The following is a 169,336-nucleotide window of genomic DNA, read 5'->3' on the forward strand; positions in this document are numbered from 1 at the left end:
TGAATCGCCCCTACTTTCCTAGACACCTCAAGAGCCTCAAACTGAGGTCAATCAGGAGGTGTTATGAGCAAGCAGCAACGTTACACGGAAGAATTCAAACTGGCCGCCGTCAAGCAGGTGACTGAGCGCCATTACCCAGTGGCAGAGGTCGCTGAGCGACTTGGTGTTTCCAGCCACAGTCTTTACGCCTGGATCAGGCGCTACAGCCAGCCCGCCGTGCAGCAACAGCATGACTCCAGCCAGCAAGCCGAAATTCGGCGCCTCAAGGCTGAACTGCGCCGCGTCACCGATGAGCGAGATATCTTAAAAAAGGCCGCCGCGTACTTTGCCAAGCTGTCAGGGTAAGGTACGCCTTCATCCGGGTGCACGCGTCCACACATCCCATCCGCCGACTGTGTCGGATGATGAATGTCCACCCGAGCGGTTATTACGCCTGGCAGCACCAGCCTTTATCTGCCCGCGCACTTGAAGACCAACGCCTCCTGGGCCAGATCAAGCAATGTTGGCTAGAAAGCGGGGGCGTCTATGGCTATCGCAAGATCCGGGATGACCTGCGAGAGATGGGCGAGACCTGTGGGAAACACCGGGTGGCGCGATTAATGCGTCATGAAGGTTTGCGTTCACAAACCGGTTATCGTCGCCGTCCCGGTCATTATGGTGGCCGGCCAACGGTGGTTGCACCGAATCATCTTGAACGCCAGTTCGATGTGACTGAGCCAAATAAGGTCTGGGTAACGGACATCACTTATATTCGAACCCATGAAGGCTGGCTCTATCTGGCCGCGGTATTGGATTTGTTTTCACGACAAGTCATTGGTTGGTCAATGGGGCCACGGATCGACCGAGAGTTGGCCATCAGCGCGTTACTGATGGCAGTGTGGCGACGGCGACCCGAGCAGGAAGTGCTGGTTCATTCTGACCAAGGGAGCCAGTTTAGCAGCTATGACTGGCAGGATTTTTTGCGGGAGCACCGGCTCAAGGCCAGCATGAGCAGACGTGGCAATTGCCATGATAACGCGGTGGCGGAGAGTTTCTTCCAACTCCTCAAACGCGAGCGGATCCGACGTAAAACCTATGCAGATCGGGAGGAGGCCCGGCAGGATGTGTTCGATTACATTGAAATGTTTTACAACCCCAAGCGTCGGCACAGTTTCAACAATGGGCTATCGCCAGTAGAGTGTGAAAAGCAATATTTCGAACGGCTCAAAAGTGTCTAGAGAAGCCGGGGCGATTCAGGCTTCGGAGACGGAACAGCCTTGGTCGAGCATCTAGGACACGCTTCCTGCTTGAACTTGGCAGCGAATAAACAACATTGTTTTGCCATTGAACACCTCTGATCATGGTGGCGACTGTACCACCTAAATGGTGTCCGGGATGATTAAACCACTACGCCTGTGCCCTATGGGCGTTTATCAGGCTTCAGACCGCGCCACTGTCCCCTTGAGATCATGCTTTCCCTCAGTCACCTCCCGTGGCCTCTATGGCCCAGCCATCTTCTGACTTTCAGCACTGCAAGCTCTTGCAGTACGCCATCTGACGCCTCCTTTTGTTGGCGTTGGCAGAGCAGGTGAGGCCATGCGCTTGATGCGACACCATGCCGGGGCCACGCGGCAACGCGAACCCCTCTGGTGGCGGGAGCCCGGGCAGGCTATCTTGCCGTTACTGGAGACGCCGGGAACCGGTTTCATACCGTGCGATTCTCCCGTTCTGTTTTATGGATGGTGAGGCCCCGTGCAGGGGCTGCTCTCGACTCACCAGAGACCAGGCTGACAGGCGTGGCATGAATGCAGACCCCGTCAGCCTCTTTTCGCGCCCCTGAGGGGCGTCGTTTTCTGTGGTTGCTCAAAGGAGCCCTGATGATTGGCATGATCGCATCTCTACTCAAACCGGGCCTGCCCGAGCACCCGGACTCCTCGCAGTATCAGGGGGGGCGGTTCAATAATGCCGTGACACCCCAGGCGCGAAGCCTCTGGGAAGGGGCCAGGCTCTGGTGGGACTTCCTGTTCGCCAAGCCTGAGGGCACGGTGCCGGATCGCGCCATTCCGGTACAGGTCATGACCCGGGAGGGGCTCATCGCGGCGCCGGACAACAGCGTGTGGCGCCTCGGCCACTCCACTCTGCTGCTCAAGTTGCAGGGCACGTTCTGGCTGACGGATCCCGTGTTCAGCGAGCGGGCCTCGCCGGTGCAGTGGTTCGGCCCCAAGCGCTGGCATCAACCGCCCATCACCCTGGAGGCGCTGCCCCCCATCGAGGGGGTGATCCTCTCCCACGATCACTACGACCATCTCGATCACGGGGCCATACTGGCGCTGCAGGAGAAGGTCGACCACTTCATCACGCCCCTCGGGGTGGGGGCGCGCCTCATGGCCTGGGGGATTGCGAAGGAGAAGATCCGCGAACTGGACTGGTGGCAGCAGACCCGAGTGGGCGGTGTCACCCTGGTAGCGACCCCGGCCCAGCATTTCTCCGGCCGTGGCCTCGGGGACGGCAACCAGACCCTCTGGGCCTCCTGGGTCATTCGCGGCGAGGGGGTCAACCTCTTCTTCAGCGGTGACAGCGGCTACTTCGACGGTTTCAAGGAGATTGGCAGGCGCTACGGTCCGTTCGACGTGACCTTCCTCGAGACCGGGGCCTACGACAAGCGCTGGGAGCTGGTGCACATGCTCCCGGCGCAGACGGCGCAGGCGTTTCACGATCTTGGGGGGAAATGGCTCTATCCGGTGCACAACGGCACCTTCGATCTGGCCATGCACCGCTGGAACGATCCGCTTGAGCAGATTGCCCGCTTGGCTGCCGAGCAACTGATCCCCCTGACCACGCCTGTCATGGGGGAGCCTCTGGAGGTGTTGAGCCCCCATGAGGGCAACCCCTGGTGGTGCGATTGACCTGAGTGCCCTCCAAGGACGGTGTCACCCCTCAAAGGGGCGTGCGGGAGGTTGGGGCCGGGCCCCGTGAGGGGCCCCGCTGCCTCCCCATCCTCTGCGCCGGACCCGTGACGGCCAGGCGGGGAGGGCGCACGAGAGTGCCTTGCCCCCGTTATCTTCTGCCACCGGGGTCTTGCTGATACCTCACTCGGGCTGGGCGGCAACCTGGCGCTTGAAAGGACCTGGCTTGTTGGCCTTGCGGTGCTCCGAGACCAGGATCAGCAGGCGCTGCAGGGCGATGAAGCTGAACAGCAGCAGGCCGATGATGATCTTGGTCCACCAGGAGCTGAGGGTGCCGTCGAAGTTGATGTAGGTCTGGATCAACCCCTGGATCAGCACCCCGAACAGGGAACCGAAGACGGTGCCCACCCCGCCGCTCAGCAGAGTGCCGCCGATGACCACGGCGGCGATGGCATCGAGCTCCACCCCGACGGCGGCGAGCGGATAGCCCGCCGAGGTATAGAGCGCGAACACGATGCCTGCCAGGGTCGCCAGGGTGGTGGAGAGCAGGTAGATGCGAATGGTGGTGTGGCGCACCGAGATCCCCATCAGGGCCGCCGAGGTGGCGTTGCCGCCGATGGCGTAAACGTTGTTGCCAAAGCGGGTGCGGTTGGCGAGCAGGATGCCGAAGACCACCACCGCCAGCATGATGAGGGCCAGCAGGCTCAGGCGACCGCCCCCCGGTATCTTCCACGACAGGCTCGACAGGTAGGTGAAGGTGGGATGATCGATGGGCAGGGACTGCTCGGAGATGAGAAAACTGGCCCCCCGCAGGAAGAACATGCCCGCCAGGGTGATGATGAAGGCGGGGATCTTCAGGGTGTCGATGAGCCAGCCCATGAGGGCGCCAAAGCCTGCTCCGAGCACCAGCACCAGGGGGATGGCCAGCACGGGGCTGACCCCCAGCTTCCCGATGAGGGTTGCCAGCAGCACGCCGGTGAAGGCGATGACGGCCCCCACCGACAGATCGATGCCCCCCGAGAGGATGACGAAGGTCATGCCCACCGCCACTATTCCCAGAAACGCGTTGTCCGTCAGGATGTTGCAGATGATGCGGGTGGACATGAAGGCAGGGAAGGAGGCCAGGCAGAGCAGATAGCCCAGCACGAAGACCATGATGGTCACCATCAGGGGGAGGTTGCGTTTAAACATGGCGAGTCCCTCGCTGGAAGAGGTGGTTGAGGGCCGGTGACTGCATGACCAGCACCGCCAGCACCACCAGGGCCTTGACGATCTGGTTCCACTGGGGCTGGTAGCCGGAGAGCAGGATCCCGGTGTTCACTCCCTGGATGATCAGTATGCCGATCAGGGAGAGGGCGAGGTTGAAGCGCCCCCCCATCAGGGAGGTGCCTCCTATCACCACCGCCAGAATGGCGTCCATCTCGAGCCAGAGCCCGGCGTTGTTGGCATCGGCACCCCGGATGTCGGCGGCGACTATCATGCCGGCGACGGCGGCCATCATGCCGCTCAGCAGGTAGGTGGCGATCACCACCATGGGGGTGTTGAGCCCGGCGTTCTTGGCGGCCTTGATGTTGATCCCCACCGCTTCGATGAAGAGGCCGAGGGCGGTGCGCTTGGTCAGCAGCCAGAGCAGCAGCGCCATGCCCAGGGTGATGATGACCGGGGTGGGCAGATAGAAGAGGGAGCCGCTGCCGATCCAGGCGAGGGCGTCGTTGTTGAAGGTGATGATCTGCCCCTCGGTGATGAGCTGGGCGATGCCCCGGCCCGCCACCATGAGGATCAGGGTGGCGACGATGGGCTGGATCTTGAACACCGCCACCAGCAGGCCGTTCCACAGGCCGCACAGAAGGCCCACCCCGATGACGGCGGCGAAGATGACCGGCAGGCTGTGACCGCCGGTGGCCAGGCTGGCCATGGTGGCCCCGCTGATGGCCATGACGGCGCCCACCGACAGGTCGATGCCGCCGGTGGCGATCACCAGCGTCATGCCGAGGGAGAGCAGGGCCACCGGGGCACAGCGGTTGAGGATGTCGATGAGGCTGCCAAACAGCCGCCCATCCTGGATGTGGATGGCGAAGAAGTTGTCGGCGACCAGGGCATTGATGAGCAGCACGCACACCAGGGCGGCGCACTGGGCCGAGCCCGTGGGCCACTCCCTGCGGGCGCGCGACCCCTTGGCGAGGGGGAGAATGGATGACGTCATATCAGGCCTCACATGCAATGGCGTTCATGATGGCAGGGACGCTGAGGGCGTCCGTCGCAAGCTCTGCCACCTGTTTTCTGTCACGAAGGACGATCACCCGATCGGCATAGCCCACCAGCTCCTCGAGCTCGGAGGAGATGACCAGCAGGGCCAGCCCGTTGGCGCAGAGGGATTCGATGAGGCGGATGATCTCGGCGTGGGCCCCCACGTCGATGCCCCGGGTAGGCTCGTCCAGGATCAGGAACTGGGGTTTGGTGAGCAGCCAGCGGGCGAGCAGCACTTTTTGCTGGTTGCCCCCGGAGAGAAACTGGATGGGCTGCTCTGGTCCTGGGGTCTTGATGGCCAACTGCTCGATGAGGCGAGCGGTGATCTCGTCCTGTTCCTTGCGAGACAGGGGATGCAACCAGCCCCGCTGGGCTTGCAGGGCCAGCACCATGTTCTCCCGCACCGAGGCCGAGGCGATGATGCCGGCGCTCTTGCGATCCTCCGGGCAGAAACCAAAGCCGTTGGCGGCCGCCTGGCGTGCAGAGCGGATGGTCACCGGTTTGTCCCGCACCCGGCACTCGCCGCTGTCGCTCGGCACTATGCCGAACATCAGCTCGGCGGTCTCGGTACGACCGGACCCGAGCAGGCCGGCGAGGCCCACTATCTCCCCGGGCATGACGTCGAGACTGAAGGGGGCGATGACTCCCCGCTTGCCATAGTCCCTGAACGACACCATGGGCTGGTTGCTGCGCAGTGTCTTGCCCGCCCGCTTGAGGGCATTGTCGTCCAGCTCGCGTCCCAGCATCATCTTGACCAGCTCCAGTTGTGGCAGTGCCTGGGTGTCGCGGGTGCCGACCAGCTCGCCGTTGCGCAGCACTGTGATGCGATCGCTGATGGCGTAGACCTGATCGAGAAAATGGGTGATGAAGATGAGGCTTACCCCCTGATCCCGCAGGCGCGTCATGAGGGAGAAGAGCATCTGGACTTCGCTGGCATCCAGGCTCGCGGTGGGCTCGTCCAGGATCAGGATCCTGGCGGAGAGTGACACCGCCCGGGCGATGGCCACGATCTGCTGCATGGCGACCGAGTAGTGGTCGAGGGGCAGGGTGACATCCATCTCGAAGCCGTGGCTGGCCATGATGGCGCTGGCCTGCCGGGTCATGGCGCCCCGGTCGATGAAGCCGAAACGGCGGGGCTCATGGCCGATGAAGAGGTTGTCTGCCACCGACATGTTCGGCAGCAGGTTGACCTCCTGATAGACGGTGCCTATCCCCAGACGCTGGGCATGGGCGGTGTCCGTCGGGGAGATGGGGACGCCATCGAGTTCGATACGGCCGGCGTCTCGCTGATAGACACCGGTGAGGGTCTTGATCAACGTGGACTTGCCGGCCCCGTTCTCGCCGAGCAGCGCCATGATCTCTCCCCGGCGCAGGGAGAAGTCCACCTGATGCAGGGCTCGTACTCCGGGAAACGCCTTGCATATTCCGCGGGCATTCAATACGACATCGTGAGTGTTCTCTGACATGAACATTGGCTCTCCGATATAGCGCGCCATACAAGTTCAATCACTTATATGGCGCGCTATGTGACAGTCTGGCGGGGGAGCGGGATTAATAACCCATGTCTTTTTTCAGCTCGAGCTGCGCCTCGGCACTCCCGGGCTCAAACAGTTTGGACTCCGTCTTGATATGTTTGGGGGGCAGGGTGCCATCTTTCTTATAGGCCAGCAGGGCATCGAAGGCCGGTCCCGCCATATTCGGCGTGAGCTCCACCGAGGCATTGGCTTCGCCTGCGATCATCGCCTTGAAAATATCCGGCACGCCATCGATGGAGATGATCTTGATATCCTTGCCCGGTTTCAGCCCGGCCTCTTTAATGGCCTGGATGGCGCCGATGGCCATGTCATCGTTATGGGCGTAGACGGCGCAAATATTCTTGCCGCTATTTTCCGCCTTGATGAAGCTCTCCATCACCTCCTTGCCCTTGCTGCGGGTGAAGTCGCCGGACTGGGTGCGGATGATCTTGATGGTGGGCACGGCCGAGACGGTGTCGAGGAAGCCCTTCTTGCGATCCAGCGCCACGCTGGCACCCACTGTGCCCTGCAATTCCACCACGTTGCACGGTTTGCCATCCTGCTGCTTGATGAGCCACTGGGCTGCCACTTCCCCTTCGTGGACGCTGTCGGCGGCGACCCCGGTCATGAAGAGACCGTCATCTTTTACCGTGATATTGCGATCCAGCAGGAAGACCGGGATCTCTGCCTCTTTCGCCTCCTGCAATACCGGCTCCCAGCCAGTCTGTACCACGGGGGCAATAAAGATGGCATCCACCCCCTGGGCAATAAAGGAGCGAATGGCCTTGATCTGGTTCTCCTGTTTCTGCTGGGCATCGGCAATTTTCAGGATGATGCCGCGTTTTTGGGCTTCGCTCTTGGCGACCGATGTTTCTGCAGCTCGCCACCCGGATTCAGAACCAATTTGCGAGAAGCCCACGGTCATCTCTGCAGAATATGCAGTGGCCGAGAGAATAAGGGTGCTGATAATGCTCGCCAGTTTCACTTTTTTATACATATGACACTCCTTTGTGATGCATGGTGAAATAAACCGGAACACGTCAGGTTTTTATTGTACGGGTCAAGGTTATAGGCTCTTGAATTAAACGGCGGGAGGTGGCTCACAGAAAATTTTCAGCAGCACGATGCTTCATACAAACAGCAGAAGAGTTCATATATCGAGCCCTGCCTGTATTGATTTTTATGCATATTTATTCCACAAGCCAGAGTGTCTGGCCCTCTATGGAAGGGGCTGCCATTCTCTTGCGGGGTCGACCGCCCGGGGGAGTGAAGTGCCGCCAGGCGAGGGAAGGCGATCCCGGCTAATCGGAGCTTAAAATGGGATTCGTTCAGGGTTGAAATTACGCCGCACGCCCCCTACACTGCCCGCCCCAAACAGCCTGGTAGAGAGGAGGATAGAAGATGAGAAGAGTCATTCTCACACCCTTGCTGGCCTTTGCCATGAATGGATGCGGGGGTGGAGAAGGCGGGAAAGACGATGCTATTCCCCCCACGATAACAACCTATTTCGAGGCGTCCACCCAGAGCACCCAGGGTGGGCAGTTGAGCCCGGCCAGCCTGCGCCTGAGCGCCAGTGAGCAGGGCAGTTTCACCGTAGCACCCGACGCCGGTTATGTGTTGGCGCAGATTGCGGGTTGTGAGGGGACGCTGGACGGCCTCACCTATACCACGGGCCCCATGCGCGGCGATTGCCAGGTCTCGGCGAGCTTCACTCAGGAGACGGCCCCCGTCTATTTCGAGGCCACCACCCAGAGCAGCCAGGGTGGGCGGCTGAGCCCGGTCAGCCTGCGCCTGAGCGCCGGTGAGCGGGGGCGTTTCACCGTCGCGCCCGACGCCGGCTTCGTGCTGGAGCGCATAGAGGGCTGTGACGGCACCCTGCAGGGGCACGACTACATCACGGGCCCCATGGGCGCCGATTGCCAGGTGTCGGCGCGCTTTATCAAGCATGCCGCCCATGCCATTGCCCGTGAGGATCACGCCCTCGCCAGCGACGTTGAGCTCATCGCCCATGCCCGTGGCGCCATCGCCGACAGCGAGGCGCGTCGCACCGAGCTGGTTCGCACCCTCTATCAGGGTCTGGGGGCCATCAGCTGGAACCCGAGCCACGACTCCATCACCTTCTCCAGCTTCCAGCCCGAAAACACCCTGACCCTGCTTCCCTCCAACATCAATGGCAAGGGGGAGAGCGAGATCCGCGGCCTGGTGATGGTCTCCGAGCAGGATGAGTATCGCCGGGCAGCCATGGGGGCGAACCTGTTTGCGGTGGATCGCACCCCCCAGAGCGAGGCGCTGCTCAAGGGGCTGATCGGCTGGCTGACCCGGGGGAGGGACAGTGATGACGATGGCCTTCGCATCCTGACCGCCCAGGTGCCGAGTCGCGCCGACAGCTGGTATTTCCCCCATAACGAGGGGATCCGGGACTGGCTCAAGGCCATGTATCCGGACGCGCACAGCATCAACCAGGCCGATGAGTGCGATTATCAGGCCCTCGACGCCTGCATCGACCGCATGGCGCCGGATCTCATCGTGATAAGCGACCTCGATCGCCAGGGGCTGGGATACCAGGGCATAGCCCAGGCCATCGCCAAGGCGAAGGCCGCCGGGATCCCGTTGCTGCTCTCCAACTACCGGCGAGAGGCGAGCCCCCTGCTGGCGCCCCTCTATCTGGAGATGGGGCTGGTGACCTGGGGCAACTACTGGTCGAAGCTCAAGGTCAGCAATCTGGCGGCGAGCACCATCATGGCGCCAGATCCCCAGCTGATGGCGGTCGATACGCTGCTGAGCAACCTCAAGGAGGGGTATTTCAGCACCCAATGGCTGGATGCCTGCAGCGGCAACTTCCTCAACTGCGGCGGCGTCGATGAGTTCAATGTGCAGTTCAAGAATGGCGCCGACTGGCTCAGGAATGCCGTCATCACCCTGGACAAGGCGGGGATCAGCCCCTTCTCCCGCGGCGGCCTGGCGCTGTTGCCGGCCAGCCTGCTGCTGGCTGACAAATACCGCGTCGCCATCGATTACCCCATCGCCTGGGACGAGCATCAGGCCTGGCAGCGGGCGATGTTTGCCGACTGGCTGGTGAGCTATGCCCGTGTTCGCAACCCGGCCCAGCCCGATCTGGGGGAGTACGTCGTCGATCGTAGCCAGGTGTTCAAGGGAGATCAGGCCCATTACGCCTATCCCGCCGTCATCAGCGACAGCCGCCGCATCTCGGTGCCCTATTCCGGGCAGTGGACCTCGACGGGCTGGTATGCCCTGCCGGGGCAGCGTATCACCCTGAGTCGCACGGATACTGAGGATGTTTCCGCTACCGTTCGGCTCAATTACCACAGACCCAACACCAACCGGGCCTATGAACAGAAGGTCTATCGGGCGCCGCTGGAGCTGGCCAGCGGACGGCTTCCCCTGAACAAGGGCGGCAGCGTCAGCTTCACCTCGCCCTATGGGGGCCCTGTCTATCTCCACCTGGAGGGGGGAGCTGGGGCGCTGCAAGTGGAGGTGACCGCCACCGGCGTGACCCGCCATCCGGCCATCCTGGACTTCAGTGACGAGCAGCAGATCCGGGACTTCAACGAGCGGCTGGAGCAGACCGAGCTGCCCCATGTCGATCTCAGGGCCGATGGCGCCGAGCAGCATCTGCGCCGGGATCGCTTCACCGGGGCCATCGGGGGGGCCATTGCCGACACCGATGCCCTGCTGGAGAGCATCTCCCGGGATCATATCAACAGCGTCTATACCCTGGCGGGCTTCAAGATCCAGGGCAAGCGCCTGGAGGAGTCGCTGCCAGGCGAGGTCCGGCGCGCCTGTGTCGCGCTGCTGGGGGATCTGTGTCTCGATGAGTCACTGCATACCCGCACCATCATCCAGCATGCCAACTACGACCAGAATGCCCATTGCGGGGTCGGCTGCAGCGGCAACCCCTGGGACTCTTCCGGCAGCATCAGCCCGACCGGTTGGCTGGACAATCACGAGCTGGGGCACAACCTGCAAACCCAGCGCCTGAATGTGCACTATGCCGCCGCCAGCGATACGGACAACTGGCGCGGCTATGGCAGCCGCGCCGGGGAGAACGCCAACAACATCTTCCCCTATGTGGTGAAGTGGCAGGCCCACTATCTGCGCGATGGCAACAGCGCGCCCATCAAAGATGGTCACATGAATCACAAGGAGCTGTTCTATGCCTTCATGTCCGACGCGGCCGGGGTGACGGACAAGAGCGGCAACCGGGTGGTGCTGGGGGCCAACTGCAAGGTGCTGGATGCGGGGGAGAGTCGCTACGAGGCGCCCTGGCGGAGCAATGCCTATGCGGTGAACAATGGCTATCGCATGGCGTTTTATATCCAGATGGCGCTGCGTGCCCACGGTATGAGGCTGGCGGACGGCACCCGCCTGAGCAACGGCTTCAATATCTTCACCCTGCTCTACCAGCATTCACGGATCTTCGGCGCCGTTGCCGACAACGAGAACGACTGGAATGCCAACAGGGACAGGCTCGGCTTTGGCCTCTTCCCCTTCCAGGGGCATGGGGTCTATGGCGGCAAACAGGTGCGAGACATACCGGGCAACGACTTCATGCTGGTCGCCCTCGGCAGGCTCACCGGCCTGGACTGGCGCAGCCACTTCGATCTGCTGGGTCTGCGCTACTCGACGCTCGCCGCCGCTCAGGTGGAGGCGAACCAGCCCTCGGGCGCCTTGCCCATGGGGATGTACGTGCTGGAGGACGATCTCCCGCCCGTCAACATGAGCGAGGGGCTGACATTCCTGCCCCTCTCCGAGACGGATGGCAGCACCCTCTGGCCTCGCGACCAGGGATCGCCGGCCAGCTGTCCTGTTCCCTAATAAAGAAAAAACGCCCTCAGGGGCGTTTTTTCTTGGTCAGCGCAGGCCAGCCGGAGAAGGGCGGTACTCGCGCTGAGCCTCGTAGCCCTGCGGGGGGATTCACGCCTTCAGCAGGCCGAGAAACGCCTTCATGGCGGGGGTGACACTGTGTTTTCGGGTGATGAAGGCGATGGTGCCTGCGCTCGCATCGCTCAAGGGGTGGCAGGGCAATTTGAAAAGCTGCTGGGCGGTGGCGGCGATGCCGGCGCTGACCACGGCGCAGCCCAGGCCGTGGCTCACCCCGTTGACCAGGTGGAACAGGGAGTCGGTCTCCAGCACCACCCGCAGGCTGATCTGCTGGCGGGCGGCGGCCTCGTCCAGGTAGCGGCGAAACTGCATGGTGGTGCTTGGCAGGATCAGGGGGAGATCTTGCAGGTCCGCCAGGGTCAGCGGCCCGGTCGGGGCGCAGTGGGCAGGCAGGGGGCCCAGCAGGGCCATGGGGTTGGGGTGGCGAAGCTGGACGTCGAGGGCCCGGCGCTGATGCTCGGTGAGCAACTCGTCAAAGCCGAGCCCGATGTCGATGCGATGCAGATCCAGCTGCTCCATCAGGGTGGCATGGGTCATCACGCAGAGGTGCAGGCCCACCTTGGGGTAGGCGTCGTTGAACCCCTTGAGCAGCGGCATGATGTCGATGCTCGACTGGGGCACGACGCCGATGCGCAGCGCCCCCGACAGCCCGCCCCGAAAGAGGCTGAGCTCCTGGCGCATGGCATCCTGTTCCTGAAGCATCCGCTCGGCGTGGTGCAGCACCACTTCCCCCGCCTGGGTCAGGGCCACGAACTGGCTGTTGCGCACCACCAGTTCGGTGCCAAGTGACTTCTCCAGGGCGGTGATGCTGGCCGACAGGGTCGGCTGGGTGATGAAGCAAGCCTTGGCCGCCTTGGCGAAGTGACGGTGCTGGGCCAGCTCGTAGAAATAGTGCAACTGCTTGATATTCATCGTGGTAATGGCAGCAGGCAAAGGCAATGAGCGACAAATTTAATCAATCGACATCCCGATGGCAATAGAAGTTATCTATTGGTGAATAGATTTGTTTCATTGGTTTTGGCGCGGCGGCTTATCTAAACTTGAGGCCCGAATACAGCTTATAAGCGTCTCGCATGATCCCTTTCAATTCACGGTTGCCCAGTCTGGATGAGCTGGTGGAGGAGGTGGCCGTGTCCGTCAACATCAACGGCATCAACCATGCCGTCATGATGGCCACCCCGGACGATCTCGACGATTTCGCCATCGGTTTTCTGTTTGGCGAGGGGATCATCGGGGGCAACCACGATGTACACGATATCCAGAGCACCCCGTCCGAGCACGGCATCGTGCTCGATGTCACCATCGCCAACCGCTGTCTGGCTGTGCTTGGTCAGCGCAAGCGCCGCCTGGCCGGTGCCAGCGGCTGTGGCATCTGCGGCGTGGAGGCCATCGAACATGCGTTGCCCGTGCTCACCCCGCTGACCCCGGGCGCCCCCTTCGACACCGCCTCTTTGCAGGATCTGCGGGAGCGCATCGTCCCCTGGCAGAGCAAGGCCCGCCAGAGCGGCGCCCTTCATGCCGCCCTGGCGCTGGATGATCGCGGCGAGATCCTGGCCTGCCGGGAGGACATAGGGCGGCACAACGCCCTGGACAAGCTCATCGGCATGCAACTGCGCCAGCCGGTGCAGGCCGATACGCTGGTCATCACCAGCCGCTGCGGCAGCGAACTCATTCACAAGGCGGTGCAATTTGGCGCCGCTCACCTCATCAGCCTTGCTTCACCCAGCCAGCTCGCGGTGCGACTGGCCCAAAAATACAACCTGACCCTGATCCATGTGCCCCGATCCGATGCCCCGGTCTGCTATGCCAGCCCCCGCGCCCAGGATCACGTTGGAGATTCCCATGTCCAGTCATATTGAGAAACCGGCCAAGGCCGGCGGCTTTTCCTCCCTGCAGTCCACCTTCAAGCAGGTGCTGCGCAGCCAGAAGACCCGCCAGAACATCAAGAACCTGCTGCGGGTCAACCAGACCGACGGCTTTGACTGTCCCGGCTGCGCCTGGGGTGACAACAAGCAGGGGGCCTTCCAGTTTTGCGAGAACGGCGCCAAGGCGGTGGCCTGGGAATCCACCGGCAAGACGGTGGGGGCCGATTTCTTCGCCGAGCATTCGGTGCGTCGCCTCGCCACCCAGAGCGACTACTGGCTCGAATACCAGGGGCGACTGACCGAGCCCCTGCGCTACAACCCGGCCACCGATCACTACGAGCCGGTTAGCTGGGATCAGGCGTTTGCCCTCATCGCCGACAAACTCAAGAGCCTGGCCAGCCCCGACGAGGTGGAGTTCTACACCTCGGGACGCGCCAGCAACGAAGCCTCCTACCTCTATCAGCTGTTTGGCCGCCTCTATGGCACCAACAACTTCCCCGACTGCTCCAACATGTGCCACGAGGCGAGCGGGGTGGGGCTCATCCAGTCCGTCGGGGTGGGCAAGGGCACCGTGGTGCTCGATGATTTCGACGCCGCCAAAGCCATCTTCGTCTTTGGCCAGAACCCGGGCACCAACCACCCGCGCATGATGAACGCCCTGCGCAAGGCGGCGCGCCAGGGGTGCCAGATCGTCACCTTCAACAACCTCAAAGAGGTGGCCCTCGAGCGCTTCGCAAGCCCCCAGAGCCCGGCGGAGCTACTGACCCCGGCGGCCACCACCATCAGCCACCAGTACCTCACGCCAAAACTTGGCGGTGACATGGCAGCCATTCGCGGCATGGCGAAATACATCCTGGAAGAGGAGGGGGGGCGCATCGATCTCGCCTTCATCGAGCAGCACACCGCGCACTTTGACGACTACCTGGCCCAGGTGAAGGCCACGGAGTGGACGCAGATCGAGGCGCAATCCGGCCTCGGTCGGGAGGCGATCACCCGGGCGGCGCAGATCTTCGCAAGCAGCGAGAGCGTGATCAGCTGCTGGGCCATGGGGATCACCCAGCACAAGCATTCGGTCGACACCATTCGCGAAATCGTCAACCTGCACCTGATGTGCGGCCAGATTGGCAAGCCGGGGGCCGGACTCTGTCCGGTGCGCGGTCACAGCAACGTGCAGGGCAACCGCACCATGGGGATCAACGAGAAACCCAATGCCGCCTTCCTCGATCGCCTGGAGCGCCGCTTCCCGGTGGGCTTCAAGCGCACGCCGGGGCACAACGTCTACGAGGCCCTCAAAGCCCTTCATGGCGGCAAGAGCAAGGTGCTCATCTGCCTTGGGGGCAACCTGGCAGCCGCCGCGCCGGATACCGAGTTCACCTATGAAGCGATGCGAAGGAGCGAGCTCAACGTGCAGATCAGCACCAAGCTCAACCGCAGCCACCTCATGGTGTCAAAAGATGCTCTTATCCTGCCCTGCCTGGGCCGTACCGAGCTCGATCAGCAGCGCACCGGGGTGCAGAAGATCACCGTGGAGGACACCTTCAGCATGGTGCACGCCTCCACCGGGATGAACGAGCCGGTCTCGCCGCTCTGTCTCTCCGAGATAGACATCGTGGCCCGCATGGCCGAGGCAACGCTCGGCAGCGAGCGGGTGGACTGGCTGGCGCTGCGGGATGACTACGGGCTGCTGCGGGATCTCATCGAGGAGACCATCGCGGGCTTTGGCGACTTCAACCGCCGCATCGAGGAGCCCTGCGGTTTCCATCTGGAGAACAGCGCCGCCCTGCTGCGCTGGAACACAGCGAGCGGGCGCGCCGAATTCAGGGCGAGCCGTTTGCCGGACTCCATCCTGCCCGAGTGCACCAGCCACGCGGAGCAGATGGTGGACCAGCCCGTGCTGCTGCTTCAGAGCCTGCGCTCCCACGATCAGTACAACACCACCATCTATGGCATGGATGACCGCTATCGCGGCATCAAGGGGCGACGCAACGTGGTCTTCATGAACGAGGAGGATGCCAGGAGGCTGGGGCTCGCCGAGGAGCAGCGGGTGGACATGAGTGCGGTGTGCAGCGACGGGCGCGAGCGGGTGGTGCGGGGCTTTAGCGTCATCTTCTACGAGATCCCGAAAGGCAACATCGCCGCCTACTACCCGGAGACCAACCCCCTGGTGGCCATCGAGAGCATAGGGGAGGGCTCTTTCACCCCCACCTCCAAATCGGTGCCCGTACTGGTGACCCCGAGCACCGCCTCGGTCGAGAGCCTGGCCGTCACGCTCTGATTTTTCATATGGATACCGTCCGACCCCTGCCATGGCAGGGGTTTTTTATGGCCGAACGGTGTCCGGCAAAGCCTGGGCCGATCAGCCCAGGGCCACCACCACGCAGTTTCGGCCCTGGCTCTTGGCATCATAGAGCGCCTTGTCCGCCTCCTTGAGCACGGCGGCGATGCTGGTGGCATCCGCCCCCCAGTGGGCGACGCCGAGGGAGATGGTGATGTGGCCTGCTACCTCCATGTCGTGGCTCGCCACCCGGGTACGCAGGCGCTCGGCGATCTTCTGCGCCTGTGCAAGGGAGACCCCGGGCAGCAGCAGCAGGAACTCCTCGCCGCCGCTTCGACACAAGGCGGCATCGGAACGCAGATCCTGCTGCATCAGGGTGGCGAGGGAGACGATGACGGCATCCCCCACGTCGTGACCGAAGCGGTCGTTGATGGCCTTGAAGTGATCGATGTCCAGGGCAATCACCGTCAGGGGCTGACGCTCGACCTCGTACTCGTCCAGCATCTGCTGCATGGCCCGGCGGTTGAACAGGCCCGTCATGGGGTCGGTGTGGCTGTCGGTGTGCAGTTTGTCGATCTTGGTGTTGAGCAGCCCCAGACCCTTGAGGATGGCCTGCTTCAACTGGGCCGCTTCGAAATACCAGGCGCGGATCCCCGAGATGCTGGTGGCGGCCCCCTGCTGATCCATGAGTCCGGCCCGGTTGGCCAGTTGTCGCAAGGGTCTGGCGATGATGGTGGCCGAGAGCCAGATGACGAAAAGAATGAAGAGGGTGACCGGGATCATCCCCTTGAGGATCTCCAGCATCTGTTCATCCAGACCGGCCAGGGTGGCGCTGCGGGGGCGCTGGGCCACTATCCCCCAGCCTGCGTCCGCCACCGGGGCAAAGCCTGCCAGCATCTCGCTGCCCCGGGAGTTGAGCACGCTTTGCGCGCCATCCTGTCCCTTGAGCACCGCATCCACCACCCGGTTCTTGCCAATCTTCTGGCCGATGCGCTCCGGGTTCGGGTGGTAGATGAGGGTGCGCTGGCGGTCCACCACATAAAGATAAGAACCATCCTGGTAGTAGTGCTGCCCCAGCAGGCTGGAGAGCACGCTGGCGGACTCCAGATAGATGGTGCCGGCGACATAGCCGAGGTAGCGCCTGTCTGCCGAGAAGATGGGGTGGGAGAGGCTGATGAGGTAGTTGCCAGTGAGGGAGACCAGGGGATCCGCGATGAGGGGCTGCTGGCTGGCCAGGGTCCGGCTCGCATTGGCCGAGGTGAGCTTGACCCCTTTCACATGCAACGCCTCGGGAGAGACGGCGACGATGACGGAATCGGTGTTCACGATGGCCACCGAGTTGAAGGTGTTGGTCTGCTGGCGCAACTGGCCCGCCACCTCCTCGAGTCCATGGAGGTCGTTGCCCTGCAGCAAGGGGGCGAGCCGGGCCGCGCCATAGGCCAGCTGTCCCTGGGCCGAGCGCAGCATGGTCTCGGTGGAGGCGGCGAGCTTGGTGGCATAGACCCGGTTTGCTTCCAGGGTGCTGTCGATGAGCAGTTGTCTTTGTGCCTGATAGATGGCGTAAAAGCTGTTGCCAAAGGTTGCCAGCACGCCGATGACGGCCAGCGCAAGGATGAGGCGATGCAGATCAAACCTCAGCAGCCAGTGAGAGTGCATGAACGAAACGGATCCTTGTCGTGGCGTCGGGGCAGTGCGGCAATTTTAAGGGGGGTGTCCGCCCAATGCCATCGTTAATGTGATTCTCGAATGATTCCCTTTTATGGGGTGTCCCGGGAGGATGTCCCATCCCCTGCCGTCATGAGGCCGGTGAGGGCGGGATCCGCCAGCTCCGCCACCGTCTGCCAGAAGGGGGCGACGAGGGGATTGTCGTTGCCCGGCGGGCGAATGAGCCCGATGATCCAGCTCGCGTCGGCCTCCCCGAGGGGCAGGGTCAGCACATCGGGATGCTCAATAGTGGTGGAGGAGGGGACCAGGGTCCAGGCGATGCCGGCCGCCGCGGTGGCGATGCCGGCGGCGAAGTCGTTCACGTACTGGATGTCCTGAAAGCGCAGGCCGCTCTGGGCCAGATAGTGCACGAACTGATCGTGAAACGAGGGGGCCTTGTCCCGGCGCAGGATGGCGAGCGGCTTCTCCTGCAGATCGGCGAGCCCTGCCACCCCCTGATAGCCTGCGGGCAGCACGGCGACGAAATGGGCGCGCACCACGGGCAGCACTGGCCAGCCCTTGGGGGCGGGCAGGCGGCAGAAGCCGAGATCCAGCCGCCCCTCCGCCAGCGCCAGCAACTGGTGATGGGTGGAGAGATCGTTGAGCTCGATGGCGACCCCGGGGCGGCTGGCCCGAAAGCGGGCGATGGCGGCGGGCACCAGCAGCTTGGTGGCGACCCCGAAGCCGATGCGCAGAGTACCCGCGTGGCCCGCCAGCACGTCGCGGGCGCTGCGGGCGAGCTGTTCGCTCTGGGCCACCAGGGTGCAGGCGTCGGCGTAAAGGGCGCGCCCGAGCACCGTCAGCCGGGTGCTGCCGGCGTTGCGCTCGAACAGCTCGCCGCCAAGGTCCGCCTCCAGCCGGCGGATCTGCTTGCTCAGGGCCGACTGGGTGACGTGCTGGCGCGCCGCCGCCTGACCAAAGTGCAATACCTCCCCCAGGGTGACGAAGGCTTTCAGGTCTCTCAACTCCATGTTGCCTCGCTTGATTCCAGATAGGAATGATAGGTGGCCATAATTGTCATTGGACGGAATTCTAGAAGTGTTGGATGCTGGTGCCAACTCATTTCGGGCCCCTGTACGGGGCCGACGTATCACGGGATGGCCCCCGCCATCCGCGCAGAAGGAGCAACACCAGATGCATCATCACAAGTTCAATGACTTCCCGAACGGTTTCCTCTGGGGCGCCGCCTCCGCCGCCTATCAGGTGGAAGGGGCCTGGAACGAGGAGGGCAAGGGCCCCTCGGTATGGGACAGCTTCACCAAGCTGCCGGGCAAGACCTTTGAAGGGAGCAACGGGGACGTGGCGGTGGATCACTACCACAGGGTGGAAGAGGACGTGGCGCTGATGGCCGAGATGGGGCTCAAGGCCTATCGCTTCTCGGTGAGCTGGCCGCGCATCTACCCGACGGGGCGTGGCGAGGTGAACGAGGCGGGGCTCGCCTTCTACGACAGGCTCATCGACGCCCTGCTGGCCCACGGCATCGAGCCGGTGCTGACCCTCTATCACTGGGATCTCCCCCAGGCCCTGCAGGATGAGTACGGCGGCTGGGAAGACAGGCGAATCATCGACGACTTCGAGCGCTATTGCGTGACCCTCTATCAGCGCTTCGCCGGCAAGGTGAAGTACTGGGTGTCGCTCAACGAGCAGAACTACAACCTGACCAACGCCTACCAGCTGGGCACCCATCCTCCCGCGGTGCAGGACAGGAAGCGTTTCTTCGCTGCCAACCACATCGCGTTTCTCGCCAATGCCCGGGTCATCAAGGCGTTTCGCCAGCACGTGCCAAACGGCCTGATCGGGCCGAGCTTTGCATACTCCCCCGCCTATCCGGCCTCCTGCGCCCCGAGCGACATGCTGGCGTTCGAGAATGCCGAGGAGTTCACCAACCTCTGGTGGCTGGATGCCTACTGCTTCGGCCGTTACCCCCAGGCGGCGCTCGCCTATCTGCGGGAGACCGGCGAGGCGCCGGAGATCCTACCGGGCGATCTCGATCTCTTGCGCGAAGGCACCCCCGACTACATCGGGGTCAACTACTACTACACCCTGACCTTCACCGACAACCCCCTCGGCGGCCAGACGATGCAGCGCATCAACACCACGGGCAAGAAGGGCACTACGCCCTCCAGCGGCATTCCCGGCCTCTACAAGACGGCCCCCAATCCGCACCTTGAGACCAGCAACTGGGACTGGGCCATCGATCCCACCGGGATGCGCATCGCCCTGCGCCGGCTCTCCTCCCGCTACGCCCTGCCGCTGATGATCACCGAGAACGGCCTGGGGGAGTTCGACAAGCTGGAAGCCGGGGACAAGGTGAACGACGACTACCGTATCGCCTATCTGCACAGCCACCTCAAGGCGTGCCAGGAGGCGATGCAGGATGGGGTCGAGCTCCTGGGCTACTGCGCCTGGTCCTTCACCGACATCCTGAGCTGGCTCAACGGCTACCAGAAGCGCTACGGCTTTGTCTACGTGGACAGGGACGAGCAGGGAGGGTCTCTTCGTCGCATCAAGAAAGAGAGCTTCCACTGGTACAGCCAGGTCATTGCAAGCGGTGGCAAGACCCTGTAACGGTCCCGGTTCGCCGCACCTCGTCTGCCCAATGCCGGAAGGCCCCCTCGTCGGAGGGGGCCTTCCTTGTTTGTGCAGCAGGCAACCATGACCGCCTAGATAAACATGCCGCCCGAGGCTTCGATGCGCTGGGCGGTGATCCAGCGGCAGTCATCGGAGAGCAGGGCGGCGATGGCGCCACCGATGTCGTCGGGCTGACCCACCCGGCCAAGGGCGGTCTGGCTCGCGAGAAAGTCGTTGACTCCCTTGTTGTCGCGCACCACGCCGCCGCCAAAATCGGTCTCGATGGCGCCGGGGGCCAGCACGTTGACCGCGATGCCCCTGGGGCCCAGCTCCTTGGCCAGATACTGGGTGAGCACCTCGACGCCCCCCTTCATGGCGGCGTAGGCGGCATAACCCGGCATGGCGAAGCGGGTGAGGCCGGTGGAGAGGTTGAGGATGCGACCGCCGTCTGCCAGGAGGGGCAGGAGCGCCTGGGTCAGGAAGAAGGTCCCCTTGAGGTGGATGTTGAGCAGGGTGTCGAACTGCTGCTCCGTGGTCTGCTCAAAGCTGGCATGAATGCCGATCCCGGCGTTGTTGACCAGGAAGTTGAAATGGGTGCGCTGCCACTCTCGGGCGAGCAGTTGCGTCACCTCCTCTGCGAAGGCTGCGAAGGTGGCGCTCTCGCCCACGTCCAGTGCCAGGGCGTGGGCCCGAACGCCAAGGGCGCGGGCCTGGGTCACCACCGCCTCCGCCTCTGTGGCCTGGCTGCGATAGGTGATGATGAGGTCGACGCCTTTGGCGGCGAGGGCCAGGGCCCCGTGCTTGCCAAGGCCGCGGCTGGCCCCGGTGATGAGGGCGATGGGTCTGGTCATGGTATGACTCCTGTCAGGGTGGCGGACACAGGCTCGATACGAGCCGACCGGATCACTGTATTGTTCCTTTTTAACTGGATAAATAGCGTGATAATAGAATCACTGTTCCGTTTATCGAGACAATCAGACCATGGATCAACTGGATGCGATGAGAGCCTTCGTGCGGGTTGCCGAGCTGGAGAGTTTTACCCGCTGCGCCGAGCAGACGGGCATCCCCAAGGCGACCCTCTCTGCCGCCATCCGCCGGCTGGAGGAGCGCATGGGGACCCGGCTCCTGCTGCGTACCACGCGGCGGGTGCAGCTCACCACGGACGGCCAGCTCTGCTATGCCAGATGTCGGGAGCTTTTGGCGGACATGGAGGAGTTTGACGGCCTGTTTCGCCAGGGGGGGCAGATCTCGGGACAACTGCGGGTCGACATGCCAAGCCGGATGGCCCGCCACCTGGTGATCCCGGCCCTGCCGGACTTTCTGGCGCAGCATCCCGCCCTGCAACTGATGCTGAGCAGCACGGACAGGCGGGTGGATCTGGTGCGCGAGGGGTTTGACTGCGTGGTGCGGGTTGGGGCGCTTGAGCCCTCCAGCCTGGTGGCCAGGCCCCTTGGTCACTATCGCCAGATCAACTGTGCCAGCGCAGGCTACCTGGCTCGCCACGGGGTGCCCCGCACCCTTGGGGATCTGGCGGGCCACCGGCTGGTGCACTATGGTCCCGGGTTTGGTGCCGGGCAGGGGCGCAGCGAGCCCGGCTTTGAATACCTGGCAGAAGATGGCCGCCGCGCCCTGCTGCCCATGGCGGGGGCCCTCATGGTCAATGACAGCGAGACCTACCTGGCGGCGGCGCTGGCGGGGCTTGGCATCATCCAGATGCCGCGGGTGGGGGTCGAATCCCTGCTCGCGGGGGGCGAGCTGATGAGCATCCTGCCCCAGTGGCAGCCGCCGCCGCTCCCCATCCACGCCCTCTATGCCCATCGCCGCCAACTGGCCCCCAGGGTCCAGCTCTTCATCCATTGGCTGGCGGGGTTGCTCGCCGCCCATCTCGGGGGCGCCTCAGAGGCGGCTGCGCCTTGAGCGAAACTCGCGGGGCGAGAGGGCAAACGCCTCGCGAAAGAAGCGGGTAAAGCTGCTCTGGCGGGCAAAACCCAGGCGCTCCCCCACTGTCTGCAGGGGGAGGGCGGGATCCTGCAACAGGCGGCAGGCCTCCTCCCGGCGCACCCGCTCCAGCAGGCCCGAGAAGTGGCACCCTTCCTCCCGCAGATGGCGGTTGAGGGTCCAGCGGGTCAGCTTGAGGTGCTCGCACACCCCATCGAGCAGAGAGGAGGCCTCTGCGCTCTCTTGCCACAGCTGCTGGCGGATGAGTGTCATCACCCTGTCCCGGTAGCGGCTGCTTGGGCGAAGCTGGGCCATCTGCCGGTCGAGCTCCCCGAGCAGCAGGGGTTGCAGGGGCAGGTTGCACTGCCCGTGGGCGAGATCGAGCAAGGTGGCGGGGAAGCGCAGCTCGAAGGCCGCCCCCTGTTGCAACCGCCCTTCCAGCCAGCCTGCCAGCTCACGCCACAGCCTGGGGCGTACCGGGGTGGGCAGCACCAGCAGCCCCTGGCCCGGGTGGTAGAACTGGAGCAGGGCATAGAGATGGCAGAGGTTGGCCAGGCTGCTCAGGGCGATGACGTCCGGGTGATCGGACTCCGAGTGGTAGCTGATCCTGGCCTGTCCCTCTTCTTCTTGCAGGCGGATCTCGTCGCTCTCGCCGATAAGGGGGCGGTAGGCGAGGAAGAAGTGCAGGGCCTGGCGAAGGGTGGCGGCGTTGCAGCACAGGCTCGCCAGCGACATGAAGTCGGCAAAGAGGCCGGGGAGGGCGGGGGGCGTCCAGTCGAGGGCCAGATCCACGTGGGGGGCTGCCCCGGCCAGCAGCCGGAAGTGGCGCCCGGTGTCGAGCCGCCCCTGGGGGATCAGCAGCTCTTCGTGGGCGATGCCGCAGGGGTGCAGGAGGGCAGCAGGATCCCGCCCGCGGGCCTGCCAGTGGTTGAGGCAGTGCAGGGCAATCCGGTTGGAGACGGTCTTCACGGCAAAAATCCTTGTCAGCGGTGGCCCACCATCATCGGCCAACGGCGGCGGATTGCCGTGAGCCAGCGCCGCTTTCATGTTTCAGATTTGTAACCAAGGGTAACCCTGCAACCCTTTTCACACTTTTCAATCCTGCTCCCAACCGGCAACTTCCTGCACCCGACGGGCAAGTGAGAGGGGCCGCTTTTGCATAGAGTGGCGACTCCTACACACACAAGGAAGATAACAACAATGAAACACCACTCGCTCTCCCGAACCCGTGTCGCCCTCGCCATCGGGGCCCTGCTGCTGGCAGGGTGCAACGACAACGACTCCACCCCCAAGCCCGAGCAGCCGGTTCTGGGCCACCGCACCGTCACCCTCATCGAGCAGGACGGCCTGCAATTCAAGGATCTCGATGGCAGCGGCACCCTGACCCCCTACGAGGACTGGCGCCTCGGCGCCGCCGAGCGGGCCCGGGATCTGGTGGGCAGGCTCACCCTGGCCCAGAAGGCAGGGCTGATGATGCACGGCACCCTGGTGCTGGACGGGGCGGGGCGGGTGAACCTCGCGGCCATGGACAAGATGCTGCGCGAGGACGGGGTCAACACCTTCATCACCCGCATGGCCGGGGATCCGGCGGCCATCGCCGCGGACAACAACACCCTGCAGGCCCTGCTGGAAGGAGTGGGATTCGGCATCCCCATGACGGTGAGCACGGATCCCCGCAACCACTTCACCCATGATCCCAACGCCACCAGCATCGGTGCCGGGGCCTTCTCCCAGTGGCCCGAAACCCTGGGGCTGGCCGCCATCGGCGATGCCGCCCTGGTGCAGCGCTTTGGCGACATCGCCCGTCAGGAGTACCGGGCCGTCGGCATCCACGAGGCCCTCTCGCCCCAGGCGGATCTTGCGACCGAGCCGCGCTGGGGGCGCATCAACGGCACCTTCGGTGAAGACAACCTGCTCGCCAAGTCTCTGGTCAAGGCCTACATCGAGGGCTTCCAGCAGGGGAACCAGGGAATAGGCAAGGAGAGCGTGGTCACCGTGGTCAAGCACTTCGCCGGGGCCGGTCCCCAGAAGGACGGGCTGGATGCTCACAACCCCTGGGGCAAGGAGCAGATCTACCCCGGCGGCCAGTTTGCCTACCACCTGGTTCCCTTCGAGGGCGCCTTCGAGGCCAGGGTGGCCGCCGTGATGCCCTATTACGCCATGCCTCTGGGGCTGACCCAGGATGGGCAGCCCGTCGAGGAGGTGGGGTTTGGCTTCAACCGCCAGATCATCACGGATCTGTTGCGGGGTCACTTCAAGTTTGACGGCGTGGTGCTGAGCGACTGGGGCATCGTCAATGACTGTGACAGCCGCTGCGAGCAGGGGTTGACCCAGGATGAGGTCAATGCCGGGGTGAGCCCCTGGACCGTGCCCTTTGGCATGTCCTGGGGCGTGGAGAAGCTCACCAAGGCCGAGCGCTATGCCAAGGCCATCGACGCCGGGGTGGATCAGTTTGGTGGCGTGGAAGACCCAGCCCCCTTGCTGGCGGCGGTGCAGAGCGGCCTGGTGACCGAGGCAGCCATCACCACCTCGGCCGAGCGGATCCTGGCCCAGAAGTTTGCCCTCGGGCTCTTCGAGAATCCCTATGTGGATGCCGAGGCCGCGGTGGCCCTGGTGGGCAAGACCGAGTTCCAGCAAGAGGCCCAGGCCGCCCAGGCGGCGTCCCACGTGTTGCTGAAGAACGAGGGAGCCCTGCTGCCGCTGAAGGCGGACGGCAAGCGGGTCTATCTGCACAATGTCAACGCCGAGGTGGCCAGGGCCAACGGCTATACGGTGGTGACGAACCTGGCCGACGCGGAGCTTGCCATCGTGCGGGTCAACGCCCCGGGTGAGCAGGATCCCCGTTTCCCGTTTGGCAGCATCCACTTCGGCCAGCTCGGCTTTGCCAGCAATGATCAGGTGGTGCAGGAGACGGCCCACGATGGGGTCTACCGCGGCGCGGATGACTATGCGACCATCCAGGCCATCGAGCAGGCCGGGGTGCCCATGGTGCTCTCCGTCTATCTGGACAGGCCCGCCATCCTGACCGAGGTGGCACCGGCGGCCCAGGTGCTGCTCGCCAACTTCGGCGCCCTGGATCAGGCCCTGTTCGATGTCATGAGCGGCACCCAGAAGGCACGCGGCAAGCTCCCCTTCGAGCTGCCCTCCAGCTGGCAGGCGGTGCTGGCCCAGTCCCCGGACGTGGCCAAAGACTCACAAAGCCCGCTCTATCCCTACGGGGCCGGTCTGGCCTATTGACGGACAGGGATGTTCTGTCTCTCATCAAGGCGCCTTCGGGCGCCTTTTTCATGGGGAGGTGGTGATGGCTACGCCTGTTGGCCAGCGCTGCTGGTGGGAGAGAATGTGGTCCAGATGAGGAGCATTTCAGAACCAGCCCGGTTGTTATACTCTGGGGCCCCCATGAGAGGGGCACTGGCAAATAATATCTGGACACCTGGCGGCCGACATATCGGACAGCGTGGGTGGCAATAATAAAAATGGGCGAGGTAGCTATGCACCATCACAATAACGAAAAAATATTTGATCCAGATTTTTTGTCCAGCCTGGGGCCCGGCAAGACAATCACCATCCCGGTCACCTTTATTCAGGACCTGACCAGGGCCGCGTCCCTTCAGGATGTATTGAACGTGATGGCGAAGTGGATATTCCATCTTTTTTTTGCCGAACGGGTCAGCATCACCATCAAGGAAAATGAAGACTCCCTGACGCTCTATTCGGTGATGGGCAACAATGCCATTCCCATGGATTTTCTGGTGCCCATTCAAGGGACCATGGTGGGCCGGGTATTTTCGACCGGCATGCTGAGAATATGCGACGACCTGGCCCAGTCCGCGGATCTCGATTGCGAGATGCTCTCCCGGCACGGCATGGGCTGCTGCATGGATGCCCCCATGATTCAGGGGACGGTCAGTATCGGGACCCTGAATGTCGCCCACCACGAGAAGGGCTATTACACCGCCGACCACGCCATGGTATTGCAATGTCTGGCGAACTGGCTGGCCCTCAATATCCAGCTGCACCTTCAAATCGCCGACATGGAGCAGCAGGCCTGCACGGATTATCTGACGGAGACCGCCAATCGCCGGGCCTTCATGAATGAGGGGGAACGGCGGCTGATATTGTCCAGGCTGACGGACACCCCTTTTATCATCGCCATTCTGGATCTGGACCATTTCAAACGTCTCAATGACCGATATGGTCATGTCGCCGGGGATCATGCATTGAAGGCGGTGGCCAGCCTCGTCAAGGGCAACATGAGGCAGGAGGATATCTTCGCCCGCATCGGGGGAGAGGAATTTGCCATGATCATGACGGGGGGTGACAGCGAGCCCCCGTTTTCCGTGCTCGACCGCCTTCGCGCCCTTATCGAGGCCCAAGTGATCGAGTACGAGGGCGAGTCCATCAGGCTGACCGCGAGCATCGGGTATTCATCCTCGTCACCTGAAGACGGCGCCCTCAGCACCCTTCTCAAGCGGGCGGATGATGCCCTCTACGCCGCGAAACGGCGGGGTCGCAACCGGGTGGAATACACTCCCGGCTAGTGCGAAGGCCCGGCGAGGGCAGGGAAGAGAGTGTCCCTGGGCGCCTGCGGGCGCCTTTTCCATTGCTCCCATCGACAATCCCGGTTTGGCGCAAGGGGTTGGCTTGGGCATAATGGCGCCCCGGCAACGGGTGCGGTGGCCAGCGCGGCAGGCACCCGGTCACAGTGCACAGGAGATGAGATGAAATTTATCGGAGCCCACGTCAGTGCGGCGGGCGGGGTGGAAAACACCATCGCCCGGGCCAAAGCCATCGGGGCCAACGCCTTCGCCCTGTTTACCAAGAATCAGCGCCAATGGCAGGCGGCGCCCCTCTCCGAGGCCAGCATTCGCGCCTTCAAGGCCGCCTGCGAGAAGGAGGGCTTTCGCCCCGAGCAGATCCTGCCCCACGACAGCTACCTCATCAACCTGGGTCATCCCGACCCCGATGCCCTCGCCAAGTCCCGGGATGCGTTTCTGGATGAGATGAAGCGCTGCGAGCAACTGGGGCTGTGCTACCTGAACTTCCACCCGGGCAGCCACCTCAAGCAGATCCCCGAGGCGGTGAGCCTCAAGCTCGTGAGCGAGTCCATCAACTGGGCGCTGGAGCGCAGTGAAGGGGTGACGGCGGTGATCGAGAATACCGCAGGCCAGGGCACCAACCTCGGCTGGTCGTTCGAGCACCTGGCCACCCTCATCGACGGGGTAGAGGACAAGAGTCGGGTCGGCGTCTGCTTTGACACCTGCCACGCCTTCGCCGCCGGTTACGATCTGCGTACCCCCGAGGGGTGCGAGGCGGTGTTTGCCGACTTCGACCGCATCGTGGGGTTCCAGTACCTCAAGGGGATGCATATCAACGGCGCCAAGTGTACCTTCGGTAGTCGGGTCGACCGTCACCACAGCCTGCGGGAGGGCAACCTCGGCGAGGCGGTGTTCCACCACATCATGAACGACGACCGTTTTGACGGCATCCCGCTGATCCTCGAGACCATCGACGAGTCCATCTGGGGCGAGGAGATAAGCTGGCTGCGCAGCCTGGCCGGGAGCCCGCGCCCGGCGTGATGCCGGGGTCCACCATTGGGTAGCAAGGAGAGACGATGCACGACGAGACAAGGGCGCCCCTGCGCTTTGGCATTGCCGGGGCGGGGGCCATCGCCCGGCGTTTTTGCCGCGATGTGAACGGGCACGCCAGGGGAGCCGAGGTGGTGGCCATCGCCGCCCGGGACCAGGGACGGGCGGACGAGTTCGCCCGGGATCTGGGGCTGCCCCACGCCTATGGCAGCTATGAGGCCCTGGCCGCCAGCCCCGAGGTGGAGGCCGTCTATGTGGCGGTCATCCACCCGGAGCACGCGGGCCTGGTGAGGCAGATGCTGCTGGCGGGCAAGCACGTACTGGTGGAGAAACCGGCGGTGACCCGGGTAGCGGACTGGGACGCCCTGGTGGCGCTCGCCCACGCACGGGGCCTGCTGCTGCTCGAGGCCATGAAGGTAATGTGCTTCCCCGCCATGCGCGCCCTGTTGCAGCGCCTGCCCCTGCTGCCGCCGCCGCGCGAGCTGCGGGCGGCGTTCGGTTCGGCCCAGCCCAGGGTGGGCAAGCTGTTCGATCCGGCGCTGGATGGCGGCGCTGCCTGGGACGTGGGGGTCTATCCCCTCTGGCTCCATGCCGCCCTCTGCCATCGGCTGGGGCTGGGCTGCCCCGCCCCCGAGGTGACGCTGACGCGGGCTCCGGGGGAGGTGGATCTCGCCGCCAGCTTCACGTTCGAGGAGCCGTTTCGGGCCGAACTCGGGGCCTCCATCATCGAGGATCTCGAGCGGGAAGCGTCCTTGTCCGGGGAGGGGTGGCGCCTGGTCATCGAGGGCAAGTGGTGGAATCCCCAGCACATTCGCTGGCAAGGGGGGCCTGCTCCCGTCATCTGGCCGGCGGACATCTATCTGCCGGTGGAGGGGGGCGGCATGCAGCACGAGGCGGATCACTTTGCCGATTGCCTGCGCCACCGGCTGCTGGACTCCCCCTGGGTACCCCAGGCCGTGACCCGGCAGGTGCTCGGCTGGATTGAAGGGGGACTCGCCGGCTGAGGCCGGGGAAGGGCTGAGGGGAGTATCGGCTGAACGACAAGGGCGCCAATGGCGCCCTTGCTGCATCTGAAGGAGTTCTCACGCCAGGGTCTGGGCGCGGCAGAAGGCCAGGAAGCGGCGCAGGGCGGCGGAGTGGAACTTCTGCTTGTGCCAGACGAGGGAGAGCTGGCGTGGGAAGCGGCGACTCGGGGTGAGGGCCACCAGGCGCCCCTGTGCCAGTCGGTCCGCCACCGCGAGGCGGGAGATGAACGAGATGCCGAGCCCCTTCTCCACCGCCAGCATCACCGCCTCCAGGGTGTTGAGCTCTATCCCCGCCTGCCAGCGGGGCAGGTGGGGCTGGAGCTGCTGCTCGAACTGCTCGCGGCTGCCGGATTGCGCCTCGCGCAGCACCCAGGTTTCCCCGGCAAGCCGGCGCAGGGGCAGCTCGAGCTGATCCGCCAGGGGGTGACCGGGGGCGGCGATGATGAGCATCTCGTCCTCCAGCCAGGGTTCGCTCACCAGATCCGGGTGGTGGTTCTCCCCCTCGATGAGGGCGAGATCCAGTTCGAAGTGGGCGAGGGCATGGCACAGGAGGTGGGTGTTGGCGATGGTGACCCTGGGGGCGGCCCCCAGCTCCTGGGCCCCCTCCGCCAGCAGGGCGGGCAGCAGGTAGTTGCCGATGGTCTGGCTGGCCCCGAGGTGCAGCTGGCCGCTCGGCTCGGCATCGGGGCTGAAGAGCTGCTCTATCTCCAGCATCCGGGTCAGCAGCTCCTCGGCGGCCGGTTGCAGCAGGCGCCCCTCGCTGTTGAGCTGAAGCCTCGGGTGCACCCGGTCGAACAGGGGCGTGGCGAGCTGGCGCTCCAGCTCCTGCAGCGACTGGGAGACGGCCCCCTTGCTCAGGCAGAGTTCATTGGCGGCGCCCCCCAGGTTGCCGTGGCGGGCGATGGTGGCAAACACCTTGAGTTGTTGCAGGGTGAGCTTCATATCGTTTGATTTTCCTAAACGCTAAGTTCAATTCATTTAGATATCGTAAACGATAGACCCCCTTTATCCTATGCCCATCGTCATCATCAAGAGGGTATTCGCCATGATCGCAAGAACCCGCCGCTCCCTGGCCGCCGCCCCGACCCCCATGGCCGGTCTGGCTCTGGGGATCGCCAGCCTCGGCTGGTGCTGGGAAAATGCCGGTCAGTTCGATGGCCGTCTGCAACTGCTAGGGGCCGCCATCGCCGCCGTGCTGCTCCTCGTCCTGACCTTCAAGTTTCTGATCCACCCGCGCCTGCTGTGGCAGGATCTCGCCCATCCCGTGGTGGGCAGCGTGGTGCCCACCTACGCCATGGGGACCATGGTGGTCTCCAAGGCGGTCGGCCTGCTCGCCCCGACCCTGGGGCAGGGGCTCTGGCTGTTTGCGGTCGTCGTCCACCTCGTCTTCCTCGCCACCTTCGTCTGGCACAGGGCCAAAGCGTTTGAAATCCATCACATGGTGCCGAGCTGGTTCGTGCCGCCGGTGGGGATCATCGTGGCTGACGTGGCCTACCCGGGCGGTCCCTTCGCATCCCTGGCCACCGGCCTGCTCTGGTTCGGCATGGCCTGCTACGGCCTGATGCTGCCGCTGATGCTCTATCGCCTCATCTTCAGCCACGAGGTGCCGGATGCCGCCAAGCCCACCATCGCCATCCTGGCCGCCCCGGCGAGCCTGTCGCTGGCCGGCTACCTCACCGTGAGCCAGGATCCCTCCCTGCTGCTGGTGGCGGTGCTGCTCGGGATCGCCGTGCTGATGACCGGCATCATCTACCTGGCCTTCATCAAGCTGCTGCGCCTGCCGTTCTCGCCGGGTTACGCCGCTTTCACCTTCCCCCTGGTGATCGGGGCCACCGCCCTGTTCAAGGTGAGTCACCTGCTGTCGCAGTGGCCACAGGCGGCCCGCTATGCCGAGCAGCTCCATCAGCTGGCCTATCTGGAGCTGGGGGTGGCCACCCTGGTAGTGGGTTACGTGGCCCTGCGTTACCTGATGTTCCTCCTGCCGGCGGTGCAGGATGACCTGCCGGGGCAGCCCGCACGCCGCTAGGCACAAGGTTTTCATCCCCCCTTGTCATCGACCCCGCCCGTGCGGGGTCTGCCGTTCGTGATGCAGTGACACAGATGGGAATCAAATGAAGCAGATTAATTTTGTCAATCCGTGAAGTGGCTTAAATAGTTGCCCATACAGGCGACATTCAGTTGGCGTTAACTGGTAATACCTGTCACGATGCGCGCCACTTTATCTTCCCACTGTTTTGTCGTGCCCCATGTCCTCATCTGATCCCGTGTTTGACGCCCGATTCCAGCCTCGTCTGCTGCACCCCCGTTACTGGTTGAGCTGGCTCGCCCTCGGCGCCATCGGTGTGCTCGCCTTCGTGCCCCCGCGCTGGCGGGATCGCCTGGCCGATGCTCTGACGCCCCTGGTATGCGCCATTTCGAAGAAGCAGATCTACATCGCCAGGACCAACCTCGCCATCTGCTTCAAGGAGAAGAGCGAGGCCGAGCGGGAGGCCATCCTGATGACTTCCATCCGGGTCGGCCTCAAGAGCCTGCTGGGCTTTGGCGAGTTCACCTGGCGCAGCCCCGCCCACGTGATGGGGCGGATCCAGGTCAGCGGCTGGGAACATATCGAGGCGGAGCAGGCCGCTGGCCGACCGGTGATCCTGGTGGTGCCCCACAGCTGGCCCATCGACGCGGCGGGCTACTACTTCGCCCAGCGGGGCCTGCCCATGTGCACCATGATGAAGAGCGCCCGCAACCCGGTGTTCGACTGGCACATCAACGGCGCGCGGGCCCGGCACGGCTGCCGCGTCTATGAGCGCAGCGCCGGCATCAAGCCGGTGATCAAGGCGGTGAAATCCGGCCTGAGCTTCTTCTATCTGCCGGATCAGGATCACGGCCGGGAGGCGAGCCTGTTCGCCCCCTTCTTCAACCACCCCAAGGCGACGTTGCCGGCCCTGCCACGGCTGGTGAAGCTGACCGGTGCCCAGGCTCTGCCGGTGCTGGCCTGCTATGACGAGCAGGCGCACGGCTACCGGTTGGAGGTCGAGGCTCCCTACGCCGACTACCCGAGCGGGGATCTGATGGCGGATACCTGCCGCATGAACGACAGCGTGGAGCGCCAGCTCTGCCGCCACCCGGGCCAGTACATGTGGTTCCTCAAGATCTTCGACACCCGTGAGGATCAGGTGGGGCCGGATGGCCTCTACGAAGAGGGGATCCGGCGCATCCGCCGGGGCCTTGCTCCTCACCCCTGAGCCTTGCGCTCACCCGGTGCAAAAATGTGGCCCCAAGCGGGCCACTTTTTATTTCTAAGTTGTCTGATCAGTGACTTGGCGCGGGGGCGCTGTGCAGGGCAGGGTAGAAAAAGTTGTCAGGATCACTAAAATGACGGTCTGTTTTGATGATTCGATGGCGACCATGTCCGCACAAGATCCGGTGTTTGATACCTCTTTTCATCCGCGCCTGCTGCACCCCCGTCTGTGGGGCAGCTGGCTGGCCGTCGCCCTGCTCTCCCTGCTGGCCTGGGTGCCGGCAAGGGCACGGGACAAGCTGGCCGACTACCTGGCCCCCCTGCTGCTGCGCGTCTCCAGGAAGCAGGCCTACATCGCTGACACCAACCTCAAGATCTGCTTCCCCCATCTCGACGAGGCGGGCCGTCAGGCCCTGCTGCTGAAATCCATCCGGGTGGGGCTCAAGACCTTCCTGGGCTTTGGCGAGCTGACCTGGCGCAGCCCCGACTTCCTCAAGGGGCGCGTCAAGGTGAGCGGCTGGGAGCATGTGGAGGCGGAGCGGGCAGCCGGTCGCCCCATGATCTTCGTGGTGCCCCACACCTGGGCGGTGGACATGATTGGCCGCTACTTCCCCCTCCAGGGGATCAAGATGTGCACCATGATGAAAAGCCCCAAGGATGCGGTGTTCGACTGGTATATCAACCGCGAGCGCAGCAAGGGCGGGCGTATCTACGAGCGCAGCGTCGGCATCAAGCCCGCCATCAAGGCACTGCGCAGCGGCGACAGCTTCTTCTATCTGCCGGATCAGGATCACGGCCGGGAGGCGAGCCTCTTCGTGCCCTTCTTCAACCACCCCAAGGCGACCCTGCCGGCCCTGCCCAAGCTGGTGAAGCTGACCGGTGCCCGCGCCGTGCCCATTCTGGCCTGCTACGACGAGGACGAGGGGTGCTACCGGCTGGAGATCGAGGCGCCGTTCGACCCTTATCCCACCGCGGATCTGGTGGCGGACGTCAACCAGATGAACCGCATGGTGGAGCAGCAGCTTGGCCGCTTCCCCGAGCAGTACATGTGGTTTCTCAAGATCTTCGAAACCCAGGAGCACGATCAGGGCGAGGACGGTCTCTACGAGGCGGGGATCCGCCGCATCCGCCAGGGGCTGCCACCGGAACCTTGATCGACACGGCCCCCTTGCGGGCCGTTTCTGACAGGGGTGGCAGGCCACCAGCAAACAGGTGCAAACAAGGTGCAAATAGGGTAAAAGGGCGGTCATGAAAATTCCAAATCGAATCCAACCTCTGGTTGATGACGGCCTGGTGGACGATGTCATCAGCCGGCTGATGAGCGGCAAAGAGGCCGACGTCTATGTGGTGCGCTGCGGCGACGAGATCCGCTGCGCCAAGGTCTACAAAGAGGCGTCAAAGCGCAGCTTCAAGCAGGCCGTGGTCTATCAGGAAGGGCGGCGAGTGCGCAGCAGCCGCGATGCCCGCGCCATGGAGAAGGGCTCCAAGTACGGTCGCAAGCAGCACGAAGAGGTGTGGCAGAACACCGAGGTGGATGCCCTGTTCAAGCTGGCGGCGGCCGGGGTGCGGGTGCCCAGGCCCTATGTCTGCCTCGATGGCGTGCTGCTGATGGAGCTCATCACCGACGCCGACGGCAACGTCGCTCCCCGTCTCAACGACGTGGCCCTGACCCGTGAGCAGGCTCTGGTGGATCATGGCAAGGTGATCCGCTACGTGGTGCGCATGCTCTGCGCCGGGCTCATTCACGGGGATCTCTCGGAGTTCAACGTGCTGGTGGACGAAGAGGGGCCCGTCATCATCGACCTGCCCCAGGTGGTGGATGCCGCCGCCAACAACCAGGCCAGGGCCATGCTGGAGCGGGATGTCGACAACATGCGCAACTACTACGGCATGTATGCCCCCGAGCTGCTCAAGACCCGGTATGCCCGGGAGATGTGGTCCTTGTTCGAGGATGGCAAGCTGGGCCCCGAGACCGAGCTCACCGGCCTGTTCGAAGAGAGCCGGGAGGCCATCGATCTGGATGGCGTGCTGCACGAGATAGAAAGTGCTCAGGAGGAGGCCATGGCCCGCCGGGCCAGGTTGCAGGCGGAGCAGGAAGAGGAGTCCTGACGGGCCTTCATCCCAATCAACAAGAGCGCCATGGGCGCTCTTTTGTTTTGGACCCTGGCTCAGAGCCCGGTCAGGGGCGGCGCCTTGAGACGGGGCCCCTGGTAACCTGTCACCTCGCCAAAGCGCGGATGACCGCTCTCCCAGTCGGCGGCGGCGGTGCGAATGGCCTCCTTGTCGACGCTCACGAAGTTCCACCAGATTTGCAGCGGTCTGGGCAGGGGCTCGCCGCCGATGAGCAGCAGCCGGGCACCCGGGCGCAGGGTCAGCGCCACCTCCCGGTTGCCGGGGGGTAGGTAGAGGAGCTGCTCCGGGGCCAGGGCCTCCCCTGCGACGATGGTCTCCCCCGCGAGGGGAAAGAGGCCGTGCTCGAAGGCGGGATCCAGGGGGAGGGTGATCTCGCCTCCCTCGGGGGCGTGCAGATCCAGCCCCAGAATGGGGGAGAAGTGCAGAGTGGGGGCGCGCCGGCTGCCGTGCTCGCCGATGAGCAGAGTGAGGGTGATCTCCCCTTGCTGCCAGCGGGGGAGCGTCGGGTAGTGATCGAAGCGGGGCGGGGTATGCTGATCCGCCTCGGGCAGGGCTATCCAGAGCTGGGCGGCGTGCAGATCGGGCTGGTTCGGGACCGACTCCTCGGTGTGGGCAATGCCCCGTCCTGCGGTCATCAGGTTCACCTGGCCCGGACGGATCACCTGCTTGCTGCCCAGGCTGTCCCGGTGGAGGATCTCCCCCTCCAGCATCCAGGTGAAGGTCTGCAGGGCGATGTGGGGGTGGGGCCCCACATCCATGCCGGGGGCGCCGGGGGCAAAGCGGGTCGGGCCGATATGATCGAGAAAACACCAGGGCCCGATGGTGCGCCGCTCCTTGACCGGGATGGCGCGAGCCACCGGGATGCCGCCCACATCTGTGAGGCGGGAGGCAATGCGTTGCCACTGTTGTGTCATGGGGTGCTCCTTGTCGAGGAAAAGGTTGGCGCACGCGCGAGCAGGCCGCAGCGTCTGCAGGGGGACGGACATGCCGTCTCGCCCGGTGCCGGTGAGTGATGCCGAGGTTACTATGCCCCAATCCGGCGCCGGATGGCAAAGACGGGGCACAGCGCCTGCCCTGAGGGCCCCGCCCGGCAATTGCAGCCGGGTACTGTATGAACGTACAATAGTCCCATCCCACTCTTGAGCTCGACCACCTGCATGACCGACATCCAGCCACTCCCTCCCGTGACCCCGCCGCTCGACGGCTTCATCCTGACCCGCCATGGTCGGGATGTGCAGGGGCGTACCGAGATCGTGATGTGGCTCTGGAGCGCACAGGGACCGGTAAGGGTGGTGGTGCCGGGGCAGGAGCCTGTCTTCTTCCTGCCGGAACGCCACCTGGAGGAGGCGGCAGAGCTCTTCAAGGGGGCCGGGGTGAGGGGGCGTTTTCGTCGCCTCCCCATGCACACCTTCGAGGGGAGCCGGGTGGTGGGCTGCTACTTTGCCACCCTGAGTGCCTTTCACCGCGCCATCGAGCTGCTGCTCATCCGCGGATTGGAGCACTTCGAGGCAGATATCCGCCTGCCCGAGCGCTTTCTCATGGAGCGCTTCATCACCGCCGGGATGCGCTTTGACGGCAAGGCGAGGCGAAAGGGGGGCAGGCAGGGTTACTGGGAGGTAAACGAGGCGCGCTGTGCGCCGCAGGCGGTGACGCCGACCCTCTCCTGGGTCTCCCTGGACGTGGAGTGCGCCATGGATGGCACCCTCTTCTCGGTGGGGCTCCATAGCGAAGAGGACGCGCGGGTCATCATGATTGGCTCCCCGGAGCCGGGCTCGCAGGACTGGGAGACCCCCGTCGAGTGGGTGGCGGACGAGCCAGCCCTGCTCGCTGCCCTGGAGGGCTGGTTCAGCCTGCACGATCCCGATCTCGTCATCGGCTGGAACGTGGTGAATTTCGACTTTCGCCTGCTGCTGCGCCGCGCCGAACTCCACAAGCGGCGGTTGCGGCTCGGGCGCGGGCGGGAGCTCTGCTTCTGGCGCTCGTCCCGAAACGACCCCCAGAGCGGCAACGTCATCATCCCGGGGCGCATGGTGCTGGACGGCATCGATACCCTCAAGAGCGCCACCTGGCAGTTCCCGAGCTACAGCCTGGATGCGGTGGCAAGCGAGCTGCTCGGGCGGGGCAAGGACATCGAGGACGTGGCCAACCGGGGGGAGAAGATCACCGAGCTGTTCCACTCCGACAAGGAGGCGCTGGCCCGCTACAACCTGGAAGATTGCAGGCTGGTGTGGGAGATCTTCGATTTCTGCCACCTCATCCCCTTCGCCATCGAGCGCGCCTCCCTCACCGGTCTTGAGCTCGACCGGGTTGGGGGGTCGGTGGCGGCGTTCACCAACCTCTATCTGCCACGGCTGCACCGCGGTGGCTATGTGGCGCCCAACCTGCCGGCTGATGGTGGGCTCGCAAGCCCCGGCGGCTATGTGATGGACTCCAAGCCGGGGCTCTATCGCCACGTGCTGGTGCTCGACTTCAAGAGCCTCTATCCCAGCATCATCCGCACCTTCTGTATCGACCCCATGGGGCTGGTGGAGGGGCTCAAACACCCGGATAACGCCATTCCAGGCTTTCGCGGCGCCCTGTTCTCCCGAACCCGTCACTTCCTGCCGGATCTCATCGCCACCCTCTGGGCGGCGCGGGATCGGGCCAAGGCCGCCAGTAACAAGGCCCTCTCCCAGGCCATCAAGATCATCATGAACTCCTTCTACGGGGTGCTGGGGTCGGGGGGCTGCCGCTTCTACGACCCGAGGCTCGCCTCCTCCATCACCTTGCGGGGCCACGGCATCATGCAGCAGACCCGGGAGTGGATAGAGGCAGAAGGGTTCGAGGTGATCTATGGGGATACCGACTCCACCTTCGTGCACCTGGGGAGCGATATCCGTCTCGAACAAGCGGACGAGATTGGCCAGCGACTGGCGAAGATGATCAACGACAACTGGGCCGCGCTGATCAGGCGGGAGTTCGACCTGCCGAGCCATCTGGAGATCCAGTACGAAACCCACTACCGCCGATTCCTGATGCCCACCATTCGCGGGCTGGAGAAGGGGAGCAAGAAACGCTATGCGGGACTGGTGGGCGAAGGGGAAGGGGAGCATCTGGTGTTCAAGGGGCTGGAGACGGTGCGCACCGACTGGACCCCCCTTGCCAAGGCATTCCAGACCCGGCTCTACGAAATGGTGTTCCACGACCAGGATCCCAGCAGCTATGTGCGCACCATGGTGGACGAGACCCGGGCGGGCCGTCACGACGATCTGCTCATCTACCGCAAGCGGCTGCGCCAGAAACTCGAGGAGTATCAGAAGAACGTGCCACCCCATGTGCGGGCGGCGCGCCTGGCGGATGAGGAGAATCTGCGCCGCGGCCTGCCCCAGCGCTATCAGCACAGGGGCACCATCGCCTACCTGATGACCCTGAACGGCCCCGAGCCTTTGGAGTACCGGCGCAGCGCCGTCGACTACGAGCACTACATTGACAAGCAGCTCAGGCCCATCGCCGACGCCATCCTTCCCTTCGTGGGGGAGTCGTTCGAGCGGATCTGCGGCCAGCAGCTCGATCTCTTCTGACAACGCGAGGTAAAACGCGGCGGCCATGGCACGACAATGGCGGCCCGCGTGCCAGAGGGGACAGGAGGCAGATGACGGGGGAGAGCGGGTGTCAGAGCCGACCAATGCAAAAAGCCCGCTATCAAGCGGGCTTTTCTCAAATCTGGTGCGTCCTAGTGGATTCGAACCACCGACCCCCACCATGTCAAGGTGATGCTCTAACCAGCTGAGCTAAGGACGCAGGGTGCGCAAGGCGACTTTGTGTGTCATTGCAGGGGAGTGGTGGGTTTAATTGGATTCGAACCAACGACCCCTACCATGTCAAGGTAGTGCTCTAACCAACTGAGCTATAAACCCACATCTGCGTTCAACCGGATTCGAACCAACGACATTGCCTACGCCATGTCCAAATACTGTTCTAACCGACTGAGCTATAAACCCACATCAAATTCATATCTGCAATTTATTCAAACTGTTATGGTGCGTCCTAGTGGATTCGAACCACCGACCCCCACCATGTCAAGGTGATGCTCTAACCAGCTGAGCTAAGGACGCATAACAGGGTTTCGTGATGGTGCGTCCTAGTGGATTCGAACCACCGACCCCCACCATGTCAAGGTGGTGCTCTAACCAGCTGAGCTAAGGACGCATCACGAAAAGTGGTGGGTTTAATTGGATTCGAACCAACGACCCCTACCATGTCAAGGTAGTGCTCTAACCAACTGAGCTATAAACCCACTTCATAAACCGGGCTGAAGACCCGTTTTATCCCGCCAGCACTGCTGGCGTGGTCGGCATACTACCCATGGCCCCCAAGGCTGTCAACAAGGGACATGCACAAAGGAGACTGTTTGCCCAGTTCTTGTGCAGCCTGTTGATTTTACAGGCGAGCCGTCCCAAAAGTGCGGCTCCCCGTGCCCCTGGCTGCGCCCTATTGCGCCCGGGAGAGGGCGGTGCAGGCCGCGGGGCTGGCGAAGCGGCCGTAGATGACGCGCAGCCGTGCGCCCAGCATCAGGGCGGCGGAGGTGAGACCGACGATGAAGCCTATCCAGAAGCCCTGCGGGCCCATGCGCGGTACCACCCAGTCGGTCAGCCCCAGGATCATGCCGGTGGGCAGACCCAGCCCCCAATAGGCGACGATGGTGACGTAGAAGATGGCCTGGGTATCCTTGTAACCGCGCAGGGCCGCCGCGGCCACCACCTGTACCGAATCGGAGATCTGGTAGATGGCGGCGAAGAAGAGCAGGGTGGCGGCGAGGCCGATCACCTGCAGGTCGTCGGTGTAGATCCCCGCGATGGGGTCGCGCAGCAGCACGGTGAGGGCGGCGGTCGCGGCGGCGACTCCCATGCCCAGCATCAGGCCGGTGCGGGCGGCGACCCTGGCCTGATCCGGTTGACCTTCCCCTATGTTGTGACCGACCCGGATGGTCACACCGACACCGATGGAGAGGGGCAGCATGAAGACCAGGCTGGAGAAGTTGAGCGCAATCTGGTGACTCGCCACCGTCTCCGCGCCGAAGGGGGCCAGCATCAGGGCAACCACGGTAAACAGGGTCACCTCGCAGAAGATGGCCATGGCGATGGGGAACCCCAAGCGGAACAGGCGCCAGATCCGGCTGCCGTTGGGGCGTGCCAGCTGGGCGAACAGGTTGATGCGCTTGAAGTGGGCAGAGCACTTCACATAGACGATCATCGCCAGCAGCATGGCCCAGAGCACGATGGCAGTGGCCACGCCGCAGCCGACGCCGCCGAGTTTCGGCATGCCGAAGTGGCCGTGAATGAAGATGTAGTTGGCGGGGATGTTGACCGCAAGCCCCACGAAACCGATCACCATGGTCGGCATGGTGTGGGAGAGCCCCTCACTGAAGTTGCGCAGCACCTGGAACATCACGAAGGCGGGCAGGCCCCACAGGATGGCGTGCAGGTAGCCGGCAGTCTTGGCCGCCATGACGGGATCCACGTCCATGAATTGCAGTGCCAGGGGGCTGAAGTAGAGTGCCACCATGGCGATGGGCGTGACGATGAGGGCGAGCCAGAAGCCCTGGTGCACGGCGGGGCGCACCTCGTCCTGCTTGCGGGCGCCGTTGAGCTGGGAAACGATGGGGGTGAGGGCCATGATGATGCCCTGCACCAGCAAGATGATCGGCAGCCAGAAGCTGGACGCCACCGACACGGCGGCAAGATCCACGGCGCTCACCTGTCCCGCCATCACGGTATCGACGAAGTTCATGGCGATCTGGGCCACCTGGGCGACCAGAATGGGGCTGGCTAGACGAACGAGCTGCTTCGCCTCGGACCAATAACGTTGCACTGACACCTCCGAGTGGATCAGATAAAAGAGAAAGAGCGGGCAAGAGAGATGGGCTTTTGCCTCCTCGTCCTGAGGAGACAAAATGCGGGGGTGTCATTCTAGCCTGAAAAACCGCCAACGGGGAAGGTCGGCGGCAGATTTGTAGCCGGGATCAGGCGTCTTCGTGATCGCTGATCAGCAGATTGGCAGCGGCATAGGCCGCCTGCTCGCGCAGATCCGCCGGTACCCGCTCGTCGGAGGCCACGGCGTTGAGCGCCCGTATGCTGGCGGCAATGGCCTGGGGCACATAACCCTGCTCACCGGAGCCAATCTGGTTGTAGGCGATGCGAATGGCTTCACAGCATTGATATACCTGCATTTTTGTTTCCTCGTTCAGTCTGGATTGATTGGGGTCACTATAGCGATCGCGCCTCTCCTTGTCAGCCGGCCCCCTTGTCTTGCAAGGTGGCCGGGGGTAACCTGCCGACAATTTTCACAGCCTGGAGAGACTCATGTTCACCGGCATCGTACAAGGGACCGCCGAACTGGTGGCCATCGATTCACTGCCCAATTTTCGCACCCACGTGATCCGCATGCCGAGCCCGGCCTGGGGCGAGGGGCTGGCCCTGGGGGCCTCGGTGGCCCACAACGGCTGCTGCCTGACCGTCACCCGGGTGGAGGGGGACCTGGTCAGCTTCGATCTGATGCAGGAGACTCTGCGCCTCACCAACCTTGGGCAACTGGTGGTGGGTGACAAGGTCAACGTGGAGCGGGCCGCCCGCTTTGGGGACGAGATTGGCGGCCATGCCATGTCCGGCCACATCATGGGGACGGCCGAGGTGACCTCGGTCATCGACACCCACAACAACCGCCAGGTGTGGTATCGCCTCGATCCTGCGCTCATGAAGTACGTGCTGACCAAGGGCTACATCGGCATCGACGGCATCAGCCTCACCGTGGGCGAGGTGCGCGCCAGGGAGTTCTGCGTCAACTTGATCCCCGAAACCCTGGCCCGCACCAACCTGGGCTGGGTCAAGGCCGGCTGGCAGACCAACATCGAGATTGATCCCCAGACCCAGGCCATCGTCGACACGGTGGAGCGGGTGCTGGCGGCGCGCCAGTAACCACCTGAGCGCTGCCCCCAGGGTACGAAGAGGAGGGCGGCATCACGGAAAAGGCGCCCTCTTGTGGAAGAGGCGCCGCCCCAGAGCCTTGGAGACTTCCCTATGTTTGTCGTGACATTGACCTATGTGAAACCGCTGGCGGAGATCGATGCCCTGATCCCGGCCCACATTGCGTGGCTGGAGCGGCAGTATGCCGCAGGCCATTTTCTGGCATCCGGGCGTCGGGTACCCCGAGTCGGGGGCGTCATACTGGCGCAGGGCGTGAGCCGAGACGCCCTGGAGGCGATGCTGGCAGAGGATCCCTGCAAGCAGGCAGAGGTGGCCGATTATCAGGTGGTGGAGTTTGTTCCGACTATGACGTCGGCGAAGGCGGCGTGCTTGAGGGAGGCGTGATCCAGCCTGACGATGGCACCAGAACAAACGGGACCCACAGGGTCCCGTTTGTTTTTGTCTGTGTCTGGACAGGGGGATTCAGAACAGCTGCTCGTCGTCGGCATCCACGAAGAGTTGCAGGCAGTCGCGGGCTTCATCCCGGTGCAGCCGCAGGTGAATGGGGTGGCAGCAGGCCATGCAATCTTCGTAGAACTCCTGATCCCCCTGGCTGGCATCCAGCTCGACCCGGGTGTGGTGGCCGCAGTGGGGGCAGACGATACGCTTGCTGGTGTATTCGATCATGGTGACCTCCTCGGGCCCGTGGGCCGTCTCTGTGCTCCTGCTGATTCTAGTCGCCACAGGGCGGCGCAACCGCGAGCAAGCGCACGTTTATGAGCGGGCTCAAGGGAGGCAGGAGGTCAGTCCGTGTTGCCTACTTGACCCAGCCGGCCAGCATCTCTGCGTTCAGCTCGGCAAGAGAGCGCAGCTCGTGGTTGGCGATGACCAGACGGGGATCGCCGACCAGTGCCGGGTCCGGCACGATCAGCGCCGTCATGGAGGCTGCCTTGGCCGCCAGCAGGCCGGTGAAGCTGTCCTCGATGGCGAGACAGTGCACAGGCTCGACGCCGAGCTTCTCGGCGGCGTGGATATAGACATCCGGGTGGGGTTTGCCAAAGCGCTCCACCTCGGCGGAGTGGACCGCCATGAAACGGTCCTGGATGCCGAGTTTGCTGAGCACCGCCTCGACCATGGCAAACGGGGAGGAGGTGGCGAGCCCGATCTTGAGCCCTTGGGCCTCGATGAGGTCGAGCGCTTCCAGCACCCCGGCCTTGGGTTGTCCCTCTTGCAGGATGAGCGCGATCACCTGATCCAGAATGCGCTGTACCACCTCTTCCTGGCTGGGGCTGCTCCAGGGGCGGATCCGGTACCAGTGGGCCACCAGCTGATCGATGCGCACCCCTATGGTGGAGTTGCAGTCCTCCTCGGTGTGGAAGTGGCCCAGTTCGGCGAAGACGGCCATCTGTGCCCGTTGCCAGAAGGGTTCCGAGTCGATCAGAACACCATCCATATCGAAGATCACGGCAGTTAACATCTTGTACTCCTGACATAGGTGAAGGGGGGATTATAAGCCCGGTGCTTCAATGGGAAAGGGGCAGTCACCTGCCCCTTGCGCCGGATCACGCAGATAAACGTTTGTTTTTGCGTGGTAAAGCGGATTGCCTAGAACAGTACTTCTACCCGGGCTGCCACCGTTTTGGCCTGCTCCACGGCTTCCTGGCAATCCTGCCCACGGGCGAGCGCCACCCCGAGGCGACGACGACCGGCGATCTCCGGCTTGCCAAAGAGACGCAACTGGGCTCCGGGCACCAGGGCCAGTGCCTCGCCAATCCCCTGATAGCGGATATCCTGGCTGTGGCCTTCCCGCAGCACCACGGCAGAGGCGCTCGGGCCGTACTGGGTGATGGTGCCGACGGGCAGCCCCAGGATGGCGCGCACGTGCAGGGCGAACTCGGAGAGATCCTGGGAGATCAGGGTCACCATGCCGGTGTCGTGGGGGCGGGGGGAGACTTCGCTGAACCACACCTCGTCGCCCCTGATGAAGAGCTCGACCCCGAACAGACCATAGCCGCCAAGAGCTTCGACCACCTTGGCCGCCACCTCCTTGGAGCGGGCCAGGGCCAGCTCGCTCATGGCCTGGGGCTGCCAGGATTCGCGGTAGTCGCCATCCTCCTGACGATGGCCGATAGGCTCGCAGAAGTGGATGCCATCGACCGCGCGCACCGTGAGCAGGGTGATCTCGTACTCGAAAGGAACGAAGCCTTCGACAATCACCTTGCCACGACCGGCACGGCCCCCCTCCTGGGCATAGGTCCAGCTTTCATCCAGCCTGGCGAGATCGCGCAGCAGGCTCTGCCCCTTGCCGGAGGAGCTCATCACCGGTTTGACCACGCAGGGGAGGCCGATGGCCTCGACGGCGGCCACAAACTCCTCCTTGCTCTGGGCAAAGCGGTAGGCAGAGGTGGGCAGCCCCAGGGTTTCGGCGGCGAGGCGACGGATCCCCTCCCGGTTCATGGTGAGCTGGGTGGCGCGGGCATTGGGCACCACCTTGATCCCTTCCTGCTCCAGGGCGGCCAGGGTGTCGGTGGCGATGGCTTCAATCTCGGGGATGATGAGGTCGGGCTTGACCTCGGCCACCAGGGCGCGCAGGGCGGCACCATCCAGCATGTCCAGCACGCGGGCCTGGTGGGCCACCTGCATGGCGGGGGCGTTGGCATAGCGGTCGGCGGCGATCACCTCGATACCGAGCCGCTGGAGCTCGATGGCGACCTCCTTGCCGAGTTCGCCTGATCCCAGCAGCAGGGCGCGGGTCGCAGTGGGGCGGGTGGCGGTTCCAAACATCTGATCTCTCCTGAGGTCGGTGGTCAGCAGGGCTGATCCGGGTGAGCAAAAAAAGAGGCACGCATGGCGTACCTCAGGAAGTGGGTGGGTGGGCGCGCTGCTCCAGATGGGTGAGCAGGGTGATGGCGCCGATGATGATGGCCGCCCCCAGCCACAAGCGACCGGGGGGCGCCCAGCCAAATACCAGCCAGCCGGCCAGCACGTTCATGGGCAGCTTGGCAAAATCAAAAGGTTGCACGAAGGAGGCCTCCGCCACGCTGTAGGCGCGGGCGATGGACATCTGGGCCAGTGCCGACAGTACGCCCGAGGCGGCCACCAGCAGCCACTGGGTTTCGCTCGGCCACTGCCATTCAGGGATCGCCAGCATGGCGTTGAACGGGGTGCTGAAGACGAGCAGGTAGACGACGATGGTGTGGGACGACTCGCTGGCCGCCTGATAGCGCACCAGCAAGGAGTAGCCTGCCCAGAAGAGGGCGGCCGCCACCGGCAGCAGGGAGGCCAGGGTGAAGTCGTCGGTCCAGGGGGCCAGGATCAGCATGGCGCCGACAAACCCCGCCAGGGTCGCGAGAATGCGGGCCCGGCTCACCTGCTCTTTGAGAAAGAGGGCTGATCCCAGGGTGGCAAACAGGGGGGAGGTCATCAAGAGCGCGATCCCCTGCCAGATGGGGACGGGGACCGCCAGGGCCCAGAGCCAGAACTGGATGCCGGTCACCGCCAGGGCGACCCGCAGCAGGTGCAGGCGCAGCTGGTTCGTCATCAGGGACTGGCGCAGACCGTGGTGCACCAGCCAGGGCAGCAGGCAGACCAGGGCGATCAGATATTGGTGAAAGGCAACCTGGGTCGAGGGGAGGCCGAGCGTGAAGCTGACATACTGGCTCAGGCTGTTGACGGCGGCGAAGCAGAGGCCTGCCACCATCATCCAGACGGCGCCGGCAGAGGGGGAGTGCCTGCGGGAGGAGGTCATGAGATCCGGATCACGTACAAAAAGTGCGGCGGATCATAACGGCAATCGTTTGTCATGCCAAGGGTGCGGAGTTTGATGAGCCCCTCTCTGCCGAGGAAATGCACAGGCATCAAATTTTTTGAATGACTTGAGCATCTATTTTCGCTATCAGGCTTTAATGCCAGTCTTTATAGTGACCTCCATCGACAGCCTGGCTGTTCAATTGACAATCAAATGGAGTTTCACCATGGCCAATATCCTCGTTCTGAAGTCCAGCATCCTGGGCCAGTATTCCCAATCCAACGCCCTGATCGACGGCTACCTGGCCGAGCGCCAGGGTGACACCATCCAGGTACGCGATCTGGCGACCCTGAACCTGCCGGTGCTGGACGGCGAGCTGGCCATGGGCCTGCGTGGTGGCGAGAACCTGAACGAGCGTCAGCAAGCGGTGCTGGCCCAGTCCGACGAGCTGGTCGCCGAGCTCAAGGCGAGCGATCTGGTGATCATCGCGGCCCCCATGTACAACTTCAACATCCCGACCCAGCTGAAAAACTGGATCGATCTGGTGGCCCGTGCCGGCGTAACCTTCCGTTACACCGAGACCGGTCCGGTCGGCCTGGTGGAGAACACCCGCGCCCTGGTGGTCAGCCCCCGTGGCGGCATGCACGTGGGCAATGCCACCGACCTGGTGACCCCCTACATGCGTACCGTGCTGGGCTTCATCGGCATCAACGAAGTGGACTTCATCTATGCCGAAGGCATGGGCATGGGGCCGGAGGCGCAAGCCAAGGGGATCGAGCAGGCCAAGGAGCAGCTGGAAACCCTGGCTTACTGATGCGACTCGGGGCCTTGGCCCCCAGTATCCTGAAACAACAACGCAGCCCTCGGGCTGCGTTGTTGTTTTTGCGCAGGCATCACGCTCTGGCGTCGTTATTCGCGCAGGAAGTGGCGACAGCCGCTGCCGACCATCAGAAAGACCGCCACCAGGGAGGCCAGCAGCAGGGTGGTGAGCCACTGCTCGGCGCTGCTGGGGACCTGGGGGAGGAAGAGGCTGATCACCAGCAATGTGCAGAGGGTGATCAGGCTGGTTGGTCGAATGAGGCGCATCATGGGTCATCCTTGGCTGCGGGTGGTGAACGAGAGGCTAACCGCGGTCTGTGACAACAAGATGTATCCATACCTCTTGCGAAGATCAACTGACCGGGTAGCCACCACCTTAGCAGCTTTTGCCGACGGAGCCAGCGGCATGGGTCGGGTTGTGATCCGGATCCCTATCTGAACTGCTTCTGATCTTCCTGATAGTGAAAATCGCCACTGGCCAGCCTGGCAACCAGGGCCTCTTGATCGAGATCCTGCGCCCGGCAAAGATCATCGAGATCCTCGTAGTGATCACGCAGCTGCATGTTGACCAGGCTCAGCAGCATGTTGACATCCATGGTGGCAAAGTTGTTCAGCTTCATGAGGGTTGCTCGTTGTCCAGCAGGTGAAGTTGTTCGATGGCATCGCTGACGCTCTGCAGGTGCAGGCGAATGCTCTGGCGCGCCTCGGCCGGCAGATAGTCGGTGAGGGTGTGCTGCCAGCTTCCCGCCTCCGTCTTGAGCTGCTGGAACAGGGTGAGCCCCGCCGGGGTGAAGGAGACCAGGCTGATGCGCTTGTCCTGCACGCTGTTCTCGGTGAACAGGATGCCTTTCTCCACCAGACGATGGATCTCGCGGGAGATCCGTACCTTGTCCATGCCGCTCGCCTCCACCAGCTCCTTCTGGCTGATGGGGTAGTGGGGGCCGAGCACCATCATCAGGCGCCACTGGGGCACGGTGAGTTGGTACCGCTGCTGATAAAACTGTTCAAAGGTATCGCGCACCATCTCAGCGGCGTGAACCAGCTGATAAGGAGGGTAGTGCGCGAGCAGCTCAATGATCTTCGACATATGACATCCTGCTGTGGCGGCTGCATCGGGTGCAGTTTCTCTTGATACTTTGGCCTTGATGATACGTAACACAGGGGCATTTGTCTGACCAGTCACCAGAAAAATGTGCGTTTGCGCACGTGTTCTGTCATCGAATCGGCAATTGGGGTCTCAACTGGCCTGCTTGCCCGCACTCTTTCGCAGCCATATCAAGGCGTTGTGGGTCAGCCAGGCCTCGCGACTCTGCAAGGCGTAGAGCGCCGCCTCGTCACGGCTGCCTCCCTGCCAGCGGCGAGGCTCCTGCTTGGGCAAGCGGCGCTGGCCCAGCAAAGTGGCGGGCACATGGGGATTGACCCCCATTGCCGCCGCCAGATGAGGGCGCGCCGCCGTTTCCCCTTCGCAGACAAAGCTCATCAAGGCCTTGTTGTAGAGCAGCCAGCAGGAGGCTTCATCAAAGCGCACCAGCAGTTGTTGCAGGGCATCCCATTCCCCTTGCCAGGCATAGAGGGTGGAGAGGGGGTGGCGGCAAGCGGGCTCGTCGGCGCGGCAGAGTGCGAGCAGGGCCAGGTACTCATCCCGAGCCTGCCCAAGCTGCCCAAGTCGCAGCAGGCAATCGGCTCGACCGGCCCTGGCCGCGATCAGAGGGCGTGCCTCGGGAACCTGCCAGCCATGGCCCGCGTGGGCTTGCCAGAATGCCTCATCGAACAGGAGGTTGGCATCGGCAATGATGCGCTCAAACCAGCCAAGGCGAGGGAGGGGATCGCGGCTCTCTGCCGCCAGCTCGAACCACTGCTGCCACTGGCGAGTCTGCTCGTTGTCCTGGGACGGGCTCTCTTCAGGCTCGGCCTCGTAGTGATCCTGGCCGAGCAGGAGGTTGAGGGCCGTCTTCATCTGCTGGCGTTGACGCTTGCAAAAATCGAGGAAGGGGAGCTCGCTGGCCGCAGCCTGGTGCAGCATCATAGCCATGGGCTTGTCGCGAAACAGGCAGAGCTCGGCCACCAGGCTGAAGCGATGGCGGGTCGCCGGATCGTTCAGGTCGGTCGGCGCCGGCCAGCAGGCTACCCCCTGACTGAAGCCATAGCTCCATTGGCCCAGAGGATGGCGCTTGTCAAACACCTGCTCCGGGTTGTCGGTAGAGAGGCGACACTGGCTCGGCAGGGCCAGCTGCGCGTCGTCGGCCTGGGCTTCCAGCTCGGCGATCAGGTGATGCAGCGCCTCGGCACTCTTCTCGTCCAGCGCTGCATCATGAGGCAGCAGGCCGGCCAGCGGATCTTGCCAGTCGGGGGCAACGGGCCCCGTCAGACGGGCGCACAGGAAGCCGTGCAGGGCGGGGTAACTCATCTCCTGCTGGCTGTGGGTCTGGATCCATTGATTGAGATGACGGGTACGAGTGGCTGGGTTCATCGACGCTTCCTCTGGATTTGACGGCCGCGAAGTCTACCTAAAAGTGGGGTTATTTGCAGCAAAGGGGAAACTGAATGCTGCTAATATCGTCAATCTGGCCGCCCGGGAGCGGGAAAAGAGGTCAGACACAGGGGGGAGGGGCTAGGTCCTGCTGCCGCTCTGGGGTAACATGCGCGCCTGCATGACATAAATCGGCCCCGTCCTCTCTCATCCGACGGCGGCGATGCACCTCTATATGACGGGTCTTCTATGAGATGGGCCCATCCGGATATTGAAAGAAGAGATCACCATGTTACAGATTGGCAAGATGAACACCCTGACCGTCGTCGAGATCGAGGAGCGCGGCGCCTGGCTGGCGGCGGGGGAATACGGCGAGCTGCTGCTGCCCAGGCGCCAGTTGCCGGAAGGCGTCGCCGAGGAGAGCGAGGTGTCCGTCTTCCTCTATCTGGATGCGGATTGCGAGCCGGTGATCACCACCGACAAGCCTTTCGCCATGGTGGGGGACATCGTCGGTCTCAAGGTGGTCAACGCCAACAAGATTGGTGCCTTCCTCGACTGGGGCATGAAGAAAGATCTCTTCGTACCAAGCCGCGAGCAGAACAAGCCGATGCAGGTGGGCCATGTCTATCTGGTGCACCTGATGCTGGACAACGAAGGGCGCATGGTCGGCACCAGCCGTCTGGAGCGCTTCCTGCGCATCGACCCTCCTTTCAAGAGCGGTGACGAGGTGACGGTGCTGCCGGGGGAACACACCCCCCTTGGCATCAAGGCCGTGGTCAATGGCCAGTACGCCGGCATGCTGTTCAAGAACGAGGTGTTCGGCCGCGTGATGACGGGCCGACCGCTGACCGCCTGGGTCAAGCAGGTGCGCGAAGATGGCAAGCTGGACCTGACCCTGCAAAAGCCGGGGCTGGCCCGGATGGATGACGCCGGTGCGCGGATCCTGCTGCGCCTGCAAAAGCAGGGGGGCAGCCTTGCGGTGGGAGACAAGAGCGATCCTGACGTCATCTACAAGATGTTCAGCATGAGCAAGGGCACCTTCAAGAAAGCGATCGGCGGCCTCTACAAGCAGGGCAAGATCGTCATCGAGGAGCACAGCATCCGCCTCGTGGGCTCCGACACGCCGGCAGGGGACGAATAAGGTGCCGAGTCCCTGCATCGGTGACTGCCGAGCCAAAGAGGGGCTCTGCCTCGGTTGTGGCCGCACCCTGACCGAGATAGGCCAGTGGTCCACCATGGACAGCGAGGCCCAGCTGGCCCGCATGGCCGAGCTCGATGGCTCGAAGAGCACTCATGCCTGCCCGGGCTGCGGCGAGCCGGCGTTCTGCGCCGTGTCGGCGGGGGAACCCATCGAGCGCTGCTGGTGCAACCAGCTTCCCGCGTTGCCCATGAGCGATGCCAGCGCCTGCTGGTGTCGCCGCTGTCTGGCCAAGGCCATCGCGGCACGCCCCTGACTCGGGCAGCGCAAAAAACGAAAAAGGCGCCTGGGGCGCCTTTTCTTATGCCTGTTGCTGGCGGTGCCAGCGGATATGCACGTCGTGCTCGCTCTGATCCCGGGGGAGCAGGAAGGTGGCGTAGATCACCTCGAACTCGTCCTGATGATCCAGCAAGCCGACCCAGACCTCGGCCCAACGCGCCATGTCCACCGGCTCGCCGAGCTCGGTCGACCAGTCGGCATTGGGCAGGGTTGCCTCCACCGCGCCACGTTGCTCGAACTCGAGGGTGATGTCGACGATTTGTTCGGGGGCCAGCATGTCGGCGGCCTGCTCCAGAAACTGATCATAGGCCCACTCGACCAGCTGATCCGGGCTACGTTGTTCCATGAAATCACTCCAGATACGTCCAGGTTCGCCACTTTAACAAGTATTGGGATGGGCAGCCAGCCCGGGGGCGGTGACGCCGTGCTGTCAAATGGCGGGATCAGGGGATAAGGTTAACAGAGCCGCCAGCAGGGGCGGCGTGACGGGGCGGCCTGGCAAGATGAAGCGACGACAGTACAGAAGGCAGATCAAGCGGCGGCGCGAAACCTGGTGGTGGCACTATCTGCCCCTTCATCGGGAAACCGTCGGCGGCCATCTGGGGCCCGCCTCTGATCCGCAGGATGGCGCTACTCTGTGCCGTGGACCCGGTTCAGGGTGACTTGCCCGAGTTGACCCATCTGACGACGGATCCAGGCCGAGCGCTGCTGCACATAGGGTGAGGGGGGCTTGACCCGATAACGCCAGGGGTTGGGCAGGGCGGCGGCGAGCAGGGAGGCCTCGTAGCGGGTGAGGCGTATCGCCGGTTTGCCGAAGTAGTGCCTGGCGGCTGCCTCGGCGCCATAGATGCCGGGTCCGAACTCCACGATGTTGAGATACACCTCGAGAATGCGGGACTTGTCCCAGCCCAGCTCCATCAACAGGGTGAACCAGGCCTCTATCCCCTTGCGCAGGAAGCTGCGATCGCTCCACATGAAGAGGTTCTTGGCGGTCTGCTGGCTGAGGGTGCTGGCACCGCGCACCCGCCCGCTTTGCTGGTTGTGCCTGAGGGCCGAGCTGATGGCGTCCATGTCAAAGCCGTGATGTTCGGCAAAGCGCTGATCCTCGGCGGCGATCACCGCCAGTTGCAGCTCCCGGGAAATCTGCTCAAGCGGCACCCAGTCGTGCTTCACCTCGGCCACCTTGGCAGGGGGAAACAGGGCGCGTTCGAGGCGCCAGGTCCACATGGGGGGGTCGATGAAGCGCAGCAGCGCGACCGAGACGATGGTGCTCGCAAAGGCGGCCAGCAGCAGCTTGCCGAGCCAGCCCAGCAGTCGCCGTCTGCGTGAAGGCCTCACGGGCGCGGGCCCGCCGTCCCAGTCATAGTGGCCAGGATCATCGGGATCCGGAATTATTGGGGCAGCCATTCGATGTGGCAGAACTTCTCGTCGACGCGGCGGGAGAGCAGCATGCGGGCAAACAGGTGCTCGTACTCTTCTTGTTCGTTGCCAAGGCCGACCCAGATCTCGGCATAGTCGGCGTCGCTCACCTCAAATCCCACGTCGGCCGCCCAGTCGTCGGCGGGATCGGTCTCCGCCAGCAGGCCGCGGTCGTTGAACTCCTGATTGAAGCGGACGATCTCCTGCTCGGGCAGGTTGTCGGAGGCCAGCTCCATGAAGAGTTCGAGGGCGGTGTCGAGCAGTTCCTCGACGCTGTGCATTTCGTCATTCAAAGACATAAAAGCCGTGTTCCAGATAAGGGGAGAGGGAAAGTCCGTCGGCAGCGCCTCGGGGTGCGCGGTATTCTAGCTGGCCCTGATGCCCTTGGCGAGATGCCGGGACGCCAGGCATTAAAAAACCGGATCCTGGGAAAGGATCCGGTCTTCATTGGGGGAAGGGGTCGCGCATGGTGCGTCAGCTCATCCCTTCTTCTGGTCGTCGGCGAAGGTGATGTTGAGCTCCAGCACCGACAACTCGTCACTCTTTTGATCAAGCTGGACGGTGATCTTGTCCGGGTCGATCTGCACGTATTTGCGGATCACGTCGAGGATGTCCTGCTTGAGCTGGGGCAGGTAATCCGGCCCCCCTCTGGATGAACGCTCGTGAGCCACGATGATCTGCAACCGCTCTTTGGCCAGTTGTGCGGTGTTCTGTTTCTTGTTGGAACGAAAATAATCCAATAATGACATGCTTAACTCCCGAACAGTCGGCTAAAGAAGCCCTTCTTCTCTTCTTCCAGAAAACGGAAATCCTTGGTGTCACCCAGCAGACGGGCGACGGCGTCCTCGTAGGCCTGACCGGCATCGGACTCCTTGTCCAGAATGACCGGCTCGCCGGAGTTGGAGGCGCGCAGCACCGCCTGGGACTCCGGGATCACCCCGAGCAGTTTGATGGCCAGGATCTCCTGTACGTCCTGCACGCTCAGCATGTCGCCGCGGTTGACGCGGGTCGGGCAGTAGCGGGTCAGCAGCAGGTGCTCCTTGATGGGATCCTCACCGCGCTCGGCACGGCGGGACTTGGAGGCCAGGATACCGAGGATGCGATCCGAGTCACGCACGGAAGAGACTTCCGGGTTGGTGGTGACGATGGCCTCGTCGGCGAAATAGAGCGCCATCAGGGCGCCGGATTCGATACCGGCGGGGGAGTCGCAGACGATGTAGTCAAACTGCATCTCCGCCAGCTGATCCAGGATCTTCTCCACCCCTTCACGGGTCAGGGCATCCTTGTCCCGGGTCTGGGAGGCGGGCAGGATGAACAGGTTTTCGCAACGCTTGTCCTTGATGAGGGCCTGGTTGAGGTTGGCTTCCCCGTTGATGACGTTGACGAAGTCATAGACCACGCGCCGCTCGCAACCCATGATGAGATCCAGGTTTCTCAGACCAATGTCAAAATCGATGACCACGGTCTTGTGGCCACGCTGGGCCAGACCGGTGCTCAGTGCCGCGCTGGTTGTCGTCTTGCCAACGCCACCCTTGCCCGATGTAACGACTATGATTCGCGCCATTCTCGCTTCCTTGTAACTCTATTTGATTCGGTCTATACGAAGTTGTTCATTGTCGAGCCGGATATGGACCGGCTCTTGTATCACGCCTGCAGGCAATGCATCGCTGAGCTGGAAGGTGCCCGCGATGGAGAGCAGCTCGGCCTGCAATTGCTGGCAATAAATGCGGGCCTTGGGATTGCCCTTGGCCCCTGCGATGGCTCGGCCACGCAGGGCACCATAAACATGGATGCTGTCATCGGCGATGACTTCGGCGCCAGGGCTCACCGAGCCCAGCACCACCAGCGAGGTGCCGGCTGCATAGATCTGCTGACCGGAGCGCACCGGGCCCACGTGGACCTTGCTTGCCTCCACGGGCGCTGGCACCGGAGGAACCGGTGCGGCCTCCACTGGCTTGGGCTCAGGCACTGGCGGCGTCGGTTCAGGCTCTGCCTTGCGGCTCTTGCCTGACACCATGACGGCGAGGCCTGCCGCCTTGGCGGCCGTCTTCATCGCCTCGTCCCGCGCCCCCGTGATCCCGACCAGCACGAAGTCTTCCGACTCGACCAGCTCCCTGAGCTGTTCGAAATCGGGGATCGCCTCGAGGCGTTCCACATTGAGGACGAGGGGGGCACAATTAAAAAACTGGGGGGCCTGCGCGACCTTGGCCTCCAGCAGTTGTCGGATCCGGGCCGGATTGCCATCGCTGAGATGCAACACAGAAATAGTGAAGGTGGTCCCTTTCAATTCGTTATCGCGTTCAACCATGAATCTTCCCCGAACCGAGACGGTAATACGTTATTGTTATTCAATTCCTGATGTTATAGTTTGCCACCACCAGAGGCAATAAACCCGTCGGATTATATCAATTTCCATGTTGTGTGCAGTCTATAAAAGTCGCAAAAAAGCCGAGACCTATCTCTTTATTGAACGAAGAGAGGACTTTTCCCGCGTTCCCGAGGTGCTGATGAGTACCTTCGGGCGTCCCGAACTGGTCCTGATGACCAAACTGGACCCGGCCAAGCCCCTGGGGCTGGCCTCCACGGAGCGGGTGATGGCCGCCCTGAAGAGCCAGGGCTTTTATCTGCAGGTGCCACCGCCACCGGAAAACCTGCTGGAGCAGCACAAGGCGCAATTAAAGGACGCACGATGAGGGCGGGGCGGCTGGCACTGCTGTTGTCAGGCGCCCTGTCGGGATCGCCGGTGCAGGCCGGCCCCGATTTTGACCAGTACGTGGCAAGCCTCAAAGAGCAGGCGCTGGCGGCGGGCATGTTGCCCGAGACGGTGAGTGCGGCCTTTGCGGATGTCCACCTTGTCGATGCCGCCATCAGGCACGACAAAAATCAGCCGGAATTCAAACTGACCCTGGACACATATATTCCCCGAGCGGTGCCGGAATGGAAAGTCAAGCAAGCCCAAACCTTATATCGCCAGCATTTGCCGCTGCTCACAAAAATAGGCCGGGAATATGGGGTTCAACCCCGCTTTATTGTTGCCTTGTGGGGAATTGAAACCAATTTCGGCAAAATAACCGGTCATTATCCCCTTATCTCTTCTCTCTCGACCCTGGCCTGGGACGGTCGCCGTGAAGCCTTCTTCAAAGGCGAGTTGTTCGATGCCCTGCGCATTCTGGAGCAGGGACATGTGAACCCCGCCCACTTCAAGGGATCCTGGGCGGGGGCCATGGGACAGGTGCAGTTCATGCCCTCGTCATTCCTGCGATACGCGGTGGATCAGGACGGGGACGGCAAGAAGGATCTCTGGGGCAATCTGGCGGATGTATTTGGATCGGCTGCCAATTATCTGAGCCAGAACGGCTGGCGTGAAGACCAGACCTGGGGACGGCGGGTGAGGGTGCCAGAACGCCTGGACCCCGCCTTGCTGGGACTTGATACCCGCAAGTCCCTGGCGACCTGGCAGGCCCTCGGGGTTCGCCAGCAGGACGGCTCACCTCTGCCTGCGGTCGACATGCAGGCCTCCCTCATCCGCCCCGACGATATTCACGGGCGAAGCTACCTTGCCTATGACAATTACCGGGTACTGCGTCACTGGAATCGCTCCCCCTATTTCGTGGTGGCCGTCGGTACCCTGGCCGATCGCATCGTGAAATAGCTCTCCCCTGTTCTCCTGTCACGGCGAACGGGTGGAAGTGATATGCCCGTCTCTTTTTATCCCTTGTCGGCCTCCCTTTATCCACGAACGCTGCCCTTTAAATCGCGACCAAAAAAAAGCGGGAATATATCCCGCTTTTTTCATGTCATCGCGACCCGGCGTTAGTCGCAGGCAACCTGCATCACCTTGATGGCCAGGCCACCGCGGGAGGTCTCGCGGTACTTGGAGTCCATGTCCTTGCCGGTGATGTACATGGTCTCGATCACCTTGTCCAGCGACACACGCGGCTTGGAGGTGCGACGCAGGGCCATGCGGGAGGCGTTGACCGCCTTCATGGCGGCAATGGCGTTGCGCTCGATGCAGGGTACCTGTACCTGGCCGGCCACCGGGTCGCAGGTCAGACCCAGGTTGTGTTCCATGCCGATCTCGGCGGCTTCACAGACGTGCTCGGGGCTGCCGCCCATCAGCTCGGTCAGGCCGGCTGCGGCCATGGAGCAGGAGACGCCCACTTCACCCTGGCAGCCCACTTCGGCGCCGGAGATGGATGCGTTCATCTTGTAGAGCATGCCGACGGCGGCAGCGGCCAGATAGAAGCGGGTGTACTCGTCGCGGCCCACCGGCTGGATGAACTTGTCGTAGTAGGCCAGCACGGCGGGGATGATGCCGGCGGCGCCGTTGGTCGGCGCGGTGACGACGCGGCCACCGGCGGCGTTCTCTTCACTCACCGCCAGGGCGAACATGTTGACCCAGTCCACGATGTTCATGGGATCGTTGGAGAGGTTCTCGTTGGTGGTCAGCTGGCGGTAGAGCGGCGCGGCGCGGCGCGGTACGCGCAGCGGGCCGGAGAGGACGCCCTCGGTGCGGCAGCCGCGCTCGATCCCTTCCCGCATGGTGGTCCAGATCTTGCCGAGCTTCTTGTAGATCTCTTCCGGGGTGTTAAAGCACTTCTCGTTTTCCATCATCAGGGCGGAGATGGAGAGACCGCTCTGGCTGCAGTGGGCGATGAGCTCGGCGGCACTCTTGAAGGGATAGCTGACGGACATGTCGCCGCTGTCACCCTTGCCAAAGTTCTCTTCGTCGACGATGAAGCCACCGCCGATGGAGTAGTAGGTCTTGCTGTAGACGGCGTCATCTTCGATGAAGGCGGTCAGCCTCATGCCGTTTTCGTGCAGGGGCAGGGCCTCGTCATGGAAGATCATGGCGCCCTTGGGGAAGCTGACGGTATGGCAGTGCAGGCCGATGGGCAGACGACCGGTCTGCTCCACGCGGGAGATGAATTCGGGGATGGCGTCGATGTCGACGTTCTCCGGCAGGTTGCCCGCCAGACCCATGATGATGGCGGTATCCGTGTGGTGGCCTTTGCCGGTCCAGGAGAGGGAGCCATAGACATCGACCTGGATCCGGGTGATGTCACGGATCTTGCCGCCAGCACGCAGTTCATCCACGAACTGTTTGGCTGCCTTCATGGGGCCGACAGTGTGGGAAGAGGAGGGGCCAACACCGATTTTGAAGATATCAAAAACGCTGATCATGTAACAATTACCTCAGGGTAGAAGGGGGCGCCATGCCCACTCGCAGAAAAGGGATCCATGGGACGGGTCTGTCGTCACAAAGGCCAGGGAACCGGATAACCACAGTGTAACGGTTCAATGCCTAAAAAAAGTTGAAACAGATCTATTTTTGTTGAATTCGTGGCGCGAGTATAAAATTTATTTTGATGGTTATCCATTTTGTTAAGCGCCAGACAAACGTTTTGCAAAAAAATACCCGGCGATGCCGGGTATTCGAGTGCCATATGCGGCTTTATCACAGCGGTTTAACACTCGGTGATGTTGACGGCAAGGCCGCCTCGTGCGGTCTCCTTGTACTTGGTCTTCATGTCGTTGCCGGTTTCCCACATGGTTCTGATCACCTTGTCCAGCGACACCTTGTGCTCGCCGGTGCCGCGCAGGGCGAGGCGGGCGGCATTGATCGCCTTGACTGCGCCCATGGCGTTGCGCTCGATGCAGGGCACCTGCACCAGGCCACCGACGGGATCACAGGTCAGCCCGAGATTGTGCTCCATGCCGATCTCGGCGGCGTTCTCGACGATGGCGGGGCTGGCGCCCAGCAGCTCGGCCAGGGCACCAGCGGCCATGGAGCAGGCCACGCCGACCTCGCCCTGACAGCCGACCTCGGCCCCCGAGAGGGAGGCATTCTTCTTGTAGAGGATGCCGATGGCGGCGGCAGTGAGGAAGTACTGCATCAGCAGCTCGTCATCCACCTTGCGCACGAAGCGATCGTAATAGTGCAACACGGCGGGGATGATGCCGGCGGCGCCGTTGGTCGGCGCCGTCACCACGCGGCCTCCGGCGGCGTTCTCCTCGTTGACGGCCAGCGCAAAGAGGTCCACCCACTCCATCACCATCAGCGGATCCTTGTTGAAATTGGTTTCGCCACAGAGCTGGCGATAGAGGGCGGGAGCCCGACGCTTGACCTTGAGGCCGCCTGGCAGCACCCCCTCGCTCTTGCAGCCACGCTCCACACACCCCTGCATCGCCTGCCAGATCTTGCGAAGCCCGGCCTTGATCTCCGCTTCCGAGCGAAACACCTTCTCGTTGGCCAACATCAGCCCCGAGATGGAGAGGCCGCTCTCCTGGCACTGGGCCAGCAGTTCGGCGCCGCTCTCGAAGGGATAGGGGATGGGGTGGGCGGCATCGAAGCGGGCCGCCTCTTCCCGGGCGTTGGCGAAGTGACTCTCCTCAATGATGAAACCGCCCCCGATGGAGTAGTAGGTCTGCTCGAACACAAGGGTGTCACCCTCATAGGCGCGCAATGTCATGCCGTTGGAGTGGGCGGGAAGGGTTTTGCGCCGGTTGAAGAGGATGGCGCCGATGCGAGGAAATTCGCTGGGTTGCTCGCCGCCCAGGCAGAGGGTCTGGGTCTGCTCTACCTGGGCGAGGAAGGCGGGAATGGCCTCGATGTCCACGGATTCGGGTTCAAATCCGGCCAATCCCAGGATGATGGCCTTGCCGGTGCCGTGCCCCTTGCCGGTCTGGCCCAGTGAGCCGTAGCACTCGACGACAACGCGTCCGGTACGGGAGAGGAGTGCGTTCGCTTTGAGGGTCTGGATGAAGGCGCAGGCGGCCCGCATCGGTCCCACGGTATGGGAGGAGGAGGGGCCTATCCCGATGGAAAACATGTCGAAGACACTGATCATGACGTACTCCAATTATGGATTTCGTCTAAACATTGTAAATTTTTTGTAGTCGTTGAAAAGGGGGGAGATAGCGGGGTGTGATGGCGGTAGGGAAATGGGCGCGGGATAGACGCGCCATGGGGGAGCCGCTCGGCATCCCATGGCGCCCGTGATACATCAGTCGAGGAACTCGCACAGATAGGCGGAGGCGATCTTCACTTCCAGCTTGAAGGAGGAGTGACCGGCCACGTCGAAGGATTCCCCCTGCTGGTAGGTGTGCCACTCATCTTCGTCGGCCAACTGGATGGTGAGGGCGCCCTTGATCACCGTCATGCGCTCCGGGGCGGCGGTATTGAACAGGTACTCGCCCGCTTCCATCACACCAACGGTAGCTTTCTCGCCTTTTTGCTCGAAACCGATGGATTTAACATTTCCGTCAAAATACTCGTTAACTTTCAGCATCTTTTCTTCCCTGTATGCACGTTTGCAGAGCCAACGTAGCACACTGTTTTGGATGTTGTCATGGTAAAAGGAGCAAAAACAGCCGTGTCTCTTTTGAGGCTTTACTTTCTCATAAAGTTATCAATGCATTTCGTTAACGGATTCTGATGTAAAACGGGGCGCAAATATGAGATAAAGCGCACCGCCAGAGCAATGGAGAGGATTTGACGCTCTGGGTGGTCATTTACGCTGTAAAAGTGTGAGTAATTGCTAAATAAAGGAACATTCTGTGTTAACAAAAGGATTAATCAAAAACATCGGCTTCCAGGTAGTGGTGGCCATGGTGCTGGGCGCGCTGGTCGGGGCGCTCATGGGAGAGCAAGCCACAGTGTTTGCGCCGCTCGGCACCCTGTTTATCCAGCTGATTAAGATGCTGGTGATCCCGCTGGTGGCGGTGGCCATCCTGTCCGGGGCCGCCAACCTGGGGGCCAGTCCCGCTGCTGGCAAGATTGGCGTCACCACGCTCGCTTTCTTCCTCGTCACCTCCGCACTGGCGGTGTTCCTGGCGTTGGTGATGGGTCAGGTGTTCAAACCCGGTGTGGGTGTTGACTTTGGCGCCACCGCGGCCATGTTCTCCGGCGACTACGCCGACAAGGGGGCACTGCCCGATGCAGTGGCCACCCTGCTCGGCATGATCCCGACCAACGTGTTCAGCGCCTTGAACGAGGCCAACATCCTGCAGATCCTGGTGTTCTGCATGTTCCTCGGCATCGCCCTGGCCAAGCAGCCCCGCGAGCGCGCCAAGCCGCTGGTGGATGGGCTCAACACCCTGGTGGACGCCTTCGTCTGGATGATCAACAAGGTGATGCTGATCGCCCCCATCGGCGTCTTCGGCCTGATGGCCGACGCCATCGGCACCTACGGCTTCGACGTGCTGACCCTGGTGCTCAAGCTGTTCGTCGTCTATGTCGCCGCCATCCTCATCTTCGGCTTCGTGGTCTATCCGCTGCTGATCGCGTTCTTCTCCAACACGCCGGTACGCAAGTACTTCTCCGCGATGAAGAAACCGCAGATCGTGGCCTTCTCCACCGCCTCTTCCATGGCGACCCTGCCGGTCAACATGGAGACCTGCGAGCGCGATCTGAAGGTGACCAACGCCACCGCGTCCTTCGTGCTGCCGCTGGGCGCCACCATCAACATGAGCGGCAACGCCATCTATTACGGCCTGGTCGCCATCTTCTTCGCCCAGGTCTATAACATCGATCTCTCCATGGGTGCCTGGGCGGCGATCATCGTCACCTCCACCCTGGGTGCCATCGGTCAGGCCGGTGTGCCGGGCCCGAGCTTCCTGGTGGTTGCCGTGCTGCTGGCGGCCGGGATCCCCATCGAGGGTCTGCCGCTGCTGTTCGCGCTGGATCGTCTGTTCGACATGATCCGGACCGCGCTGAACATCACCGGTGATGCGGCCTGCGCCATCATCGTCGATCGCTACAGCCCGGATTACGATCCGAACCGCTGGAGCAAGGAGGCCTGATATCGGGTCATCCACCGTGCATGACAAGAGGGAGGCTTCAAGCCTCCCTCTTTCATTTGTGTCTATTTGCTGGCGGTGTTCCCCGCTCGCCTCGCCCGTCTGCGTGCCTCAGGGAGAGAGGTGTGCCAGGGCCTGGCGGCAGCGCTGTTCGGCCGCCTCCAGCTCCAGCAGGACCATCTGGATATCTTCCAGCTGTTGCTGCAGGGTCTCCCGCTTGTCGGCCACCAGCCCCAGCATGGTCTGCAACTGGGAGCGGCTGCTCTTGTCCGCATCGTAGAGATCGAACAGCTCCCGGATCTCTGCGAGGCTGAAGCCCAGACGCTTGCCACGCAGGGTCAGCTTGAGCCGCACCCTGTCCTGACGGCTGTAGATCCTGTGCTGTCCCTGGCGGGTCGGGTTGAGCAGGCCCTGATCCTCGTAGAAGCGGATGCTGCGGGTGGTCACATCGAACTCGCGAGCCAGTTCGCTGATGCTGAAGGTGCGGGTGTCGTCCCTGGATTTGGTCATGGGGCTGTCTTGGCTGCCATCTGGTTGTCAATGCAGGCTGGCACCTTACCCAAACGTCAACTTCCCCGCAAGTCTTGTTCCCGTCGCGGTCGCGGCATATGTTATCCCGATGTAACAAGGAGAGTGCTATCGATGGATATCGTGATTGTGGCGGCCAAACGTACCCCCATGGGGGCCTTCCAGGGGGCCCTGAGCGCGCTCGGTGCCCCCGAGCTTGGCGCCTGCGCCATCCGCGCCGCGCTGGCGCAGGCCGGGATGACGGGGGAGCAGGTCAATGAGGTCTATATGGGCAACGTGCTGAGCGCAGGGGTCGGCCAGGCGCCAGCCCGTCAGGCGACGCTCAAGGGGGGGCTGCCGGACAGCGTGCCCTGCACCACCATCAACAAGGTGTGCGGCTCCGGCATGAAGGCGGTGATGCTGGCGGCGGACAGCCTGCGCCTGGGGGAGGCCGAGGTCGTGGTGGCGGGGGGCATGGAGAGCATGAGCCGCGCCCCCTATCTGCTGGACAAGGCGCGCAGCGGTTTTCGCATGGGGCACCAGAGCGTGCTCGATCACATGTTCCTGGACGGTTTGCAGGATGCCTACGAAGGCCATCTGATGGGTCATTACGCCCAGTTGAGTGCCGATCGCAGCGGACTGACCCGGGCCGACATGGATGCCTTTGCCATCGCCTCCCTGGAGCGGGCGCTGACGGCGCAGCGCAGCGGTGCCTTTGCCGCGGAACTGGCTCCCGTCATGACCGCTGACCACACCCTGCTGCTGGCCGAGGATGAGCAACCGGGCAAGGCCAGGCCCGACAAGATCCCCGGCCTCAAGCCGGCCTTCAGCAAGCACGGCACCATCACGGCGGCCAATGCAAGTTCCATCTCGGACGGGGCGGCAGCTCTGGTGCTGATGCGGGGCGAGAGCGCTGCCCGGCTCGGATTGCCGGTGCTGGCCAGGGTAGTGGGTTACCAGAGTCACGCGGCCTTGCCGGCGGAGTTTACCAGTGCCCCCGTCGGCGCCATCGACAAGTTGCTGGCACGGGTGGGCTGGTCGGTGGAGGAGGTGGACCTGTTCGAGGTCAACGAGGCATTCGCCATGGTGAGCATGCTGGCCATGGCAGGGTGCGGCATCCCCCATCACAAGTTGAACGTGAACGGCGGGGCCTGTGCGCTGGGGCACCCTCTTGGCGCCAGTGGCGCCCGCATCCTGGTGACCCTGATCCATGCCCTGCGTGCCCGCGGGCTCAGACGAGGGGTGGCGAGCCTGTGCATCGGGGGAGGGGAGGCAACGGCCATCGCCATCGAGGCAGGCTGAATGCGTGGGTGAGATTGCTGCGGGTTGATGACATGACAACGTCCCTTCAAGAGGGACGTTGTCATGTCTGGCGGGAGTGGACCGGTTGCTCTTCCATGGCCTGAAGCTGCTGGTTGACCCAGGCGGTGGCGCTCAGATAGAGGTGGCTGACTTTCTCTTCGTTGAGGCCGAGCCGGACGGTGTTGGCGGCGACCCGCTGCCAGTCGGCTTTCTCGAAATCTTCACAGAACGCCAGGTAGAACCCGAGCTTGCCCTTGCGGGTGAGCAGGGCGGCACGAATGTCGTCGGTCAGGGGAATGGAGCCGAGCAACTGATCCAGCGGTTCTCCCATGAGCACGTCCAGCAGGGAGAAGAGGCCGGTGACAAAGGCTTGCTGTGCCTGTTCTGCGGGCGCATGGGTCTGGGCCAGCAGTTCGCAGAACCGGGCTCTGATGAGGGACATCTGGTGGAGTTCGGCGCTCTTTTCACTCCCCGCACTGGTGGCGGCGATCAGGGCGACGAAGCGCTTGAGCTGGGCGTGCCCCAGGGAGCTTGCGGCCTGGCGAAACGAGGCGATGGGTTGGGGGAAGCGCTTGAGGTGGTTGATGTAGCGCAACAGCTTGAGGGAGAGAGTGAGATCCTGGTTGAGCAGTTGCTCAATCTTGTCCAGATCCGGTTCGGTCTGATTGACCACCTCGAGCAACTGCATCACCACCAGCTGGGCCGGCGGTATGGTGGGCTGTTGAACCATCTGGGGGCGGCTGAAGAAAAATCCCTGGAACAGGGTGACGCCGAGCTGCTTCATCCGCTCGAACTCGGCCTGATCCTCGACTTTCTCGGCCAGATAGGTGAGGGGCAGGTGGCGATGATTCGCCATGAAGTGCTCGATGCAGGGTTGCGGCGTGCTGCGCAGGTCGAACTTGATGATATGGATGTAGGGGAGGAACCTGTCCCAGTCTGAGACCATGGTGAAGTCATCCAACGCCAACCGATAGCCCAGCCCATAGAGCTGGATCACTTTCTCCAGCAGCGCATCGTCGGGCTCGGCATCCTCCAGGATCTCGATCACCACCTTGTCACGGGGGAGGCATTCTGCCAATCCGTCCAGCAACAGGGAGTGGGGGAAATTGATGTAGCAGGGGTGATCCCCGATGAGCTGATCGATGTTCTGCTGCAAGAACTGCTCGGCAACCAGCCTGGAAGTGGCCTGCTGTGCGGAGACGGAGGGAAATACATTGTCCAGGCTGTCGCGAAACAGCAGCTCATAGGCTTGGGTGTTCAACTCCCGATCCAGAATGGGCTGCCTTGCTACATAGGAATACATGCATCTCTCCACCATGGTTACAGGCTTGATTCTATGGTGAAGCGGATCACTATGCCAGTGCCGACCGGTCGGGAAGGTCAACAACTGGCATACTATTTGTCAGGAAACCCGGGGTGTCAGAACAGGTAGTTGAGCTGCAGGCCGGCGAGCCAGGCATCCCCTTCCGAGGTGCCATTGAAGGTGGAGGTGGTCTGGGGGATGCCCGGCCTGAGCTGCATGGTTTCGCTCACGTCCACCTTCTTGCCGTCGATCAGGGTCAGCCCCAGATCCAGCGAGAGGTGACGGTCAATCTGGTAGCCCACGCCAGCGCTGTACCAGACCCGATCCGAGTCGGGGATGGAGATGGTGCGGCGATCCGCCGGGACCGGGCTGCGGTCGTAGGCGATACCGGAGCGCAGTTGCCACTGGGGGGCCAGCTGGTAGGTCATCCCCAGCGCATAGCGCCAACTGTCTTCCCAGTGCTCCTCCTTGATGTGCATGGTGCCGTGGTGGTCGAGCTCGGATTCGAGCTGCACGAATTTGCTCCAGTTGGTCCAGTTGATGCTCGAATGCAGCGCCAGGGCCGGGGTGAGTTGATGGAACAGAGCCAGCTCGGCGGTGGCAGGCAGAGGCAGATCCAGGCTGCCGGTATCGGTGAAGGGCTGGCCCTTCTGATCGATGCCGATGGCGTCACCGGAGAGGGTCAGGGTCACGTCGTGGCGATAGGAGAGGCCGACGCGGGTTGCTTGCGACAACTCAAGCAGGGTGCCCAGGTTCCAGCCCATGGCCCAGCCATCCCCCTTCAGGTGCTTGGCTATCTGGTTGTTGGAGGGGAAGGTGCCGCCCACTTCCCCTTCCCCCTGAATGGCGGAGAGACCGGCCCCGACGGACCAGACGCGGTTGATGCGATAGGCCAGGGAGGCCCCCAGATCCATGGTCTTGATGTCGGAGACGTTGCCGAAGTGACCGGCGTTGTAGTTGTCCGGCATCTTGACCCCGAGTCCGTAATAGGAGGTGGCGGCAAGCCCGAGGCGCCATTGCTCGTTGAGGGGCACGATGAGATAGGCGTTGGGTACCCAGGCGTCACCCGCAATGTCGTGGGCTCCGGCATCCAGACTGACCGGCCCCTGGGGGGTAGGCACCCGGGTGGTACCCTCTATGTTGACGTCGGGGTGCACGTGGATGACGCCGCCGGAGAAGGCCAGGGTATCGAATCGGGTCATGGCGGCGGCATTGCGGGAGAGCACGCTGGCATTGTCGGCGATGGCGGCCTCACCCGCGAAGGCACGCCCCATGCCGGTGGCGGATTGCTCCGCGAGCTGGAAGCCGGCAGCCTGCACCTGGCTCGACAGCAGCAAGAGGGCAATAAGGGAGGGTTTGAACGTCGGATGCATGGTCTTTCCTCGGGATGAACTGGGTGTTCATTCTGTTATTCGGTTGGGGCCGGGATTTTATATGGTATGACCAGCAAGGCAACGGGGAGAGGGGAGCGTGGTGCAAAACGGGATTAAATGCTGAAAGGAATACCCATAACAGTTTGATAAAAAAAGAAAAGAGTACAGTTGTTTACTACAGCTGTGCGCTCAGATGGCGAAGTTGGATAAAAAAAGAGCGCCCTGGGGCGCTCTCGATGATGACATGAAAATCAGAATTTCATGTTGAACTGGGCGGAAGCCAGCAGGGCGTTGCCATGGGAGGTGCCCTTCCAGCGCAGCGCATCGCTGTGGTTGCGCAGGCCTTCGTTCACGTCCACTTCCTTGCCGTCCAGATAGGCCATGCCGAAGTCGAGGCTCATGTCCGGATTGATGTGGTAGGTGGCACCGGCGCTGTACCAGATACGGTCGGAGTCAGGAATGCTCAGGCTGCGGTATTCCGGCTCGATGGGGCTGTTGTCGTAGGCGAAGCCGATACGGGCTTCCCAGGACGGGTTGACGTACCAGGTACCACCCAGGGCGTAACGGGCAGAGTCCTTGAACTTCTCGTCTTTTTGCAGGCACACGCCGCCGGCGCAGTTGCTGCTGGTGGCCTTGAGCTCCTGGAAGGCGCTCCAGTCGGTCCAGTTCACGGAGTAGTGGACAGCGAATTGCTGGTTCAGGCGGTGGTAGCCTGCGAACTCGGCCTGGGCCGGCAGATCCAGCTTCAGGTTGCCATCGACGACGCGATTGCCGGAGGTGGCACCCTGGAAGTCGCCGTCAAAGCTCAAGTCCACCTGGGAGCGGTAGGTCAGGGCGAGACGGTTGTTGTCGTTGATCTCGTACAGGGTGCCGACGTTCCAGCCAAAGCCCCAGGTGTCGCCCTTCAGGTGAGCCAGACGGGTATCGGAGTTGGCACCTGGAATGGCAGCGGAGAGCGCACCGGCATAACGGTTCAGCTCGGCGGCGGCGTAGACGGCATTGATGCCGGCACCGACGCTGAAGCTGGAGTTGATGCGATAGGCGATGTTGGGGTTGATGTTGAAGGTCAGCAGCTCGGTGTCACCGGCGCCGGCACCGGCCGCGAAGGTTTTGGAATATTCGGTGGAGAGGCCGTAGTTGGAGAAGAGGCCGATCCCCCAGGCCCACTGATCATTCAGGGGCTGGATGAAGTAGGTGGCCGGCACGAAGGCATCGGGGGCGATGTCGCTCTCGCTGGACGGAGCCAGCTTGGTGGGGCCGGCATAGATGTCGCCAGCCACATCCACGTCGGGCTTGATATAGGTGCCGGATACAGACAGTGCCATCTTGTCGAAGGTGGTCATGGCCGCCGGGTTGCGGGACAGCACGGCCGCGTTGTCGGCGATGGCTGCTTCACCTGCGTAGGCGCGACCCAGACCGGAGGCCGAGTGCTCGTTCAGCTGGAACGCGGCGGCGAAGGTCTGGGTGCTGGCCAGGGTCACGGCCGCAGCGATCAGGCTTTTCTTGAAAAAGGCAGTTGTCATAGTGTTCTCTCTTTGTAAGCAGATTTTCTGTCGACATCGCGGCTCTTTGGCGGCTATTGACGACATGATCTGTTGTTATGTCAGCTTCTTCCCATTCATTGCTGGCGTGATTCTATGGATCTGGTAGGAGGTAAGAAATCAGACCAGTGACAGCAGAATACATAAAAGTTTCCATTGTGTTAATCATTTGTTTTAACTTGCCGTTTTATTAGGCTGATTTATCTATTATTGGATAAATAAAGCACAAATGGTGCCGTTTGCGTCATTTAAAATAAATAGTAAAAATGTGACTTCGCGCGGGCAATGGGCGGGAACATGCGGGGATATGGGGATGAACAGGCAGACAATGAGGATGTCTGCCTGTGATGTGGCTGAGGCGGAGGACGAGTCAGCCTGGGTCAAGGTCTGTTAAATGGACCAGTGCAGGCGTGACTCAAGCTGGCGGGCAACCGGGGCGAGGGGCTCCTGCATGTCTCCGATGAGCACCATGTTGGCCCCCTTGAGCGGCAGTATCTCCCCCTTGAGGGTCCCGTCTGCAAAATCGGACTGGATCGTCAGTGGCAGGTGCTTGGGGACGAGGAACAGGGTGACCGGTCCCATCTTGCCCTGCAGCACCATGTGCAGGGCCGGTCCCTGGTAGAAGGCGCAGTGGTTGACATAGGTTACCTTCATGCCGGGCATCTCGCTCAGGGTGGCGCCATATTTCTCCATTTTCGCGTTGATGGTGTGCAGGCTGACCCGCTCATCCACCGCATGAATGAAGGGCTCTTCCCCATAAACGTGGGACATGGCGACTTGAGCCAGCGACAGGGTGTCCGGTGCCACAGGCCAGCTGATCCAGCGGGTGCTCATGCCGAGCAGGAAGGCGACCGAGGCTGCGATGGCCAGAGCGCGCCATTGCGTGCGTGCAGGAGTGGCGGGTAGCGAGACCACCTGCTCCTCTTCGGCTGCCATCGCCTGTCTGAGCAGGATCCGCTCCGCAAGACCGGCCGGTACGTCCACTTCCAGAGTGCTGCGCACCTGGCGCTCGAGCTGCTGCATCTCGTCCAGATGCTTGCGATTGGCCGGTGACGCCTCGGCGGCTTTCAAGAAGGCGGGATCCCTGTCCGAGGGGTGAGTGATGGCCCGGCGGCGAAATTCAAGCTCATCCATTGGTGTGTCCTCTCTGTTGTTTCGCAGACTCCATGGCCTCTTTTATCTGGTTGCGAGCGCGAAACAGCCTTGTCATGACGGTGTTCTTGTTCAGGCCGAGTTGCTCGGCGATCTCCTCCCCGCTGAATCCCCCCAGTACCTGCAGCAGCAGCGGCTCCTGATACTCGGCAGGCAGGCGGGCGATGTGGCGCCTGAGCCATTCGTGCTCCATCTCCTGCTCGCTTGGCAGGACACCCTGATCCCGCAGGGGGTGCTCGTCGAGGTCGACGAGATCGAACTGCTTTCGCTCAAAGCGGCGGGCATTCTCCCGCCGCAATATGGTGATGAGCCACGCCTTGGCAGCCTTGTCGTCCAGCAGGGTATCTATCGCCTTCCAGGCGCGCAGGAAAGTCTCCTGCACCAGATCCTCGGCGATTTGCGGATCCCGGCACAGCCAGTAGGCGTAGCGGTAGATGTCCCCGTGCAGGGCGTGCACCAGGGCTTCGTACTTGGTTTGTTTGTCAGCCATCTCCCCATAGACCGGAGAAGTGCAGGGATCCTTTCCCGTGTCGGCCCTTTTTCTTCTGAAAAAACCTAACGCCATAAAGGGGTGTCCTGTTTCATGAGGGGCGCATCATGCACGCATCCACGCCAGTATTCGAAGACCATAGGCTATCGCAAAGCTCTCCCAGGTGCACAACTCCCTGGCGAGCGCCTGCCTGGGCAGGTGTTCGCCAGGGACTCGCTTGGGGGAAAAACAGGCCCGATCCAGGTCGTCCAGCAGCGCCCCCATGGCGGGGTCGCGGTGACAGGGCAGTCTGGCCAGATGCAGACAGGGGGCGTCCCAGCGCAGGACGGCCCAGGTCAGCAGGGTTTCCCTGGCCTCGTCAGGAGAGCCCGTGGCGAGGGCCCGTTGCAGGCGATAGAAGGCGCGCCAGCGCGGCCAGCGGCGCATGAATGCCCGCAGCAGGATGGCCAGGAGCACCCAATAGAGATACTGGACCCCTGGTGCGGGGGAGGCGGGAGTGGCGCTCTCCCTTGCCGTGAACACCAGAGAATGTGCGGGCAGGCGCGCCTCCTCGATGCGGCCGCTCTGGGTGTTGAACCAGCGCAGGGTCTGGGGGGGCAGCACATAGCGCCCCGCCTCGTCGGCGGTCAGGGCCTGGCGCCACTGGCGCTCGAAGCGAAGCGCCCCCTCGGCCACGAATCGCTCCTGTTGCTGCTCGCCGTCCGGCTTCATGGAGAGGCCGGCGGGCAGGGGCGGGGCCCGCAAGGGGGGCAGGCGGTTGCCATCCCCCCCTTCCATCACCAGGGTGAGGGTGCGGATCACCGGCTCACCCACCCTGGCCTGGGCCGGGCTGAACTGCTGGCGCAGCACCAGGCTGCTCGCCACCGGCTCCAGGGGGGCCTTGTCCACCTTGATGAAGAGGGTCGTCGCCCTGGCGGACAGCAGATCCCCCGCGTTGCCCGGCGCGGTCGCACCGGCCTGGTCCTGGTGCGACAACCGCCCCTGAAAGCGGGGGGATTCGATGGGATGGAGCCCGGGTCCTTTGGCCTGCAGCAGCCATTTTCGCGTGAGACGTCCTGGCAGGCCGGGGCTGGCGGGAGAGTCCCAGCGATCCTCGCCAAGGCGGCGGATGGTAAAGGCCGGGGTGATGGGCTCGCCGAGGTTGGGGGCCTCCAGGTTGGCAGGCAGCCAGAGGGTCAGCTCATAGATGAAGGGCTGGCCGGGGTAGAGATTCCCCTCATGGAGCACCCGGGCCTGCAGCTCGACCGGAGAGAATACCGGGTCTTGTGCCGGCATCAGGGTGCCGTCCAGAGAACGTGTCGGCACCGCCAGGGAGGGGGTGAGATCGGCGCCAAGGGGCAGGGAGGGCACCTGGCGCGGGCTGGTATCGAGCAGGTGCAGGGGGATCTGCCAGCGGGTCAGGCTGCGGCTCTGGGCACTGACCCGCTGGATGCTGACCCGCCCGACCGCAAACTGGCGCAGCAGCGGTTGCAGGTTGAGATCCTCATCGCGGTGCAGCCCGTCGGCCTCGATGACGAGCAGCCAGTCGCGCTCGCTCGCCCCCGGCAACAGTTCGGCCTCGACAGGGGCGGCCTGCACCCGCATGGCGCACAGGGCGAGCAGCAGCCAGCAGCCGATCCGGGGGGAGAGCAAGCGCAGTACGAGGATCACCAGGGCTCCTCCACCTTGATCAGGGGGCGGCGCAGGGCCTCCTTGCGAAGGCGCTGCTCCAGCAGCAGCACGGGGGGCGCCGGGGGGCGGGGAACCTCTGAGGCGCGGGCGGGGTCGGGAGTGTCGGCCTGCTCCGGGGCATTTGCCGAGGGCGCCGACTGCGGCGGGTTGGCCCGCAGCAGGGCCAGGTTGTGCAAGGCATCCCTGTGCCCAGGTTCAAGGCGAAGGGCGCTCAGATAGGCCTGCTCCGCGGCGGCAAGATCCCCGAGCCAGACCAGGGCATTGCCCCTGTTGTAGTGGGCGGTGGCGCTGTTTGCCCTGCCATAGGCGGCGACGGCCCTGGCGTAATCCCCGGCTCTATACCAGGCGTTGCCTTGCCAGACCGGATCCTGGAAGGCGTTGGCCGCTTCCCGATAGTGTCCCTGGCGATAAGCCTGCCAGCCTGCTTCATCTTGTCGGGAGGCCGCCTGCAGGGAAGGGGGCGCGACGCCAATGACGAGGATCACCAGCAGCCAGTGGGCGCCGATCCGCGCCAGCAGCGCCAGGGGGAGCAAGGGGATGAGCAGCCAGGGGCCGAGATCCCGGGATTGCCCCTGCGTCAGGGCCTGGCCCATGGGCAGGGGGGCAAAGCGGGGCTGGCCGGAATCAAGCCAGGCCAGCCTGCCTCCGGTACTGGCGGCAAGGGTGGCCATGGCCTCCTCGTCGGGCGCCGGCAAGGTGTGGCCGATCGGGCTGCCGAGCTGCCAGCGCTCGGCAGCCACGCCGGGCAGCCGGGTCTCCTTGCCCCCGCTGGCCAGCAGGATGTCGAGCCGCGGGGCCGAGCCTGCCTTGCAGAACAGGTCGTTGAGGCAGGGCCAGAGGGCTGCGATGCGATCGCGCGCTGTCCCGGAGAGGCCGTCGGTCACGAGCAGCAGACGGGCGGACTGGCCCGGCGGGATCAGGGTGAGGGCCAGGGCCACGGCGCGCTCGGGGGCGCTGCCCTGGACAGGCATGATGGCCGGGCGCAGGTCCGGCAGCAGCAGGGCGATGGCCTGATGATCCCGGGTGGGAGGCATGGCGAGGTAGGCATCCCCGGCAAACAGAATGAGGGCGATGGGATGGGCCGCGTCCTGCCGCGCTATGTCGGCCAGCATCTCCTGCAATCCCAGCCTCACCCGGGTTGCCCGGTCCGGTGCCAGATCCTGTGCCAGCATGGAGTCGGATAGATCCAGCAGCCAGATATCGAGGGCCGGGCTCGGCATGGGGAGACTCTGCTGGCGCAGGGCGGGGCCCGAGAGCGCCAGGATCACCGGCAGACAGGCAAGCCAGCGCCAGGGGATGGCCCGATGGCGGCTCGGCAGCAGATAGGCCTGCATGGCCGGGGAGAGCAAGCCGGGATCGCGGCGGCGCCACCCCTGCCATAGCCAGGGGAGCAGGGCCAGCAACCAGAGGGGGCGCAGCAAGGTCAGCTCCATGGTGCCACCATCATGGCCTGCCTACTCATGGGATGTCCTCCGTGACAGGGGGATGTGCCAGCGGGCTGGCCAGCAGAGCAGCAGCCAGGCCAGGGCCAGTGGCCAGGGGTAGAGCTCCTGGTGGGGCCGAGAGAGGGTCTGGGGCCGGGCGAGGGGCTCCAGGGTGTCGATGGCCTGGTTGATGGCGGCGAGATCGCCCCGGTTGCGGGCGCGAAAATAGCGGCCTCCTCCCAGTGTCGCCAACTGCTGCAACAGGGCTTCATCCAGTTCGGCACTGGGATCGGCGTCCCCTGCGGGCGCGGCGAAGGTGTCGGGGTCGGCGCCCACCCCCAGGGTATAGAGACGGATGCCGGCTTTGGCGGCGAGCCTGGCCTCGGTCAGGGGATCCGCATTGCCCGAGGTATTGCGGCCGTCCGTCACCAGCAGCAGGGCGGTGGGGCGGGTGGGGTCGGCGTGCTGGCGTGCCAGCAGGATGGCTTCCCCCAGGGCCGTGGTGCGCCCCACCAGATCGAAATCGAGCTCCCTGGCCAGGGTGAGCAGAGCCCCGGTCTCCTGGGTGAGGGGGGAGAGCAGATAGGCGTGATCGGCAAAGACGACGAGGGCGATGCGATCCCCCGGGCGGGAGGCGACAAGGTTGCTTATCTGCTGGCGCACCGCGGCAAGCCTGTCCGTTTGCTCTCCGTCATCCAGCATGTCCTGGGTGCGCATGCTGTCGGAGAGATCCACCGCCAGGATGAGGTCCCGGCTGCTCTGGTAGTGAATGATCGGGGGCTCCTGCCACTGGGGGCGGCACAGGGCCAGTACCAGGGCGCACCAGCAGAGCATCATACGCCACAAGGGCTGCCCCGTCTGGGGCTGGAGCAGGGGAAAACCTCCATGAACGAGCCGGTTTCCTCCCTTGCGCCCCTTCATGGGAGGCAGGCCGAAGCGCACCAGCAGCGGCAAGGCGAGGGCGAGGGAAAACCAGGGCCAGGCGAGGATCATCGCGTACCCTCCGGGGGAGGTGCCCCTCGCTTGCTTGCCGGGAATCGCGGCGCGCTGACGCAGCGTCGCCCCCAGGCGAGATAGGCGAGGCGCAATCTTTTGCGCTGCGCCTCATCGGGCACTCTGCCCCCATAGAGCCAGAGTGGCCACTGGGCGGCAAACCGGGAAAAATCGCTCCCCCCCTTGCTGTCCAGCCAGGCGAGCCAGGCCTCCCCTTGCAGGGGGGCCGCCTCGGGCCAGCGGGCCATGGCCGCTTCTCGCAGGGCATCCTGCAGCCTGGGGACGAGATCGTCTGCCTGCCAGTCTATCCGGTGCGCCCAGCGGCGCTGGCGCAACAGGGTGAGGGCCGTCGTGGCGATCAGGCAAGCGGCGATCGCCGCGATCAGCAGCCCACCGAAGGCCATCAGGCGAGGATCCTGTGCAGGCTCGAGAGCGGGGCCTTGGTGGATGTCGCGCAGCTCGGCACGAATGGCTTGCAAGGCCTCGCTGGACGAGGGCTGGCGATATGCATCCGGTGCGGGCACGCCCTGCTCCCCCCTCAAAACAGACGGCATCCGCCCTCCTGCCACTGGCGTTGCAGGGTGGCGCCGTTGTCGAGGCGATAGAGGCGCGTCACCAGGGGCAGCAACTGCTGGCGACAGGCCTCGGCCTGTTCGTCGGCCGCCCTCTGGTAGCGGGCGCGAAAGCGGGGGTCTTCTCCCGCGAGCCAACCGCTGTGTCTGCCTGCCTGCACTGCCAGCTGCCCCTGCTCGGGCAGAGCGGCTTCCAGGGGATCGCGGATCTGCCAGTAGTGGATATCGTGGCGCAGGCGAAGGCGTTGCAACTGCTGGCAGAGTGCCTGGTCCGGTGCCTGGTGATGGCTTATCAGGGTCAATCTGGCCCCGTGGGGCAGGGTGAGTCGTGCCAGGGTCTGGGCCAGCGTCCTAGGCTGGGGGGCGCGATCCAGCCCTGCCTCGTAATGGCGGCAGAGCGCTTCCAGCAGAGGCATGAGAGAGCCGCGCTGGTGCTCTGTGTGGGGGACTGCGCCCTGGCAGATCAAGGTATTGGCTTGTTTCTCCCCCTGCCAGAGCAGGGCGGCGGCCAGTTCGCAGCCAAGGCGGGCCTTGAGCTGGGCGCGGGAGCCAAAGTACATGGCAGGTGAGAGATCCAGCAGCAACCAGTGGGCCTGATCCTGCTCTTCCCCGTAGAGGCGGGTGTGGGGGCGGCCGAGGCGGGCGGTGACCCGCCAGTCGATGTGACGCACCTCATCACCGGCCTGATAGAGGCGAAGCTCCCTGAAATGGAGCCCGGGCTGGCGCCCGATACGCCCTTGGGCCGCCTGATGAATGCGGGCACGCTCGCCCTGGCGCGTCCAGAGGCGCACCGCCAGCAGCCGCTCGAGGGTGAGGGCGATGTCGGGGTGATCCCGGGGCTCGGCGACGGGGGTCATGGCGATAGGGCTGCCTGCGGGGGTCGGCTCAGGGGCATGGAATGGCATCCAGCAGCAGGGCGATGAGCGCCTCGCTATCGAGGTTGTCCGCCAGCGCCTGATAACTCGGGATGAGGCGGTGGCGCAGCACGGCTGGCGCCAGCTGCTGGATGTCTTCGGGCAGCACGAAGTCTCGCCCGGCGAGCCAGGCCCGGGCCCGTGCGGCTCTTGCGAGGCCGATGCTGGCTCTGGGGCTGGCTCCCACCGCGACCAGGGGGTCTAGCTCGGGGCACAGGCCGCTGCCGGGGCGGGTGGCGCACACCAGTTGCACCAGATAGTGCTCGAGGCGCCCCTGCATCTGTACCCCCTGAACGGCGGTGCGGGCTTCCAGCAAGTCGGACTGGCTCAGGGTGACCGGCGGCGTCGGCAGGGCGTCGCCGCGGGCGTTGAGCTGGAGGATGGCCAGCTCCATGGCGGGGCTGGGGTAATCCACCAGCAGCTTGAGCAAGAAGCGATCGAGCTGGGCCTCCGGCAGGGGATAGGTCCCTTCCTGCTCGATGGGGTTCTGGGTGGCGGCAACCATGAAGAGGGAGGGCAGGCGCCAGCTCTTCTTGCCCACGGTGATCTGGTGCTCGGCCATGGCCTCCAGCAGGGCGGACTGCACCTTGGCCGGCGCCCGGTTGATCTCGTCCGCCAGCACCAGATGGTTGAACAGGGGGCCGGGTTGAAACACGAAACTCGCATCCTGGGGATGGAAGACCTCGCTGCCGGTGAGATCGGCGGGCAGCAGATCCGGGGTGAACTGGATACGGGCAAAGCGCCCCTCCACGGCGCCGGCCAGCGCCTTGACCGCCCGGGTCTTGGCAAGACCGGGGGCCCCCTCGATCAGCACATGTCCTTCACATAACAGGGCGATCAGCAGCCCCTCGATGAGGGGGCCCTGTCCCAGGATCTGGCTGCCCAGATAGTCTCCAAGTGCTCTGAACTCGGCCGCTGCCATGCGATAAACCCGTTGTTTTTATGGAAGTTGATCTTTTTATACCCCAGTTGGCTCACAAGGGCGAGGGAGGGTGGCAAGATGGGGACAATTTAGTTTCAATCAGCCGTATGAAAGTTGTGATTGGATTGTTAAGATGTGGCGCAATGAGGTCAGACCTCTGCCTTTTTAACCCAAGGAGCCAGGATGAAACAGCCATTGAAACTGACGACTCGCCAGGGCGAACGGATAGCCGTCGTGGCGGGTCTGCGCACCCCCTTTGCCAAGCAGGCCACCGCTTTTCACGGCGTGCCTGCGGTCGATCTGGGCAAACTGGTGGTGAGCGAGATGCTCGCCCGCACCGATCTCGACCCCAAGCTCATCGACCAGCTGGTGTTCGGCCAGGTGGTGCAGATGCCGGAAGCGCCCAACATCGCCCGGGAGATCGTGCTCGGCACCGGCATGAGCGTCAGCACCGATGCCTATAGCGTGTCGCGCGCCTGCGCCACCAGTTTCCAGGCGGTGGCCAACGTCACCGAATCCATCATGGCCGGCACGGTGGACATCGCCATCGCCGGCGGTGCCGACTCCTCTTCCGTGCTGCCCATCGGGGTCAGCAAGTCTCTGGCCCGCGCCCTGGTGGATCTCAACAAGGCGCGCAACCTCCAGCAGCGTTTCAATATTCTGCGCCGTCTGCGCCTGAAGGACCTGCTGCCGGTGCCCCCGGCCGTGGCTGAGTACTCCACCGGTCTCTCCATGGGGCAGACCGCCGAGCAGATGGCCAAGACCCACCAGATCAGCCGCGAGGCGCAAGATGCGCTGGCCCACCGCTCCCACACCCTGGCGGCCGAAGCCTGGGCGCAGGGCAAATTGAGTGGCGAGGTGTTCACCGCCCACGTGCCCCCCTACAAGTCGCCGCTGGAGCGGGACAACAACATCCGTGAAAGCTCGGATCTGGCGAGCTACGCCAAGCTCAAACCGGTCTTTGACCGGGCCCACGGTTCGGTGACGGCCGCCAACGCCACTCCGCTTACCGACGGCGCCGCCGCCGTGCTGATGATGCGCGAAGGGCGGGCCCGCGAGCTGGGTCTGGAGCCGCTGGGTTACATCCGCAGCTTCGCGTTTTCCGCCATCGATGTCTGGCAGGACATGCTGATGGGCCCCTCCTATGCCACGCCGCTGGCGCTGGACCGTGCCGGCATCACCCTTGGGGATCTCACCCTCATCGACATGCACGAAGCCTTTGCCGCCCAGACGCTCGCCAACCTCAAGATGTTTGCAAGCGCCGAATTTGCCCGTGACAAGCTGGGCCGGGATCAGGCCATCGGCGAGGTGGACATGGAGAAGTTCAACGTGCTCGGTGGCTCCCTGGCCTATGGCCACCCCTTTGCCGCCACGGGGGCGCGCATGATCACCCAGACCCTGCACGAGCTGCGGCGTCGGGGTGGGGGATTGGGGCTCAACACCGCCTGTGCGGCGGGTGGGCTGGGTGTGGCCATGGTGCTGGAGGTGGAATGATGAGTGCCAAGACTTTTTCTCTGGATATTCGCAAAGACGGCATCGGCATCCTCACCATGGATGTGCCCGGTGAGAGCATGAACACCCTGAAGGCCTCCTTTGCGGACGAGATCCGCACTCTGCTGGCCGAGGTAAAGGGGAACGGGGATCTGATCGGTCTGGTGATCGTTTCCGGCAAGAAGGACTCCTTCGTTGCCGGGGCCGACATCGCCATGCTGGCGGCCTGCACCAGCGCCCAGGATGCCGAAGCGCTGTCCCGGGCCGGACAGGACGTGTTCGCCGAGATCGAAGCCCTGGGGATCCCGGTGATCGCCGCCATTCACGGCCCCTGCCTTGGCGGCGGGCTGGAGCTGGCGCTCGCCTGTCATGGCCGGGTGGTGACCGATCACGGTAAAACCGTGCTGGGCCTGCCGGAAGTGCAGCTCGGCCTGCTGCCGGGCTCCGGCGGTACCCAGCGCCTGCCGCGCCTCATCGGGGTGGCCAAGGCACTGAATCTGATGCTGACCGGCAAGCAGGTGCGGGCCAAACAGGCCAGGAAGCTCGGGCTGGTGGATGACATGGTGCCCCCGTCCATTTTGCTGGAAGCTGCCATCAAGCTTGCCAAGAAGGGCAAGCCGCGCCACCACCTGAAACGGGATCTGCAGGGCAAGGTGCTGGAGACCAACAAATTTGGTCGCAAGGTGCTGTTCGATCAGGCCCGCAAGGGGGTCAAGGCCAAGACCCGGGGCAACTACCCGGCGCCGGAGCGCATCATCGAGGTGGTGCGCATCGGCGTGGAGGAGGGGATGCAGGCCGGCCTGCTGGCCGAGGCCCGCCACTTCGGCGAGCTGGTGATGACGCCGGAATCCGCCGCTCTGCGCTCCCTCTTCTTCGCCACCACTGAGATGAAAAAAGAGGTGAGCTATCAGGGGGCCGAGCCGCGCAAGGTGGGTCATGCCGCCGTGCTGGGGGGCGGCCTGATGGGAGGGGGTATTGCCTTCGTCACCGCCACCAAGGCGGGGGTACCGGTGCGGATCAAGGATGTGGCGAGCGCCGGCATCGGCAATGCCATGCGTTACAGCTACGACCTCCTCGCCAGGAAACTCAAGCGTCGCCAACTGCTGCGCAGCGAGCTGGAAAAACAGATGAGCCTGCTCACCGGCACCCTGGACTATTCCGGCTTCCACCGGGTGGACATGGTGGTGGAAGCGGTGTTCGAGGAGATCAACCTCAAGCACCAGATGGTGCAGGACGTGGAGCGCGAGTGCGGCGAGCACACCGTGTTTGCCTCCAACACCTCCTCCCTGCCCATCCACCAGATCGCCTCTGCGGCGACGCATCCGGAGCGGGTGGTGGGGCTGCACTACTTCAGCCCGGTGGACAAGATGCCGCTCGCCGAGATCATTCCCCACGCGGGTACCAGCGCCGAGACGGTGGCCACCACCCTGGCCTTCGCCCGGGCACAGGGCAAGACCCCCATCGTGGTGAAGGACGAGGCCGGCTTCTACGTTAACCGTATCCTGGCGCCCTACATGAACGAGGCGGCGCGCCTGGTGCTGGAAGGGGAGCCGGTGGAGGTACTGGACGGCGCTCTGCTCGACTTCGGTTTCCCGGTCGGCCCCATCACCCTGCTGGACGAGGTGGGGATCGACGTGGGGGCCAAGATCTCCCCCATCCTCGAAAAAGAGCTGGGTGGCGAGCAGTTCCAGGCGCCCAAGGCCTTTGACAAGCTGCTGGAGGATGAGCGCAAGGGGCGCAAGAACGGCAAGGGCTTCTATCTCTATGGCAAGGCGGCCCCGCGCAACAAGCTCACCGGCAAGGAGGGCAAGAAGACGGTGGACGCGAGCGTCTACGACGTGCTGGGCGTCAAGCCCCAGGCCAAGCTGGCCAGGCAGGAGATCGCCGAGCGCTGCGTGCTGCTGATGCTCAACGAAGCGGCCATGACCCTGGATGGCGGCGTGGTGGCCTCGGCCCGGGATGGCGACATCGGCGCCATCTTCGGTATCGGCTTCCCCCCCTTCCTGGGCGGTCCGTTCCGCTACATGGACAGCCTCGGCATCGACTATCTGGTGGGGCGTCTTGAGCACCATCAGAAGCGCTTTGGCGACCGCTTCGCCCCCTGTGCGCGGCTGAAAGCGATGGCGGCGGAGCAGCAGACCTTCTACTGATGGCTCTCGACGGCATGCATCGAGCGAGGCGACCCCAAGGTCGCCTCGCTTTTTGTTGGGCGTACCTTTCCGGTTTGGGGCGAGGGCGCGAAGAAAAACGGGGCGGGGAGGGGTAAAACCTTGATCTGGCGCAAACTGGTGCCCCATTTATTACTTTGGTGGCATAGGACTCAGGCGCGGGTTGAGGTCAAATAGTCTCATCAGGAACGGGGGCGACCCCGTCACGAAAGGGACACCCATTTCACTGGATGAAGGACACACTATGAGTCTGCTTGAACACACCATCTGGACTGTATTGGGGTATGGGGCCATGCCCTTTATCTTCCTGAGCGGGTTCGTGGCAGTGGCAGTGACCTGCTGCCTGCTGCTCAATGCCTTCGGGGTCAAGTCCGCCGAGAAGTGAGTCACTCTCGTTCATGCCGCCAAATGCCAGTCTCACGACTGGCATTTGTTTTTTGTGTCTTCTGAAGCACTTGCCCGCCCCTGATGGGGTAAAGGGAGCGCAAGACGGTCGAACCCGGCGGCCATTTTGATTACACTGACGCCCGGCATGTCCGCCCCCTTCTCTTTTATCAGGTATTCACGACTTCTATGGCGCTCAAGGCAACCATCTTCAAGGCCCAGATCAGCTTGTCTGACATGGATCGCAATCTCTATCAGGACTTCTCCCTCACCCTGGCCCGTCACCCCTCCGAGACCGACGAGCGCATGATGATCCGCCTAGCGGCCTTCGCCTGGCATGCCGCCGAGCGGCTGGAGTTCACCAAGGGGCTCTCAGCCGACGACGAGCCCGAGCTCTGGTGCAAGAACTACTCCGACGAGATTGAACTCTGGATTGAGCTGGGTCAGCCGGACGAGCGCCGCCTCAAGAAGGCATGCAACCGCTCTCGCCAGGTGGTGCTCTACCTCTATGGCGGTCGTGGCACCAGCGTCTGGTGGAAGCAGAACCAGGGCAAGCTCGGTCTGCACGACAACCTGAGCGTTATCGAACTCTCCGACAGCCAGACCCTGCCCCTGGCGGCCATGGTGGAGCGCACCATGCAGCTCACCTGTACCATCTCCGACGGCCAGCTCTGGGTCAGCAACGGCAGCCAGGAGGTGACGCTGGACCCCGTGGTGTTGATGGGACGCCCGGCCCGCGAACTGTAAACGGGATACCCATGTTCAGCGCTCTGCTCAATATCGTCATTCCCGTGTTTGCGGTGGTGGGCCTTGGCGCCCTCTATGGACGGCTGCGACCGGGCGGGGCCCTGGGTTATGTCAACCGGGCCAATATCGAGCTCTTTACCCCGGCGCTGGTCTTCTCGGCCCTGGTGAAATACCCCTTGGATCTCGCGGCGCACTTGCCCCTTGTGGGGGCCGGTGCCCTGGTGATCCTGCTGCCCGGCTTGCTGCTCTCCCTGCTCAAACTCAAGGAGATAGAGCGGGCCGCGCTGATCCTGCCCGCCATGTTTCGCAACACCGGCAACCTCGGCATTCCGCTGATGGTGCTCGCCTTTGGCGAGCAGCAGCTCGGCGCCATCGTCATCCTCTTTGTGCTCTCCAACCTGCTCCACTTCTCGGTGGGCATGTTCATCCTCTCTGCCAGCAGCTCCCGCTGGCTCTGGCTGAGAAGCCCCGTGCTCTGGGCCGCCTTCGCCGGGCTGCTGGTGGCCAACCTGCATATCCCGCTGCCGGAATACCTGGTGACCAGCGCCGCCCTGCTCGGCCAGATAGCGGTGCCCCTGATGCTGTTTGCCTTGGGAGTGAGGCTGATGGAAGGGGAGCTGGATCATCTGGGGCTGGCCATCAAGTGCAACCTGCTCTACCTGTTGGCGGGGGGCCTCTCCCTGGGGCTCGCCGTCTGGCTGCTGCCCCTCGAACCTGACTGGATACCACTCCTGATGCTGTCGGTGGCGCTGCCCCCGGCGGTATTGAATTACATCCTGTGCGAGCAGTACCAGTGTCAGCCCGACAAGGTGGCCAGCATAGTGCTCGGCGGCAATGCGCTCTCGGTGGTGGTGATCCCGTTTGCGGTGTGGTTGGCGCTGCATCTGGGGAGTTGACCCGGTTCTGTCTTTCTCTTCAAGGACGCCCGATGGCGTCCTTTTTATCGCTATCGCGAATGTCCGATTACGCTGCGCTAATCGAACCTACGGCCACTATGCAGTGGCGGTGGATCATCGAGAGCTCAACCGGCGACGACATCAACAAGATATGTTTGGGCATCCATAGCGACCAGAGTCACAGTAAATGTAGAACCCCGCGCCAGCGGGGTTTTCATTTAGGGTGGACTCATTTAACGTCAGATAAATTTATTTGAACGTGAGTAACAGATGGATAACCGAACGATTGGTGATGCAGGGGAATACTTGGTTGCATTTCATCTAAGCCGACGAGGCTTGTCTACGGCGCTAATGAATGCTGGCACCAAGGGGGTGGACATATTGGTGACAGATGATGGTAAAAGTGTGGTCAGTATTCAGGTGAAGTCATCTCAAGGAAAAAGCCAGCCGAGGCAATGGATGGTTGGTAAGCACCAGCCTAGCCCCTCAGAAAATTTCTTTTATGTATTTTGCAACATTTGGGAAGACCTCCATCGTGGACCTGAGATGCTTGTGGTGCCCAGTGAGCACGTCAGCCGTTCGGTGGATTGGAATGCCAAAGTACCCTTGTTCAAAATTCAGCCTAAAGAAAAAGAGAAATACCAAGACAACTGGGATCAGATATTGTGCTGCTTTAGCAAACAACAGGATTGAATACCCAGAATATTTCACCGAGATCTCGGTTCGCGCACATGTACGCAAACTGGCGAAGTGGTATAGGACCATTTTGACTGAGTTCAACACTCGCAACATCGACTAGCTCGGCCGAAAGTATTACCTCAGACCTATGTAGTAGTGGCCGAACAGTCGGTCTTTATCCGGTGCTGCCACCAGCCTGACTTGTTCGAGTATTAATAGCGATGGCTCTCACGATAAGAAAAATCCCCGCTGCAGCGGGGCTTTGCTTGTTAGGATATCCAGAAAGTTATTTGAGTAACGGCTTGCCCGCTTCGGCTAACTTGGCATCCAATGCCGCTCGTCTAGCAGCCGTTTTCGCTGGTTGTACATAGCAAAAATCAAACAGCATATCGAGTACGTCTAAGTTCCATTCTGCTTCGTGTGGTTCTACTGGAAGAATTTCGCCAGTGTTGACACTTTTTTGTGCATGCGCGGCAAAATTTCCAATCACTCTCATTGCATCTAATTGATCAGCTATATGGCTTGGTAAACCTTTGGCTTTAGCCTCTTCAATAGCACGGTCAAGATTACTATTTTTTGATAGACCTACCTCGGCGAGCAGATGCTGCAAGCAGCGGCGACTAAGAGCCGCAGATGCCTGAGCACTGATAGCAAGAACTAAGCATGCTTCATTGTAGTCAGTAGCAATAGAAGCAGGCACTGCTTGTGGTGCAGGTGGACGCCCATGATTACGTGGGAAAACAAGAAACTTGCTTTTACTTCCGTGAGCACCCTGTGAACTAATCAACGAGTAGGATAAAAATACTATCGGCTTTTTACATGCAGGGCATGCAAGTAGACTTGTACTCCAATAATAATTATCTTCATCTTTCTGACCACATAAACCAATATTATGGATTTCTTCGTTAGAATGTATTGACGTCTGGCAGTGGGGGCAAATCATTTAAGAACTCGACAATAAGAGAACATTTTCAGACTCTATCAAAATTTCTCGTGATGTGACAAATACTCTAACCCATCATAAACCCGCCTCCTAAAGATCTCTCGGCACTCAGTGATTGCACCGTGAATCTAGGGGCCTTTTATGTTGCCTGATACCGACTCTTTAGCTATTGGGAAGGGAGCAAAGCCAATCACTCGAACGACAGGGCGGCCACATCAAGTAATGTAAGGCCGCCCTGTTTATTGATGGGGAGCAGGTTGAACCTGGCCATCCTTGCGCAGTTGGGTATAGAGACCAAACCCGGCCAGCAGGCCGGCGAGGGCCAGCAGCCACCAGATGGCGGTGGCGGGGCGACTGCCCGCATCCCCCAGCATAAAGCCGATGAGCAGGTTGCCAAAGAGCGCCATGCAGCCCCCGGCGCTGGCATAGAAGCCGTAGTAGCTGCCGAGCTGCTCAGGGGGGGCGTAGCGGGGCAGTTGGGCGGCGAAGAGCGGGAAGCAGAGGATGGAGCCCAGGGAGAGCAGGGCCACCTGCGTCAACACGCCTGCCGTCGGCCAGGGGGCCAGCAGGGGCAGGGCGAGATAGCTCAGGCCCATCATGCCTATCCCCAGCCCCATGGCGAGCGGTACTCCCAGGCGGCGCTCCACCAGGCGGGAGGCCGGGAGCTGGAGCACGACACCGATCACCGCCGAGAGGGTGAAGACGCCGCCGAGCAGGTGGGTGGCGTCCGGCAGGCTCTGGATATGGGCGGGGAGGGCGAGGTAGAGCTGGTGGAACAGGATCTGGTAGCTGCCTGCCAGCAGGGTGAACCCCATGAAGGGGCGCTGGCGCACTATCTCCCCCCATTGGCGCAAGATGGCGCCACGGGGGCTCTGGTTGCTCACCGGGCGTTTGGGCAGCACCCGGTATTGCAGCACTCCGAGCAGAGCGAAGAGGCTCGCCGCCAGGATCCCCGTCAGGGTATAGCTTTGCTGGGTCAAGGTGAGGCCGACCAGGGGGCCGAGCAGCATGCCCGCCTCGCTGGCCAGATTGTGCAGGGCGAAGGCGCGCTGACGCTGGCTCGGGTTGTGGCATTCGCTGGCAAGGTAGGCCTGGGCGCAGGGGGTGAACAGAGCCCCCGCAAAGCCGGTGAGGGCGGCGGCCAGCAGCAGGATGGGCAGGGACTCGGCCCAGCCCAGCAGCACGAAGCCCAAGGATCGTACCAGACAGCCCCAGACGATGGCGGGATGGTAGCCGATGCGATCCCCAAGGGTGCCGCCCAACAGGAAGAGCCCCTGCTGGCTGAAGACCCGCATCCCCATGACGAGGCCGCAGGCCCAGCCGGCCAAGCCGAGTCCGCTGCCCATGTGCTGGGCGAGGAAGGGCATCATCATGTAGAAGCCGAGGTTGAAGGCGAGCCCATTGGTGATGAGCAGGCGGGCGGCCGGGCTCATGCCCTGCCAGTCCCGCCAGTAGGAGGCGCCGTTCATGGTCGCCTCCCGCCAGCGCGTGGGGCGGTGGTCGCCGGGGTGGCGCAGCACTGTGTCATGATGTCTTTCGCAGGGTTCTGAGGAAGGGGATGCCGTGCTGATCGTGGCTTATCTCCACCGGCACCTGGTAGAGGCGCTCGATGAGGGCCGCGTCGAGCACCCGGGCGGGGGGGCCGAAGGCCTGTAGATCTCCCCCTGCCAGCACGATCAGCTGATCGGCAAACTGGGCGGCCAGGTTGAGATCGTGCAGCACCACCAGAGTGATCCACTGCTGCTCCCGGGTCTGCTGGCACAGGTGCTCCATCAGTTGCATCTGGTGGTGCAGGTCCAGGGCGCTGACCGGCTCGTCCAGCATCATGATGCGGGGGTCGCGCAGCAGCACCTGGGCGAAGAGCACCATCTGCCGCTGGCCGCCGCTCAGGGAGTAGAGGGGGCGATCCGCCAGATGGGCGATGCCGAGCGCCTGCAGGGCGCGGCCGGCAGCCAGGATGTCCTCGTCCGCGAGGCGCATGGAGAGGCTGTCGAGGCGCCCGAGCACCACCACCTCGATGACGCTGAGGTCCAGCTCCAGCTGGATGTTCTGGGGCATGTAGCCAAACTGCTGGCGCCACCTGGCTTGTGTCATCTGGCGGGCACTCTGGTCCCCGAGGCGAATGTCGCCACTGTCCGGGGTCAGTTCACCAAAGAGGGTGCGCATCAAGGAGGTCTTGCCGGTCCCGTTCGGGCCGATGATCACATGGACCTGACCCGGATGCAGAGTGAGGCTGAGATCCCGCAGCAAGGTCTGCTGGCCGAGGGAGAGGGAGAGTCGGGATATTTCAAGCACGTTTACGCCCCCTGCCGAGGATCAACCAGATGAAGAAGGGCACGCCAATGAGCGCGGTGACGATGCCGATGGGGAAGAGGGCCCCCGGAATGATGGACTTGGAGAGCACCGAAGCCGCCGAGAGCATGCAGGCGCCGCACAGGGCGGAGAGGGGGATCAAAAAGCGCTGATCTTCCCCCACCAGCATGCGGGCGATATGGGGGGCCACCAGGCCGACGAAGCCGATCACGCCGACGAAGCTGGTGGCGGTGGCGGTGAGCAGAGCAACCAGCACCAGGGTCTTCATGCGCAGTCTGTCGACGTTGACCCCGAGGCTGCGGGCGCGGGCTTCCCCGAGGCGCAGGCTGGTGAGGGCCCAGGCATCCCGGTAGATGAGCAGGGTGCAGATCAGGGTGACGACGGCGGTGATGATCAGGGAGTCCCAGGTGGTGCGCATCAGGCTGCCAAACAGCCAGAACAGGATCTGCTGGTTGAGTTCGGGGGAGGAGAGGAACTGCAGCAGGGAGAGCAGGGACTGGAACAGGAACAGCAGGGCGATGCCCGCCAGGATCAGGGTCTGGCTGCTGACATGGCGCATCATGGCCAGACCAAACAGCAGGCAGGCGGCAAACATGCACACAATGAAGGCGCCGGCCGGGATGGCCACCAGGGGAGGAAGCCCGAGGCCGCCGGTGTAGAGGGCCAGCGCCGCGCCCAGGCCCGCCGCCGCCGCGAGCCCGAGGGTATAGGGACTGGCGAGGGGGTTGTCCAGCAGGGTCTGCATCTGCACGCCGCCAAGGCCGAGGGAGGCGCCGACCACCAGGGCCATGAGGGCGATAGGCAGGCGCATGTCGTGGACGATGGTGCGGGTCATGGGATCGGCCTGGGCGGGGGAAACCAGGGCATCGATCACGTCGTGCAGGGCCAGCAGGGAGGGGCCGGTGGCGATGTCGAGCACCAGGGTAATGCACAGGACCAGGGCGAGCAGCAGGAGCCAGTGCCAGCGACGGCGCTCCCGTTGCCGCTGCCGGGCGAGGGTCTGCTGCAGGGCAGCCAAATCATTCATGATGTCAATCCTGAAACGGGCGCCGCAAGAGGCGCCCACACAATCCAAGAGGGTTGCTGAAGAGGGCGTGGCCGAGGTGGGCCACACCCGAATTGCCGGGGTTAGCTTGCGTCATCCTGCTTGATGCCCAGCATGAAGGTGCCCTGGGGACGGATGGGCAGGTAGTGCTGGTAGAACGCCTGATAGGTGGCCAGGGGAGCGAGATCCTGGAAGAGGTCCGGATAGAGGGCCTTGGCCATGAACTCGATGAGGGCGGCATCCATGATGCTGCGGGTGGCGCCGTGATAGACCGCGTAGAGGCGACCCTCCTTCACCGCAGGCAGCTCGCTCCAGCCCGGACGGGCAGCAAAGCCTTGCAGACGCTGACGCACGGTCTCTGCCGACACATCCTGGCCCACCTGCATGGCGACGGCACTGCTCACGCTCTCGTAGCCCGCCATCAGGATCACCTCGGGCTTGCTCGCCAGCAGTTGTTCCGGGTGGATGGGGCCCCAGCGATCGACGAAGGGGGCGGCCACGTTGTCGCCACCGGCCAGCAGGGCCATGGCGCCCCACATGTCCTTGCCATAGGTGTAGCTGTACTCGGCCGGACCCTTGTCACCCAGCTCGATGTAGACCCGGGGCGGCGTGCGCTTCGCGGCGGCGATGCGGGAGGTGATGGTGTCAATCTTGGCCTTGTACTCGTCGGCCATCTTCCGGGCGCGGGCTTCCTGGCCGGTCAGCTTGCCAAGCAGCAGGGTGCTCGCCATGTGCTGTGCCAGGGTCTGGGCGTTGTAGTCGATGACCACCACCGGGATCCCTGCCTGCTCAAGGCGTGGCAGGTCGGCGGCCAGGGCCTCATATTGCCACTTCGCCAGGATCACCAGGTCGGGCTTGACCGCCAGGGTCTTCTCGATGGAGAAGCTCTGATCCTGCACGTTGCCAAGGTCCGGGACCTTGGCCAGTTGTGGCTGGCTGGCCACATAGAGCGACCAGATGGCGGGACGGGACTTCATGAACCAGCCCAGGGACATGCCCACCAGGCGTTCGGCCCCGCCTTCACCGGCCACCGCCAGGTAATCTTCGGGATAGAAACCGAGCACGATGCGGTTGGCCGGAAGGCTGAGGGAGACCTTGCGGCCCATCACATCTTCCACTTCAACGGGGGGGGCGGCCTGCGCCATCCAGCTCACCAGGACGAGCTGGCCGAGCAGCAGCAACTTTGCCAGGGGGTGACGAAACATCTTGTAGCACCTCGAGAATAGAGACGGTCAAAAAAGAAAGTGAGAACTATTGCCATTCGCGAGCGCAAAAGCAACAAACGTTTGTGTCATCCCCTCTCTTGTTATTTCTGTCATTACTGGAACCGGTTCCACAAGAGCACCAGGAGAGAGTCTCATCCCCCGGTTTTCTGCCTTCTCGGGCTACGAAGGGAGTTGCGCCCGGTATGGCACCCATGGATTTGTCCATGATCCGTGTCTGTGAGTGGCGCTGTTCACGAAATGGTACCGGGCAGAGGGCCGCCGTAGTGCTCCCCCGTCTGCCCCGGCGCCGATGTCGCTCCCTGACAGAGGCCGCCAGCAGGGGCTGGGGGGCGACAACTTCCTGCGCAGCGATGGCAGACACTGCCCATTCGGGTATTGCCCGTCACCTTGGCGCAACATTTTGTTGTCATTGTTAGCCAGCTCGCAGCAGCACCGGCGCCGACGGGGCAGAGTGGGCGCGCAGTTTCGGCCGGGGGCTGACATGCCTCCCGCTGATGGCTGCATCCAAGGTGCTGCGGCCCGCCTTGTGCGGGGCGCCAATAACATGATCTGCAAATAAAAAAGGAAACTGACCATGTCAGGAAGACACTCTCTGGTGGCGCTGGCCGTCGGGCTGGCGCTCGCTGGACAGGCACAGGCGCAACTGCTCATCACCGAATACCTGGAAGGCTCGGGCAACAACAAGGCGGTGGAGCTGAGCAACCTCGGCTCGGACCCCGTCGATCTCTCCCAATACCGGCTGGCCCTCTACGCCAACGGCAAACCCATCACCGATGCCCCCACCAACAGCCTGGCGCTGCAAGGCACCCTGGCCCCTGGGGCCAGTCTGGTGCTGGCCAACCCCTCTGCCAATGCCGAGATCCTGGCCAAGACGACCCAGACCAGCGGCAACCTGGTGTTCAACGGCGACGATGCCCTGGTGCTCTATCGCGGCAGCGAGATAATCGACAGCGTCGGCCAGGTAGGGGTGGATCCGGGCACGGCCTGGGTGTCGGGGAGCGTCTCGACCCTGGACATGACCCTGCGCCGCAAGGCCACCGTCACCATGGGCCGCACTGATGCGACGTCGCCTTTTGATCCGGCGCAGGAATACGTGGCCGCCCCGAAAGATGACGCCAGTGGCCTGGGTTGCAGTGGCGATGGCCCCTGCGATGGCACCCAGCCGCCCGCCTTCGTCTGCCCGGTGGAGAGCCTGGTGCCGGTGCCCGCCATTCAGGGCCCGGGCAGCAGCAGCCCGCTGGTGCCGGTCGGCAAGTTTGAATCGGAACAGGCTTATGCCACTCGCGGCGTGGTAACCCAGGTAGTGAGCGGCCTCTACAAGGGCTTCTTCATTCAGGACGAGCAGGGGGACGGGGATCCGGCCACCTCCGACGGCCTCTTCGTCTACACCACCAAGGCCAACGCTGCCGTCGTGCCGGGGGCCGAGGTGTGCGTTTCGGGCAAGGTGAAGGAGTATTTCAATCAGACCCAGATCAACGCCGACGAGCTGGTGGTGACCCGGCCCGCTGGGGCAGTGCCGGCGGCAGTGGATCTGGTGCCGGTGGCGGGGGAGAGCCTGAGCCAGCTGCTGGAGCGTCACGAGGGGATGCAGGTGCGGCTGGTGCCGGGCTCCAGCCTGGTGGTGACCCGCAACTTCAGCTTCGATTACGACGGCAAGCGCAACAACCTGGTGCTCTCTTATGGTTCGCCGCTCATCAAGTCGACCCAGAAATTTGCCGCCATGAGCCAGGAGGCGAGCGACTGGGCCCTTCGCAACCAGCAGAACCAGCTGGTGGTGGAGACCGACGCCAAGGCGCCGGATGGTGTGCTGCCCTGGTTCCCCGGCTTCAACGCCGAGGACGGTTACCTTCGCATCGGCGACAAGCTCAACGGGCTGGAGGGGGCCCTTGGTTACTCCTACAACCTGTTCAGGCTGGTGGCCAGCAACCGCATCGACGCGAGCCAGATTGATCACAGTGGCTGGGATCGAGTGGAAACCCCCGAGCTCGCCGAGGCGGGGGATCTGCGGGTCGCGAGCTTCAACGTGCTCAACTTCTTCACCACGGTGGTGGGGGGCGATGCCAACCCCACCGGCAGCAACCGGGGCGCCCTGACGGTGGCGGAGTTCGAGTTGCAGCGCACCAAGATCGTCAGCGCCATCACCCGCCTCAATGCCGACGTGGTGGGGCTGATGGAGATCGAGAACAACGGCTATGGCGACAACTCCGCCATCGCCAATCTGGTGGCGGCCTTGAACGCCGCCCAGCCGGATGAGGCGGATCACTACCGCTGGATTGCCTCGCCGGATGGCAAGCCCATTGGCACCGATGCCATCACGGTGGGGCTCATCTACCGGCCCGCCAAGGTGACCCCGCAAGGGGCCGCCAGCCTTATCGCGTTGCCGGTGCAGCAGGCCGAGGCGGTGGACGCCAGCGGCAAGCCGGTGACCATCAATCAGGGGATGCGCGAGTCACTGGTGCAGCGCTTCAGCTCGCCCAAGGGGGATGCGCCCCTGACCCTGGTGGTCAACCACCTCAAGTCCAAGGGCTCCGCCTGCTTCGAGGATTACCCCGACTACGCCAGCGCCGATCCGCTGGATGGCCAGGGCCACTGCAACGCGCTGCGGGTCTCCGCCGCCAAGGTGCTGGGAGAGAGCCTCAAGGATCTGGCCGGGGATCTGCTGCTCATCGGCGACATGAACGCCTATGGCATGGAAGATCCCATCCGGGTACTGACCGACTATGATCCGGCCGCCCAGGCGCGCCAGATCATGAGCGCCTCCTTCACCACCCTGGCGGGCCAGCCCTTCGAGGAGAGCGGCAGCGCCCTTGGCAAGGGGTATGGCCTTATCAACCTCAACACCCGCTTCCACGGCACCGACACCTACTCCTACAGCTACGAAGGGGAGCTCGGCAACCTGGATCACGCCCTGGCAAACCCGAGCCTCGCAGCCAAGGTGATCGGCATCGAGGATTGGCACATCAACTCCGCCGAGAGCAACTTCTTCGAGTACGGCAGCAAGTACAGCGGCCAGCTGGCGAAATCCGAAGGGCCCTTCAGCGCCTCGGATCACGATCCCGTGCTGGTGGCCATCCAGTATCCGCTGCCGCCCGCCGGGGTATTGAGCCTCGAGCGCGCCGCTGCGAACGTGGAGGAGGGCAACACCCTGGCCTTGAGCGTGGCGCGCCGCGACGGCACCTATGGTGAGGCCAGCGTGAGCTACCGCATTGCCTACGGCAGCGCCGATGCCAACGACGTGGCACCGCTCACCGGCACCCTGCACTGGGCCGCCGGACAGAGCGACAGCCAGACCATCAGCATCCCGGTGAAGAGCGACACCCTGCGCGAAGGGGACGAGACCTTTACCCTGGAGCTGTTTGACCCGAGTGGCGCGACCCTGGGCGAACAGCTCCAGACCCTGGTGACCATCAAGGACAAGCTGGCGCCGTCCACCATCTCGCTGGCGCGCGCCAGCCTGACGGTGAACGAGGGGCAGTGGTTTGCCGAGATCCCGCTGGTGCGCAGCGGCGATCTGAGCAAGCCGGCCCGGGCCCGGGTGGCCCTTGACGGAGTCACGGCGCGCTGGGGGCTGGACTTCCTGCCCTGGTTCGGTCAGTCGGTGAGCTGGGCCGCGGGCGAGGGGGGCAGCAAGTCGGTCAAGGTACTGATCATTGATGACTGGTTTGTCGAGCCCACCGAGCAGTTCAAGGTGAGTCTGGCTGCATTGCAAGGTGGCCAGCCGGGCAACCTACAGGAGACCCGGGTCGACATTCTGGACAACGACAAGTCCTGGTGGCCCTTCGGTCGCCACTGAGGATGATTGAGCAATAAGAAAAGGGGCCTGCGGGCCCCTTTCTTAGTTGGGAAGACGTTTGTTGGGAAGACCTGTTGCAGACAAATTGGGTTGCGAAGATGAAAAAGGCCCACCGTCGTGGTGGGCCTTCCTCATGGCAGGGCGCTCCTAACGGAGTATCAACCCTGCGCGTTGCTCAGTACCAGCTTGCCATCCTTGACCGGAATGGTGGGGCCGGGTTGCTTCTCCATGCGTACCACTCCTTCCTGGCCGGCGAGGCGGTAGGTGACGTCATAGCCGATGGTGCGGGTGCTGCTCTCCTGCACCGTCTTGCAGCGCTGCTCCGTGGTGGTGTAGGTATCACCCGCCTGCATGTTGCCCTGCACCTGATTCCCGGCATAACCCCCTGCCACGGCACCGGCGGCGGTGGCCACCTTCTTGCCGCTGCCACCGCCAAACTGGTGGCCGACCACGCCGCCCAGGGCGGCGCCAACTACGGTACCCAGGATCTTGTGTTCGTCCTGCACCGGCTTGCGGTGGGTCAGGGTGACGTTGCGGCACTCCTGACGCGGCGTCTTGATGGTCTCGGTCACCGGCTTGCTGGCCAGCACCTCGGCAAACTGGGGCTCTGATGAAAACAGGGATCCGCTGGCGACCGCCGACAATGCCAGCGCAGAGGCCACACCGATCCCGACACCTGCCAACATGGATTTGTTCATCACTCTTCTCCTCGTACTCATACCCGTTGAGGGCTTGGGATCATTCTTCGCATTTTGCGCCGCAGGCTCAAGGCAAGGGCCACGGGATCGCGACAGGGGCTGACTGCGCAAAAAGTGACCGCGCAAAAATAGCGTCGGCGATTGGCGACAGGGAGAGCAGGGCCGAGGGCCCCTAAGACGTTTCGCTAATACCTGGGATCTGCCCCCCTTGATACCCTTTCATCCGGTTCCAGCCGGCATCCTGGCCCCGCATCAGGGCGCAATGCCGGTCGTGGTGAACCGCGAGAGTCACCCCGTTTTGTGTCCCTGTGAGGAAGGATCCGATGACAGAGCAGAACATGTACGACGCCGGCCTTGGCAAGACGCCCGCCAATTTCGAGGCGCTGACCCCCTTGAGCTTTCTGGGGCGGGCCGCCCGGGTCTATCCCGACTATCCGGCGCTGATCCACGGGCCCCTTCGCCAGAGCTGGGCCCAGACCGAACGCCGTTGCCGCCAGCTCGCCTCGGCCCTGCGCCGTCGCGGCATTGGCGAGGGGGACACCGTCTCCATCGTTGCCCCCAATGTGCCGGCCATGTTCGAGGCGCACTTCGGGGTACCCATGAGCGGCGCCGTGCTCAACACCATCAATACCCGGCTCGATGCGGACGCCATGGCCTTCATCTTCCAGCACGCCCGGAGCAAGGTGGTGCTGGTGGACCGGGAGTTCGGCGCCGTGGTGCGAAAGGCGCTCTCTCTCATTGACAGCCAGCCCCTGGTGATCGCCATCGACGATCCCCTCTACCGGGAAGGGGAGCTGGTCGGCGAGCTCGACTACGAGGGGTTCATCGCCCTAGGGGACGGGGACGAACCCGGCTGGCTGCCGGCGGACGAGTGGCAGGCCATTTCCCTCAACTACACCTCCGGCACCACGGGGAACCCCAAGGGGGTGGTCTATCACCATCGCGGCGCCCACCTCAATGCGGTCAACAATTCCCTCTCCTGGGAGCTGCCCAAGCACCCCGTCTACCTCTGGACCCTGCCGATGTTCCACTGCAACGGCTGGTGCTTCCCCTGGACCCTGGCGGCCACCGCCGGGGTGAGCGTCTGCCTGCGCCACGTGCAGGCGGCGGCCATCTACGGGGCGCTGCGCGAACACAAGGTGAGCCATTTCTGCGCCGCCCCCATCGTGCTCAATATGCTGAACAATGCCGATCCGGCCCTCAAGCAGGGACTCGACCACCCCGTCAAGGCGATGACGGCGGGGGCAGCGCCACCCGCCACCGTGATCGCCGGCATGGAGGCCATGGGGATCGCCGTGACCCATGTCTATGGCCTCACCGAAACCTATGGCCCCTGCGTGGTGTGCGAGCCGCAAAGACACTGGCAGGGGCAGGATGCCACCACCCTCTCCCGTCTCAAGGCGCGCCAGGGGGTGGCCTCCCCCCTGCAAGGGGAGATGCGGGTCATCAACCCCGTCAGCGGCGAGCCGGTCCCCATGGATGGCAAGACCCTGGGAGAGATAGTGCTGCGGGGCAACATCGTCATGAAGGGCTACCTCAAGAACCCGGCGGCGAGCGAGGAGGCGATGGCACAGGGATGGTTTCGAAGCGGGGATCTCGCGGTCTGGCACCCGGACGGCTATGTGGAGATCAAGGACAGATCCAAGGACATCATCATCTCCGGCGGGGAGAACATCTCCAGCCTGGAGGTGGAGGACGTGCTCTATCGCCACCCCGATGTGGAAGAAGCCGCGGTGATTGCCATGCCGGACGAGACCTGGGGGGAGGTACCCTGCGCCTTCGTCAAGCTCAAGGAGGGGCGCGAGCTCACCCAGGCCGAGCTCATCGCGTTCTGCCGCGAGCAGATGGCCCACTTCAAGGCCCCCAAGCGCATCATCTTCACCCCGCTGCCCAAGACCTCCACCGGCAAGGTGCAAAAATTCATGCTGCGCAAGCAGTTGGCGTGACGACAAAGGCACCGCGCCATCAACGGGCCTGCGGGCCCGTTTTGTGTTGCGCGATGCAAAGAAGCAGGGCCTCGCCGGTAGCGGTCGCCAGCCAACAAGACGTGCCTTTCGAGCCCGTCCCGGCTTACCATGCCTGCCATGTCCCGCGAGCCTGAGGATGCCTGTGAGAAAATCGGACCGACTGTTTCAACTGACCAACCTGCTGCGGGCGCATCAACCCCTGACCGCCCGGGAGCTGGCGACGCGCCTGTGCGTGTCGGAGCGCACCATCTACCGCTATATCGACGATCTCTCTTTGGCGGGCATTCCGGTTTACGGGGAAGCCGGGCTGGGCTATCGGCTGAGCGAGGGGTTCGAAATGGCCCCGTTGCAACTGAGTGCGGCCGAGCTGGAGGCCCTCATCACCGGGGTGAACCTGGTGGCGGTGCTGACGGGCAAGGGGATGGCCGATCCGGCCCGCGCCCTGCTCGCCAAGATTGAGGCGGCCCTGCCCGCCAAGGAGGCTCGGGCACCTCGCGTCCCCGTGGTGCGGGTGCCTGACTATTCCACGGCGCAGCCTGCATACGCTCGCTGGGACAGGTTGCACGACGCCATCACGGCCGGTCACTGGCTGCACATTGGCTACCGGGATGCCAGCGTCAGCAGGACGGAACGTCAGCTCTTTCCCCTCGGGCTCTTCTACTGGGGCGGATGCTGGACGCTCGGCGCCTGGTGTGCGCTGCGCCGGGCCTACCGGGATTTCAGGGTGGATCGTATCGACACCCTGGCGCCGTGCCGTCAGGGGGAAGGGGTGCCCCCTGGCGCGACCCTGGCCGATTACCTTGCCCTGCGCCAGTCGGATGCGTTTCCCCCTGGGCGCAGTGGCGCCGAAAAAGTCATTCAGGACTGACACAAGGCTGTCAGTAGCCCTTCGTTATGCTGGGTTCTCCAGACCATCCACAACGGAGAAAACGGGATGATCATCAAGGGTGACATGCAACAGGCAGGGGGCGTCGAATTTGCCACCTTCAGGCTCAGGGAAGGGGTGACGGAGGCGGATTTGCTCGCCCTGTCACGGCGGGTCGAGTCCGAGTTTCTTGTCCAGCAATCCGGGCTCATCATGCACTGCCTGCTGCGCGGCGCCGACGGCCTCTATGCGGACGTGGTGATGGCCCCCAGCCAGTCGCTGGTGGAAGCCTATTGCCAGCAGTGGCTGCACAACGACGTGGCAGGGGAGTACCTGACCCTGCTTGACCATCACTCGGTCAACATGAGCTTCTGGACCCGTATCGGCTGAGGGCGGCGCGGGGCCTGCCATCCCCCGGCGAGGGGGCAATCATGAAATGAAACGGGCCCACAGGGCCCGTTTTGTTGAACAGAATTCAATAATTACTTGGTGTGGCGCTCATGTAGGCGCTGCACCACATCCTTCAAACCCAAGCCTTCGTTTTGCAGCAGCACGGTCAGGTGGTAGAGCAGGTCAGCGGATTCGTTGATGAGCTCTTCCCTGTCTTTCGCCATGGCGGCCAGGGCCACTTCCACCCCCTCTTCACCCACCTTCTGGGCGATGCGCTTGGTGCCTTTGCCATAGAGGCTGGCGGTGTAGCTGGTGGCGGGATCGGCCCCTTTGCGTGATGCCAGGATCTGTTCGAGCTCGGCCAGGAAGCCGAGCGGCGGCACGGGGTGACCGTCGAAGCAGGAGGGGTTGCCCAGATGGCAGGTGGGGCCGACCGGGTCGGCGGCAATGAGCAGGGAGTCCTGATCACAGTCGGTGGTGATGGCGACGAGCTTGAGCACATGGCCCGAGCTCTCGCCCTTGGTCCACAGGCGCTGCTTGCTGCGGCTGAAGAAGGTGACCTGGCCGGTGGTCTGGGTCTTTTCCAGCGCCTCGCGGGTCATGAAGCCCTGCATCAGCACTTCGCCGCTGAGGGAATGCTGGACGATGGCGGGGATCATGCCCTCACACTTGGCCCAGTCCAGGCGCTCGGCCAGCGGCAATGCATTGTCTACTGCTTGATTATTCACGGATGGCGACTCCTTCGTTTTTCAGCCAGCGTTTCAATTCGGGAATGGGAATGAGGCCCTTGTGGAACACGGAGGCGGCCAGCGCCCCGTCCACGTCGGCCAGGGTAAAGGCATCGCGAAAGTGCGCCATGGCCCCGGCGCCGCCGGAGGCGATGAGGGGCACCTTGCACACGGCGCGCACCAGCTTGAGCTGCTCAAGGTCGTACCCCTGACGCATGCCGTCCTGGTTCATCACGTTGAGCACTATCTCCCCCGCGCCCCGGCGCTGCACTTCCTGTACCCACTCCTGGGTGGTCCAGGTGGTGGTGCGGGTGCGGCTCTCGTCGCCGGTAAACTGTTTGACCTGATATTGACCGAGGGCGGCATCGAAGTAGGAGTCGATACCCACCACCACGCACTGCACGCCGAAGCGCTCGGCGAGCCGGGTGATCAGGGTGGGATCGGCCAGGGCGGGGGAGTTGATGGAGACCTTGTCGGCACCGAATTCCAGGATCTGGCGGGCATCCTCCACGCTCTTGATGCCACCGGCGACGCAGAAGGGGATGTCGATGACTTCCGCCACCCGGCTTACCCAGCTCTTGTCCACTACCCGTTCGTCGCTCGAGGCGGTGATGTCATAGAAGACCAGCTCATCGGCGCCCTCGGCGGCGTAGCGGCGGGCGAGGTCGACAATGCCGCCCATCACCTCGTGGTTGCGAAACTGCACGCCCTTGACCACCACGCCATCTTTGACGTCGAGACAGGGGATAATACGCTTTGACAACATGCTCATTGCTCCATGTAAAGCACGGTTAAAGAAACGTCGTTCTGCCGCCGGCGTTGGCCCGGGCGGCGGACGGGAACAGGGTTGGCATGCCTTGAACGGGGGCCCATGAAGGAAGAAACGACAGGCCCGGCAGGCCGTCTCGTCGCCTCTGGGCACCCCACTATATGCATGACTTTATTCAGTGATTCAACCCTTTGTCGCCCTTCACCTGCCCCGGATGGCAGGCTGGCGCCTCGGGGAGGGGAGCCCGATCGTCCGGGTGGGTCTCGTCCGTTGCCATATGCTGGCGCAGGGTGAGCAGGGCGGCATCAAAATCAAACGCCTTCAGTTGCCTGGTCAGGGTGTCGCTGCGAGACCCCAGCATGAGGCGAAGGGGACCGGCATACTGCTCGTAGAGGGGGATCACGGCGGTGTCGCTTTGCACCAGCAGGGCTTCCATCTGGCCCAGCAGTTGCTGGCGCCACTGATCCCCCAGAGGCACCAGATCGGTGGTCGGGGCGGCGAGATCGTCCCCGAGCAGAGCGCAAAGGGTGGCGATCTCCTCATTGATGGATGACATGAGTCCGGTGGGTTCAGTGTTGCCGTCTGCGATGACCTGCTCCAGGGTCAGGCAGTGGCGCGACAGCTCACGCGCCCCCAGGGTGCTCGCCACGCCGCGCAGGCTGTGGACCATGCGGGTTGCACCGTTGTGCTCCCCGGCCTGCAAGTGGCGGTGCAGTCGGGCCATGTCCTGGCCATGCTCATGGATGAAGTAGCGAAGCAGGGCCAGGTATTTCTCCTGATTGCCGTTGAGGGCCGCCAGCCCCTGGTCGAGATCCAGACCCGGGTGTGCCTGCAGGCGGGCAAGGGGGCCTGTCACGGGATGGCGAGTGCTGTCGTCCGGGGCAAGCTCGGGGACTTTGCCCTGGGGCAACCAGCGCTGCAGGGCTTCAAACAGCTTGGCGGGGGTGACGGGCTTGGCAATGAAATCGTTCATGCCGGCCGATGCGCTCGCCTTTCTGTCCTCCTCGAAGGCGCTGGCGGTGAGCGCCAGGATGGGCAGCCTGTCCATGCCGGGCAGGGCCCGGATGGCGCGGGTGGCGCTGTAGCCATCCATCACCGGCATCTGTATGTCCATCAGGATGAGGTCGAAGGGATGCTGGCTGACGAGGGTCAGGGCCTCCTGGCCGTTGACAGCCGTCTCGATGACGAGGCCGCTGTGGCACAGGAGCTCGAGCACCACTTCCCGGTTGATGGCGTTGTCTTCCACCAGCAGGACTCGAGCGTGGCGAGGGAAGCTCAAGGCCTGTTCGTTCCCCTGCTCGGACGGGGTCCGGGAAGGGGCGTCCTCCTTTGCCTTGAACAGCCTGGCGGTAAACCAGAAGCAGCTTCCCTGGCCAGGCTCGCTGGTGACTCCGACCTCCCCCCCCATCAGGGCGGCGATCCGGCTGGTGATTGCAAGGCCAAGGCCAGTGCCGCCATATCTGCGAGTGGTGGAGACATCCGCCTGTTCGAACGCCTGGAACAGCTTCTCGCGCTGCGCAGGGGTGATGCCGATGCCGGTGTCTTCCACCTCGAAGCGCAGCAGGTAGCCGGTGGTGAGGGGGCGGGCCAGCCTGACGCGCAGGGTGACGGTTCCCTGCTCGGTGAACTTGATGGCGTTGGTCGCATAGTTGAGCAGGGCCTGGCGCAGGCGGGTGATGTCACCGTGCACCCAGGCGGGGGTATCGCCGATGTCCGTCACTATGGTGAGCCCCTTGGCCCTGGCCTGGTCGCTCATCAGGGTGCGGACGTTGTCCAGCATGGCGGTGAGGGAGAAATCGGTCAGATCCAGCGTCATCTTGCCCGCATCGATCTTGGAGAGATCCAGGATGTCGTTGAGGATGCTGAGCAGGTGCTGGGCGGCAGTGTCTATCTTGGTCAGCCGTTCGAGGTCGGTGGGATCCCGGGTGTCGCGCTTGAGCAGATAGGTGAGCCCCAGGATGGCGTTCATCGGGGTGCGGATCTCGTGGCTCATGTTGGCAAGGAAGGCGCTCTTGGCGTGGTTGGCGCTTTCGGCCCGCTGGTGGGCCTGGGCCAGCTGCCGGGTGCGCTCGTTGACCATCTCCTCCAGGTGGTAGCGATACTGGTCCAGCTCCTCGCCGAGCTGCTTCTTCTCGGTGATGTCGGCCTGGACCGTGACGTAGTGGGTGATTTCACCGCTCTCCTGGCGGATCGGCGACACCGTGGCCAGCACCTGGTAGTGGGAGCCATCCTTGCGCTGGTTGATGAATTCGCCATGCCAGCGCTGGCCGTGGTTGATGGCATCCCACAGGGCGACATAGCTGGCATCCGGGGTGAGGCCAGAGCGCAGCAGGGACGGGGTCCGGCCTATCACTTCGTGCTGCTGGTAACCGCTGGCGGCGAGGAAGGCGGGGTTGACGTACTCGATGCGCGCCCGGGTATCGGTGATGAAGACGCCGTCAGGGCTCTGTTCGAGGGCCAGGGACAACTGGCGCAACTGCTGCTCGGCCAGCTTGCTCTGGGTGATGTCCAGATGGATGCCAAGGAGGCGAACGGGCCGCTGCTGGGCGTCCCGATAGACGCTCCCTTTGCTCACCAGCCAGCGGATGCCGCCATCTGGCAGCAGGATCCTGAACTCCAGCTCGACGGGGGCGCCGCTGACCGCCCGCTCCGCCAGCAACTGCTCGATGCGGGGCCTGTCATCCGGATGCAGGCAGGCTTGCCAGGCGGCCAGCTCGCCGAGCGCCTCGGCACTGCGGCCATAGAGGCGGGCGCATTCCGGCGAGAAGAAGAGGCGGTTGCTGACCATGTCCCATTCCCAGATGCCGACATGGGCTCCTTCCTGGGCCATCAGCAGGCGCTGTTCGCTCTCGCGCAGGGCGCTGCTGACGGTTTCGGCGCGCACCCGTGCACTGATGGCGTCGTCCATCAGGTTCAGGGCTGCGAGGCGAGCACGACGCTGGGTATCGAGCGCCATCTGCTGATTGTGTTGCAGGCGCTGCTCCGCGAGCTTGCGCTCCGTGATGTCCTGCACGGTGCCGTAGAGCTCGAGTATGGTGCCATCCCTGTCCCTGAGCGCCGCCCCACGGGCAATGACCCAGGCGGTCTCCCCCTGCTCCGTGATCACTTCGGCATCGCACTCGTAGGGCTGCCCGTCCAGCCTGCAGCGCTCGACGGCCTGGGCCACCGTGTGCCACCCCTCCTGGGTGAAGTATTTTCTGACCTCGGGATAGACGGCGGGGGGGAGGGCCGGATCCCGGCCATAGATGCGATAGATCTCCGGTGACCAGAAGTGGCTGTCATCGGCCACGCGCCAGCGCCAGTTCCCTATCTTGGCGAGGCGCTGGGACTCGCGCAGTATGGCTTCGTTGCGGCGCAGCGCCTCCTCGGTCTCCTTGTTCTGCCGGTTGTCCTCGATGATGGAGATGAAGTAGTCGGGATTGCCCTCGGCGTCGCGCACCAGGGCCACCGTCAGGGTGGTCCAGATGATCTCGCCCCCCTTGTGCAGGTAGCGCTTCTCCAGGGTGTAGTGGGGGATGGTCCCCGCCAGCACCCGGGCCACATGGGCCTCATCGAGGTAGAGATCGTCCGGGTGGGTCAACTGCTGGAACGTCATCCCGGTGAGCTCGTCGGCCCGGTAGCCCAGGATGTGGCACAGTCGCTGATTGACACGCAGCCAGTGTCCATCGGGGGAGACCAGGGCGATGCCGACCGCCGCCTGTTCGAAGGTGACCTGGAAGCGGTTCTCGCTCTGCTGCAACTGGTTCTGGGTGTTCATCAGCTCCTGCCAGCGCAGGACCTCTCTGGCCCGGGCGCGATGAAAGGCGGCACTGAGCACGCTGATGAGCAGACCGTTGGCGATGAGCAGGCACCATTGCACCAGATCCTGGCCAGCCTCGACACTCAGTGAAAAAATGGGGGGGAGCATGAAATAGCTGGTGACCAGGGCGGTGATCAGGGTGCAGAGCAGACCTGGCAACAAGCCCCCCAACAGGGCGCAGACGATGATGGGCAGCATGAAGAGAACCAGCAACGGTCGCTCGCCAAAGGCGATGGGCAGCTGGACCCGGATTTGCAACATCAGAACGGGCAGCAGCACGGCCAGCAGGGAGATCCCCCAGCGCTGGGTGGAGGGGCGCACATGCCACAGGGGTGACCAGCTCATCATGGGAGATCCTCCGGTGGCATGGGGGCCTGGGGATAGGGGGGCGGCACTCCGAGCTGACGGGAGAGCCCGTTGATCTGGTGCTTGAGGGCCAGCATGGCGAGCTCCCTGTCTACCATCACCTTGTTGAACCGCTCCAGCTCATGGTTCTGCTGGCGCAGCTCGCTGGCCTGGCGGGTCAGGGCCTGTTCAACCTGCTCCCGTTCGGTGACATCGAGCAGAATGCCGATGATGGCGGGCTGGCCGAGGTAGTCGACGCGCCGCCCGTACAGCTCGACCTCCAGGGATTCCCCGTGCTGATGCAGGGCACTGAAGCGGGTGTGGATATCGCGCGCGTCCTGCTCGCACGCGTGCACCAGCTCGGCGACCCTGGTGCTGTCCTTGGGAGCAGCAAGGGCGTGTAACTGGCCAACGGCGATCAGCGCCCCCGGGGTGTCATAGCCAAACAGTCGGGCAAAACAGGGGTTGATGTAGCAGAGCCGACCCTGCTGGATGATGTAGATCCCGGCAAGGGATTGCTCCACCAGTGCACGGAACAGCCCCTCCCGCTCTCGCAAGTCGGCCTCGGCCCGTTTGAAGTCCGTGATGTCCCGAGAGATGCCGAAGATCCCGATCACCTGCCCCTCGCTGTCTTGCAAGGGTCCTTTGGTTGCGAGAAACACATGCTCGCCATCGGGCAGGGTCAGGTACTCCTCCTCGGTCTGCACCCGGTTGCGCTCTATGACCTGGCGCCCGGAAGCCATCAGCATCTGCGCCTGCTGCGGCGGGAAGAGCGTCAGATCATCCTGGCCCAGCACCTCGTCAACCGGCTTGCCGACAAACTGGCTGGCGGCCCGGTTGAAGAGGATGTATCTGCCCTCCTTGTTCTTGGCGAAGATGGCGTCTTCCGAGCTGTCGGCAATGGCGGAGAGCAGTTGCAACGCCTCCAGCCGCTGGGACTGGGAGTGCTGGAGCTGTTCGGCCATCTGCAGCCGGGTGTGCTGGCGCAGCAGGATGATGCCGGCGTTGGTGACAAAGAGCACCAGCAGGCCGATGAGACCGATCCAGACGCTCTCCTTGAAGGTGGCCTGGTAGAGTTCCGCCTTGTCGATCTTGGCCAGCAGGTACCAGTCCGTGTTCATGACCGGATAGACAACCCCGAAGACCTCGCTACCCCGGTAATCCTGGCCATAGAGTACCTGGGGCGTGCCGCGTTCGGCGAGCCGCAAATACTGGGCTGCCAGCAGGGTGGGGTGGGTGACGGGATAGTGCAGGGTGAGAGCCGGTTCCGGGCGATAGCGCAGGCTACTCAGATAGTGGACCTGATCCCCCTGCTGGCGAAACAGAATGGCTTCTCCGCTGCTGTCTGGGACGGGCCAGGCCCCCAGGATCTGATCGAGCCAGCGATTTGCGCTTATCTGCATCACCAGCACGGGGGCAGGTCCTGCAGCGACCTCCAGATTGACCAGAAAGTCCAGCCTGGCGTGACCGCGATCATCGAGATAGGGACCAAGACGCATGACGTTGCCCTGCTCGAGCCGTGGCAGGGCGTCACGCAACGTGGCATTCATGGTGTCGCCACCCGGGGTATGCCACAGGGGTTGCCCGGCAGGATTGAACACGGCCGCACCGTGAAATCCGCGTACCGAGATGAATTCGAGCAGCCTTGCCAGTGGTGGCGTGATCGCTTCGGGTGAGGATGGTGCTTGTCCGGGACGATAGAAATCAGTACTGCCCAGACCCTTTATGAGCTGGTGAATATCCTCCTCGTGGGTACCGAGCCACTCGGTGACGCGCTGGCTCTTGAGATCGGCGATGGCTTCGAGACGAGCCACCTCCTTGTTGCGTGCCAGTTCGATGTTGCGGGCGATGGCCATGGCGGTCAGGGCCAGAATGAGCCCGTTGAGCAACAGGAAGGGGATCCATTGACGCCGCGTAAAGACAGGTGTGCTGCCGGTGGTGTCAATGCGACGACGCAGCATGGCATAGAGCATGAGGGCCGTGATGAGGATAAAGAGCCAGCCCTTGATGGTGCTTGCCATGGCGAACTGGGCAGGGGTGCTGAACAGCCACTCCACCGCCTTGTCGGAGAGCAGGATCCACAGGCTTGCCACGGCGGCATAGGTGAGCACGACGTTGAGCACATGTGCCCGGGTCAGAGGAGCCTCAGCCATCCACGGCCTCGCTGCCATCCTGGTAGCGTTCGGCAATGGTGACGAATGCGTCGAAATGGCGATCGAAGGCGGTCACGACATCGGGATCGAAATGGTGGCCGCTGCCGGAGAGGATGAGGGCGCGCGCCTCGTCGTAGCTCATGGCCGGCTTGTAGACCCTGGCGCAGATGAGGGCGTCAAACACGTCTGCCAGCGCCATCAGGCGAGCCGAGAGGGGGATGGCGTCCCCTTGCAAGCCGTCCGGGTAGCCGCTGCCATCCCACTTCTCGTGGTGCCAGTGGGCGATCTCCTTGGCCAGGGTGAGGAAGGCCAGGGGCTGCTCCATGTCCTGTTCGGCCTCCTCGATGGCATCGCTGCCGAGCTTGGCGTGGGTGCGCATGATCTGCCACTCCTCCGGGGTCAGCTTGCCCGGTTTGAGCAGGATGTGGTCGGGAATGCCCACCTTGCCGATATCATGAAGCGGTGCGGAGCGGCTCAGCAGGTCGATGTAACCCGGGGTCAGGGTATCGGCGAAACGGGGGTGATCAGCCAGGGCGCTCGCCAGCAGACGCACATAGCCCTGGGTGCGCAGGATATGGTTGCCGGTTTCGGGGTCGCGGATCTCCGCCAGGTGGGCGAGTGCGCGGATGGAGACCTGCTGGATCAGGTCGTTTTCCGCCATTCGCCGCGCGACCTCGGCTTCCAGCGCCGCATTCTGGTTTTGCAGGCCGTCACGGGCCTGCTTGGCCTCCAGCTGGGTACGTACCCGGGCCTGAACGACCACCGGCTTGATGGGCTTGGTGATGTAATCGGCGGCGCCGAGAGAGAGGCCGAACTCCTCGCTCTGGGGGTCGGCGAGGGCGGTGAGCAGAACGACGGGAATACGGCTGCTGATCGGGGACTGACGCAATTGCCTGAGCACTTCATAGCCATCCATGCCGGGCATCATCACATCCAGCAGGATGAGGTCAGGCTTTGGATCCGCGCTGACGATGCGCAGGCATTTTTCCCCGCTCTGCGCAGCCAGTACGCGGTAATGAGGCGAAAGCAATTCGGTCAGTACCATCAGATTTTCGGGTGAGTCGTCGACGATCAGGATGGTGGCGTTGTGAGGTGTCAACATATGTCTTCCATGACGCTATCCCTGTGAGGTCGAGTATAGAGCCAATTGCTGCCAAATCATAAGGTTCGCCCCCATCGGGGAGAAAGAGGCCTGCCCGGATGGGCAGGCTGTCTGATGCCGGAAAGGGGCGCGTCACGTAGCGCGGCCGTCACCCCAGCAGCGAATGGCTTCTGCCACGTCAAACTTGCCCTCCAGCAGGGCACGGCCGAGGATGATCCCCTTGACGCCGGTTCCCTTGAGCGCCTCGATATCCGCCAGACCGCCGATACCGCCGGAGGCCTGGAAGCCGACGCTCGGGTAGCGGGCACAGAGATCTCGGTAGAGTTCGACGTTGGTGCCCGCCAGGGTACCGTCCCGGCTGATGTCGGTGCAGAGCACGTGTCTGAGTCCGGCAGGGAGGAAGCGCTCGATCAGCGCCTCGATGGAGATGCCGCTGTTCTCCTGCCAGCCAGCCACTGCGATGTGGCGGTTGCCCTGTTCATCGATGTTGACATCCAGGGCCAGCACGATGCGCTCGGGGCCATATTTCTCCATCCAGCTGGCCACCAGATCCGGGGATTTGACGGCGGTGGAACCGATCACCACCCGGCTGGCGCCGGCCGCCAGCAAGTCGGCCACGTCCTGTTCGCTGCGCACGCCGCCGCCGACCTGCACCGGTGCCTCGGTGGCGGACAGCAGCTGGGCGATGAGGGCCAACTGGCGGGCCTTGGCATCCTTAGCGCCGTCCAGATCCACCAGGTGCAGCTGCGCCGCCCCCTGGCTGACATAGTCATCGAAGCGGGCCTGCGGGTTGTCGCTGTAGGCGGTTTTCTGGCCGTAGTCGCCTTGATAGAGGCGCACGACCTGACCGTTGATGAGGTCGATTGCGGGAATAATCATGCCTGTCATAGCTCCAGAAAGTTTTGCAGTAGGCGGGCACCGGCCGGGCCGGATCGCTCCGGGTGGAATTGGGCGCCAAAGAAGTTGTCCCGCCCGACGATGGCGGTAAAGGGCAGGCCGTAGTCGCAGGTCGCCAGGGTCGCGTCGGTCACCTCCAGCGCATAGGAGTGGACAAAGTAGAAGTAGCTGCCGCTGGGAATGCCTTTGAGTAGCGGGTGGGTCTCGTCGTGCTCAATCTGGTTCCAGCCCATGTGGGGCAGGCGCAGGTTGCCTACCTCCATCAGGCGGATCCTGCCAGGCACGATGCCGAGGCAGTCGATGAGCGCTCCTTCGCTGCCATCGGCGCTCATGTTCTCTTCCGAGGCCTGTGCCAGCATCTGCATGCCGAGGCAAAAACCGAGCAGCGGCTGCTTGGCGGCGCGAATGAGGGGCACCAGTTCCCGCTCATTGAGGTTCTTCATGGCGGCGATGGCGGTGCCGACGCCGGGCAGGATCAGCTTGTCCGCCTGCTCGATGTCGGCGGCCTTGCAGCTCACCCTGGGCTGCACGCCGAGGCGCTCGAACGCCATGCGCACCGAGGCGAGGTTCGCGCAGCCGGTGTCGATGATGACCAGGTTCTGTTTCCCCATCACAGCACCCCCTTGCTGGAGGGAAGCTCGCTCCCTTCCACGCGAATGGCCTGGCGCAGGGCGCGGCCAAAGCCTTTGAACAGCGCCTCCACCTGGTGGTGGGTGTTGCCGCTGCCCACCTTCATCTGCAAGGTGATGGCCATGGCGTCAGAGAGGGAGCGGAAGAAGTGGGGCACCATCTCGGTGGCCATCTCTCCCACGCTGTCGCGACCAAAGCCGCTCGGGCAGTCGAACACGAAGTAGGGGCGGCCGCTCAGATCCAGCGCCGTGGCCACATCCAGCTCGGTCAGCGAGGTGTTGTCAGCCTCCTGGCGGGGACGCCCGTCGATCACCGCCTGCACCTCGTCCATCGCCAGCACGAAGCCGAAGCGGCCGATGCCGCGCTTGTTGCCAAGGGCCTGGCGCAGGGCTTGACCCAGCGCCAATCCCACATCTTCCACCGTGTGGTGATCGTCGATGTGCAGATCGCCGCTCACTTTGAGCTTGAGGCGAAAGCCCGCGTGGGTCGCTATCTGATCCAGCATGTGATCGAAGAAGCCGATGCCGGTGGCGATCTGGTTGCCACCGCTCTTGTCGAGATCCACCGCCACCTGGATGCGGGTCTCCTTGGTGTAGCGCTCCACCTCGGCCACGCGCCCCTTGGAGAGCAGCTGATCACGAATGGCAGTCCAGCCGTGATCTTGCGGGTGGTAGCGTATGCCGCGGATGCCCATGTTCTCGGCAAGCTGGATGTCGGTCTGTCTGTCGCCAATCACGAAGGAGTTGGCAAAGTCGATGCGGCCCGAGGCGAGATACTCCTTCACCAGCCCAAGGTGAGGCTTGCGGCAGCTGCAACCGTCGGTGGGGAAGTGGGGGCAGATCAGCACTTGCTCCCAGGTGACACCCTGGGATTCGAAGAGGTGCATCATCAGGTCGTGGGGCGGCTGGAAGTTTTCAAGGGGCAGGCTGGCGGTGCCGAGCCCATCCTGGTTGGTCACCATCACCAGCACGTAGCCGGCGGCCTGGAGCTCACGCAGCACAGGTATCACCATGGGCTCGAAGTGCAGCTTCGCAAGGCTGTCCACCTGCTTGTCGGTGACCGGCTCCTCGATCAGGGTGCCGTCACGGTCGATAAACAAAAACGGGGTTTTCATCGCTACATCCTTGCTTGTCTTACAGAGAGGGTGGGGGCAGGTCACGCAATACCGCCAGCACGGCGTCCATTTCGCCCTGATAGCCGATGGTGATGCGGATGCTGTTGTCAAGGCCTGGCTTGCTGGAGAAATCACGCAAGATGATGCCGGCGGCCTTCATGGTGGCGAACACGGCGGCGCCATCTTTGAAGCGCACCAGCACGAAGTTGCCCTTGTCCTCGAACACTTCCTTGACGCAGGACAGACGAAGCAGCTCCGCCTTGATGAGCGCCTTTTGCTTGTTGAGTTCCTGCACCCGCTCCTGCATCAGTTCCAGCCCCATGGGAGAGAGCGCCTGGGCGGCAATCTGGGCGATGGGGTCGGGAATGGGGTAGGGCGCGATCACCTTGGCCAGCATGGCAATCACCTCGGGATCCCCCAGGGTAAAGCCGCAGCGGATCCCCGCCAGGGCGAAGGCCTTGGAGAGGGTGCGGGTCACCACCAGGTTCGGGTATTGGGCGAGCAGGTCCACCACGGAGGCCTCCGGGCAGAACTCGATGTAGGCCTCGTCCACGACGATGATGGCGCGGTCCCGGGCCTTCTCCAGCAGGGCGACGAGTCCCTTGCGGCCCACCAGATCCCCGGTGGGATTGTTGGGGGAGCAGAGGAACACCAGCTTCACGTCAGAGAGGCGATCGGCGATGGCGGGCCAGTCCGGCTGACGGCTGGCGGTCAATGGCTGCTCGACAATCCCCACGCCACAGGTCTCGGCGCTGATGGCGTACATGCCGTAGGTGGGGGGGCAGATGAGGATCTGATCTTCCCCTGCCTCGCAGAAGGTGCGGATCAAGAGCTCGATGGCCTCGTCGGCACCGCGGCTTACCAGCACCTGATCCGGATTGACCCCGGCGTAGGCGGCATAGCCATTCACCACCTCGGCCGGCTGGCACTCGGGATAGCGGTTGAGGCGGCTCCCCTCGACGGTGAAGGGATAGGCCAGGGGGGCCTCGTTGGCATTGAGCCAGACGTGGCCCTTGCCGCCGATGCGGCGAGCGGACTGGTAGGGTGTGAGAGCCCGCACGACGCGACGGGCCAGATTGACGATGCTCATGACAAATCCTTCTGCTGTGCTGTTTGTTGGGGCTCGGCGGCCAGGGCGTTCAACCTGAGGGTGACGGCATGCTTGTGGGCATCGAGTCCCTCGGCCTGGGCGATGCGCTGGACAATGGGGCCAAGGCCGCGAATGCCGTCTGCAGTGAGCTCTTGAACCGTGTAGCGGCGCTGATAGTCGGCAAGCCCCAGGCTCGAGCAGGTGCGGGCATAGCCGTAGGTGGGCAGGGTGTGGTTGGTGCCGCTGGCGTAATCACCGACCGACTCCGGTGTCCATGCCCCGAGGAAGATGGAGCCCGCGTTCTCGAGCTTGTCCAGCAGATCCCGGGGTGCCCGGGTCTGCACAATCAGGTGCTCGGGGGCATAGGCGTTGGAGATGGCGCAGGCCTCCTCCAGGTTGTCGCAGAGGATCACCAGGCTTGCCTTCAGGGCTTGCTCGGCGATGTCGCGGCGGCTGAGGTCGGCGAGTTGCGCCTGGATCTCGCTGCCGATGGCATCGGCCAGGGAAGCGGAGGTGGTCACCAGCACCACCTGGCTGTCGGGGCCGTGCTCGGCCTGGGAGAGCAGATCCGATGCCACGAAGGCCGGGTTGGCGCTCTCGTCTGCGATCACCAGCACCTCGGAGGGGCCGGCGGGCATGTCGATGGCGGCGCCCCGCCAGTCACGGGAAACCTGCCCCTTGGCTTCGGTCACATAGGCGTTGCCCGGGCCGAAGATCTTGTCCACCTTGGGGATGGTCTGCGTGCCATAGGCCATGGCCGCGATGGCCTGGGCGCCGCCGATAGCGAACACCTGGCGAACGCCACAGGCGCGGGCGGCAAACAGGATCTCGTCGCTCGCCGGAGACGGGGTGCAGAGCACCACTTCACGACAACCGGCCAGACTTGCCGGAATGGCCAGCATCATCACGGTGGAGGGGAGCGGCGCGCTGCCTCCCGGGACATAGAGGCCGACCCGGCTGATGGGTTGGGTGCGCAGCTCGCACAGTACCCCGGGCTGGGTCTCGACGCGCACGACGGGCTGCACCTGGGCGGCGTGGAAGGTACGAATATTGGCGATGGCGGCCTCGATGGCACCCTTGATGTCATCACCGAGTCGAGCGCAGGCGGCATCCACTTCCGCGTCGCTCACCCGAAGCTGTTCGCGGGGCGCGCGTTCGAAACGCTGGCTCAGCTCGCGCAGGGCCTCATCGCCCCGGCTGCGTACCGCAGCAATGATGTCTCGCACCACGGTACCGATGTCGGCTTCGTCGCCAAGGGCGGGCCGGGTCAGGACCTCGGCTTGCCGGGCGGGGGAGAGGGTCTTCCAGATCAGGGTCTGCATGATGTGTCTTCCTTATTCCATCTCTCTCGGCTTATTCCATCATCTTTTCAATGGGCAGCACCAGGATGGAGCTGGCACCCAGGGCCTTGAGCTGTTCCATGGTCTCCCAGAACAGGGTTTCGCTGGAGACGACGTGCAGGGCCACCTGGTTGGTGTCACCGGCGAGCTGCATGATGGTGGGACGCTCCGCCCCCGGCAGCAGATCGGTGATGGCATCGAGCTTGTCTTTGGGGGCGTGCAGCATGATGTATTTGCTTTCGCGCGCCTGCTGCATCCCCTGGATGCGGGGCAGCAGCTTGTCGATGAGTTTCTGCTTGGCATCGTTCAGGGGGTTGGGGGCCTGCACTAGGACGGCCTTGGAACGGTAGATCACCTCGACCTCTTTCAGGCCGTTGGCTTCCAGAGTTGCGCCGGTGGAGACCAGATCGCAGATGGCATCGGCCAGACCCGCGCGGGGGGCCACTTCCACCGAGCCGCCCAGCATCACGCTCTTGAAGCCCAGGCCCTTCTCGTCGAAGAAGCGCTTGAGCAGACCGGGGTAGGAGGTGGCGATGCGCTTGCCAGCAAGGCTCTCGGGTCCTGTGTAGTTGACATCGTCCGGCACCGCCAGAGAGAGGCGGCAGCCGCCGAAGTCGAGCTGCTTGAGGGTCTTCACCGCAAAGGGCTGCCCCTGGGCTGCGCGGATGAGCTGCACCTCTTCGAGAACGTTCTCGCCGATGATGCCAAGATCGACCACCCCTTCCATCACCAGACCCGGGATGTCGTCATCACGCACTCGCAGAATGTCGATGGGCATGTTCTCGACATGGGCGATGAGGCGCTGTTCCCGCAGGTTGATCTTGAGGCCGCAGCTCTTGAAGAGGGCCTGGGAATCCTGGCTCAGACGACCGGATTTTTGCATGGCGATGCGCAGACGTTGTGTTTCCATTGCTCGATTTCCTTCTAGTCAAAAACGAAAAAACCCTCGGAAGTATGTGCTTCCGAGGGTTCATGAATCTTGCGGTCCTTTTGGAAGTCACCAGTTAAGTGTCTTCCAGCAGTCAACCTCCTGAAAGACTATTCGGGATGATGATGGTGATGATGAGTCTTCAGGTTGGTGAACTTCATGATGTAATCAATCCTTTACAAATCAGATGCCGTTGTTGACGCCCGATTTAAACTACCTGCCTTGACAGAAAATGCAACCGAAAAATGTGATCAGGACGATTAAAGTTGAGAAAACGGTTTTCTGGTCGATAACTAGACAATGAGATGCCAAAGGAGGCGACATCATGCCCAGCCAGGACCTGTTATTTCCCATCCTGCCCCGCGCACCCTCGACACCGAGCCCGGATGACATCAAGCGGGAGGTGACCCAGATCAGCCAGAAACATCAGCTGCGCAAGATAGGCACCGACAATGGCGGCGGTGGCCAGCATCACCAGCAGAGAGAGCAGCCGCCAAAGCCTGATCAACCAGCGGTGCAGGATGATGATCACAAACCGGATCCGGACCACCGGATTGATCTCTTCGTCTGAACGCATTATCAGTCCCGCTTTTTCCGCGCTTTTGGCATAATGCCCGCTTTTGCAGCGGGACATGCCTTTGACCATCATCCAGACCCTGTTCAAGCCAGACGGCCCCCTGGCCCGCCATATTGACGGCTTCAAGGCCCGTGCCCCGCAACTGGAGATGGCCGAGGCGGTGTCCCGTGCCATCAAGCAAGGTGGCCGCTTGCTGGTGGAGGCTGGAACAGGCACTGGCAAAACCTATGCCTATCTGGTGCCTGCGCTGGAATCCGGCAAGCGGGTGGTGATCAGCACCGGGTCCAAGAACCTGCAAGAGCAGCTCTTCTATCGGGATCTGCCCACCATCACGGGGGCGCTTCACTACACCCCGCCGGTGGCACTGCTCAAGGGGCGCAGCAATTACCTCTGCATCGAGCGGATGAACCGGCTGTTGAGTGAATCCCATCTGCAAAAGCCCGAGATCCTGAGCGATCTCGTGAAGGTCAAATCCTGGTCGACCGCTACCGACAACGGCGATGTGGGGGATATCCCGGGGCTACAGGAGAACGCCGAGATCCTTGCCCACGTCACCAGCACCAACGACAACTGCCTGGGTCGCGACTGCCCCTATTACGATGATTGTCACCTGGTCATCGCCCGGCGCCGTGCCATGGACGCCCAGGTGGTGGTGATCAACCACCACCTCTTTTTCGCCGACATGGCGGTCAAAGACACCGGCTTTGGCGAGCTGGTGCCCGAGGCGCAGGTCTATGTCTTCGACGAGGCGCACCAGCTGCCCGAGATCGCCAGCCACTACTTCGGCAAGTCCGTGGGCAGTCGCACCATCCAGGATTTGGCGCAGGATATCCAGCTCGCCTACCGGGCAGAGGCTCATGACATGGCCCAGCTTGGCAAGGCGGCGGACAGGCTCGCCATTGCCAGTCAGGATCTGCGCCTTGCCTTCGGCGTGGAGGGGGGGCGCGGCAACACCCGGGATCTGCTGAGACAATCCCTCTGGGCCCAGGCGCTGGCCCGCCTCAATGATGCCATCGGGCTCTGTTATGAAGTGCTGAAACTGGCGCTCGGGCGAGGGGAGCAGCTGGATCACTGTTTCGAGCGCATCAGCGAGCTGCGTACTCGCCTTGGGGAGGTGCTGGCGGTCAACCAGACCGGTTTCTCCTACTGGTATGACTGTTCGCGTCTGCACTTTACCCTCAATCTGACGCCGCTGTCGGTCGCCGAGCGCTTCGGTGCCGAGGTGCAGCGCCCCGAGGTGGCCTGGGTCTTCACCTCGGCCACCTTGACGGTGGACAATCGCTTCGCCCACTTCGTCGCCGAGATGGGGCTGGCCGGCAGCGCCGAACTCATTCTCGACAGTCCGTTCGATTACGCCGAGCAGGCGCGCCTGTGCGTACCCCGTTTCCTGCCAGAGCCCAATGCCTTCGGGCGCGGGGAGCAGCTGGCGACCCTGATGATCCCCCTCATCAACAAGACGCCAGGGGGGTGTTTTTTCCTCTGCACCAGCCATCAGGTGATGCGCCAGGTGGCCGAGGTGCTGCGCCGGGAAATCGGCCGTACCGTCCTGCTGCAAGGGGAAGACAACAAGCAGCGGCTGCTCAAGACTTTCGTGGAAAACGGTCGGGCCGTGCTGGTGGCCACCAGCAGTTTCTGGGAGGGGATAGACGTGCGGGGGGCGGCATTGTCCTGTGTTATCATCGACAAGCTGCCCTTTGCGAGCCCGGACGATCCCCAGCTCAAGGCACGGGTGGAGGATTGCAAGCTCAAGGGGGGGGATCCCTTTGCCGAGCTGCAGTTGCCCAAGGCGGTGATTGCCCTCAAGCAGGGGGTGGGGCGGCTCATCCGTGATCGCAGTGATCACGGTGTACTGGTTATTTGTGATCCCCGGGTGGTCAACAAGCCCTATGGCGCCACCTTCATCAAGAGCCTGCCTGCCATTCCACGGACCCGGGAGCTGGCGACCCTGGGCGAATTTTTCGGACCACGGGAGTGAGTCCGCCGCGCCGGGGCTGATTGCCCCCGGCCATGCATGACGGCAGGCCTTGGCCATGCTGACGATTTAACTGACTGATGTGAAGAGAATAAAAAGAATGGATGAGTTGAAGATCCTGGCCGTGGATACCGCCACCGAAGCCTGCTCCGCAGCCCTCTTGGTGGGCGATACCCTCTACTCCCGCTGGGAAGAGGCGCCCCGTGACCATACCCGCAAGATCCTGCCCATGGTTCAGGCTCTGTTGGATGAAGCCGGTCTATCGTTGGATGAGCTCGACGCCATCGCCTTCGGTCGTGGGCCTGGCTCCTTCACCGGGGTACGGATCGGGATCAGCGTGGCCCAGGGGCTCGCCTTTGGTGCCGGCGTGCCGATGATCGGTGTCTCCACCCTGGCGGCCATGGCCCAGGGGGCCCATAAGCTGGAAGGGGCCGAGCAGGTGCTTGCCGCCATCGATGCGCGCATGGACGAGGTCTATTTCGGCCACTACGCCCTGGTGGACGGAGTGATGACGCTGGTGGGCGAGGAGGTGGTGAGCGAGCCAGCCGCACTGGTGCAGGCCCGTGACAAGCTGACTGGCGCGGTGAGCTGCGTTGGCACCGGTTTTGAAACCTATGGCGAGACTCTGGGCGGCCTGGCAGATGTGCTGATGCCAAGCCAGGTGCGTTTCCCGGCGGCCGCCGACATGCTGCCTCTGGCACGCCAGGCCTGGTTTGCGGGTGAGGCGGTGCCGGTTGAGCAAGCCACCCCTGTCTATCTGCGTGACAAGGTGACCTGGAAGAAACTGCCGGGTCGCGAATAGGCGGCAACAGCTGCCCCGGGCTGCTTTGTCGGACGATGAAGGAGAGACGAATGAGAAAATCCGTGATCATGCTGGGATTGGTGGGGCTGCTGCTGGGCGGTTGCAGCACGGTGCCCAAAGAGCTTGCCTATGAGCCTGCGGATCAGCTGGTGGCCTATCAACCCGCTCTGCAGGGGATGGAAGGCAAGCCGGCCCGCTGGAGCGGTGTCATCTCGGCGGTCCACAACAAGGCGGATCAGAGTGTCATCGAGGTGGTCTATCTGCCCCTCAAGTCCAACGGGGTGCCGGAGCAGACCGAGCAGAGCCCCGGTCGTTTTCTCGCCATCATGCAGGGGTTTGTCGACCCGACCCTCTATGCCAAGGGTCGCAGCCTGACGGTGCTCGGCACCCTCGACAAGCCGGTGGACAGCCAGATTGGCGAGCACAAGTATCGCTTCTCGGTACTCAAGGTGACGGGGAGCAAGCTGTGGCCACCGGTGAAGGAGGTGGAGATCCGCTACATGGATCCCTACTTTTACGATCCTTTCTATGATCCCTTCTGGCCCAGACGGCCCCTGCGCCGCTGAGGAGCCCAGATGACGGCGACATTGCAGGAGCGCAGGCTGCGCCTAGCGGACGGGCGGCACATCGCCCTGCTGGACAATGGTCAGGAGGGCAGACCGCTGCTTGTGGCCCTCCATGGCTGGCTCGACAACGGTGCCAGCTTTTTGCCTCTGGCCCCCTGGCTGGGGGCGTTTCATCTGGTCTGCGTCGATCTGCCGGGCCATGGTCACTCCGATCACAAGTCGACTCCCTATGTCTTCGTGGACTGGCTGGATGATCTCTACCAGATCACCCAGGCCGCGGGCTGGCAGCGTTTCATCCTGCTTGGTCACTCCCTGGGGGCGCTGATTGCCTCTGCCTATGCTGGCGTTTTTCCCGAGCAAATCGAGCGGCTCATTCTGCTGGAGGGGCTCGGCCCCTTGAGCCAGCCCGACGAGGAGGTACCGGGGCAGCTGCGCCGCGCCATCCTCAACCGCACTCGTACCCGTGAGCGTGCAACCAGTGGATTTGCCACCCTCGAGGAGGCGGTGGCTGCCCGCTGCAAGGTGGCGGACATCCCCCCTAGTGCGGCACGCCTTATCTGCGAGCGACAACTGGAGGTGCGGGCAGGGCGCTGGTATTGGCGCAGTGATCCCCGTCTTCGCGATCTCTCCCCCCTGCGCATGAGCGAGGGGCAGGCCCAGGCCCTGATCCGGGCCATCGTCTGTCCGGTGCTCTTTATCCGGGGAGAGCAGGGCTTCCCCGGGCTCCTGGAACAGTGGCAGTTGCGGGAGGCGGCCTTTGGCCACATTGAACGGGTGACAGTGGCAGGAGGCCATCATTTTCATATGGAAAATTCATCAGAAACCGCCGTTTATATCGAAAACTTCGCTGAAATCCGGTAGGATCGGCGGCTTTGAATCATGTCAGGTTTGCTTTCTCCCTCACATTTCCCGTTGTTAATTCACTGTTAATTGATGTTGCCTTATGTAAATATGTGCGGCATTAGAGCATGAACTTAAAACAATTGATTGAAATGGATGTGACAGGGACGGAGGCAACACAGTGAGCGCACAGGTGCGAGTTATGCAGGAGAAGTTCGTGGAAAGAGTCTGGCTGAAGCGTTATCCAGAAGGGGTGCCCGCCGAGATCAATCCAGACCAATACGGCTCTCTGGTCGAGATGTTTGAAGAGTCGGTGAACCAGTTCGCCGATCAACCCGCCTTCGTCAACATGGGGCAGACCATTACCTACCGTCGGCTGGAGGAGCAGTCCCGAGCCTTCGCCGCCTACCTGCAAAACGAGCTGAAGCTCGGCAAGGGGGACAGGGTGGCCGTGATGATGCCTAACCTGCTGCAATACCCCATTGCGGTATTCGGCATCCTGCGGGCCGGCATGACGGTGGTGAACGTCAACCCCCTCTATACCCCGCGCGAGCTGGAGCATCAGTTGAAAGACTCCGGCGCCAAGGCCATCGTCATCGTCTCCAACTTTGCCCACACCCTGGAAAAAGTGGTGTATGACACCCCGGTCAAGCACGTGATCCTGACCCGGATGGGGGACAACCTGGGGCTGGCCAAGGGGACCCTGGTCAACTTCGTGGTCAAATACGTCAAGAAGCTGGTGCCCAAGTACAACCTGCCCCATGCCAGCACCATGCGCCAGGCCCTCGCCAAGGGGCGCTACCTGCAGTACATCAAACCCGAGATCAGCAACCAGGACATCGCCTTCCTGCAATACACCGGCGGGACCACCGGCCTCTCCAAGGGGGCCATGCTGACTCATCGCAACATGATCGCCAACGTCGAGCAGTGCCTCGGTGTCTATGGCCCCGTGCTGGAGCGCGGCAAGGAGTTCGTGGTCACGGCGCTGCCGCTCTATCACGTCTTCGCCCTGACGGTAAACTGCCTGCTGTTCATGCGTCTGGGGGGCTACAACCTGCTCATCAGCAACCCCCGCGACATCCCGGGTTTTGTCAAAGAGATCAAGAAGTATCCTTTCACCTGCATCACCGGGGTCAATACCCTGTTCAACGCCCTGGTCAACAACGACGAGTTCAAGGGCATGGATTTTGCCAAGCTCAAGCTCACCATCGGTGGCGGCATGGCGGTGCAACGGGCGGTGGCCGAGCAGTGGAAGGGGCTGACCGGCACCCCGCTGCTGGAGGGCTATGGCCTGACCGAGTGCTCGCCCCTGGTGAGCGTCTGCCCCTATGATCTGGTGGATTACAACGGCTCCATCGGTCTGCCGGTCTGTTCCACCGAGATCCGTCTGGTGGATGACGAGGGGAACCAGGTCACCGAACGGGGTGCCCCCGGCGAGATGCAGGTGCGCGGTCCTCAGGTGATGACCGGCTACTGGCAGCGCCCGGAGGCGACCGCCGAGGTGATGCAGGATGGCTGGCTCTGCACCGGCGACATCGCGGTATGCGACGAGCAGGGTTTCTTCAAGATCGTCGATCGCAAGAAGGACATGATCCTGGTCTCCGGCTTCAACGTCTACCCGAACGAGATAGAAGACGTGGTGGCCCTGCATCCCAAGGTGCTGGAGGTGGCCGCCGTCGGCGTACCCAACCCGGTGTCCGGCGAGCAGGTGAAGATCTTCGTGGTCAAGAAAGATGCAAAGCTGGCGGAAGAGGAGATAATTGCCCACTGCCGCAAACATCTGACTGCCTATAAGGTGCCGAAACTGGTAGAATTTCGCGACGAACTTCCCAAGACCAACGTGGGCAAGATCCTGCGCCGCGTGCTGCGCGACGAGGAGATTGCCAAGCAGTAACCGGCATGCACTGCTTTGCAGTCCAGCGCTGTCGTTATGCAAAACCGTGGGACATCCACGGTTTTTTCTTTCTGGATCCGACCAACGTGCAGGCAACGATGCAATATCAACTCATTTCACAGCAAGCCGAACTGGATCAGTATCTCGCTTCTCTGGCCGACGTTCCCCTGGCCATCGATACCGAATTCGTTCGCACCCGTACCTACTATCCCCAGCTCGGTCTGTTCCAGATCTACGATGGCAAGCAGCTTGCCCTGCTCGATCCCCTGACCCTGGATCTCTCCGGTTTGTGGCAGCGCCTCGGTCGGGCCGGACAGATTGCCATCCTGCACGCCTCCGGTGAGGATCTGGAGCTCATCCAGCATCAGGCGGGTCACCTGCCTAACCAGATGCACGATACCCAGCTGGCGGCAGCCTTCCTGGGCCATGGCGTGTCGGTGGGGTTTGGCGCCCTGGTCAACGAATTCCTCGGGGTCGAGCTTGAGAAGGATCAGGCCCGCACCGACTGGCTGGCGCGCCCCCTTACCCCTCGTCAGCTGGAATATGCCGCGGCGGATGTCTTCTACCTTATGCCCCTCTACGAGAAGGTGATGGCCAGACTGCGCGAGAGCGGCAAGTTCCCCTGGTTCGAGCAGGAGTGCCAGAACCACTCCGCCCGCAAGACCCAGGGCAGCGATCCCCGTCAGGCCTACCTCGAGATCGTCAACGCTTGGCAACTGGGTCGCCGTGAGCTGGCCATCCTGCGCGAGCTGGCCGCCTGGCGCCAGCAGGAAGCGGTACGCCGGGATCTCGCCCTCAACTTCGTGGTCAAAGAGCTGCACCTGTTCAAGGTGGCGGAGCGTCGTCCCGCTTCCCTTCGGGATCTCAACGAGCTGGGCCTCTCGCCCATCGAGATCAAGATCCACGGCAAGCGGATGCTGGACATCGTTGCCGCCGCCCAGCAGAGCGACCCTGCGAGCTGGCCCGATCCCATCCGCCGTCTGGTGGACTTCCCCCAGTACAAGGCCGAGCTCAAGCGCATCAAGGCCATGGTGGAGGAGAAGGCCAAGGCCAGCAACATTCCGCCGGAGCTGGTGGCGAGCAAGAAGATCATCCACCAGTACTTCACCTGGAGCTGGCGCATGAGTGCCGAGGAGCGGGCCAGGGCGGACAAGCCCATGCTGCTGCAAGGGTGGCGTCATGAGCTGGTAGGCCACCTGCTGGCCCAGTGACGAGTACGCAGTACGAGAAGGGGAGTCCATGACTCCCCTTTTTCATGCCTGTGCGGCTGCCCCCGGGGTTGCCGGGATCGTCGCGCCAGGGGGTTGGTCATGATGGGAAGTGAGAAGGGGTGGAGGAGGAAAATGGCGGGCACAAAGGGTGCCCCCATCAGAGTTCGTGAGCGTGGAATCCCTTGCGGTAGCGGGCCTCGCAGCGCGGGCAGCGTTGCAGGGTCGGATCCTGTTCCAGCTGTTCAGGGAGCAGCGGCTCCTCACAATCGGAGCAGAAGCCATAGAGCCCCAGATCCATCTGGCAGAGCGCCGCGTCGAGCCGCTTGAGGCGTGCCACGCTGTGTTCCACCCCGGGCAGATCGAGACGGCTGGTCAGATCAACCAGTTGATCCCGCTCGCAGCGCTCCACCTTCTGTGCCCAGTCATCTTGTCGACAGGCCTTGAGCTGACGGATCAGCTCCTCTCTTGTTTGCGCCCAGTCGGTCAGAAGGCGCTGATGCCATTCGGCCAACCGGGCTTGCGTCACTTCACACACAGCAGCCCCCAAAAACGAGTGATAAAACTCGGCCAGTATAGGGAAACCCGCGGTTTATCAAGATGACATGAGTCAAGTTAACCGTGCTTTGGCGGGTTTTTCCGGCAGGTGCTGCGGCTTGCCGGTGATGACGTAGAGCACCCCCGCCACCAGACAGACGACACCCACCAGGGTACTCATGGGGGGCATGATCCCGCGCAGCATAAAGGCGTACAAGAGCCCCGCCAGAGTCTCGAACACGATGAGCGGCCCGACCAGCACGGTCGGCAGGCGCTGGCTCGCCTCGTTCCAGCACAGGGTGCCGAGCCAGGAGCAGAAGAGCCCCACTGCCCCCATCAGCAGCACGAAGCGCAGGGGCGTCGGCCCGAAGGGCAGGGGAAAGTCCGGTGCGCTCAGGGCAAGATGGCCGAGGCTGCCGAGATAGGCAATGAGCGCTACCGGCAGGGTCACCAGCCCCTGGGCGGTGGCCCAGACGGCCGGACTGCGGCCCGGGTGCTCGCGCAGCCAGCGGGCGTTGCGCAGGGGATACCAGGTCCAGCACAGCACGGCGCCCACCGCCAGGGCGAGCCCAAGCAGTTGTTCGGTGCGCGCCTCGGTGTGCCAGGTGAGCTCGGCGCTGTTGACCAGACAGAGGCCGGCCCCCATCAGCACCAGGGACGGGTAGAGCCGGGTGCGGGAGAGGCGACCGTCCCGTGCGCCATAGAGGCGGTTGGCGGCCAGGGCCGTCACCACCGGCAGGGTGCCGATAAACATGGCTGCCAGGGGCGAGCCGATGCGCAAGATGGCCCCCGACAGGCAGAAGTAGTAGAGGAGGTTCCCCACCAGAGTGAGGGCGAGGGCCTCTCGCCAGTCGCTGGCCGAGAGGGCCGCCAGGTGCTTGCGGGCCTGCCAGGCGAGCGGCAGCACGATGAGGCCGAAGGCGAGGTAGCGGCCGCTCGCGAGCAGGGCGGGGGGATAGCCGTCCACCAAGAGGGGGGCGACGAAGATGAGCCCCCACATCAGGCCGGCCAGCAGGGCAAACAGGACTCCGATCAACATGTTTCATATCCGGTAAAGAAGAAGGAGGCCAGCCTAGCAGGGAGGAAGGGGGGCGTATTGAACCAGATTGCGCTTTAGCGGCCAGCCTGCACCTGTTTCTGGTAGCGGACCGGGGTGGTGCCATAGCGGCGCAGGAAGGCACGGTTGAGGTGGGACTGATCGGCCAGACCACAGGCGGCGGCCACCTCGGCTGCGGGAAGGCCGGCAGCCAGCCACCCCTTGGCGCGCTGCAGGCGGATGGCCATCAACATCTGCTGGGGGGTGACGTGAAAGCGGGCCTTGAAGCTGCGCTGGAAGTGGTAGGGGCTGAGGTTCACCGAACCGGCCAGCTCGGCCAGGGTAATGGGGCGGGCGAAACAGGCCTGCATATAGTCGATGGCGCGGCCCAGAGGGTGGACCGCTTCGCGCGGGGCCGCCAGGGCCCGGGCATGGGGACGCAGGGTCTCGCACACCCTCAGCAGCAGGCCGTCGGCGGCGAGCTCGCTGTCACAGTGCCAGAGGGCATCCAGGGTCGCCTGCAGGACGGGGGCAGTGCGCGGATCGCTTCGCACGGCATCGGTGAAATACCAGTCGCGCTCGCCGCTGATGGCCTCGAGCCGATCGGCGGGCAGGTAGAGCATGCGATAGCGCCACCCTTGCTCGCAGGCTGACTCGCCCGTGTGCAGCTCATCGGGGTTCATCAGCACCAGGCTGCCGGGACCGGCCAGGAGCTGGCTGCCGCGATAGCGAAAGCGCTCGGCACCGCACTCGATGACACCGAGGCCAAACCCCTCGTGACTATGGGGATCGAAGATGTGGTGCTGGATGTGGGCGCGATAGAGCTCGGTCGCAGGCTGCCCCGGCAGGGCGCGAAAATCGGCCCTGTCGTGCTGATGGGTAAAGTTGACCGGCACTCCCTGCATCCTGACCTCCTGTCAATGAGCCTTTATCATAGGGCGCCGCGGGGCGGCGGCCAAGTCTAGGCCTGTGAGGCGCACTCGCGCTCGAGGGCGGAGCGGATCTCCTCTGCGGTCTTGATGGTGCGGATGCGGCGAAACAGCTCGTCGGCTTGGGGGTATTCCCGCACTATGTAGGAGAACCACTGCTTGATGCGACTCGGGTAGTAGTCGGCCTTGTCGCTCGCCAGATCCTGCTCGGTGTAGGTCACCATTAGTTGCAGTACCTCGGCCCAGCTCATGTGTGCACACCCCGTCTTCATCACGTTGGCCAGGTTGGGGAGGGAGATGGCGCCCCGGCCCACCATGAGGGCATCGCAACCGGACACCCGGGCACAGGTCAGGGCATCGGCATGGTTCCAGATCTCGCCGTTGGCGGTGACGGGGATGGGCAGGGCGCGGCGGATGGCGTCCACGTACTCCCAGTGGGCCGGCGCCTTGTAGCCTTCGCGCTTGGTGCGGGCATGCACCGCCAGCTCGTTGGCGCCCCCCTGATAGACGGCCTGGGCGTTGTCCAGATAGAGATCCTTGTCATCGTATCCCAGGCGGATCTTGGCGCTCACCGGCAGGTGGGCAGGCACGGCCTCCCGCACCGCCTTGACGATGCGATAGACGGTCTCGGGTTCCTTGAGCAGCACGGCGCCCCCCTTGCTCTTGTTGACCGTGGGGGCAGGGCAGCCGAAGTTGAGATCGACCCCGGGAGAGCCGAGCTCGATGGCGCGGATGGCATTTTCTGCCAGCCACTCCGGATGCTGTCCCAGCAGTTGCACCCGTACCGGGGTCCCCGCACGGGTCTTGCCATCCTGTTTCAGCTCGGGGCAGAGGCGATGGAAGACCTTGGCGGGCAGCAGTTGATCGACCACCCGGATGAATTCACTGACGCAGAGGTCGTAATCATTGACGGAGGTGAGGACCTCCCGCATCAGGTGATCCAGCACCCCCTGCATGGGGGCCAAAATAACGCGCATAGCTGCTTCCGAAGACAAGGGGAGAAAAAAGAGCGCAGATTGTAGTGGCAATGGCCGGGATTGTCAGCCATCTGCCCACTCGATGGCCCCCATCGACGGCCGCCGACTGGGCCAGGCTGTCAGCTTTCGGGCCAACTCTGTTAGGCTAAAGGCAGATACAGTCAGAGGAGTACCCATGAAACGCTGGTGTCTGATGGCCCTGGGCTGGCTTGCCTTCGCCACCGGGATAGTCGGGATAGTCCTGCCCCTGCTGCCGACCACCCCCTTCATGTTGCTGGCGGCGGCGCTGTTTGCGCGCTCCTCCCCCCGCTTTCATGGCTGGTTGCTGGCGCATCCCTGGTTTGGCCCCCCCATCCTCGACTGGCAGCAGTATCGCGGCATTCGCCGTCACGCGAGACGCCGCGCCATCATCTTCATCCTGATCTCGTTCTCGGTATCGCTGCTGGTGGTGCCGTTGCCCTGGGTGAGGTGGCTGCTGGTTGTCATAATGGTGATCCTGCTCACCTGGTTGATGCGTCTGCCGGTGCTGGAGCCGGTTGCAATGAAGAAGTGAAATCCCTAAGCTATCGCGGCAATAATGCTATGGAGTCGGCTCGTCATTTTTGCGTGACGGGCCTTTTTATTGCCCCCAGGCGGAGACCCCGTGCGCCGCCATGGCAGGGCTCAAAAAATAAGCGGTCAAATAATGAATCCGGAAACCCTGAAGTTTATCGAAGCGAGCATCAAGACCATTCCCGACTATCCGAAGCCGGGCATTCTGTTTCGCGACATCACCAGCCTGATCGAGAATGCCGAGGCCTTCAAGGCCACCATCGATCTGCTGGCCGATCATTACCGTGATCAAGGCATCACCAAGATTGTCGGCACCGAGGCCCGTGGCTTCATCTTCGGCGCCCCGGTTGCCTACGCCATGGGGCTGGGGTTCGTGCCGGTGCGCAAGCCGGGCAAGCTGCCCCGCGCCGTCATCGAGGAGTCCTACGCCCTGGAGTACGGCACCGACACCCTGCAACTGCACACCGATGCCATCGTGCCCGGTGACAAGGTGCTGGTGGTGGACGATCTGCTGGCCACCGGCGGCACCGTCGATGCCACCGTCAAGCTCATCCGCCGCGCCGGCGGTGAGGTAGCGGATGCCGCTTTCATCATCTCCCTGCCGTCCCTGGGCGGTGATGCCCGCCTGACCGCCGCCGGCGTCAAGGTGGTCTCTCTGGTGGAACTCGCGGGGGCGTAAATCGCCTCTTCGCGCGGCAGGCCTCGTCACCCTGCTTTCTGCCGCAAACCGGTGCCTGAACGGGCACCGGTTTGAAATTCAAGCGATCCCTCCCAAGGCGGCGCATCCCCCATACAGCCAGCCCTCCATTTGTGTTAGCATCCAGCCTCAATGCCTCGTTTCCCAGCATCGAGATCTATGAGCTATCAGGTTTTGGCGCGCAAATGGCGCCCCCATACGTTTGAACAAGTGGTCGGCCAGCAACATGTGCTGACTGCCCTGACCAATGCCCTGGATCAGGGACGGCTGCATCACGCCTACCTGCTGAGCGGGACCCGCGGGGTGGGCAAGACTACCATCGCCCGCATCCTGGCCAAGAGCCTCAACTGCGAGCAGGGGATCAGCAGCCATCCATGCGGTGTGTGCGATACCTGCCGCGAGATCGATCAGGGCAATTTCGTCGATCTGCTGGAAATCGATGCGGCGTCCCGCACCAAGGTGGAAGACACCCGCGAACTGCTCGACAACGTGCAGTACCGTCCGGCCCGTGGTCGTTTCAAGGTGTACCTCATCGATGAAGTGCACATGCTGTCGCGCCACAGCTTCAATGCGCTGCTCAAAACCCTGGAAGAGCCGCCCCCCTATGTGAAATTCCTGCTGGCCACCACGGATCCGCAGAAGCTGCCGATCACCATCCTCTCGCGCTGCCTGCAGTTTCATCTGAAGAGCCTGGATCAGACCCAGATCGCCAGGCAGCTCGAATGGGTGCTGGATCAGGAGGGACAACCCTTCGAGCCTCGCGCCCTGCTGGCCCTGGCCAAGGCGGCCGATGGCAGCATGCGCGATGCCCTGAGCCTCACCGATCAGGCGTTGGCCCACGGCAACGGCAGCGTGCGCCTGGAGAGTGTGCTCACCATGCTGGGGACCCTCGATCATCACCACCTGCACCAGTTGCTGGAGGCAGTGCTGCGCCAGGATGCACCCGCCACCATGGCCAAGATCACCGAGATTGCTACCCTGGGCCCCGACTTTGATCAGCTCCATGCCGAACTGGAAGGGCTGCTCCATCGCATCGCCATGGCGCAACTGCTGCCTGCGAGCGTGCAGGAGCAGGGGGCGGATGCCGATGCCTTGCTGCAGCTCGCCGGAGCCATGAGCCCGGAAGAGGTGCAGCTCTGCTATCAAATCGTGCTGGGGGGGCGCAAGGATCTGCCCTGGGCCCCTGACGGGCGCACCGCACTGGAGATGACCTGTCTGCGGATGCTGGCCTTCTCTCCCCGGCGCGAGGTGGTCCATCCCGCCAACCTGGCGGCCCAACCTCTCATGACAGGGCACTCCGGCGTGATGGCGGCTGCGAGGGAAAGTGCGTCGCTCCTGCCGGGAAAGCCCCAGGGGGCTGAGCCGGCCCCGGCTGCCAGCGCAGCACCACAGGCTCCCGCCGCGCCAGCATCGGTCCTTGCGGCCGAGCACGTCGCCCCCGCACCCAAGGCGGAGGAGGGCGCAGTGCTGGATCCGCTCTTTGCCGAGCAGGATGAGCTGCTGTGCGAGGCCGAACGGATGGGTTACGAGGCCGCGGTGCCCGCCAGTCCGCCTGCAGAGCCTGCCTCTGCGCCGTTGGCGGCGGATGACGCCGGGCAGACGCAGCAGGTTGAGGTCCAAGGGGAAGACGTCGCCATCTCTTCGACCTCCAGCATGCAGAGCCTGCTTGGCAAGCGCAATCTGCTGCGAAGCCGCCTGCGTGGCGAGCAAAGTACAAACGCCGCGCCCCCCCGGGTCACCCCCGTCAAACCGGTGGCCGCGACCAAACCGGCCCCTGCGATGCCTGCCGTCGCGACTTCGCCCCAGGCCGAGGTGCAACCAGCGGCGCGGCCCGATATGCCGGGGCAGGGGTCTGCCATGCAAACGGGGTATGACGACCTGCCTCCTCTCGATGCCTATGAAGAGGGGGCCAGTGACTACGAAGAGTATCTGAATCAGGGGTTTGACGAGGGGTTTGCCAGTGCCCCGTTGCCCACGCGGGCAGTGACTTCCGCCCAGCCAGCTCCCGCCACCATGGCTCCTCCTTCGCAGGAGGATCTGCCGCCCTGGGATCTGGGCGCTGACGCCGGCAGCGCGGATGCGGCGGCACCTGCGATTGTCGCTATGGTGCCTGCCGCGCCTCCAGTGGCTGCCAGCGAGCCTCAGCCCGCCATTGCGTTGATGGAGACCATCGACTGGGATGCGCTGGAGAGCGACGCCCAGCCCGAGGAGGAGGGGGAGGTCGCCCGTCTGATCCCCTCGTCCTTGCTGGTCAATTGCGGGGACGCCTGGGCCGAGCTTATCGCCCGCACCGGGGTGGGGGGGCGGCTGCGTCAACTGGCCATCAACGCGGTGATGACCCGGGAAGGCAATCGGGTCTCCCTGCTGCTCAAACCCGAGCAGCGCCATCTGGTGAGCGACAAGGCCCGCGCCGATCTGGCCGAGATCATCGGTCCCGAGCTGGGCGGCCCGGTTCACATCGATGTGACCCTGGGCTCGGATCCCGCGCGGGAGACGCCGCTCGAGATAGAGCATCGTCTCTATCTCGGGGTGCGTGAACAGGTGAGCCGGGATCTGGCGGCGGATCCCAACGTACAATTCTTGCAGCAGCGTTTCGGCGCCGTGCTCCATCCCGAGAGCATCGAACCACTGAGTCGCTGAATTGCGGTGAAAAAACCGTGCCGGGGTTTATCCCCGGTTGAAAAGACTTTTGGCTGCCCCCACTTAGGGCAGATGAACCCACAGCCCGGCGCTGGATGCCGGATTTCAAGACGAGAGACGATCTATGTTTGGTAAAGGTGGAATGGGTAACCTGATGAAACAGGCCCAACAGATGCAAGAGCGCATGCAGAAGATGCAAGAGCAGCTGGCCCAGATGGAAGTGGTCGGCGAGGCGGGCGCAGGCATGGTCAAGGTGACCATGGCCGGCAGCCACAGCGTGCGTCGTATCGAGATCGATCCCAGCCTGATGGAAGATGACAAGGAGATGCTGGAAGATCTGGTCGCCGCCGCCGTCAATGACGCCGTGCGCCGCGTGGAAGAGCAGAACAAGGCCAAGATGGGCGAGCTGACCGGCGGCATGCAACTGCCCCCTGGCTTCAAGATGCCCTTCTGAGGATACTGCCCGTATCCGTTTCCCCTCCTCTGGGAAGGGGAAAAATGAAAAGGCCAGAGCCAAGCTCTGGCCTTTTGCATGTCGGCACACCCGGGAACGGCCATGCACAGATCATGGCGGGGGCGATTTACTTGCCTGCCCCAGGGGGGAGAAGCCCTCGACCAGATGATCGATGAGGGCGCGGATGGCAGGCAGCAGACCGCGGCGTGAGGGGAAGACCGCGTGGATCACCTCCTGGCGCGGTGCCCAGTCGGGGAGCAGACGCACCAGCCGGCCATCGGCCAGGGGCTCATTCATCATCATGGTGGGCAGTTGCACGACCCCGAGCCCGTCGATCGCCCCCTGACGCAATGTCTGCATGTCGGTGGTGGCAAAGCGGGGGCTGTGGTGCTGTTTGACTCGGGCCCCATCGGGGCCCAGCAGGGTCCAGTGATGGCCTTCCAAGCTGGTGCCATGACCGAGGCTCGGCCATGACAGCAGATCTGCGGGGGCCCGGGGCATGCCGAGTGACGCGACAAGGGCCGGGCTTGCCACCAGACACTGGGTCGCATAACCCAGCACCCGCATGGCGAGATCGCTGTCCTCCAGGGGCAATGGCCGCACCCTGAGCGCCATGTCCAACCCCTCCGCGACCAGATCCACCGCCCGGTTGACCCCGACGAGCTGCACCTTGACGCTGGGATGGGCCAGGGCGAAAGAGACCAGCATCCTCCCTACGTGGGCGTGCAGCAGATCGATGGGGCAGGCGATGCGCACCAGACCGCAAGGCTCGCTCTGGGTCGCGGCGATGAGATCCTGCGCCGCATCGGCTTCCACCAGCATGGCCCGGCAACGGGTGTAATAAGCCTGCCCGAGTTCGGTGACGGTGAAGCTGCGGGTGGAACGCTGGATAAGACGCACCCCGAGTCGCTCCTCCAGCATGGCGATGCGGCGGCTGAGCCTGGATTTGGGCATGCCGAGGGCCCTGCCGGCCTGGGCAAAGCCCCCGTGATCCACCACTTGGACATAGAAATAGAGGTCGTTGAGATCCTGTTGCATGGGGTTATCGTTCACAAAATAGGACGCTGATGGCAAATTTTACGTCTACCGGACGCAGCGTTCCAGACTCACAATGCGAGCAACGACACATCCCGTGACGATCACCCAGGAGAGCATCATGAAAAGAGTCATCGGTATTTACAGCGCCCCTCGACAACACTGGGTCGGCGACGGATTCCCGGTTCGCTCGCTGTTCTCGTATCAGACCCATGGCCGCGCCTTGAGCCCTTTCCTGATGCTGGACAGGGCTGGCCCGGCACATTTCGAGCCCGCCGATCATGCCAGGGGCGTGGGGGAACACCCGCACCGTGGTTTTGAGACGGTCACCATCGTCTATGAAGGGGAGGTCGCCCATCGCGACTCGACCGGCCAGGGGGGGATCATCGGTCCGGGAGACGTGCAGTGGATGACGGCCGCAGCCGGCATCATGCACGACGAATTCCACTCCCAGGGGTTCACCCGTCGTGGTGGTACCCTCGACATGGTGCAGCTGTGGGTCAACCTGCCCGCCAAACACAAGATGTCGACGCCCGGTTATCAGGGCATCACCAGCGACACCATCCCGCAACTGAGCCTCAAGGAGGGCGACGTGCAGGTGCGCATCATCGCCGGGAACGATGCCGGGTTGCAACAAGGCGAGGTAGAGGGGCCCGCCCGCACCTTCTCGCCAATGAACATCTGGGATCTGCGGCTCAAGGGCGGGGCCAGCGTGGTGCTGCCGGCGGTAGCGGGATGGAACAGCGCCTTGGTGGTGCTCAAGGGCTCTCTCTTGATCAACGGTCAGGAGCGCGCGGGCGAAGCACAACTGGTGCTGCTCGATCCCAACGGGGAGGAGTTCATGCTGGAGGCGGAGGGCGAGGCCAGCTTGTTGCTGCTGAGTGGCGAGCCCATCGATGAACCCATCGTGGGTTATGGGCCCTTTGTCATGAACAGCGAGGCAGAGATCCATCAGGCGATAGATGATTTCAACAGCGGCCGGTTCGCCGTCATCGCCCCCTGAGACAATCCCGATAAAAACAAAGCGCCTGATGGCGCTTTGTTTTTTTATGAGCCCTGGTCAACCGAGCCAGCCGAGGGCCAGTGCCAGCCTGCCGCACAAGGCGGCCAGCAGGATGCCAAGCAGGGTGCGCAGCAGCCAGATCACCACCAGCTGTCCCACGCTCACCGGGATCCGGGTGGCCAGGATGCAGGGGATGGAGGCAGAGAAGAAGAGCACCGAGCTGACCGAAACCACGGCCGCGACATAGCGCACCAGCAGGTCGGCATCCTTGAGCAGGATGGCGGGCAGGAACATCTCGGCCAGACCGGCAGAGAGGGCCTTGGCGGTGGCGAGCGGTTCGTCGAGATCCAGCAGCCAGGTCAGTGGCCAGAGCAGCCAGCCCAGCAGATCGAACAGGGGAGTGTGCTTTGCCAGCAGCAGGCCCAGCAGACCGACGGACAGTATGGTGGGCACCACGGCAGCGGCCATGTGAAGACCGTCCCTGAGGTTGTCCTTCAATTGCCGCAGCAGGGGATCAGCCTGGTGGGACTGGGTCAGGCCGCAGGTGAGGGCCGCCTGCCAGCGGCTCATGCCAGCCGGTAGCGGCTCGTCGGTCTCCCCATGGTGAGCCAGGCGGCTGATGGGAGGAACACGCGCCAGGATGGCGGTGATGACGAAAGTGATCACCAGGGTGGACCAGAAGTAGAAGTTCCAGTGTCCCATCAGGTTGAGGGTCTTGGCCACGATGATCATGAAGGCGGCCGAGACGGTGGAGAAGCCGGTGGCGATGATGACGGCTTCTCGCACCGTGTACTTGCCCGCGAGGAAGACCCTGTTGGTGATGAGCAGGCCCACCGAGTAGCTGCCGACGAAAGAGGCGACGGCATCGATGGCGGAGTGACCCGGCGTGCGCCACAGGGGGCGCATCACAGGTTGCATCAGCACCCCGATGAATTCCAGCAGGCCGAAACCGAGCAGGAAGGTCAGGGCCATGGCGCCGATAGGCACGATGAGACCCACAGACATGGCCAGTTTATCGAACAGGAAGGGGAGGTGATCCGGGGTCATCAACCAGGCAGGGCCCCAGTCTGTGACATACAAAATGGCCAGGGCCAGCCCGAGCAGCTTGAACAGGCTCAATACCCTGTCGATGGGACGGGCGCGCCAGCGGCCATCCAGCAAGGGGGTGATGGCGCCATAGGCGATGAGCAAGAGAATGAGGGTCAGGGCAAGGGGGCGCTGGGCAATCAGAAAGCCGGCCAGGTGATCCACCACTATGGTGCTGCGCCCGCCAAGCTCGAAGGGAACAAAAAAGATGGCGATGCCAAGCAGGCTGGCCAGCAGCAGCTTGATGCCGGCCCCTGATCCTGCCGGTGCAGTGAGCGTGTGTTCAGGTTCCATTTTCTCTCCTTGTGATCCGCATGGTTCAATTCCGTTGAGGGGATAATTTGTATATACAATATCGTCCAGCGCTCAAAATGGAAACACCAAAGTCACCAAAATGCAACATGTGAATCGGTGTGGATGCAGATGACCCCAAGACTGAAAAGCGTGATCTCGGGGAGAAAGAGGGGCCGGGATGGCGAGTGGGTGGTGAGGCATCAAGAGGCAAAACAGGGAGGAAAGCGACCAGCGCCAGGAAAAACATGAGCGGTTATTTACCCTTTTTGGCCATATTCATTCATGGGCCTATATTCATGACTATTTATGAATAAATCATAAACCCTTTGTTCATTTGACTACTTTTCGGCTATCCCATTGCAGAGTAAGATGCCTCTTCAATAAAAATAAGAATTAGGAGTTCGGGTGTGAAGGCATTAGAGAAAGAAAGGATATCGCCTTATATCAGCCAGTTATACGAGTGCGGTATTAATGATTCTGACATTAAGCTCGTCGTGGACCAATTTCGCGCCGACGTTTCCTGCAGTTCATCCCTGTTTTTATTGCGGGATGATGACAAGAGCGACGGAATAAAGCTTTTTTCCAGCGGTCTGACCGAGGCACAGCAGCAGTTTTACCTGCAACATCATCGCCAGGATGTGTGGTTCAACCATTATCTGGATAAAGGGTGCAAGGGGATCGTCAGCGCCAACAGCATTTCAAGCTCGGTGGGCCTGCTGGCAAGTTTCGGCGCCCAATTCGCCGCCGGCGGCGTCTGCCAGGTCAAAGGGCGTGGGCTGAGCAGCCTGTGCAGTTACCGTGGTGCAGCGCAAGATGATTTCAGCAGTCGCGACCTCAGCTCGCTCTCCGAAATCTATTCCGGACTGGCGGCCTGGAGCCACCATTATTGGAACCTGCTAGCCCTGGAAACCCAGAACTATCAGTTGCAACAGCTGGTGAAAAACTATAATAAGCCCAGCGCCATCATAGACGACAAGGGGCATATTCATTATTCCAATGTGGCCTTCAACCGTATCGCCGATGAAAATGTGGAATTGCGGGCCATCAATGGCATTTTCTCTTTGCAGAATAAGGAGCAGCAACGTCAGCTCAAGGAGATCCTCAATGGCTTTGCCTATTTGCTGCCCGGCGCCAGCGCCTATATGTCCATTCCCCGTCAGCCTAACCTGCGCCCGCTGCTGGTCCAATGCACCCTGATGAGCGGACTCAGCCGCTTTGAACGCTATGTGGAAGTGGTGCTGCGTGACCCCGAGCACGCCTTCAACCCCGACATCGAAGCGCTGGCCAGCCTCTATCCCCTCACCATCGGCGAGAAGGAGCTGCTGGTGCTGATGAGCAAGGGTTACAGCAGCAACGACATTGCGGAGCTGCGCGGTGTGAAGGTGGAAACCGTGCGCTCCACCCTGAAAGGGGTGTTCAAGAAGACCGACTGCCACAGCCAGAACGAGCTCTTGCTCTTGCTGCAATCCATCTCCTGATCCACGCGGACTATGCTTGGAGTGAGCCGGACATAGTGCCCGGCTCTTGCCTCCCCTCGGGAGGCTCGTTGGGGGAAAGCGTCATGGAATCACTCAAGGCAAAGGACTACATGCAGACCAAGCCCATCACCTTCAGCGCAGAGATGATGGTACAGGCGGCGGTGGAAAAATTTCTCAACAGTCATCAGTTGGGCGGCCCCGTAGTGGACAGCCAGGGACATCTGATTGGCTGGGTCTCCGAGCAGGATTGTATCGCCGTCATGCTCAAGGAGGCCTACCACTGTGAACAGGTGGCCCAGGTCAGGGATGTGATGCGCAAGGAGGTGCTGGCAGTCGGCCCCGACACCAGCATCCTGGATCTGGCGGAGATGATGATGGGTCAAAAGCCCAAGATCTATCCTGTGGTTGAGGAGGGGCGCCTGCTCGGGGTCATCAACCGCCACAATGTGATGCAGGCCATCCACGCCCAGCTTGGCACTTGTTTCGTGCATCAGGCCAGAGTCTGAGCGATATTGTCTGGTTGTTTTCAAAGAGCAGGCTCCGGCCTGCTCTTTTCATCCGTGACGGTCATGACGCCTCCGGCTTGATGTGCTGGCGCGGCGCTTTAAGGCTTGCACCGCCCAGCCTCGCTCTTTAGGATCTCCCCCAGCTATCGATATGGCCCTTGATGGGCACTCTTTTAAGGAATTCGTACCTTGTCTCTCTCTATCGAGGCGCTGCGCCGCCGTCTTACCGCCTGCATGAATCTCGACGCCCGCCGTCTCTCCAGTCGACTGCACGGGGTCAAGAAGCTGCCGGAAGCCAAGCAGGCTGCCGTGCTCGAGACCATCGCCGCTGACCTGGATGTGGCACTGGCGCGCTATCAGTCCCGTCTGGCGGGCGTGCCCAAGGTCACCTATCCGGCCAATCTGCCAGTCAGCCAGAAGCAGGGGGAGATCGCCAAAGCCATTGAAGAGCATCAAGTGGTGATCATCGCCGGGGAAACCGGTTCGGGCAAAACCACCCAGATCCCCAAGATCTGTCTGGCGCTCGGGCGTGGGGTGAAGGGCTTTATCGGCCACACCCAGCCACGCCGTCTGGCGGCCCGTACCGTGGCGGCCCGTATTGCCGAGGAGATGGAGTCCGAACTCGGCCACTACGTGGGTTACAAGGTGCGCTTTACCGATCAGGTGAGCGAGCAGACCCACATCAAGCTGATGACCGACGGTATCCTTCTGGCGGAGATCCAGAATGACCGGATGCTCACCCAGTACGACACCATCATCATCGATGAGGCCCACGAGCGCAGCCTCAACATCGACTTCATTCTGGGCTATCTCAAGCAACTGCTGCCCAAGCGCCCGGATCTGAAGGTGATCATCACCTCGGCCACCATCGACCCGCAACGTTTCTCCCGCCATTTCAACAAGGCGCCGGTGATCGAGGTCTCTGGCCGCACCTACCCGGTGGAGGTGCGCTACCGCCCGCTCGTCAGTGATAAAAGCGAAGGGCTGGAGGAGCGCGACGAACTGCAGGGGATCTTCGATGCGGTGGAAGAGCTGGCACGCGAGGGGCTCGGGGACATCCTCATCTTCATGAACGGCGAGCGGGAGATCCGCGATACCGCCGATGCCCTGCGCAAGCTCAACCTGCGGGATACCGAGGTGCTGCCGCTCTACGCCCGCCTCTCCAACGCCGAGCAGAACAAGGTGTTCCAGCAACATGCCGGGCGGCGCATCGTGCTGGCCACCAACGTGGCGGAGACCTCGCTGACGGTGCCGGGCATTCGCTACGTCATCGATCCGGGCACCGCCCGCATCAGCCGCTACTCCTGGCGCACCAAGGTGCAGCGCCTGCCCATCGAGCCGGTCTCCCAGGCCAGCGCCAACCAGCGTAAAGGGCGCTGTGGCCGGGTGGCGGACGGTATCTGTATCCGCCTCTACTCTGAGGAGGATTTCAACGGCCGTCCGGCCTTTACCGACCCCGAGATCCTGCGCACCAACCTGGCATCGGTCATCCTGCAGATGCTGGCGCTCGGCCTTGGCAATATGGAGGCGTTCCCCTTCGTCGAGCCACCCGAGTCGCGCCATATCAAGGACGGCCTGACCCTCTTGAAAGAGCTGGAGGCGGTGCGCGAGCTGCCCGCCACCGGCAATCACGAAGCCAAACTGCAACTGACCGAGATCGGTCGCCAGCTCTCGCGCATCCCCCTTGATCCGCGTCTGGCCAAGATGGTGATCAGCGCAGCGCAAACCGGCTGTTTGAGCGAGGTGATGGTGATCACCGCCGCCCTCAGCATTCAGGATCCCCGCGAGCGGCCCATGGAGAAAAAGCAGGCCGCCGACGAGCAGCACAGACGCTTTGAAGACAAGGATTCCGACTTCCTCGCTTTTGTTAACCTCTGGAACTATCTGAAAGAGCAGCAGGATCTCCTTGGCAGCAACCCGTTTCGCCGCATGTGCCAGAAGGAGTTTCTCTCCTACCTGCGGGTGCGCGAGTGGCAGGACATTCACTTCCAACTGCGCCAGACGGTCAAAGAGCTGGGCTTCAAGGCCAACCAGGAACCGGCAGACTTCAAGACGGTGCACTGCGCCCTGCTGACCGGCCTCTTGAGCCATATCGGCAACAAGGATCTGGAAAAGCCCGAATTCCTCGGGGCCCGCAATGGCCGCTTCCACCTCTTCCCGGCCTCGGGTCTGTTCAAGAAGCCGCCCAAGTGGGTGATGGCCGCCGAGCTGGTGGAGACCTCGCGCCTCTACGCCCGCATCAACGCCAAGATTGAACCGGAGTGGGTGGAGCCGCTGGCGGGGCACCTCATCAAGCTGCACCACAGCGACCCTCACTGGTCGAAGAAAAACGGTGCCGTGATGGTCAAGGAGAAGGTGACCCTCTATGGTCTGACTTTAGTCAACGAGCGCACCATCAACTTCAGCCGCATCGATCCGGCGCTGTGCCGCGAGCTCTTCATCCGCCGCGCCCTGGTGGAGGGGGATTTCGAGACCCGCCACCGTTTCTTCAGCGATAACCGCAAGCTCCTGGCCGAGGTGGAGGCGCTGGAGCACAAGTCGCGGCGCCGCGACATCCTGGTGGATGACGAGGACTTGTTCCGCTTCTACGACGCCCGTCTGCCGGAGGAGGTCATCTCCGCCCGGCATTTTGACAAGTGGTGGAAGGAGGCGCAGAAGCAGGATCTCGAGCTGCTCAACTTCGAGAAAGAGATGCTGATGAAGGGGGACGCGGCCCACATCAGCGATCTCGACTACCCCAACTTCTGGCAGCAGGGGCGCCTCAAGCTGAAATTGACCTACCAGTTTGAGCCGGGGGAGGCCGCCGATGGCGTGACCCTGCATATTCCGCTGCCGCTCCTGAATCAGGTGGAGGTGAAGGGGTTCGAGTGGTTGATCCCCGGGCTGCGTCACGAGTTGTTGGTGGCCCTCATCAAGTCGATGCCAAAGCCGATGCGCAAGAACTTCGTGCCGGCCCCCAATTATGCCGATGCGCTGCTCGCCAGCATCAACCCTGAACAGGGGCCGCTCTTGGACGAGATGGAGCGTCAGCTGCGCCGCATGACCGGTGTGACCGTGCCCCGTGAATCCTGGGACTGGTCTGCGGTGCCCGATCACCTGAAACTCACCTTCCGGGTGGTGGACGACAAGCACAAGAAGGTGGCGGAAGGCAAGGATCTGGAGGCATTGAAAGAGTCGCTGCGCGGCAAGGTGCAGGAGACCCTGTCGCAAGTGGCAGACGACGATATCGAGCAGTCTGGCCTCACCCTGTGGAGCTTTGGCGAGCTGCCCCAGGAGTACAGTCAGAAGCGGGGCGGTTTCGAGGTGAAAGCCTATCCGGCCCTGGTGGATCAGAAGGATTCGGTCGCCATCCAGCTGGTGGAAAGTCCTGTGGTGCAGCAGCAGCTGATGTGGGCTGGCCAGCGTCGGCTGGTGCTGCTCAACGTGCCATCTCCCATCAAGTACCTGCAGGAAAAGCTGCCCAACAAGGCCAAGCTCGGGCTCTATTTCAACCCGTTTGGCAAGGTGGCCGAGCTGATTGACGACTGCATCGCCTGTGGCTGTGACAAGCTGATTGAGCAGCACGGCGGCATGGCGTGGGACGAAGCCGGCTTTGAGGCGCTCAAGGAGTATGTCCGCGCCGAGCTCAACGATGCGGTGGTGGAGGTGGCAAGCCAAGTGGAAGCCGTGCTGACGCTATCCCACGAGATCAAGAAGCGGCTCAAGGGCAAGATGCAGCTCGACACCGCCTTTGCCATGTCCGACATCCAGCAGCAGCTCGGCAACCTCATCCACAAGGGCTTTGTCACCGAGACCGGCTGGCAGCGGCTGCCTGACTTGCTGCGCTACCTGCGGGCCATCGAGCGGCGTCTCGAGAAGCTGGCCATCGATCCCAACCGGGACAGGGTCTACATGCTCAAGGTGCACAGCGTGGAGTCGGAGTACAAGGCGCTGCTGGCCAAGATCCCGAAATCCCAGCCGATCCCCCCCGAGGTGGCCAATATTCGCTGGATGATCGAGGAGCTGCGAGTCTCCTTCTTCGCCCAGCAACTGGGGACGCCATACCCTATCTCGGATAAACGGGTGCAGAGCGCCATTGCCCAGTGCTAAGCTGCTATCTATCTGTTTTCTGAGCCATAGTGTGAAAGCAACGAGACGCCAAAGGGAAGGGAGGCCGTCATATGCTGGGGATCTGGTTGGGGGTGGCACTGGTCAACATCAGCGGGTATCAACCCATTGCGGAACAAACCTGGGTGCAGCTCAACCCGGAGTACTATCCGGTGCAGCGCCCCGTGCCGCCCATTTTTGCGGCCTGGCGGGGCAATCAGTTTCCCCCTCTTGAACAGAGAAAGAAGAACGGCCGTTGGCAGATCCTCTTTCCTGCCCGGCTGGTGCCCCCCTTCGATCTGTTCGAAGGGGAGGCCCAGCTCTCCAAGGCTTACCTGGCCAGGCTAAAGCGCATCGATGAGATGGCCTATGGCATGGCGCCCCACCAATCAGTACCGCACACCGCCTCCTCGGCCCCCTCGTTCGAAGTCCCGGGCGCAGTCGCCTTTGTCGCCGAGTTCTCCCTGCCCCGGGATAGGAAAGCGCGGATGCCCCTGGGGGAGCCCTTGCTCGCACGGCTGGGGGGGCAGGGAGTCGCCATCCAGGCCTTGGCAAGACAGGGAGATGCACAGCCCATGGCCACCGCAGATTCTGCCCCTGAGCCGACGACCCTGACTCTTTCCGCCACGGCGGCAGGGGAGGCATCGCGGGTTTGTCACCAGGTGGCGGCGGGAGAGACCCTGTGGCGTATCGCAAGCCAACTTCAGTCAAAGGAGGCCGGCGGTTCGGATACTTACAGCTATCTGCTGGCGCTGGTACAGGAAAATCGTGACAGGATGGTCAAAGGGATCCGGGTGCAGGCCGGGCTGCGCCTCTATTGCCCCACAGCGCAGACCCTGGCGCAATTCGATGCCCTGAGCCCGGCCCAGCGACAGCAACAGTTTGCCCGTCTGGAGCAGGGGCGTTAGGGGATGGCGAGAGGCGTGGTGGAGTGCCTCTTGGCCAAAGAGGAGTGACGCGGGTTCTTTCCTTGTATCCCCTCCGGGCCCGTGCTAGTATTCGCGCTCGTTTTGCGAGGTGCTGACCGGTCGCAGTCAACACCATACATTCATCTTAAAAGAGATAATCACTATGTCTTTCGTATTCCAAGCTGATGTCCGTTCTGACCTGGGGAAAGGTGCGAGCCGCCGCCTGCGTCATGCTGACCTGGTTCCTGCCATCGTTTACGGTGCAGGCAAAGAAGCCGTGTCCGTTACCCTGGACCACAAAAAGTTGATCCTGGCCCAAGAGAAGCCGGAGTTCTACTCCTCCGAGCTGACCCTGGTCATCAACGGTGAAGAAGTCAAAGTGAACGTGAAGGCTATCCAGCGTCACCCGGTTCGCTACAAGCTGGTTCACCTGGATTTCGTTCGCGTCTAATCGACAACGAACTTTCCTGTGAAGAGGCCACCCAATCGGGTGGCCTCTTTGTTTTTACAGCATTTTTTCCGGGAAAATAAAATACTCAAACAGCACTATTGGTCTTTACTTGTAGGCATGATTGACAGCAGGACACGTGTTGTGGTGCTCTGATGTCCAAAAGGTACTCGAGTAAGTCCATTTTTCGGGGCGATGTTGACCGTTATGAAAGGAATCGTACGGACATATATCCTGCTGTTTTCACCTATTCTGCTGCTGGTCCTGGCGGGTGGTTATCTGCTTGGCAATGCACTGATCGAGCGCGAGCTCTATCGCGTTCGCAGCGATGAGAACACCTTCCTGGCGCTCGCCAGCGGCCGCCTTGACGGCGAGCTGGCGGTGCCGCTGCGCCATGTGCGCAGCATGTCGGAAGAACCCATCCTGCTCGAAGCGGCGGCTCGCAATGACCGTGAGACCCTGGCCGTCCAGTTCACCATCCTGCTGAACCGCAATCCCGACTATGCCCAGGTGCGTTGGCTTGCCCCGGATGGCATGGAGCGGGTGCGCATCGATCGTCAGGGTCAGCGTCTGTGGCGGGTAGCGGACGACCAGTTGCAGAACAAGGGGGATCGTTACTACTTTCGTGATGCCATGGCGCTGCCCTGGGAGCGGGTCTACGTCTCGCCGCTCGATCTCAACGTTGAACACGGGATGATCGATCGCCCCTTCAACCCCATGATCCGCATTGCCAAGCGTCTGCGCCTTGGGGGGCATGATCTTGGTTTGCTGCTTATCAACGTCCAGGCTGCCCGTATGCTCAAGGAGTTTGCCGACAGCAGCGGCAAGGCAGCCGATCACATCATGCTGTTCAATCAGGATGGATACTGGCTGCGCAGCCCGGACCCATCCCGGGAGTGGGGCTTCATGCTCGAGCGCCCGGATCTGACTCTGAAGCAGACTTCTCCCCAGGCCTGGCAGGCGTTCTGGGACGCATCAAACGGCCAGATGGAGTCTGCCGACGGACTCTGGAGCTGGACCACCCTGTACCCGGCACAGAATCATGATCAGCTGATCTGGAAAGCCGCGTCCCTGGTGCCGCACAGCGAGCTGCAGGCCATTCGCACTCATATCTGGGGGATCATCTTGGCCGCCAGCGCCGTGCTGCTGCTGTTGTTTGGTGCCGGTGTGGCTGCACTGGTGCGCAGCAGGCACAAGGAGCAACTGGCCCAGCAGGAAGCGGCCAGGTTGGCACAGGTCAAAGGTGATTTTATCGCCAACATGAGCCACGAGATCCGCACCCCCATGAACGCCATCATGGGGCTGACCTACCTGCTCGAACAGGGAGGGCTCGACGATGGTCAGCATGCCCTGGTGCGCAAAATCCACCAGGCCGGGCAGGCGCTGCTCGGGATCATCAACGACATCCTTGATTTCTCCAAGATTGAGTCGGGTCGGCTCGAGCTTGAGCGGGTGCCATTCAGTCTCGAAGAGGTGCTCGATCACGTGGCGGCCATCATGTCCACCTGCGTTGGCCAGAAGCACCTCGAACTGGTGGTGAGCAGTGCCCCCGAGCCGGTTTCCCATCTGATTGGGGACGCCCTGCGCCTCGAGCAGGTGTTGCTCAACCTGACCGGCAATGCTATCAAGTTTACCGAGCGCGGCGAGGTGGAGGTCAAGGTCTTGCTGGAAGCAGAGCAAGACGGCATGGCCACCTTGCTGTTTCGGGTGCGCGACACCGGGATCGGCATTCCCCCCGAGCAGCAGGCCAACATTTTCAATGCCTTCTCCCAGGCAGACTCCTCCACCAGTCGCCGCTTCGGGGGCACCGGGCTTGGTCTGACCATCAGTCGCCGCCTGGTGAACCTGATGGGTGGGGACATCGGCGTCACCAGCGAGCTTGGCAAGGGGAGCGAATTCTGGTTCCGCGTCCGGCTGGAGCAGGTAGAGCGGCCCGAGGCCTTGAACGAGCGTCTGCAGCACATCTCGCTGCTCATCGCCGACGACAATCAGGTGACCCGCGACGCCCTGTCGATGACGGTGGGTTCCCTCGGATGGCAGTCGCGGGTGGTGGAGTCCGGTGAGCAGGCGCTGCATCATCTGCTGCGCCAGGGGGAGCGTTTCGACGTGATCCTGCTCGACTGGATCATGCCGGGCATGGACGGGCTCGAGACCTGCCTGGCCATTCGCCGCGCCTTCGAGCAGCAGGAGCGTTCACCCATCATCATCATGGCGACCGCCTATTCCCAGGATGAACTGATGCACCGCCCCGGCTCGGAACAGGTGGACCTGGTGCTGCACAAACCTGTCACCGGCTCCAGTCTTTACAATGCGGTGGCGCGTCTCATCCACGAGAAGCGCGAGCATGTGGAGCCCCTTGAGAGTGGCCAGCGCCGTCTGCGCCTGCCGGGCGTGCACATACTGCTGGTGGATGACAGCGACATCAACCTGGAGGTGGCGACCCGCTTGTTGCAACGGGAGGGGGCCGAGGTGATCACCGCCATCGACGGGGAGCGAGCCCTGGCCTGCCTGGCAGATCCGGCACGGCGCATCGATCTGGTGCTCATGGATGTGCAGATGCCAGTGATGGATGGCTACGAGGCGACCCGTCGCCTGCGTCTGCTGCCGGGGCGGGAGGAGACTCCCGTGCTGGCTCTCACCGCCGGGGTATTCAAGGATCAGCGGGAGGCGGCGCTGGCCTCTGGCATGAACGACTTCATCGCCAAGCCGCTCGATGTGGAGCAGCTCATCGCGACCTTGCTGCGTTATCTGCCGGACGTTGTCCTGCCGCTCACCGTGAACGACGAACTACTCCCCCACGAGCCGGTGGCCGGCATCGATATCGATACCGGACTGCGCAACTGGGGTGAAGCCTCTATCTACCTCAAATACCTGCGGCGTTTTCGCGATGACTACATGACGGTCGGTACCGTGTTGCCGGGTTACATCGCCCAGCACGAGACCGATGCGGCCGCGAGTCTGACCCACAAGATCAAGGGGGTGGCGGGCAGCCTGTCGCTCACCGATGTGGCGCGTATCAGTGCCGAGTTGAACGAGGCCATCGAGCAGGGTGGCGACACCAGCCAGCTTATCGCCCCCTTCCTTGAGGCCCTGGAGCGGGCGCAACACTCCATCGATACCTATGCCGGGCGCGAGCCGGGCGCGGTCAGCTCCCCGCTGGCCCAGGGGGAGGCGCGGGAGGTCTGCCTGCACGCCCTGCATCAGGCCCTGGTGAGCGAGGATCTGGATCTGATTGAGCCGGCGCTGAGCCAGGCAAGGAGTCACTTGCCTTGCGAGCTGGTGAGCGAAATAAGTGCAGCCCTGGAGCTGTTCGATATCCCGTTCGCCACCCGCAAGCTGGAGGATTATCTGGAGGATCGGGAGGAACCTGCGCCATGAGTCGACCGCGCGTGTTGATCATCGACGACGAGCCGAGCAACCTCGGGTTGCTGCGGCAAATCCTCAAAGAGGAGTACAACCTCTTCTTTGCCAAAGGGGGAGAGGAGGGGTTGGCCGCCGTGGGGCGTCACGAGCCGGCACTTATCCTGCTGGACGTGCGCATGCCCGACATGGATGGTTACGAAGTGTGCCGCCGGCTCAAGGCCGATCCGGCTCACGCCGGGATCCCGGTGCTCTTTATCACCGCGAGCGACAACGCAGACAGCGAGAGCCAGGGGTTCGAGGCGGGCGGAGTGGATTATATCTACAAGCCGGTCTGTCCGAGCACGGTGCGTGCCCGGGTGCGCAATCATCTCTCCCTGGTGCGCCTCGATCAGCTCGAGTGCAGCTATCGCACTGCCATCGTCATGCTGAGTGAGGCGGGCCACTACAACGACACCGACACCGGGGTGCATATCTGGCGCATGGCCGCTTACGCCCGGGCCCTGGCTGATGCGGCGGGCTGGAGCCCGGAGCAGTCGGATCTGCTGGAGCTGGCGGCCCCCATGCACGACATGGGCAAGATTGGTATCCCCGATCACATCCTCAAGAAGCCCGGCCCCCTCACCGAGGAGGAGTGGGTCATCATGCGCAGTCACCCACGCATCGGTTACGAGATCCTGAGGCGATCCGATGCCCCCATTTTTCGCATGGCGGCGGAGATTGCCCTGCACCACCACGAGAAATGGGACGGCTCGGGCTATCCCGCCGGCGAGACCGGCGAGGGGATCCCCGAGGCGTCGCGGATAGTGGCCATCGCCGACGTCTTTGACGCCCTGAGCGTGCGTCGTCCCTACAAGGAGCCCTGGCCCCTGGACCGGGTGCTGGCCACCATGCGCGATGGCTCCGGCCAGCACTTCGATCCCCGGCTGCTCTCCCGTTTTCTCGAGATCATGCCGGAGATCTTGCGCCTCAAGGCGCAATGGGATGCCCGCGAGGAGCGGGGGGATTACCAGATGGGCTGTGTCAGATAGGGATTGCTGGCCCGTTCGTGACCAAAGGTGGAGCTCGGGCCATGGCCCGGAATAAAGACGATCTCATCCCCGAGCGGCAGCAGGGTCTCGGTGATCGACTTGATCAGCGTCCCGTGATCCCCGCGCGGGAAATCGGTGCGGCCTATGCTGCCGGCAAAGAGCACATCCCCCACCCATGCGAGGCGTTCTGCCTGGCAGAGCAGCACGATGTGGCCCGGAGTGTGGCCCGGGCAGAAATAGACCTCCAGCTCGCATTTGCCAACCTGTACCTTGTCACCCTGTTCGAGCCAGCTATCCGGTGTAAAGGCCGGAGTATGGGCAAAGCCGAACATCTGGCTCTGCTGGGGCAGCATGTCGAGCCAGAAGGCATCCTCCTTGTGGGGGCCGGTAATGGCGACACCGGTTCTCTCGCGCAGATCGGCGGCGGCGCCCACATGATCCAGATGGCCGTGGGTCAGCAGGATATGGGTGAGGGTCAGCCCCCGTTTGGCTATGGCGGCCAGCAGTTTGTCCGCCTCGCCGCCGGGATCGACGAGGGCAGCCTGGCGGGTCTCGTCACACCAGATAAGCGAACAATTCTGGGCGAACTGGGTGACCGGGATCACCTCGAACTTCAACATGTGGGACTCTCCTGAGGGGTCTGAAGGGGGGAACGTTCGGCGAAGAAGGCGAGGCAGGCTTCCTTGTCACCACGAAACAGGATCCGCTCGCGCTTGTTGTCCAGCTGATAGCGGTACATGGGGTCATAGTAGCGAGTCAGCAGCAGCTTGATCCAGACCAGATGGGCGCGGGTGTCCCCGCTTTGGGCCTGTTCCCTGAGGGCGGCCTGCAACAGCCCATCGAGTTCGCGATAATCCTTGTCACCGAGTCGGCGCTTGAGCCTGGCCATGGCGTCGGTGAGGTAGCCGGCAAACAGCGGCCAGCCTGCATCTGGCCCATGGAACTCCAGATAGCGCAGCCAGAGATCCTGCACGTAATCGGTGCGGATCTGCTCGGCCCGTGCCTCCTGCGGCACCTCCACCACCACCAGAGGAGCCCGGCACATGGCCTCATAGAGGTTGAGTGGCAGGGCGCAGCGACCGATGAGACGGCTCTCGTCTTCCAGTACAAACTGTGACTCTCCCCGGTTGCGACGCTGAAGCAGCTCGATGGCAAGCCGATTTTCGAAGTCGATGTTGCCGGGTTGCCCACCCGGCAGTTGGCCAAACGACGACCCCCTGTGACGGGCGTGCCCTTCCAGATCCACCGCCTGGGTGATGTGCGCCAGCATGTGGGTCTTGCCGGAGCCGGTCATGCCGGTCAGCACGGTCCAGTCGCACTCTGCACTGGCCTTCGCCTGGGTGTCGATGAGAAAGTGGCGCAGCGCCTTGTAGCCGCCCGCGACCCGGGGGCGGGTGACGCCAGCCTCGGCCAGCCACTGTTGTACGGTTTGCGAGCGCAGGCCGCCGCGAAAACAGTAGAGCAGGGCGTCGGGTTGCTGGCGCAACCTGGCCAGCCAGCCTTCCATGCGCGCGGCGCGCACCGCGCCACCTACCAGTTGATGGCCCAGGGCGATGGCTGCGGCCTGACCCTCCTGCTTGTAACAGGTACCGACCCGGGCACGCTCCTCGTCCGTCATCAGCGGCAGGCTGACGGCGGTGGGAAAGGCCCCTTCCTTGAACTCGACGGGGGCACGCAGATCGATGAGTGGAACCTCATCCAGAAAGATCCGGGCGTAATCCGTGGCCAGTGGCAGGGCACTCATTGGACAACCTCGATGAACTGGTTGCCGGTGCGGGCCTGCAACTGGCCGATGGGAGAGAGGGTCAGCCCTGCCTGTGCGGCAATGGCAAGGAGCTCGGCTTCACTTTCTTTACCGACGGCTACCAGCAGGCCGCCGCTGGTCTGCGGGTCGCACAGGATGTTGCGGGTGCGATCATCCATGGCGCCCAGCTTGTCACCATAGGAGTCGAAGTTGCGCAGGGTACCGCCCGGTACGCAGCCCTCACTCAGGTAGTAATCCACCTCGTCCAGCAGCGGCAGCGCCTTGAAGTCCAGACGGGCACTGACGCCGGAACCTTCGCACATCTCCAGCAGGTGGCCTGCCAGCCCAAAACCGGTCACGTCGGTCATGGCGTGCACGCCGGGTAAGGCGGCGAAGCGCTGGCCAATCTTGTTGAGGGTGCACATGGCATCCGGGGCCAGTTGTTCATGCTCGGGCTTGAGCTTGCCCTTCTTCTGGGCGGTGGTGAGGATGCCGATGCCAAGCGGCTTGGTCAGATAGAGGGTGTCGCCCACCAGGGCGGTGTCATTCTGCTTGATGGCGTCGAGTGGCACGATACCGGTCACCGCAAGACCGAAGATGGGCTCGGGGGCGTCGATGCTGTGGCCACCGGCGAGCGAGATACCCGCCTCGTGGCACACCTGGCGGCCGCCGTCGATCACCTGCTGGGCCACTTCAGGTGCGAGTATGTTGACGGGCCAGCCGAGGATGGCGATGGCGACGATGGGTTTGCCGCCCATGGCGTAGATGTCGCTGATGGCGTTGGTGGCGGCGATGCGACCGAAGGTAAAGGGATCATCGACGATGGGCATGAAGAAGTCGGTGGTGGAGACGATGCCCTGACCGTTGCCGATATCGACCACGGCGGCGTCATCTTTGCTGCTGTTGCCGACCACCAGGGTGGGGTCGTCAAAGCCCGGGATCTGGCTCTTCAAGATGGTGTCGAGCACCTTGGGGGATATTTTGCAACCGCAGCCAGCGCCGTGGCTGTATTGGGTCAGACGAATGGAAGACATGCTTTCCCCTTGTGTGGGCAGACTTGTGTGCCAATAACTGCTGCGGCGCCGTTAAATGTGCGCGCAAAAATAGGGTGGCCCTGGCGGCCTGTGAACACAGTGATGTCAGGCTGCCTGGCAGGACGGGAGGAGGGCAAGGATGCGCCGGCGAAGCCCCGCCGAGGACCACAGGACGGGCCATTATGCCACAGACGGCCCTCTTGATTCGAACTGGAATTCACACAAAGCGCAGGGGATTGTCGGGTTCAAAAAGAGCCGTACTCTTCGCCTTGCTCAGGCTAGTCCCACTTTGAGCCGCCCCGACGGCGTGCCGGTCTTGCATCGGGGCAGCATGTGGCGACGGAAACTAGCCGGCTTGCTCCATCACTGGTTGGGGAGCCTTGCCTAGTCGGCGCAGTCGCCGTTGCAGCGGCCGCTCCAGCAGGGTGTAGCTCAGCGCCGAGAGCCCGATCAGCACGGCGAGCATCAACAGGGTGGCCAGCACCCCCAGCAAGGGGTTGGTCTGGGCGTACCACCACGCGGTGAGCCCCGGCGCCAGAGAGTGGACAAGCTCGCAGCCGGTGAGCAACACCAGGGCGTGGAGCAGGTAGATGGAGTAGGAGAGATCCCCCAGCCAGTTGGTGAAGCGGTTGTCCAGGAGGCGCAGCAGCGGGCTCTGGCGATCGCCCTGGCAGGCGGCAATCCAGATCAGCAACACGTAGGCGCTGATCAGCAGCAGGGTCAGCTGCGGCGTCATGGTGAACTGCATCAGTGCGAAGGGGAGCAGAAAGGCGAGCAGCAGCGGCAGATCTTGCTGCATCATGGACCACTGGCGGGCAGCCTTCACCTTGGGCAGCAGCCAGAGGCCGAGCACGAATTCACTCACCCCGCGCCCGATGGCCAGCGCTCCGCTGGTGACATCCAGGGTACCCCGGCTGTGCACGATAAAGGCCAGTACCGTCAGGGCCAGCAAGGGGGCGAGGTTGCTCCAGCGGCTGCGGGTGACGGCGAGGGGAATGAGCAATGGAAACAGCAGATAACTTATCCACTCCACGCTGAGCGACCAGGCAGCGAAGTTCCAGGTCAATCCGTGATCGGTCACCACCTGCAGCAGCAGGAAGGCGCTTGGCAGTGCCTCGGCGGGGGTGAAGGGGGAACCAAAAGGAGGCATCCCCTCCCACTCCCACATCTTGAACAGGGGGCCGGCGTAGAAGCCAATCCCGTGGTGGGCCTTGTAGAGCTCCCAGCCCACCAGCAGCAGCAGGGTCACCAGGTAGAGGGGATACACCCGGGTCAGCCGCAGCCAGAGGAAGCGGCCATAACTTATGGTTCGGGGCGTGCGGGCGAAAGCCTCCCCGTAGACATGGGCCAGCACCAGCCCGCTCAAGATAAAGAAGAGATCGACCCAGAGGTAGCCGTTCTCGATGAGTTGGGTGTGGCCGGCGATCGACTCCATCCACTGGGGGAAGAGCAGCAAGCGGGCGTGGAACAGCACCACCATCAGGGCAGCGATGCCCCGCAGCGGCGTCAACAGCGGCAATGATTGATTCATGACGGGATCCTTGATGATGTTCAGCTTGGCCTGACATCGATTTTTGTTGTGGTGCCGCTCATCAACCCTGATGAGTCGGCTGCCCCGGCTTGGCGGCCACAGGCGGGATCACCCTACCTAAAAGAGAGCCATACGGGTGTGATTGCCGTCATGAATGGGCGTTTATCATCCCAAAACCAGCATGGGATAGGGACGCATCGAAAATAGAGAGGGGATCTAGACTAGGGAAGTCATCCCTCTGAGCGTCAGGAACATCCCCATGAAACTCTATGCCCACCCCTTTTCGTCCTACAGCCAGAAAGTGCTGATCGCCCTTTACGAGAATGCCACCCTGTTCGAGTACCGGAATCTCGAAGAGCCGGCGGCGAACGCCGAACTTGCCGCCCTCTGGCCACTCAAGCGCTTCCCGGTGTTGCTGGATGATGGTCGCTGCATCCTCGAGAGCAGCACCATCGTCGCCCATCTGCAGGCGCACCATCCGGGTCCCGTCAGCCTGATCCCGCCCGGCGATGCGGGTCTGGAGGTGCATATGCTGGATCGCGTCTTCGACAACTATGTGATGACGCCGATGCAAAAAGTGGTGCTGGATGCGCTGCGCCTGGCCGCGGATCGCGACCGCTATGGCGTAGCGGAGGCCCGCGAGATGCTCAATCAGATCTACCCCTGGCTTGATCAGCGACTGGAAGGACGCCACTGGATTGCCGGCGCAGACTTCACGCTGGCCGATTGCGCCGCCGCCCCCTCGCTCTTCTACGCCGACTGGGCCCACGAGATCCCGGCTGGCTATGGCCGTCTGCGTGCCTATCGCGCCCGTCTGCTGGGTCACCCCTCGGTCGTCCGGGTGGTGAACGAGGCGAGACCCTATCGCCACTACTTCCCCCTGGGGGCGCCGGCCCGTGATTGAATTGACATGAGCGGTCCTCATGGACTTGGTAGGGGTTGTTGGCGTCACTTTATGGCGAAAGCCCAGCACCATCGAGTGAAAAAGCGATAAGTTAATGTAAACAAAGGGTTGTCATTGGAACCCGGTTTACTATATTGGTTGAGCAGTTATCATTTCGTTACCAATTCGTATCGGTATGAACAATAAGCAGCTTAACAATCGAGGATCCAAGTATGAGACTGACCCTGATTGCCAAGAGTGTTGCATTGGCAGGTATGCTCGCCACTGTGGCCATGCCTGGCTTTGCTCAAGAGAGCCCCAAAGAGGCGACGGCGGCGACCAAAGCAGCCAATGACGCCCTTTACAAGCAGCTCCCTTTCTCCAACAAGACAGATTTCACCAATGCTCACAAAGGATTCATCGCCCCCTTGCCGGATGCGGTGATCAAGGGCGAGCAAGGCAATGTGATCTGGGATCCCACCAAATACGGCTTCATCAAGGAAGGGGAAAAGTCACCTGAGACGGTCAATCCCAGTCTTTGGCGCCAGGCCCAGTTGATCAATATCAGTGGCTTGTTTGAGGTGACCGACGGCATTTATCAGATCCGCAACCTCGATCTGTCCAACATGACCATCATCGAAGGCAAGGATGGCATCACCGTCGTCGATCCCTTGGTTTCCGCAGAGACGGCCAAGGTCGGCATGGAGCTCTACTACAAGCATCGCGGCAATAAACCGGTCAAGGCCGTGATCTATACCCACAGCCACGTCGACCACTATGGCGGTGTCAAAGGGGTAGTCAGTGAAGAGGACGTCAAGTCCGGCAAGGTCAAGGTCTATGCCCCCGAAGGCTTCATGGAGGCTGCTGTAGCCGAAAACATCATGGCAGGCAACGCCATGAGCCGTCGCGCCAGCTACATGTATGGCAACCTGCTGCCGCCTGATGCCAAGGGCCAGGTGGGCGCCGGGCTCGGTACTACCACGTCCGCCGGTACAGTGACCCTGATTGCACCAACGAATTACATCACCAAGACGGGCCAGAAAGAGAGTATCGATGGCCTGACCTATGAGTTCATGATGGCGCCGGGCTCCGAAGCACCGGCCGAGATGCTTTGGTATATCGAAGAGAAGAAGGCCATCTCTGCGGCTGAAGATGCCACCCATACCCTGCATAACACCTATTCCCTGCGCGGCGCCAAGATCCGCGAGCCATTGCCCTGGTCCAAATATCTGAATCAAGCTCTGACCATGTGGGGCGACAAGGCAGAGGTCATCTTCGCCCAGCACCACTGGCCAACCTGGGGGAATCAGGAGGTCACGACACTGCTCAAGTCCCAGCGCGACCTCTATCGCTACATCAACGATGAAACCCTGCGGATGATCAACCACGGCTATACCCGTGACGAAATCGCCGCCAACTTCAAACTGCCCGACAACCTGGCCAACACCTGGTCCAGCCGTGGCTACTATGGCTCCATCAGCCACAACGTCAAGGCGACCTATGTACTCTATCTGGGCTGGTTTGACGGTAACCCGGCTACCCTGGATGAGCTGCCGCCGGTAGAGGCCGCCAAGAAGTATGTCGATTACATGGGCGGTGCCGACCATATCCTGAAAAAAGCGAAAGAAGACTTCGCTCAGGGTAATTATCGCTGGGTCGCTCAGGTGACCAGCAAAGTGGTCTTTGCCGATCCGGATAACCAGGCGGCTCGCGCCCTGGAAGCCGATGCCCTCGAGCAGCTGGGTTATCAGGCAGAATCCGGCCCGTGGCGTAACTTCTACCTGACCGGTGCCAAGGAGCTGCGCGGTGGTGTCAAGCAGTTGGCTACCCCGAATACCGCCAGCCCGGATACGGTGCGTGCCATGTCACTGGATATGTTCTTTGACTATCTGGCTGTTCGCTTGAATGGCGAGAAGGCGGGTAATGCCCACGCGGTGCTGAACTTCGACTTCGGGGATCAAGGAGGGAAGTACAAGCTCGAGCTGGAAAATGGTGTGCTCAACAATACCGCCAATGCCCAGGACGAGAAGGCCGATGCGACCATCACGCTCTCGCGCGATGTGCTCAATAACTTGCTGCTCAAGCAGACCACCTTCGAACAGGCGGTGGCCGCAGGGGACATCAAGATCGACGGCAATGCCGATAAACTCAAGGAAGTGCTCAGCTATCTGGACAACTTCGAGTTCTGGTTCAACATCGTTACCCCATGATCAAGCCATTGGCTCGACTCCTGCTCTGTGCCCTGGTTCTGGGGACTTCCCCCACGACCAGGGCCTGTGGCTACGACATGGCTTGGGATAATCCCTTCCAGCTCAGTTGGCCTGGCTCGTTGGACATCGCAATGGCGACCTCGGCAGCCATCTCGACGGACAGGCTGAGCCCCATCCCCGCCATCATGGGCAAGGAGGGGTTTTCCCGCAGCTACCAGTGGCTCAATCAACTGAGAGCAAGTCTGAAAACAACTGGCATTCCGGGCAATGTGTCCATTCTGCTGGTGGATTCCGGGCTCTGGTCCAGGTTGAGGGGCAAACAGACACTATTGTTGCAGAGTCACACCCAGGGGCCCGTCGAGGGTGACAGGGTAGTGCTGCTGAGCGAGGCGGCAATTGATGCCTTGCTGGCAGGACGTCTCTCTGCCAGCGACGCCGTGGCGTTGGGAGTGATGCGGATCGATGAGGATGCTGGTGGTGTCTTGTTGCAACGGCTGGACCAGGCCCTTGCAAGGGAGATCGTCCGTCGTTGACACAACCGATAACGAAAAGGCCGCCTGTTGGGCGGCCTTTTTATTGGCGACATTCATGCAATGCAGATTGGTGTCGTCGCTAGGATCAGCGGGCGCGCACCACCAGCCCCTTGAGGTAGAAGCCTTCCGGATAGGCGGTGCCGATGGGGTGATCAGATGCCTGGGAGAGGAGCTCCAGGATCTGGGCGTCGCGACCGGCATCGAGGGCTGCATCGGCCACTATCTTCTGGAACAGGCTCTGCTCCATCAGGCCGGAGCAGGAGTAGGTCAAGAGCACGCCACCCGGCGCCAGCAGCTGGAACGCCAGCATGTTGATGTCCTTGTAGCCGCGGCAGGCGCCCAGCAGCTGGGCCTTGCTCTCGGCAAACTTGGGCGGGTCCAGCACGATGACATCGAACTTCTCGCCCTTTTCGCGATATTCGCGCAAGAGCTTGAAGACGTCGTGACGCACGAACTGGGTGTTGCTGGTATCGAGACCGTTCAGTTCGGCGTTCTGGCGGGCGATGTCCAGCGCATTCTGGGAGAGATCGACGTTGACTACCTCCTTGGCACCGCCCTGGAGGGCATAGACCCCGAAACCGCCGGTGTAGCAGAAGCAGTTGAGCACCCGCTTGCCTTCAGTGTATTTCGCTGCGGCAAGGCGGTTGTCCCGCTGATCCAGATAGAAACCCGTCTTGTGACCGTTACGAATATCTACCAGGATCTTGACGCCGCCATTCTCCTCGATGACCACGGGGTCGGTCGGGGTCTCGCCATGGATGACGCCGGTGCGCTCCTTCAGCCCTTCCTTCTTGCGCACGGCCACGTCGGAGCGCTCATAGATGCTGCACTCGGGGTAGAGGGTACGCAGGGCTTGCGTGATCAGCTCGCGCTGGAACTCGGCACCGGCGGAGAGGATCTGGCACACCAGGAAGTCGGCGTAGCGGTCGATGGTCAGGCCCGGCAGACCGTCGGATTCGGCGGCGCAGAGGCGATAGCCGGTGAGGCCCTGACGCTTGATGAGCCCGTCACGGGACTCCTGCGCATATTTGAGGCGACGGATGAAGAAGTCGAGATCGACGCTCTCATCCTTGTCGAAGGTCCAGACCCGGGCACGGATCTGGGAGCTGCCGGACCAGGCGCCACGGGCGAGCCATTTGCCGTCATGGGTGAAGATCTCGACGGTATCGCCGTCAACGGGGTTGCCCTGCACCCGCTCAATGCCCTTGGAGAAGATCCAGGGGTGGCGACGCAGCAGGGATTTTTCGCGGCCTTTGACGAGATAGATGGAAGCGCTCATGGGTAGTTGCCGATGGTAGAAAAGAAGGGGGCATATAGTAGGGGCTGTGAGGGTAGGCACGCAAGCCGCGTCTACCGGGATCCGTGCATCCTCACGCGGTCAGGGTCGGACGGGCTGTTTCGCGCGTCCCCAGCGCCTGGCCCAGACATGGCAGGCCATCTGGACGATGGCCTGCCGGAGGGGGTCAGATCCGCAGGCCGGTGAGCGCCTGACCGAGTTCGCTGGCGGTTCCCTTGAGGCCGGTGGTGCCGGCGACCGCCGCGCTGGCGGACTCCTCCACCCGGCTTGCCTCGTGGCGCACCTTGTCGAGGTTGCGGGTGATCTCCTCGGCCACCGAACTCTGCTCTTCGCTGGAGGTGGCGATCTGGGTGCTCATCTCCAGCACCGCATCGCTGTGGTTGCTGAGCCGCTCGATGTCCATGCCCACCTCGGTGATGAGCTGCTGGCTGTCGGCGGCGCGCCCCACCGTCTTCTCCATGATGTCGTTCAGCGCCCCGGTACCGGCCTGGAGCTCCTCGATCATCTGCTGGATTTCCACCGTGGCCTGCTGGGTGCGGCTGGCGAGGGTGCGCACCTCGTCGGCCACCACCGCAAAGCCGCGTCCCTGCTCTCCGGCCCGGGCGGCCTCGATGGCGGCGTTGAGGGCCAGCAGGTTGGTTTGCTGGGAGATGGCGTTGATGACGTTGACCACTTCGTTGATGCGACTGGCATTGTGAGTCAGCCGCTCGACCGCGCCCGAGGCATTGCCAATCTCGTCTGCCAGGGTGCGGATGGCGGTGATGGTACGTGCCACCCGCTGTGCCCCGTGAGTCGCCTCGTCGCTGGACTGGCGGGTTTGCAGCAGGGTGTCATTGGCGTTGCGGGCCACTTCCCGGATGGCGGCGGACATCTGCTCCATGGCGGCGGCCAGGGAGTCCATGTGCTGTCGCTGGGCGCGGGCAAGCTGCTCGCCGTCGCTGGCATGCTCGCGAAATTCGTCTGCGGCCAGGGTAAGGGCATCGGCGGACTCTTCCACCAGTTGCACTATCTTGTGCTGGCGGTCGGTGAAGGTGTCGATGCTGCCCGCCAGAATGGAGAACTCGTCCCGCACCGGGAAGAAGTTGAGCCGGAAGGTGAGATCGCCGTTCGCTACCGTCTGCAATGCCTTGTTGGTGGAGTAGAGCGCCCCCGAGACAAAGGTCATCAGATAGTGGGTGATGAGGGCCAGCAGGGCGGCCAGCACCGCGATGATGGTCAGGGTAGTGCCCTGGCCATCCCAGAGGGCGTAGTGACTCGTATCCAGGGTGCCGGAGACGACGCCCGCCTGACCTGCGCTGGCGCCATAGCGATAGATGTCTCCCTGCTGGCTAAGGCCGGTGGCGGCGCCAGGCGTGAGTACGAGATCCGCGGGCAGGGTAAGGGTCGGCTGCTGGCTCACCAGCTGGGCCGTGGTCTCGACCCGCCCTTTGAGCTGATCCACTCTGAGCTGCATCGCCTGATCATGGCCGTCGGCCAGCAGATACCAGGTGAGGAAGGCGATGAACACCAGGGGGCACCAGAAGGTGATGAGAAATTTCTCGCTGATCGTGAGGTGAATGAGATAACGGTCAACCCACCGAAACTTTACTTCTTTCATAATGGTATTGCGTCCTGCAAGGGGAAGAGAGTGTCGCGCTCATTATCGCCCCGGGGAAAAATTACTTAAGGGAAAGGTGTGATAAATGGGAGAGCAATCGTTTGTCGTGCGGGTGTGGGGTCAGGTTCAGGGGGTGGGGTTTCGCTACTTCACCCGGGAGCGGGCGCTGCAACTGGGGCTGCGGGGGCATGCCTACAACCTGGAAGATGGCTCGGTGGAGATCCTGATTGCCGGTCCCGAACAGAAGGTACAGATGATGCTGGGCTGGCTTGAGCACGGGCCCCGAACCGCCACCGTCACCCGAATGGAGTGCACCCAGGCGTTGCCACCCACCGGAACCGGTTTTCATACCAACTAGCCGGGAGGGTTCATGGGGGAGAGCGGGATTGCGCAGGCCAACCGGCTCGTTGGGCAATATCGGGGGGCGACCCTGGCACTGCGCGAGCACAAGGGGATGGAAGAGGTGCATGCCTACCGGATAGCGGCCCGCCGCCTGCTGGCGCTGCTCGCCCTGTGGCGACCCCTCATTCATGAGCCCGAGCTGGAGCGGCGATTGACCCGTGCCGTCGGCACGCTCTCCGCCCTGCGCGATGCCCAGGTCTATGCGCAGCATCATGGTGGCTCGCTTCGGCAGAACCGCTTGCCACGGGTCCCCCTGTTGACCGGCCTGCTTGCCCGTTGGCTGGCCCGACTGGAAGAGGTGCCCGTCGGTGTCGATCTCTTGCCGCTGTTTCAGCTGCATCTGGCGCTGTCACTGTCGGATGCACTGGCGAAGACCACCTCCCTTCCTGTGGGCATCAGGGCGAAACTTCGGTGCTGGCACCGGCTGCGTCTGGTGCTGAAACAGGCGCGCTACGGGATGGAGCTGCTGACGGCACAGGGGGGAGGGGATCCGGCCTGGTTGTCCATGCTGGTGAGCTGGCAGGAGCGGCTTGGGCAATTGCAGGACAGGCGCCAATGGCTCAGACGCCTTGGGGGCGAAACGGGGCGGGGCCAGCAACGGCGAGCCCTGAAAACAGAGATACGCTGCCAACTACTGCAACTGGATTGCCATCAGGCGGAGCTGGTCGGCCTTCGCATGGCATTGCTGCAGAGCGGGCAGTAAGCACCCCACAAGATAAAAAAAGAGAGGCCATTGGCCTCTCTTTTCATTGGGACTGTCTGGGAAGGGGCGTATTACTTCACGCGCATGCCCGGCTGAGCACCTTCCTGGGGCTCGAGGATCCAGAGATCCTTGCCGCCCGGACCTGCCGCCAGCACCATACCTTCGGACATGCCAAAGCGCATCTTGCGCGGGGCCAGGTTGGCCACCATCACGGTCAGCTTGCCTTCCAGATCTTCCGGGTTGTAGGCGGACTTGATACCGGCAAAGACCTGACGGGTTTCGCCGCCGATATCCAGCTGCAACTTCAGCAGCTTCTCGGCTTCCGGCACCGCTTCGGCTTTCTTGATCAGCGCCACCCGCAGGTCAATCTTGGCAAAGTCGTCGTAGGTGATGGTCTCGCTGATGGGATCGTCCACCAGGGGGCCTGCCGGCTTCTTGCTCTGCTCCTTGGCGAGATCTTCCTTGGACGCTTCCACCATGGCATCCACCTTGGCGGACTCGATGCGGGAGAAGAGTGCCTTGAAGGGGGCGACGCTGTGGTCGACCAGAGGGGCGGTGATGCCATCCCAGGTCAGGGTTTCGCCAAGGAAGGCTTCGGCGCGCTCGGCCAGTTGCGGCATGACGGGCTTCAAGTAGGCCATCAGCACGCGGAACAGGTTGATGCCGACGGAGCAGACGGCTTGCAGCTCGGCATCCGCCCCTTCCTGCTTGGCGATGACCCAGGGAGCCTTGTCATCCACATAGCGGTTGGCCTTGTCGGCCAGTGCCATGATCTCGCGGATGGCGCGACTGAATTCGCGCGCTTCATAGGCTTCGGCGATGCTGGCGCTGGCGTTGGCAAACTCGGCGTAGAGTGCGGGCTCGGCGCAGGTGGCGGCCAGCTTGCCGTCAAAACGCTTGGCGATAAAGCCGGCGTTGCGAGAGGCCAGGTTGACCAGCTTGTTGACCACGTCGGCGTTGACGCGGGAGACGAAGTCTTCGAGGTTCAAGTCTAGATCGTCGATGCGGCTGTTGAGCTTGGCGGCGTAGTAGTAACGCAGGCACTCCGGATCCAGGTGCTTGAGATAGGTGGACGCCTTGATGAAGGTGCCCTTGGACTTGGACATCTTGGCGCCGTTGACGGTCACATAGCCGTGTACGTTGACCTTGGTCGGCTTGCGGAAGTTCGCGCCTTCCAGCATGGCCGGCCAGAACAGGCAGTGGAAGTAGGCGATGTCCTTGCCGATGAAGTGATAGAGCTCGGCGTCGGAGTCCGCTTTCCAGTAGCTGTCGAAGTCGATGTCGCCGCGCTTGTTGCACAGGTTCTTGAACGACGCCATGTAGCCGATGGGGGCGTCCAGCCAGACATAGAAGTACTTGCCGGGGGCACCGGGAATTTCGAAGCCGAAGTAGGGGGCGTCACGGGTGATGTCCCACTGTTGCAGGCCGCTTTCGAACCACTCTTGCATCTTGTTGGCCATCTCTTCCTGGATGGCGCCGGAGCCGCGTACCCAGTCGGCGAGCCAGGCTTCGAACTGGGGCAGGTCGAAGAAGTAGTGCTCGGAGTCCTTCATCACCGGGGTCGCACCGGAGACGGCGGATTTCGGATCAATCAGCTCGGTCGGGCTGTAGGTGGCGCCGCACGCGTCGCAGTTGTCACCGTACTGATCGGGGGACTTGCATTTGGGACAGGTGCCCTTGACGAAGCGATCCGGTAGGAACATGGATTTTTCCGGATCGAACAGTTGGGAGATGGTGCGGATCTTGATTTTGCCGGACTCTTTGAGGCGGCCATAGATCACGCCCGCCAGCTCGCGGTTCTCGTCGCTGTGGGTGGAGTGGTAGTTGTCGAAGCTGATGTTGAAACCGGCAAAATCCCCCTGGTGCTCCTGGGAGACGGCGGCAATCATCTCTTCCGGCGAGATCCCCATCTGCTGCGCCTTGAGCATGATGGGCGTACCGTGGGCATCGTCGGCACAGACGAAATGCACCTGATGGCCACGCATTCGCTGATAACGAACCCAGATATCGGCCTGGATGTGTTCCAGCATGTGGCCGAGATGGATGGAGCCGTTGGCATAGGGGAGGGCGCAGGTTACCAGCATTCTACGAGGATCAGTTGCCATAATACGTTCTTTATGTGCCTGTTGGGATGATACAGTGCCGTGCATGTTACCCGAATTGGGGGCGGCCTGCCTAGGGTTGTGGCCCCCGGTGCCCTGACTGGCGGCATCACGATGACGTCGGCAAGCCACTGATTTATGTGCGGTAACCGTTCACCTCAGCATAACGACAACATAATGGGGAGTTAATGGTGATTGATTCAGTAAAACAGATCCTGGCCGAATTTAAGCCGGCAGGATGGGGCAAGGATCTGGTCGCGGCCGGTTTTGTGCGTGCCGTCGAGCGGCACGAACAGACCCTGGCCATCACGCTGGTGCTGCCCTTTGCCGGCCAGTCCCTGTTTGAACAGATCAAAGAGGAGTTCGATTCCCGGCTGCGCAGCGTCACCGGTGCGACCCGCATCGAGTGGACGGGGGAGATAGACGTGGCCAGCATGCCCCGCGCGCAGCAACTGGCGGCGGTGCAGGGGATCCGCAATATCCTGGTGGTTGCCTCTGGCAAGGGAGGGGTGGGCAAGTCCACTACCGCGGTCAACCTGGCGTTGGCGCTGCAAAAAGAGGGGGCGCGGGTCGCCCTGCTGGATGCGGACATCTATGGCCCCTCCATCCCGACCATGACGGGGACCCTCAAGGAGCGCCCTGTCAGCTTTGATGGCAAGTTGATGGAGCCGGTGATGGCCTGCGGCATCAAGAGCAACAGCATCGGTTATCTGGTGGCTGAGCAGGATGCCACCATCTGGCGCGGTCCCATGGCGAGCAAGGCACTCGGGCAGATCCTGCACGAGACCCGCTGGGGCGAGGTGGACTACCTGGTGGTGGACATGCCCCCGGGCACTGGCGATATCCAGCTGACGCTGGCCCAGCAGGTGCCCACCACGGCGGCGGTGATCGTCACGACGCCCCAGGATGTGGCGCTGGCAGATGCCCGCAAGGGGATCGCCATGTTCAACAAGGTCAATGTGCCTGTGCTTGGCATCGTCGAGAACATGAGTTACCACGTCTGCAGTGCCTGCGGGCATCACGAGCCGTTGTTCGGTACCGGCGGTGGCCAGAAGATGGCGGAGCAGTATCACGTGGCGCTGCTTGGTCAGCTGCCGCTGCATATCGACATTCGCCAGCACATGGATGAAGGCTGCCCCACCGTGTTCGGTGCGCCGGATGGCGAGCTGTCACAGACTTACCTGAAACTGGCTCGCCGGGTAGGGGCCGAGCTCTATTTCAGCGCAAAACCGATTGCGACCCCGCTCTACACGGTGGCGCTGGACGAATAATCGGCGTTCGGCCAAGGGGGACGGATTTGGGGTGGGCATGGCCACCCCTTTTTCATATAATGGATCGGTTTAAACAATCCCCAGTGCTCTTCTCTTTAGGTATTTTCAATGTCTGATACTCAACATTCCTGCGTGATCATCGGTATTGCTGGTGCATCCGCGTCCGGCAAGAGTCTTATCGCCCAAACCATCTATGAAGAGCTGGTGGCCGAGCTGGGAGCGGGTCAGATTGGTGTGATCACCGAGGATTGCTACTACCGTGATCAGACCCACCTGACCATGGAAGAGCGGGTCAAGACCAACTATGACCACCCCAATGCCCTGGATCACGATCTGCTGGTGCAGCATCTGACCCAGCTGACGCAAGGGGAGGCGGTCAACATCCCACAGTACTCCTATACCGAGCACACGCGCATGACCGAGGTCACTACCTTTGCACCGCGCCGTGTCATCATCCTCGAAGGGATACTGCTGTTGACCGACAGCCGCCTGCGCGAACTGATGGACGCCTCCATCTTCATGGATACCCCGCTCGACATCTGTTTGCTGCGCCGTCTGGTGCGCGATGTGCAGGAGCGCGGTCGTACCATGGACTCCGTGCTCAAGCAGTATCAGAAGACTGTGCGTCCCATGTTCATGCAGTTCATCGACCCGTCCAAGCAGTATGCCGACGTGATCGTGCCCCGTGGCGGCAAGAACCGCATCGCCATCGACATGCTCAAGGCGCGTATCCGCCATATGTTGATTGGTTGAGAGAAAACAAGCCGGGTGATGCCCGGCTTTTTTTAATGAATCTTTTGTCAGGAGAGTCGCAGAATGCGTCTTTGTGATACCGATATCGAACGGCACCTGGATGAAGGCAAGATCGTCATCGAGCCGCGGCCCGGTGTTGAGCGGATCAGCGGCGTCAGCGTCGATGTGCTGCTGGGCAACGAGTTTCGGGTGTTTCGCGATCATACCGCGCCTTACATCGACCTTGGCGGTACCAGTGCCGAGATGGCCGATGCCATCGAGCGGGTGATGAGCGAGGAGATCCACGTGCCGGACGGTGAAGCCTTCTATCTGCACCCGGGTCAGCTGGCGCTGGCGGTGACCTATGAATCGGTTACCTTGCCCGCCGATATCGTCGGCTGGCTGGATGGTCGCTCCTCCCTGGCGCGCCTCGGCCTCATGGTGCACGTCACCGCCCACCGCATCGATCCGGGCTGGTCCGGTCGCATCGTGCTGGAGTTTTACAACGGCGGCAAGTTGCCTCTGGCCCTGCGTCCCAAGATGAAGATCGGTGCCCTGAACTTCGAGATGCTGTCAGGTACCGCGGCTCGCCCGTACAACAAACGGGAAAATGCCAAATACAAGAGTCAGCAAGGGGCTGTGGCCAGCCGGATCAACCAGGATTGACCCCCGCACCGTGCGGCTTGTCTATCGAGGAGGGTGCCAGGGCACCCTCTTTTATATCTGACAAAAGGAAACGGACGTGCCGAGCGGGTTGAAAAGCGGCCTTTTTCGGGACATCGAGCGATGCTTAGGCTTTGATTGGCGCCTATCCACAGCAATGGAATGGACTTAAATTAATCCTCGACAAGCCCCGTTCCTACAGGCCCTAAGACATTTTCTGACGGAATGCCCTTTTTTTTTTTTGCTGAAATATTTCAACAACGGGTATGGCGCATCGAGCCTTCTGGCATAATCCGCCGCAACTCATAAACAGGTTCGTTTTTATGTTTGAAATGTTTAGTGGTTTGGGTTTGTGGTGGTCAATCGGTTTGGTATTGGCCGTTTTTTTTGTGCTGGCCTATGAATTCATCAACGGCTTTCACGATACCGCCAACGCGGTAGCAACGGTTATCTATACCAAGGCGATGCCGGCTCATATGGCGGTGGTGGCTTCCGGTCTGTTCAATTTCGCCGGGGTCATGCTGGGGGGATTGGGGGTGGCCTACGCCATCGTTCACCTGCTGCCCATCGATCTGCTGCTTGGCATGGACTCTACCCAGGGTCTGATCATGGTGTTCTCCCTGCTGTTCTCGGCCATCGTCTGGAACCTGGGAACCTGGTACTTCGGTATTCCGGCATCCAGCTCCCACACCCTGATCGGTTCCATCCTGGGGGTAGGCGGCGCCTATGCCCTGATCAGCCATCAACCCCTGAAAGAGGGTATCAACGTCGGCAAAGCCATCGACATCATGCTCTCTCTCATCATCTCTCCCACTGTGGGCTTCATCATTGCCGCCCTGCTGCTGTTCGCCATGAAGCGCGTATGGCTTGGCAGCAAGATCCACAAGACCCCGGAAGAGCGCCTGCTGGTGGACGGCAAGAAGCATCCACCGTTCTGGGCCCGTGTCACTCTGATTTGTTCCGCAATGGGGGTGAGCTTCGTGCACGGCTCCAACGATGGTCAGAAAGGCATCGGTCTGGTGATGCTGGTGCTGATCTGCATGGCGCCTGCCTATTTTGCGCTGGACATGAACAGCCGCTCCTATGATCTGGACAGAACCCAGGATGCCAACCAGCGCATCATGGAGATCTACCAGCGTAACCAGGAACAGGTTTCCCATCTGGTGAACTTCAGTGTGCCTGCCAAAGCCCAGGAAGAGCTGATGAGTCACTGTGCGGCAGGGGAGGCCCTGCAGGCCATGGCTACCCTCGACAAGCGTCTGGGCCAGGTGCGCACCTACGAGGAGATGAACCTGGTGGATCGCCGCGAGGTGCGTCGTCTGCTGCTGTGCATCGACGACACTGCCCGCAAGGTCTCCAAGTTGCCGCTGCCGGCCAAGGAGCTGACCGATCTCGCCAAATGGCGCAAGGATCTGACCGCAACGGCCGAATATGCGCCGACCTGGGTCATCGTGTCCATCGCCCTGGCGCTCGGTTGCGGCACCATGGTGGGCTGGCGTCGTATCGTCTACACGGTAGGGGAGAAGATCGGTTCCTCCGGCATGACCTACAGCCAGGGCATTGCAGCCCAGATCACGGCCGCCGCGTCCATCGGGATTGCGAGTCTAACCGGGATGCCGGTGTCCACTACCCACATTCTCTCCTCTGCGGTGGCGGGGACCATGGTGGCCAACAAGTCCGGCCTGCAGAGCCAGACCATCAAGACCATTCTGCTGGCCTGGGTGCTGACATTGCCGCTCACCATGCTGCTCTCCGGCGGTCTCTTCCTGCTGAACAACCATATCTTTGGCGGATAAGTGCGACAGTCATTGGAAATGAAACAAGGGCCTTCGGGCCCTTTTTTGTTGCCTGGTGAATGTCACGTCATGCGGCAATAGTTCAATGAGTAATAGCTGTATGCCATCAGACAATAGGTTGAATGACATTATCTATCACCTCTTTGGCTTCTCAACATCCCTGAGCCACTCGTTGTACACAGTGAGGGGAACCTGCCTGTGTGACGCCTTGTTACGAGCCGACCCTTGCACGTGAAGCTGAAGGGAGGGCGTTCAACGGGTCTATGATCCTCACCAGAAATGATGAGAGTGAAGAGCGCCACAGGTTGCCCTATGTCTGGCATTCCCGTTCAATCTGGGCTGTCTCAGCCACCACTGAACACACCGACTGTGTTACCAAAGGGGGAACGCTGCCAGACTGTTTGCCAATGGCATCATATGCTGTCAATGCACGGACCCTGTCGACAAAGCAGAACATGTCGTGATGCTTTGACAGAGATGAATCCTCTGTCTGGTGTGTTATTCACGTCTTGCTTGGACTGGGTGTGTGTGGTCGCTGAACATCGGGAAAGCGGCGGATATCGAACGGGCAGGGGGGAGAGCAAGGCGATGTCAGCCCCAAAAAAGAGACAAAAAAAGAGCCACACGATGTGTGGCTCTTTATTCAGACTAACGAGTCTGCTCAGGGGCGACCGGCCGGGCTGGTTGCCACGTTGCTGGCAGCGGTGCTGCCACCGTGGCGACCGGAGGTCACGACTTCGCTGCGTACCAGGGGAGCGTACTCCACGGGTTCACGGGGTGTCGGGGCAGGAGCCGCAGCCGGCGTTGCCATGGGGGCATAAGCCTTGCGGGCACGGGCCAATACACCGGCACCCTTGCTGACCTTCACTTCGGGGCTGGTTGCTGGCTCGGTTTGCACCACTGCAGCCGGCATCTCGACGACCTTCGCCTCGGCGGTGGCCGTCTCCTCAGCGATCACGACAGGTGCCGCTTCAGCAACCGGTGCAACCTCTTCTGGGATGGCCTCCACTTGCTGGGTCTGCTCGACAGCGTCGATCAAGGCTACAGGTTCGTCATGAGAGGCGGTGTCGACGATAGGTTCGACCATCTCGGGTTCGACAACTGCCACTTCGGCGGCGGGTTCAGCGTCTGCTTGCGCAGCCTGCTCAACTTCGTCAGTGGAGGGCACGTCCACAGCCTGGGCTGCCAGTGCTTGCTCTGCCGCTTCCTCAGCAACGGCTTCAGCCACCACGTGTTCGGTCAGTGCGGCGGAGGCCTGCAGGGCGGCTGCAACCGCTTCTGCGCTCGGAATGGTGATGACAGGCACAACCGGTTCTTCCACCTTCACCTGAGCCGCATCGGCCTGGGCAGCGGCAGTCAGCTGCACTTCGCCTTGTGCTTCGTCTTCACGCTGGCCACGAGCCTCTTCGTTGATACGCTTGCGACGTTGCCCTTCGATACGCTGATTGCGCGGGGTACGGCGGGAACGACGCTGACCTTCGCCTTGCTCTTCTTGCTGCTCAGCGGCGGTTTGCACGTCGGCGACATCGGTGATTTGCTCGTCAGTCGGCAGGGCAGGGGTGTCGGTCGCGGCGACATCGACACGGATCTGCTTGCGCAGTTGGCGACGTTCGCGGCGCTCGGCCACTTTCTGCTCTTTTTCCTGACGCGGTTCAGCGCTGGCGACAGCTGTATCAACGGTATCAACCGCCTCGACGATCACCTCGGCACGGGGTTCGCGGGGGACGCGAGGTTCACGAGCCGGACGCGGGGCACGAGGTTCGCGCTCCTGGCGGGGTTCGCGAGGCTCACGCTCCATGCGCTGTTCGGTGCGCACGTCACCACGGGGTTCCCGTTCCTGACGCGGTTCCCGCTCTTGACGAGGCTCACGCTCTTTGCGCGGGCGACGATTGCGATCACTGCTCTCGCGGCTGGCTGCGCCTTCACGCTTCTCGCCGGCCTCGGCGTTGCGATTGCTGCGGTTGTCGTCACGACGGCCACGTTGACCACGGCTGCGGGATTCATCGCGCTGGTGACGGTGCCCGTCATCCTTGCGAGCTTCGCGCTGGGCGGCCGGTTTGTCGGCAGGCGCCTTCACCTCGGCCGGAGCCGCATCGGAGGAGGCACCGAACAGGCCGGAGAAGGCCTTGGCCAGCTTGCCAAAGAAGCCGACTTGTTCTGCAACCGGAGCGGGAGTCGCAACAGGAGCCGGGGCGGCGGGCGCAACCGGCTGAGGAGCCGGGGCAAACCCTTGCAGCAGCGGTTGTTCACGCTCGACTACCTGAGCCTGGCGCGGCTGATAGACCGGCTTGGCAATCTCGGTTTTGAGCTCGTAGCTGGCCGCTTCCGGGATCTCGTTCTGACGGATGCGGGCCACTTCGTAGTGCGGGGTTTCCAGATGCTGGTTCGGAATGATGTAGACACGCACATCATTGCGCTGTTCCAGATTGGCGATGGAGGTACGCTTCTCGTTGAGCAGATAGGCGGCCACATCGACCGGCACCTGGGCATGCACCTGCTCGGTGTTGTCCTTCATGGCCTCTTCTTCGATGAGACGCAGGATGGACAGGGCGAGGGATTCATTGTCACGGATGACCCCCTGACCCTGGCAACGGGGGCAGATATGGCTGCTGGACTCGTTGAGGGAGGGACGCAGGCGCTGGCGAGACATCTCCAGCAGACCGAAACGGGAGATACGGCCCAGCTGGATGCGGGCACGATCCTGATGCACCGCTTCACGCAGACGGTTTTCCACTTCGCGCTGATGGCGAACCGGGGTCATGTCGATGAAGTCGATGACAATCAGGCCACCCAGGTCACGCAGACGCAATTGACGGGCAATCTCGTCGGCCGCTTCCAGGTTGGTCTGCAGGGCGGTCTCTTCGATATCGCCGCCCTTGGTGGCGCGGGAGGAGTTGATATCGATGGAGGTCAGTGCTTCGGTCGGGTCGATGACGATGCTGCCGCCGGAGGGCAGGCGCACTTCGCGCTGGAAGGCCGATTCGATCTGGCTCTCGATCTGGAAGTGGTTGAACAGAGCGACATCACCCTTGTACAGCTTCACGCGATTGAGGAAATCGGGACGGACCAGCTCGATATGCGACTTGGCGCGTTCGAAGATGACCGGGTTGTCGATCAGGATCTCGCCCACATCGCGACGCAGATAGTCACGGATGGCGCGCACGATGACGTTGCTCTCCTGGTGAATGAGCACCGGAGCGGAACGTTGTTGTGACGCCTTGTGGATGGAGTCCCAGTGATTGAGCAGAACATTCAGATCCCACTCCAGCTCTTCCGGGGACTTACCCACACCGGCAGTGCGCACGATGAGGCCCATGCCGTCCGGCACGGTCAGTCCGCTCAGGGCTTCCTTCAGCTCGGTCCGCTCGTCACCCTCGATGCGACGGGAGATGCCGCCGGCACGGGGGTTGTTCGGCATCAGCACCAGGTAGCTGCCAGCCAGACTGATGAAGGTGGTGAGGGCTGCACCCTTGGTACCACGCTCTTCCTTGTCGATCTGGACAATCACTTCCTGGCCTTCGCGGACCACTTCTTTGATGTTGGGACGACCCTGATAGGAGTAACCGGAGGGGAAGTAATTGCGGGCGATTTCCTTTAACGGCAGGAAACCGTGGCGTTCGGCGCCATAGTCAACAAAAGCAGCTTCAAGACTGGGTTCTACTCGGGTGATTTTGCCCTTGTAAATGTTCGCTTTTTTCTGCTCGTGTCCCGGACTTTCAATATCCAAATCGTAGAGCTGTTGTCCGTCAACCAGCGCTACGCGCAACTCCTCTTCCTGAGTCGCGTTGATTAGCATTCTTTTCATTGAGTTCTCATTATTTTGTCATTTTGATTCCTCCACTGGGTCCTGCCGGCGCCGGCCTCGGGTCTTCAGCATGCTGGGGCAACCTCCCGGTTGGGGTATGCATGAGGCGCAAACTAAGGGCACTCTGGTTCAGCCTTCTCGAGAGGGCGTGAATTAAGGATACCGATGTGGAGACAATTTACGTCGGCTCTGTTTGTGTTCTCCATGCGTTGTACCTCGCACCCGGGAACCGTCATGTTCTTGTATACACGGTGTTTCGGGATTGGGTGGCATACATTTTGGCCACTTAGTACAAGGCTTGAACACAATGACAAAACCTTGTTTATTATCCCATTTAAACCACTTTTATAGCAAGACGCCATTTTTTAACAAAGCATGGAGCCAAGGGCTGTCAGCGGTGTTAAAATCCGCGCCATGACACAGATACATCAACAAGTGCAGCTGCTCACCATCGAAGCTGAGCATGACGGGCAGCGCATCGACAATTTTCTCAAGACTCAGTTAAAGGGCGTCCCCAAGAGCCTGATTTATCGCATCCTTCGAAAAGGGGAGGTGCGGGTCAACAAGAAGCGCATCAAACCGGAATACAAGCTTTGTGCCGGTGACGAGGTGCGGGTGCCCCCCGTGCGTGTGGCCGAGAAGAATGAGTTGCCTTCTGCCAACCTCGGCAGCATCCAGCGTCTGGAGAGCCAGATCCTGTTTGAAGACGACGCCATGATAGTGCTAAACAAGCCGTCCGGCATGGCAGTGCACGGCGGCAGCGGCCTCAGTTTTGGCGTCATCGAAGGGCTGCGTGCTCTGCGCCCCGAAGCCCGTTTCCTCGAACTGGTGCACCGGCTGGATCGCGACACCTCCGGCGTGCTGCTGGTTGCCAAGAAGCGCAGTGCCCTGCGCAGCCTGCACGAGCAGTTGCGGGTCAAGACCATGCGCAAGCAGTATCTGGCGCTGGTGCGCGGCCAGTGGCAACCCCACGTCAAGGTGGTCAATGCGCCACTTCGCAAAAATGATCTGCAATCCGGCGAGCGGGTGGTGCGGGTCAGCAGCGATGGCAAACCTTCCGAGACCCGGTTCCGGATTGCCCGTCAGTTTGCCGAGGCCACACTGGTCGAGTGCAGTCCCATCACTGGCCGTACTCACCAGATCCGTGTCCACACCCAGCACGCCGGCCATCCCATCGCCTGCGATGACAAATATGGTGAGGCCGGGTTTGATGAAAAGATGCGAGGGCAGGGGCTAAAGCGTTTGTTCCTGCACGCCTGGAAGCTCACCTTTACTCATCCGGTGGACGACCGGGAGATGCAGGTGGAAGCGCCATTGTCACCGGAGCTTGAGGCGTTCCTCGCCAAGCTGCCACGCTGACAACCATGAAAAACGGGAGCCTTGGCTCCCGTTTTTCATGGCAGAGTTCTTGTTATGGGAGAGCCAGGCCGTGGCGACCCAGGAGATCAACCAAGCCTATCAGGGGAAGACCGACAAGGGCGTTGGGATCACGCCCCTCCAGCGCCTTGAACAAGACGATGCCCATTCCCTCGCACTTGAAGCTGCCGGCACAATCCAGAGGACGTTCGGCCTCCACATAGCGACGGATGGCGGCTTCATCGAGCGAACGAAAATGCACGGTGAAAGGCTCGACGAGCTGCTCGGCATGGCCATTTGCAGCATTGATCACGCACAGCCCGGTGTAAAAGATGACGCGCTTGCCTTGGGCCTGCAGCAACTGCTCGACCGCCTTCTCCACCGTGCCGGGCTTGCCGAGGATCTGCCCGTCACAGACGCACACCTGATCTGAACCGATGATCAATCCTTGATCACGGTCAGCGGCAACGGCATTCGCCTTGGCAAACGCCAATCTGCTGACCAGAGCTTCTGCGGTCTCCCCGTGTCGCGCCGTCTCATCGACTTGAGGCGCAGCACAGTGAAACGGCTGACCGAGTTTTTCCAGCAAGGTCTTGCGGTAGGACGAGGTGGACGCGAGGATCAAGGAAGGCTGCATGTTTTGATGATATCCATTTATAAATCAATTGGTTGATTCTATCTGTGCAGATGGGGCCACGCAAACAGGAGATGTCTACAGCGGGACTCGCCTAATTAGCGGGAAGCATGCATGCTGAGGAAACCACAGCACAAACACAAGAGATCGGAATTGAGCGTGATGACACGATATGCGGCCTTGGTCATGGCACTGATCTCCTTCGCCAGCTGGGCAGGGACATGGCAACTTCGCCAGGGGGATGAGGGGGTGATGCTTTGGACCCAGCCACATCCTCCGACCTCTTTTCAGGCCTTACGTCTGGAGATGCGGGTGAATGCCGATCCTGGCGCGCTGATCACGGTGCTGCGGAACACGGCGCGCCATGAAGAGTGGTTGCCCCAGAGCCGTGAAGTCAGGGTGCTGGCCAGATCGGGTCCCGACGATGATCTGGTCTATACCCGCCTGGCATCTCCCTGGCCGGTGCAAGACAGGGAGCTCATCACCCGCTCCCATCTGAGTCGACGCATTGATTGCAGCCTGACTCTCGAGGTGTGGGCAGAGCCGAATGCCCTGCCATTGCATGCAGGGCTGTTCCGGATCCAGGAAAGCGCCGGACGGTGGGAGGCGCTACCCCAACGGGATGGCAGCACACTCGTTCGGCTCGAAACCTATACCAACCCGGGCAACAACTTGCCGGGCTGGCTGGTCAATCCCATTGCCATCAAGGCTGCCGTGGGCAGTTTCAAAGCCATACGCCGACTGATGGAAGCCGAGCCCAGAGTGGCTGCGACACCAGGCCTGCTGGGGAGCGACCCGCGCTGTTCTGCCACCTGATGAGACACCAAGGAGCACATCCGGTGGACAGACAGGGGAGGGGAACAGGATCCTGTGCCAGATCCTGCTCGATATGGCATAATCGGCCACCGATGAGCACAAGTTCCTCTTGCAGGGGCCTGTGAAGGTAAAATCATCGGCGGTAAGGACTTTTTCCTTTGACTATCCCTTGTTGGACCTATAATATTCGCGCCCTATGCAAAAGGTGAAGTTGCCCGTTAAGGTTGATCCAGTCCGTAATGCCTTGAAGCTACTCGATTATGTCGGGATAGTGGAAAAGTCGCAGATGCCCAGGCTGGAGGAATCAACCGAAGGCTTGCGAAGTGATGTGGATGTCACACTGCACTTTGGCAAAGATGTCCAGAAGTTGACCGTTATGAAAGGCACTGCCCATGCCAAGGTCGACCTGGTTTGCCAGCGTTGTGGTGAGACATTTGAACACCTTTGTGAAGCTAGTTTTATTTACACTCCGCTGTTCGAAAGAACAAACGAGGAAGAACTGCCGGAAGCTTATGAGCCCATTGAGTTGGACGAAAACGGCGAGATAGATCTTCATCAAATCCTGGAGGATGAACTCATCCTCTCGTTGCCTCAGGTAGCCATGCATCCGGTGGATGTGTGTCCCAGAGGAAACATGGAGATGAGCTGGGGTGAAATCGAACCTGCTGATGAGCGGCCGAATCCCTTTGCAGTTCTTGAAGCGCTCAAACGTAAGTGAATTTTAGGAGTTAGCCTACCATGGCCGTACAACAGAACCGTAAAACCCGCGCCAAGCGTGGCATGCGTCGTTCCCACGATGCGCTGACCACCGCTGCCCTGACTGTTGATCAGACCAGTGGCGAAATTCATCGTCGTCACCACGTGACTGCCGATGGTTTCTACCGCGGTAAAAAGGTAATCGCTTAAGGATTGCCTTTGTCTACGCAAACTGTCGCGCTAGACATAATGGGGGGAGATATCGGCCCCTCGGAAACAGTGCCTGCCGCCGTGCAGGCACTGTCTCTTCTACCCCAGCTAAAACTTGTTCTGGTCGGTGATCAACACCAGACTGCCCCTCTTCTGCAGCAACATGGCCTGCTCAATCACCCTCGCGTTCGTCTCGTGCATACCTCCCAGGTCGTGGGCATGGGCGAAAAGCCTATCGTGGCGCTGCGTACCCTGAAAGACTCCTCCATGCGCGTGACCCTGGATCTGGTCAAGAGCGGCGCTGCCGATGCCTGTGTCAGTGCAGGCAACACCGGTGCCTTGATGGCCATGGCCAAGTGCGTGCTCAAATCCTTGCCCGGTGTTGACCGGCCAGCCCTCATCAAGGCGCTGCCCACATTGGGTGGAAAACGGACCGTGATGCTGGATCTGGGAGCGAACGTGAGCTGCGATGCCGACACCCTGCTGCAATTTGCTGTGATGGGCGCCGTGGTCGCAGAGAAGGTGGAGGGGATACCTTCACCCAGAGTGGCGCTGCTCAACGTGGGGGAGGAGGAGATCAAGGGCAACGACCTGGTGCGCCACAGCGCCGAGTTGCTGCGCCAATGCTCCGCCCTGAATTTTGTCGGTTTTATCGAGGGTGACAGGATCTTCAGCGGCGAGTGCGACGTGATCGTCTGCGACGGTTTCGTGGGCAACGTGGCGCTCAAGACCGCGGAGGGAGTGGTGCGGATGATGGCTGAACTGGCCGGATATCCGCGTAAAAAACGCAGTTTTCTTGGTCGACTCGCCGGATTTATGTTCAAACGGCGTTTCTCTTACCTGAACCCCGACCAGTATAATGGCGCGAGTCTGTTAGGATTGCGCGGCATTGTGGTAAAAAGCCATGGGCGGGCCGAGCGCCGCGCTCTGTGTCATGCGATTCTGCTGGCCGCACAAGAAGCCAGACATCAACTTCCATTGCAAATTGCAGATCGCCTTGAATCTGTCTTTTCCGACAGGGATTTATAAAACTCTATGCATAGCAAAATTCTGGGTACTGGCAGTTATCTGCCGAGTTCGGTTCGTACCAACGCCGATCTTGAACAGATGGTTGAAACCAGTGACGAATGGATCGTGGAACGCACCGGGATCCGTGAACGCCGTATCGCCGGAGCCGACGAAACCGTCGCGACCCTTTCTCATCAGGCGGCCTTGCGTGCGCTTGATGCGGCAGGTCTGACTGCCGCCGATCTGGACATGATAGTGCTGGCCACCACCAGCGCAGAGAATGCCTTCCCAGCTGCTGCCTGTGAATTGCAGGGGCTGCTTGACGTACCGGGGATCCCGGCGTTTGACGTAGCCGCCGCCTGTGCCGGCTTTACATATGCTCTCGCCATCGCCGATCAGTTCGTCAAATCCGGCGCTGCTCGCCACGTGCTGGTTGTCGGTGCGGACGTGCTGTCACGTATGTGCGATCCCGAGGATCGCGGCACCATCATCCTGTTCGGGGATGGGGCAGGGGCCGTGGTCATCGGTGCCAGCGACACTCCTGGCATCCTCTCCACTCATCTGCACGCAGATGGCCGTTATGGCGAGCTGCTCAAACTGCCGCAGCCCCGTCGCGGCATGCCGGGTGCCGAGCTCGAAGCCTACATGTACATGAAGGGCAACGATGTCTTCAAGGTCGCGGTGACACGCCTTAGCGAGATCGTGACCGAAACCCTGGCTGCGGCCAACGTCGAGCCGAGCGAGCTGGACTGGCTGGTGCCCCATCAAGCCAACTTCCGCATCATCAATGCCACCGCGAAGAAACTCGGCATGGGGCTCGACAAGGTGATCCTGACCCTGGATCGTCATGGCAATACCTCCGCGGCCTCCGTGCCTATCGCCTTCGATGAAGGGGTGCGCGATGGTCGCATCAAACCCGGCCAGCTGGTCCTGCTGGAAGCCTTCGGCGGCGGTTTTGCCTGGGGCTCTGCGCTGGTTCGCCTCTGATACCGAGCGGTGCCCGGTCCTCGGGCGCCCGCTTACCGAATTCGTCTTACCTTAAAGGAATCAATGATGACCCGATTTGCCATTGCCTTCCCGGGACAAGGCTCCCAGAGCGTCGGCATGCTGGCCGAGCTGGCCGAGCAACACGCCGTGATTAAAGAGACCTTCGCCGAGGCGAGCCAGGTGCTGGGTTATGACCTGTTTGCCCTGGTGATGGCAGGCCCGGCCGAGGATCTCAACAAGACCTGGCGTACCCAGCCTGCACTGTTGACCGCCTCCGTCGCGCTGTGGCGCCTGTGGCAGCAACAGGGGGGGGCAACCCCCGTCGTGATGGCCGGCCACAGCCTGGGGGAATACTCCGCTCTGGTGTGCAGCGGCGCGCTGGCGTTTGCCGATGCCGTCAAACTGGTCGAGCTGCGTGGTCTGGCCATGCAGGAAGCCGTACCGGAAGGCACTGGTGCCATGGCTGCCATCATCGGTCTGGACAACGAAAGCATCGCTGCCAACTGTGAGAAAGCGGCCCAGGGGCAGGTGGTCTCTCCGGTCAACTTCAACTCTCCGGGCCAGGTGGTCATCGCCGGCCACAAAGAGGCGGTCGAGCGTGCCAACGTGCTGATGAAAGAGTCAGGCGCCAAGCGTGCCCTGCCGCTGCCGGTCTCCGTGCCCTCCCACTGCGCCCTGATGAAACCGGCCGCAGAAAAGCTGGCCGCCGCCCTGGATGGGATCGAGATCAAGGTTCCTGCCATCGCCGTCATCAATAATGTCGACGTCTCTTGTGAGCAGGATCCGGCCGCCATCAAGCAAGCCTTGGTGCGTCAGCTGTTCAGCCCGGTTCGCTGGACTGAAACGGTAGAGCGCATGGCCAACGACGGTGTTACCCTCGAAATCGAGATGGGCCCGGGCAAGGTGTTGACCGGCCTGGCCAAGCGTATCGATGCGCGAGTGGAAGGTATTCACGCCAACGACGTCGCCTCGTTCGAGCAGGCGCTGGCCCAGATCAAGTAAACAGGAGCAAGTCATGAGTTTTACCGATAAGGTTGTGTTGGTCACTGGCGCCAGCCGTGGCATTGGTCGTGCGATTGCGGAGACGTTTGCTGCTCGTGGCGCCAAAGTCGTGGGGACCGCGACCAGCGAGAGCGGTGCCGAGGCGATCAGTGCTTACCTGGGTGAGCAAGGCTGCGGCATGGCACTGAACGTGACCAGTCAGGAATCTATCGAAACCGTCTTCGCCGCCATCAAGGCGCGTTTTGGCGACATCGACATCCTGATCAACAACGCCGGCATCACCCGCGACAACCTGCTGATGCGGATGAAGGATGACGAGTGGAACGAGATCATCGACACCAATCTCACCTCCCTGTACCGTCTGAGCAAGCCAGTATTGCGAACCATGATGAAGAAGCGCAACGGTCGCATCATCAGCATCGGTTCCGTGGTCGGCACCATGGGCAACGCCGGTCAGGTCAACTATGCTGCTGCCAAGGCGGGTCTGGTTGGCTTTACCAAGTCGCTGGCCCGTGAAGTGGCATCCCGTGGCATCACGGTGAATGCGGTTGCTCCCGGTTTCATCGAGACCGACATGACCAAGGCGCTCAATGAAGAGCAGCGCGCCGGCATCATGAATCAGGTGCCTGCCGCCCGTTTGGGCGATCCGAAAGAAATTGCTGCCGCTGTGGTATTCTTGGCATCGGATGATGCCGCCTATATTACCGGCGAAACCCTGCATGTTAATGGCGGGATGTACATGGTGTAATCAATTTGTCGTGAGTTCTGTTCAAATTTGCGATAATACGCCGAAGTTTGGCACATTTCGTGGTTTGACCAGCGGCAAGTCACTTGCAAACTCACGTCAATTGAATACACTACCCCAACCAGACGCAATAGCGTATTTTTAAAGGAAAATTCAGGTCATGAGCAACATCGAAGAACGCGTAAAGAAAATCATCATCGAACAACTGGGTGTTAAAGAAGAAGACGTGAAGAACGCTGCCTCCTTCGTCGACGACCTGGGCGCTGACTCTTTGGATACCGTTGAACTGGTAATGGCGCTGGAAGAAGAATTCGATACCGAAATTCCTGATGAAGAAGCCGAGAAGATCACCACTGTTCAAGCGGCTATCGACTACATCACCGCTAATCAGGAATAAGTTCCTGTTCTGAAAGAAGCGGCCCAAGGGCCGCTTCTTTTATGTTTA

General features: G+C 62.5%; 146 protein-coding genes, 5 tRNA genes and 1 other annotated feature. Of the genes, 72 read left to right on the forward strand and 79 right to left on the reverse strand.

What is annotated here, in order from left to right; genetic code table 11:
• The first annotated feature begins 63 nt into the window (after positions 1-63).
• Positions 64-1,217 (forward strand): IS3-like element ISAeca4 family transposase gene (locus AB5Y80_RS08875; RefSeq protein WP_139739419.1). Its coding sequence is split into 2 segments (ribosomal slippage): positions 64-301 and positions 301-1,217, totalling 1,155 coding nucleotides; the frame shifts between segments, so codons are not numbered across the junction.
• Positions 1,218-1,856: 639 nt separating this feature from the next.
• On the forward strand, positions 1,857-2,885 hold the full coding sequence (locus AB5Y80_RS08880; RefSeq protein ID WP_323941430.1) for an MBL fold metallo-hydrolase: 1,029 nt from the start codon (positions 1,857-1,859) through the stop codon (positions 2,883-2,885).
• A 183-nt stretch (positions 2,886-3,068) separates the two neighbouring features.
• Here the strand turns inward: AB5Y80_RS08880 and yjfF are convergent, their stop codons facing one another.
• The 4 genes from yjfF to ytfQ all read right to left on the reverse strand — a co-directional run bounded on the left by yjfF (position 3,069) and on the right by ytfQ (position 7,643).
• Complete coding sequence (gene yjfF / locus AB5Y80_RS08885) at positions 3,069-4,076, reverse strand: galactofuranose ABC transporter, permease protein YjfF (protein ID WP_010674604.1); 1,008 nt, start codon at positions 4,074-4,076, stop codon at positions 3,069-3,071.
• Positions 4,069-5,088 carry a galactofuranose ABC transporter, ATP-binding protein YtfT gene (gene ytfT / locus AB5Y80_RS08890; protein ID WP_010674605.1) on the reverse strand — a complete coding sequence of 340 codons (1,020 nt, stop codon included), beginning with the start codon at positions 5,086-5,088 and terminating at the stop codon, positions 4,069-4,071. The genes yjfF and ytfT overlap by 8 nt, the downstream gene beginning before the upstream one ends.
• 1 nt (position 5,089) lies before the next feature.
• Positions 5,090-6,598: a galactofuranose ABC transporter, ATP-binding protein YtfR gene (ytfR, locus tag AB5Y80_RS08895; RefSeq protein ID WP_039039167.1), complete on the reverse strand. Its 1,509-nt coding sequence runs from the start codon at positions 6,596-6,598 to the stop codon at positions 5,090-5,092.
• An 85-nt stretch (positions 6,599-6,683) separates the two neighbouring features.
• Positions 6,684-7,643, reverse strand: coding sequence for a galactofuranose ABC transporter, galactofuranose-binding protein YtfQ (gene ytfQ / locus AB5Y80_RS08900; protein WP_010674607.1), 960 nt, complete (start codon positions 7,641-7,643; stop codon positions 6,684-6,686).
• Between the two features lie 404 nt (positions 7,644-8,047).
• On the opposite strand from ytfQ, the gene AB5Y80_RS08905 reads away from it, so the two are divergent.
• Positions 8,048-11,482: an ImpA family metalloprotease gene (locus AB5Y80_RS08905; protein ID WP_368172816.1), complete on the forward strand. Its 3,435-nt coding sequence runs from the start codon at positions 8,048-8,050 to the stop codon at positions 11,480-11,482.
• 99 nt (positions 11,483-11,581) lie between these two features.
• On the opposite strand, the gene AB5Y80_RS08910 is transcribed toward AB5Y80_RS08905, so the two are convergent.
• On the reverse strand, positions 11,582-12,460 hold the full coding sequence (locus AB5Y80_RS08910) for a LysR family transcriptional regulator (RefSeq protein WP_319884263.1): 879 nt from the start codon (positions 12,458-12,460) through the stop codon (positions 11,582-11,584).
• Between the two features lie 161 nt (positions 12,461-12,621).
• Here AB5Y80_RS08910 and fdhD point away from each other — a divergent pair, with 161 nt between their 5' ends.
• Positions 12,622-13,407 (forward strand): formate dehydrogenase accessory sulfurtransferase FdhD, encoded by a 786-nt coding sequence (fdhD, locus tag AB5Y80_RS08915; RefSeq protein ID WP_323908536.1) that lies wholly within the window; start codon positions 12,622-12,624, stop codon positions 13,405-13,407.
• A complete protein-coding gene (locus AB5Y80_RS08920; protein WP_368172817.1) occupies positions 13,391-15,688 on the forward strand; it encodes an FdhF/YdeP family oxidoreductase in 2,298 nt (765 codons plus the stop codon). The genes fdhD and AB5Y80_RS08920 overlap by 17 nt, the downstream gene beginning before the upstream one ends.
• 81 nt (positions 15,689-15,769) lie before the next feature.
• Here the strand turns inward: AB5Y80_RS08920 and AB5Y80_RS08925 are convergent, their stop codons facing one another.
• Positions 15,770-17,344: a sensor domain-containing diguanylate cyclase gene (locus AB5Y80_RS08925; RefSeq protein WP_279986808.1), complete on the reverse strand. Its 1,575-nt coding sequence runs from the start codon at positions 17,342-17,344 to the stop codon at positions 15,770-15,772.
• A 101-nt stretch (positions 17,345-17,445) separates the two neighbouring features.
• Positions 17,446-18,363, reverse strand: coding sequence for a LysR family transcriptional regulator (locus AB5Y80_RS08930; RefSeq protein WP_301480551.1), 918 nt, complete (start codon positions 18,361-18,363; stop codon positions 17,446-17,448).
• Between the two features lie 163 nt (positions 18,364-18,526).
• On the opposite strand from AB5Y80_RS08930, the gene AB5Y80_RS08935 reads away from it, so the two are divergent.
• Positions 18,527-19,960, forward strand: coding sequence for a glycoside hydrolase family 1 protein (locus AB5Y80_RS08935; RefSeq protein WP_277857015.1), 1,434 nt, complete (start codon positions 18,527-18,529; stop codon positions 19,958-19,960).
• A gap of 95 nt (positions 19,961-20,055) precedes the next feature.
• Here AB5Y80_RS08935 and AB5Y80_RS08940 read toward each other — a convergent pair whose 3' ends face one another.
• Positions 20,056-20,814 carry an SDR family NAD(P)-dependent oxidoreductase gene (locus AB5Y80_RS08940; protein ID WP_368172818.1) on the reverse strand — a complete coding sequence of 253 codons (759 nt, stop codon included), beginning with the start codon at positions 20,812-20,814 and terminating at the stop codon, positions 20,056-20,058.
• A 130-nt stretch (positions 20,815-20,944) separates the two neighbouring features.
• Between AB5Y80_RS08940 and AB5Y80_RS08945 the strand changes: the two genes are divergently transcribed.
• Positions 20,945-21,880, forward strand: coding sequence for a LysR family transcriptional regulator (locus tag AB5Y80_RS08945; RefSeq protein ID WP_368172819.1), 936 nt, complete (start codon positions 20,945-20,947; stop codon positions 21,878-21,880).
• Here the strand turns inward: AB5Y80_RS08945 and AB5Y80_RS08950 are convergent.
• Entirely contained in the window at positions 21,860-22,870 is a 1,011-nt protein-coding gene (locus AB5Y80_RS08950) for an AraC family transcriptional regulator (protein WP_223955336.1), read from the reverse strand. The genes AB5Y80_RS08945 and AB5Y80_RS08950 overlap by 21 nt on opposite strands.
• 231 nt (positions 22,871-23,101) lie before the next feature.
• On the opposite strand from AB5Y80_RS08950, the gene AB5Y80_RS08955 reads away from it, so the two are divergent.
• From AB5Y80_RS08955 to AB5Y80_RS08970, 4 genes are all read left to right on the forward strand, one after another.
• Positions 23,102-25,138, forward strand: coding sequence for a glycoside hydrolase family 3 protein (locus AB5Y80_RS08955; RefSeq protein WP_368172820.1), 2,037 nt, complete (start codon positions 23,102-23,104; stop codon positions 25,136-25,138).
• Positions 25,139-25,392: 254 nt separating this feature from the next.
• Entirely contained in the window at positions 25,393-26,442 is a 1,050-nt protein-coding gene (locus tag AB5Y80_RS08960) for a diguanylate cyclase (protein ID WP_368172821.1), read from the forward strand.
• Between the two features lie 180 nt (positions 26,443-26,622).
• Complete coding sequence (gene nfo / locus AB5Y80_RS08965; protein ID WP_042880583.1) at positions 26,623-27,480, forward strand: deoxyribonuclease IV; 858 nt, start codon at positions 26,623-26,625, stop codon at positions 27,478-27,480.
• 35 nt (positions 27,481-27,515) lie between these two features.
• Entirely contained in the window at positions 27,516-28,493 is a 978-nt protein-coding gene (locus AB5Y80_RS08970) for a Gfo/Idh/MocA family protein (protein WP_368172822.1), read from the forward strand.
• A gap of 78 nt (positions 28,494-28,571) precedes the next feature.
• On the opposite strand, the gene AB5Y80_RS08975 is transcribed toward AB5Y80_RS08970, so the two are convergent.
• Complete coding sequence (locus AB5Y80_RS08975) at positions 28,572-29,456, reverse strand: LysR substrate-binding domain-containing protein (protein ID WP_368172823.1); 885 nt, start codon at positions 29,454-29,456, stop codon at positions 28,572-28,574.
• A 103-nt stretch (positions 29,457-29,559) separates the two neighbouring features.
• Between AB5Y80_RS08975 and AB5Y80_RS08980 the strand changes: the two genes are divergently transcribed.
• The 4 genes from AB5Y80_RS08980 to AB5Y80_RS08995 all read left to right on the forward strand — a co-directional run bounded on the left by AB5Y80_RS08980 (position 29,560) and on the right by AB5Y80_RS08995 (position 33,855).
• Entirely contained in the window at positions 29,560-30,540 is a 981-nt protein-coding gene (locus tag AB5Y80_RS08980) for a TDT family transporter (protein ID WP_368172824.1), read from the forward strand.
• A 220-nt stretch (positions 30,541-30,760) separates the two neighbouring features.
• Complete coding sequence (locus tag AB5Y80_RS08985) at positions 30,761-31,750, forward strand: lipid A biosynthesis (KDO)2-(lauroyl)-lipid IVA acyltransferase (protein WP_048207605.1); 990 nt, start codon at positions 30,761-30,763, stop codon at positions 31,748-31,750.
• Positions 31,751-31,904: 154 nt separating this feature from the next.
• The gene (locus AB5Y80_RS08990) at positions 31,905-32,900 is read left to right on the forward strand and encodes a lipid A biosynthesis acyltransferase (RefSeq protein ID WP_029314477.1); all 996 of its coding nucleotides are present in this window, start codon (positions 31,905-31,907) and stop codon (positions 32,898-32,900) included.
• Between the two features lie 94 nt (positions 32,901-32,994).
• The gene (locus AB5Y80_RS08995) at positions 32,995-33,855 is read left to right on the forward strand and encodes a PA4780 family RIO1-like protein kinase (RefSeq protein ID WP_029314478.1); all 861 of its coding nucleotides are present in this window, start codon (positions 32,995-32,997) and stop codon (positions 33,853-33,855) included.
• Positions 33,856-33,914: 59 nt separating this feature from the next.
• Here the strand turns inward: AB5Y80_RS08995 and AB5Y80_RS09000 are convergent, their stop codons facing one another.
• Positions 33,915-34,793: a pirin family protein gene (locus AB5Y80_RS09000; RefSeq protein WP_368172825.1), complete on the reverse strand. Its 879-nt coding sequence runs from the start codon at positions 34,791-34,793 to the stop codon at positions 33,915-33,917.
• A 243-nt stretch (positions 34,794-35,036) separates the two neighbouring features.
• Here AB5Y80_RS09000 and AB5Y80_RS09005 point away from each other — a divergent pair, with 243 nt between their 5' ends.
• Positions 35,037-37,439: a DNA polymerase II gene (locus AB5Y80_RS09005; protein WP_042014367.1), complete on the forward strand. Its 2,403-nt coding sequence runs from the start codon at positions 35,037-35,039 to the stop codon at positions 37,437-37,439.
• Positions 37,440-37,582: 143 nt separating this feature from the next.
• On the opposite strand, the gene AB5Y80_RS09010 is transcribed toward AB5Y80_RS09005, so the two are convergent.
• The 7 genes from AB5Y80_RS09010 to AB5Y80_RS09040 all read right to left on the reverse strand — a co-directional run bounded on the left by AB5Y80_RS09010 (position 37,583) and on the right by AB5Y80_RS09040 (position 40,087).
• Positions 37,583-37,659, reverse strand: a tRNA-Val gene (locus AB5Y80_RS09010).
• Positions 37,660-37,698: 39 nt separating this feature from the next.
• Positions 37,699-37,775: transfer RNA gene (locus AB5Y80_RS09015), tRNA-Val, on the reverse strand.
• Between the two features lie 121 nt (positions 37,776-37,896).
• Positions 37,897-37,973 (reverse strand) — tRNA-Val (locus AB5Y80_RS09020).
• A 17-nt stretch (positions 37,974-37,990) separates the two neighbouring features.
• Positions 37,991-38,067: transfer RNA gene (locus tag AB5Y80_RS09025), tRNA-Val, on the reverse strand.
• 11 nt (positions 38,068-38,078) lie between these two features.
• Positions 38,079-38,155, reverse strand: a tRNA-Val gene (locus AB5Y80_RS09030).
• Between the two features lie 194 nt (positions 38,156-38,349).
• The gene (locus AB5Y80_RS09035; RefSeq protein ID WP_029314480.1) at positions 38,350-39,729 is read right to left on the reverse strand and encodes an MATE family efflux transporter; all 1,380 of its coding nucleotides are present in this window, start codon (positions 39,727-39,729) and stop codon (positions 38,350-38,352) included.
• Positions 39,730-39,880: 151 nt separating this feature from the next.
• Positions 39,881-40,087, reverse strand: a complete 207-nt coding sequence (locus tag AB5Y80_RS09040; RefSeq protein WP_010674629.1) for a YaeP family protein — start codon at positions 40,085-40,087, stop codon at positions 39,881-39,883.
• A 133-nt stretch (positions 40,088-40,220) separates the two neighbouring features.
• Here AB5Y80_RS09040 and AB5Y80_RS09045 point away from each other — a divergent pair, with 133 nt between their 5' ends.
• Positions 40,221-40,832 carry a riboflavin synthase subunit alpha gene (locus AB5Y80_RS09045; RefSeq protein WP_368172826.1) on the forward strand — a complete coding sequence of 204 codons (612 nt, stop codon included), beginning with the start codon at positions 40,221-40,223 and terminating at the stop codon, positions 40,830-40,832.
• Between the two features lie 102 nt (positions 40,833-40,934).
• Positions 40,935-41,225, forward strand: coding sequence for a YciI family protein (locus AB5Y80_RS09050; protein ID WP_368172827.1), 291 nt, complete (start codon positions 40,935-40,937; stop codon positions 41,223-41,225).
• 78 nt (positions 41,226-41,303) lie between these two features.
• Here AB5Y80_RS09050 and AB5Y80_RS09055 read toward each other — a convergent pair whose 3' ends face one another.
• From AB5Y80_RS09055 to AB5Y80_RS09070, 4 genes are all read right to left on the reverse strand, one after another.
• Complete coding sequence (locus tag AB5Y80_RS09055; RefSeq protein WP_042014369.1) at positions 41,304-41,507, reverse strand: CPXCG motif-containing cysteine-rich protein; 204 nt, start codon at positions 41,505-41,507, stop codon at positions 41,304-41,306.
• A 130-nt stretch (positions 41,508-41,637) separates the two neighbouring features.
• Complete coding sequence (gene hxpB, locus AB5Y80_RS09060) at positions 41,638-42,297, reverse strand: hexitol phosphatase HxpB (RefSeq protein ID WP_324049015.1); 660 nt, start codon at positions 42,295-42,297, stop codon at positions 41,638-41,640.
• Between the two features lie 128 nt (positions 42,298-42,425).
• Entirely contained in the window at positions 42,426-43,604 is a 1,179-nt protein-coding gene (purT, locus tag AB5Y80_RS09065; RefSeq protein ID WP_368172828.1) for a formate-dependent phosphoribosylglycinamide formyltransferase, read from the reverse strand.
• Between the two features lie 73 nt (positions 43,605-43,677).
• Positions 43,678-44,568, reverse strand: coding sequence for a DMT family transporter (locus AB5Y80_RS09070; RefSeq protein WP_368172829.1), 891 nt, complete (start codon positions 44,566-44,568; stop codon positions 43,678-43,680).
• 226 nt (positions 44,569-44,794) lie between these two features.
• On the opposite strand from AB5Y80_RS09070, the gene AB5Y80_RS09075 reads away from it, so the two are divergent.
• On the forward strand, positions 44,795-45,382 hold the full coding sequence (locus AB5Y80_RS09075) for an FMN-dependent NADH-azoreductase (protein WP_039039094.1): 588 nt from the start codon (positions 44,795-44,797) through the stop codon (positions 45,380-45,382).
• Positions 45,383-45,477: 95 nt separating this feature from the next.
• Here the strand turns inward: AB5Y80_RS09075 and AB5Y80_RS09080 are convergent, their stop codons facing one another.
• From AB5Y80_RS09080 to AB5Y80_RS09095, 4 genes are all read right to left on the reverse strand, one after another.
• On the reverse strand, positions 45,478-45,657 hold the full coding sequence (locus AB5Y80_RS09080) for a hypothetical protein (protein WP_041215220.1): 180 nt from the start codon (positions 45,655-45,657) through the stop codon (positions 45,478-45,480).
• Positions 45,658-45,818: 161 nt separating this feature from the next.
• Positions 45,819-46,007: a DUF4250 domain-containing protein gene (locus AB5Y80_RS09085; RefSeq protein WP_010674638.1), complete on the reverse strand. Its 189-nt coding sequence runs from the start codon at positions 46,005-46,007 to the stop codon at positions 45,819-45,821.
• Positions 46,004-46,474, reverse strand: coding sequence for a MarR family winged helix-turn-helix transcriptional regulator (locus tag AB5Y80_RS09090; RefSeq protein WP_010674639.1), 471 nt, complete (start codon positions 46,472-46,474; stop codon positions 46,004-46,006). The genes AB5Y80_RS09085 and AB5Y80_RS09090 overlap by 4 nt, the downstream gene beginning before the upstream one ends.
• A 150-nt stretch (positions 46,475-46,624) precedes the next feature.
• Positions 46,625-47,857, reverse strand: coding sequence for a UPF0149 family protein (locus AB5Y80_RS09095; RefSeq protein WP_368172830.1), 1,233 nt, complete (start codon positions 47,855-47,857; stop codon positions 46,625-46,627).
• Positions 47,858-48,128: 271 nt separating this feature from the next.
• Between AB5Y80_RS09095 and AB5Y80_RS09100 the strand changes: the two genes are divergently transcribed.
• Complete coding sequence (locus tag AB5Y80_RS09100; protein ID WP_042014378.1) at positions 48,129-48,998, forward strand: S1 RNA-binding domain-containing protein; 870 nt, start codon at positions 48,129-48,131, stop codon at positions 48,996-48,998.
• 1 nt (position 48,999) lies between these two features.
• The gene (locus AB5Y80_RS09105; RefSeq protein WP_039039099.1) at positions 49,000-49,311 is read left to right on the forward strand and encodes a DUF1289 domain-containing protein; all 312 of its coding nucleotides are present in this window, start codon (positions 49,000-49,002) and stop codon (positions 49,309-49,311) included.
• A gap of 45 nt (positions 49,312-49,356) precedes the next feature.
• On the opposite strand, the gene AB5Y80_RS09110 is transcribed toward AB5Y80_RS09105, so the two are convergent.
• The 6 genes from AB5Y80_RS09110 to minC form a co-directional block, all read right to left on the reverse strand.
• Complete coding sequence (locus AB5Y80_RS09110; RefSeq protein ID WP_010674643.1) at positions 49,357-49,680, reverse strand: HI1450 family dsDNA-mimic protein; 324 nt, start codon at positions 49,678-49,680, stop codon at positions 49,357-49,359.
• Positions 49,681-49,964: 284 nt separating this feature from the next.
• Complete coding sequence (gene mtgA, locus AB5Y80_RS09115) at positions 49,965-50,672, reverse strand: monofunctional biosynthetic peptidoglycan transglycosylase (RefSeq protein WP_080767838.1); 708 nt, start codon at positions 50,670-50,672, stop codon at positions 49,965-49,967.
• Positions 50,673-50,725: 53 nt separating this feature from the next.
• Positions 50,726-51,052: an HI1450 family dsDNA-mimic protein gene (locus tag AB5Y80_RS09120; RefSeq protein ID WP_029314491.1), complete on the reverse strand. Its 327-nt coding sequence runs from the start codon at positions 51,050-51,052 to the stop codon at positions 50,726-50,728.
• Between the two features lie 180 nt (positions 51,053-51,232).
• On the reverse strand, positions 51,233-51,502 hold the full coding sequence (gene minE, locus AB5Y80_RS09125; protein ID WP_010674646.1) for a cell division topological specificity factor MinE: 270 nt from the start codon (positions 51,500-51,502) through the stop codon (positions 51,233-51,235).
• 2 nt (positions 51,503-51,504) lie between these two features.
• Positions 51,505-52,317: a septum site-determining protein MinD gene (gene minD / locus AB5Y80_RS09130; protein WP_010674647.1), complete on the reverse strand. Its 813-nt coding sequence runs from the start codon at positions 52,315-52,317 to the stop codon at positions 51,505-51,507.
• Positions 52,318-52,335: 18 nt separating this feature from the next.
• Positions 52,336-53,061, reverse strand: coding sequence for a septum site-determining protein MinC (gene minC / locus AB5Y80_RS09135; protein WP_039039101.1), 726 nt, complete (start codon positions 53,059-53,061; stop codon positions 52,336-52,338).
• A gap of 106 nt (positions 53,062-53,167) precedes the next feature.
• Between minC and AB5Y80_RS09140 the strand changes: the two genes are divergently transcribed.
• Together AB5Y80_RS09140 and AB5Y80_RS09145 are read left to right on the forward strand one after the other, a co-directional pair.
• Positions 53,168-53,446 (forward strand): YcgL domain-containing protein, encoded by a 279-nt coding sequence (locus tag AB5Y80_RS09140; protein ID WP_039039102.1) that lies wholly within the window; start codon positions 53,168-53,170, stop codon positions 53,444-53,446.
• Positions 53,443-54,405, forward strand: coding sequence for a lytic transglycosylase domain-containing protein (locus tag AB5Y80_RS09145; RefSeq protein WP_226044265.1), 963 nt, complete (start codon positions 53,443-53,445; stop codon positions 54,403-54,405). The genes AB5Y80_RS09140 and AB5Y80_RS09145 overlap by 4 nt, the downstream gene beginning before the upstream one ends.
• Positions 54,406-54,566: 161 nt before the next feature.
• On the opposite strand, the gene AB5Y80_RS09150 is transcribed toward AB5Y80_RS09145, so the two are convergent.
• The 3 genes from AB5Y80_RS09150 to AB5Y80_RS09160 all read right to left on the reverse strand — a co-directional run bounded on the left by AB5Y80_RS09150 (position 54,567) and on the right by AB5Y80_RS09160 (position 58,045).
• Positions 54,567-55,937 (reverse strand): L-serine ammonia-lyase, encoded by a 1,371-nt coding sequence (locus AB5Y80_RS09150; protein WP_039039104.1) that lies wholly within the window; start codon positions 55,935-55,937, stop codon positions 54,567-54,569.
• A gap of 284 nt (positions 55,938-56,221) precedes the next feature.
• Positions 56,222-57,604 carry an L-serine ammonia-lyase gene (locus tag AB5Y80_RS09155; RefSeq protein ID WP_010674652.1) on the reverse strand — a complete coding sequence of 461 codons (1,383 nt, stop codon included), beginning with the start codon at positions 57,602-57,604 and terminating at the stop codon, positions 56,222-56,224.
• Positions 57,605-57,760: 156 nt separating this feature from the next.
• Entirely contained in the window at positions 57,761-58,045 is a 285-nt protein-coding gene (locus tag AB5Y80_RS09160) for a pyrimidine/purine nucleoside phosphorylase (RefSeq protein WP_010674653.1), read from the reverse strand.
• Between the two features lie 268 nt (positions 58,046-58,313).
• On the opposite strand from AB5Y80_RS09160, the gene AB5Y80_RS09165 reads away from it, so the two are divergent.
• Entirely contained in the window at positions 58,314-59,558 is a 1,245-nt protein-coding gene (locus AB5Y80_RS09165; RefSeq protein WP_039039105.1) for a dicarboxylate/amino acid:cation symporter, read from the forward strand.
• A gap of 108 nt (positions 59,559-59,666) precedes the next feature.
• Here AB5Y80_RS09165 and AB5Y80_RS09170 read toward each other — a convergent pair whose 3' ends face one another.
• Positions 59,667-60,065, reverse strand: coding sequence for a MerR family DNA-binding transcriptional regulator (locus tag AB5Y80_RS09170; RefSeq protein WP_010674655.1), 399 nt, complete (start codon positions 60,063-60,065; stop codon positions 59,667-59,669).
• A 132-nt stretch (positions 60,066-60,197) separates the two neighbouring features.
• Here AB5Y80_RS09170 and AB5Y80_RS09175 point away from each other — a divergent pair, with 132 nt between their 5' ends.
• On the forward strand, positions 60,198-61,364 hold the full coding sequence (locus AB5Y80_RS09175) for an acetyl-CoA C-acyltransferase (protein WP_368172831.1): 1,167 nt from the start codon (positions 60,198-60,200) through the stop codon (positions 61,362-61,364).
• A gap of 61 nt (positions 61,365-61,425) precedes the next feature.
• On the opposite strand, the gene AB5Y80_RS09180 is transcribed toward AB5Y80_RS09175, so the two are convergent.
• From AB5Y80_RS09180 to AB5Y80_RS09230, 11 genes are all read right to left on the reverse strand, one after another.
• Positions 61,426-62,667 (reverse strand): EAL and HDOD domain-containing protein, encoded by a 1,242-nt coding sequence (locus AB5Y80_RS09180; protein WP_042878931.1) that lies wholly within the window; start codon positions 62,665-62,667, stop codon positions 61,426-61,428.
• Between the two features lie 116 nt (positions 62,668-62,783).
• Positions 62,784-64,040 (reverse strand): outer membrane protein transport protein, encoded by a 1,257-nt coding sequence (locus AB5Y80_RS09185; RefSeq protein ID WP_319909135.1) that lies wholly within the window; start codon positions 64,038-64,040, stop codon positions 62,784-62,786.
• A 251-nt stretch (positions 64,041-64,291) separates the two neighbouring features.
• Entirely contained in the window at positions 64,292-65,563 is a 1,272-nt protein-coding gene (locus tag AB5Y80_RS09190) for an outer membrane protein transport protein (protein ID WP_041211385.1), read from the reverse strand.
• A gap of 408 nt (positions 65,564-65,971) precedes the next feature.
• On the reverse strand, positions 65,972-66,715 hold the full coding sequence (locus AB5Y80_RS09195) for a DUF3379 domain-containing protein (protein ID WP_042878935.1): 744 nt from the start codon (positions 66,713-66,715) through the stop codon (positions 65,972-65,974).
• Entirely contained in the window at positions 66,708-67,298 is a 591-nt protein-coding gene (locus tag AB5Y80_RS09200) for a sigma-70 family RNA polymerase sigma factor (protein ID WP_029314498.1), read from the reverse strand. Before AB5Y80_RS09200 ends, AB5Y80_RS09195 begins: the two co-directional genes overlap by 8 nt.
• Before the next feature lie 30 nt (positions 67,299-67,328).
• On the reverse strand, positions 67,329-68,807 hold the full coding sequence (locus tag AB5Y80_RS09205) for a hypothetical protein (RefSeq protein WP_368172856.1): 1,479 nt from the start codon (positions 68,805-68,807) through the stop codon (positions 67,329-67,331).
• 62 nt (positions 68,808-68,869) lie between these two features.
• The gene (locus AB5Y80_RS09210) at positions 68,870-70,327 is read right to left on the reverse strand and encodes a tetratricopeptide repeat protein (protein WP_167825561.1); all 1,458 of its coding nucleotides are present in this window, start codon (positions 70,325-70,327) and stop codon (positions 68,870-68,872) included.
• A 21-nt stretch (positions 70,328-70,348) separates the two neighbouring features.
• Positions 70,349-71,311 (reverse strand): VWA domain-containing protein, encoded by a 963-nt coding sequence (locus tag AB5Y80_RS09215; protein ID WP_323878439.1) that lies wholly within the window; start codon positions 71,309-71,311, stop codon positions 70,349-70,351.
• Positions 71,308-71,865 carry a DUF4381 family protein gene (locus AB5Y80_RS09220; protein ID WP_368172832.1) on the reverse strand — a complete coding sequence of 186 codons (558 nt, stop codon included), beginning with the start codon at positions 71,863-71,865 and terminating at the stop codon, positions 71,308-71,310. The genes AB5Y80_RS09215 and AB5Y80_RS09220 overlap by 4 nt, the downstream gene beginning before the upstream one ends.
• Positions 71,850-72,740, reverse strand: a complete 891-nt coding sequence (locus tag AB5Y80_RS09225) for a DUF58 domain-containing protein (RefSeq protein WP_324040493.1) — start codon at positions 72,738-72,740, stop codon at positions 71,850-71,852. Before AB5Y80_RS09225 ends, AB5Y80_RS09220 begins: the two co-directional genes overlap by 16 nt.
• 28 nt (positions 72,741-72,768) lie before the next feature.
• Complete coding sequence (locus AB5Y80_RS09230; protein WP_151027840.1) at positions 72,769-73,719, reverse strand: MoxR family ATPase; 951 nt, start codon at positions 73,717-73,719, stop codon at positions 72,769-72,771.
• A gap of 183 nt (positions 73,720-73,902) precedes the next feature.
• Here AB5Y80_RS09230 and fadI point away from each other — a divergent pair, with 183 nt between their 5' ends.
• From fadI to AB5Y80_RS09260, 6 genes are all read left to right on the forward strand, one after another.
• On the forward strand, positions 73,903-75,213 hold the full coding sequence (gene fadI / locus AB5Y80_RS09235; protein ID WP_041215204.1) for an acetyl-CoA C-acyltransferase FadI: 1,311 nt from the start codon (positions 73,903-73,905) through the stop codon (positions 75,211-75,213).
• On the forward strand, positions 75,213-77,360 hold the full coding sequence (gene fadJ, locus AB5Y80_RS09240) for a fatty acid oxidation complex subunit alpha FadJ (protein ID WP_368172833.1): 2,148 nt from the start codon (positions 75,213-75,215) through the stop codon (positions 77,358-77,360). Before fadI ends, fadJ begins: the two co-directional genes overlap by 1 nt.
• A 262-nt stretch (positions 77,361-77,622) precedes the next feature.
• The gene (locus AB5Y80_RS09245; protein ID WP_010674670.1) at positions 77,623-77,763 is read left to right on the forward strand and encodes a TIGR02808 family protein; all 141 of its coding nucleotides are present in this window, start codon (positions 77,623-77,625) and stop codon (positions 77,761-77,763) included.
• Positions 77,764-77,951: 188 nt separating this feature from the next.
• Positions 77,952-78,509 carry a YaeQ family protein gene (locus tag AB5Y80_RS09250; RefSeq protein WP_010674671.1) on the forward strand — a complete coding sequence of 186 codons (558 nt, stop codon included), beginning with the start codon at positions 77,952-77,954 and terminating at the stop codon, positions 78,507-78,509.
• An 11-nt stretch (positions 78,510-78,520) separates the two neighbouring features.
• Positions 78,521-79,405, forward strand: coding sequence for an AEC family transporter (locus AB5Y80_RS09255; protein WP_042863833.1), 885 nt, complete (start codon positions 78,521-78,523; stop codon positions 79,403-79,405).
• Between the two features lie 270 nt (positions 79,406-79,675).
• Positions 79,676-80,098, forward strand: a complete 423-nt coding sequence (locus AB5Y80_RS09260) for a hypothetical protein (protein WP_319899779.1) — start codon at positions 79,676-79,678, stop codon at positions 80,096-80,098.
• Positions 80,099-80,369: 271 nt separating this feature from the next.
• On the opposite strand, the gene AB5Y80_RS09265 is transcribed toward AB5Y80_RS09260, so the two are convergent.
• The 5 genes from AB5Y80_RS09265 to AB5Y80_RS09285 form a co-directional block, all read right to left on the reverse strand.
• The gene (locus AB5Y80_RS09265; protein ID WP_319899780.1) at positions 80,370-81,026 is read right to left on the reverse strand and encodes a DUF4145 domain-containing protein; all 657 of its coding nucleotides are present in this window, start codon (positions 81,024-81,026) and stop codon (positions 80,370-80,372) included.
• Positions 81,027-81,265: 239 nt separating this feature from the next.
• Positions 81,266-82,495, reverse strand: coding sequence for an MFS transporter (locus AB5Y80_RS09270; protein WP_045524826.1), 1,230 nt, complete (start codon positions 82,493-82,495; stop codon positions 81,266-81,268).
• A gap of 55 nt (positions 82,496-82,550) precedes the next feature.
• Positions 82,551-83,321 carry an ABC transporter ATP-binding protein gene (locus tag AB5Y80_RS09275; RefSeq protein ID WP_010674674.1) on the reverse strand — a complete coding sequence of 257 codons (771 nt, stop codon included), beginning with the start codon at positions 83,319-83,321 and terminating at the stop codon, positions 82,551-82,553.
• Positions 83,314-84,366, reverse strand: a complete 1,053-nt coding sequence (locus tag AB5Y80_RS09280) for an iron ABC transporter permease (protein ID WP_010674675.1) — start codon at positions 84,364-84,366, stop codon at positions 83,314-83,316. The genes AB5Y80_RS09275 and AB5Y80_RS09280 overlap by 8 nt, the downstream gene beginning before the upstream one ends.
• A 101-nt stretch (positions 84,367-84,467) precedes the next feature.
• Entirely contained in the window at positions 84,468-85,589 is a 1,122-nt protein-coding gene (locus AB5Y80_RS09285) for an ABC transporter substrate-binding protein (RefSeq protein WP_368172834.1), read from the reverse strand.
• 595 nt (positions 85,590-86,184) lie between these two features.
• Here AB5Y80_RS09285 and AB5Y80_RS09290 point away from each other — a divergent pair.
• Complete coding sequence (locus AB5Y80_RS09290; RefSeq protein WP_368172835.1) at positions 86,185-89,403, forward strand: ExeM/NucH family extracellular endonuclease; 3,219 nt, start codon at positions 86,185-86,187, stop codon at positions 89,401-89,403.
• Positions 89,404-89,561: 158 nt separating this feature from the next.
• Here AB5Y80_RS09290 and AB5Y80_RS09295 read toward each other — a convergent pair whose 3' ends face one another.
• The gene (locus AB5Y80_RS09295; RefSeq protein WP_010674678.1) at positions 89,562-90,101 is read right to left on the reverse strand and encodes a glycine zipper 2TM domain-containing protein; all 540 of its coding nucleotides are present in this window, start codon (positions 90,099-90,101) and stop codon (positions 89,562-89,564) included.
• Positions 90,102-90,424: 323 nt separating this feature from the next.
• Between AB5Y80_RS09295 and AB5Y80_RS09300 the strand changes: the two genes are divergently transcribed.
• The 3 genes from AB5Y80_RS09300 to AB5Y80_RS09310 all read left to right on the forward strand — a co-directional run bounded on the left by AB5Y80_RS09300 (position 90,425) and on the right by AB5Y80_RS09310 (position 93,323).
• Entirely contained in the window at positions 90,425-92,047 is a 1,623-nt protein-coding gene (locus tag AB5Y80_RS09300; RefSeq protein ID WP_368172836.1) for an acyl-CoA synthetase, read from the forward strand.
• A gap of 190 nt (positions 92,048-92,237) precedes the next feature.
• Positions 92,238-92,936, forward strand: coding sequence for a helix-turn-helix transcriptional regulator (locus AB5Y80_RS09305; protein WP_368172857.1), 699 nt, complete (start codon positions 92,238-92,240; stop codon positions 92,934-92,936).
• A 66-nt stretch (positions 92,937-93,002) separates the two neighbouring features.
• On the forward strand, positions 93,003-93,323 hold the full coding sequence (locus AB5Y80_RS09310) for a hypothetical protein (protein WP_048207631.1): 321 nt from the start codon (positions 93,003-93,005) through the stop codon (positions 93,321-93,323).
• 92 nt (positions 93,324-93,415) lie between these two features.
• Here the strand turns inward: AB5Y80_RS09310 and hisIE are convergent, their stop codons facing one another.
• The 11 genes from hisIE to hisG all read right to left on the reverse strand — a co-directional run bounded on the left by hisIE (position 93,416) and on the right by hisG (position 108,200).
• Entirely contained in the window at positions 93,416-94,051 is a 636-nt protein-coding gene (hisIE, locus tag AB5Y80_RS09315) for a bifunctional phosphoribosyl-AMP cyclohydrolase/phosphoribosyl-ATP diphosphatase HisIE (protein WP_029314506.1), read from the reverse strand.
• Positions 94,044-94,817 carry an imidazole glycerol phosphate synthase subunit HisF gene (gene hisF, locus AB5Y80_RS09320; RefSeq protein WP_226044251.1) on the reverse strand — a complete coding sequence of 258 codons (774 nt, stop codon included), beginning with the start codon at positions 94,815-94,817 and terminating at the stop codon, positions 94,044-94,046. Before hisF ends, hisIE begins: the two co-directional genes overlap by 8 nt.
• Positions 94,818-94,995: 178 nt before the next feature.
• A complete protein-coding gene (locus AB5Y80_RS09325; RefSeq protein ID WP_368172837.1) occupies positions 94,996-98,967 on the reverse strand; it encodes a PAS domain S-box protein in 3,972 nt (1,323 codons plus the stop codon).
• Complete coding sequence (locus AB5Y80_RS09330) at positions 98,964-101,117, reverse strand: PAS domain S-box protein (protein WP_279986783.1); 2,154 nt, start codon at positions 101,115-101,117, stop codon at positions 98,964-98,966. The genes AB5Y80_RS09325 and AB5Y80_RS09330 overlap by 4 nt, the downstream gene beginning before the upstream one ends.
• Positions 101,110-102,219 (reverse strand): two-component system response regulator, encoded by a 1,110-nt coding sequence (locus AB5Y80_RS09335; RefSeq protein ID WP_010674688.1) that lies wholly within the window; start codon positions 102,217-102,219, stop codon positions 101,110-101,112. Before AB5Y80_RS09335 ends, AB5Y80_RS09330 begins: the two co-directional genes overlap by 8 nt.
• 132 nt (positions 102,220-102,351) lie before the next feature.
• On the reverse strand, positions 102,352-103,098 hold the full coding sequence (hisA, locus tag AB5Y80_RS09340) for a 1-(5-phosphoribosyl)-5-[(5-phosphoribosylamino)methylideneamino]imidazole-4-carboxamide isomerase (RefSeq protein ID WP_201891077.1): 747 nt from the start codon (positions 103,096-103,098) through the stop codon (positions 102,352-102,354).
• A gap of 5 nt (positions 103,099-103,103) precedes the next feature.
• Positions 103,104-103,727: an imidazole glycerol phosphate synthase subunit HisH gene (gene hisH, locus AB5Y80_RS09345; RefSeq protein WP_039039129.1), complete on the reverse strand. Its 624-nt coding sequence runs from the start codon at positions 103,725-103,727 to the stop codon at positions 103,104-103,106.
• Positions 103,727-104,860, reverse strand: coding sequence for a bifunctional histidinol-phosphatase/imidazoleglycerol-phosphate dehydratase HisB (gene hisB / locus AB5Y80_RS09350; RefSeq protein WP_254232023.1), 1,134 nt, complete (start codon positions 104,858-104,860; stop codon positions 103,727-103,729). Before hisB ends, hisH begins: the two co-directional genes overlap by 1 nt.
• A gap of 19 nt (positions 104,861-104,879) precedes the next feature.
• Positions 104,880-105,950 (reverse strand): histidinol-phosphate transaminase, encoded by a 1,071-nt coding sequence (gene hisC / locus AB5Y80_RS09355; protein ID WP_368172838.1) that lies wholly within the window; start codon positions 105,948-105,950, stop codon positions 104,880-104,882.
• Entirely contained in the window at positions 105,947-107,272 is a 1,326-nt protein-coding gene (gene hisD, locus AB5Y80_RS09360; protein ID WP_041211399.1) for a histidinol dehydrogenase, read from the reverse strand. Before hisD ends, hisC begins: the two co-directional genes overlap by 4 nt.
• A gap of 31 nt (positions 107,273-107,303) precedes the next feature.
• Positions 107,304-108,200, reverse strand: a complete 897-nt coding sequence (gene hisG, locus AB5Y80_RS09365; RefSeq protein ID WP_010674694.1) for an ATP phosphoribosyltransferase — start codon at positions 108,198-108,200, stop codon at positions 107,304-107,306.
• A 28-nt stretch (positions 108,201-108,228) separates the two neighbouring features.
• Positions 108,229-108,353: a sequence feature (His leader region), on the reverse strand.
• A gap of 190 nt (positions 108,354-108,543) precedes the next feature.
• Between hisG and AB5Y80_RS09370 the strand changes: the two genes are divergently transcribed.
• From AB5Y80_RS09370 to rnd, 7 genes are all read left to right on the forward strand, one after another.
• Positions 108,544-108,789, forward strand: coding sequence for a hypothetical protein (locus tag AB5Y80_RS09370; protein ID WP_010674695.1), 246 nt, complete (start codon positions 108,544-108,546; stop codon positions 108,787-108,789).
• Between the two features lie 61 nt (positions 108,790-108,850).
• Complete coding sequence (locus AB5Y80_RS09375; RefSeq protein WP_042017607.1) at positions 108,851-110,770, forward strand: ATP-dependent DNA helicase; 1,920 nt, start codon at positions 108,851-108,853, stop codon at positions 110,768-110,770.
• Positions 110,771-110,867: 97 nt separating this feature from the next.
• Positions 110,868-111,569, forward strand: a complete 702-nt coding sequence (tsaB, locus tag AB5Y80_RS09380; RefSeq protein WP_042017608.1) for a tRNA (adenosine(37)-N6)-threonylcarbamoyltransferase complex dimerization subunit type 1 TsaB — start codon at positions 110,868-110,870, stop codon at positions 111,567-111,569.
• Between the two features lie 50 nt (positions 111,570-111,619).
• Complete coding sequence (locus tag AB5Y80_RS09385) at positions 111,620-112,135, forward strand: Slp family lipoprotein (protein ID WP_039039136.1); 516 nt, start codon at positions 111,620-111,622, stop codon at positions 112,133-112,135.
• Between the two features lie 9 nt (positions 112,136-112,144).
• Positions 112,145-112,996, forward strand: a complete 852-nt coding sequence (locus AB5Y80_RS09390) for an alpha/beta fold hydrolase (protein ID WP_368172839.1) — start codon at positions 112,145-112,147, stop codon at positions 112,994-112,996.
• Between the two features lie 196 nt (positions 112,997-113,192).
• Positions 113,193-114,869: a long-chain-fatty-acid--CoA ligase FadD gene (gene fadD, locus AB5Y80_RS09395; RefSeq protein ID WP_010674700.1), complete on the forward strand. Its 1,677-nt coding sequence runs from the start codon at positions 113,193-113,195 to the stop codon at positions 114,867-114,869.
• 98 nt (positions 114,870-114,967) lie between these two features.
• Positions 114,968-116,080 carry a ribonuclease D gene (rnd, locus tag AB5Y80_RS09400; RefSeq protein WP_039039174.1) on the forward strand — a complete coding sequence of 371 codons (1,113 nt, stop codon included), beginning with the start codon at positions 114,968-114,970 and terminating at the stop codon, positions 116,078-116,080.
• Between the two features lie 157 nt (positions 116,081-116,237).
• Here the strand turns inward: rnd and AB5Y80_RS09405 are convergent, their stop codons facing one another.
• The 4 genes from AB5Y80_RS09405 to dusC all read right to left on the reverse strand — a co-directional run bounded on the left by AB5Y80_RS09405 (position 116,238) and on the right by dusC (position 119,556).
• Positions 116,238-116,606, reverse strand: coding sequence for a TraR/DksA C4-type zinc finger protein (locus AB5Y80_RS09405; protein ID WP_039039175.1), 369 nt, complete (start codon positions 116,604-116,606; stop codon positions 116,238-116,240).
• 81 nt (positions 116,607-116,687) lie between these two features.
• On the reverse strand, positions 116,688-117,653 hold the full coding sequence (locus AB5Y80_RS09410; RefSeq protein ID WP_302097476.1) for a DMT family transporter: 966 nt from the start codon (positions 117,651-117,653) through the stop codon (positions 116,688-116,690).
• 74 nt (positions 117,654-117,727) lie between these two features.
• Positions 117,728-118,555, reverse strand: a complete 828-nt coding sequence (locus AB5Y80_RS09415; protein ID WP_323941484.1) for an AraC family transcriptional regulator — start codon at positions 118,553-118,555, stop codon at positions 117,728-117,730.
• Positions 118,556-118,611: 56 nt separating this feature from the next.
• Positions 118,612-119,556: a tRNA dihydrouridine(16) synthase DusC gene (dusC, locus tag AB5Y80_RS09420; RefSeq protein WP_042881408.1), complete on the reverse strand. Its 945-nt coding sequence runs from the start codon at positions 119,554-119,556 to the stop codon at positions 118,612-118,614.
• A 175-nt stretch (positions 119,557-119,731) separates the two neighbouring features.
• Between dusC and AB5Y80_RS09425 the strand changes: the two genes are divergently transcribed.
• From AB5Y80_RS09425 to AB5Y80_RS09440, 4 genes are all read left to right on the forward strand, one after another.
• A complete protein-coding gene (locus tag AB5Y80_RS09425; protein WP_039039141.1) occupies positions 119,732-120,109 on the forward strand; it encodes a YbaN family protein in 378 nt (125 codons plus the stop codon).
• 132 nt (positions 120,110-120,241) lie between these two features.
• Complete coding sequence (gene apt / locus AB5Y80_RS09430; RefSeq protein ID WP_010674707.1) at positions 120,242-120,787, forward strand: adenine phosphoribosyltransferase; 546 nt, start codon at positions 120,242-120,244, stop codon at positions 120,785-120,787.
• 177 nt (positions 120,788-120,964) lie between these two features.
• On the forward strand, positions 120,965-123,445 hold the full coding sequence (dnaX, locus tag AB5Y80_RS09435) for a DNA polymerase III subunit gamma/tau (RefSeq protein ID WP_368172840.1): 2,481 nt from the start codon (positions 120,965-120,967) through the stop codon (positions 123,443-123,445).
• A 124-nt stretch (positions 123,446-123,569) separates the two neighbouring features.
• Positions 123,570-123,899: a YbaB/EbfC family nucleoid-associated protein gene (locus AB5Y80_RS09440; RefSeq protein WP_005301028.1), complete on the forward strand. Its 330-nt coding sequence runs from the start codon at positions 123,570-123,572 to the stop codon at positions 123,897-123,899.
• 111 nt (positions 123,900-124,010) lie between these two features.
• On the opposite strand, the gene AB5Y80_RS09445 is transcribed toward AB5Y80_RS09440, so the two are convergent.
• Positions 124,011-124,937 (reverse strand): LysR family transcriptional regulator, encoded by a 927-nt coding sequence (locus AB5Y80_RS09445; protein WP_368172841.1) that lies wholly within the window; start codon positions 124,935-124,937, stop codon positions 124,011-124,013.
• Between the two features lie 118 nt (positions 124,938-125,055).
• Between AB5Y80_RS09445 and AB5Y80_RS09450 the strand changes: the two genes are divergently transcribed.
• The gene (locus AB5Y80_RS09450) at positions 125,056-125,937 is read left to right on the forward strand and encodes a pirin family protein (protein ID WP_368172842.1); all 882 of its coding nucleotides are present in this window, start codon (positions 125,056-125,058) and stop codon (positions 125,935-125,937) included.
• A 57-nt stretch (positions 125,938-125,994) separates the two neighbouring features.
• Here AB5Y80_RS09450 and AB5Y80_RS09455 read toward each other — a convergent pair whose 3' ends face one another.
• Positions 125,995-127,317, reverse strand: a complete 1,323-nt coding sequence (locus tag AB5Y80_RS09455; protein WP_368172843.1) for a YjiH family protein — start codon at positions 127,315-127,317, stop codon at positions 125,995-125,997.
• Positions 127,318-127,724: 407 nt separating this feature from the next.
• Between AB5Y80_RS09455 and AB5Y80_RS09460 the strand changes: the two genes are divergently transcribed.
• The 7 genes from AB5Y80_RS09460 (at position 127,725) to AB5Y80_RS09490 (ending at position 139,134) form a co-directional block, all read left to right on the forward strand.
• Positions 127,725-128,795 carry a helix-turn-helix transcriptional regulator gene (locus AB5Y80_RS09460; protein ID WP_368172844.1) on the forward strand — a complete coding sequence of 357 codons (1,071 nt, stop codon included), beginning with the start codon at positions 127,725-127,727 and terminating at the stop codon, positions 128,793-128,795.
• A gap of 83 nt (positions 128,796-128,878) precedes the next feature.
• On the forward strand, positions 128,879-129,301 hold the full coding sequence (locus AB5Y80_RS09465) for a CBS domain-containing protein (RefSeq protein WP_010674714.1): 423 nt from the start codon (positions 128,879-128,881) through the stop codon (positions 129,299-129,301).
• A 189-nt stretch (positions 129,302-129,490) separates the two neighbouring features.
• Entirely contained in the window at positions 129,491-133,390 is a 3,900-nt protein-coding gene (gene hrpA, locus AB5Y80_RS09470; RefSeq protein ID WP_368172845.1) for an ATP-dependent RNA helicase HrpA, read from the forward strand.
• Between the two features lie 71 nt (positions 133,391-133,461).
• A complete protein-coding gene (locus tag AB5Y80_RS09475) occupies positions 133,462-134,295 on the forward strand; it encodes a hypothetical protein (protein WP_324038019.1) in 834 nt (277 codons plus the stop codon).
• Positions 134,296-134,458: 163 nt separating this feature from the next.
• Complete coding sequence (gene rplY / locus AB5Y80_RS09480; RefSeq protein WP_323921805.1) at positions 134,459-134,746, forward strand: 50S ribosomal protein L25; 288 nt, start codon at positions 134,459-134,461, stop codon at positions 134,744-134,746.
• 204 nt (positions 134,747-134,950) lie between these two features.
• Positions 134,951-138,121, forward strand: coding sequence for a response regulator (locus AB5Y80_RS09485; protein ID WP_368172846.1), 3,171 nt, complete (start codon positions 134,951-134,953; stop codon positions 138,119-138,121).
• Complete coding sequence (locus AB5Y80_RS09490) at positions 138,118-139,134, forward strand: HD domain-containing phosphohydrolase (RefSeq protein ID WP_103243135.1); 1,017 nt, start codon at positions 138,118-138,120, stop codon at positions 139,132-139,134. Before AB5Y80_RS09485 ends, AB5Y80_RS09490 begins: the two co-directional genes overlap by 4 nt.
• Here the strand turns inward: AB5Y80_RS09490 and AB5Y80_RS09495 are convergent.
• From AB5Y80_RS09495 to AB5Y80_RS09510, 4 genes are all read right to left on the reverse strand, one after another.
• Positions 139,110-139,754 carry an MBL fold metallo-hydrolase gene (locus AB5Y80_RS09495; RefSeq protein ID WP_323941498.1) on the reverse strand — a complete coding sequence of 215 codons (645 nt, stop codon included), beginning with the start codon at positions 139,752-139,754 and terminating at the stop codon, positions 139,110-139,112. The two genes, AB5Y80_RS09490 and AB5Y80_RS09495, sit on opposite strands and share 25 nt — an antisense overlap.
• Complete coding sequence (gene mnmH, locus AB5Y80_RS09500; protein WP_368172847.1) at positions 139,748-140,878, reverse strand: tRNA 2-selenouridine(34) synthase MnmH; 1,131 nt, start codon at positions 140,876-140,878, stop codon at positions 139,748-139,750. The genes AB5Y80_RS09495 and mnmH overlap by 7 nt, the downstream gene beginning before the upstream one ends.
• Entirely contained in the window at positions 140,875-141,912 is a 1,038-nt protein-coding gene (selD, locus tag AB5Y80_RS09505) for a selenide, water dikinase SelD (RefSeq protein ID WP_368172848.1), read from the reverse strand. The genes mnmH and selD overlap by 4 nt, the downstream gene beginning before the upstream one ends.
• Before the next feature lie 346 nt (positions 141,913-142,258).
• Positions 142,259-143,443 (reverse strand): acyltransferase family protein, encoded by a 1,185-nt coding sequence (locus AB5Y80_RS09510; protein WP_368172849.1) that lies wholly within the window; start codon positions 143,441-143,443, stop codon positions 142,259-142,261.
• Between the two features lie 259 nt (positions 143,444-143,702).
• Here AB5Y80_RS09510 and AB5Y80_RS09515 point away from each other — a divergent pair, with 259 nt between their 5' ends.
• From AB5Y80_RS09515 to AB5Y80_RS09525, 3 genes are all read left to right on the forward strand, one after another.
• A complete protein-coding gene (locus tag AB5Y80_RS09515; protein WP_368172850.1) occupies positions 143,703-144,347 on the forward strand; it encodes a glutathione S-transferase family protein in 645 nt (214 codons plus the stop codon).
• Between the two features lie 212 nt (positions 144,348-144,559).
• Positions 144,560-146,536, forward strand: a complete 1,977-nt coding sequence (locus AB5Y80_RS09520) for an alkyl/aryl-sulfatase (RefSeq protein ID WP_266142051.1) — start codon at positions 144,560-144,562, stop codon at positions 146,534-146,536.
• A 131-nt stretch (positions 146,537-146,667) separates the two neighbouring features.
• Positions 146,668-147,069 carry a hypothetical protein gene (locus tag AB5Y80_RS09525; protein WP_223302553.1) on the forward strand — a complete coding sequence of 134 codons (402 nt, stop codon included), beginning with the start codon at positions 146,668-146,670 and terminating at the stop codon, positions 147,067-147,069.
• 85 nt (positions 147,070-147,154) lie between these two features.
• On the opposite strand, the gene AB5Y80_RS09530 is transcribed toward AB5Y80_RS09525, so the two are convergent.
• Complete coding sequence (locus AB5Y80_RS09530; protein WP_039039155.1) at positions 147,155-148,348, reverse strand: class I SAM-dependent methyltransferase; 1,194 nt, start codon at positions 148,346-148,348, stop codon at positions 147,155-147,157.
• 184 nt (positions 148,349-148,532) lie between these two features.
• Positions 148,533-149,963, reverse strand: coding sequence for a methyl-accepting chemotaxis protein (locus tag AB5Y80_RS09535; RefSeq protein WP_368172851.1), 1,431 nt, complete (start codon positions 149,961-149,963; stop codon positions 148,533-148,535).
• A gap of 85 nt (positions 149,964-150,048) precedes the next feature.
• On the opposite strand from AB5Y80_RS09535, the gene AB5Y80_RS09540 reads away from it, so the two are divergent.
• Both AB5Y80_RS09540 and AB5Y80_RS09545 read left to right on the forward strand, forming a co-directional pair.
• Positions 150,049-150,321, forward strand: a complete 273-nt coding sequence (locus tag AB5Y80_RS09540; RefSeq protein WP_010674727.1) for an acylphosphatase — start codon at positions 150,049-150,051, stop codon at positions 150,319-150,321.
• Between the two features lie 12 nt (positions 150,322-150,333).
• Complete coding sequence (locus tag AB5Y80_RS09545; RefSeq protein ID WP_323890600.1) at positions 150,334-151,068, forward strand: CHAD domain-containing protein; 735 nt, start codon at positions 150,334-150,336, stop codon at positions 151,066-151,068.
• 71 nt (positions 151,069-151,139) lie between these two features.
• Here AB5Y80_RS09545 and metG read toward each other — a convergent pair whose 3' ends face one another.
• Complete coding sequence (gene metG / locus AB5Y80_RS09550) at positions 151,140-153,173, reverse strand: methionine--tRNA ligase (RefSeq protein ID WP_368172852.1); 2,034 nt, start codon at positions 153,171-153,173, stop codon at positions 151,140-151,142.
• Between the two features lie 185 nt (positions 153,174-153,358).
• Between metG and apbC the strand changes: the two genes are divergently transcribed.
• From apbC to AB5Y80_RS09570, 4 genes are all read left to right on the forward strand, one after another.
• Complete coding sequence (gene apbC / locus AB5Y80_RS09555) at positions 153,359-154,441, forward strand: iron-sulfur cluster carrier protein ApbC (protein ID WP_266142053.1); 1,083 nt, start codon at positions 153,359-153,361, stop codon at positions 154,439-154,441.
• Between the two features lie 108 nt (positions 154,442-154,549).
• Positions 154,550-155,194, forward strand: coding sequence for a uridine kinase (gene udk / locus AB5Y80_RS09560; protein WP_010674731.1), 645 nt, complete (start codon positions 154,550-154,552; stop codon positions 155,192-155,194).
• 63 nt (positions 155,195-155,257) lie between these two features.
• Positions 155,258-155,839 (forward strand): dCTP deaminase, encoded by a 582-nt coding sequence (gene dcd, locus AB5Y80_RS09565; protein ID WP_010674732.1) that lies wholly within the window; start codon positions 155,258-155,260, stop codon positions 155,837-155,839.
• A gap of 320 nt (positions 155,840-156,159) precedes the next feature.
• A complete protein-coding gene (locus AB5Y80_RS09570; RefSeq protein WP_368172853.1) occupies positions 156,160-157,632 on the forward strand; it encodes an inorganic phosphate transporter in 1,473 nt (490 codons plus the stop codon).
• Positions 157,633-158,293: 661 nt separating this feature from the next.
• Here AB5Y80_RS09570 and rne read toward each other — a convergent pair.
• Entirely contained in the window at positions 158,294-161,437 is a 3,144-nt protein-coding gene (gene rne / locus AB5Y80_RS09575) for a ribonuclease E (protein WP_368172854.1), read from the reverse strand.
• A gap of 414 nt (positions 161,438-161,851) precedes the next feature.
• Here rne and rluC point away from each other — a divergent pair, with 414 nt between their 5' ends.
• A complete protein-coding gene (rluC, locus tag AB5Y80_RS09580; RefSeq protein ID WP_201893979.1) occupies positions 161,852-162,796 on the forward strand; it encodes a 23S rRNA pseudouridine(955/2504/2580) synthase RluC in 945 nt (314 codons plus the stop codon).
• A gap of 52 nt (positions 162,797-162,848) precedes the next feature.
• Here the strand turns inward: rluC and AB5Y80_RS09585 are convergent, their stop codons facing one another.
• Positions 162,849-163,430: a nucleoside triphosphate pyrophosphatase gene (locus AB5Y80_RS09585; protein WP_103260124.1), complete on the reverse strand. Its 582-nt coding sequence runs from the start codon at positions 163,428-163,430 to the stop codon at positions 162,849-162,851.
• A gap of 183 nt (positions 163,431-163,613) precedes the next feature.
• Here AB5Y80_RS09585 and AB5Y80_RS09590 point away from each other — a divergent pair, with 183 nt between their 5' ends.
• The 8 genes from AB5Y80_RS09590 (at position 163,614) to acpP (ending at position 169,288) form a co-directional block, all read left to right on the forward strand.
• Positions 163,614-164,243: an START domain-containing protein gene (locus tag AB5Y80_RS09590; RefSeq protein ID WP_323136547.1), complete on the forward strand. Its 630-nt coding sequence runs from the start codon at positions 163,614-163,616 to the stop codon at positions 164,241-164,243.
• Between the two features lie 196 nt (positions 164,244-164,439).
• Entirely contained in the window at positions 164,440-164,961 is a 522-nt protein-coding gene (gene yceD, locus AB5Y80_RS09595; protein ID WP_368172855.1) for a 23S rRNA accumulation protein YceD, read from the forward strand.
• 20 nt (positions 164,962-164,981) lie between these two features.
• Positions 164,982-165,149 (forward strand): 50S ribosomal protein L32, encoded by a 168-nt coding sequence (gene rpmF / locus AB5Y80_RS09600; RefSeq protein ID WP_005300935.1) that lies wholly within the window; start codon positions 164,982-164,984, stop codon positions 165,147-165,149.
• A 9-nt stretch (positions 165,150-165,158) separates the two neighbouring features.
• On the forward strand, positions 165,159-166,178 hold the full coding sequence (gene plsX, locus AB5Y80_RS09605) for a phosphate acyltransferase PlsX (RefSeq protein WP_128271390.1): 1,020 nt from the start codon (positions 165,159-165,161) through the stop codon (positions 166,176-166,178).
• Between the two features lie 6 nt (positions 166,179-166,184).
• Positions 166,185-167,144: a beta-ketoacyl-ACP synthase III gene (locus AB5Y80_RS09610; protein WP_010674740.1), complete on the forward strand. Its 960-nt coding sequence runs from the start codon at positions 166,185-166,187 to the stop codon at positions 167,142-167,144.
• 66 nt (positions 167,145-167,210) lie between these two features.
• Complete coding sequence (gene fabD, locus AB5Y80_RS09615) at positions 167,211-168,146, forward strand: ACP S-malonyltransferase (protein WP_039041170.1); 936 nt, start codon at positions 167,211-167,213, stop codon at positions 168,144-168,146.
• Positions 168,147-168,159: 13 nt separating this feature from the next.
• On the forward strand, positions 168,160-168,894 hold the full coding sequence (gene fabG / locus AB5Y80_RS09620; RefSeq protein WP_309563619.1) for a 3-oxoacyl-ACP reductase FabG: 735 nt from the start codon (positions 168,160-168,162) through the stop codon (positions 168,892-168,894).
• 157 nt (positions 168,895-169,051) lie between these two features.
• Complete coding sequence (acpP, locus tag AB5Y80_RS09625; protein ID WP_005300909.1) at positions 169,052-169,288, forward strand: acyl carrier protein; 237 nt, start codon at positions 169,052-169,054, stop codon at positions 169,286-169,288.
• The last annotated feature ends 48 nt before the right edge of the window (positions 169,289-169,336 follow it).

The organism is Aeromonas sp. R2-1, assembly GCF_040908425.1.
Lineage (GTDB): Bacteria > Pseudomonadota > Gammaproteobacteria > Enterobacterales > Aeromonadaceae > Aeromonas > Aeromonas caviae.

Bases quoted from the DNA above. Each gene is read 5' to 3' on its own strand.
- udk (WP_010674731.1), top strand. From the start codon at position 154,550: ATGTCTGATACTCAACATTCCTGCGTGATCATCGGTATTGCTGGTGCA.
- fadJ (WP_368172833.1), top strand. From the start codon at position 75,213: ATGAGTGCCAAGACTTTTTCTCTGGATATTCGCAAAGACGGCATCGGC.
- AB5Y80_RS09205 (WP_368172856.1), bottom strand. From the start codon at position 68,807: ATGCGGGTGCAGGCCGCCCCTGTCGAGGCCGAACTGTTGCCGGGGGCG.
- AB5Y80_RS09000 (WP_368172825.1), bottom strand. From the start codon at position 34,793: ATGACACAACAGTGGCAACGCATTGCCTCCCGCCTCACAGATGTGGGC.
- AB5Y80_RS09485 (WP_368172846.1), top strand. From the start codon at position 134,951: ATGAAAGGAATCGTACGGACATATATCCTGCTGTTTTCACCTATTCTG.
- AB5Y80_RS09335 (WP_010674688.1), bottom strand. From the start codon at position 102,219: ATGTTGACACCTCACAACGCCACCATCCTGATCGTCGACGACTCACCC.
- AB5Y80_RS09040 (WP_010674629.1), bottom strand. From the start codon at position 40,087: ATGCAGGTATATCAATGCTGTGAAGCCATTCGCATCGCCTACAACCAG.
- metG (WP_368172852.1), bottom strand. From the start codon at position 153,173: ATGGCAACTGATCCTCGTAGAATGCTGGTAACCTGCGCCCTCCCCTAT.
- AB5Y80_RS09410 (WP_302097476.1), bottom strand. From the start codon at position 117,653: ATGTTGATCGGAGTCCTGTTTGCCCTGCTGGCCGGCCTGATGTGGGGG.
- AB5Y80_RS08995 (WP_029314478.1), top strand. From the start codon at position 32,995: ATGAAAATTCCAAATCGAATCCAACCTCTGGTTGATGACGGCCTGGTG.
- AB5Y80_RS09495 (WP_323941498.1), bottom strand. From the start codon at position 139,754: ATGTTGAAGTTCGAGGTGATCCCGGTCACCCAGTTCGCCCAGAATTGT.
- AB5Y80_RS09160 (WP_010674653.1), bottom strand. From the start codon at position 58,045: ATGCTGAAAGTTAACGAGTATTTTGACGGAAATGTTAAATCCATCGGT.
- AB5Y80_RS09005 (WP_042014367.1), top strand. From the start codon at position 35,037: ATGACCGACATCCAGCCACTCCCTCCCGTGACCCCGCCGCTCGACGGC.
- AB5Y80_RS09055 (WP_042014369.1), bottom strand. From the start codon at position 41,507: ATGATCGAATACACCAGCAAGCGTATCGTCTGCCCCCACTGCGGCCAC.
- AB5Y80_RS09415 (WP_323941484.1), bottom strand. From the start codon at position 118,555: ATGCAGGGAGTGCCGGTCAACTTTACCCATCAGCACGACAGGGCCGAT.
- AB5Y80_RS09255 (WP_042863833.1), top strand. From the start codon at position 78,521: ATGTTCAGCGCTCTGCTCAATATCGTCATTCCCGTGTTTGCGGTGGTG.
- AB5Y80_RS08880 (WP_323941430.1), top strand. From the start codon at position 1,857: ATGATTGGCATGATCGCATCTCTACTCAAACCGGGCCTGCCCGAGCAC.
- AB5Y80_RS09425 (WP_039039141.1), top strand. From the start codon at position 119,732: ATGAAACGCTGGTGTCTGATGGCCCTGGGCTGGCTTGCCTTCGCCACC.
- ytfQ (WP_010674607.1), bottom strand. From the start codon at position 7,643: ATGTATAAAAAAGTGAAACTGGCGAGCATTATCAGCACCCTTATTCTC.
- tsaB (WP_042017608.1), top strand. From the start codon at position 110,868: ATGGATGAGTTGAAGATCCTGGCCGTGGATACCGCCACCGAAGCCTGC.
- AB5Y80_RS09280 (WP_010674675.1), bottom strand. From the start codon at position 84,366: ATGAATGATTTGGCTGCCCTGCAGCAGACCCTCGCCCGGCAGCGGCAA.
- fadI (WP_041215204.1), top strand. From the start codon at position 73,903: ATGAAACAGCCATTGAAACTGACGACTCGCCAGGGCGAACGGATAGCC.
- minE (WP_010674646.1), bottom strand. From the start codon at position 51,502: ATGTCATTATTGGATTATTTTCGTTCCAACAAGAAACAGAACACCGCA.
- minC (WP_039039101.1), bottom strand. From the start codon at position 53,061: ATGGTTGAACGCGATAACGAATTGAAAGGGACCACCTTCACTATTTCT.
- hisG (WP_010674694.1), bottom strand. From the start codon at position 108,200: ATGGAAACACAACGTCTGCGCATCGCCATGCAAAAATCCGGTCGTCTG.
- AB5Y80_RS08945 (WP_368172819.1), top strand. From the start codon at position 20,945: ATGGATCAACTGGATGCGATGAGAGCCTTCGTGCGGGTTGCCGAGCTG.
- dusC (WP_042881408.1), bottom strand. From the start codon at position 119,556: ATGCGCGTTATTTTGGCCCCCATGCAGGGGGTGCTGGATCACCTGATG.
- AB5Y80_RS08985 (WP_048207605.1), top strand. From the start codon at position 30,761: ATGTCCTCATCTGATCCCGTGTTTGACGCCCGATTCCAGCCTCGTCTG.
- AB5Y80_RS08955 (WP_368172820.1), top strand. From the start codon at position 23,102: ATGAAACACCACTCGCTCTCCCGAACCCGTGTCGCCCTCGCCATCGGG.
- AB5Y80_RS09045 (WP_368172826.1), top strand. From the start codon at position 40,221: ATGTTCACCGGCATCGTACAAGGGACCGCCGAACTGGTGGCCATCGAT.
- AB5Y80_RS09290 (WP_368172835.1), top strand. From the start codon at position 86,185: ATGTCAGGAAGACACTCTCTGGTGGCGCTGGCCGTCGGGCTGGCGCTC.
- AB5Y80_RS09120 (WP_029314491.1), bottom strand. From the start codon at position 51,052: ATGTCTTTGAATGACGAAATGCACAGCGTCGAGGAACTGCTCGACACC.
- AB5Y80_RS09490 (WP_103243135.1), top strand. From the start codon at position 138,118: ATGAGTCGACCGCGCGTGTTGATCATCGACGACGAGCCGAGCAACCTC.
- AB5Y80_RS09050 (WP_368172827.1), top strand. From the start codon at position 40,935: ATGTTTGTCGTGACATTGACCTATGTGAAACCGCTGGCGGAGATCGAT.
- purT (WP_368172828.1), bottom strand. From the start codon at position 43,604: ATGTTTGGAACCGCCACCCGCCCCACTGCGACCCGCGCCCTGCTGCTG.
- AB5Y80_RS08960 (WP_368172821.1), top strand. From the start codon at position 25,393: ATGCACCATCACAATAACGAAAAAATATTTGATCCAGATTTTTTGTCC.
- AB5Y80_RS09515 (WP_368172850.1), top strand. From the start codon at position 143,703: ATGAAACTCTATGCCCACCCCTTTTCGTCCTACAGCCAGAAAGTGCTG.
- AB5Y80_RS09330 (WP_279986783.1), bottom strand. From the start codon at position 101,117: ATGGCTGAGGCTCCTCTGACCCGGGCACATGTGCTCAACGTCGTGCTC.
- nfo (WP_042880583.1), top strand. From the start codon at position 26,623: ATGAAATTTATCGGAGCCCACGTCAGTGCGGCGGGCGGGGTGGAAAAC.
- hisA (WP_201891077.1), bottom strand. From the start codon at position 103,098: ATGATTATTCCCGCAATCGACCTCATCAACGGTCAGGTCGTGCGCCTC.
- hisC (WP_368172838.1), bottom strand. From the start codon at position 105,950: ATGAGCATCGTCAATCTGGCCCGTCGCGTCGTGCGGGCTCTCACACCC.
- AB5Y80_RS09070 (WP_368172829.1), bottom strand. From the start codon at position 44,568: ATGACCTCCTCCCGCAGGCACTCCCCCTCTGCCGGCGCCGTCTGGATG.
- fabG (WP_309563619.1), top strand. From the start codon at position 168,160: ATGAGTTTTACCGATAAGGTTGTGTTGGTCACTGGCGCCAGCCGTGGC.
- AB5Y80_RS09090 (WP_010674639.1), bottom strand. From the start codon at position 46,474: ATGTCGAAGATCATTGAGCTGCTCGCGCACTACCCTCCTTATCAGCTG.
- AB5Y80_RS09450 (WP_368172842.1), top strand. From the start codon at position 125,056: ATGAAAAGAGTCATCGGTATTTACAGCGCCCCTCGACAACACTGGGTC.
- AB5Y80_RS09075 (WP_039039094.1), top strand. From the start codon at position 44,795: ATGGCCAATATCCTCGTTCTGAAGTCCAGCATCCTGGGCCAGTATTCC.
- AB5Y80_RS09170 (WP_010674655.1), bottom strand. From the start codon at position 60,065: ATGACCAAATCCAGGGACGACACCCGCACCTTCAGCATCAGCGAACTG.
- rnd (WP_039039174.1), top strand. From the start codon at position 114,968: ATGCAATATCAACTCATTTCACAGCAAGCCGAACTGGATCAGTATCTC.
- apbC (WP_266142053.1), top strand. From the start codon at position 153,359: ATGGTGATTGATTCAGTAAAACAGATCCTGGCCGAATTTAAGCCGGCA.
- AB5Y80_RS09510 (WP_368172849.1), bottom strand. From the start codon at position 143,443: ATGAATCAATCATTGCCGCTGTTGACGCCGCTGCGGGGCATCGCTGCC.
- AB5Y80_RS09190 (WP_041211385.1), bottom strand. From the start codon at position 65,563: ATGACAACTGCCTTTTTCAAGAAAAGCCTGATCGCTGCGGCCGTGACC.
- AB5Y80_RS09085 (WP_010674638.1), bottom strand. From the start codon at position 46,007: ATGAAGCTGAACAACTTTGCCACCATGGATGTCAACATGCTGCTGAGC.
- AB5Y80_RS09390 (WP_368172839.1), top strand. From the start codon at position 112,145: ATGACGGCGACATTGCAGGAGCGCAGGCTGCGCCTAGCGGACGGGCGG.
- ytfT (WP_010674605.1), bottom strand. From the start codon at position 5,088: ATGACGTCATCCATTCTCCCCCTCGCCAAGGGGTCGCGCGCCCGCAGG.
- AB5Y80_RS08970 (WP_368172822.1), top strand. From the start codon at position 27,516: ATGCACGACGAGACAAGGGCGCCCCTGCGCTTTGGCATTGCCGGGGCG.
- AB5Y80_RS09230 (WP_151027840.1), bottom strand. From the start codon at position 73,719: ATGGCAGCGGCCGAGTTCAGAGCACTTGGAGACTATCTGGGCAGCCAG.
- AB5Y80_RS09375 (WP_042017607.1), top strand. From the start codon at position 108,851: ATGCCTTTGACCATCATCCAGACCCTGTTCAAGCCAGACGGCCCCCTG.
- selD (WP_368172848.1), bottom strand. From the start codon at position 141,912: ATGTCTTCCATTCGTCTGACCCAATACAGCCACGGCGCTGGCTGCGGT.
- AB5Y80_RS08990 (WP_029314477.1), top strand. From the start codon at position 31,905: ATGGCGACCATGTCCGCACAAGATCCGGTGTTTGATACCTCTTTTCAT.
- AB5Y80_RS09080 (WP_041215220.1), bottom strand. From the start codon at position 45,657: ATGATGCGCCTCATTCGACCAACCAGCCTGATCACCCTCTGCACATTG.
- AB5Y80_RS09220 (WP_368172832.1), bottom strand. From the start codon at position 71,865: ATGCCGTCTGTTTTGAGGGGGGAGCAGGGCGTGCCCGCACCGGATGCA.
- AB5Y80_RS09270 (WP_045524826.1), bottom strand. From the start codon at position 82,495: ATGAACGGCGCCTCCTACTGGCGGGACTGGCAGGGCATGAGCCCGGCC.
- AB5Y80_RS09250 (WP_010674671.1), top strand. From the start codon at position 77,952: ATGGCGCTCAAGGCAACCATCTTCAAGGCCCAGATCAGCTTGTCTGAC.
- yjfF (WP_010674604.1), bottom strand. From the start codon at position 4,076: ATGTTTAAACGCAACCTCCCCCTGATGGTGACCATCATGGTCTTCGTG.
- AB5Y80_RS08910 (WP_319884263.1), bottom strand. From the start codon at position 12,460: ATGAATATCAAGCAGTTGCACTATTTCTACGAGCTGGCCCAGCACCGT.
- AB5Y80_RS09455 (WP_368172843.1), bottom strand. From the start codon at position 127,317: ATGGAACCTGAACACACGCTCACTGCACCGGCAGGATCAGGGGCCGGC.
- AB5Y80_RS09155 (WP_010674652.1), bottom strand. From the start codon at position 57,604: ATGATCAGTGTCTTCGACATGTTTTCCATCGGGATAGGCCCCTCCTCC.
- AB5Y80_RS09195 (WP_042878935.1), bottom strand. From the start codon at position 66,715: ATGGATGAGCTTGAATTTCGCCGCCGGGCCATCACTCACCCCTCGGAC.
- AB5Y80_RS09370 (WP_010674695.1), top strand. From the start codon at position 108,544: ATGCCCAGCCAGGACCTGTTATTTCCCATCCTGCCCCGCGCACCCTCG.
- AB5Y80_RS09095 (WP_368172830.1), bottom strand. From the start codon at position 47,857: ATGAACCCAGCCACTCGTACCCGTCATCTCAATCAATGGATCCAGACC.
- hxpB (WP_324049015.1), bottom strand. From the start codon at position 42,297: ATGTTAACTGCCGTGATCTTCGATATGGATGGTGTTCTGATCGACTCG.
- AB5Y80_RS09570 (WP_368172853.1), top strand. From the start codon at position 156,160: ATGTTTGAAATGTTTAGTGGTTTGGGTTTGTGGTGGTCAATCGGTTTG.
- AB5Y80_RS09520 (WP_266142051.1), top strand. From the start codon at position 144,560: ATGAGACTGACCCTGATTGCCAAGAGTGTTGCATTGGCAGGTATGCTC.
- rluC (WP_201893979.1), top strand. From the start codon at position 161,852: ATGACACAGATACATCAACAAGTGCAGCTGCTCACCATCGAAGCTGAG.
- AB5Y80_RS09180 (WP_042878931.1), bottom strand. From the start codon at position 62,667: ATGTATTCCTATGTAGCAAGGCAGCCCATTCTGGATCGGGAGTTGAAC.
- acpP (WP_005300909.1), top strand. From the start codon at position 169,052: ATGAGCAACATCGAAGAACGCGTAAAGAAAATCATCATCGAACAACTG.
- AB5Y80_RS09465 (WP_010674714.1), top strand. From the start codon at position 128,879: ATGGAATCACTCAAGGCAAAGGACTACATGCAGACCAAGCCCATCACC.
- AB5Y80_RS08905 (WP_368172816.1), top strand. From the start codon at position 8,048: ATGAGAAGAGTCATTCTCACACCCTTGCTGGCCTTTGCCATGAATGGA.
- mnmH (WP_368172847.1), bottom strand. From the start codon at position 140,878: ATGAGTGCCCTGCCACTGGCCACGGATTACGCCCGGATCTTTCTGGAT.
- AB5Y80_RS09385 (WP_039039136.1), top strand. From the start codon at position 111,620: ATGAGAAAATCCGTGATCATGCTGGGATTGGTGGGGCTGCTGCTGGGC.
- AB5Y80_RS08980 (WP_368172824.1), top strand. From the start codon at position 29,560: ATGATCGCAAGAACCCGCCGCTCCCTGGCCGCCGCCCCGACCCCCATG.
- AB5Y80_RS09440 (WP_005301028.1), top strand. From the start codon at position 123,570: ATGTTTGGTAAAGGTGGAATGGGTAACCTGATGAAACAGGCCCAACAG.
- hisH (WP_039039129.1), bottom strand. From the start codon at position 103,727: ATGGGGAAACAGAACCTGGTCATCATCGACACCGGCTGCGCGAACCTC.
- AB5Y80_RS09590 (WP_323136547.1), top strand. From the start codon at position 163,614: ATGGCACTGATCTCCTTCGCCAGCTGGGCAGGGACATGGCAACTTCGC.
- AB5Y80_RS09300 (WP_368172836.1), top strand. From the start codon at position 90,425: ATGACAGAGCAGAACATGTACGACGCCGGCCTTGGCAAGACGCCCGCC.
- dcd (WP_010674732.1), top strand. From the start codon at position 155,258: ATGCGTCTTTGTGATACCGATATCGAACGGCACCTGGATGAAGGCAAG.
- dnaX (WP_368172840.1), top strand. From the start codon at position 120,965: ATGAGCTATCAGGTTTTGGCGCGCAAATGGCGCCCCCATACGTTTGAA.
- AB5Y80_RS09310 (WP_048207631.1), top strand. From the start codon at position 93,003: ATGATCATCAAGGGTGACATGCAACAGGCAGGGGGCGTCGAATTTGCC.
- AB5Y80_RS08975 (WP_368172823.1), bottom strand. From the start codon at position 29,456: ATGAAGCTCACCCTGCAACAACTCAAGGTGTTTGCCACCATCGCCCGC.
- hisD (WP_041211399.1), bottom strand. From the start codon at position 107,272: ATGCAGACCCTGATCTGGAAGACCCTCTCCCCCGCCCGGCAAGCCGAG.
- hisB (WP_254232023.1), bottom strand. From the start codon at position 104,860: ATGAAAACCCCGTTTTTGTTTATCGACCGTGACGGCACCCTGATCGAG.
- minD (WP_010674647.1), bottom strand. From the start codon at position 52,317: ATGGCGCGAATCATAGTCGTTACATCGGGCAAGGGTGGCGTTGGCAAG.
- AB5Y80_RS09150 (WP_039039104.1), bottom strand. From the start codon at position 55,937: ATGATCAGCGTTTTTGATATCTTCAAAATCGGTGTTGGCCCCTCCTCT.
- AB5Y80_RS08920 (WP_368172817.1), top strand. From the start codon at position 13,391: ATGTCCAGTCATATTGAGAAACCGGCCAAGGCCGGCGGCTTTTCCTCC.
- AB5Y80_RS09140 (WP_039039102.1), top strand. From the start codon at position 53,168: ATGTTGTGTGCAGTCTATAAAAGTCGCAAAAAAGCCGAGACCTATCTC.
- AB5Y80_RS09185 (WP_319909135.1), bottom strand. From the start codon at position 64,040: ATGCATCCGACGTTCAAACCCTCCCTTATTGCCCTCTTGCTGCTGTCG.
- AB5Y80_RS09545 (WP_323890600.1), top strand. From the start codon at position 150,334: ATGGGGGAGAGCGGGATTGCGCAGGCCAACCGGCTCGTTGGGCAATAT.
- rplY (WP_323921805.1), top strand. From the start codon at position 134,459: ATGTCTTTCGTATTCCAAGCTGATGTCCGTTCTGACCTGGGGAAAGGT.
- ytfR (WP_039039167.1), bottom strand. From the start codon at position 6,598: ATGTCAGAGAACACTCACGATGTCGTATTGAATGCCCGCGGAATATGC.
- AB5Y80_RS09325 (WP_368172837.1), bottom strand. From the start codon at position 98,967: ATGATGAGCTGGTCACCCCTGTGGCATGTGCGCCCCTCCACCCAGCGC.
- AB5Y80_RS09215 (WP_323878439.1), bottom strand. From the start codon at position 71,311: ATGATCCTCGCCTGGCCCTGGTTTTCCCTCGCCCTCGCCTTGCCGCTG.
- AB5Y80_RS08935 (WP_277857015.1), top strand. From the start codon at position 18,527: ATGCATCATCACAAGTTCAATGACTTCCCGAACGGTTTCCTCTGGGGC.
- AB5Y80_RS09285 (WP_368172834.1), bottom strand. From the start codon at position 85,589: ATGTTTCGTCACCCCCTGGCAAAGTTGCTGCTGCTCGGCCAGCTCGTC.
- AB5Y80_RS09295 (WP_010674678.1), bottom strand. From the start codon at position 90,101: ATGAACAAATCCATGTTGGCAGGTGTCGGGATCGGTGTGGCCTCTGCG.
- AB5Y80_RS09585 (WP_103260124.1), bottom strand. From the start codon at position 163,430: ATGCAGCCTTCCTTGATCCTCGCGTCCACCTCGTCCTACCGCAAGACC.
- hisF (WP_226044251.1), bottom strand. From the start codon at position 94,817: ATGTTGTCAAAGCGTATTATCCCCTGTCTCGACGTCAAAGATGGCGTG.
- AB5Y80_RS09200 (WP_029314498.1), bottom strand. From the start codon at position 67,298: ATGGCGTTAGGTTTTTTCAGAAGAAAAAGGGCCGACACGGGAAAGGAT.
- AB5Y80_RS09225 (WP_324040493.1), bottom strand. From the start codon at position 72,740: ATGACCCCCGTCGCCGAGCCCCGGGATCACCCCGACATCGCCCTCACC.
- AB5Y80_RS09530 (WP_039039155.1), bottom strand. From the start codon at position 148,348: ATGAGCGCTTCCATCTATCTCGTCAAAGGCCGCGAAAAATCCCTGCTG.
- AB5Y80_RS09145 (WP_226044265.1), top strand. From the start codon at position 53,443: ATGAGGGCGGGGCGGCTGGCACTGCTGTTGTCAGGCGCCCTGTCGGGA.
- AB5Y80_RS09610 (WP_010674740.1), top strand. From the start codon at position 166,185: ATGCATAGCAAAATTCTGGGTACTGGCAGTTATCTGCCGAGTTCGGTT.
- yceD (WP_368172855.1), top strand. From the start codon at position 164,440: ATGCAAAAGGTGAAGTTGCCCGTTAAGGTTGATCCAGTCCGTAATGCC.
- AB5Y80_RS08940 (WP_368172818.1), bottom strand. From the start codon at position 20,814: ATGACCAGACCCATCGCCCTCATCACCGGGGCCAGCCGCGGCCTTGGC.
- rpmF (WP_005300935.1), top strand. From the start codon at position 164,982: ATGGCCGTACAACAGAACCGTAAAACCCGCGCCAAGCGTGGCATGCGT.
- AB5Y80_RS08930 (WP_301480551.1), bottom strand. From the start codon at position 18,363: ATGGAGTTGAGAGACCTGAAAGCCTTCGTCACCCTGGGGGAGGTATTG.
- fdhD (WP_323908536.1), top strand. From the start codon at position 12,622: ATGATCCCTTTCAATTCACGGTTGCCCAGTCTGGATGAGCTGGTGGAG.
- AB5Y80_RS08925 (WP_279986808.1), bottom strand. From the start codon at position 17,344: ATGCACTCTCACTGGCTGCTGAGGTTTGATCTGCATCGCCTCATCCTT.
- AB5Y80_RS09525 (WP_223302553.1), top strand. From the start codon at position 146,668: ATGGCGACCTCGGCAGCCATCTCGACGGACAGGCTGAGCCCCATCCCC.
- AB5Y80_RS09265 (WP_319899780.1), bottom strand. From the start codon at position 81,026: ATGATTTGCCCCCACTGCCAGACGTCAATACATTCTAACGAAGAAATC.
- AB5Y80_RS09110 (WP_010674643.1), bottom strand. From the start codon at position 49,680: ATGGAACAACGTAGCCCGGATCAGCTGGTCGAGTGGGCCTATGATCAG.
- AB5Y80_RS09475 (WP_324038019.1), top strand. From the start codon at position 133,462: ATGCTGGGGATCTGGTTGGGGGTGGCACTGGTCAACATCAGCGGGTAT.
- AB5Y80_RS09535 (WP_368172851.1), bottom strand. From the start codon at position 149,963: ATGAAAGAAGTAAAGTTTCGGTGGGTTGACCGTTATCTCATTCACCTC.
- AB5Y80_RS09175 (WP_368172831.1), top strand. From the start codon at position 60,198: ATGGATATCGTGATTGTGGCGGCCAAACGTACCCCCATGGGGGCCTTC.
- apt (WP_010674707.1), top strand. From the start codon at position 120,242: ATGAATCCGGAAACCCTGAAGTTTATCGAAGCGAGCATCAAGACCATT.
- fabD (WP_039041170.1), top strand. From the start codon at position 167,211: ATGACCCGATTTGCCATTGCCTTCCCGGGACAAGGCTCCCAGAGCGTC.
- AB5Y80_RS09540 (WP_010674727.1), top strand. From the start codon at position 150,049: ATGGGAGAGCAATCGTTTGTCGTGCGGGTGTGGGGTCAGGTTCAGGGG.
- AB5Y80_RS09210 (WP_167825561.1), bottom strand. From the start codon at position 70,327: ATGGAGCTGACCTTGCTGCGCCCCCTCTGGTTGCTGGCCCTGCTCCCC.
- rne (WP_368172854.1), bottom strand. From the start codon at position 161,437: ATGAAAAGAATGCTAATCAACGCGACTCAGGAAGAGGAGTTGCGCGTA.
- AB5Y80_RS09445 (WP_368172841.1), bottom strand. From the start codon at position 124,937: ATGCAACAGGATCTCAACGACCTCTATTTCTATGTCCAAGTGGTGGAT.
- AB5Y80_RS09245 (WP_010674670.1), top strand. From the start codon at position 77,623: ATGAGTCTGCTTGAACACACCATCTGGACTGTATTGGGGTATGGGGCC.
- AB5Y80_RS09260 (WP_319899779.1), top strand. From the start codon at position 79,676: ATGGATAACCGAACGATTGGTGATGCAGGGGAATACTTGGTTGCATTT.